The following is a 224,970-nucleotide window of genomic DNA, read 5'->3' on the forward strand; positions in this document are numbered from 1 at the left end:
GTAGCCATAGGGACCATAGCCACCATAGCCATAGTTGGTGTCGTAGTAGTCGGTGTACTGCTCGGTGCGCTGCTGCTGGGTGAAGCGGGCGCGCACCTGCAGGTCGGCGCGGGTACCGCCCAACGCCGGGCGCAGGCCGCGCTGGTCGAGGCCATCGGCCACGGCCTGCTGGACGGTCTGGCCATCCAGGGCGCCGCTGACCACCGCCGCGCCGGGTGCCCAGGCCCAGGTCCGATAGCGACTCCAGTCCAGGGGCGCGGCCGGATAGGCGGCGGGGTCCTGCTGCGGCAGTACCGGCACCGCCGCCTCGGGCAGGCTGCTGGCGACATAGGGGTTGGGGCTCTGGCAACCGGCCAGGGCGAGCAGCGTGAGCGACAGGCACAGCAGGGGGCGACGCATGACCAGCTCCTCGAAGGAATGCCTGGGCCAGAGCATACCGTGCCCGACGCTATCCTGCCTTAGCCCGGCAGAGCCAGTGCAGATAGCGCCCCAGGCCGGCGAAGGCGGGATGGCGCCGATGCGCCAGTTCCATGGCCACCAACTCCTCGCCATCGGCGCGGGCCTGGAAGTCGGGCGGCATGTAGTCGTGGAACACCCGCACGCCGCTGCGCGCCTGGACCTGCCAGTGGGGCGCCAGCCAGCCTTCCACCTCGCGCGGATCGAGGGGCTGCTGTGGCGTGAGGCCACGGCCCTCGCCGGCGTAATGGCCGCGCCTGAGCTTGCGGAAATGCCCCTTGAGCAGGTTGCGGTAGATCAGGGCATCGCGGTTGTAGAAGGCCAGCGACAGCCAGCCATCCGGGGCCAGGCAGCGCCGCAGCGTCGGCAGGATCGCCGTGGGCGTGTCCAGCCATTCCAGCACCGCGTGGCAGAGCACCAGGTCGAAGGGTTCGGCGAAGGCGGGCAACTCCTGCCAGGACAGGGCCAGCCAGTCGGCCTGGACCCCGGCGGCGGCGAAGGCCTCCTGGGCCCCGGCGAGCATGGGCGCCGAGGGCTCGGCCAGGGTCACCGCATGGCCCTGCTGGGCCAGCCAGAGACTCATGTGGCCCAGGCCCGCGCCTATGTCCAATACCCGCAGGGGGCGGGGCGGCAGCACCTCGTTGAGATCGGCCTGCAGCACCGCCAGGCGGATGGCACCCTTGGTGCCGCCATAGATGTTGGCGGCGAAGCGGGTCGCCCGGTCATCGAAGAAGGTATCGCTCATGGCAGGAAGCGCCGCTCGTTGTCGGCCAGCTTGGCCAGTACCGCCTGTTCCACGTCCAGCTCCAGCTCGCTGCCCAGTTGCAGCAGGTAGAGCAGCACATCGGCGAGTTCCTGGCCGGCGTGTTCGCGCTCGGCCGGACTCAGGTCGCGGGCCTCGGCATCGCTCTTCCACTGGAAGATCTCCACCAGCTCGGCCATCTCGACGCTGGCGGCCATCGCCAGGTTCTTGGGGTTGTGATAGCGCCGCCAGGCGTTGGCATCGCGGATGGCATGCAGGCGGGTGAGCAGGGCGGGGAGGTCCATGGGCGTCCAGGCGTTCGACAAAACGCCATTGTCCCATGCCCGGCGGAGGCGGGCGACAGCCTGGCTCCGCTGCTCTACCCTTGGACCTCCACTCGGACGCTGATTGCTGGAGACCTGATGATGTTCCGCCGCTGCGGGTTGCTGCTGGCCCTGGTCGTGCTTACCGGTGTCGCCCACGCCGACAAGCTGCTGCTGGAAGGCACCCTGGGCCAGGCTGCCGTGGTGGTCGAGGTCGATCCCACCGCCAACGATGAAGCCTATGGCCGCTACTTCTACGACCGCTATCGCCGCGACCTGCGTCTGAGCGGTCCGGCGCAAACGGGTGATCGGCTCAGGCTGGAGGAGGGCGCGCCCTGGCAGGACGGGCCCAAGGCGCACTGGACCTTGACGCGTGGCCAGGATGGCCGCTGGAGCGGAAACTGGAGCGGCGACGGCAAGACCTTGCCGCTGAACCTGGCGCCGCTGCAGCTGGCAGACGCTGCGGCCACCAGCCCCTATCAGCGCAGGCTGCGCCAGGACGATCCCTACGAATTCCGTCGTCTCCAGGGTTTGCACCTGGAGCAGGGCGAACGCCAGGCCTTCAGGGGCCGTACCCTGCTTTGGTGGCGCGAACCGGTCTCCGGCATGCGCCTGTTCACCGTGGAGGGCGCCAGCGAGGCGGCCAATGCCAAGCTGCACGAGCGTCTCTGGCAGGAAGTGGATGCGCACCTGAGCTGCATCGGCAGTGACGGCGATCACCGCCTGACGGTGACGCCGCAGCTGCTCACCGAGCGGCTGCTCAGTGTCAACCTGTTCAGCGAATACAGCTGTAGCGGCGCCGCCCACCCGGATTTCGGCAGCGCCCCCCTGACCCTGGACCTCGAGAGTGGACGCGAGCTGGCGTTGGAAGACCTGCTCTGGCTCGGCCGTGGCCAGCCGATTCGCCCGGCAGCGGACGACCGCTATTCCCAGGCGCTGGCGGATTACCGGGAAAAGACCCTGGCGCCCTGGGTGGTCCGGCTGTTCACCCGCCTGTATCCCCGGCTGCTGCGAGCGCCGACCAAGGGCGACGGCTGCAACTACCGCAGCGCCGACGTCTGGCAATTCGCGCCCTGGTACCTGACGCCCAACGGCCTCTACCTGGGCCCGACCTTCTACCGCGCCGCCCGCCACTGCGACGAACCCGGCGGCACGCTGATTCCCTATGCCGAGGTGCGCAAGCACCCGGGGCCGTTGGCCGAGTTGCTGCCGCGTTGACGAGGGTCGGGTCGAGCGCAGCCCTGATCCTTGGGTGCGCTGCCCCGTTGGGCTTCGACGATGGAGCCGTCTCAGCCCAACCTACCGGTCATCCGTAGGTTGGGTTGAGCGCAGCGAAGCCCAACGATGCCCAGGTCCAGCCCGCCTGTTGGGCTTCGACGATGAAGCCGTCTCAGCCCAACCTACCGGTCACCCGTAGGTTGGGCTGAGCGCAGCGACGCCCAACGGTGCCCAGGTCCAGCCCGCCCTGTTGGGCTTCGACGATAAAGCCGTCTCAACCCAACCTTCCGGTTCTCCGTAGGTTGGGTTGAGCGCAGCGAAGCCCAACGGTGCCCAGGTCCAGCCCGCCCTGTTGGGCTTCGACGATGGAGCCGTCTCAGCCCAACCTACCAGTCATCCGTAGGTTGGTGCTGAGCGCAGCGAAGCCCAACGGTGCCCAGGTCCAGCCCGCCCTGCTGGGATGCGACGATGAAGCCGTCTCAACCTAACCTACCGGTCACCCGTAGGTTGGGTTGAGCGCAGCGAAGCCCAACGGTGCCCAGGTCCAGCCCGCCCTGTTGGGCTTCGACGATGGAGCCGTCTCAGCCCAACCTACCGGTCACCCGTAGGTTGGGTTGAGCGCAGCGAAGCCCAACGGTGCCCAGGTCCAGCCCGCCCTGTCGGGCTGCGACGATGAAGCAATCTCAACCCAACCTACCCGGTAGCCGGCGAAGTCCCCGTCGGCGGTCGCTGAGCACCGCGAAGCCCGGCGCCGCAACGCAGGAAGCCGCCTAATCGTCAGCGATCAGCCGCTTGCCCAGGGTGACGACCTCGGCCTCGGTGTAGCCCAGGGCCGCATAGAAACCGATGATCGCCGCGTTGTCCCGGCGCACCATCAGCTGCAGCTTGGGGCAGCCCCGCTCGGTCAGCAGCCGTTCGGCGGTCTGTACCAGCCGGCGCGCATGGCCTCGGCGCTGGTACTCGCGGGCTACCGCCAGATAATAGAGCCAGCCGCGATGACCATCGGTGCCGACCATGGCACTGGCCATCAACGTACCGTCCACCTCGCCCACCAAGAACAGCTCCGGTTGCTCGGCCCGCTTGCGCTCGATGTCGCGGTAGGGATCGTTCCAGGGGCGGGTCAGGCCACAGGTCTGCCAGAGGCTGACCACGGCCGCGGTATCGCTTGGCTGGAAAGGGCGGATATGCATGGGAAGTCCGGCAGCGGGATGAAGCCCAACGATAACAGGTGCGTTCGAGGATGCTGCTGGCTTTGACGGCTCCATCGCGGCCATGGGCCGCTCCTACGGGTTCTGATCACCCTGTAGGAGCGGCCCATGGCCGCGATAAGAGAATTGCTGCTACGTACCAGCGTCAGTGAGTAGGTTGGATTGATCGCCAGAGACGCCCAACGGCCCCGGTGGCCTAGAGAAAATTCTCCGCATAGTGGCAAGCCACCTGGCGGGCTTCCACGTTGCGCAGGGCCGGCACCTCGGTCTTGCACTTCTCCGTCGCATAGGGGCAGCGCCGGTGGAAGACGCAACCGGGTGGCGGGTCCAGCGGATTGGGCAGCTCACCCTGGATGCGGATGCGCGGCTTGCTCGGGTCCGGGTGCAGACTCGGGGTGGCCGACAGCAGCATCTGGGTGTAGGGATGCAGCGGCCGCTCGAACAGCCGGTCGCGACTGGTCTTCTCGACGATGCTGCCGAGGTACATCACCATCACTTCGTCGGCGATGTGGCGCACCACCGAGAGGTTGTGGGAGATGAACACATAGGCGGTGCGGTACTGCTGCTGCAGGTCCATGAACAGGTTGAGCACCTGCGCCTGGATGGACACGTCCAGCGCCGAGGTCGGCTCGTCCGCCACCAGCACCTTGGGCTGCAGCATCATGGCGCGGGCCACGGCGATGCGCTGGCGCTGGCCGCCGGAGAACATGTGCGGATAGCGCTGGTAGTGCTCCGGCCGCAAGCCCACCTGCTGCATCATCGCCTGCACCTTCTCGCGCCGTTCGCTGCGGGAGAGGCTGGTGTTGATCTGCAGCGGCTCGGCCAGCTGGTCGCCGATCTTGCGCCGCGGATTGAGCGAGGCGTAGGGATTCTGGAACACCATCTGCACGTCGCGGCGCAGCGCCTTGCGGCGCGCGGCGTCGGCCTGGGCGACGTCCTGGCCACCGATGACCAGGCTGCCGGCGGTGGGCTGCTCGATCAGCGTCAGGGCGCGGGCCAGGGTGGACTTGCCGCAGCCGGACTCCCCCACCACGGCCAGGGTACGCCCGGCCTGGAGGTCGAAGGAGACGCCGTTGAGCGCCTTGACCGTGGCGCTGTCCTTGAACAGCCCGCGGGAGACTTGGTAGTGCTGGGTCAGGCCCTTGGCTTCGAGCACGAGGTGCTCGGGCGCCGGCTCCGGGGTACTGGAGCGGGCGAGGACGGTGGCTTCAGACGGCGCCATGGCGATCCTCCGGCAACTGGCTGGGACGTTGATGTTCGGGCAATACCTCGGGCGCCTCCCCCGGGGCGACGTTGCGCGGGAAGAAGCAGCGCACCGCACCGCGGTCGTAGGGCTCCAGCGCCGGACGCTCCTGGCAGCGCGGCTGCACATAGGGGCAGCGCGGACTGAGCAGGCAGCCGGCCGGCCGGTCGTAGCGGCCGGGGACGATGCCCGGCAGGGTGTGCAGGCGGTCCGTCTGGCTGTGCTCGGGAATGGCGGCCAGCAGCGCCTCGGTATAGGGATGGGCGGGGGCGTCGAACAGCGTCGGCACCACGCCTTTCTCCACCGCCTGGCCAGCGTACATCACCACCACGCGCTGGGCGGTCTCGGCCACCACGGCGAGGTCATGGGTGATGAGAATCAGCCCCATGCCCTCGTCGCGCTGCAGGTTGACCAGCAACTCCATGATCTGCGCCTGGATGGTCACGTCCAGGGCGGTGGTGGGTTCGTCGGCGATCAGCAGGCGCGGCTCGGCGGCGATGGCCATGGCGATGGCGACGCGCTGGCTCATGCCCCCGGAGAGTTGGTGCGGATAGGCGTTCAGCCGACTGGCGGCGGCCGGGATCTCGACCTTTTCCAGCAATTCCAGGGCGCGCTGGCGGGCCTTGCCGCCCTTGAGGCCAAGGTGCTGGCGGATTACCTCTTCGAGCTGGAAGCCCACGGTATAGCTGGGATTGAGCGCCGTCATCGGGTCCTGGAAGACCATCGACAGCTCCTTGCCGATCAGGTGGCGCCGGCGGCGGCCCTTGAGGCTGAGCAGGTCCTGGCCGTCAAAGGCCAGGCGGTCGGCGGTGATGCGGCCGGGGTGATCGATCAGGCCCATCACGGCCATCATGGTCACCGACTTGCCGGAGCCGGATTCACCGACGATGGCGACGATCTCGCCCTGATCCACCGTGAGATCGAGGCCTTCCACCACCGGCGGGGCGTCGGTACCGCCGAAGCGCACCGAGAGGTTCTGGATTTCGAGGAGGCTCATGACTGCACCTTCAGACGCGGATCGAGGGCATCGCGCAGGCCGTCGCCCATCAGGTTGATGGCCAGCACGGTGAAGAGGATGGCGAGACCCGGCAGGGTCACCACCCACCAGGCGCGCTCGATGTAGTCGCGGGCCGAGGCCAGCATGGTGCCCCACTCGGGGGTGGGCGGCTGCACGCCGAGGCCGAGGAAGCCCAGGGCGGCGGCATCGAGGATCGCCGAGGAGAAGCTCAGGGTGGCCTGCACGATCAGCGGCGCCATGCAGTTGGGCAGCACGCTGACGAACATCAGCCGCAGGGTACCGGCGCCGGCCAGCCGCGAGGCGGTGACGTAGTCGCGGTGCAGTTCGCCCATCACCGCGGCGCGGGTCAGGCGCACGTAGGACGGCAGCGAGACGATGGCGATGGCCACCACGGTGTTGATCAGCCCTGGGCCGAGGATGGCGACGATGGCCACCGCCAGCAGCAGCGAGGGCAGCGCCAGCATGATGTCCATCAGGCGCATGATCACCGGACCGGCGCGATTGGGCGAGAAGCCGGCGACCAGGCCGAGCAGGATGCCGGGGATCAGTGAGAAGACCACCGAGGCCAGGCCGATCAGCAGTGACAGCCGCGCGCCATGGATCAGCCGGCTGAGGATGTCGCGGCCCAGTTCGTCGGTGCCCAGCGGGAACTGGCTCTGGCCGCCGTCCAGCCACAGCGGCGGGGTGAGCATGAAGTCGCGGAACTGCTCGCTGGGCGCATGGGGCGCGACCCAGGGTGCGAAGAGCGCGCAGAACACCACGATGACCATGAAGATCAGCCCGCCCAGGGCGCCCTTGTTGCGGGCGAAGGCGTGCCAGAACTCCTTGAAGGGGGAGGGGTAGAGGGCGCTCGGGTCTTGAGCGGCCGGGGTGTTTACCGTTGTCATAGGCTCTGTCCGGATGGGCGCATCAACGCTGGTGGCGGATGCGCGGATTGACCAGGCCGTAGAGGATGTCCACGACGAAATTGACCAGGATGACCAGGGTGGCGATCAGCAGGATGCCGTTCTGCACCACCGGGTAGTCCCGGGCGCCGATGGCCTCGATCAGCCATTTGCCGATGCCGGGCCAGGAGAAGATGGTCTCGGTGAGCACCGCGCCGGAGAGCAGGCTGCCCACCTGCAGGCCGAGCACGGTCAGCACCGGGATCAGGGCGTTGCGCAGGGCATGGACGAAGACCACCCGCGCCGGCGACAGGCCCTTGGCCCGGGCGGTGCGCACATAGTCCTCGCGCAAGACCTCGAGCATGGCCGAGCGGGTCATGCGGGCGATCACCGCCAGCGGGATGGTGCCCACCACGATGGCCGGCAGGATCAGGTGCTTGAGGGCGTCGACGAAGGCGCCGGGCTCGTCGGAGAGCAGGGTATCGATGAGCATGAAGCCGGTGCGCGGCGGGATGTCGTAGAGCAGGTCCAGGCGGCCCGAGACCGGCGTCCAGCCGAGCTGCACCGAGAACAGCATGATCAGCAAGAGGCCCCACCAGAAGATCGGCATGGAATAGCCGGTCAGGGCCAGGCCCATCACCCCGTGGTCCACCGTGGAGCCGCGCCGGAGGGCGGCGAGGATGCCGGCCAGCACGCCGAACACCGTGGCGAACAGCATGGCCGCCACCGAGAGCTCCAGGGTGGCCGGGAACAGGGTCAGGAATTCGTCCCAGACCCCCACGCGGCTGCGCAGGGATTCGCCGAGGTTGCCCTGGGCGAGGTTGCCGACATAGTCGAAATACTGCTGGTACAGGGGCTTGTCGAGGCCCAGGCGGTGCATGGCTTCGGCGTGCATCTGCGGATCGACGCGGCGTTCGCCCATCATGACCTCCACCGGATCGCCGGGGATGAGGCGGATCAGGGCGAAGGTCAGCAGGGTGACGCCGAAGAACGTCGGTATCAGCAGCCCGAAGCGACGGGCGATGAAGGCGAGCATCGGAGGGGGTATCTCCTCTTGAGGCTGATCAAGACGGCGCGAGTACGTGCCCGGCCGCGTTTTTAAGTGAAAGCCCGCGCAAAAGCCCGCAGGCTTTTGCTCTGACTTTCAGACCTTGTGGGTCTGGATTCATCCCTGCGCCGACCGTCCTGGTCCGCGACGAACGCGGCCTGCGCCAGGCAGGCTCGTTCGGTCCTACGAATAGGTTCGAAGAGCGCTCTGGGCCAGCGCTCCAAACCCGGCAGACTACCACGTTGCCACGGGTGCCGAAATCCTCGACATCGCCAGGGCTTCGCCGGTGTTCGCGACGCGATCCCGGCCAGATGCCAGGCGCTGCACGAAATCTGCCGGGTTTCGCCATCACAGCAGGTTGAACGGCAGGGTGGAGACCAGGCGCAGCTCCTTGACGTTGCCGTCGACCTGGTTCTGGCTGGCGCGGTGATCGGTCAGCAGCAGGCGGAAGCGGCTGTCCTTGAGCGTGCCCTGTTGCACCTTGTAGGTGGTGACCAGGCCGATCTCGTGGTGCTTCTCGCCATCCTGCTGCAGCACCTCGGCATAGTTGGCGTACTTGCCGGCGCCGGCGTCGTAGTGGGTGCCGTCGATGTCCCAGCCCTTGGCGTACCAGACACCGGTGCTCAGGCCGGGCACGCCGAAGTAGCTCCAGTCGGTCTCGTAGCGGATCTGCAGCGACTTCTCGTTGGGGCCGTTGTAGTCCGACACCAGGGAGTTGGCCAGGTAGATGGCCGCAGTCTCGTGGGCGTAGTCGAAGTACTCGTTGCCGTCGATCTGCTGGTAGGCCAGGGTCAGGCTATGGGCCTGGTGGCTGCCGGTGAGCGCCAGGCTCCAGGCGGTGTTGTCGATGTCGCCGGCCTTGGCGCTGCCGGCGTCGACGGTGCGGTAGGCGTTGGCCACCGCCTTCCAGGCGAAGGTGTCGAGAGAACCGCCGGCCTGGGTGACGCTCAGGAAGTACTGGTTCCAGACGTCTTCGAAGTTGGCGCCATAGACGCTGACTTCCCAGCCCTGGGGCAGCTTGTAGTTGCCGCCGAGGAAGCTCAGGCGGTCGGCGGTGACCTCGCGGGTACCGTATTCGGTGGTCCACTTCTCGTCGCCGGCGCCGGTCCGCGGGCTGACGCGGGTGAAGCTGCCGCCCTGCAGCGAAAGGTCGTCCCATTCGTCGCTGGTCACGGCGAAGCCGTCGAAGCCGGAGGGGAAGGGGCGGTTGTCGTTGTAGCTGATCACCGGGGTATCGAGCATGAAGCGCCCGACCTTGAGTTCGGTGTTGGACACGCGGAAGCGCGCATCGGCGATGCCCAGCTTGGACCACTCGGCATGGCCCTCGCCCTCGGCGTTGGCCAGGGTGCGGTTGCCGCCGCCGCCGATCCGGCCCTTGCCGCGCTCCAGGTTGGTGGCCTGGTAGCCGGCCACGTCGATACCGAAGCCCACCGGGCCCTGGGTGTAGCCGGAGCTGTACTTGAGCTCCGTGGCCTGGACCCAGGTATTGCGCGAGTGGGTACGCACCCGGGTGCCGTTCTTGGTGTAGCTGAAGATCGGATCGGAGCTGGTCTCGCGGGCGAAGAAGTTGCGCGTGGTCAGGGTCAGGCTGTCATCGGCGAGAAAGCCCTTGGCGCCTTCCTGACCCTTCACCGGCTTCTGCACGTTGGGCAGGGTCTGGACCTCGTTGGCATAGCTCGGATCCTCCGGCGCCGGGGACTGGGCATGGGCGGTCAGGGCCAGGGTGAGCAGGGAAAGGGCGAGGCCCCCACGGTGGACGTTGGTCATTTGGCTGTGCTCCAAAGCGGTCGTTTTTCTGTTTTTTTGGGCGTTTTCGGCACGACCGAACCCGTCGCGCCGAAACACGGCGCGAGGCGGGAAAGGTCGAGAGGACGGGCCGCCCGGGCCCGGTCGCTTACGGCATCAGCTGCCGATCAGTCGAGGGTTACCGTGGAGAAGTCGTAGACCCCCAGCGGACTCTGCACATAGCCCTGTACCTTGGGCTGCAGGACGTCGGTGAACAGCGGGTGCGCCAGCGGTATCCACGGCAGCTGCTGGTGGAAGATTTGCTGGGCCTGCTCGTAGAGCGCGGTACGCTGGGCCGGGTCGTTGATGCGCTTGGCCTTTTCGATGGCGTCGTTGAACGCCTTGTCGCACCAGAAGGCGCGGTTCTCGCCGCTTTCCGTCGCCGCGCAGCTGAGGTTGTTGGTGAGGAAGTTGTCCGGATCGCCATTGTCGCCGGTCCAGCTCATCATCAGCAGGTCGTGTTCGCCGGCCTTGGTGCGCTTCTGGAACTCACCCCATTCGAACTGGGTGATCTCGGCCTTGATGCCGATCTTGGCCAGGTCGCCCTGGATCAGCTGGGCCACCAGCGCCGGGCTGCCGCCCGGGCCGCTGCCGGTGCTGATGTAGTACTTGAGCGTGAAGCCGTCGGGATAGCCGGCTTCCTTGAGCAGCGCCTTGGCCTTTTCCACGTCGTGGGGCCAGGGCTTGATGTCCTTGGCATAGCCCAGCAGCGAGGAGGGATAGGGGTTGATGGCCGCCTTGGCGGCGCCTTCGCCGAACACCGTCTTCAGGTAGTTCTGCTGGTCGAAGGCCATGGCGATGGCCTGGCGTACCCGCACGTCGTTCAACGGCTTGTGCCGGGTGTTCATCGCCAGGAAGGACGTGGTCTGGCTTTCCACCTGGGCCAGCTTGAGGTTCTTGTCCTGCTTGAGCATCGGCAGGTCCTGGGGCTTGGCGGTGAGGGCGATCTGGCACTCGTTGTTGCGCACCCGCTGGATGCGCACGTTGGGATCCAGGGTCACCGCCAGCACCAGGCCGTCCAGCTTGGGCTTGGCGCCGAAGTAGTCCGGGTTGACCTTGTAGCGGGTATTGGAATCCTTGGCGTAGCGCTGGAAGACGAAGGGACCGGTGCCGATGGGCTTCTGGTTGATGTCGTCGGTCTTCTTGCTGGCCAGCAGGCCGTCGGCGTATTCCTTGGACAGGATGGACCCGAAGGCCATGGCCAGGTCGGCGAGGAAGGGCGCCTCCGGCTGGTTGAGGGTGAAGCGCACGTGCTGGTCATCCACCTTGTCGATGGACTTGATCAGGGTGCCCATCTCCATGGCGGCGGCATAGGGATAGCCGCTGGGGGAGAGGTTGTACCAGGGGTTGTTCTTGTCGAGCATGCGCTCGAAGCTGAACACCACGTCGTCGGCATTGAAGTCGCGGGTGGGCTTGAAGTACTCGGTGGTGTGGAATTTCACCCCTTTGCGCAGGGTGAAGGTGTACTGCAGGCCGTCGGGGGAGACCTCCCAGCTTTCGGCCAGGCCCGGCTCCAGCTCGGCGGTGCCCTGCTTGAATTCCACCAGGCGGTTGTAGAGCGGCGTCGCCGAGGCGTTGAAGGTGTAGCCCGAGGTATAGCGACCCGGATCGAAGCCTTCCGGATTGGCCTCGGTGCAGACCACCAGCGGCCGGGCCAGGGCGGCCGTGGCGCTGAGGCAGAGCAGGGCGGCGAGGGACAGCGAGAAGAGCGGCTTGGACACGAAAGGTTCCTCGTGAAAGGCCCGCCGGGCGGGCCGGACAGGGTTTAGCGGTCGAGGCTTACGCCATAGAAACCGGTGACGCCGAAGGGATTGATCTTGAAGCCCTGCACTTCCTTGCGCATGGGCTGGGACACCACCGAGTGGGCCATGGGGCTCACCGGCATCTGCTGGCGAATGAGCTGCTGGGCGCGCTCATAGAGCCGGGTGCGCTCGGCGCGGTCGTTGCTGGTCTTGGCCTGCTGGATGAGGGCGTCGTAGTCCTTGTCGCACCAGCGCGCATAGTTGCTGCCGCCGATGGCGCTGCAGCCGTAGAGCACGCCCAGCCAGTTGTCCGGATCGCCGTTGTCGCCGGTCCAGCCATAGGTCAGCACATCGTGTTCGCCGGCCTTGGCGCGCTTGATGTACTCGCCCCATTCGTAGCTGACGATCTTGGCCTTGATGCCGACCTTGGCCCAATCCTGCTGGATCATCTGCGCCGATTGGCGGGCATTGGGGTTGGAGGCGCGCTGTACCGTCATGGCCCAGAGGGCGATCTCGGTGCCGTCCTTGATCCCGGCCTGCTTGAGCAGCGCCTTGGCCTTTTCCGGATCGTAGGGCGCACCCTTGATGCTGTTGTCGTAGGACCACTGGTTCGGCGGGATGACGTTCTGCGCCACTTGGCCGGCGCCCTGGAACACGGTGTCGACGATGGCCTGCTTGTTGATGGCCATGTCCAGGGCGCGTCTTACCTCGGGCTTATCCAGCGGCGGATGCTGCACGTTGTAGGCGAGGAAGCCGACGTTGAAGCCTGGCTGCTGCAGTACCTTCAGGTGCGGATCCTGCTTCATCTCCACCAGGTCGGCCGGCCGCGCATAGCCACTGACCTGGCACTCGTTGGCCTTGAGCTTCTGCAGGCGGGTGGCGGCATCGGGGGTGATGGCGAAGATCAGGTTGTCGAGCTTGACGTCCTCGGGCTTCCAGTAGTCGCGATTGCCCTTGTAGCGGATCACCGCATCCTTCTGGTAGCGGCTGAAGACGAAGGGCCCGGTGCCGATGGGCTGCTGGTTGAGCAGCTCGGGCTTGCCCTGCTTGAGCAACTGGTCGGCGTACTCCGCCGACTGGATGGAGGCGAAGCTCATGGCCAGGTCGGCGGCGAAGGCGGCGTCCACCTTGTTGAGGGTGAAGACCACGGTCTGGTCGTCGGTCTTGGCCACCTGGGCGATGTTCTGGTCCAGCTCCATGTCGGTGAAATAGGGGAATTCCGTGGGGTAGGCCTTCCGGAACGGCTGCTCCTTGTCGAGCATGCGCTGGAAGGTGAAGACCACGTCGTCGGCGTTGAAGTCGCGCGTGGGTTTGAAGTAGTCGGTGGTGTGGAATTTCACGCCCTGGCGCAAGTGGAAGGTATAGGTCTTGCCATCGGCGCTCACATCCCAGCGGGTCGCCAGACCCGGCTCCAGGGTGGTGCCGCCGCGCTGGAACTGCACCAGGCGGTTGAAGACCGTTTCCGCGGAAGCATCGAATTCGGTGCCCGAGGTGTACTGCGCCGGATCGAAACCGGCCGGGCTGGCTTCCGAGCAATAGACGAGGTTGCTCGCCGCCTGGGCGAGCGGAGCACAGGCGAGCAGGCTCGCCGCCAGCAATGAGTAGGCGTAGGGAAGGCGCATGGGATTCACTCCATCAGTCAAATGAACGGCCAGGACCGGGCGTCTGGCGCCCGATCCCGGCCAACAGGCTTCACTTGCTGACGCTGACGCCGTAGAACTCGTTCAACCCGAAGGGGCTGATCTTGTAGTCCTGGACTTCCTTGCGCATCGGCATGTAGACCGTGGAGTGCGCGATGGGCGTCATGGGTACCTGCTGCTTGAGGACCTGCTGGGCCTGCTCGTAGAGCTTGGTGCGCTCGCCCTGGTCGGTCACGCGCTTGGCGTTGACCACCAGGTCGTCGAACGGCTTGTAGCACCAGCGCGAGTAGTTGTTGCCGCCAATGGCCTTGCAACCGAAGAGGGTCGCCAACCAGTTGTCCGGGTCACCATTGTCGCCGCTCCAGCCGATCAGCATGATGTCGTGCTCGCCGGCCTTGGCGCGCTTGTTGTACTCGCCCCATTCGTAGCTGACGATCTTGGTCTTGACGCCAATCTTGGCCCAATCCTGCTGCAGCATCTCCGCCATCAGGCGCGCATTGGGGTTGTAGGGCCGCTGCACCGGCATGGCCCAGAGGGTGAACTCGGTGCCTTCCTTGAAGCCGGCTTCCTTGAGCAGGGCCTTGGCCTTCTCCGGATCATAGGGCGCGTCCTTGATGGACTTGTCGTAGGACCACTGGGTCGGCGGCATGGCGTTGACGGCCACCTGGCCGGCGCCCTGGTAGACGGCATTGATGATGGCCTGCTTGTTGACCGCCATGTCCAGCGCCTGGCGCACCTTCAGCTTGCCCAGGTCGCCATGCTCGGTGTTGTAGGAGATGTAGCCGAGGTTGAAGCCCGGCTGCGAGGGCAGCTTGAGGTTCGGATCCTTCTTCAGGCCATCCAGATCCGCCGGACGCGGATAGACGGTGATCTGGCATTCGCCGGCCTTGAGCTTCTGCATCCGTACCGAGGGATCGGTGTTGATGGAGAAGATCAGGTTGTCCACCTTGGCGCCCTCGGCCTTGTCCCAGTAGTCCGGGTTGGCCTTGTAACGGATCACCGCATCCTTCTGGTAGCGGCTGAAGACGAAGGGACCGGTGCCGATGGGCTTCTGGTTGATCTCGGCGGGCTTGCCGGCCTTGAGCAGCTTGTCCGCGTACTCGGCCGACTGGATCGATGGGAAGGGCATCGCCAGATTCTGCAGGAAGGCGGCGTCCACTTCGTTGAGGGTCATGCGCACCGTGTAGTCGTCGACCTTTTCCACCTTGGCGATGTTCTGGTCGAGGCCCATGTCGGTGAAATAGGGGAATTCGGTGGGGTAGGCCTTCCGGAACGGCTGGTCCTTGTCCAGCATGCGCTGGAAGGTGAACAGGACGTCATCGGCATTGAATTCGCGGGTCGGCTTGAAATAGTCCGTGGTATGGAATTTCACGCCCTTGCGCAGGTGGAAGGTATAGGTCTTGCCGTCCTCGCTGATGTCCCAGCTCTCGGCCAGGCCCGGCTTGACCTGGGTACCGCCGCGCTCGAATTGGGTCAGCTTGTTGAAGATGGTTTCCGCCGAGGCATCGAAGTCGGTCCCCGTGGTGTATTGCGCCGGATCGAAACCGGCCGGGCTGCCTTCGGAGCAGAACACCAGGTTGGCCGCCTGGGCCAGGGGCGCGCCGGCCAGCAGACCGGAAGCGAAGAGGGCAGCGAGTACGTTCTTGTGCATGGAGACCTCATGTCGGGGACGACGCACCGCGCTGTGGCGATGCGAAACAGAATGCCGATGTCTTGTGGACAGATGAGCCCACATGCACAGCCTGTGCCCATGTCCATAGCCCAGGCGAGCTATTGACGCGAAGAGACCCAAACAAAAAACAGATGTCGCAAAGATATAAGACGAGTTACTTGCGGTTGCGCCCGGCGCGCACCAAAAGTGCGCGCCGGAACAGTGTTGTTACTTTTCTGCACCGGATCAGGGCATTTGTACTTCGATGGTACCGCCTGCGGTGACTTCGACCGTGGTGGTGCCCGGGGCGACGTCCGGGGTCACGGCGTCACTGGCGGCCTTCATGGCGGACATGCGCAGCATGGGCAGGGGCTGGGGTACGCCACTGGTACCGAGGTCCAGGTTGACGATGCGATAGCCCGAGCCACCCAGGGCGTCGGTGGCCAGCTGGGCACGCGCCTTGAAGGCGGCCACGGCGTCCTTGAACAGGGCATCTTCCTGCTGCTTGCGGGTGCCGTCGGCGATGCTGAATTGCAGATTGCCCATCTTCAGGTTACCTAGCAGTTCGCCGGTCAGCTTGGACAGAGCGGGGAAGTCCGCGCTTTCCAGGCGCAATTCGCCGCGCTCGCGCCAGGCGTTGATGGCGCGGCCCTGGTCCTCATAGACCGGATAGGTGTTGCGGTTGCCCAGGGAGACGGTCACCCCGGACACCTTGCGCGCCTGCTCCAGGGCCGCGTTGAGGGTCTTGGTGGTCTCGCTGGCGAGGGCGGCCGGATCCTGGCCCTGGCTCTCGGTGTAGAGCATGACCTGCATCCGATCACGCGGCACTTCCCGGCTGACCTCGGCCCTCAGGCTGATCTGGTTGTAGCGCGGCTCGTCGGCCTGGGCGCCGGTGGCGAGGGCGGCGCTGAAGAGGGCAGCACCCAGCACGAGCGGGCGTAGGGAAAAGGTCATGGTGTTCTCCTGATTGGCAGTACGAAAGCCTTGGGACAGCGGACCCGGCGGATGGTGCGTCGCTTTGCCGCGTCGGCGGTGGAGGGCGAACGGCTCTCGCTATAATGCCGAGTCTGCTCCGACGGCAAGCCCTTCCGGGCCTGCCGTCTCGATCGCTTCTTGCGCCTGGAACCTCGCATGTTCTCCTTGCCCGTTCAATGGTTGTCCGCCAATCGCCAGAATCTCGGCCGCCTGGTTCTCATCCGCGTGCTGGTGCTGGCCGCCCAGGCCGGCTCGGTGGGCATCGCCCGGCTGTCGGGCATCGTCCAGCTGCCCTGGACGGCGCTGGCCATCACCCTCGGGGTGTCGGCGGTCCTCTGCCTGTTCGCCGCCCTGCGGCTGACCCGCTCCTGGCCGGTCACCGAGCAGGAATACGCGGCGCACCTGGGGTGCGACCTGGCCATCCACAGCGCCCTGCTGTATTTCGCCGGCGGCCCGACCAACCCCTTCGCCTCCTACTACCTGGTCCCCCTGACCATCGCCGCGGCCACGCTGCCCTGGCTGTACACCCTGGTGCTGGCGGCCCTGACCCTGGCGGTCTTCTCGCTGATGCTGCTGTCCTATGAGCCGCTGCACCTGCTGGCTGCCAACGATGGCGCGGTGCTGAGCTACGGCATGTGGCTGAGCTTCGCGCTGTCCGCCGCGGTCATCACCCTGTTCGTCGCGCGGATGGCCACCGCCCTGCGCGAGCAGGAAAGCCTGCAGGCCCAGCGCCGCGAACAGGCCATGCGTGACCAGCAATTGCTGGCGGTGGCCACCCAGGCCGCCGGTGCCGCCCACGAACTCAGTACGCCGCTGTCCACCATGAGCGTCTTGCTCAAGGAGCTGCAGCAGGAATATGCCGGCCAGCCGACCCTGAGCGAGGACCTGGCGCTGCTGCAGGCCCAGGTCGGCCAGTGCAAGCAGACCCTGCAGCAACTGGTGCGGGCGGCCGAAGCCGACCGGCGCCAGACGGTGCAGGAGCAGACCGCCGTGGAGTGGCTGGAGGCGACCATGGATCGCTGGCACCTGATGCGGCCGGAGGCCACCTATCGCTTCGAGGTGATCAGCCTCGGCACGCCGCCGCGCCTCACCCCGCCGGTCGAACTTACCCAGGCGCTGTTGAATCTACTCAACAACGCCGCCGACGCCTGCCCGGAGAACCTGGCCATCCGGCTGCACTGGGATGCCCGCGAGCTGTGCCTGTCGATCCGCGACCACGGCGCCGGCGTGCCCCTGGCCATCGCCGAGCAGCTCGGCAAACCCTTTTTCACCACCAAGGGCAAGGGCTTCGGTCTGGGCCTGTTCCTCAGCCAGGCCAGCGTTACCCGCGCCGGTGGCACGGTGAAGCTCTACAATCACGAAGAAGGCGGCACCCTCACCGAATTGCGCCTGCCGCGGCACTACGCCCTGGCGTGAATGCCTGGAGAATCCTATGACTGACGACCTCAACAGCGGTTTCGACGACCAGCCCCACATCCTGCTGGTCGACGACGATCCCACCTTCACCCGGGTCATGGCCCGTGCCATGGATCGCCGCGGCCTGCGCGTCTCCATCGCCGACAGCGCCGAGGAAGGCCTGCAACTGGCCAAGGACGACCTGCCGGACTACGCGGTACTCGACCTGAAGATGGAAGGCGACTCCGGCCTGGTGCTGCTGCCCAAGCTGCTGGAGCTGCACCCGGAGATGCGCGTGGTGCTGCTGACCGGCTACTCCAGCATCGCCACCGCGGTGGAAGCCATCAAGCGCGGCGCCACCAACTACCTGTGCAAGCCGGCCGATGCCGACGACGTCCTGGCCGCCTTGCTGGCCCAGCACGCCGACCTCGATACCCTGGTGCCGGACAACCCCATGTCGGTGGATCGCCTGCAGTGGGAGCACATCCAGCGGGTGCTGGCCGAGCACGAGGGCAACATCTCGGCGACTGCCCGGGCCCTCGGCATGCACCGCCGGACCTTGCAGCGCAAGTTGCAGAAGCGCCCCGTCCGGCGCTGACGGACCGTCATCGCCCGGGCTCGCTGGGCGATGACTGTTACATTGTTTCAGTCAGAATTCGTTCAGGCATTCCGGCATAGGCTGTGCAAGCGTCTCGTTGAGCAGTCTTTGAGAGTCCGAGCATGTCCGAATCCGCCGTACCCGTGCCCTCCGTCTATGGGGCTTCCCGCGGTCATTTCCTCGCCCGTGTCTGGGCGCTGATCACCCCCTACTGGCGCAGTGAAGAGAAGGGCAAGGCCTGGCTGCTGCTCTGCGTGGTCATCGCCCTGTCCCTGGCCGGGGTCGGCCTGTCGGTCGCCCTGAACACCTGGTATCGCTACTTCTACGATGCCCTGCAGAATCGCGATCTGGCCGCCTTCATCCGGCTGATGCTGTACTTCTGCGGGCTGGCGGCCAGCGCCATCCTGCTGGCCGTGTACCGGCTGTACCTGACCCAGGCGCTGACCATCAACTGGCGGCGCTGGCTGACCGAAAAGCACTTCGGCCTCTGGCTGGCGGAGCGCAACTACTACCACCTCGAACGGGAAGGCGGCGCCGACAACCCCGACCAGCGCCTGACCGAAGACATCCGCGACTTCGCCGAGACCACCCTGAGCCTGGGGCTGGGTTTCATCCGCACCGTGGTCAGCCTGGTGTCCTTCAGCGTCATCCTGTTTGGCATTTCCGGCGACATCACCCTGTTCGGCATCACCATCCCGGCCTACATGTTCTGGGCCGCGCTGATCTACGCCGCCATCGGTACCTGGCTGACTCACCTGATCGGGCGCCGGCTGATCGGCCTGTACAACCAGCAGCAGCGCTACGAAGCCGACCTGCGCTTCGGTCTGATCCGCGTCCGCGAGAAGGCCGAGAGCGTGGCGCTGTTCCGCGGCGAGGCCAACGAGCATCGCCGGCTGCTGGACCGCTTCGGCTACGTCTGGGGCAACTACCACCTGCTGATGAACTACACCAAGCGGCTGACCTTCTTCACCGCCGGCTACAGCCAGATCGCCATCATCGCCGGCTTCGTGCTGGCCGCGCCGCGCTATTTCTCGGGCAAGATCCAGCTCGGCGACCTGATGCAGATCAACTCGGCGTTCGGCAACGTCCAGGAAAGCCTCAGCTGGTTCGTCGACGCCTACGTCAGCCTGGCCGGCTGGCGCGCCGTCTCCGACCGTCTGCTCACCTTCCGCGAGGCCATGGCCGAGCTGAGCCAGGAATCCGACATCCTGGAACCGCGCACGGGCGATACCGACCTGCTGCTGGAGGGCCTGACCCTGAGCGCCGCCGGCCGCCTGCTGCTGCAGCCCACCGACCTGCGCATCGCCCGTGGCGAACACCTGCTGGTCGAGGGCGCCTCGGGCAGCGGCAAGAGCACCCTGCTGCGGGCGCTGGCCGGACTCTGGCGCCAAGGGCAGGGCGGTATCGCCGTGCCACCCGGGCGCCAGCTGTTCCTGCCGCAACAGCCCTACCTGCCCATCGGTACCCTGCGCGAGGCGCTGTCCTATCCGCAACCGCAGGAGGCCTATCCCGACGAGCGCCTGGCCGAGGTACTGCACCTGTGCCGGCTCGACCACCTGCGCGAGCACCTGGACGAATGCCGTCATTGGGAACGCACCCTGTCACCGGGTGAACAGCAGCGCGTGGCGCTGGCGCGAGCACTGCTCTACGCCCCCGACTGGCTGTTCCTCGACGAAGCCAGCTCGGCGCTGAGCGAGGCGGACGAGCGCGCCCTCTACGAGCGGCTGCTCGCCGAGAATCCCGGCCTGACCCTGATTAGCGTCGGCCATCGTCCGAGTCTGCGTGCCTACCACCGCCGTCACCTCCTGCTGGAAGGTCAAGAGCTGCGGCCTAGAGGCGTGGGCGACGCATCCTGATATGGACTGGGCGGTCTAGATCGGGCGTTTATCAGGGGGCGGGTGCTATGATTTCGCTAGCCCTTTAATCTGGTACGAAAATCCATGTCAGCACCCACTCTATCCCGCCCCCGCAAAAGACCTCGTAGCCTGGCAGAAGAGGTCGTTGCGGTGCTGATCCAGCAGATCGGCGATGGCCAATTCCAGCCCGGCGACAAGCTCCCCACGGAATCGGCCATCATGCAGGCGCAGGGGGTGAGTCGCACCGTGGTGCGCGAGGCCATTTCCCGCCTGCAGGCCGGTGGCTACGTGGAGACCCGGCATGGCATCGGCACCTTCGTGCTGGAGCGGCGTTCCGAGTCCTTCCTGATCGATCCGGCCACCATCACCACCCTCAAGGACGTGCTGGCGATGCTCGAATTGCGCATCAGCCTGGAGGTGGAGGCCGCCGGTCTCGCCGCCCAGCGCCGCTCCAACGAGCAGCTGCAGGCCATGCGGACCCTGCTGGACAGCATGCGTGGCGGCGCCGAGCAGCCCGATCGCGCGGTGAGCGCCGACCTGGAGCTGCACCTGCTGATCGCCACCTCCACCGGCAACCGTTATTTCAGCGACATCATGGGGTACCTGGGCACGGTCCTGATTCCCCGTACCCGCCTCAATTCCGCCTACCTCGCCCATGACGACCAGCAGCGCTACCAGAGTCGCCTGGATGCCGAGCACGAGGCCATCGTCCAGGCCATCGAGGACGGCCATGTGGAGGGCGCCCGTGCGGCCATGCGCCTGCACCTGAGCAACAGTCGCGAGCGCCTGCGCCGCGCCCACGAAGAGATGGAGCGGCAAGCGGAAGAGGCCTGATTCCAGGCCTCGCCACCCGCGCGGGGGATTTTTCCGGTTGGGGCTTGCCCCTTCCACAAAAGAGGTTGTACGATGACTTACAACAGGTAGCGGGTTGCCGCACCTCAGTCCAACCTACGCCGAGGCACCCCAGATGACTCCACAAGAACTCAAAGACGTCCTCTCTTCCGGTCTGCTGTCCTTCCCGCTGACCGACTTCGATGCCAACGGCGACTTCCGCCCCGACACCTACGCCAAGCGCCTGGAGTGGCTGGCCCCCTACGGCGCGACCGCGCTGTTCGCCGCTGGCGGCACCGGTGAATTCTTCTCGCTGGAAGCCAGCGAATACCGCGCCATCATCAAGACCGCGGTGGACACCTGCCAGGGCAGCGTGCCCATCCTGGCTGGCGTCGGCGGCTCCACCCGCCAGGCCATCGCCTATGCCCAGGAAGCCGAGCGCCTCGGCGCCAAGGGCCTGCTGCTGCTGCCGCACTACCTGACCGAAGCCAGCCAGGACGGCGTGGCTGCCCATGTCGAAGCCGTCTGCAAGTCGGTCAAGATCGGCGTGGTGGTCTACAACCGCAACGTCTGCCGCCTGCAGCCCCAGCACCTGGAGCAACTGGCCGAGCGTTGCCCGAACCTGGTCGGCTACAAGGACGGCCTGGGCGACATCGAGCTCATGGTCGCCATCCGTCGTCGCCTGGGCGATCGCTTCAGCTACCTGGGCGGCCTGCCCACCGCCGAAGTCTATGCCGCCGCCTACAAGGCGCTGGGCGTGCCGGTCTATTCCTCGGCCGTGTTCAACTTCATCCCCAAGACCGCCGTGCAGTTCTACGAGGCCATCGCCCGTGACGATCATGCCACCGTCGGCAAGCTGATCGACGACTTCTTCCTGCCGTACCTTGAGATCCGCAACCGCTGCGCCGGCTATGCCGTGAGCATCGTCAAGGCGGGCGCGCGCATCGCCGGCTACGACGCGGGTCCGGTACGGACCCCGCTGACCGATCTCAAGCAGGACGAGTACGAAAAGCTCGCCGCCCTGATGGACAAGCTCGGTCCGCAGTAACGACCCTGTCCGCGAGGCGCCCCAGGGCGCCCTCCCGCCTGTTGCACTGCCCGCGCCCAGTCACCTGGTCGCGGGCTTTCTTTTGCCGGCACCGCCTGGCTGCGGAGGCTGCGGCAGCACCGGGCGCGGGCGGGTGTGGCTGGCTTAAGCGGGTGCTAAGGACCTGCTGCCAGGCTGGGGTTGCCCGCCGTGTCCCGGTCAGGGAGAAGGGCAGGGCATCCGCCCAGCCTTGCAAGGTGCAGCCAGAGGATTCCCAGCATGAGCGCCGCCCTGTTGTATCTCGCGCTAGCCGCAGCACCCGGGCAGGCAACTTGCCTGGCAGCGACACCCCCCTCGGCCGCTGCGCTGGCGCAGGCGGCCAGCCATCCTCCAGCGCCTGAGCCCCAGGCGCTGCCCGTCATCCATACCGCCGGGACCTTGCCCCACAGCGGAATCTACGATCAGTCCGCCGCGGCGGTGCGCGACTTCGGCTACATGCTCGACCTGGCGCTGGCCTGGCGCGATGACCGCGATGCCGCCGCCCTGGCGCGTCTGGCAGGCTACTTCGACGCCTGGCTTCCCCAGTATCGGCCCAGCTTCCAACCCATAGACGAGACCAACCTGGGTAATCTCATCGCCGCCTACCGGCTGACCGCAGCGGATCTTCCTGCCGCGACGGCGCACCGCGTCCAGGCCTTCATCGAGACGCTGGCGCAGGGCTATCTGCGGCAGATGGAGGCGCATCGTGGCGATCCTCGCGGCGTCTGGAGCAACAACTGGCAGAGCCACCGGATCAAGCTGGTGACCCTGGCGGCCAGCGCCCTGGACGACCCGGCGCTGTTCGCCCGGGCACGGGCGGCCTTCCAGGCGCAGCTGTCGGTCAATCTCAAGCCCGATGGGGAGGTGCTGGACTTCAGCGAGCGCGATGCCCTGCACTATGTGGTCTACGACCTCGAGCCGCTGGTGCTGGCGGCCGCGGTGGCCCAGGGTCGTGGCGAGGACTGGTTGCACGTGCCGGGCCGCGAGGGTCAGACCCTGGCCCGGGCCCTCGACTGGCTGCTGCCCTATGCGCAGGGCCAGCGCCGTCATGAGGAATTCCGCAAGACCACGGTACCTTTCGATGTGCAGCGCGCCGCGGCCGGACTGCCCGGCTATGCGGGTGTCTGGGATCCGCGCAATGCCCGGGTGCTCTACTGGTCGGCCAGTCTGCTCGACCCGCGCTACGCGGCGGTCGCCCGGCACCTCGCCACCGCACCGCCGCGGATGCTGTGGGCCTATGCCCCGGCTTGTCAGCGCTAGTCGGCGCCGTTTGCGCGGCGAGGGTCAGTCGAGGCTGCGAATGCTGACCTTGGAAGTGCCGTCGGCCACCATGTCGAGGCGGTCGGCCGCGCTGCGCGACAGGTCGATCACGCGCCGCCGCACCGTCGGTCCCCGATCGTTGATGCGCACCACCACGCTGCGCCCGTTGCTCAGGTTGGTGACCTGGACCCGGGTACCGAAGGGCAGGGTGCGGTGGGCGGCGGTGAGTGCGTCGGGATCGTACTTCTCGCCACTGGCGGTGCGCCGGCCGGCGTGCCACTTGGAGTAGAAGGAGGCCAGGCCGGTATCCTGGTAGTCGTGGGCGGCGACCGGGGACAGCGTGGCGGGAAAGTCCTCGTGACTGGCGCAACCGGCGAACAGCAGGACCAGCGACAGCAGTCCGGCGCGGTGAATCCGATGCATCTCGATGCCTCCTGGCAAAACGACCGGCAGCAGCTTAAGGGGTCGGAGCAGAGCTGTCAGCCCCGCTCCGTAACCCCTAGGTTCTGTACGAAAAGTGCCTGCGCTCGGTGATGCTTCGTTGAAAAACGCCTGGATCGCCAGCCCGGTCGGAATGCTCATTTACCGCTCGTAAACTCGAGCGCGAGCCCGGTCCGCTTCCTCAGCGCTTTTCGCCTCGCCTGACCTTCGCTCGGCGACTTTTCGTACAGAGCCGTGCGACCGCCGTCAGCCTTCCAGTTTCTGCTTGAGCAACTGGTTGACCTGGCCGGGGTTGGCCTTGCCCTTGGAGGCCTTCATGGCCTGGCCGACGAAGAAGCCGAACATCTTGCCGCGCTTGGCTTCGTCGCTGGCGCGGTACTGCTCGACCTGGGCGGCGTTGGCGGCCAGCACCTCGTCCAGCATGGCTTCGATGGCCCTGCTGTCGGTGACCTGCTTGAGCCCCTTGGCCTCGATGACGGCATCGGCGCTCTCACCTTCGCCGGCAGCCAGGGCTTCGAAGACCATCTTGGCGAGCTTGCCGCTGATGGTCTCGTCCTTGAGGCGCAGGATCAGGCCGCCCAGCTGGGCCGCGCTCACCGGCGACTGGCCGATCTCCAGGTCCTGCTTGTTGAGCAGGCTGGATAGCTCGCCCATCACCCAGTTGGCGGCCAGCTTGGCGTCGCCGCTTAGCCGCTGGACTTCCTCGAAGTAGTCGGCCAGTTCACGACTGGCGGACAGCACGCTGGCGTCGTAGACCGACAGGCCGAATTCGCGCTGGAAGCGGTCGCGCTTCTCGGTCGGCAGTTCGGGCAACTGGCTGCGCACCTCGGCCAGGAAGGCCGGCTCGATCACCACCGGCAAGAGGTCGGGGCAGGGGAAGTAACGGTAGTCGTTGGCTTCCTCCTTGCTGCGCATGGAGCGGGTCTCGTCCTTGTTCGGGTCGTACAGGCGGGTTTCCTGCACCACGGTGCCGCCGTCCTCGATGAGTTCGATCTGGCGCTGGACCTCGTGGTTGATGGCCTTCTCGATGAAGCGGAAGGAGTTGACGTTCTTGATCTCGGCGCGGGTGCCGAAGGCGGCCTGGCCCTTGGGGCGCACCGAGACGTTGCAGTCGCAACGCAGCGAGCCCTCGGCCATGTTGCCGTCGCAGATGCCCAGGTAGCGCACCAGGGCATGAATGGCCTTCACATAGGCCACGGCTTCCTTGGCGCTGCGGATGTCCGGCTCGGAGACGATCTCCAGCAGCGGGGTGCCGGCACGGTTCAGGTCGATGCCGCTCATGCCGTGGAAGTCTTCGTGCAGGCTCTTGCCGGCGTCTTCTTCCAGGTGCGCGCGGGTGATGCCGATGCGCTTGACGGTGCCGTCTTCCAGGGTGATGTCCAGGTGGCCCTTGCCGACGATGGGATGGTCCATCTGGCTGGTCTGGTAGCCCTTGGGCAGGTCCGGGTAGAAGTAGTTCTTGCGCGCGAAGACGTTGCGCTCGGCGATCTCGGCATCGATGGCCAGGCCGAACTTGCAGGCCATGCGCACGGCCTCGGCGTTGAGCACCGGCAGGGTGCCGGGCATGCCGAGGTCGACCAGGCTGGCGTGGGCGTTGGGCTCGGCGCCGAAGCTGGTGGCGCTGGCCGAGAAAATCTTCGATTGGGTGCTGAGCTGAGCGTGGATCTCAAGCCCGATCACGGTTTCCCATTGCATGTCTCTATCCTTCCTCAGAAGCCGCTCGGCGCCTGGCGATGCCAGTCGCTGACTTGCTGGTACTGGTGGGCGACGTTGAGCAGACGGCCTTCCTGGAAATAGTTGCCGAGCAGTTGCACGCCCACCGGCAGGCCGTCGACGAAGCCGGCCGGCATCGACAGGCCGGGGATGCCGGCGAGGTTGGCGGCGATGGTGTAGAGGTCCTCGAGATAGGCGGAGACCGGGTCATCGCCTTTCTCGCCGATTTTCCAGGCCAGGTTCGGCGTGGTCGGGCCGAGGATGACGTCGACCTCGGCGAAGGCCGCGACGAAGTCGTTCTTGATCAGCCGGCGGATGCGCTGCGCCTTGAGGTAGTAGGCGTCGTAGTAGCCGGCCGACAGGGCGTAGGTGCCGACCATGATGCGGCGCTTCACTTCCGCGCCGAAGCCTTCGCCGCGGGACCTCTTGTAGAGATCCTCCAGGTTGACCGGATTCTCGCAGCGATAGCCGAAGCGCACGCCGTCGAAGCGCGACAGGTTGGAGCTGGCCTCGGCCGGGGCGATGACGTAGTAGGCCGGGATGGCGTGTTCCAGGTTCGGCAGGGAGATGTCCTTGACCGTGGCGCCGAGCTTCTTCAGCTCCTCCACCACGGCCAGCACCTTGTCACCGATGCGGGCGTCGAGGCCGGCGCCGAAGTATTCCCGCGGCAGGCCGATGCGCAGGCCGGCCAGCGGTTGCTGCAGGGCGGCGCGGTAGTCGTCCACCGGCTGGTCGACACTGGTGGAATCCTTGGGGTCGAAGCCGGCCATGGCCTGCAGCAGCAGGGCGCAATCCTCGGCGGTGCGCGCCAGGGGGCCGCCCTGGTCGAGGCTGGAGGCGTAGGCGATCATGCCCCAGCGCGAGACGCGGCCGTAGGTGGGCTTGATGCCGGTGAGGTTGGTCAGGGCCGCCGGCTGGCGGATCGAGCCGCCGGTATCAGTGCCGGTGGCGGCGGGCAAGAGGCGCGCCGCTACCGCCGCGGCGGAGCCACCGGAGGAGCCGCCCGGCACCCGGGTGAGGTCCCAGGGATTCTTCACCGGGCCATAGTGGCTGGATTCGTTGGCCGAGCCCATGGCGAATTCGTCCATGTTCAGCTTGCCGAGGGTCACGGCGCCGGCCGCGGCCAGCTTCTCCACAACGGTGGCGTCATAGGGCGCCTTGAAGCCGGTGAGGATCTTCGAGCCACAGCTGGTGAGCACGCCCTGGGTACAGAACAGGTCCTTGTGGGCGAGCGGGGCGCCGAGCAGGGCGCTACTCTCGCCGGCAGCGCGGCGGGCATCGGCGGCCCGTGCCTGGGCCACGGCCTGTTCGGCGGTCACGGTGATGAAGCTGTTGAGCTGCGGGTCGAGCTGCTCGATCCGCTGCAACAGGCCGCGGGTCAGTTCCTCGGCGGAAAATTCCTTCGCGGCCAGGGCGGCGGCGATCTCGGTCAGGGTCAGCTGATGCATGTCGTGTCTCACTCGATCACCTTGGGGACCAGGTACAGTCCGGCTTCCACGGCCGGGGCGATGGCCTGGTAGGCCGCGCGCCGGTCGCCTTCGGTGGCCTGGTCGGGCCGCAGGCGCTGGGTGGCCTCCAGCGGGTGGGCGAGGGGGGCGATGTTCGTGGTATCGACGGCCTGCATGCGATCGACGAGGCCGAGGATGTCGTTGAGGGTGGCGGTGGTAGCGGCGAGATCCGCTTCGTCGAGACCCAGGCGGGCCAGGTGAGCGATCTTTTCGACGTCGGTGCGTTCGAGCGCCATCGGCTTCTCCAGCAGGAAGGCGGCGTGACCCGGTTGGCGGCCGCGTATGCAGGAGACGGGCTGGGCGAGTCGGGCGCCGCGTTGAACGGGGGCTTAACGGCCCGGAAAAGCTCTCAATCTAGCATATCGGCGCCTTGCCCTAAATCCCTGCGATTGTTAGAGTCTGCCGCACTTTTTTACCCGCACGTTTGTCCTGTCGCGTGCCTGCTTGTCACCGCCTAGGGTCACCTCATGTTCAAGAAATTGCGTGGCATGTTCTCCAGCGATCTGTCGATCGACCTGGGAACCGCCAACACCCTCATTTATGTCCGCGAGCGTGGCATCGTGCTCAACGAGCCGTCGGTCGTCGCCATCCGTACCCATGGCAACCAGAAGAGCGTCGTCGCCGTCGGTACCGACGCCAAGCGCATGCTCGGTCGGACGCCGGGCAACATCTCCGCCATTCGCCCGATGAAGGACGGCGTCATCGCCGACTTCAGCGTCTGCGAAAAGATGCTGCAATACTTCATCAACAAGGTGCACGAGAACAGCTTCCTGCAGCCCAGCCCGCGGGTCCTGATCTGCGTGCCTTGCAAGTCGACCCAGGTCGAGCGCCGCGCCATCCGCGAATCCGCGCTGGGCGCCGGGGCCCGCGAGGTGTTCCTGATCGAGGAGCCGATGGCCGCGGCCATCGGCGCCGGCCTGCCGGTCGAGGAAGCCCATGGCTCCATGGTCGTCGATATCGGTGGCGGTACCACCGAGATCGCGCTGATCTCGTTGAACGGTGTGGTCTATGCCGAATCCGTCCGGGTCGGCGGTGATCGCTTCGACGAAGCCATCGTCACCTACGTGCGTCGCAACTATGGCAGCCTGATCGGCGAATCCACCGCCGAGCGCATCAAGCAGGAAATCGGCACCGCCTACCCGGGTGGCGAGGTCCGCGAGATCGACGTGCGCGGCCGCAACCTGGCCGAAGGCGTACCGCGCAGCTTCACCCTCAATTCCAACGAGGTGCTCGAAGCCATGCAGGAATCCCTGGCGACCATCGTCCAGGCGGTCAAGAGCTGCCTGGAGCAGTCGCCGCCGGAGCTGGCCTCCGACATCGCCGAGCGCGGCCTGGTGCTGACCGGTGGTGGCGCCCTGCTGCGTGACCTGGACAAGCTGTTGTCGCTGGAAACCGGTCTGCCGGTGATCGTCGCCGAGGACCCGCTGACCTGCGTGGCCCGTGGTGGCGGCAAGGCGCTGGACATGATGGATCGCCACGCCATGGACCTGCTGTCCACCGAATAAGGCAGTTCCAGGCTACAGGCCCCGATCCGGTCGCCGCTGGCGGTCGGGTCGTCGGGCGCGTTCTGCGAGGAACTCACCATCAAGCCGATTTTCAGCAAAAGCCCGGCGCTGGGCATTCGTCTGCTGATCCTGGCCGCCATTTCGGTGGGTGTCATGGTCACCGACGCCCGTTTCGACTATCTGAAACCGGTGCGCAGCGAACTGGCGCTGGTCCTCTCGCCCCTCTATGAGGTGGCGGGCTTTCCCCTGCGCGCCTGGGAAGGTGTCAGCGACCAGTTTTCCAGCCGCACCGAGCTGATGGCGGAAAACGAGCGCCTCAAGGCCGAGCAGTTGCTGCTGCAGCGGCGCCTGCAGAAGCTCGCCGCCCTCACCGAACAGAACGTCCGCCTGCGCGAACTGCTCAATTCCGCCGCCCTGGTGGATGACAAGGTACTGGTCGGCGAGCTGATCGGCGTCGATCCCAATCCCTATACCCATCGCATCATCATCGACAAGGGCGCGAAGGACGGCGTCTTCGTCGGCCAGCCGGTGCTCGACGCCAGCGGCCTGATGGGGCAGGTGGTCGAGGTGATGCCCTATTCGGCCCGGGTGCTGCTGCTCACCGACGTGACCCACAGCATTCCGGTGCAGGTCAATCGCAACGGCCTGCGCGCCATCGCCGCCGGCACCGGCAACCCCGAGCGCCTGGAATTGCGCTATGTCGCCGACACCGCCGACATCAAGGAAGGCGACCTGCTGGTCAGCTCCGGCCTGGGACAGCGCTTCCCGGCGGGCTACCCGGTGGCCACGGTGTCCAAGGTGATCCACGACTCGGGCCAGCCTTTCGCGGTGGTGCGCGCCATTCCCACGGCCAAGCTCAATCGAAGTCGCTACATGCTGCTGGTGTTCAGCGATACCCGCACCCCGGAGCAACGCGCCAACGATGCCGCCGAGGCCCAGGAAGCAGCGGATCGGCATGCCGCGCAGCGCCCGGCCGCCCCGGCCAATCCGGCTCCGGCCGGTGCTTCCGCGGCCCAGCCGGCCGCCGCCCCGGCGACCCCGGCGCAGGGCGCCGCTATTGGCAATCGCCAGGCCGCGCCGACCAAGCCGCCGGCCAGCCAGGGTAACGCGGGGGGCCATGCCACCACAGCGGCCAAACCGCCGGCCCATGGCGCCGCCCCGGCGACCAGCCAACCGGCCGCGACCGCCACGCCGCCGCAGAAGAAGCTGCCGCCACTACCCGCCGCGGCCCAGCATCCGGCGCCCGAGCTGCCGGACGAGGGCGATCGTTGATGGCGCTGCGCATCGGCCACAACGGGTGGGTGATCTGGCTCACTCTGTTGGTCGGGTTGCTGCTGTCCGTCGTGCCCATGCCGGAGTTCATGGAGATCGGCCGGCCGCTGTGGCTGGCCATGCTGCTGACCTTCTGGACCCTGACCCTGCCGCACCGCGTCGGCTTGTTCACCGCCTGGGTGATGGGCATCGCCGAGGACGTGCTCTACGGCAGCCTGCTGGGCCAGACCGCCCTGGTCCTGAGCCTGGTGGTGTTCCTGGTCCGCTCCCTGGCGCCGCGCCTGCGCGCCTTTCCCATCTGGCAGCAGAGCTTCGTGCTGCTGGTGGTCTACGGCATCGCCCAGCTGCTGGCGCTGTGGCTCAACGCCCTGGCCGGCAGCCGCCCGCCGACCCTGGTCTTTCTCACCCCCTCGCTGGTCAGCGCCCTGCTCTGGCCGTGGATCTACCTGCTGCTCCGCGGGCTGCGCCGCAGATTCGGTGTCAACTGACCGGCTTTCCCCCGCGTCAAGCTGGTTTCACCGGCGTCGGGCTGGCATGCTCCCGTCATATCCCTGACGTCCGGTCGTTGTCGATGCCCCAGCTCTACCTCGCCTCCGCTTCGCCACGCCGTGCCGAACTGCTCGAACAGATCGGCGTCGCCTTCCAGAAAGTCGCCGCGACGGTCGATGAAACCCCCCATCCCGGTGAGGCGGCGGACGCCTACGTGGAGCGGCTGGCCCGCGCCAAGGCGGCCATGGGCTGGCAGGTCCTGGCTGGCGCCGCCGATGGTTGCGTGCTCGGTGCCGATACCTGCGTGGTGCTCGACGACCAGTTGCTTGGCAAACCCCGGGATCGCGCCGACGCCCTGGCCATGCTCGCGGCGCTCGGCGGGCGTCGGCATCGGGTAGTGACCGGCGTTGCCGTCGCCGATGGCGAGCGCTGCCTGAGTCGCGTGGTGTCCGCCGAGGTGGAATTCCGCCCCCTGGCGCCCGGGGAAGGCGAGCGCTACTGGGACACCGGCGAGCCGGCCGACAAGGCGGGCAGCTATGCCATCCAGGGCGCCGGTGCGGTGTTCGTGCGTAGCCTGCACGGCAGCTACAGCACCGTCGTAGGGCTGCCGCTGTGCGAAACCGCGGAACTGCTGAGCGCTTTCGCCATCCCTTGTTGGCGGTCTATCGGACTGCCGGCCGCCCAGCCCTGAGACGCCCGGCGCCTCGGTCCTCCTTCCGCCCTTCCATGACGTGCAAGAGTCCTCCATGAGCGAAGAGATCCTCATCAACATCACTCCCATGGAGTCCCGCGTCGCCGTCGTGGAAAACGGCGTGCTGCAGGAAGTGCACGTCGAACGGACGCTGAGACGCGGCATCGTCGGCAACATCTACCGCGGCCGGGTGGTGCGGGTGCTGCCGGGCATGCAGGCGGCCTTCGTCGACATCGGCCTGGCCCGCGCCGCCTTCATCCACGCCGCCGAGATCTCCCAGCGCGAAGGCGCCGCGGTGGAAAGCATCAACGCCCTGGTGCGCGAGGGGCAGACCCTGGTAGTCCAGGTCACCAAGGATCCCATCGGCACCAAGGGCGCCCGCCTCACCACCCACCTGTCGATCCCCTCGCGCTACCTGGTCTACATGCCGCGCACCTCCCACGTCGGCATCTCGTTGAAGATCGAGGACGAAGCCGAGCGCGAACGCCTCAAGGGCATCATGACGCGCTGCGTGGAGAGCGAGGGCATCGAGCACGAGGGCGGCTTCATCCTGCGTACCGCCGCCGAGGCGGCCCGGGAAGAGGACATCCTCGCCGACATCCGCTACCTGCGCCGCCTCTGGCAACAGATCTCCGGCAACCTGCAGGGGCCGACGCCGGTGCCCATCTATGAGGACCTGACCCTGGCGCTGCGTGCCCTGCGCGATCTGGTCGGGCCGCGCACGGAAAAGATCCGCGTCGACAGCCGCGAGAATTTCCAGCGCATCGGCCAGTTCGTCGAGGAGCTGATGCCCGAGGTGGCGGCGCGCCTGGAGCACTATCCCGGCGAGCGGCCGATCTTCGACCTCTATGGCGTGGAAGACGAGATCCAGAAGGCCCTGGAGCGCAAGGTGCTGCTCAAGTCCGGCGGCTATCTGGTGATCGATCCCACCGAGGCCATGACCACCATCGACGTCAACACCGGGGCCTTCGTCGGCCATCGCAACCTGGAAGAGACCATCTTCAAGACCAACCTGGAGGCGGCCACCGCCATCGCCCGCCAGCTGCGGCTGCGCAACCTGGGCGGCATCATCATCATCGACTTCATCGACATGGAAGACGAGGAGCACCAGCGCCAGGTGATCCGTACCCTGGAAAAGCAGCTCGAACGCGACCACGCCAAGACCAACATCATCGGCATCACCGAGCTGGGCCTGTTGCAGATGACCCGCAAGCGCACCCGCGAGAGCCTGTCCCAGGTGCTCTGCGAGCCCTGCGCCAACTGCCAGGGCCGCGGCATCCTGCGTACCGCCGAGACCATCTGCTACGAGATCTTCCGCGAGATCCTCCGCGAGGCGCGGGCCTACCAGGCCAATTCCTACCTGGTGCTGGCCAACCAGAAGGTGGTGGATCGGCTGCTGGACGAGGAGTCGGGCAACGTCGCCGACCTCGAAGCCTTCATCGGCCGTACCGTCAAGTTCCAGGTGGAAACCATGTATTCCCAGGAGCAGTACGATGTCGTGCTGCTCTAGGTACCGCCGTTGATGGCTGTGTTCAAGCGCGGCGTCCTGATCCTGGGCCTGTCGCTGCTCGCCCTGCTGACCCTCTACCTGGGACTGGGCCGGCTGCTCATGCCCTGGGTCGGCGAATACCGCAACGAGGTCGAGGCGCGCGCTGCTAGTGCGCTGGGCGAGCCGGTGCGGCTGGGGCGCCTCGAAGGGCGCTGGGCGCTGTGGAATCCGGTGCTGATCCTGCGTGACCTCACGCTGGGGCAGGGCGAAAGAACCGTGCAGCTCGATCACCTCAAGGTGGTGCCCGATGTGCTCGGCAGCCTCTGGCATCGCCAGCTGCGGCTCAAGTCGCTACAGCTCGACGGCGTCCACCTGGTATTGCAGGAAGATGCCCAGGGGCAGTGGCAGTTGCGCGGCCTGCCGCCGCGTGCCGCGGCGGCCAAGCCCTTCGATGCGGGGCCGCTGCTTGAGACCCTGGCGCGCCTGGACCATGCCAGCCTGCTGGATACCCAGCTCAGCCTGATTCCCCGGCAGGGGTCGCCAGTTACCCTCAGGTACGTCGAAGCCAGCCTGTCCCGGCAGCTGGACGGCGCCCTGCTACTGGCGAGCCGCTTCCGGCTGCCCGATGGCGGCACGGTGGCCACCCGCTTCAGTGCCAAGCCGCGGCCGGACAATTGGCGGGCCAGTGCGCTGGAGGGCTATGTCAGCCTGCCTGCCAGTGATTGGTCCCGCTGGGTGCCGGCGGACCTGACCCGGCAGTGGCAACTGCGGCGCGCCCAGGCCGAAGGCGAACTCTGGTTCGCCTGGGCGGAAGGCCGCTTGCAGCGGTCCCATCTGCGGCTGAAGGCCAAGGAACTGACGCTCGCCTATGCCGACCACCCGGAGGTACGGCTGGCGGCAGTGACGCTGGACGCTGCCCAACAGGCGGCCGACGCCGGTCGCTACCAGGGCGCGCTGGCGCTGCAGGCGCAACTCGATGGCCAGCCCCTGGCAGGCCGCTATGCCCTGGCCTACGACAGCAACGCCCAGCACCTGCAGCTGCGCGGCGACCAGCTCGATCTCCGGCAGGCCGGACGGCTGGTGCGGGATCTCGCCCCCTTGCCAGCGCCGGTGGCCCAGGCGCTCCAGGCCCTGGCGCCCCATGGCCAGCTGCGTAATCTCAATGCCGATCTCTATCCGCAGAAGCCCCCGCGTGAGCGCCTCACCTACGCGACCAACCTGGAGCGGGTAGGCTTTGCGGCCTATCGCGGCGCGCCGGCTGCCGACGGCGTCACCGGCAGCCTGAGCGGCGGTCTCGGCGGCGGAGAACTGCGCCTCGACACCACCGACTTCCTGCTGCACCTCAGCGACCTCTTTCCCGAGCCCTGGCGCTATCGCACCGCCAAGGCGCTCCTGACCTGGAGCCTCGACGACCAGCGCTTCACCCTCGGCAGTGCTCTGATGCAGGTCACCGGGCCGGAAGGCGCGGCCAGTGGCGACATGCACATCCAGCTGGGCCTGCATCCGGAGGTGGACAGCTACATGGACCTGCGCGTCGGCCTCAAGGACGGCGATGCCAGCTATACCCGCAAGTACCTGCCGACCAAGCTGCCGGCGACGGATTTCAGCCCGGAGCTCGCCCAGTGGCTGAGCACCGCCATCGTCGGCGGGCGGATCGACGAAGGCATCTACCAGTACCAGGGTTCCCTGCGCCACGGCTCGCCGGCGCATTCGCGCACCATGAGCCTGTTCTTCCGGGTGCACGACGCCCAGCTGGCCTATCAACCTGGCTGGCCCGCCCTGCGCGAAGCCCGCGGCGACGTCTTCATCGAAAGCGACGGGGTCAAGGTCCAGGTGCCGGAGGGGCGCATCCTCGATACCCGGGTACGCGACGTCGAGGCGCGCATCTCGTTGTTGCACGATGGCAGCGTGCCCCACCTGCGCCTCGCCGCGCGGCTCGACAGCAGCGTGCGCGATGGCTTGAAGATCCTCCAGGAAACGCCATTGCCGACCGCCAAGGTCTTCGCCGGCTGGAAGGGCGAGGGCGCCCTCCCCAACAGTGGCCTGAACCTGGATATTCCCCTGGCCAAGGGCCAGCCACCGGTGGTGGTGGTCGACCTGACCCCGGACAAGGCCCGCCTGGAATTGGCGGATCCCAAGCTGGTCCTGACCGACCTGCGCGGCACCTTTCGCTACGATACCCGCAGTGGTCTGAGCGCCCCGGATATCCAGGCCCGTGCCTTCGATCAGCCCATCCGCGGCCAGGCCCTGGCCGAGGGCAAGGCCGACCAGCCCCGCACCCGCCTGGTGGTGGACGGCCGCGTCGACGTGGACCAGCTGGCGCGCTGGCTGGGCAGCGAAGGACGCCCCCTGCCAGCGCGTGGCCTGCTGGGCTATCGCCTCGGCCTGACCCTGGCCGACCACAGCGAGCTGGCCGTCACCTCGGATCTGCGCGGGGTGACCATCGACCTGCCGGCGCCCTTCGGCAAGAAGGCCGACGACAGCCGCGAAGGCTTCTTCAGCCTGGGCCTGGATGACGGCGAACGGCGGGTGGAGGCGACCTACAAGGGCGTCGCCGATGCCGTGCTGCTGCTCGATCCCGCCGCCATCGCCAAGGGCCGTGGCGAGATCGTGCTGGGCGGCGGCACCGCCAACCTGCCGGCCAGCCCCGGCTACGACCTGCGGGGCCAGCTGGAGGAATTCGACCTGGCTGCCTGGCAGGACGTCTACCAGCGCTATGTCGCCGGCAGCCCCGGCGGCAGTGGTGGCGCAGGGCAGGGGGGCCGCAACCTGCCGGACGTCTCCAGTCTCGGGCGCGGCGATCTCAGCGTCGGGCGCTTCCTGGCGTTCGGCCAGCAGATCGACAACCTGCGGCTCACCTACGAGCCGCAGGACAGTGCCTGGCAACTGGGGCTGGCCAGCCAGACCATCGCCGGACAGGTGCGCATACCGCGGCAGACCGGGCAGCCGATCGACATCAACCTGCAGCACCTGCGGATCCCCCAGACACCGGCCGATCCCTCGGTGGAAAGCGACGCCCCCCGTCCCGACCCCCTGGCCGACGTGGATCCGCGCAAGCTGCCGGCGCTCAACCTGGCCATCGATCGGCTGGAGCTGGGTGGCCGACTGGTCGGCGCCCAGCGCCTGCAGGTGCGGCCGTCGCCCGCTGGCGCCAATTTCAATGCCCTGGACCTCGACCTGCGTGGGCTCAAGGTCCAGGGTGCCCTGCGCTGGGAAGGCGCGCCGGGCGCGACCCACAGTTACTACCAGGGGCGCCTGTCGGGCGGCAACGTCGCCGACATCCTGCTGGGCTGGAATTTCGCCTCCAGCGTGACCAGCCGCGATTTTCGCCTGGACGCCCGGGTTGACTGGCCTGGCTCGCCCGCCTACGTGGCCCTGGCGCGGCTCAATGGCAGCCTCGATGCGCGCTTCCACGACGGCCAGCTACGCCAGGTGGAGGGCACGGCCTCGGCATTGCGCATCTTCGGCCTGCTCAATTTCGAATCCATCCGCCGCCGCCTGCGGCTGGATTTCTCCGACCTGTTCGGCAAGGGCCTGAGCTACGACAGCATCACCGGCCTGCTCGACGCCGACCAGGGCGCCTTCCGCACGCGCAAGCCCATCAGCCTGAGCGGGCCGGGTGCGGAAATGAGCCTGCAGGGGTTGCTGGACATGGCCAGCAATCGCGTCGACGCCAATCTCAAGGTGGGACTGCCGGTCAGCAACTCCCTGCCGCTGGCGGCCCTGATCGCCGGCGCACCGGCCATCGGCGGCGCACTGTTCATCGTCGACCGGCTGATCGGCGACCGCATCACCCGCATGGCCAGCATCAACTACCACATCGAAGGGCCCTGGCAGAATCCCACCATGACCACCGGCAAGCGCGATTGACCGTTGCCCTGCGGCCGCACCGCTGCTTAGCATGGGCGATCCTGTCTGGAGTGCCCGCATGTCCATAGCCATACTGCAGATGGTCAGCGGCCCCGCGGTGGCGAGCAATCTGCGCGCCGCCGAGCGGCTGCTGGAACGCGCCGCCGGCGCCGGTGCGCGCCTGGCGGTGCTGCCGGAGAACTTCGTCGCCATCGGCCATCCCGCGCCCGCCGAACTGGCGCGGGCGGAGGCGCTCGGCCAGGGCGAGATCCTGCCCTGGCTGTCCAGCCAGGCGCGCGAGCTGGGGCTCTGGCTGCTCGCCGGGACCCTGCCGCTGCTGCCCGACGGCGCCACCGCGGGCAAGCCCTGCGCCTGTTCGCTGCTGTTCGACGACCAGGGCCGCCGCGTGGCGCGCTACGACAAGCTGCATCTGTTCGACGCCGACGTCAGCGACAGCCACGGCAGCTACCGCGAATCCGATCACTATGCCGCCGGCGAGACCCTCACGGTGGTGGATACCCCGGTCGGTCGCCTGGGCCTGACGGTGTGCTACGACCTGCGCTTTCCCGAACTCTACGGCGCCCTGCGCGCGGCCGGTGCGGAACTGATCAGCGCGCCCTCGGCCTTCACCGTGCCGACCGGCCAGGCCCATTGGGAGCTGCTGCTGCGCGCCCGCGCGGTGGAGACCCAGAGCTATCTGCTGGGCGCCGCCCAGGGCGGCATCCATGCCAATGGGCGCACCACCTGGGGTCATGCCATGGCGGTGGATCCCTGGGGCGAGGTGCTCGCCGTGCAGGCCAGCGGTGAGGCCGTCCTGCTCATCGAGCGCGATGCCGAGCGCCAGGCCGAGTTGCGGCGACGAATGCCGGTGCAGCAGCACCGCCGCTTCGCGCCCGCGCGCCTGGCCGGTCACTAGAGGCCGAACGGCAATGACGGCCATTGGTCATTTCCATCAGGGACCCGAGACTTCCGCGAGTAGGCTAGAGGCCAGCTCGCGACCCTTTCATCGTTCCGACGCCCGCGATGGCGTCGTCTGGAGTTTCCATGAGTGATTACCTGAATAGCGTCGGCGCGGCCTTGCTGGCACCCGGCGGGCTGGCGGTGGATGACCTGCAACCGGTGCTGCAGCGCCTGGCCGGTCCCGGCATCGATGCCGCCGACCTGTACTTCCAGAGCGTCGTCTCCGAGTCCTGGCTGCTGGAAGACGGCATCGTCAAGGAAGGCGGCTTCCACCTCGACCAGGGGGTCGGGGTGCGGGCGCTGTCCGGCGAGAAGACCGGCTTCGCCTACAGCAACGCCATCACCGGCGAGGCGCTGGACCTGGCGGCCCAGGCGGCGCGCTCCATTTCCCGCAGCGGCACCGAGGGGCGGGTCCAGGCGTTTCGCGCGGTGGAGCCGGCGCAACGCCTCTATGGCCAGGACAATCCCCTGGATGTGCTGGATCGCGCCACCAAGGTCACCTTCCTGCAGCAGCTGGACGAGGCCACCCGCGCCCTGGATCCACGCATCCAGCAGGTCACCATCAGCCTGGCCGGCGTCTGGGAGCGCACCCTGGTGGCCGCGGTCGACGGCACCCTGGCGGCCGATGTCCGCCCGCTGGTAAGGCTGGGCGTCAGCGTCATCGTCGAGCAGAACGGCCGTCGTGAAAGAGGCAACAGTGGCGGTGGTGGCCGTTGCGACTACCGCTATTTCCAGAGCGACGACCGCGCCCTGGGCTATGCCCGCGAAGCGGTGCGCCAGGCGCTGGTCAATCTCGAGGCCAGCGCGGCGCCGGCCGGTACCCTGCCGGTGGTGCTGGGCGCCGGCTGGTCCGGTGTATTGCTGCACGAGGCGGTCGGCCATGGCCTGGAGGGCGACTTCAACCGCAAGGGCAGCTCCAACTACAGCGGCCAGCTCGGCCGCCAGGTGGCGTCCTCGCTGTGCACCATCGTCGACGACGGCACCCTGCCGGATCGCCGTGGCTCGCTGTCCATCGACGACGAGGGCACCCCCAGCGGCTACAACGTGCTGATCGAGAACGGCATCCTCAAGGGCTACATGCAGGACAAGCTCAATGCCCGGCTGATGGGCGTGGCGCCCACCGGCAATGGCCGCCGGGAATCCTATGCCCACCTGCCCATGCCGCGCATGACCAACACCTACATGCTCGCCGGCCAGAGCGATCCGGCCGAGATCATCGCCTCGGTGGAGAAGGGCATCTATTGCGCCAGCCTGGGCGGCGGCCAGGTGGACATCACCAGCGGCAAGTTCGTTTTCACCACCAACGAGGCCTACCTCATCGAGAACGGCAAGCTCGGCCGTCCGGTGAAGGGCGCCACCCTGATCGGCAACGGTCCCGAGGTGATGAACCGGGTATCCATGGTCGGCAACGACCTGGCCCTGGATGCCGGGGTAGGGACCTGCGGCAAGGACGGCCAGTCACTGCCGGTGGGCGTCGGTCAGCCGACCCTGAAGATCGATGCCATCACCGTGGGCGGTACCGGCGCCTGATGGGTGCGCCGGCCGTGGCCATGACCGACGGAGGCCTAGCGCAGACCGCGCTGGGTCTCGTCGAGGGTGCGGATGTACTTGAAGACCTTGCGCGCCGCCGCCGGCGGCTTGTTGTGCGCCGCCTCGTGCTGGGCATGCCGCACCAGGCCACGCAGATGCTGGCGATCGGTCTCCGGGTAAAGTGCCACGAAGGCTTCCAGCGCCGCATCGCCCTCGGCGATCAGGCGGTCGCGCCAGCGCTCCAGGGCATGGAAACGCTCGTTGTACTGCCGGGTGGAGCTGTCCATCTGGTCGACCAGCGCCAGGATGGCCTCCAGGTCCTGGTCGCGCATCAGCTTGCCCAGGTACTGGATATGCCGTTTGCGCGCGATGTGCGTCTTGTGCTTGGGCGCCTCCGCCAGCGCCTTGCGCAGCGGATCGGTCAGCGGCAGGCGGTCCAGCTGTTCGGCCGGCAGCCCGGCCAGGCGTTCGCCCAGCTCCTGCAGCGCGTGCAGCTCGCGCTTGACCTGCGTCTTGCTCTTTTCGCCCAGCGGCGCGTCGTCGTCGTAAGAATCAACCATGAACTATGGGGTCCAGCTAAGAATGGGCGCCATCATAACGAGTTGCCGCACGGTTGTCCGGCCTGGCCGGCGCCGTCCGTAAGGAGAACGTCATGAATCGCAACGCCGCCGTGGGTCCCGCCGCGCTACCCGAATTGCGCGAACAGGTCGAAGCCATCCTCGCCGAGGCCCGGCGCCAGGGTGCCAGTGCTGGTGAAGTGGCCGTCTCGGTCGACCAGGGCTTGTCGACCTCGGTGCGCAAGGGCGAGGTGGAGACGGTCGAGTTCAATCGCGACCAGGGCTTCGGCATCACCCTCTACGCCGGCCAGCGCAAGGGCTCGGCCAGCACCTCCGCCACCGGCCCGGAGGCGATCCGCGAAACCGTGGCGGCGGCCCTGGCCATCGCCAAGCACACCTCGGAGGATCCCTGCGCGGGCCTGGCCGACGCCGAGTTGATGGCGCGCGGCGAGCTGCCCGATCTCGACCTCTACCACCCCTGGGACATCACCCCCGAGCAGGCCATCGAGCAGGCCCTGGCCTGCGAAGCCGCGGCCTACGCCGCCGACAGCCGCATCGGCAATGCCGACGGCACCACCCTCAATACCCACCAGAGCTGCCGGGTCTATGGCAACAGCCACGGCTTCGTCGGCGGCTACGCCAGCACCCGCCACAGCCTCAGTTGCGTGATGATCGCCGGCACCGGCGAGGCCATGCAGCGCGACTACTACTACGACGTCAGTCGCCTGGGCAGCGGGCTGATGAGCGCCGAGGAGATCGGCCGCCGCGCCGCCGAGCGTGCCGTGAGTCGCCTGGGCGCGCGTCCCGTGCCCACCGCCAAGGTCCCGGTACTCTTTTCGCCGGAAATGGCCGCCGGCCTGTTCGGCACCTTTCTCGCCGCCATTTCCGGCGGCAACCTCTACCGCAAGTCGTCCTTCCTCGAAGGCGCCCTGGGTCAGCAGGTGTTTCCCGACTGGCTGACCCTGGACGAGCGGCCGCACCTGCCGCGCGCCCTGGGCAGCGCCGCCTTCGACGGCGAGGGCCTGGCCACCTACGCCAAGCCCTTCGTCGAGAACGGCCAACTGGTGTCCTATGTGCTCGGCAGCTATTCGGCGCGCAAGCTGGGGCTCAAGAGCACCGCTAATGCCGGCGGCGTGCACAACCTGCACGTCAGCCACGGCACGGCCGACCAGGCCGAGCTGATCCGCCAGATGGGCACGGGCTTCCTGGTCACGGAAATGATGGGGCAGGGCACCAACCTGGTCACCGGTGACTATTCCCGCGGCGCCGGTGGTTTCTGGATCGAGAATGGCGAGATCCAGTTTCCGGTCCAGGAGGTCACCATCGCCGGTCGGCTGGGCGACATGTTCCGCCAGATCGTGGCGGTCGGCAGTGATGTCGAACACCGCGGCAGCCTGCGTACCGGCTCGGTGCTGATCGAGGGCATGACCCTCGCCGGTAGCTGAAAACGACACCGGGGGAGTCGTCGCGAGAAAATCCGGTCGAATTCGAGACAGCTCACCCCGTTACTCGTTAGTATCCTAGCAATGCACTAGGACATCGCCCGCGCGGTCGGATCCCTCGACCGAACGGGCCTGCGGTCAGTCGGGGCGTTACCGCGCCCCAGCCGTACTTCCCGCCGCCTCGCCGTGGCGGGTCCACACCAAAGCCACCATGGAGACAATCCGCATGTCGCACACTCTGCCTCAGCTGCCCTACGCCTACGACGCGCTGGAACCGCACGTCGATGCCCAGACCATGGAAATCCACCACACCAAGCACCACCAGACCTACATCAACAACCTGAACGCGGCGCTGGAAGGCACCGAGTTCGCCGCGCTGCCGGCCGAGGAAGTGGTTCGCCAGCTGGACAAGCTGCCTCAGGACAAGCGCGGCGCCGTGCAGAACAATGGTGGTGGCCATGCCAACCACAGCCTGTTCTGGACCGTGATGGCCCCCAACGCCGGCGGCAAGCCCGAAGGCGCCTTGGCCGAAGCCATCGAATCCCAGCTGGGCGGCTTAGACGCTTTCAAGGAGGCCTTCACCAAGGCTGCCCTGACCCGTTTCGGCAGCGGCTGGGCCTGGCTGAGCGTCACCCCCGCCAAGCAGCTGGTGGTCGAAAGCACCGGTAACCAGGACAGCCCGCTGATGACCGGCAACACCCCGATCCTCGGCCTGGACGTCTGGGAGCACGCCTACTACCTGCGCTACCAGAACCGTCGTCCCGAGTACATCGGTGCCTTCTTCAACGTCATCAACTGGCCGGAAGTGTCCCGTCGCTACGCAGCGGCGCTGAACGCCTGAGTCGACGTGTCATAGAAAAAGCCGCCCTCGGGCGGCTTTTTTCATGGGGGCGGCGGGCTGGTCGGGAAAGACTAGCGGCGCAGGACGCCGGTCACTCGCCCTCGTCGAAGTAGTTGTTGATCAGCTCGACCAGGGCGCGCATGGCCTCGTCGCTCTGTTCACCCTCGGTTTCCAGCTGCAGGACGGTACCCTTGCCGGCGGCCAGCATCATGACCGCCATGATGCTCTTGCCGTCGACCGTGGGCTCGCCACTGCGGCCCACACGGACGCTGGCGGGAAAGCGCCCGGCCACGCCGACGAACTTGGCCGCCGCGCGGGCGTGCAGGCCCAGCTTGTTTATGATGGTGATCTGTTGGGCAGGCATTGAGTCTGTCCTTGTCGAAACAAAACGGGCGTCAGAGATCGCGGTGACGGATCTGGACGTTCTTGAGCAGGTCTTTGAGTTCGCGACCCAGGCGATCGGCCAGGTAGACCGAGCGGTGATGACCACCGGTACAGCCGATGGCCACGGTCACATAGGACCTGTTGTTGGCCGCGAAGCGCGGCAGCCACTTCACCAGGTAATCGCGGATGTCATTGTACAGGGTCTCTACCTCGGGCTGTTGCTCGAGATACTCCCGTACCTGGGCATCGAGGCCGGAAAAGTCGCGCAGTTCCGGTTTCCAGTAGGGATTGGGCAGGAAGCGCACGTCGAACACCATGTCGGCATCCACCGGCAGGCCCCGCTTGAAGCCGAAGGATTCCACCAGGTAGGCGGTACCGGGCTCGGGCGCGTTCAGCAGGCGCAGCTTGAGGATGTCGCGCAGCTGATAGAGATTCAGGTGGGTGGTGTCGATCTTCAGATCGGACAGGTCGGCGATGGGCGACAGCAGCACCTGTTCGTCGTGGATGGCTTCCGCCAGGGACCTTTCCTGGTTGGACAGCGGATGCCGGCGGCGCGTCTCGGAAAAGCGCTTGAGCAGCGTCTGGTCGTCCGCGTCCAGGTAGAGGATGTCGCAGCGGATGTTGCGGCTGCGTACCTGTTCGAGCAATTCGGGAAAGCGCTGCAGTTGGCTGGGCAGGTTGCGCGCGTCGATGGACAGGGCGACCTTGGGCTGCGGCCGCTCCATGTCGGTCAGGGCATGCTGGGCCAGCTCGGGCAGCAGGCTGGCCGGCAGGTTGTCGATGCAATAGAAGCCATTGTCCTCAAGCACGTTGAGCGCCGTACTCTTGCCCGACCCGGAACGTCCGCTCACGATGATGAGGTGCATGTCAGTGTCCGCTCTGGGCCTCGACGACGATCTGATAGAGCGCCTGGCTGTCCCCGGCCTTGCGCAGCCGCTCGCGGATGTCCGCCCGGTCCAGGATACCGGCGATCTGGCGCAGCAGGGTGAGGTGCTGTTCGGTGGCGGCCTCGGGGACCAGCAGGACAAACACCAGGTCCACCGGTGCGCCATCCAGTGAATCGAAGTCCACCGGCTGTTGCAGGTGGAAGAGCACGCACAGCGGCTGTTGCAGGCCCGCCAGGCGGCAGTGGGGGATGGCGATGCCGTTGCCGAAACCGGTGGAGCCCAGGCGCTCGCGCGCCATCAGGCATTCGTAGATATGCGCCGCGTCATGGCCGGGCAATTCCTGCGCGGCCAGTTCGGCGATGCGTTCCAGTACGGCGGCTTTGCTGCCACCCGGCGCACCCGTCTGGGTACGGCCGGGGGTCAGGATGTTTTCGAGTCTGATCATAAAGCGGCGATCGAAACCTCAGCGGACGCCGACGCCCTGCTGGCGTTCGATCGATTTTTCCTTGTGTTTAATCAGTTGGCGGTCGAGCTTGTCGGCCAGGAGGTCGATGGCGGCATACATGTCGTCGTGCTCGGAGTTGGCGACCACCGCGGCGCCGGCGACGTGCAGGGTGGCTTCGGCCTTTTGCTTGAGCTTGTCCACTTCGAGGATGACCTGGACATTGGTGATACGGTCGAAGTGCCGTTCGAGGCGGGCGAGTTTCTCGCCGATGTAGTCACGCAGGGCTTCTGTTACTTCGAGCTGATGGCCACTGATGTTGACTTGCATACCGCTTCTCCTTATTGCCGGGCTGCGATCGGCGAAGCTGCTCGCCGACGTGACAAGCGTCGAACGAGGCACGGTCACATCAGGACGCGTCAGATGAGACGCTTGCGTTCGCTGGACGGAGCGATACCCAGGGATTCCCGATACTTAGCCACCGTGCGTCGAGCGACTTGTATACCTTGCGATTCCAGTAAACCAGCGATCTTGCTGTCACTCAACGGCTTTTTCGCGTTTTCCGCCGCCACCAATTTCTTGATGATCGCGCGGATCGCGGTGGAGGAGCATTCGCCACCCTCGGCGGTGCTGACGTGGCTGGAGAAGAAGTACTTGAGTTCGTAGATGCCACGCGGGGTGTGCATGAATTTCTGGGTGGTCACCCGCGAGATGGTCGACTCGTGCATGCCCACCGCCTCGGCGATGTCGTGCAGGACCAGCGGCTTCATTGCCTCTTCGCCGTATTCGAGAAAACCGCGCTGGTGCTCGACGATCTGGGTCGCCACCTTCATCAGGGTCTCGTTGCGGCTCTGCAGGCTCTTGATGAACCAGCGCGCTTCCTGCAGCTGGTTGCGCATGTAGGTGTTGTCGGCGCTGCTGTCGGCGCGCTTGACGAAGCCGGCGTACTGGGGATTGACCCGCAGGCGCGGCACGGCTTCCTGGTTGAGCTCCACCAGCCAGCGTTCGTTGTGCTTGCGCACGATGACGTCCGGTACCACGTATTCGGCTTCGCTCGATTCGATCTGCGAGCCCGGTCGCGGATGCAGGGTCTGGATCAGCTCGATGATCGGCTTGAGCTCGTCTTCCTTGATCTTCATGCGCCGCATCAGCTGCGCGTAGTCGCGGCTGCCGAGCAGGTCCAGGTAGTCGCCGACCAGGCGCTTGGCTTCGCCGAGCAGCGGCAGGCTCGCGGGCAGTTGCGCCAGCTGGATCAGCAGGCACTCGCGCAGGTTGCGCGCGGCGACGCCGGCGGGCTCGAATTGCTGAACGCGCCTGAGCACCACCTCGACCTCGTCGAGATCGACTTCCAGTTCCGGGTCGAGGGAGGCGTGGATGTCCTCCAGGCTTTCCTGCAGGTAGCCGTCGGTGTCGATGCCGTCGATGATCGCCAGGGCGATCAGGCGGTCCAGGTCCGACATGGGCGCCAGGTTGAGCTGCCAGAGCAGGTGGGTCTGCAGACTCTCGCCGGCCGAGGTGCGGGTGGTGAAGTCCCACTCGTCATCGTCGTTGCTGGGCAGGCTGCTGGCACTGGTCTGGTAGATGTCTTCCCAGGCGGTGTCCACCGGCAGCTCGCTGGGGATGCGCTCGCTCCATTCGGATTCGTCGGCCATTTCGTTGGTGGCGACCGAGGTTTCCTTGAAGGTGGTTTCCAGGTTGCCCGGGTTCGCCGCCTCATCGCTATCGCCTGCAGCGTCGCTCTGGTCGAAGTCTTCCCCTTCTTCCTGGCGTTCCAGCATCGGATTGGATTCCAGGGCTTCCTGGATTTCCTGCTGCAAATCGAGCGTCGACAGCTGGAGCAGACGAATGGCTTGTTGCAGCTGCGGCGTCATCGTCAGCTGCTGGCCCATCTTGAGGACTAGCGATGGTTTCATGGCTGCGGAATTACACCTTGTCTACCGACGCGAACAGCGCCACCGAACCTCGCGAACCCTGCGAGCGTTAGCAAATTATATGCCTTGTTTCCCTGGGTTTGCCTAGAGGCGGAATTCGTGGCCCAGGTAGACTTCCTTCACCAGCTCGTTGGCGAGGACTTCCTCGGCGGTACCTTCGGCGATCAGCTGGCCATCGTTGACGATGTACGCCGTTTCGCAGATGGTCAGGGTTTCCCGGACATTGTGGTCGGTGATGAGCACACCGATGCCCTTGGCCTTGAGGTGGCGGATGATCTGCTTGATATCGCCCACCGAAATGGGATCCACGCCGGCGAAGGGTTCGTCCAGCAGGATGAACTTGGGCGCGGTGGCCAGGGCGCGGGCGATCTCGACGCGACGCCGCTCACCGCCGGACAGGCTCATGCCGCGGTTGTCGCGGATGTGGGTGATGTGGAATTCCTGCAGCAGGCTTTCCAGCTCGCGCAGGCGGCCGGCCTTGTCCAGGTCCTTGCGGGTTTCCAGGATGCCGAGGATGTTGTCGGCCACGGTCAGCTTGCGGAAGATCGAGGCTTCCTGGGGCAGGTAGCCGATCCCGGCACGAGCGCGACCGTGCATGGGCAGGGCGGTGACGTCCTGGTCGTCGATCAGCACCCGGCCCTGATCGGCCTTGACCAGGCCGACGATCATGTAGAAGCAGGTGGTCTTGCCGGCACCGTTCGGACCGAGCAGGCCGACGATCTGGCCGCTGTCGATGCTGACGCTGACGTCGCGGACGACCTGACGACCCTTGTAGCTCTTGGCCAGATGCTGGGCTTTGAGCGTAACCGTCATTGTCCCTGCCCCGACTGCTGCTGATCTTTGGGCTGGATGACCATGTCGATCCGCGGCCGCGGCGTGGTGACCTTGCTGCCGTTGGCGCGTCCGGCGTTGACGATCTGGCGCTGGGTGTCGTAGACGATCTTCTCGCCTTCGAAGGTGTTGCCCTGCTGGATCACCTTGGCCTGGTCGATCAGGATGATGCGGTTTTCCTGAGCGAAGTACTGGATGGTCAGGGCGTAGGCCTTGACCAGGTCCTTGTCCGCCGACGGCTTCTGCTCGTAATAGGCCGGTTTGCCTACCGAAGTCGCGACCTTGATGTTGCCCTGGTTGTCCTGGGTCAGGGTCACGGTGTTGCCGGTGATCTTCATGCTGCCCTGGGTGATGACCACGTCGCCGCGGTAGACGGCCACGCCCTGCTTGTCATCGAGCTCGGCGCTATCGGCCTGCACGCGGATCGGCTGGGTGCGATCGGTCGGCAGGGCCCAAGCCGCGGCACTGCCAAAGGTGGCGCCGAGGGTGAACAGGAAGGGGAGGGTTTTAACGAACCTCATGCTGGCCTCTTACGTTGGACAGCAGGAGCATTCTGCCGTCTTCTAGATACGCTTTCATGCCATTGGCCGTGGTCACCCCATTGGCGGCCTCGATTCTAACGGCTTGCTCGGTTTGCGCATATTGTTTGTCAGGAAAGACGGTCATGCGGGTGGTGGTCAACACCACCGGGCGGCCTCTCGCATCGGTACGCTCCACGCGCACGTCGTCGATCAGCTCCGCCTGACTGCCACCGGGGGCGACCTCGGCCCGGGCACTGCGAACGTGCCAGGGGAAGTCGGTGCCGCGAAAGGCCAGCATGTCGGGCCGCGTCACCAGGGTGATGTCGGTGGCCTTGACGTGTTCACTGCGTTCGGCCTTGAGTTCGTACTGGACCTTGCCGTCCAGCCGATACTGAATTGTCCGGGTATTGAGGGCATAGCCGTCGATGGCGCTGTCTTGCGGGGTCGACGACGCCGGCGCGTCGACGAAGCGCTGCGGCAGGATGTTCCAGTAGCCGATCGCGATGAGCGCGGCGGCGATCAGGACCAACAGCACGGGGCGGCGCAAGCTGCGAAACATGAGGGTACCTGTGGTGGGCCGCACCGAGGGCGGCGGGTTGAACGTGCATTTTCGGCGTATTAGCCAGTCAGTATAACCCGGCCTACAGCACCCCGGCGCGTAGCAGGTCACCCATGTTGAGGGCGCCGATCGGTCGGCGGGCCTCGTCTATCACCACCAGGGCATTGATCTTGTGCTCTTCCATGATCTTCAGCGCCTCGGCGGCGAGCATCTGGGCCTTCGCCGTTCGACCGCCACGGGTCATCACGGTTGCGATCGGCGTGGTCCGCACGTCGATGCCGCGATCCAGCGCCCGGCGCAGGTCGCCGTCGGTGAAGATGCCGGCGAGCTGGCCGTCGGCGGCCAGCACGCTGGTCATGCCGAGGCCCTTGCGCGACATCTCCAGCAGCGCATCGGACACCAGGGTGTCCTCGCTCACCTGCGGCAGGTCGGCGCCGGCGTGCATAACGTTCTCCACCTTAAGCAGCAGCCGCCGCCCCAGGGCGCCGCCCGGATGGGAGAAGGCGAAGTCCTCGGCGGTGAAGCCGCGGGCCTCCAGCAGGGCGATGGCCAGGGCATCGCCCAATACCAGGGCGACGGTGGTGGAGGAGGTGGGGGCCAGGTTGAGCGGGCAGGCCTCGGTTTCGACGCTGGTGTCCAGCTGGACGTCGGCCGCCTTGGCCAGAGGCGAGGCGGCATTGCCGGCGAAGCTGATCAGCGGCACCCCGAGGCGCTTGATCAGCGGCAGCAGGGTGAGGATCTCGCTCGAGGTGCCCGACTGGGAGATGGCAATGATGACATCGTCCCGAGTGATCATGCCCATGTCGCCGTGGCTGGCCTCGGCCGGGTGGACGAAGAAGGCCGGGCTGCCGGTGCTGGCCAGGGTAGCGGCGATCTTGTTGCCGACATGGCCGGACTTGCCCATGCCCAACACGACGATGCGGCCGCGGCAGGCCAGCAGCAGGCGGCAGGCCTGGGCGAAGCTGTCGTCGACGCGTGCGCCCAGGGCGGCCACCGCCGCTCGCTCTACATCGATGGTGCGCTTGGCGGAGGCGATGAAATCTATTGAGTCGGGCATGGGTCAGAAGGCAGGTGACGGGACAATCGGAAATTATATGCGCAAAGCCGCGACCCTCAGCAACGTCGCCCGCAGGTCGACGGTCTCATCGGCAACGAATGCTATAGTGCCGCCCTTTTGCAGGGACCGCCGAGTGCGCGCGTCGCGTGCCCTGACGCGGCGGAGCGACGTCTCCCTGCACAGAGTTGAACCTTAGGAGTCTCGATGACCGTCGATAGCCCGTACGCCGTGGAGCTAAAGGGCGTTTCCTTCAAGCGCGGCACGCGCCTCATCTACGACCGGGTCGATATCCGCATCCCGCGCGGCAAGGTCACCGGCATCATGGGGCCGTCCGGCAGTGGCAAGACCACCCTGTTGCGTCTCATCGCGGCCCAGCTGCGACCGAGCAGCGGAGAGATCTGGGTCAACGGGGCCAACCTGCCCCAGCTGTCCCGCGGCGAACTGTTCGACATGCGGCGGCAGATGGGCGTGCTGTTCCAGAGCGGCGCGCTGTTCACCGATCTCGATGTCTTCGAGAACGTGGCCTTCCCGCTCCGGGTGCACACCAAGCTGCCCGAGGAGATGATCCGCGACATCGTGCTGCTCAAGCTGCAAGCCGTGGGCCTGCGCGGCGCCGTGGAGCTGATGCCGGACGAGCTGTCCGGGGGCATGAAGCGGCGGGTCGCGCTGGCGCGGGCCATCGCCCTGGATCCGCAGATCCTCATGTATGACGAGCCCTTCGTCGGCCAGGACCCCATCGCCATGGGCGTGCTGGTGCGCTTGATCCGCCTGCTCAACCAGGCGCTGGGCTTGACCAGCATCGTGGTCTCCCACGACCTGGCCGAGACCGCCAGCATCGCCGACTACCTCTATGTGGTCGGCGACACCAAGGTGCTGGGGCAGGGCACGCCGAAGGAATTGCGCGAGTCGCCGGATCCGCGGGTTCGCCAGTTCATGCAGGGCATCCCCGATGGCCCGGTACCTTTCCACTTCGCCGCGCCGGATCTGCGCGATGCCTTGCTGGGGAAACACTGATGCGTAAGGTCTCCGCCGTGGAGCGGATTCGTCGGCTGGGCCGTGCTGGGCTGGATGTCGTGGCGGCCATCGGTCGCTCGGTCATCGTCCTGCTGCTCGCGGTTTTCGGCCGGGGTGGCGCGGGCAGTGGCCTGCAGCTGCTGGGCAAGCAACTCTATGCGGTCGGCGTGCTGTCGCTGCCGATCATCGTGGTGTCGGGCTTCTTCATCGGCATGGTGATCGCCCTGCAGGGCTACAACATCCTGGTCAAGTACGGCTCGGAGCAGGCCGTGGGGCAGATGGTCGCCCTGACCCTGCTGCGCGAACTCGGCCCGGTGGTGACCGCCCTGCTGTTCGCCGGTCGGGCAGGCTCCGCCCTGACCGCCGAGATCGGCAACATGAAATCCACCGAGCAGCTGTCCAGCCTGGAAATGATCGGCGTGGATCCGCTCAAGTACATCGTCGCGCCGCGCTTCTGGGCCGGTTTCATTTCCATGCCGCTGCTGGCCGCCCTGTTCAACGTGGTGGGCATCTGGGGCGCGGCCATGGTCGCCATCGACTGGCTCGGCGTCTACGACGGCTCCTTCTGGGCCACCATGCAGAACAGCGTGATGCTCAGCGACGTGCTCAATGGCGTGGTCAAGAGCCTGGTATTCGCCTTCGTGGTGACCTGGGTCGCCGTCTTCCAGGGGTATGACTGCGAACCGACCTCCGAAGGCATCGGCCGCGCCACCACCCGTACCGTCGTCTATGCGTCGCTCGCCGTGCTCGGCCTCGACTTCATTCTTACCGCCCTGATGTTTGGAGATCTCTGATGCAAACCCGCACCCAGGAAATCGGTGTCGGACTCTTCCTGCTGGCCGGCGTGCTCGCGCTGCTGTTGCTGGCGCTGCGGGTAAGCGGTCTGACGATGAGTGACCATCGCGATACCTACAAGGTCTACGCCTACTTCGACAATATCGCGGGTCTCACCGTGAGATCACGCGTGACCCTGTCGGGCGTGACCATCGGCAAGGTGACCGCCATCGACCTCGACCGCAACAGCTACCGCGGCCGGGTCACCATGCAGATCGACCAGCAGGTGGACAACCTGCCGACCGACTCCATCGCCTCGATCCTGACCGCCGGCCTGCTCGGCGAGAAATACATCGGCATCAGCGTGGGCGGTGACGAGCAGGTGCTCAAGGAAGGCTCGACCATTCGCGATACACAATCGTCGCTGGTTCTCGAGGATCTGATCGGCAAATTCCTGCTCAACTCGGTCAATAAAGACTCTTCCGCCAACAAATGATGAGAGGCTTCTTCATGCTCAAGCTAATTCGTCACGGAGTCATCGCGATTCTGGCCCTATTGCCGCTGGTGTCCCAGGCGGCGACTTCGGCCCATGACGTGATCCAGCAGACCACCACGACCCTGCTCTCCGATCTCGAGGCCAACCGCGACAAGTACCGCAGCAGCCCGGAAGCGTTCTATGAGTCGCTGAACAACATTCTCGGGCCGGTGGTGGATGCCGAGGGCATCTCGCGCAGCATCATGACCGTGCGCTACAGCCGTAGCGCCACCCCGGAGCAGATGGCGCGCTTCCAAGAAAACTTCAAGCGCAGCCTCATGCAGTTCTATGGCAACGCCCTGCTGGAATACAACAACCAGGGGATCCGCGTGCTGCCCGAAGGTCCGGCCGACGGCCCCGACCGCACCAGCGTGGGCATGGAGGTCAAGGGCAACAACGGTGCCGTGTATCCGGTGCAGTACAGCATGGTCAAGCAGGGCGATGAGTGGAAGGTCCGTAACGTCATCATCAATGGCCTGAACCTCGGCAAGCTGTTCCGCGACCAGTTCGCCCAGGCCATGCAGGACAACGGCAACGACCTGGACAAGACCATCAACAACTGGGCCGGCACCGTGGCCAAGGCCAAGGATTCTCCCGAGGCCCAGAAGGCCAAGGTCGGTTCGTGAGTCGCGCCGCCATCACCGCCGACGGCGCCCGCCTGCATCTGGCGGGCGTGCTCGACCACGCCAGCGTGCCGACCCTGCGCGAGCAGGGCAGGGCGCTGATCGGCCAGGGCAGCGGTCCGCTGGTGATGGATTGCGCGGGGGTCGAGCACTCCAACAGTGCCGGCCTGGCGCTGCTGCTGGCTTGGCTGCGTGATGCCCAGGCCGCCGGTCGCCCGCTCACCATCGCCCACCTGCCGTCCGAGCTGCGGCAGATCGCCGAGGTCTCGGATGCCCTGGCGCTGCTGCCCCTGGTGGACCAGGCTCAGGCCTAGGCAGTGGTTGAAAAGCCCCGGCGCTCAGCCAGGCGGCGTTGAAGATCGGCTGGGTCGCCAGCCCGGCCCGGGTAATCCCGTCGCACTGCTCAATTAGCACGCGTGAGCGCCGCTGCCGCCCCGACGTCGCCTCGCCTGGGCTTCTCTCGGCGACTTTGCAGATGAGCCCGGATGGTCATCGCAGTCGCCGTACCGCCGGTTTTTTTGTATGATCGCCGGCTGTACTAGATTGCCGAGGTGCCGCCATGCAGGCCCAAGAAGTCAAAAGCCTCCTGGAGGCAAAACTGGCCGATACCCAGGTCGAAGTGGAAGGCGAGGGCTGCAACTTCCAGCTCTACCTGATCAGCGACGAGCTCCAGGCACTCAGCCCGGTCAAGCGTCAGCAGCAGGTCTACTCCCATCTCCAGCCGCAGATCGCCGATGGCAGCATCCATGCTGTCACCATGAAATTCTTCACCCGTGCTGCCTGGGCCGAACGCGCCTGATTCGCAGCGCCGAGAACTCGCTATGGACAAACTGATCATTACCGGCGGCAATAGCCTGAACGGTGAAATTCGCATTTCCGGGGCCAAGAATTCCGCCCTGCCGATCCTGGCCGCGACGCTGCTCGCCGATACCCCGGTGACCATCGCCAACCTGCCGCACCTGCACGACATCACCACCATGATCGAGCTGTTCGGTCGCATGGGCGTGCAGCCCATCATCGGCGAGAAGCTCAACGTCGAGGTGGATGCCTCCAGCATCAAGACCCTGGTCGCGCCCTATGAGCTGGTCAAGACCATGCGCGCCTCCATCCTGGTGCTGGGTCCGATGGTCGCCCGCTTCGGCGAGGCGGAAGTCGCCCTGCCCGGCGGCTGCGCCATCGGTTCGCGTCCGGTCGACCTGCACCTGCGCGGCCTGGAAGCCATGGGCGCCAAGATCACCGTCGAGGGCGGCTACATCAAGGCCAAGGCCCCGGCCGGTGGCCTGCGCGGCGCCCACTACTATTTCGATACCGTCAGCGTGACCGGTACCGAGAACGTGCTGATGGCCGCGACCCTGGCCAAGGGCCGCAGCGTCATCCAGAACGCCGCCCGCGAACCCGAGGTGGTGGATCTGGCCAACTGCCTGATCGCCATGGGTGCCAACATCCAGGGTGCCGGTACCGACACCATCACCGTGGAAGGCGTCGAGCGCCTGGGTGGGGCCACCTATTCAGTGCTGCCCGACCGTATCGAGACCGGCAGCTACCTGGTCGCCGCCGCCGCCACCCGCGGCCGCGTCAAGCTCAAGGACACCGATCCGACCATCCTCGAGGCCGTGCTGGCCAAGCTGGAAGAAGCGGGTGCCCACATCGCCACCGGCAGCAACTGGATCGAACTGGACATGAAGGGCAATCGCCCCCGTGCGGTCAACATCCGCACGGCGCCCTACCCGGCGTTCCCCACCGACATGCAGGCCCAATTCATCTCCATGAACGCCGTCGCCGAAGGCACCGGTACCGTGGTCGAGACCATCTTCGAGAACCGCTTCATGCACGTTCACGAGATGGTACGCATGGGTGCCAACATCGCCATCGAAGGCAATGCCGCCATCGTCACCGGCGTCCAGAGCCTCAAGGCCGCCCCGGTCATGGCGACCGACCTGCGCGCCTCGGCGAGCCTGGTCATCGCCGCCCTGGTGGCCGAGGGCGATACCCTGATCGATCGCATCTACCACATCGACCGCGGCTACGAATGCATCGAGGAGAAATTCCAGCTGCTCGGCGCCAAGATCCGCCGCACGCCCAAGTAAGGACCTCCGATGCTGACCATCGCCCTGTCCAAGGGCCGTATCCTCGACGACACCCTGCCGCTGCTGGCGGCGGCGGGGATCGCGCCGACCGAGAATCCGGACAAGAGCCGCAAGCTCATCATCCCGACCACCCAGGACGATGTGCGCCTGCTCATCGTCCGTGCCACCGACGTGCCCACCTACGTGGAGCATGGCGCCGCGGACCTGGGCGTGGCCGGCAAGGACGTGCTGATGGAATACGGCGGCGATGGCCTCTACGAGCCGCTGGACCTGCGCATCGCGCGCTGCAAGCTGATGACTGCGGGCGCCGTGGGCGCTCCGGCGCCACGCGGGCGGCTGCGGGTGGCGACCAAGTTCGTCAATGTCGCCAAGCGCTACTATGCCGAGCAGGGCCGCCAGGTCGACATCATCAAGCTGTACGGCTCCATGGAGCTGGCGCCGCTGGTGGGGTTGGCCGACAAGATCATCGACGTGGTCGACACCGGCAACACCATCAAGGCCAATGGCCTCGAGCCCCAGGAGCTGATCGCCCATATCAGCTCGCGCTTGATCGTCAACAAGGCCTCGATGAAGATGCAGCATGGCCGTATCCAGGCGCTCATCGAGACCCTGCGACACGCCGTCGAGGCGCGCGGCGCCTGAGAACCTGTTCAAAGCCTGCTGCGCGTCGGGGAAACTGCGTTAAAAATGGCTTCGGAATGCTCATTTACCACTCGTAAACTCCGCTTCCTCAGCCATTTTTGCCTTGTTTGTCTCTAGCTCGCGAGACTTTGAACAGGCTCTACGTCCTGGCCGGTATGCTGAATGCCGGCCCAGGCTGATTCCCTCCCTCCAGCTTCGCCTATCCGTGCCATAGCCAAATTGTCGGGCGCCCACACGGAGCCGGCTGTTACTCTCGGGCGCCCCTTTCGCTCATCCTGAAGAGGACCCGCCATGACCGCTCCGCTCGCCATCCGCCGACTCGTCGCCGCCGCTCCGGATTTCGCCGAGCATCTGGATCATCTGCTGAGCTGGGAAGGGGTCTCCGACGCCGACATCAACCAGCGGGTCCTGGCGATCATCGCCGATGTCCGCCACCAGGGCGACGAGGCATTGCTCGAATACACCCGGCGCTTCGATGGCGTCACGGCGACGGCCATGAGCGACCTCATCCTGCCGCGTGCGCGCCTGGAAGCAGCCCTGGACCGGATCACCCCCGAACAGCGCACGGCCCTGGAAGCCGCCGCGGCCCGGGTGCGCAGCTACCATGAGAAGCAGCGCCAGGATTCCTGGCAATACCGGGAAGCCGACGGCACCGTGCTCGGCCAGCAGGTCACCCCGCTGGATCGCGCCGGCCTCTATGTGCCCGGCGGCAAGGCCTCCTATCCCTCCTCGGTGCTGATGAACGCCATCCCGGCCAAGGTCGCGGGCGTGAAGGAAGTGGTCATGGTGGTGCCCACCCCCCGGGGCGAGGTCAACGAACTGGTACTGGCGGCCGCGGCCCTGGCCGGTGTCGACCGCGTCTTCACCATCGGCGGCGCCCAGGCCGTGGCTGCCCTGGCCTATGGCACCGAAAGCGTGCCGCCGGTGGACAAGATCGTCGGCCCGGGCAACATCTATGTCGCCACCGCCAAGCGTCACGTATTTGGGAAGGTGGGCATCGACATGATCGCCGGTCCGTCCGAGATCCTGGTGGTCTGCGACGGCCAGACCGATCCCGACTGGATCGCCATGGACCTGTTCTCCCAGGCCGAGCACGACGAAGACGCCCAGGCCATCCTGGTCAGCCCGGACGCTGCCTTCCTCGATGCGGTGGCCGCCAGCATCGCCCGCCTGCTGCCGGAAATGGAGCGCGCCGACATCATCCGGGCCTCCCTGGAAGGCCGCGGCGCGCTGATCCAGGTCGCCGACATGGCCCAGGCCATCGAGGTGGCCAACCGCATCGCCCCCGAGCACCTGGAACTCTCTGTCGCCGAGCCCGAGCAGTGGCTGCCGCAGATCCGCCATGCCGGTGCCATCTTCCTGGGGCGCTACACCGCCGAGGCCCTGGGCGACTACTGCGCCGGGCCCAATCACGTGCTGCCGACCTCGGGTACCGCGCGCTTTTCCTCGCCGCTGGGCGTGTACGATTTCCAGAAGCGCTCGTCGATCATCCATTGCTCGGCCACCGGTGCTTCGGCCCTTGGCCGGGTCGCCTCAGTGCTGGCCCGCGGCGAGTCCCTGACCGCCCACGCCCGCAGCGCCGAATACCGCATTCAAGAGGAGCAGTGAGCATGAGCGAACTCTGGAGTCCCTTCGTCAAGAAGCTGGTGCCCTATGTGCCGGGCGAGCAGCCCAAGCTGAGCAACCTGGTCAAGCTCAACACCAACGAGAATCCCTATGGTCCCTCGCCACGGGCGCTGGACGCCATTCGCGCGGCGGCGACGGCTGATCTGCGGCTCTACCCCGATCCCAATGGCCAGGCCCTCAAGGACGCCGTCGCCCGCTACTACGGCATCCAGAGTGACCAGGTCTTCGTCGGCAACGGCTCGGACGAGGTGTTGGCGCACATCTTCCTGGGCCTGTTCGGCCATGGCCGGCCGATCCTCTTCCCCGACATCAGCTACAGCTTCTATCCGGTGTACTGCGGCCTCTACGACATCGCCTTCGAGACGCCGGCGCTGGACGAGGACTTCCAGATCGTGCCGGAGGACTACCTGACGCCCAACGGTGGCATCATCTTCCCCAATCCCAATGCGCCCACCGGCAGCCCCCTGGCGCTGGAGGCCATCGAGCGCATCGTCGCCGGCAATCCGACCTCGGTGGTGGTGGTCGACGAGGCCTACGTCGACTTCGGGGCGGAGTCGGCGGTCGCCCTGATCGAGCGCCATGCCAACCTGGTGGTGACCCAGACGCTGTCCAAGTCGCGCTCCCTGGCCGGGCTGCGGGTAGGCCTGGCCATGGGCCAGGCACCGCTGATGGAAGCCCTGGAGCGGATCAAGAACAGCTTCAACTCCTATCCGCTGGATCGCCTGGCCCTGGCCGGCGCGGTCGCCGCCTTCGAGGACCGTGCCTATTTCGACGAGACCTGCCGGCAGGTGATCGAGAGTCGCGAAGCGCTGGTCGGCCAGTTGCTGGAGCGCGGCTTCGAGGTGCTGCCCTCGGCCGCCAACTTCATCTTCGTCCGCCATGCGCAGAAGGGCGGGGCGGCGCTGGCGGCCGGTCTGCGCGAGCACGGCGTCATCGTGCGCCACTTCAGCCGTCCCGCGCGCATCGCCGACTTCCTGCGCATCACCATCGGCACGCCGGAGCAGAACCGGGCCCTCATCACGGCCCTCGATACGCTCTGAGGGCCGCTCGCGGCTACTGCGCCTTCTCCATCAGCGGGCGCAGGCCGACGCTGGCCTTGAGTTGCACGGTCTTGTCCTGGCGCAGCACCTCGATGGCGACGCTGTCGCCCGGCTGCTTGCGGGCGATCTGGTTCATCGACAGTCGCCCGTCCTTGACCGGCTGGCCCGCCAGTTTCACCAGCACATCACCCGAGCGCAGGCCCGCCTTGTAGGCCGGACCGTCGGGATCTATGTCCGTCACCACGATGCCCTGGTCGACCTTGAGGCCGTAGGTCTTGATCAGCTCCGGGGTGATGACCTCCACCGCCACGCCCAGCCAGCCGCGAATCACCTGGCCGTGCTGGATGATCGACTTCATCACCTCCAGCGCCAGCTTGATCGGAATGGCGAAGCCGATGCCCTGGGAGCCGCCGGAGAGAATGGCGGTGTTGATGCCGATCAGGTTGCCGTTGGCGTCCACCAGGGCGCCGCCCGAGTTGCCCAGGTTGATCGCCGCATCGGTCTGGATGAAGTCCTCGTAGGTATTGAGACCCAGCTGGTTGCGTCCGGTGGCGCTGATGATGCCCATGGTCACGGTCTGGCCGACGCCGAAGGGATTGCCGATGGCGAGCACCACGTCGCCGATGCGGATGGCGGTCGAGTCCCCCACCGAGATGGCCGGCAGGTTCGGCAGGTCGATCTTGAGCACGGCCAGGTCGGTGGCCGGGTCGTTGCCGATCAGCTTGGCCAGGGTCTGGCGGCCGTCGGCCAGGGCCACCACGATGGATTCGGCGTCGAGGGTCACATGGTTGTTGGTCAGCAGATAGCCGTCATGGCTCATCAGTACGGCCGAGCCCAGGCTGAGTTCTTCCGCCGGCTTGGCCTGGCCCTTGCGATCGCCGGGGACGTCCGCGGTCTTGGCGGGCTTGGCCGCCTTGGTCGAGCGCAGGGAAACCACCGCCGGCGCCGCGCGACTGGCCGCATCGGCGTAGGACACCGGGCCCTGCTGACGCGAGCCCGCCCCCAGCTGGGCGGACTCGAAGGTCGGTTGACCGGCGGGCAGCCCGAGCCATTGCGGATAGCGCTGCATGATCAGGGCGGCAACGAGCAGGCCGCACAGCACGGGCCAGCCGAGATAACGCAAAGCCTTGTACATCGATCACATCCTTGAATTTGTCCGCCCGGGACGCGACGGATAAGCTGGCGGCCATTATAAGGAGCGGCGCCATCCGAAGACACGGTGTGGCGCCCCGCTGAGGAGGTAATCCACTCGTGACCCTGTCCCTCGATGAACTGGTGATGACGGCCGACCGCTATCTGGACAGCGCCCGTATCCAGGACTATTGCCCCAACGGCCTGCAGGTCCAGGGGCGCAGCCAGGTCCGCCGGCTGGTCAGCGGCGTGACGGCGTCGCAGCGGCTGTTGGATGCCGCCGTTGCCGCTGGGGCCGATGCCATCCTGGTGCACCACGGCTACTTCTGGAAGAACGAGGATGCCCGCCTCATCGGCATGAAGCACCGCCGCATCAAGACGCTGCTGAGCCATGACATCAGCCTGCTGGCCTACCATCTGCCCCTGGATGTCCACCCCGACGTGGGCAACAACGTCCAGCTGGGTCGCCGCCTGGGCCTGCAGAACATCGCGCCGCTGCCGGGTGACGCCAAGGGCCTGATCTGGCAGGGCGAATTGCCCCAGTCGCAATCCGCCGCGGATTTCGGGCGGCAGGTAGCGAGCGTGCTGCAGCGCGCGCCGCTGGTGGTCGATGGCGGCCAGCCGATTCGCCGGCTGGCCTGGTGCACCGGGGGTGCCCAGGGCTATATCGACCAGGCCATCGCCGCCGGGGTGGATGCCTACCTGACCGGCGAGGTGTCCGAGCAGACGGTGCACAGCGCTCGCGAGAACGCGGTGAGCTTCTTCGCCGCCGGACACCATGCCACCGAGCGCTATGGCGTGCAGGCGCTGGGCGACTACCTGGCCGCGCAGCTGGGCATCGAGCACCTGTTCATCGACTGCGACAATCCCGCCTGACGGTCATAAGCATAGAACTTCTGGTTCTAAATCGCCGGGCGGGCCATAACTGCTGCCTATGTTAAATTGGAGTTTCGTCCACGGCCCGCTCCGTCCGGGGCATCCAGTCCACTGGCTGCCGTCACGGACCTCTCCCAGGCCACCTTTCTGCAATCGTGAGTAGCCATGCTCGACAAACAGACGCACCTCAAACAGCTTGAGGCGGAAAGCATCCACATCATCCGTGAAGTGGCCGCCGAGTTCGACAATCCGGTCATGCTGTATTCCATCGGCAAGGACTCGGCCGTGATGCTGCACCTGGCCCGCAAGGCCTTCTTCCCCGGCAAGCTGCCGTTCCCGGTACTCCACGTGGACACCGGCTGGAAGTTCCAGGCCATGTACGAATTCCGCGACCGCATGGTGCAGGACATGGGCCTGGACCTGCTGGTGCACAAGAATCCGGAAGGGGTCGCCCAGGGCATCAATCCCTTCACCCATGGCAGCGCCAAGCACACCGACATCATGAAGACCCAGGGCCTCAAGCAGGCGCTGGACAAGTACGGTTTCGACGCGGCCTTCGGTGGCGCCCGCCGCGACGAAGAGAAGTCCCGCGCCAAGGAGCGCGTCTACTCCTTCCGCGACAGCAAGCACCGCTGGGACCCGAAGAACCAGCGTCCCGAGCTGTGGAACATCTACAACGGCAAGACCAACAAGGGCGAGTCGATCCGGGTGTTCCCGCTGTCCAACTGGACCGAGCTGGACATCTGGCAGTACATCTACCTCGAGGGCATCCCGATCGTGCCGCTGTACTTCGCCGCCGAGCGCGAGGTGATCGAGAAGAACGGCACCCTGCTGATGATCGACGACGACCGCATCCTCGAGCACCTTTCGCCCGAGGAGAAGGCGCGCATCCACAAGCGCCAGGTGCGCTTCCGTACCCTCGGCTGCTACCCCCTGACCGGCGCGGTGGAGTCCCAGGCGACCACGCTGACGGACATCATCCAGGAGATGCTGCTCACCCGCACCTCCGAACGCCAGGGCCGGGTCATCGACCACGATGGCGCCGGATCCATGGAAGAGAAGAAACGTCAGGGGTACTTCTAAGATGTCGCATCAATCCGATCTGATCGGCCAGGACATCCTGGCCTACCTCGCGCAGCACGAACGCAAGGAACTGCTGCGCTTCCTCACCTGCGGCAACGTCGACGACGGCAAGAGCACCCTGATCGGGCGCCTGCTGCACGACTCCAAGATGATCTACGAGGATCACCTGGAAGCCATCACCCGCGATTCCAAGAAGGTGGGCACCACCGGCGAGGAAGTCGACCTGGCCTTGCTGGTGGACGGCCTGCAGGCCGAGCGCGAGCAGGGCATCACCATCGACGTGGCCTACCGCTACTTCTCCACCGCCAAGCGCAAGTTCATCATCGCCGATACCCCCGGCCATGAGCAGTACACCCGCAACATGGCCACCGGGGCGTCAACCTGCGACCTGGCGATCATCCTGGTCGATGCCCGCTACGGCATCCAGACCCAGACCCGCCGGCACAGCTACATCGCCTCGTTGCTGGGCATCAAGCACATCGTGGTCGCCATCAACAAGATGGACCTGCTCGGCTTCGACGAAGCCGTGTTCGAGCGCATCAAGGACGACTACCTGGCCTTTGCCCAGCGCATCGACCTGAACGCCAAGGACATCCACTTCGTCCCCATGTCGGCGCTCAAGGGCGACAATGTGGTGAATCGCAGCGAGCAGACGCCCTGGTACAGTGGCAAGCCGCTGATGGAAATCCTCGAGACCGTGGAGATCGCCGCGGATCGCAACCTGGACGACCTGCGCTTCCCGGTGCAGTACGTCAACCGACCCAACCTCAACTTCCGCGGCTTCGCCGGGACCCTGGCCTCGGGCGTGGTGACCAAGGGCGATGCCGTGGTGGTCCTGCCGTCGGGCAAGGGCAGCCGGGTCAAGTCCATCGTCACCTACGACGGCGAGCTGGAGCAGGCCGGTCCCGGCCAGGCGGTGACCCTGACCCTGGAAGACGAGATCGACATCTCCCGTGGCGACGTCCTGGTGCATGCCGACAACCGTCCCCAGGTGACCGACAGCTTCGAAGCCATGCTGGTGTGGATGGCCGAGGAGCCCATGCGGCCGGGCAAGAAATACGACATCAAGCGCGCCACCAGCTACGTGCCCGGCTCGCTGCCGAGCATCGTCCATACGGTGGACGTCAACACCCTGGAGCGGGGCGCGGCCAGCGAACTCAAGCTCAACGAGATCGCCCGGGTCAAGGTGGCCCTGGATGCCTCCATCGCCCTGGATGGCTACGGCGTCAACCGCACCACCGGCGCCTTCATCGTCATCGACCGCCTGACCAATGGCACCGTGGGCGCCGGCATGATCATCGCCGAGCCGGTGGGCACTGGCGGCCATGGCCAGAGTGCGCACCAGCTGCACGTGGGTACCGCCGAGCGTGCGGCCCGTTTCGGCCAGCAGCCCAGCACCGTGCTCTTCACCGGCCTGTCCGGTGCCGGCAAGACCACCCTGGCCTACGCCCTGGAACGCCGCCTGTTCGACGCCGGTCGCGCGGTCTTCGTGCTGGATGGCCAGAATCTGCGGCATGACCTGAACAAGGGCCTGCCGCAGGACCGCGCCGGTCGCCGCGAGAACTGGTTGCGCGCCGCCCAGGTGGCCCGCCAGTTCAACGAAGCGGGGCTGATCGCCCTGGCGGCCTTCGTCGCCCCGGATGCCGAGGGCCGCGCCCAGGCCCAGGCGCTGATCGGTGCCGAGCGGTTGCTGACCGTGCACGTCAAGGCGTCGCCGACAGCCTGCGCCGAGCGGGATCCCCAGGGCCTCTACGCCGCCGGTGGCGACAACATCCCGGGCGTTTCCTTCGCCTACGATGCGCCCGAGGATGCCGATCTGGTGCTGGATACCGAGCAGCTGTCGGTGGAGGAGGGGGTCCAGCAGATCCTCGACGTCCTGCGTCGGCGGCAGGTGATCTAGGTCGTCCGCCCATGAAAAAACCCGCCTTTCGGCGGGTTTTTTCATGGGTCCTTACCAGCGCGGCGGACCGTAGTAGTAGGCGCCGGGCGGCGGGCCGTAATACGCAGGGCGCGGCTCGACTACCCGATACTCGTACACCGGCGCGGGCTGGTAGTAGACCACCGGTGGCGGGGGGGGCGGCGGCGGTGCCTGCACATAGACCGGCTCCCGTGCGTAGGAGTTGGAGACGATGGCTCCGCCGACCACGGCGCCAACCACCGCACCGAGAAAGGCCGGACCGGGACCACGACCGTGGGCGGACGCCTGACCGGCGATGGCGAGGCAACCGGCAAGCACCACAACCTGAGTGATGCGACGTAGCATGATGATTCTCCTGCGACCCGGGGTAATGAAACCGGGCATCTCTATCAGACCGCAACGGCGGTCAGCCGCCTAGATGGCGCGGGGTAAAGTTTGGGTAAACCAAATACCCGGCTGTCAGTCCCAACAACTCGAGGTCGACGTGTCCCCAGGCCCGCGGGACGCATCTCCTGTATCTGGTACCGCGACCGGTACCCTGACCGCGAGACCGCCGTGCAGATTCTCTATACCGCTCTGATCCTCTTGCTGATGGTGGGTGCCACCCGTCTCAGCGCCCACCTCATCCCCATTCCGCTGCCCCTGATCCAGGTGGTGGTCGGCGCCTTGCTCGCCTGGCCGACCCTGGGGCTGCACGTCGCCCTGGATCCCGAGCTGTTCCTGCTGCTGTTCATCCCGGCGCTGCTGTTCTCCGACGGCTGGCGCATGCCCAAGCGCGAGTTCTGGCGGCTGCGACGGCCCATCTTCGTGCTGGCCTTCGGCCTGGTGTTCCTCACGGTGCTGGGTGCCGGCTGGTTCCTGCACTGGATGCTGCATCTGCCCTGGGCGGTGGCCTTCGCCCTGGCCGCCGTACTGTCGCCCACCGATGCCGTGGCCGTTTCCAGCATCGTCCGGGGCCGCCTGCCCAGCGCGTTGCTGCACGTGATCCAGGGCGAGGCCCTGCTCAACGACGCCTCCGGTTTGGTGACCTTCAAGTTCGCCGTGGCGGCGGCCCTGACCGGCGTCTTCTCGCTGAGCCAGGCTAGCCTGGAATTCGTCATCGTCGCGGTGGGCGGTGTGCTGGTCGGTGGGGTCCTGAGCTGGCTGGTCGGCCGGGCACGGGCCTGGATGGTGGTCAAGCGGGGTTGGAGCGATGCCGCGCCCCATGTCGTCTTCATGCTGTTGCTGCCCTTTGCCGCCTATGTGCTGGCGGAGCGGCTGGGCGTCTCGGGCATCCTCTCGGCCGTCGCCGCCGGCATGATGCAGAGTCGCGTCGACATGCTGCCCCGGCAGACCGCCACCCGCCTGCTCAATCATAGCGTCTGGGGCCTGGTGGAGTTCGCCTTCAACGGTCTGGTGTTCCTCATCCTGGGGTTGCAACTCCCCGATATCCTGGCGGCGGCCCTGCCGGCCTCCCAACCGCTCTGGCCGGCCGCGGGCTGGCTGGGGCTCTATGTGCTGGGCGCCTACGCGGTGATCATGGCCATCCGCTTCGGGGTGATCCTCGGCTACTGGCACCTGAGCCAGCCTGGCGCGGGGCCCGTCACCGTCGCCGGCGATCCCCGCTACATCGCCGCCATCGCCTCGCTCAGTGGCGTACGCGGTGCGGTGACCCTGGCCGGTGTGCTGTCGCTGCCGCTGGTGCTGGCGGATGGCACGCCCTTTCCCCTGCGCGATGTGCTGGTGTTCATCGCCGCCGGGGTCATCCTGCTGTCACTGGTGGTGGCGAGCATCGGCATCCCCTTGCTCCTGGCGCGGCTGCCGGAGCAATCCAACGACCTGCTGGAGCGCGAGCGCTGCGAGGTGCGGATCAACGCCGCCCGGGCCGCCATCAGCGCCTTGGAAGACGTGGCATCCAGCGACGCCGACGAGCCGGCGAGGGCGGCGCTGCAGGCGGAGATCAAGGCCGGCATCATCGCGGAATTCCGCGACGAACTGAGTTCCGCCGACGACAGCGAGGATGCCCGGACCCTGGCCCGGCAGCGGGATAGCCTGGATGGCGAGCTGCGCCTGCTCGCCATCCGCGCCCAGCGGCGCGAACTCTATCGGCTGCGCATCGCCGGGGTGATCGATGACCTGGTGGTCACAGAATTCCTGCGTGAACTGGATATCCAGGAGACCGCGCTGATGCGCGATCAGGGCAACCGCTAACGGCTGCAGAAGCGGCGGATGCGCTCCGCCGCCTCCACGCATTCCGCCAGTGGCGCGACCAGCGCCATGCGTACCCGTCCGGCGCCGGGATTGATACCGTCGACTTCCCGCGACAGGTAGGACCCGGGCACCACGGTGACGTGTTCCCTGGCAAAGAGTTCGCGGGCGAAGCTTTCGTCATCCCCCGGCGTCTTCGCCCAGAGGTAGAAGCCGCCGTCGGGCAGGGATACGTCGAGGCTGCCCTGCAGGACATCCAGCACGGCGGCGAACTTCTGCCGATAGAGGTCGCGGTTCTCGCGCACATGGACTTCGTCGCGCCAGGCGACGGCGCTGGCCTTCTGTACCTGCACCGGCATGGCGCAGCCATGGTAGGTGCGGTAGAGCAGGAAGCGCTTGAGAATGGCGGCGTCCCCCGCGACGAAGCCCGATCTCATGCCCGGCAGATTGGAGCGCTTGGACAGGCTGTGGAAGACCACGCAGCGGGCGAAGTCGCTACGACCCAACTCGGCGCAGGCGGTGAGCAGGCCGGGCGGTGGGCTGGCCTCGTCGAAGTAGAGTTCGCTGTAGCACTCGTCGGCGGCGATCACGAAGTCATGGCGATCGGCCAGTTCGATGAGCTGCTTCTGCGTCTCCAGCGGCAGCAGGGCCCCTGTGGGGTTGCCGGGCGAGCAGAGGAACAGCAGTTGGCAGCGCTGCCAGACCTCGTCCGGCACGCTGTCGAAGTCCGGGTTGAAGCCATTATCGTCGAGGCACGGCAGGTAGTGGGGCTCGGCCCCGGCCAGCAGCGCGGCACCTTCGTAGATCTGATAGAAGGGGTTGGGACTGAGCACCAGGCCCCCCTGGTCGCGCTCCACCACCGCCTGGGTGAAGGAGAACAGCGCTTCCCGGGTGCCGGTGACCGGCAGCACGTGGCGTGCCGGGTCCAGCCAGCCTGCCGGCACGGCGAAGCGCTGGCCGGCCCAGGCGGCGATGGCTTCGCGCAGGTCGGCGATGCCGAGGGTGGTAGGGTAGACCGCCAGTTGATCCAGGTTGGCCGTCAGGGCTTCGGCGACGAAGGCGGGTGCCGGGTGCTTGGGCTCGCCGATCGACAGCGGAATGGGCTTGAGGGCGGCCGGGGCGGTAACGCCGGCGAGCAGGGCGCGGAGCTTCTCGAACGGATAGGGGGGCAGCAGGTCGAGGGTGGGATTCATCGTCGGGTGGTCCTTCGTTCGAGGCGCTAGGGTCTAGATGCTGATGCGGCTGAGCGGTGTCTGGCGGTCCGGCTCGCCCAGTTGCTTGATCAGGGCTTGCTGGACGGCGGCGCACAGGCTGGGGTCCGACAGCGGGCGGCCGTCGGCGTCGGTGACGTAGAAGACGTCCTCCACGCGCTCGCCGAGGGTGGCGATCTTGGCGTTGAGCACGGACAGGTCGAAATCGAGGAAGATCCGTCCCACCCGGGCCAGCAGGCCGGGACGGTCCGGCGCCGTCAGTTCGATCAGGCTCGCCGAGCGCGCGGTGTCGGTATAGATGTTCACCTGGGGGGAGAAGGCGAAATGCTTGAGCTGCCGGGTGACCCGCCGGTTGATGATGCTCGGGTACTCCTCCGGATGCTTGAGCGCCTCGATCAGGCCGGCGCGGATCTGGGCGATGCGTGCCGGGTTGTTGCCGATCGAGCCGCCATCGGTATCCAGCACGATGTAGGTGTCCAGGGTGAACTGGCTGGTGGAGGTGATGATGCGTGCGTCCTGAATGTTCAGGTTGAGCTGGTCCATCACCGCCACGGTCACCGCGAAGAAGTCGTGCTGGTCGGCCGCATAGATGAAGATCTGGGTACCGCCCTCGGAGTCGCGCTGGGTGGTTTCGCGGATCAATACCAGGGGCTCGGCGGTATCGCCGTGGCCGAGGATGGCCTCGGTATGCCAGGCCACGTCCAGCGCGGTATGGCGCAGGAAATAGGCATCTCCCAGCTGGGACCAGAGCTGCTCGGCGGCATCGGCATCCACCCCGCGGCGCATCAGGGTATCCAGCGCCGATTGCTGGGTGCTGCGGATCTGCTCCTCACGGTTGACCGGGTTTTCCAGGCCCCGGCGCAGGGCGCGCTTGGTCTCGGTGTAGAGCTGGCGAAGCAGGGTCGCGCGCCAGGAGTTCCACAGCGAGGGGTTGGTCGCGGTGATATCGGCCACTGTGAGGACGTAGAGATAGTCCAGGTGCGTGTGATCGCCCACGGTCAGGGCGAAGTCGTGGATCACCTGCGGATCGGACAGGTCCTTGCGCTGGGCGGTGGTGGACATCACCAGGTGGTTGCGCACCAGCCAGCTGACCAAGCGGGTGTCCCAGTCCGGCAGCTGATGGCGCCGGCCGAAGGCTTCCACGTCCGCCGCGCCCAGTTCCGAGTGGTCCCCACCGCGGCCCTTGGCGATGTCGTGGTACAGCCCGGCGATATAGATCAGCTCCGGCTTGGGCAGCTTGTGGATCACCCGGGTCGCCAGCGGATACTTCTCGGCCAGGACGTCGTAGCTCATCTTGCGCAGGTGCTTGATGAGGTTGAGGGTGTGGGCATCCACCGTATAGATGTGGAAGAGGTCGTGCTGCATCTGGCCGACGATCTGGCCGAATTCGGGCAGGTAGAGACCCAGCAGTCCGTAGCGGTTCATCCGGCGCAGGTTGCGATGGATGCCGGATTCGCTCTTGAGCAATTCGATGAACAGGCTGGTATTGCGAATGTCCTGGCGGAAGGCGTCGTCGATCAGCGAGCGGCTGTCGCGCAACAGGCGGATGGTGCCGGCGCTGGGCCCCTTGATCTCAGGATTCTGCGCCAGCAGGACGAACAGCTCCATCAGGGCGAAGGGGGTGCGCAAGAACACCTGGGGGTGCACCACCTCCAGATAGCCATTGCGGATCTGGAATCTGTTGTTGAGCGGGATCGCCGCGGCGGGCACCTGCTCGTCGCGCAGATTCACTTCCTCGAAGTGCTGCATCACCACATCGCTGAGCTGGGAGACGTCCATCACCACCCGGTAGTACTTCTGCATGAAGCGCTCTACCGCCAGCTTGGCGTCGTTGTCCTCGTAGCCGAGCAGGTTGGCGATGCGCCGCTGGTGGTCGAACAGCAGCCGATCTTCGGCACGACCGGCGAGCATGTGCAGGGCGTAGCGGACCTTCCACAGGTATTCCTGCGCCGAGATCAGCAGCCCGCATTCGCTTTCGGTCAGGAAGCCTTGGCCCACCAGGGCCTGCAGATTGAGGGTGCCGAACTGGCGGCGGGCGATCCACAGCAGCGTCTGGATGTCGCGCAGGCCACCCGGCGAGCCCTTCACATTGGGCTCGAGGTTGTATTCGGTGTCGTTGTACTTGGCGTGGCGCGCGCTCTGCTCGGCACGCTTGGCCAGATAGAAGGCGCGTCCGGGCCAGAGGTGCTCGACGCTGGTCGCCGCCAGCATCGCCTGGCGCAGCGGTTCGGGGCCGGCCAGGGTGCGGCTTTCCATCAGGTTGGTGATCACCGTCAGGTCGGCCAGCGCCTCGGTGGCGCATTCGCGCAGGGATCTCACGCTTTGCCCCACGGCCAGGCCGACGTCCCACAGTAGGGTCAGGAAGCCCTCGATGGACTCGCGGAAGCGCTCCTGCTCTTCTTCGGCGAGCAGGATCAGCAGGTCGATGTCCGAGTGCGGGTGCAATTCACCGCGGCCATAGCCCCCCACCGCCAGCAAGGCGATGCCGTCGGCGGGCCACTCGAAGCGATTCCAGGCCGCGACCAGCATCTGGTCGATGAACCAGGCACGGTCCTCGACCAGCCGGCGCACGCTGCGGCCCGCCAGGAAGCGGGCATCGAGGGTGGCGTTCGCGGCCCGGATGAATTTCTTGAAGGCCGCGATAGGGCTGGCTTTCAGCGAAAGCTCAGCCTGGAACTGGCCGGCGTCGAACAACTCCGAATCGACCTGGGGCATGGGCGCTCACTCACGCAGAAACGCGGGGAAAGGTTTCGTCCTTTCTCAGGGTCAGGATCTCGTAACCCTGGTCGGTGACCAGCACCGTGTGCTCCCACTGCGCGGACAGCTTGCGGTCCTTGGTGATGGCGGTCCAGCCGTCGCCCAGCAGGCGGGTCTCGTAGCGACCCTGGTTGATCATCGGCTCGATGGTGAAGATCATCCCGGCTTGCAGCTCGAGGCCCGTGCCGGCGCGCCCGTAGTGCACCACCTGTGGTTCCTCGTGGAAGCCCTTGCCGATGCCATGGCCGCAGTATTCGCGGACCACCGAGAAGCCGTTCTTCTCGGCGTGCTTCTGGATGATCTCGCCGATGTCGCCCAGGCGCGCGCCCGGACGGACCAGGGAGATGCCCTTGTAGAGGCATTCCTGGGTGACCTGGCAGAGCCGGTCGGCCCATTCGGGGACGTCGCCCACCAGGTACATCTTGCTGGTATCGCCGTGATAGCCGTCTTTGATCACGGTGATGTCCACGTTCATGATGTCGCCGGCCTTGAGCGGCTTGTCATTGGGAATGCCATGGCAGACCACGTGGTTCAGCGAGGTGCAGATGGATTTAGGGTAGCCCTTGTAATTCAACGGGGCAGGGATGGCCTGCTGCACGTTGACGATGTAGTCGTGGGCCAGCCGATCCAGTTCTTCGGTGGTGATGCCGGGACGCACGTGCTCGTCCAGCATTTCGAGCACCTCGGCGGCCAACTGGCCGGCGATGCGCATCTTGGCGATGTCTTCGGGGGTCTTCAGGATGACGGTCATCGGAAATCTCTAGGTATCACGCCGGGCGTTAGCTTTCGATCCGCTATTCTATCAGAGCTGGTGCCTGCGCTGTGGCCGCCGGCGGTACCCCGGACCTCCGGTATCTGGCAATCGTCGCTGGTGGTATCCGGGAAGTCGTGATATAAAGTCGCGCGCTTTTTCGGGGCTATGCCCTTCAGCGCTCCTAACCCCACACACGCATCGACACGATGACCTGGGTGCTTCCCGAGGGAAGTTGGTCATTGGGATGCGTGGAGGCCCAACCCGACTACGAGGAACATCTAAATGTCTCAAGTCTCCATGCGTGACATGCTGAAAGCCGGCGTGCATTTCGGCCACCAAACCCGTTACTGGAACCCGAAGATGGGCAAGTACATCTTCGGCGCGCGTAACAAGATCCACATCATCAACCTCGAAAAGACCCTGCCGATGTTCAACGAGGCTCTGACCTTCGTTGAGCGCCTGGCCTCCGGCAAGAACAAGATCCTGTTCGTCGGTACCAAGCGCGCAGCCGGCAAGATCGTTCGTGAAGAAGCCGCTCGTTGCGGTCAGCCCTTCGTCGACCACCGCTGGTTGGGCGGCATGCTGACCAACTACAAGACCATCCGTGCTTCGATCAAGCGTCTGCGCGAGCTGGAAATCCAGTCCCAGGACGGTACTTTCGACAAGCTGACCAAGAAAGAAGCCCTGATGCGCACCCGCGACCTCGAGAAGCTCGAGCGCAGCCTGGGTGGTATCAAGGACATGGGCGGCCTGCCGGACGCGCTGTTCGTGGTCGACGTCGACCACGAGCGCATCGCCATCACCGAAGCCAACAAGCTGGGCATCCCGGTCATCGGCGTGGTCGATACCAACAGCAGCCCTGAAGGTGTGGACTACATCATCCCCGGTAACGACGACGCCTTCCGTGCTGTCACTCTGTACCTGAGCAGCGTTGCCGATGCCGTGATCCGTGGCGGCAACAACGGTGGTGCGGGTGAGCAATTCGTCGAAGAAGCCGCTGCCGAAGCCGTCGAGGGCTGAGCGAGTCGACCCCTAGGGTCGAGCGGTTCGACGAGCGAGAAGGGGGCCTAGCCCCCTTTTTGCCTACTGGCGTTTCATTGGCTCCGCCATCGTGCGGAGTGACCTCGAAACCGATTCAAGAGGATTTCAAACATGGCAGAAATCACTGCAGCCCTGGTCAAAGAACTGCGCGAGCGCACCGGCCAAGGCATGATGGATTGCAAGAAGGCCCTGGCCGCTGCCGGTGGCGACATCGAGAAGGCCATCGACGACATGCGTGCCGCGGGCGCCATCAAGGCCGCCAAGAAAGCCGGTAACGTGGCTGCCGAAGGCTCCATCGCGGTCAAGGTTGCCGATGACCACAAGGCTGCCGTCATCATCGAAGTCAACTCCCAGACCGATTTCCTGGCTCTGCAGGACGACTTCAAGGGCTTCGTCGCCGCCAGTCTGGACAAGGCTTTCACCGAGAAGATGAGCGACGCCGCTCCGCTGATCGCCGCCCAGGAAGGCGCGCGTGAAGCCCTGGTCGCCAAGTGCGGCGAGAACGTCAACATCCGTCGTCTGACCCGCGTCGAAGGCGATGTGGTCGGTGCCTACCTGCACGGTCACCGCATCGGTGTGGTCGTCACCCTGCAGGGTGGCACCGCCGAGCTGGCCAAGGAAATCGCCATGCACGTCGCGGCGAGCAATCCGCAGTTCCTGAATCCCTCCCAGGTTTCCGAAGAAGCCGTCGCCAAGGAAAAGGAAATCTTCCTGGCGCTGAATGCCGACAAGATCGCCGGCAAGCCGGAAAACATCGTGGAGAACATGGTCAAGGGTCGTATCAACAAGTTCCTGGCCGAAGCCAGCCTGGTTGAGCAGCCCTTCATCAAGGATCCGGAAGTCAAGGTCGGCGAACTGGCCAAGAAGGCCGGTGCCGAGATCGTCTCCTTCGTGCGTTACGAAGTGGGCGAGGGCATCGAGAAGGCTGAAGTCGACTTCGCTGCCGAAGTGGCTGCCCAGCTGGCTGCCAGCAAGCAGTAAGCCCGGCATCCGCCGTTGACCAGGAGGCCGCCCGCTTCGAGCGCGCGGCCTCTTTGTCAAATTGGAAGGCAGGTCTAGTTTCTCGTCTTCCAAGGAGTTTTTTGCCGATTGGAGTGAACGCAACTGCGGTTGTGCTTTCCTATCGCTGGATCAAAATCCCCCGCACATGTTCATCGCCACAGGAGAGAGTGAATGGCACAGCAGATAAGTGGTCGCCAACCCCGTTACAAGCGTATTCTGCTGAAGCTCAGTGGCGAAGCCCTGATGGGAAGTGAAGACTTCGGGATCGATCCGAAGGTGCTGGACCGCATGTCGCTGGAAATCGGCCAGCTGGTGGGTATCGGTGTCCAGGTCGGCCTGGTGATCGGTGGTGGCAACCTGTTCCGCGGTGCGGCCCTGTCCGCCGTCGGGATGGACCGGGTGACCGGTGACCACATGGGCATGCTGGCTACCGTGATGAACGCCCTGGCCATGCGTGACGCCCTGGAGCGCTCCAACATTCCCGCGACGGTGATGTCCGCGATCTCCATGGTCGGCGTGACCGACCAGTACGATCGCCGCAAGGCCCTGCGCCAGCTGAAGGATGGCGAGGTGGTCATCTTCTCCGCCGGTACCGGCAATCCGTTCTTCACCACCGATTCCGCCGCCTGCTTGCGCGCGATCGAGGTGGAAGCCGACTTGGTGCTCAAGGCCACCAAGGTGGATGGTGTATACACGGCGGATCCCTTCAAGGATCCCAATGCCGAAAAATTCGAGCGCCTGACCTACGACGAGGTGCTCGACCGCAAGCTGGGTGTCATGGATCTCACGGCCATCTGCCTGTGCCGTGACCACAACATGCCGCTGCGGGTCTTCAACATGAACAAGCCCGGCGCCCTGCTCAACATCGTGGTGGGTGGTGGCGAGGGTACCCTGATCGAGGAGGGAGCAGCATGATCGACGAGATCAAGAAGGATGCGCAGGCGCGCATGACCAAGACCCTGGAAGCCCTGGGCCACGCCTTTGCCAAGATCCGTACCGGGCGCGCTCATCCGAGCATCCTGGATAGCGTGATGGTGTCCTACTACGGTAGCGACACCCCGCTGCGCCAGGTCGCCAACGTCACCGTCGAGGATTCGCGGACCCTGGCGCTGAGCGTGTTCGACAAGAGCATGATCCAGGCCGTGGAAAAGGCCATCATGACCTCCGACCTGGGCCTCAACCCGGCCACCGCGGGCACCACCATTCGTGTGCCGATGCCGGCGCTGACCGAGGAAACCCGCAAGGGCTTCACCAAGCAGGCGCGTGCCGAGGCCGAGCAGGCGCGGGTCTCCGTGCGCAACATCCGCCGCGATGCCCTGGCTCAGCTCAAGGATCTGCTCAAGGAAAAGGAAATCAGCGAAGACGAGGACCGTCGCGCCCAGGACGAGGTCCAGAAGCTGACGGACAAGTACGTCGCCGAGGTGGACAAGGCGCTGGAGGCCAAGGAAACCGACTTGATGGCTGTTTGACAACGGTTGGGACGTAACATGGGCATGAGCAAGCCAGGCAAGGTGGTGCCGCGTCACGTGGCGATCATCATGGATGGGAACAACCGCTGGGCGCGTCGTCGGCTGCTGCCGGGCGTCGCCGGTCACAAGGCCGGCGTGGACGCCGTACGCGCCGTCATCGAGGTCTGCGGCGACGCGGGCGTCGAGGTGCTGACGCTGTTCGCCTTTTCCAGCGAGAACTGGCGGCGTCCGGCCGACGAGGTCGGTGCCCTGATGGAGCTCTTCCTGTCCGCGCTGCGGCGTGAGGCCAAGAAGCTGCACCAGAACGGCATCCGGCTGCGCATCGTCGGCGACCGCTCGCTGTTCCATCCGGAACTGCAGGCGGCGATGGCGGAAGTCGAGGCGCTCACGGCCCATCACACTCGTTTCGTGCTGCAGATCGCCGCCAACTACGGGGGGCAGTGGGATATCACCCAGGCCGCCCAGCAGTTGGCGGTGCAGGTCCAGCAGGGTGCGCTGCAGCCGGGCGATATCACGCCGGAGTTGCTGCAGGGCTGTCTGGCGACCGCCGACCTGCCGCTGCCCGACCTGTGCATCCGCACCGGGGGCGAGCGACGGGTGAGCAATTTCCTGCTCTGGCAGATCGCCTATGCCGAGCTGTACTTCTCCGACCTGTTCTGGCCGGACTTCAAGCACGAGGCCATGCAGGCCGCGCTGGCCGATTTCGCCACCCGCCAACGGCGGTTCGGGCGGACCTGCGAACAGGTGGAAGCGGAGCTACGCGCCTAATGCTGAAGCAGCGAGTTATTACGGCGATGGTGCTCCTGCCCATCGCCCTGGCCGGATTTTTCTGGCTGGAAGGGGCGGCCTTCGCCCTGTTCATCGGCGCGGTGGTGGTGCTGGGTGCCTGGGAATGGGCCCGTCTGGCCGGTCTGGAAGCCCAGCCCCTGCGTTGTGCCTATGCTGCCGTGGTCGCCCTGGCCCTCCTGCTTTGCTGGTGGCTGCCTGCGGGCGCCCACGGCCTGCTGTTCATCAGCCTGGCCTGGTGGCTCTACGCGACCGTGCTGGTCCTGACCTATCCCGACAGTGCCAGGACCTGGCAGGCTTCCTGGCGCCGCCTGCTCATCGGCCTGGTAGTCCTGGTCCCGGCCTGGCAGGGCCTGATGCTGCTAAAGGCGGCACCTGGTGGCAATCTGCTAATTCTTGAGGTCATGATGCTGGTGTGGCTGGCCGACATCTTCGCCTATTTTTCCGGCCGGGCCTTCGGCAAGCGCAAGCTGGCGCCGGCCGTGAGTCCGGGCAAGAGCTGGGAAGGCCTCTACGGCGGTCTGGCCGCGGCCCTGATCGCGACCCTGGTGCTTGGCCTGGTGCGCGGCTGGGGACTGGTTGATCTGCTGCAGGCCCTGATCGGTGCCGCCTGCGTGGTGCTCATCTCCGTGGTCGGCGATCTCACCGAAAGCATGTTCAAGCGCCAGGCCGGCCTCAAGGACAGCAGTCAGCTGCTACCTGGCCATGGTGGTGTGCTGGATCGAATCGACAGTCTGACGGCGGCCGTGCCGCTGTTCGCCCTGCTGCTCTGGTGGGCTGGCTGGGGTGTGCATTGAGTCTCCAGCGACTGTGCGTGCTGGGTGCGACCGGCTCCATCGGTGCCAGTACCCTGGATGTGGTGGCGCAGCATCCCGATCGTTACCAGGTCTTCGCCCTCAGTGGTCATCGACGGCTGGCTGAACTGGCGGACCTCTGCCGGCGCTTCCAGCCGAGCTATGCCGCGGTGCCCGATCAGGCATCGGCCGACCAGCTGGTCGCCTTGCTGCAGGGTGCCGAGACCGCTCCCGAGATTGTGGTGGGGGAGGAGGGGTTGGCGGCTATCGCGGCCCATCCCCAGATCGATACCGTGATGGCGGCGATCGTCGGTGCGGCGGGATTGAGGCCGACGCTGGCCGCGGTCAAGGCCGGCAAGCGCGTGCTGCTCGCCAACAAGGAAGCCCTGGTCATGAGCGGCGCCCTCTTCATCGAGGCGGTGCGGACCAGCGGCGCGACCCTGCTGCCCATCGATAGCGAACACAATGCCATCTTCCAGTGCCTGGCCGATCCCGCGACGCCAGGTCTGGCGCGCAAGGGTGTACGGCGGATCCTGTTGACCGCCTCGGGCGGTCCGTTCCGTGAGACGCCGGCCGAACAGCTGGTCGATGTCACTCCCGCGCAGGCCTGTGCCCATCCCAAGTGGTCCATGGGGCGCAAGATTTCCGTGGATTCCGCGACCCTGATGAACAAGGGGCTGGAGCTGATCGAGGCCTGCTGGCTGTTCGCGGCGGCGCCGGAGCAGGTCGAGGTGGTCGTCCATCCCCAGAGCGTCATTCATTCCCTGGTGGACTACGTGGATGGCTCGGTGCTGGCCCAACTGGGCAATCCCGACATGCGTACCCCCATCGCGCATGCCCTGGCCTGGCCCGAGCGCATCGCATCCGGGGTCTCGGCGCTGGACCTGTTCGCCATCGGTCGGCTCGATTTCGAGCGGCCCGACGAAGAGCGCTTCCCCTGCCTGCGCCTGGCCCGGGAAGCCGCCCAGGCCGGTGGCTGCATGCCGGCGACGCTCAATGCGGCCAACGAGATCGCTGTCGAGGCCTTCCTGGACGGTCAGCTGGGCTTCACCCAGATTCCGCTGCTGATCGAGTCGGTGCTGAACGCTACCGAGCCCGGTCCGGTTGATGACCTCGAGGCCGTCTTCCTGGCCGACACCACCGCTCGGCGGCGGGCGCGGGAGTGGTTGGCGCGCGGCTGACGCCGCGCCTCGACACCCGGCCTGCGAGTCCGCAGAATCTGCACACTGAGGTAGCGGAGGCAGCCAATGACCATCCTGTACACGATACTGGGAACCCTGATCGCCCTCGGCGTGCTGGTGACCATCCATGAGTATGGCCATTTCTGGACGGCGCGCCGTTGCGGCGTCAAGGTCCTGCGTTTTTCCGTGGGCTTCGGCAAGCCGCTGCTGCGCTGGCACGATAGCCAGGGTACCGAGTTCGTGGTAGCCGCCATCCCGCTTGGCGGCTACGTCAAGATGCTCGACGAGCGCGAAGCGCCGGTCGCGCTGGAGGAGCAACATGCCGCCTTCAATCGCAAGACGGTTCGCCAGCGCATCGCCATCGTCGCTGCGGGTCCGATCGCCAATTTCCTGCTGGCCATCCTGTTCTTCTGGCTGCTCGCCATGCTCGGCTCCCAACAGCCGCGTCCGGTGGTGGGGTCGGTAGTCGCCGATACTCCCGCCGCCCTGGCCGGTATCCCGGCAGGGGCGGAACTGATTGCCGTGGACGATGCTCCGGTGGACAGCTGGTCGGCGGTCAACCTGCGACTGGTCGACCGCCTGGGTGAGAGCGGTCCGCTGCGCGTCCGTTACACGGTGCCGGGCACCACCGCCGAGCAGAGCAGCGTCATCCAGCTCCACGCCTGGTTGCGCGGCGCGGAAGACCCGGATCCGATCCAGGCGCTGGGCCTGAAACCCTGGCGGCCGCACATTCCCGCGGTCTTCGCCGAACTGGATCCGGCGGGTCCTGCCCAGGCCGCCGGGCTGCAGGCGGGAGATCGCCTGGTCGCGCTCGACGATACCGCCATCGGCGACTGGCAGCAGGCCGTGGACTGGGTGCGGGCTCACCCCAATCAGCGGGTCAAACTGACCTTCGAACGTCAGGGCCAGCAGCAGGAGGTCTCCCTGCAACTGGGGGCTCGGCGCGTCGAGACGACCGAAGCGGGTTATCTCGGCGCCGGTGTGGCGCCGGTCAAGTGGCCAGCGGAAATGGTTCGCGAAATCAGCTATGGACCGGTGGCCGCCATTGGCGAAGGAATCGGCCGAACCTGGCAGATGAGCGTGCTGACGCTGGTTTCCCTGAAGAAGATGCTGCTGGGAGAGCTGTCGGTAAAAAACTTGAGCGGGCCGATAACCATTGCTAAAGTGGCGGGCGCTTCGGCTCAGTCAGGCCTGGGGGATTTCCTCAATTTTCTGGCGTACCTGAGCATAAGCCTGGGGGTTCTGAATCTGTTGCCTATCCCTGTGCTCGACGGTGGTCATCTGGTCTTCTACTTCGTCGAGTGGATTCGCGGGCGGCCCTTGTCCGAGCGTGTGCAGACATGGGGCATGCAGATCGGTATTAGCCTCGTCGTGGGTGTGATGCTGCTGGCCTTGGTCAACGACCTCGGTCGCCTCTGACACTCTGCTGATTGCCGAATCTGCCGCCCAGTGCGGCAGATTCTTTATTTGCCAGTTGGAATAAAAGGGACTCATGAAACGCCTGCTGCTACCTGCGGTAATAGCCGCGCTGATGATCGGCGAGGTACACGCCGAGTCCTTCACCATCTCCGATATCCGCGTCAACGGACTGCAACGTGTATCGTCCGGCAGCGTCTTCGGCGCCCTGCCGCTGAACGTGGGCGAGGCGGTCGATGACAATCGCCTGGCCGAGGCCTCCCGCTCGCTCTTCCGTACCGGATTCTTCCAGGACATCCAGCTGGGTCGTGACGGTAACGTACTAGTGGTGAACGTCGTCGAGCGGCCGTCCATCTCCAGCATCACCCTGGAAGGCAACAAGGCCATCTCCACCGACGACCTGATGAAGGGGCTCAAGCAGGCCGGTCTCGCCGAGGGCGAGATCTTCCAGCGTGCGACGCTGGAAGGCGTGCGTAACGAGCTGCTGCGCCAGTACGTCGCCCAGGGCCGCTACTCCGCCAGCATCGATACCGAAGTGGTGCCCCAGCCGCGCAACCGCGTGCAGCTGAAGATCACCATCAACGAGGGCGAGGTCGCGACCATCTCCCACGTCAACGTGGTGGGCAACACCGTCTTCCCCGAAGACGACCTGACCTCGCTGTTCGAGCTCAAGCCGAGCAACTGGTTGTCGTTCTTCCGCAACGATGACAAGTACTCCCGGGAAAAGCTGTCGGGTGACCTGGAGCGACTGCGCTCCTATTACCTCGACCGCGGCTACATCAACATGGACATCACCTCGACCCAGGTGTCCATCACGCCCGACAAGAAGCACGTCTACATCACCGTCAACGTCAACGAAGGGCAGAAGTACACCGTTCGTGACGTCAAGCTGTCCGGCGACCTCAAGGTCCCGGAGGAAGAGCTGCGCAAGCTGATGCTGGTCCAGCCGGGCCAGGTGTTCTCGCGCAAGGTGATGACCAGTACCTCGGACCTGATCACCCGGCGCCTGGGCAACGAGGGTTACACCTTCGCCAACGTCAATGGCCTGCCCGAGCCCCATGACGACGACCACAGCGTGTCCCTGACCTACGTGGTCGATCCAGGCAAGCGGGCCTACGTCAATCGCATCAACTTCCGTGGCAACACCAAGACCTCGGACGAGGTGCTGCGCCGCGAGATGCGCCAGATGGAGGGCGGTTGGGCCTCCACCTACCTCATCGACCAGTCCAAGACCCGCCTCGAGCGCCTGGGCTACTTCAAGGAAGTCAAGGTCGAGACGCCCCAGGTACCGGGTACCGATGACCTGGTCGACGTCAACTACAACGTTGAGGAGCAGCCGTCGGGCTCCATCACCGCCAGCATCGGTTTCGCCCAGAGTGCGGGCCTGATCCTCGGTGGCTCCATCAGCCAGAACAACTTCCTGGGTACCGGCAACCAGGTCAGCATCGGCCTGACCCGTTCCCAGTACCAGAGCCGCTACAACTTCAGCTTCACCGATCCCTACTTCACGCCGGATGGCGTGAGCCTGGGCTACAACATCTTCTACCGCAGCACCGACTACAGCAAACTGTACGACAGTGACGTCTCCTACTACTCGATCAACAGCCTGGGTACCGGTGTCACCCTGGGCTACCCGATCAGCGAGACCTCGCGCCTGACCTACGGCCTGAGCGTGCAGCGCGACGAGATCAATCCGGGTACCTACAGCGCGGACGAGATCTACGATTTCGTCGAGCGGGAAGGGGACAACTTCACCAACTTCAAGGCCAGCATCGGCTGGTCGAGCTCGACGCTGAACCGCGGTGTGTTGCCGACCCGGGGTGCGTCCCAGAGCCTGACCGGCCAGATCACCATCCCCGGCAGCGACCTGAGCTTCTACAAGCTTGACTATCGCGGCCAGCTGTTCACGCCGCTGACCGACAATACCGCGTTGCGCTTCCATACCGAGCTGGGCTACGGCGACGGCTATGGCAGCACCGACGGCCTGCCGTTCTACGAGAACTACTACGCCGGTGGCTTCAACTCGGTACGGGGTTTCGAGGACAGCAGCCTTGGACCAAGGACAACCCCGCCGCAATACATAGACCGGGATAGACCCGAGCTAGGTACTAAATACGGCTCTCAAGGTCAGGGCTATCGTGATAGTGAGAATGATGAGGCCTTCGGTGGCAACGTCCTGATCACCGGCGGTATGGAATACCTGTTCCCATTGCCCTTCGTGAAGGACCAGAAGTCCCTGCGTACCGTACTCTTCTGGGACGTGGGTAACGTGTTCAGCACCAAGTGCTACCTGAACTCGACCAAAAACTGCGGCGATATCAGCTTCTCCAACATGGCCAGCTCCGTCGGCGTCGGCCTGACCTGGGTCACCGCCCTGGGTCCGTTGAGCTTCAGCCTCGGGGTGCCGGTCAAGAAACCGAGCAACTCCGATCCGCAGATCTTCCAGTTCTCGCTGGGTCAGACGTTCTGACCCAGGCAACACCTTTGCGCGCTATGCAGGAGTCAACTGTGCACAAGTACACCCGTTACGCTCTGTTCGCTGCCGTTCTCGTGGCCGCTCCGGTTTTCGCCGACACCAAGATCGCCGTGCTGAACTACCAGATGGCCCTGCTGGAGTCCGACGCCGCCAAGAAGTACGCGGTGGATTCCGAGAAGAAGTTCGGTCCCCAGCTGAACAAGCTGAAGGGCCTGGAAAGCTCCGCCAAGGACATCCAGGACAAGCTGAACAAGGGCGGTGACAAGCTTGCGCAAGCCGAGCGTACCCGCCTGGAAAACGATTTCCGCCAGAAGGCCCGGGACTTCCAGTTCCAGTCCAAGGAACTCAACGACGCCAAGGCGGCCTCGGATCGCGACATGCTGAAGCTGCTCAAGCCGCGCCTGGACAAGGCGGTGGAAGAGGTGTTGAAGAAGGGTGACTACGACCTGGTACTGGAGCGTGGCGCCGTGGTCGACGTGAAGCCGCAATACGACATCACCCGCCAGGTGATCGAGCGCATGAACGCGGGTCGTTGATGAGCTCGAAGACCTTCACGCTGGGCGAGCTGGCGCAGTGGCTGGAAAGCCGCCAGCTGACCGTTGAATTGCGCGGTTCGCCCGAGCGCCTGGTAACCGGCCTCGCCACCTTGCCGGAGGCCGGTCCGGACCAGTTGAGTTTCCTCGCCAATCCGCAGTATCGCCGCTACCTGACCGATACCCGGGCGGGCGCGGTGCTGCTGACGGACAAGGATGCCGACGGCTATGCCGGCGACGCCCTGATCCTGGCCAATCCCTACCTCGCCTATGCGCGCCTGTCCCATCTGTTCGATCGCAAGCCGCGCAGCGCGGCCGGTATCCATCCGACGGCGTTGGTCGCGGCGGATGCCCAGGTCGATCCGACGGCGGCCATCGGTCCCTTTGTGGTGATCGAGGCCCAGGCATACATAGGGGCGGGCGTCAGCCTGGGTGCCCATTGCGTGGTGGGTGCGCGCAGCGTCATCGGCGCCGACAGCTGGCTGGCTCCGCGGGTCACCCTCTATCACGACGTGATCATCGGCGAGCGCGCGGTGGTGCAGTCCGGTGCCGTGATCGGTGCCGAGGGCTTCGGCTTCGCCAACGAGCGCGGCCAGTGGCAGAAGATCGCCCAGCTGGGTGGCGTGGTGATCGGCGACGACGTCGAGATCGGCGCCAACACCACCATCGACCGTGGCGCCCTGGCGAACACGGTCATCAGCGATGGGGTGAAGCTCGACAACCAGATCATGATCGCGCACAACGTCCAGGTCGGTGAGCACACCGCCATGGCCGCCTGCGTCGGTATCTCTGGCAGTACCAAGATCGGCAAACACTGCACCATCGCCGGCGGCGTGGGCATGGTCGGTCATATCGAGGTGTGCGACAACGTGTTCGTCACCGGTATGACCATGGTGACCCGCTCGATCACCGAGCCAGGCGCCTATTCCTCCGGTACGGCCATGCAGCCCGCCGGGGAGTGGAAGAAGAGCGCCGCGCGGATTCGTCACCTCGACGACATGGCCCGCCGTCTGCAACATCTGGAAAAAATCGTTGCTACCGTGACCTCGCGGGATGACGCTGCTTCTGATGCTTGATTCTGCATCGGATGTTTCCCCTTTCTGAACAGGCCTTCCCCGACCATGATGGACATCAACGAGATCCGTGAATATCTCCCGCATCGCTATCCCTTTCTGCTAGTGGATCGCGTGACGGAGCTGGATATCGAAGCCAAACGCATTCGTGCCTACAAGAACGTCAGCATCAACGAGCCGTTCTTCACCGGTCATTTCCCCCAGCACCCGATCATGCCGGGCGTGCTCATCGTCGAGGCGATGGCGCAGGCCGCTGGCGTGCTGGGTTTCAAGATGATGAATTCCTCGCCCGCCGATGGCACCCTGTACTACTTCGTCGGATCGGATAAGCTGCGCTTTCGCCAGCCGGTCACTCCGGGTGACCAGCTGATCCTCGAGGCGCGCTTCCTAAGCACCAAGCGCGGTATCTGGAAATTCGAATGCCAGGCCAGCGTGGACGACAAGCCCGTCTGCTCGGCCGAAATCATCTGCGCGGAACGCAAGCTATGACGTTGATCGACCCCAGGGCTATCGTCGACCCCCAGGCACGGCTCGCCGCCGATGTCCAGGTCGGCCCCTGGTCGATCATCGGGCCGGATGTCGAGATTGGCGAGGGTACCGTTATAGGTCCCCACGTCATCCTCAAGGGCCCGACCGTCATCGGTCGTCACAATCGCATCTTCCAATTCTCGTCGATTGGCGAGGATACGCCCGATCTCAAGTACCGGGGCGAGCCGACCCGCTTGCGCATCGGCGATCACAACGTCATCCGCGAGGGGGTCACCATCCACCGCGGGACGGTGCAGGATCGCGCCGAGACCACCCTTGGCGATCACAACCTGCTGATGGCCTATGTGCACATCGGGCACGACAGCGTGATCGGCAATCATTGCATCCTGGTCAACAACACCGCCCTGGCGGGCCATGTGCACGTCGACGACTGGGCGATCCTCTCCGGCTATACCCTGGTGCACCAGTTCTGCCGCATTGGCGCCCACAGCTTTTCCGGCATGGGCACGGCGATCGGCAAGGATGTACCGGCCTACGTCACGGTATTCGGTAACCCGGCCGAAGCCCGCAGCATGAATTTCGAGGGCATGCGGCGTCGTGGCTTCTCCACCGAAGCCGTCCAGGCGCTGCGGCGTTCCTACAAGGTGGTCTACCGCCAGGGACTGACCGTCGATGAGGCCATGAGGGAACTGGAGCCGGTGGCTCAGCAGTTTCCCGAAGTGGCGGTATTCCGTGACTCCATCCTGAGTGCCACGCGTGGCATCACCCGCTGAGTTCGCCCAGCGCCCACTGCGGGTGGCGCTGGTGGCGGGAGAGGCCTCGGGCGATCTGCTCGGCGCCGGGCTGATGCAGGCGCTACGGGCGCAGCATCCGCATATTTCCTTCATGGGCGTTGGCGGTCCGCGGATGGAAGCCGAAGGCCTGATCTCCGAATTCCCCATGGAACGCCTGGCGGTCATGGGCCTGGTCGAGGTGCTCGGTCGGCTGCGTGAACTGCTGGGCCGGCGCAAGGCGCTGATCGCCCAGTTGCTCGAGGCCCGTCCTGACGTCTTCATCGGCATCGATGCCCCCGATTTCGTCCTCGAGATCGAGGCCCAGCTGCATCGCGCGGGCATCCCGGCGGTGCACTACGTCAGTCCCTCGGTCTGGGCCTGGCGACAGAAGCGGGTGCTGAAGATCCGCGACGGCTGCGACCTGATGCTGACCCTGTTTCCCTTCGAGGCGCGCTTCTACGAGGAACAGCAGGTACCGGTACGCTTCGTCGGCCATCCGCTGGCCGACACCATTCCGCTGGACAGCGACCGCCTGGCCGCGCGCCAGGCCCTGGGGCTGCCCCAGGACGGGCAGGTCATCGCTCTGTTGCCGGGCAGCCGCGGCGGTGAAGTAGGGCGCCTGGGGGCGCTGTTCCTCGACGCCGCCGCCCAGTTGCTGGCGGTACGACCCGAGGTGCGCTTCGTGCTGCCCTGCGCCAACGCCGCGCGGCGCGCGCAGGTGGAGCAACTGCTGGCAGGGCGGTCACCGTTGCCGCTGCTGCTGACCGATGGGCGCTCCCACGAGGTGCTGGCCGCCTGCGATGGCGTGTTGATCGCCTCCGGCACCGCGACCCTGGAAACGCTGCTGTTCAAGCGGCCCATGGTGGTGGCCTACCGGGTGGCGCCCCTGACCTACCTGATCCTCAAGCAGCTGGTGAAGAGCCCTTATATCTCGCTGCCCAACCTGCTGGCCGGGCGCAAGCTGGTGCCCGAGCTGATCCAGCACGAGGCGACGCCGGAGCGGCTGGTCGCCGAGTTGCTGCCGCTGCTGGAGCACCCCGAGCAGCAGACCGACAGTTTCGCGGCCATCCATCTCAGCCTGAGGCGCGATGCCTCGGTGCAGGCGGCGCGCGCCGTGCTGGAGCTCTTGCGGGAGCGCGGCTGATGCAGCTGGGCCTGGACTTCAACCTGGTCGAGGCGCTGGTCGCCGGGGTCGACGAAGTGGGCCGCGGTCCGCTCTGTGGCGCCGTGGTGACCGCCGCGGTCATCCTCGATCCGGGCAAGCCCATCCTTGGGTTGAACGACTCCAAGAAGTTGTCGCTGCTGCGCCGCGAAGCCCTGTTCGAGGAGATCCAGGAAAAGGCCCTGGCCTGGTGCGTGGCCCGCGCCGAGGTCGCCGAGATCGACCGGCTCAACATCCTGCATGCCACCATGCTGGCCATGCAGCGTGCCGTCGAAGGGCTCCAGGTGCAGCCGCGGCTCGCGCTGATCGACGGCAATCGCTGTCCCAAGCTCGCCGTGCCCAGTTCGCCGGTGGTGAAGGGCGATAGCCAGGTACCGGCGATCGCCGCCGCCTCGATCCTGGCCAAGGTGACCCGCGACCGCGAGATGCAGGCGCTGGACGTGCTCTATCCCGGCTATGGCCTGGCGGGGCACAAGGGCTATCCCACCGCCGAGCACCTGGAGGCGCTCAGGCGCCTGGGCCCGACGCCCATCCATCGGCGCTCCTTCGCTCCGGTGCGCGACGCCTGGCACGCCCTCGAGACCCAGGCCTCCACCCAGATCATCGCGACCTACTGACGGCCGTCGCGGCGGTCTGACCCCGCTTCGACTATCCGGTACAATCCCGCGCCTCACGCATCAAGGGGTCTCTACCATGTCCGCATCCTTCGTCCATCTGCGTCTGCACACGGAATACTCCCTGGTCGACGGGATCGTCCGGGTGAAGGGGCTGGTCAAGGCGGCCGAAGCGGCCGGGATGCCGGCGGTCGCGGTGACCGACCAGGGCAACCTCTGTTCGCTGGTGAAGTTCTACAAGGCCGCCATGGGCGCCGGGATCAAGCCCATCGCCGGGGCGGACATCTGGCTCGCCGGGCGCGACAGCGACGCCCCCCTGAGTCGGCTGACCCTGCTGGTGATGAACGCCAAGGGCTATCGCAATCTCACCGAGCTGCTGTCCCGCGGTTTCCAGGAAGGGCAGAGAGACGGTCAGATCGTCATTCAGCGCGACTGGGTGAAAGACGCCAGCGAAGGGCTGATCGCCCTGTCCGGCGCCAAGGAAGGCGAGATCGGCCTGGCGCTGCTCGAAGGCGACCTGGCCCTGGCCGACCAGCTGTTCGAGGAGTGGCAGCAGGTCTTCCAGGAGCGCTTCTACCTGGAGGTCCAGCGCACCGAGCGGGCCGGCGACGAGGAGCATCTGCACGCGGCGGTGGCCCTGGCCGATCGTTGTGGCGGCGCCCTGGTGGCCACCAACGACGTGCGCTTCCTCAAGCCCGAGGATTTCGAGGCCCACGAGACCCGCGTCTGCATCGGCGAAGGCCGTCCGCTGGACGACCCCCGCCGCGAGCGCAAGTACAGCGACCAGCAGTACCTGAAGTCGGCCGCCGAGATGGCCGAGCTGTTCAGCGACCTGCCCGAGGCGCTGGAAAACACCGTCGAGATCGCCAAGCGCTGCAACATCGAGATCCAGCTGGGCAAGTACTTCCTGCCCAATTTCCCGATTCCCAACGGGATGACCATCAACGACTACCTGCGCCACGTCTCCTTCGAGGGCCTGGAAGAACGACTGGCGGTGCTCTGGCCGCGCGAGACCACGCCCAACTACGAGGAGAAGCGCCAGGAGTACGTCGACCGGCTCAACTTCGAGCTCGACATCATCATCCAGATGGGCTTCCCCGGTTACTTCCTCATCGTGATGGACTTCATCAAGTGGGCGAAGAACAACGGCGTGCCGGTCGGCCCCGGCCGGGGCTCGGGTGCCGGCTCGCTGGTGGCCTATGTGCTGAAGATCACCGACCTCGATCCGCTGGCCTACGACCTGCTGTTCGAGCGCTTCCTCAATCCCGAGCGGATCTCCATGCCCGACTTCGACGTCGACTTCTGCATGGACGGCCGCGACCGGGTGATCGAGTACGTGGCCGACCTCTATGGTCGCGAGGCGGTGAGCCAGATCATCACCTTCGGCACCATGGCGGCCAAGGCGGTGGTGCGCGACGTGGCGCGGGTACAGGGCAAGTCCTATGGCCTGGCCGATCGCCTGTCGAAGATGATCCCCTTCGAAGTGGGCATGACCCTGCAGAAGGCCTATGAGCAGGAAGAGGTGCTGCGCGACTTCCTGGCGACCGACGAGGACGCCAAGGAAATCTGGGACATGGCCCTGAAGCTCGAGGGCATCACCCGGGGTACTGGCAAGCACGCCGGGGGCGTGGTGATCGCGCCGACCAAGCTGACCGACTTCTCGCCCATCGCCTGCGACGAAGACGGCAACGGCCTGGTGACCCAGTTCGACAAGGACGATGTCGAGCAGGCCGGCCTGGTCAAGTTCGACTTCCTCGGTCTGCGTACCCTGACCATCATCAAGTGGGCACTGGAGACCATCAACCGCACGGAAGAGGCGGAAGGGCGCGAACCGCTCAACATCGACTTCATCCCGCTGGACGACAAGCCGACCTACGCCCTGCTGCAGAAGGCCGAGACCACCGCCGTCTTCCAGCTGGAATCCCGCGGCATGAAGGAGCTGATCAAGAAGCTCAAGCCGGACTGCCTGGAAGACCTCATCGCCCTGGTGGCGCTGTTCCGCCCCGGTCCGCTGCAATCGGGCATGGTGGACGACTTCATCAACCGCAAGCACGGCCGCGCCGAGCTGGCCTATCCGCACCCGGACTACCAGTACGACGGCCTGCAGCCGGTCCTGGCGCCCACCTACGGCATCATCCTCTACCAGGAACAGGTGATGCAGATCGCCCAGGTCATGGGTGGCTACACCCTCGGCCAGGCGGACATGCTGCGCCGCGCCATGGGCAAGAAGAAGCCCGAGGAAATGGCCAAGCAGCGCGGCGGCTTCATCGAGGGTTGCGCCAACAACGGCATCGATGCGGAGCTGGCAGGCAACATCTTCGACCTGGTGGAGAAGTTCGCCGGTTACGGCTTCAACAAGTCGCACTCGGCCGCCTATGGACTGGTGTCCTACCAGACCGCCTGGCTGAAGACCCACTATCCGGCGCCCTTCATGGCGGCGGTGCTGTCGGCGGACATGCACAACACCGACAAGGTGGTGATCCTCATCGAGGAATGCCGCCACATGAAGTTGCGCATCGATACGCCGGACGTGAACATTTCCGAGTTCAAGTTCACCGTCAACGACGGCGGGCGCATCGTCTACGGCCTGGGCGCCATCAAGGGCGTCGGCGAGGGGCCGGTGGAGGCCATCGTCGAGGCGCGGGCGGAGGGGCCGTTCAAGGATCTCTTCGATTTCTGCGCCCGGGTCGACCTCAAGCGCATCAACAAGCGCACCCTGGAAGCCCTGATCCGCTCCGGTGCCCTGGATCGCCTGGGGCCGCATTACCACGACGAGCTCAAGGCCTACCAGGCGACCATCGACCAGAATCGCGCCGTGCTGCTGGCCGCCATGGAAGAGGCCATCGCCTCGGCCGAGCAGACGGCTCGCAGCCACAACAGCGGCCACGTCGACCTTTTCGGCGGGGTCTTCGCCGAGCCCGAGGCGGACGTCTACGCCAACCACCGCCGCGCCCGGGAGCTCAACCTCAAGGAACGCCTGCGTGGCGAGAAGGAAACCCTGGGGCTGTACCTGACCGGTCACCCCATCGAGGAATACGAAGGCGAGGTGCGCCGCCTGGCGCGCCAGCGCATCGTCGACCTCAAGCCGTCGCGCGAGACCCAGACCGTGGCCGGGCTGATCGTCAACCTGCGGGTGATGAAGAACAAGCGCGGCGACAAGATGGGCTTCGTCACCCTGGACGATCGCTCCGGGCGCATCGAGGCCTCGCTGTTCGCCGAGGCCTTCAACGCCGCCCAGGCCCTGTTGCAGACCGATGCCCTGGTGATCGTGGAGGGCGAGGTCAGCCAGGACGACTTCTCCGGTGGTCTACGCCTGCGTGCCAAGCGGGTGCTGGGGCTGGAGGAGGCCCGTACCGCCCTGGCGGAAAGCCTGAGGATCGCCGTGCGCAGCGAGGCCCTGGCCGGCGACCGGCTGCGCTGGCTGGGCGAACTCTGCGGTCGCCACCGCGGCGCCTGCCCGGTCACCATCGACTATCAGGGCCCCAGCGCACGGGCGTTGTTGCAGTTCGGCGAACAGTACCGGATCGACCCGGCCGATGGCTTGATTCAAACCCTGCGTGACCAGTTCGGCAGGGAGAACGTCTTTCTCAACTATCGTTAAGTCCGAGCGCCTCGTGCGCTCCGTCCCAACCCCCGCCAGCGGTGGGTGCCGGTGACGCGGCAGGAGTCTCGACCTGTCCCGTCCGATCCCTTAAGGTAGGCGCCCCGGCCCTTGGCTCTAGATTGCACTAACGGATGCCCATGAACCCGAACTATCTCGATTTCGAACAGCCTATCGCCGATCTCCAGGCCAAGATCGAAGAACTTCGACTGGTCGGTAACGACAATGCGCTGAACATCAGTGACGAGATCGCCCGGTTGCAGGAGAAGAGCCAGGCGCTCACCAAGAGCATCTTCAGCGACCTGTCCAGCTGGCAGGTCGCCCGCCTGGCGCGGCATCCGCTGCGGCCCTATACCCTCGACTACATCGGCTACCTGTTCAGCGATTTCGAAGAGCTGCACGGTGATCGCCACTTCGCCGACGATCCGGCCATCGTGGGCGGCATCGCCCGCCTGGAAGGTCGTCCGGTGATGATCATCGGTCACCAGAAGGGTCGTGAAGTTCGCGAGAAGGTGCGCCGTAACTTCGGCATGCCGCGTCCGGAAGGCTATCGCAAGGCCTGCCGCCTGATGGAAATGGCCGAGCGCTTCAAGATGCCGATCCTGACCTTCATCGATACCCCCGGCGCCTATCCGGGCATCGATGCCGAGGAGCGTGGCCAGAGCGAGGCCATCGCCTGGAACCTGCGCGTCATGGCGCGGCTGAAGACCCCCATCATCGCCACCGTGATCGGCGAGGGTGGTTCCGGTGGCGCCCTGGCCATCGGGGTCTGCGACCAACTGAACATGCTGCAGCACTCCACCTACTCGGTGATCTCGCCGGAGGGCTGCGCCTCCATCCTGTGGAAGACCGCCGAGAAGGCCCCCGATGCCGCCGAGGCCATGGGCATCACCGCCGAGCGCCTGAAGAGCCTGAACATCGTCGACCAGGTGATCGACGAGCCCCTGGGTGGCGCGCACCGCGATCCCCAGACCATGGCCGCCAGCCTGCGCAGCGCGCTGCTGCAACAACTCGACGACCTCAAGGGCTATGACGTGCCGGCGCTGCTGGAGCGTCGCTACGAGCGCCTGATGAGCTACGGCATCTCCTGATCCCGCCCCCATGAGTCTGCTGGACCGGCTGCAGGCCCGCCTGGCGCGGCAGCCGCCGACCCGCCACTGGCGGGTCGGCTTCTCCGGCGGACTCGACTCCACCGTCCTGCTGCATCTCTTCGTGCAGCTGCGTGAGCGCGGCCTGCTCGCCGACCTGCAGGCGGTCCACGTGCACCATGGCCTGCAGTCGGCCGCCGATGCCTGGGTCAGCCACTGCGCCGCGGTCTGTGCGGCGTTGGCAGTGCCCCTGGATGTCCACCACGTCCGCCCCGACCAGGCCGCCAGTCTCGAACGCGCTGCCCGCGAGGCGCGCTATGCCGCCTTCGCCCGGGTCCTGCCGGCGGGGGGCTGCCTGCTACTCGGCCAGCATCGTGACGATCAGCTGGAAACGCTGCTGCAGCGTCTGGTGCGCGGCGCCGGGGTTAAGGGACTGGCCGGCATGCCGGGCGAGCGCCCCCTGGCTGCCGGACGTCTCTGGCGACCCTTGCTGGACGAGCCGCGCAGCACCCTGTTGGCCTATGCCGAGGCCGCGGGGCTGGTGTGGATCGAAGATCCCAGCAATGCCGATAGCCAGCTGGATCGCAACTACCTCAGGCACGAGGTGTTGCCACGGCTGAGAAATCGTTGGCCGGGCGTCGACCAGGTCATGGCGCGCAGTGCCGCTCATCTGGCCGAGGCCGAGGTCTTGCTCGGCGAGTTGGCTACCCTCGATCTGCAGCAGGCCCGCGCCGGCGAGCCGGCTTTCGCCTGGCTACCGCTGCCCAGCCTGGCCCTGGCGCCCTTGCGCGCCTTGAGCGAGGCGCGGCAGCGCAATGCCCTGCGCGCCTGGCTGGCGTCCTTGACCCGCCAGCCGGACAGTGCCCACTGGGCCGGTTGGCAGGCACTGCGCGAGGGCGGTGAGGCGAGCGATCCGCGCTGGCAACTGGAAGGCGGCAGCGTGCGTCGCGGGGCGGGGCGAATCTGGTGGGTGCCCGCGAGGTGGTCGGGGGCGCCACAACCCCTGGTCGTCACCGCGCAAGCACCTACCCTGGCACTCCCCGGCAATGGTCGACTGGTCTTCGCCGGGCAGGGCGCCGAAGCCGACTGGCGGATCGCCTATCGTCAGGGCGGCGAACGCCTGGTGGTGCCCGGTCGCGGCACCCGCGATCTGAAGCGCCTGCTCAACGAGCGCGGGGTGCCGCCGTTCCTGCGCGGCCGTTTGCCGCTGCTCTGGCGCGGCGACGAACTGCTGGCGGTGGCCAATCTGCCCGGCCTGGATGGGCTGCCGGGTGGCGGGCGGCTCGAATGGCTGCCCGCAGACGGCATGGGCGGGTTTGAGCTGGGATGACCTTTAGGCTAGACTACGCTCCCGTCTTGTACCGCATTTTCCGCTCGCTCCGAGTGGACGGTGTGCATTGGTCCGGCAGCAGGCCGACCGCTCTCGCTTTCATCGGCGGCTCTCCGCCTCAACGCAGATTCTAGGAATTTTCATGACGCGCTTTATTTTCGTCACGGGCGGTGTTGTTTCTTCTTTGGGGAAAGGCATCGCCTCGGCCTCCTTGGGCGCCATTCTGGAAGCGAGAGGGCTGAAGGTCACCATGCTCAAGCTGGATCCCTACATCAACGTGGATCCCGGCACCATGAGTCCCTTCCAGCACGGCGAGGTGTTCGTCACCCACGACGGCGCCGAGACCGACCTGGACCTGGGGCACTACGAGCGGTTCATCCGCACCACCGTGACCCAGAACAACAACTTCACCACCGGCCGCATCTACATGGACGTGCTGCGCAAGGAGCGGCGCGGCGACTACCTGGGCGCCACCGTGCAGGTGATCCCGCACATCACCGACGAGATCAAGAGACGCATCATCAAGGGCGCCGGCGATGCCGACGTGGCCCTGGTGGAGATCGGCGGCACCGTCGGTGACATCGAGTCGCAGCCCTTCCTCGAAGCCATCCGCCAGCTGCGGGTGGAGATCGGGGCGCGCCGCGCCATGCTGATGCACCTGACCCTGGTGCCCTACATCGCCACCGCCGGCGAGACCAAGACCAAGCCGACCCAGCATTCGGTCAAGGAACTGCGCTCCATCGGCCTGCAACCCGATGTGCTGATCTGCCGTTCCGACCACACCGTCGACAGCTCCTCGCGCCGCAAGATCGCGCTCTTCACCAACGTCGAAGAGCGCGCGGTCATCTCCCTGGAAGACGTCGACACCATCTACCGCATCCCGTCCGTGCTGCATGCCCAGGGCCTGGACGAGTTCGTCGTCGAGCGCTTCGGCCTGGAGTGCAAGCCGGCCGACCTGTCCGAGTGGGACCGGGTGGTGGACGCCAAGCTCAACCCCGAGCGCGAAGTCACCATCGCCATGGTCGGCAAGTACATGGAGCTGCTCGACGCCTACAAGTCGCTGATCGAGGCCATGACCCACGCCGGCATCCAGAGCCGCACCAAGGTCAACCTGCGCTACATCGACTCCGAGCACATCGAGCAGCAGGGCACCCACCTGCTCAAGGGCGTCGATGCCATCCTGGTTCCCGGCGGCTTCGGCCTGCGCGGCGTGGAAGGCAAGATCGCCACCGTGCAGTACGCCCGCGAGAACAAGATCCCCTACCTGGGCATCTGCCTGGGCATGCAGGTGGCGGTCATCGAATTCGCCCGTAACGTGCTGGGTTGGAAGGACGCCAACTCCACCGAATTCGACAAGGCCAGCGGCCACCCGGTGGTCGGTCTGATCACCGAATGGCAGGATTCCACCGGCGCCACCGAGATCCGTACCGAAGGCTCCGACCTGGGCGGCACCATGCGCCTGGGCGCCCAGGAGTGCCAGCTGAGCGACGGCACCCTGGTGCACGATTGCTACGGCCAGGACGTCATCGTCGAGCGCCATCGTCACCGCTACGAGGTCAACAACAACCTGCTGCCGCAGATCCAGGCCGCCGGCCTGAAGATCTCCGGCCGCTCGGGCGACGGCGCCCTGGTGGAAGTGGTGGAGGCCCCGGATCATCCCTGGTTCGTCGCCTGCCAGTTCCACCCGGAGTTCACCTCCACCCCGCGTGACGGCCATCCGCTATTCAGCGGCTTCGTCAACGCTGCCCTGCGTTACGCCAAGAAGGATTGAGCATGACCGTGCAGAAGATCGTCCGCGTCGGCAACATCGAGATCGCCAACGACAAGCCCTTCGTGCTGTTCGGCGGCATGAACGTACTGGAATCCCGCGACCTGGCCATGCAGGTTTGCGAGCAATACGTCAAGGTGACCGAGAAGCTGGGCATCCCCTATGTCTTCAAGGCCAGCTTCGACAAGGCCAACCGCTCCTCCGTGACCAGCTACCGCGGTCCGGGCATGGAAGCCGGCCTGCGCATCTTCGAAGAGCTCAAGGCCACCTTCGGCATGCCGGTGATCACCGACGTCCACGAGCCCTACCAGGCCGCCCCGGTGGCGGCGGTGTGCGACATCATCCAGCTGCCGGCCTTTCTCTCGCGGCAGACCGACCTGGTGGTGGCCATGGCCAAGACCGACGCCGTGATCAACATCAAGAAGGCCCAGTTCCTCGCGCCCCAGGAGATGAAGCACATCCTCGCCAAGTGCGAAGAAGCCGGCAACGACCAGCTGATCCTCTGCGAGCGGGGCTCCTCCTTCGGCTACAACAACCTGGTGGTCGACATGCTCGGCTTCGGCATCATGAAGAGCTTCGGCTACCCGGTGTTCTTCGACGTGACCCATGCCCTGCAGATGCCGGGCGGGCGCGCCGATTCGGCTGGCGGCCGCCGCGCCCAGGTCACCGACCTGGCCAAGGCCGGCATGAGCCAGGGCCTGGCCGGCCTGTTCCTCGAAGCCCATCCGGATCCCGAACACGCCAAGTGCGACGGCCCCTGTGCCCTGCGCCTGGACAAGCTGGAGCCCTTCCTGGCCCAGCTCAAGGAGCTGGACGAGCTGGTGAAGTCGTTCACGCCGATTGAAACTGCCTGAGCAGTCGCTGAACCAAAAGGCCCGCGGGAAGCCGAAGGCTGATCCGTCAATGACCGGTAATATGGAGATCGATACAAAAATGGCTAACATCGTCGACATCAAGGGACGTGAGGTCCTGGATTCCCGCGGCAACCCCACCGTTGAAGCGGACGTGATCCTGGACAATGGTATCGTCGGTCGCGCCACCGCGCCGTCCGGCGCGTCCACCGGTTCGCGCGAGGCCCTGGAGCTGCGCGACGGCGACAAGAGCCGCTACCTGGGCAAGGGCGTGCTGAAGGCCGTGGGCAACATCAACGGTCCGATCCGCGACCTGCTGCTGGGCAAGGATCCTGCCGACCAGAAGGCCCTGGACCGCGCCATGATCGAGCTGGACGGTACCGACAACAAGGCCAAGCTGGGCGCCAACGCCATCCTGGCCGTCTCCCTGGCCGCCGCCAAGGCCGCCGCCGAAGACCAGGACCTGCCGCTCTACGCCCACATCGCCAACCTGAACGGCACCCCCGGTCAGTACTCCATGCCGGTGCCGATGATGAACATCATCAACGGCGGCGAGCATGCCGACAACAACGTCGACATCCAGGAATTCATGGTCCAGCCGGTCGGCGCCAAGAGCTTCGCCGACGCCCTGCGCGTGGGCGCCGAGATCTTCCATCACCTGAAAGCCGTACTCAAGGCCCGTGGCCTGAGCACCTCCGTGGGTGACGAAGGCGGCTTCGCGCCTAACCTGGCCTCCAACGCCGACGCCCTGGCCGCCATCGCCGAAGCCGTACAGAAGGCCGGCTACGAGCTGGGCACCGACGTGACCCTGGCCCTGGACTGCGCTTCCAGCGAGTTCTATAAGGACGGCAAGTACGATCTGTCCGGCGAGGGCAAGGCCTTCGACGCCAACGGTTTCGCCGACTACCTGGCCGGCCTGACCGAGCAGTTCCCGATCATCTCCATCGAAGACGGCATGGACGAGTCCGACTGGGCCGGCTGGAAGGCCCTGACCGACAAGATCGGCAGCAAGGTGCAGCTGGTGGGCGACGACCTGTTCGTCACCAACACCAAGATCCTCAAGGAAGGCATCGAGAAGGGCATCGGTAACTCGATCCTGATCAAGTTCAACCAGATCGGCTCCCTGACCGAGACCCTGGAAGCCATCCAGATGGCCAAGGCCGCCGGCTACACCGCGGTGATCTCCCACCGCAGCGGCGAGACCGAGGACTCCACCATCGCCGACCTTGCCGTGGGTACCGCCGCCGGTCAGATCAAGACCGGTTCGCTGTGCCGTTCCGACCGCGTCTCCAAGTACAACCAGCTGCTGCGCATCGAAGAGCAACTGGGTGCCAAGGCGCCTTACCGCGGTCGCGCCGAGTTCCGTAGCTAAGGGCTATGCGAACGCGGAGGTGGCGATCCAGGTCGCCGCCTCCTCAGTCGTCTGACCAAACACAGGATAGATGCCCAGTTTACAAGCGTAGAGCCGGGCTTCTATCCTGTTTTCGTTTTTGCCGCCGTCCCTTGTGGCATCCGCCGTCCGCGAATCCGTACCGTCCATGCGAAGTCCCTACTGGCTGTTTCCCTTCCTGCTCCTGCTGCTCGGCGGTCTCCAGTATCGCCTGTGGGTGGGTGATGGCAGCTTCGCCCAGGTGCGCGACCTCAAGCAGCAGATCGCCGACCAGAATGGCGAGAACACGCGGCTGCTGGAGCGCAACGAGATCCTCGAAGCCGAGGTCGCCGAGCTCAAGAAGGGCATGGAGACCGTCGAGGAGCGTGCCCGCCACGAACTCGGCATGGTCAAACAGGGCGAAACCCTCTTTCTGCAATCGAAATAGATGACTCCTGCACCTTCGTTCTGGGCCGTCCTGCCGGCCGCGGGCGTTGGTTCGCGCATGCGCGCGGATCGCCCCAAGCAGTACCTCGAATTGGCCGGTTGTAGCGTCATCGAGCACACCCTGGCGGCTTTCCTTGAGCATCCCGGTACCCTGGGTATCGTGGTGGCGCTGGCCAACGACGATCCCTGGTGGCCCCAGTTGCCCCTCGCCCAGGACGCGCGCATTCGCTGCGCCGAAGGCGGCGCCGAACGCGCCAGCTCGGTACTGTCGGCGCTGTTGCTGCTGAGCGCCCAAGGCGTGGCGGACGACGCCTGGGTGCTGGTGCACGATGCCGCGCGGCCCAACCTGCAGCGCAGCGATATCGATCACCTCCTGGCCTGCCTGGCGGACGATGACATAGGCGGCCTGCTCGGCGTGCCGGTGCGCGATACCCTCAAGCGCGCCGGTGCCGATGGCCGGATCGCCGCGACCCTGGATCGCAGCCTGGTCTGGCAGGCCTATACGCCGCAGATGTTCCGTCTGGGGCCGCTGAGTCGGGCCCTAGCCGATGCCTTGGCCGCCGGTGTCGCCGTGACCGACGAGGCCTCGGCCATGGAATGGGCGGGCCTGGCACCGCGCCTGGTGGAGGGCCGGCCGGACAATCTCAAGATCACCCGGCCGGAAGACCTGGAATGGCTGCGCCGCAGCTGGCAGCTCGATGCCTTGGCGGACACTCCAGCCTCCTAGGCTTGTTTGAAAAGTCGCGGAGCGAAGGCCAGGCAAGGCGAAAATTAGCGAGGAAGCGGAGTTTACAAATGGTAAATGAGCATTCCGAGCTGATTTTCAACGCAGCATGGGCGAGCGCAGGCACTTTTCAGGCAGAGCCTAGAATCTATAGATGGCTGCGGCGCCAGTCTTCCCCGGCATCCGCTCGCGCGGCAGCACCAGTACCTGGCCACCCTGTTGCAGGGTCTGCAGGCTGAGTTCGTCCAAGAGGTCCTCGGTGTTCGCGCCGGCCGGGTCGGAAGGCACCAGCAAGCGGCGATCGACGTCCAGGTGGCCGGGAATGCACCGCTCTGCCTCCACCAGCAGGGTGTCGACCCGGGCATCCAGCACGGCGCCACCGATGTCTTCCAGCCGATCCGAGGCCAGGCCCTGGCCCTGGCGTTGGGCATAGGTGTCCAGCAACTCGGTCAGATGACCATCCAGGTGCGGCGCCATGACCGCCCAGGCCTTCTGCCTCAGGGTTTCATTGTCGAGGGGACCCGGATCGCCCGCGAGTCCTTCGGCCAGTAGCAGGGGGTTGTTGCTGATCCGGCGAAAGACCGCCTGGTGCTCCGGCAGGGCGGCGAGTAGCAGGGGCAGCTTGCTCGGCTGCGAGTGCTCGCGGGTGAGGGCACGATCCAGGGCGAGGAAATAGCGTTCGCGATCGACGTTCTGTTCGTCATGTTTGCTGATGCCGCCGGCATTGTGCTGCATGGCGTCGCCGCGCTCGCTGGCCCGGCCGAAGCCCTGGGGCAGGCCGCGCTGGTTGCCTTCGGTCAGGTCGGTACCCAGGGCCTCTTCCAGGGTCCGGGGCACGCCTTCGGCCAATTCGATCTCCACCAGGTTGTCGCGGCTGCCTTCGAACAGGCGGGCATGGTCGCGGGACAGGCACAGCACCTGGTAGCGGCCGGTGCCCTGGGCGAGTTGCAGGAGTGGCTGGAGGTGGAAATGGTGGTTGACCATCGCCGTCTCCGGCACGCCGCCAGCCACCTTGAGCAGGTGGAAATGGTCGCGGTCGCGCAGAATGATCAGCCCACCGCGTGGGTGATGCCAGAAGTCGGCGTCATCGATCAGGGCGGTCAAGGGCGCGAGCAGGGCGGTGGTATCGGCGTCGGGGAAGCGCTGGCGTACCTCGGCTTCGACGCTGCGCAGCAGATTCTTGAAACGGATGACGTTCTGCTCGCGCTGCGGGAAGGCGCGCTCGGTGGGCAGATAGAGCGACAGGCAGGGCGGGACCGCCGCCTTCATCCAGGTGGCGAGTGCGTGATGATCGAGGGTGTCGTTCATGGGACCTCCGGCTGCGAGAGACGCCGCGGCGCCAGGAGGGCGGTATGCGGCGATCGTTATCCCTTTCGAAGAGCGGCCGAAAGACCCGGTTCCTCCGCTGCGCTCAGCTTCCGGATGGGTGGCGGCCGCCCGGGCGTGGCGTGCTCAACCCCTGTTTGAGGTGCTCCACCAGCAGACGGATCTTCGGCGAGAGGAAGCGCCGCTGTGGATAGAGGGCCCAGACCGCGCTGTTGGGTGGCTGGCGATTGTCCAGCAGGGCGCGCAGTTCGCCACGGGCCAGGTGCGGTAGCACGTAGTAGTCCGGCAACTGGCACAGGCCGAAGCCGCGCAGGGCGGCGTCGAGGACGGCCTGGCCGCTGTTGCAGCGCCAGACGCCCTGGACGCGATGGAGGACCTCGCGTTCGTTTTCGCGAAAGCTCCAGATATCGCTGGTGCCGACCAGGCAGCGATGGCGACTCAGTTCGGACAGGGTATGGGGCGCGCCGAAGCGCTCCAGATAGCTCGGCGCGGCGCACAGGTAGAGCTCCCGTGGTGCCAGCCGGGTCGCCACCAGGCGCGAGTCGGCCAGGCGCCCCAGGCGGATGGCCAGGTCGTAGCCTTCGTGCAACAGGTCGACGGTGCGGTTGGTCAGGTCCAGTTCCAGGCTCACCTCGGGATGACGGGCGAGGAAGTCGTTGACCAGGGGCACGACGAAACGCTCGCCATAGGTGACGGCGCAGGTCATGCGGATCAGCCCCTTGGGCTGGCTGGAGAGATCGCTCACCTCGCGTAGGGCCTCGTCGCGGGCCTCCTGCAGCCGGCGGCAGTGCTGCAGGAAGGTATGGCCGGCTTCGGTGAGGGCCACGCTGCGGGTGCTGCGATAGAGCAGCCGCGCCTGCAGGCGCTCTTCCAGCTTCGCCACCTGACGACTGACGTGGGAGGTAGACGTCCCCAGGCGATCGGCGGCCTGGCCGAAGTGCAGGGTACTCGCCACGGCGACGAATTCGTCGATACCCTCCCAGCCCATGATTGTTTCCCTATGGCAAAAATGAATTCCAGTATGCCCGATTGTTCCAGGAGATCAGGCGTCTAAACTGATCCCCTTCGTTTTTCGCCCTCCTGGAGTCGACCATGATCAAGTCCCGCGCTGCCGTAGCCTTCGCGCCCAATGAGCCCCTGAAGATCGTCGAGGTGGACGTCGAGCCGCCCAAGGCTGGCGAGGTGCTCATCCGCATCGTCGCCACCGGCGTCTGCCACACCGATGCCTACACCCTGTCCGGCCAGGACTCGGAAGGGGTCTTTCCCTGCATCCTCGGTCACGAGGGCGGTGGCATCGTCGAGGCGGTGGGCGAGGGCGTGACCTCGGTCGCCGTGGGTGATCACGTGATCCCGCTGTACACCGCCGAATGCGGCCAGTGCAAATTCTGCAAATCCGGCAAGACCAACCTGTGCAGCTCGGTGCGCGCCACCCAGGGCAAGGGCCTGATGCCGGACGGCACCACCCGTTTCTCCTACAACGGCGAGCCGATCTACCACTACATGGGCTGCTCCACCTTCTCCGAATACACGGTGCTGCCGGAGGTCTCGGTGGCCAAGATTCCCCAGGAGGCACCGCTGGAGAAGGTCTGCCTGCTGGGTTGCGGCGTCACCACCGGCATCGGCGCCGTGCTCAACACCGCCAAGGTGGAAGAGGGCGCCACCGTCGCCGTCTTCGGCCTGGGCGGCATTGGCCTGGCGGCCATCATCGGCGCCAAGATGGCCAAGGCCAGCCGCATCATCGCCATCGACATCAACCCGTCCAAGTTCGACATCGCCCGTGAGCTGGGCGCCACCGACTTCATCAATCCCAAGGATCACCAGAAGCCGATCCAGGAAGTGGTCGTCGAGCTGACCGACGGCGGCGTCGACTACAGCTTCGAGTGCGTCGGTAACGTCAACCTGATGCGCGCGGCCCTCGAGTGCTGCCACAAGGGTTGGGGCGAGTCGGTGATCATCGGCGTGGCCGGTGCCGGCCAGGAGATCAGCACCCGCCCGTTCCAGCTGGTGACCGGGCGCGTCTGGCGCGGCAGCGCCTTCGGCGGCGTCAAGGGCCGCAGCGAACTGCCCGGCTACGTGCGCAAGGCGCAGAGCGGCGAGATTCCGCTGGACACCTTCATCACCCACACCATGGGCCTGGAGCAGATCAACGAAGCCTTCGAGCTGATGCACGAAGGCAAGAGCATCCGCACCGTCGTCCATTACTGATTGCCAGACGGGCGCCCAGGGGCGCCCCCTGTCCGGGAGATGACCATGAGTCTCGAACTGCTCTCCAGCAACAAGAGTTTCGGCGGTTGGCACAAGCGCTATCGCCATCGCGCCCGCAGTCTCGACTGCGACATGACCTTCGCCGTCTACCTGCCGCCCCAGGCGGAGGCGCGCAGCGATCTGCCGGTGCTCTACTGGCTGTCGGGCCTGACCTGCACCGATGAGAACTTCATGCAGAAGGCCGGCGCCCAGCGCCTGGCCGCCGAGCTGGGCCTGGTGCTGGTGGCGCCGGACACCAGTCCGCGCGGCGAAGGCGTACCGGACGATTCCGAGAAGGCCTGGGATTTCGGCCTGGGGGCGGGTTTCTACGTCAATGCCACCCAGCAGCCCTGGGCCAAGCACTACCGCATGCACGACTATGTGGTGGAAGAACTGCCGGCGCTGATCGAGGCCAACTTCCCTGTCTCGGATCGCCGTGGCGTCAGCGGTCACTCCATGGGCGGCCATGGCGCCCTGATCTGTGCCCTGCGCCATCCGGGGCGCTATCGCTCGGTGTCGGCCTTCTCGCCCATCGTCAATCCGCTGGATTGCCCCTGGGGGCACAAGGCGTTTTCGAATTACCTGGGCGAAGACCGTAGCAGCTGGGCCGAGTGGGATGCCTGTGCACTGCTGGAGCAGGCCGAGGAGCGGCTGCCGCTGCTGGTCGACCAGGGCGAACAGGACAGCTTCCTCTCCGAGCAGCTCAAGCCCCAGGCGCTGCAGCGGGCGGCGGAAGCCGCGGGGCATCCGCTGGAACTGCGCCTGCAGCCGGGTTACGACCACAGCTATTTCTTCGTCGCCAGCTTCATCGACGATCATCTGCGGCATCATGCGGCGGCCCTGTCGACCCCGTGAGGGCGACGGGAGCCGTTGCCAGCCGGTAGAATCGACGCCCTGTCATTTTCCAGGGCGTCTTTCTTCATGCGCATAGGTCACGGTTTCGACGTTCACGCCTTTGGCGAGGGCGACTTCATCACCCTCGGCGGCATTCGCATCCCCCATCATCGCGGCCTGCTCGCCCACTCCGATGGCGACGTGCTGCTGCACGCCCTGGCCGATGCCCTGCTGGGCGCCGCGGCGCTGGGCGACATCGGCAAGCACTTCCCTGACACCGATCCGCGCTTCAAGGGCGCCGACAGCCGGGTGCTGCTGCGCCATGTGGTCGGCCTGGTCCGGGAGCAGGGCTGGCAGGTGGGTAACGTCGACGGCACCATCGCCGCCCAGGCGCCGAAGATGGCGCCGCACATCGAGGCCATGCGCCAGGCCATCGCCGAAGACCTGCAGGTCGAGCTGGGCCAGGTGAACGTCAAGGCCACCACCACCGAGCGGCTGGGCTTCGTCGGGCGCGAGGAAGGCATCGCCGTGCACGCCGTGGCCCTGCTGCTGCCGCTATGAACGAAGACCAGCTGCTCGGGCCGCGTGCCCATGGCGAACCCTGCGGCCAGGCGATCCTCAAGGCCAGTGCCGAAGACTTCCAGGTGGACGAGGTACTGGACATCCCGCTCAGTGGCGATGGCGAGCATCTCTGGCTGTGGGTCGAGAAGCGCGGCCTCAATACCGAGGAGGCCGTGCGCCGGCTGGCCCGGGCCGCTGGCGTACCGCAACGGGCCATCAGCTATGCCGGTCTCAAGGATCGCCAGGCATTGACCCGCCAGTGGTTCAGCCTGCACCTGCCCGGCAAGGCCGATCCGGATCTCGCGGCTGCCTGTGACGAGACGCTGGTGATCCTCCAGCAGGGCCGGCACCGCCGCAAGCTGCAGCGCGGCGCCCATGCCGCCAACGGCTTTCGCCTGCGCCTGACCGGGCTGCAGGCCGATCCCGCGGCGCTGGAGGCCCGGCTGCAGGCCATTGTCGCCCAGGGCGTGCCCAATTATTTCGGGCCGCAGCGCTTCGGCTTCCAGGGTGGCAACCTCGCCGATGCCCGGGCCTGCGCCCAGGAGCAGCGCCTGCCCGAGCAGCGCAACCGCCGTTCGCGGACCCTGTCCGCCGCGCGCAGCTGGTTGTTCAACCAGGTGCTGGCCCGCCGCGTCGCCGACGGTTCCTGGAGTCGCGCGCACGCGGGCGACCTGCTGGCCTTCACCGACAGCCGCAGCCACTTCCCGGCGACCGCCGCCGATCTGGCCGATCCGCGCCTGGCGGCGCTGGATCTGCACCCCACCGGCCCCCTGTGGGGCCAGGGCGAGTCTCCTGTGCAAGGCCCTGCCGCGGCCCTCGAAGCGGGCGTCGCCAGTGCCGCCGGAGAGCTGCCCGCCTGGCTGGCCGGTGCCGGCCTCTCGCATGAACGGCGCATCCTGCGCCTCCCCATCGGCGGCCTGACGTGGCATTATCCCGCTCCTGACATTCTGCAACTCGAATTCGTCCTGCCGGCCGGCTGTTTCGCCACCGCAGTGGTTCGCGAGCTGGTAACGCTTGGCGAGGCAGGGCAGACGGAACATCCATGCGACTTCTGATCGCCAACGACGATGGGGTGCTGGCCCCCGGTATCGCCGCGCTGCATGCCGCGCTCGCCGCCCGTGCGGACTACGAGTGCCAGGTGGTCGCGCCGCTCTATGACATGAGCGGCGTGAGCAGTGCCCTGACGCTGGACCGGCCCTTGCACCCCCAGCGCCTGCCCAACGGCTTCCTGGGCGTCAACGGCACGCCCACCGATTGCGTCCACCTCGGTCTCAATGGGCTGCTGGAGCAGACTCCGGACATGGTGGTGGCCGGTATCAACCTGGGTGCCAATCTGGGCGACGACGTCCTCTACTCCGGCACCGTGGCCGCGGCCATGGAAGGGCGCTTCCTCGCGCGCCCGGCGCTGGCCTTTTCGCTGGTCTCGCGCAGCGCCGACAACATGGCGGTGGCGGCCGAGATCGCCGCCCGCATCGTCGCCTTGCACGAGAGCCTCGACCTGCCGCCGCGCACCGTGCTCAACGTCAATATCCCGGATCTGCCGCTGGCGCAGATCAAGGGTCTGCAGCTGACCCGCCTGGGTCACCGCGCCCAGGCCAAGCCGCCGGTGCGCGAGGTCAATCCGCGTGGCAAGGCCGGCTACTGGATCTCGGTTTCCGGCGATGCGGTGGATGGCGGACCGGGCACCGACTTCCATGCCGTGCTGGAAGGCTATGTCTCGGTGACGCCGCTGCAGTTCGATCGCACCTTCCGCGAGGGCTTCGCCGGCCTGTCGGCGCTGACGGAGCTGCTGGCATGACTCAGGGGCAAGAGCATATGCAAAGACACGGCATCGGCATGACCTCCCAGCGCACCCGGGAGCGGCTCATCCAGCGCCTCTACGAAGAGGGGCTGTCCAATGCCCAGGTGCTGGAGGTGATCCGCCGTACGCCGCGTCACCTGTTCGTCGACGAGGCCCTGGCCCACCGGGCCTACGAGGACACGGCGCTGCCCATCGGGCATAACCAGACCATCTCCCAGCCCTTCATGGTGGCGCGCATGACCGAGCTGCTGCTCGCCGGCGGGCCGCTGGACAAGGTCATGGAGATCGGCACCGGCTCCGGCTACCAGACCGCCATCCTGGCGCAGACCGTGGAGCGGGTGTTTTCCGTCGAGCGGATCCAGTCGCTGCAGGACAGGGCCAAGGAGCGCCTGCTCGAACTCAATCTGCGCAACGTGGTGTTCCGCTGGGGCGATGGCTGGGAAGGCTGGCCGGCCCTGGCGCCCTACAACGGCATCATCGTCACCGCCGCCGCGCGGGAAGTGCCCCAGGCACTGCTCGACCAACTGGCGCCCGGTGGCCGCCTGGTGATCCCGGTGGGCGTCGACGAAGAGCAGAAGCTGCTGCTGATCGTGCGCGAGGCCGACGGCTTCGTGCGCCATGAACTCAATGCCGTGCGCTTCGTACCGCTGCTCAACGGGCCCCTGGCCCAGTGAGCGACAGGGAACGTTACCCCGGTACCGCGCTCCAAGGCAGCCAGGCGGCTGCGGCCGCTTGAGGCCGGCGGGATGGCCGGACGGTAGATGATCAGACACTGCGGGAGGAACGGGTGAAGGCCCGAGCGCAAGGATTTCCAGGACGAGGGCGTTCAGGCTGGCTGGCGGGCGTGCTCGTGGCCCTGCTGCTGGCGGGTTGCTCGACCAATGGTTCGCGAGCCCCGGTGGTGGACCGCGGCGATGGTCGCAGCAGCGTGCCCCAGGTCACCTCCGGTCAATATCGCGTCAAACGCGGCGATACCCTGTTTTCCATCGCCTCCCGCAATGGCTGGGAGTGGCGCGCCCTGGCGGCGCAGAACGGCCTCAGCGCACCCTATGTGATCCATGTCGGCCAGGTGATCCGCTTCGGCAGCGGCTCCTCCGCGACCGCCAGCAGTTCCAGTCGCATCACCCGGCGTCCGGCCGCGGTCGTGGCCTCCGGTCCGGCGCCGGGCAACCCGGTCGCGACACCGGTGCCGATTCCGCCGCCGGTCACCTCCAACCCGACCGCCGCCACTCCGGTGGTGACGCCGAATCTGCCCGCCGCGCCCCCGCCGACCCCGGTCACTCCCGCCCAGACGCCGACCCGCGACGTGCCCCAATCGGCTGCCGGTTGGGCTTGGCCGACGAAAGGTACCCTCATCAGTCGATTCTCCGCCAGCAGCAGCCTGAACAAGGGAATAGACATCGCCGGCCAGGAAGGACAGCCCGTGATGGCCGCTGCCGATGGCACCGTGGTCTATGCGGGAAATGGTCTACGGGGTTATGGTGAACTGGTTATCGTCAAACACAGCGAAACCTACGTCAGTGCCTACGGTCACAACCGTAGGTTGCTGGTTCGGGAAGGTGAGCGTGTCAAGATAGGGCAGACGATTGCCGAGATGGGTTCGACCGGCACCGACCGGGTCAAGCTCCATTTCGAGATTCGCCGTCAGGGCAAACCGGTGGATCCCTTGCAGTTCCTGCCCAATCGTTGATTCGCTAGGCGCCGACTCGATCCCGCAGTCCTTTGGGGGCGAGTCAAGGCGCATCGGCAACGTATCGATACGCCCTGGCTCGGAGTTCAGACGAGCAAGGGTTACTCAAGATGATCCAGACTAAACAAGAAGCCGAGTTCGATCTCGGCGATGATGTTCTGCTTCTCGATTCCAATCCCTTCGGTGAGGAATCCGCCGACGCGGCGATGACCAAGGCGCTGTCCGGGCGCGGCAACCAAGTCGTCCGTGGGGCCAAGCTGGCCGACTACAGCCGGGCACTCGACGCCACTCAGCTCTATCTCAACGAAATCGGCTTCTCGCCACTGCTCTCACCGGCGGAAGAGGTGCACTTCGCGCGCCTGGCGCAACGTGGCGACCCCGCCGGTCGCAAGCGCATGATCGAGAGCAACCTGCGGCTTGTGGTGAAGATCGCCCGGCGCTACATCAACCGCGGCCTGTCGCTGCTCGATCTGATCGAGGAGGGCAATCTGGGCTTGATCCGCGCCGTCGAGAAATTCGATCCCGAGCGGGGCTTTCGCTTCTCCACCTATGCCACCTGGTGGATCCGGCAGACCATCGAACGGGCGATCATGAATCAGACCCGGACCATTCGCCTGCCGATCCACGTGGTCAAGGAGCTCAATCTGCACCTGCGCGCCGCGCGGGAGCTGACCCAGAAGCTCGACCACGAGCCATCCCCCGAGGAGATCGCCGCCCTGCTGGAAAAACCGGTGGCGGACGTCAAGCGGGTGATGGGGCTGAACGAAAGGATCAGCTCGGTGGACATGGTCCTGGGGCCGGATTCGGACAAGACCCTGCTCGACACCCTGACCGACGACCGTCCCACCGATCCCTGCGAGCTGCTGCAGGATTCGGATCTCAACCAGAGCATCGACCAGTGGTTGCTGGAATTGCCGGAAAAACAGCGTGAGGTGGTGGTGCGCCGCTTCGGCCTGCGCGGGCACGAGGCCAGCACCCTGGAAGAGGTCGGGCAGGAGATCGGCCTGACCCGGGAGCGGGTACGGCAGATCCAGGTCGAAGCGCTCAAGCGGCTCAGAGAGATCTTCGAGCGCAACGGCCTGTCCAGCGACTCCCTTTTCTGAAGAGGCCTGACTGAACGACCGCCAAACGAGCCCGGAATTTTCCGGGCTTTTTTCTGCGTGTGACTGTAAGCCTTAGCTTACAGCGCACGTAAGCAGGAGGCGCGCGAGCCTGCCGGCAAGCATCGCTGGCGCACCTCAAGTCCTTGCCGGGAAAGACTTTTATCTTTCAGCTGCGACCGCGAGACAGGAGAAATGGGCGTAAGGTGGCAGATTGCCATCCAGCGAGAGGAGAGTAGTATCGGCGCTGTGTCTGGGACGACACGGATCGGCAGGATGCGGGTCAGGACACCTCGGGACGAGGTCCACCAGGACGGTGGCAGGACATCAGGGACAAGGACGAAGGGGGCGGAACTATCCGCCCCCTTTTTTATTGCCCGGCTGGTTGCAGCAGGACCTAGCGCTCGAGCTGAGCGAGCTTGCCGGTCTTGCCGTCCCATTCGGCGGCGTCGGGCAGGGCGTCCTTCTTCTCGGTGATGTTCGGCCAGATGTTGGCCAACTCACTGTTGAGTTCGATGAAGGCTTCCTGGCCGGCCGGCACCTCGTCTTCCGAGAAGATCGCCTGGGCCGGGCATTCGGGCTCGCACAGGGCGCAGTCGATGCACTCGTCCGGGTGGATCACCAGGAAGTTGGGGCCTTCGTAGAAGCAGTCCACCGGGCAGACTTCCACGCAGTCGGTATATTTGCATTTGATGCAGTTGTCAGTGACGACGAAGGTCATCTGCTCGTTCTCCTCAGGCTAAGGCGGCGGATTCTAGCAGCATTGCCAGGCCCCTCGTATCCGTTAACTCAGATACGCTTTTTCCATTCGTAGATAAGCTCCAAGGCTTTCCTGGGTGTGATGTCGTCTGGCTGCAGGCGTTCCAGTTCCTCGATGAGAGGATGGGCGGCGCTGGCGAACAGATCGGCCTGCAGCGGGCGGTCCTTGGCTGGCGCGCTCACCGGCAGCGGCGTACCCACCTCACCGTTGAAACTGGCCGCTTCCAGGCGGGCGAGGTGCTCGCGGGCGCGCAGGATGACGTCCTCGGGCACGCCGGCCAGTTGCGCCACCGCCAGGCCGTAGCTCTGGCTGGCCGGGCCGGGCAGCACATGGTGCAGGAAGACGATGCGGTCGTTGTGCTCGGTGGCGTTGAGGTGGACGTTGGCCACGCTCGGCTGGCCGTCGGGGAGGACGGTCAGCTCGAAGTAGTGGGTGGCAAACAGCGTCCAGGCGCGCAGTCGCGCCAGCTGCTCGGCGGCGGCCCAGGCCAGCGACAGGCCGTCGAAGGTGCTGGTGCCGCGGCCGACCTCGTCCATCAGCACCAGGCTGTGTTCGCTGGCGTTGTGCAGGATGTTGGCGGTCTCGCTCATCTCCACCATGAAGGTGGAGCGGCCACCGGCCAGGTCGTCGCTGGAGCCGATGCGGGTGAAGATGCGATCCACCAGGGACAGTTCGCAACTGGCTGCCGGGACGAAGCTGCCGACGTGGGCGAGGAGCACGATCAGCGCGGTTTGGCGCATGTAGGTGGACTTACCGCCCATGTTCGGGCCGGTGATCACCAGCATGCGGGTGTCATTGTCGAGGGTGACGTCGTTGGCAACGAAGGGTGTCTCCAGCACCTGCTCCACCACCGGATGGCGGCCCTGGCCGATCTTCAGGTAGGGTTCCGCGACGAAGCGCGGCTTGTTCAGGTCGAGGTTGAGCGCCCGTTCGGCGAAGTTGGCCAGCACGTCCAGCTCGGCCAGGGCGGCGGCGCTGTCCTGCAATGGCGCCAGGTGGCCGATGAGTTCGTCGAGCAGGGTTTCGTAGAGCGCCTTCTCCCGTGCCAGGGCGCGGCTCTGGGCCGACAGCGCCTTGTCTTCGAAGGCCTTGAGCTCCGGGGTGATGAAGCGCTCGGCGCCCTTGAGGGTCTGGCGGCGGATATAGTCGGCCGGAGCGGACTCGGCCTGCCGGCTGGGGATCTCGATGAAGTAGCCGTGCACGCGGTTGTAGCCGACCTTGAGGCCCTGCAGGCCGGTGCGGGCCTTTTCGCGGGCTTCCAGGTCCATGAGGAACTGGCCGGCGTTCTCGCTGAGGGTCTGCAACTCGTCGAGCTCGGCATCGTAGCCGCGCTTGATGACGCCCCCGTCGCGGATCACCGCCGGCGGGTTGTCGATGATGGCGCGGGCGAGGGTGGCGGCCAGCTCCGGATAGGTCTGGATGCTCCGGGCGAGATCGAGCAGGTGCGGGGCGATCATCTGCGTCAGCCCTTCCTGCAGCGCCGGCAGGGCCGCGAGGGCATCACGCAGGCGGGCGAGGTCGCGTGGGCGGGCGTTGCGCAGGCCGATGCGGGCGAGGATGCGCTCCAGGTCGCCGATGTCCTTGAGTTGCGGCTGCAGCGTCTCGAAGCGATAGCTTTCCAGCAGGCAGGTGATGGCGTCCTGACGCGCTTCGATGATGGCACGATTGCGCAGGGGACGATTCAGCCAGCGGGTCAGCAGGCGGCTGCCCATGGCGGTCTGGCAGCGGTCGACCACCGATTGCAGGGTGTTGTCGCGCCCGCCGGCCAGGTTGACGTCCAATTCCAGGTTGCGGCGGCTGGCGCCGTCGAGGATGACGGTGTCGTCCAGGCGCTCGTGCCTGAGGCTGCGCAGGTGCGGCAGGGCGGTGCGCTGGGTTTCCTTGGCGTAGGCCAGCAGGCAGCCGGCGGCGCCGATGGCCAGGCCCAGCTTGTCGCAGCCGAAGCCCTTGAGGTCGCCAGTGCCGAATTGCTGGCAGAGGCTCTTCAGCGCCGAATCGCAATCGAAGTCCCAGGGCGCCCGGCGGCGCACGCCGCGGCGTTTCTCGGCCGGCAACCCGGCGGGCCAGTCGTCGGGGATCAGCAACTCGGCGGGGTTGAGGCGTTCCAGTTCCGCCAGCAGGGTCTCCCAGCCGGCCAGTTCCTGCACGGTGAAGCGGCCGCTGGCGATGTCCAGCACGGCCAGGCCGAACAGGCGCTCGTCGCCCAGCACGGCGGTCAGCAGGTTGTCGCGGCGCTCGTCGAGCAGGGCCTCGTCGCTGACGGTGCCGGGGGTGATGATGCGTACCACCTGGCGCTCCACCGGGCCCTTGCTGGTGGCCGGATCGCCGATCTGCTCGCAGATCACCACCGACTCGCCGAGCTTGACCAGCTTGGCCAGGTAGCCTTCGGCGGAGTGGAAGGGGATGCCGGCCATGGGGATGGACTTGCCGGCCGAGGCGCCGCGGGCGGTCAGGGTGATGTCGAGCAACTTGGCCGCGCGCCGGGCGTCGTCGTAGAACAACTCGTAGAAATCGCCCATGCGATAGAACAGCAGTTGCTCGGGATGCTGATGCTTAATTTTCAAATACTGCTGCATCATGGGCGTGTGCGCGGAGAGGTCGCTCATGCGGGTGTTTCGATCCGGTTGCGGTGGGCTAGCCGCGTATTCTCCAACAACTCGCGGCGTTTGTCGGCCCCGCTCGGTTCACCGGGACGGCTTCAGGCCTCCGGCCGTGGTTCGCGACCGTCCAGCAGCAGATCGATCTGGCTCATGAGCCGTTCCAGGGTGAACGGCTTGGGCAGCACGCTCACGCCCGGCGGCGGCAGGGACTCGCCGGGCAGGCTGGCGTCGGCGTAGCCGGTGATCAACAGGGTCATCAGGCCGGGGCGGCGTTCGCGGGCGAGGGCGGCGAGCTGGCAGCCGCTCAGGCCGCCCGGCAGGCCGACGTCGGCGATCAGCAGGTCCAGCGGCGTGTCGGACTCCAGCACCCGCAGCGCCGTGGCGGCATCCGCCGCCTCCAGGGTACGGATGTGATGTTCGCGCAGGGCCTCGTCCACCAGGGCCCGCACCATGGGTTCGTCGTCCACCACCAGCACCGTCATGCCCCTTGGATAGCGTGACGTCCCGACGCGCGGCGTTTCCACCGGCGGCGAGGCTTCCTCCACCAGGCGTGGCAGATAGAGGGTGACGGTGGTCCCCACCCCCTCCGCCGAGGCGATATGGGCGACGCCGCCGGATTGCTTGGCGAAACCATAGATCATCGACAGGCCGAGACCGGTGCCCATGCCCACCGGCTTGGTGGTGAAGAAGGGATCGAAGGCCCGCGCCAGTACCTCGGGCGGCATCCCGGAGCCGGTATCGAGCACCGCCAGGGTGACATAGTCGCCGGGGGGCAGTTCCAAGGCGGTCGCCTGGTCCCGGGTCAGGCGGCGATTGGCGGTGACGATGCGCAGCACGCCGCCCTCGGGCATGGCATCGCGCGCATTGATGCACAGGTTGAGCAGGGCGTTCTCCAGCTGGTGGGGATCGCACAGGGTCAGGTGCAGCGCCTCGGCGAGTTCGATATGGATCTGCACCTGGGGACCCACCGAACGCCGAATCAGCTCTTCCATCCCCAGCACCAGGTCGTTGGTGCGGGTAGCGCTGGGATCCAGCGCCTGGCGGCGGGAAAAGGCCAGCAGCCGATGGGTCAGGGCGGCGGCGCGCTCGGCGGCACCCTTGGCGGCGCTGGCGTAGCGTTCGAGATCGGCGACGCGGCCCTGGCCGAGGCGCAGGGTGAGCATGTCCAGGCTGCCGATCACCCCGGTGAGCAGGTTGTTGAAGTCATGGGCGATGCCCCCGGTGAGCTGGCCCACGGCTTCCATCTTCTGGCTCTGGCGCAACTGCTCCTCGGCCTGTTGCAGGGCTTCCTGCTGCTCGCGAATGGCGGTGACTTCGCGAACCGCCGAATAGATGAGGCCCTCCTGCAGGACCGAATTCCACGACAGCCAGCGATAGCCGCCGTCGCGATGGCGGTAGCGGTTCTCGAAGCCGAACACCGGCTCGCCGTCCTTCAACCGCGCCACGGCCGCCTCGGTGGCCGCGCGATCCTCGACGTGGACGAAGGCCATGAAGGGCTCGTGGCGCAGCTGTTCCTCGGTCCAGCCCAGGGTGCCGGTCCAGGCCGGGTTGAGATCCAGCAACTGGCCTTCCGGGGTCGCCGTGCAGAGCAGGTCGGGACTGGCCCGCCAGATCAGATCACGCTGGCGGGTGCGCAGGGTCACCTGTTCGCCGAGGTTGCCCGCGAAGCGATAGAGGGATTCCAGGCTGCGCCGCTGGGCTACGCAGACCAGCGCCATGATGACGTTGACCAGCACGAACAGCGCATGGGATACCCAGCGTTCGGAAAACAGCGCGAAGTAGGCCGGGGCCTTGACGAACAGCGTCTCGGCCAGCAGCACCGAGAGGAGGGTGGCCAGCAACCCGGGCCCCAGGCCGAACCAGAAGGCGGCGGCCATGATGAAGGGGATGAACAGCAGGTAGGGCAGGCTGTCGATCCCGAGGCTCAGCCGGATTCCGGCGGCGATGCCGATCAGCAGGGTGGCACCCAGGTAGCGCAGGGGTGCGGGAGCGTCCCGCGGGGCCAGCTTCAGCAGCCGGGCGAGCAGGGTATGGGTAGCGATGGGCACTGAAGCTGGACCTCGGGACGCTGGTCAGTGGCGGGACCTGCCGGCGGCAGGGCCAGGCAGGCGGGCACCCGGGCGCGCTCAGGTCCCTTCGTGCCGCTCGAACTCCTCCACCGCGCGCACCACCCCAGCGTTGTCCTGGGCGGTGCTGCGCGCTTGGCGCTCGAAGGCGCTGGCGAGTTCGTCGACCAGTTGCAACAGGCGCGGGATGTCGCCGCTGCGCTCGGCATCGGCGGCCTGCTCGCGCACGCGGTTGACGAAGGCGTGGGGATCGTCGAAGGCGGTCATGGTCGTTCTCCGTGGGGGCTGATACCTGTCTGACCACAAATGACCGCCAAGACTCACTGGCGACGCGTCCAGACCTGCGGATTGACCAGATTGGCCGGGCGCTGGCCGGCGAGGGCGGCCAGCAGGTTGTCCACCGCGCAGCGCGCCATGGCCTCGCGGGTCTCCCGGGTCGCCGAGCCCAGGTGCGGCGTGGGTACCACGTTGGGCAGCTGCAGCAGCGGCGAGTCCGGCGCCACGGGTTCGCGGTCGAAGACATCCAGGCCGGCCCCGCGCAGGCGGCCCTCCTGCAAGGCGGCGATGAGGGCGGCTTCGTCGATCACCGGGCCGCGCGAGACATTGACCAGGATGGCATGGGCGGGCAATCGGGCGAGCTCGGCGGCGCCCAGCAGGTGGTGGGTCTCGTCGCTGAGCGGCACCGTGACGCAGAGGAAATCGCAGCGTTCCAGTAGCTCGGGCAGGGGCAGGAAGCGCGCCCCGTAGCGCTCGTCCACCTCCGGCTTGGCGGCATGGGCGGTGTAATTGACCTGCATACCGAAGCCGAGGTGGGCGCGCCGGGCGATGGCCTGGCCGATACGCCCCATGCCGACCAGGCCCAGGGTCTTGCCATGGACGTCGCAGCCGAAGTGCGCCTCGCCCAGGCTGGCCTGCCACTGCCCCGCCCGTACCCAGTCGGCCAGTTCGACGATACGCCGGGCGGTGGCCAGCAGCAGCGCGAAGGCGGCGTCGGCTACGCTTTCGGTCAGGACATCCGGGGTGTTGCAGAGCAGGATGCCCCGCTGCTGCAGATAGGGCAGGTCGTAGCTGTCGAAGCCGACCGAGACGCTGGCGATGGCCTCCAGCTTGGGCGCCAGGTCCAGCAGGTCGGGCGTCAGCTTGAAGCTGGAGCCGAGCAGGCCCTGGGCCTCGGGCAGGTGCTCGCGCAGCCGGGCTTCACCGCCCGGCGCCTTGACGTCGACGTATTCCAGGTCGAAGGCCTCGTCCAGCCGGGCGGTCAGCGCTGGCGACAGGGCCTTGTAGTGGATCACCTTCTTTTTCATGGCAGGAGCTTTCCTTAGTGGCTGGTGGCGGGCTTGAGCGCCGCGGTACGGGCGATGGGTTCCTGGCGCAGCAGCAGGGTGAGCACCACGGCGACCAGCAGGGCGCCGCCCATGAAGCCGAAGGAGGCGCCGGGACCGCCGGTCACACCATTCAGATAACCCACCAGGTAGGAGCCGGCGAAGGAGCCCAGGGCGCCCATGCTGTTGATCAGCGCCATGGCCCCGCCGGCGACGTTGCCCGGCAGGATCTCCGGGACGATGGCGAAGAAGGGGCCATAGGGCGCGTACATGCAGGCGCCGGCGACCACCAGCAGCGCATAGGACCACCAGAAATGCTGGCTGCCGAGGGCGAAGGAGCCGAGGAAGGCCAGGGCGGCGATCAGCAGCGGCGGCCAGACGAACAGCTTGCGATTCTGCAGGCGGTCCGAGGCCCAGGACACGCCGACCATGGCCAGCACGGCGGCCAGATAGGGCAGCGACGACAGCCAGCCGGCCTGGACGATGTCCAGCTGGGCGCCCTGGCGCAGGATCGACGGCAGCCAGAGGACGAAGCCATAGACGCCGATGCTCCAGCAGAAGTACTGCAGCGAGAGCAGGATGACCGTGGGCGAGCGGAAGGCTTCGGCGTAGTTCTTCACCGGCTTCATGCCCTGCTGCTCGGCCTTCAGGGCGGCTTCCAGGCGCTGCTTCTCCTCCGCGGCGAGCCACTTGGCATCCTTGGGTCGTTCCGCGGCCAGGCGCCACCAGATGAAGGCCCAGATCACCGCCGGCAGGCCTTCGATGATGAACATCCAGCGCCAGTCCAGGGCATGGATCAGATAGCCGGACACCACCGACATCCAGAGGATGGTCACCGGATTGCCGAGGATCAGGAAGGTGTTGGCCCGGGAGCGCTCGCGTTTGGTGAACCAGTGGCAGAGATAGACCAGCATCGCCGGCATCACCGCCGCCTCGACCACGCCCAGCAGGAAACGGATGGCGATCAGCAGGGTGACGTTGGGCACCATGCCGGTCAGGGTGGCGAGACCGCCCCAGGCGATCAGGCTCCAGAAGATCAGCCGCTTGACGCTGCGCTTCTCGGCATAGATGGCGCCGGGTACCTGGAAGAAGAAGTAACCTAGGAAGAACAGCGCGCCGAGCAGCGACGACATCGCCGGGGTGATGCCCAGGTCCGTGGCCATGCCCGAGGCGGCGGCGAAGCCGTAGTTGGCCCGGTCGAGATAGGCCAGGCTGTAGGTGATGAAGACCACCGGCATCAGATACCACCAGCGGCGCGGAGCGAGAGAGGATGCGTTCATGAGATCACCTGCTTGATTGTTCTTGTCGGGTGTCGGAGTTCAGCCAAGGATCAAGGGAGTTCGTGGCGGTAGGGCAAGCCTTCCATGTCGCCGACCACCTGCACGGCGCGGGCGCCGATCCAGTTGCCGCGGGCGACGGCGGCGGCGACGTCGAGGCCGTCGAGCAGGGCGCTGACGAAGCCGGTGGCGAAGCCATCGCCGGCGCCGACGGTGTCGACCACCTCGGCCACGGCCACGCCGGGAACCTCGCCCTCACCCTCGGCGGTGCGCCAGTAGCCGCCATCCGGGCCGAGCTTGATGGCCACCGCCTGGGCGCCGCGGTCGAGGTAGAAGGCGGCGATGTCGGCCGGGGTGTCGTAGCCGGTGAGCAGGCGGCCCTCGGCCAGCCCGGGCAGTACCCAGTCGGCCAGGCCGGCGAGTTCGTTGAGTTCACGGCGCATCTGCGCCTCGCTGTCCCACAGCGACGGCCGCAAGTTGGGATCGAAGGAGATGCTGCGCCCGGCGCCACGCATGGCTTCCAGCAGGTGCCGGCTGAAGGCTCTGACGCTGGGCGACAGGGCCGGCGGGATGCCGGTGGCGTGCAGGTGGCGCGCCTGCAGCAGGCTGGCATCGAAGTCTTCCTCGATGTTGAGGTGGCTGGCGGCCGAGCCGCGGCGGAAGTACTCGACCACCGGATCGCTGCCGTCGGCGACCCGCGACTTGAGCTGGAAACCGGTGGGATGCCGGGCATCGACCTTCAGCCGGGTGCAGTCCAGCCCCTCGGCTTCCAGGCTGGCGCGCACGAAGCGGCCGAAGGAATCGTTGCCGACCCGGGACAGCCAGGCGACCTTGAAACCCAGCCGGCTCAGGCCGATCGCCACGTTGTTGTCGGCACCGGCGATGCGCTTGCCGAATTGCCCGACCGTGGCCAGGTCACCAGCTGTCTCGGCGACGAACATGGTCATGGTTTCGCCGAAGGCGAGGATGTCGTACTCAGCCATGGCGGAGCTCCTCTTGGGAAGACTCATCTAGGGTGCGCAGGGCGGCTACCTGGCGGCAGGTCTCGCCGAGCAGGTCCGCACCCAGCAGGGGAAATTCGATGGCCCGGCGTACACCGGCCGGGAAGTAGCCCATCAGGCCCTGCCAGGCCAGCAGGTCGGCGGCCTCCGGGGGCACGGCATGCAGGCCACCGGCGCGCCGGCGGACCGCCTTGCAGTGCAGATAACGCACGTCGCGGCCCAGCAGGCGCGCGGCCTGCAATGGATCCTCGTCCTGCCAGCGCCAGTTGCCGACATCGAAGGTCAGCGCCACAGGCAGCCCTGCCGCCCGGGCGGCCTGGATGAAGGCGCGCAGCGGCTCGACCCGGCCGCCCTGGAGCGTCTGGTCGTTTTCCACGAGCAATTGCGGGGCGCCCTCGTCCAGCAATTGGGCGAGGGGCTGCAGGTCGGTGGCGGGGCGATAGTGACCCAGGGAGACCTTGAGCGTATCGGCGCCCAGCGTCCGGGCGGCAGCGAGGGCCGCTGGCAGCTCTGCCGACAGGGCTCCGTCCGCCTCGGGCCAGAGCTCCAGCGGCACCGAATAGACACAGCCGAGGCCGGCGCCGGCGGCGGCCGCGCGCAGGGCGCCCAGGTCGGGAGGTGCGGCGAACAGCTCCGCGCGGATCTCGACCTGGGTGGCGCCTGCGGCGGCGATCAGGTCCAGCCAGGCGGCCTGGCCGCGGGCACGGACGGCGTCGGCGCCAAAGGCCGAGGTGGTGATGGCGATCTCCGGTGGCATTGTTATTCTCCTGAAACCGGTTTCAACGAAAGACGGATAAAACGGGCAAAGGTGCCCTCAGGGGCGGCGGCGAGTCGACTGACGGACACGCAATTCCGCCCCGAAGGTCTGCCGGACCGGCGCGCTGCGATCCCCGTCGATACGCCGTTGCAGGCGCTCGAAGGCCGCCACGCCCAGGGCATGGGTGGGTTGGGCCAGGGCACTGATGCCACCGCCCACCAGGGGGAACCAGTCCAGGTCGTCCAGCGCCAGCAGGCCGATACGCTCGAACAGGGGTTCGCCTAGGGCCTGCAAGGCCAGGGTCGTCGCCAGGGTCGCCACGCCATTGGCGGTGAGTAGCGCCTTGGGGCCGGGGCCGGCGCTGGCCAGGAAGGTGGCCAGGGTCCGCTGCAAGCCAAGGGTATCGTCGGCCTGGGCGCAATGCGTACCCCGGCAGTCGGGGTGCCCGGCCAGGACCGCTTCGAAGGCGCTCAGGCGCTGGAGGCGGGAGCTGGTGCCATCGAGCGGCTCGCTCACCAGCAAGAGGTCGCGATAGCCCTGTTGCTGCAGGTGGGTCACGCCAGTCTCGATGGCCTGGTGGTTGTCGAGGCCGACCAGGTCGGCTTCCACACCCGGCAGTTCGCGATCCAGCAGTACCAGGGGCAGGCGACTGCCCAGCTGGCGCAGGTCGGCGGCATGCTGGCCGAAGGTGTTCACGATCAGGCCTTCGATGCTGTAGGACTGCAACGCGGCGAGTTGCTGGCGTTCCTGGTCGGCGTCCTGGTCGGTGTTGCAGATCAGCAGCGAATAGCCCTGCTGGCGACAGGCCGTTTCCACGCCGTGCATCACCGCGGTGGAGTAGGGGTTGAGCAGGTCGGCCACCAGCATGCCGATCAGGCGGCTGCGACCGCGCTTGAGGCCGCGGGCCATCTGGTTGGGCTGGAAGTCGAGGGCCACCACGGCTTGCTCGATCCGCGCGGCGAGGGCGTCGGAGAGCAGGCGGCGGTCGCCGCTGATGTAGCGCGAGACGCTGGCCTTGGACACGCCGGCGGCCATGGCCACTTCGGCGATGGTCGCGCGGGAGGCGCGCGGACCGGGAAGAGAGACGTCGTTCATGGCGTACCGCTGTTAGGATTTTGTAGGTGCCTGAAACCGGTTTCAGTAAATCTTTTCTGCCACGGCGGGGCAAGCCGGTCTAAGGTGCGTGCCGACCAGCGGTCGCCGCCGGCGGAGAATCCCCGCGGTCACCTTTATGTCTCCCTTGGATAGGAAGGTTTCGATGGATTCCCTCGACAGTCTCGCCCGGCGCCTCGGCGAAGCCCTGCAGGCGGCAGGCGCCCAGGTCACCACCGCCGAATCCTGCACCGGTGGCGGCATCGCCGAGGTGATCACCCGCGTCGCCGGTAGCTCGGCCTGGTTCGAGGCCGGCTTCGTCACCTATTCCAATCGCCAGAAGACCCTGCAACTCGAGGTGCCCGAGGTGCTGTTCGAGCAGGTCGGGGCGGTCAGCGAAGAGGTGGTGACGGCCATGGCACGGGGCGCCCAGCAGCGCTCCGGCGCCCGCTTCGCGGTGGCGGTGAGCGGGATCGCCGGGCCGGGTGGCGCCGTGCCGGGAAAACCGGTGGGCACGGTCTGGCTGGCCTGGCTGGCCGGGCAAAGACTGCGCACCGAACGGCAGGTGTTCCCCGGGGATCGCGCCGCGGTACGCCAGCAGACCCAGGTGCGGGCACTGGAGGTTTTGCTGGCCTTGCTGGACGAGGAAAAAGCCCCTCGGGTGTAGCAACCGGGGGGCGACTATGGTTTAATACTGTTCACTTATACAGGTATCCACGGCCGTCTGGCCCTTCTTTCTCTGAGAGGAATCTAATGGACGACAACAAAAAGCGTGCCCTGGCCGCGGCCTTGGGACAGATCGAAAAGCAATTCGGCAAGGGCACCGTGATGCGCATGGGCGATCACGACCGCCAGGCCATCCCGGCGATCTCCACCGGCTCCCTGGGCCTGGACATCGCCCTGGGCATCGGTGGCCTGCCCAAGGGACGGATCGTCGAGATCTACGGTCCCGAGTCCTCGGGTAAGACCACCCTGACCCTGTCGGTCATCGCCCAGGCCCAGAAGCAGGGCGCCACCTGCGCCTTCGTCGACGCCGAACACGCGCTGGACCCGGACTACGCCGGCAAGCTGGGCGTCAACGTCGACGACCTGCTGGTCTCCCAGCCGGACACCGGCGAACAGGCCCTGGAAATCACCGACATGCTGGTGCGCTCCAACGCCGTCGACGTCATCATCGTCGACTCGGTGGCGGCCCTGGTACCCAAGGCCGAGATCGAAGGCGAGATGGGTGACATGCACGTAGGTCTGCAGGCACGCCTGATGTCCCAGGCGCTGCGCAAGATCACCGGTAACATCAAGAACGCCAACTGCCTGGTCATCTTCATCAACCAGATCCGCATGAAGATCGGCGTGATGTTCGGCAACCCCGAGACCACCACCGGTGGTAACGCCCTGAAGTTCTACTCCTCGGTCCGTCTGGACATCCGCCGGATCGGCGCGGTGAAGGAAGGCGACGAGGTGATCGGTAGCGAAACCCGCGTCAAGGTGGTCAAGAACAAGGTGGCGCCGCCGTTCCGCCAGGCCGAGTTCCAGATCCTCTATGGCAAGGGTATCTACCTCAATGGCGAGATCATCGACCTGGGCGTGCAACTGGGCCTGATCGAGAAGTCCGGCGCCTGGTACAGCCACCAGGGCAGCAAGATCGGCCAGGGCAAGGGCAATGCCGCCAAGTTCCTGGAGGACAATCCCGAGGTCAAGGCCGCGGTGGACAAGGCGATCCGTGAGAAGCTGCTGAGCCAGCCGAGCAACCAGAAAGCCGAAGTGCCCGCTGAAGAAGGTGCTGACGTCGATTTCTGATCGCCAGCCAGTGCTTGAGATGACCCCCGCCCCGTGCGGGGGTTTTCGCATAAGGAGGATCACGTTTGGGCAACCCATTGGATACCACCGCTGCCATCCGGTTCGCCGCCATGGATCTGCTGGCTCGGCGAGAGCACGGGCGTGAAGAGCTGTCGCGCAAACTGCGTCGGCGCGGGGCCGACGAGGGCCTGCTGGGTCCGGTGCTGGATCGGCTAGCCGAAGACGGTCTGCTCGATGAAAGCCGCTATCTGGAGAGCTATATCGCCAGTCGTGCCCGCGCTGGTTACGGGCCCATGCGCATCCGCGAGGAGCTGGGCCAGCGTGGCCTGAAAAGAGAGCAGGTGGAGATGGCCCTGCGCGAAGCGGACGTGGACTGGCAGGCGCAGCTGGAAGAGGTCTGGCGCCGTAAATTCGGTACCCCCCCGGCCGACGCCAAGGAGCGTGCCAAGCAGGGCCGCTTTTTGGCCTACCGGGGCTATGCCATGGATGGGATCAATCGGGTGCTGAGCCGGCGGTAGACGGGAGTGGCCTGGGGTTTCGGGTGTCGCTGCGTTCGACCCAGCCTGTAGGCCCATCCGCCCGCGATGAGCGACTGATTGCGGAAAATGAGCGCTCGCACGGCTAACCCCCTCTCCCTGAGGGAGAGGGCTGGGGTGAGGGCGCGCTTCGCGGTAATACCGAGTGGAAAAGAAAGCGCCATTTCTCTTGCGTTTGCCAGGAAACGAATCGAGTTCAGAGCCATCGCGGCCATGGGCCGCTCCTACAGACCCTGATGTGACCGTAGGAGCGGCCCATGGCCGCGATGGCAGCGATCAACCTCGGTCGCGCAGGGTGGCGTCGAGCATAGCGAAGCCCGCCATGGCTCCGGAGTCTGGATACGTTGGGCTTCGCTGCGCTCAACCAACCCAAGTGGATGCCCAAGACTCCGGCCGATTGAGTTCGTCCACCAGTTCGCGCAACCGACCGTAATGGCGACCGTGGAAGTCGAAGGTGAGCCTGGTGAGGTGCGCGAATTCCGCTTCGTCGGCCTGGCCTTCGCCCGGGTGCAGCTGGGTGAAGCCCGGGGTGCGACACAGGTCGCCGAAATCCGCTGCCAGGCGTTCCAGGCAGGCGGCCGTCAGCGGCTGCTTGAGGCGGATATGGAACTGGCCGTCGCGCCGCCGCGTGGAGTGGTAGTTGCCGTAGAAGCGCTCGATCTCGGCGGCGGCCGCTTCGGCCGAGCGCACCAGGCGCACCAGCTTGAGATCGGCGGGCAGGATGTAGCCTTCGGCCAGCAGGTTGCGCTCCAGATAGGCCAGGGCGTCGTCCCAGAAATGCCCGTCGGGGGTATCCAGCAAGACCAGGGGTACCAGTGGACTCTTGCCGGTCTGGATCAGGGTGAGCACCTCGAAGGTCTCATCCAGGGTGCCGAAGCCGCCGGGGCAGAGCACCAGGGCGTCCGCTTCCTTGAGGAAGAACAGCTTGCGCACATAGAAGAAGTGGAAGGACAGCAGGTGATCGGTGCCCTCTATGGTCGGGTTCGCCCGCTGCTCGAACGGCAGGGTGATGTTGAAACCCAGGCTGGCCTCGGGGCCGGCGCCCTCGTGGGCCGCGCCCATGATGCCGGCGCCGCCACCGGTGATGACCATCATGTCGCGCTTGGCCAGGGCCGCGCCCAGGTCGCGGGCGAGGTGGTAGAGGGCATGGTCGATGCGGGTACGCGCCGAGCCGAATACCGTGACCTTGCGCCGCCGCCGGAAGCGCTCCAGGGTGCGGAAGGCCTGCTCCAGCTCCTTGAGGGTCTGCAGCATGATCTTGGCGTCCCAGCGCGCCGGATTGGTCTGCGCCATGCGCACCACCGTCACCAGCATCTCGCGGTACAGGGCGAGGTTGGGGCTGCCGCCGGGCAGGGCGTGCTCCAGCAGTTCGTCGATGCGCTGACCGAGATCGGCGGCGCTGGGCTCCACATGGCGGGCCAGGTAGCTGTCGTCACTGTCCTCGGTCATGGCGCGAACTCCTGATTACTTGCCCAGACCGCAGTCGGCGGCCTGAAAGCGCTCGACCATGATCGGCTTGTTGGTCTGGTATTCGGTGAAGTCGTAGACCAGGGTGGCACCGCGCGCCAGCAACTGGCGATAGCCGTTGTTCTGGCAGACGCTTTCGGCGAGCTGTACCCGCACCGTCGCCGGATTCTCGCGCATGCGGGCGGCATGGGCCGGGCGGACGCTGAGGTGGTCGATCAGTTGCTTGCCCTCTACCGTGTAGCCGCGATCGAGGATGTCTTCGTTGATGGCGCGGGGCGTACCCTGGCTGCTCTCGGCCGCGACCTTGCGCAGCATCTGATTGAGCTCGTGGTCCTTGAGCGAGTCGGCTGCCTGGGCGGTGAAGGGCAGGGCAAGCGTCAGGGCGAGCAAAGCAAAACGAGGCATCGTGTTCTCCAGCGTAGAGGAGCCCGTTTCGACCGTGGTCGCGGGCGGGGGTTCGCAAGGCGTCTGCGCAGGGTACCTCGCCTGGCCGCCGCGGGCATCCCGATCGCTCTGGTAAACTGGGGTTTTGCCCAAGAGCCCGGCATGATCCCGACCCTCGATATTCCCCCGCATGCCGTGGCCCGCCTGCGCCAGGAGCGTCTGGCGCGCAGCATCAAGCCCTTCATTGCCCGGGGTTCGCGCATGGCGCGCTGCCCCCACTGCCGGCTGGCGCCCAGTCATTGCCTGTGCGCGCTGCGCCCGCTGCGCCAGACCCACGCCGGCATGTGCCTGTTGATGCACGACGTGGAGCCGCTCAAGCCGAGCAACACCGGCTGGCTGATCGCCGACGTGGTGGCCGACACCCATGCCTTCGGCTGGAGCCGCACCGCCGTGGATCCTGCCCTGCCGGCATTGCTCGCCCAGCCCGAGTGGCAACCGCTGCTGGTGTTCCCCGGCGAATACGCGGCACCCGGGCGGGTGGTCGAGACCTTGCCCCTGGCGCCCGGCAAGCGTCCGCTGTTCGTGCTGCTGGATGCCACCTGGACCGAAGCGCGCAAGATGTTTCGCAAGAGTCCCTACCTGGACAGCCTGCCGGTATTGAGTTTCCAGCCCACCGCCCTGTCGCGCTACCGGCTGCGGCGCTCCACCCGCGGCGAGCACCTCTGCACCGCCGAGGTGGCGGCCCTCTGTCTGGAACTCGCCGGGGAGGCGCCGGCGGGACGCCTGCTGGAAGCCTATCTGGATGTCTTCAGCGAACGCTATCTGGATGCCAAGCACCATCTGCCGCTGGCGGCGGACAGTCCCGCCAGCCAGCAACTGCAGGCGCTGCGGGCGCGCTAGTTGACCGGTTTCGCCTCCACCGGTGCCTGCCGTGGCCAGAGCTGCGCCGCCAGCATGCCGGCGAACATCAGGGCACAGCCCAGGTAGCCACGGCCGCTGAGGGCTTCGCCGAGCAGCCAGGCGCCGAAGAAGGCGGCGAAGACCGCTTCCAGGGAAAAGATCACCGCCGCATGGGAGGCGATGGCGCCGCGCTGGGCGAACACCTGCAGGGTGTAGCCGATGCCGGCGGCGATCACCCCGCCATAGAGCAGGTCGGGCAGGGCCTTGGTGACCTGGGTCGCCTGGAACGGCTCGAAGACCAGTGCCAGCAGCAGGCTCAGGACCGCGCAGACGAGGAATTGCAGGATCGACAGCACGGTGGCGTCGTGGCGACTGGAATAGTGCCCCACCAGCAGGACATGGACGCCCCAGGCCATGGCGCCGGCCAGTTGCAGCAGATCGCCCGAGGCGACCTGGAAGTTGTCGCCGATACTGAGCAGGCCCATGCCGACCACCGCCAGGCAGGCGCCGACCCAGGTCCCGACATGGCTGCGCTGACCCAAGAACAGCCCCAGCAGCGGTACCACGATGACGTACAGGCCGGTGATGAAGCCGGAGTTGGTCACGCTGGTGAACAACAGGCCGACCTGCTGCAGGTTGATGCCCAGGGTCAGCACCAGGCCCATCAGCAGGCCGCCCTTGAGCGTATCCCGGGTGAAGGCTTGCTGCCGTCCGCCACGGCGCCGCAACAGCAGCAGCGGCAGCAGGGTGAGGGCACCCAGGGCGAATCTCAGGCCGGTGTAGAGGAAGGGCCCTATGTGCTCCATGCCGCCGGTCTGGGCGATGAAGGCGCTGCCCCAGATGAGGGCAGTAAGCAGCATGAGCAGGTCGGCACGGAGCGCAGCGCTGAGCATCGGATATCTCTTGGCAAAAAGCGCAACTGTGCCGCAACCCTTGGCCCCTTGCCTACCGTTCGTGGTCCGTCCGGCCTTGCCGCCGTCTGCGCCGTTCGGCATGCTGGCGCCATCTCGACCGCAGCCGGCGCCAGGCGCCTGGTCTTCGCGACCCCAGTACAACAAGGAAAGCTACACCATGGCGGCTGCCTATCAGATCCTCATCGCCGACGATCACCCGCTGTTTCGCAGCGCGCTGCAGCAGGCGCTCACCCTGGGCCTGGGGGCCCAGGCGCGGCTCACCGAGGTGGCCGACATCGCCCAGCTCCAGGCCTGCCTGGCCGACCGTACCGATTGGGATCTGGTCCTGCTCGACCTGAACATGCCCGGCGCCTATGGCTTTTCCGGTCTGGTGCTGTTGCGCGGCCAGTATCCGCAGGTGCCGGTGGTGATGATCTCGGCCCAGGAAGAACCGGCCGTGGTGCAGCGTGCCCGGGAGTTCGGGGCCAGCGGCTTCATTCCCAAGTCCAGCGATCTGGGCACCCTGCAGCGGGCGGTCAGCCAGGTGCTGGATGGCGATACCTGGTGGCCGCCGCAGGTCGAGGGCGCCGTGGCCCTGAGCGAGGAAGCCAAGGCCGCCAGCGCCGGGCTCGCCAGTCTCACGCCGCAGCAATTCCGGGTGCTCACCATGCTGTGCGAGGGCTTGCTCAACAAGCAGATCGCCTTCGAGCTGAATGTGTCCGAGGCCACGGTGAAGGCCCACGCCACGGCCATCTTCCGTAAACTCGGCGTCCGTACCCGCACCCAGGCCGCGCTGCTGCTGCAGCAACTGGAGAGCACCTCCAGCTAGCCGGGTCATGCCGGCGCCTGATCGCCGGATGCCGTGCCTTCCTTTCCTGCCGCTCGCTGGAGTCGGCGATTCGACCACGCTGAATGGAGCTGTCGGTGATCTCTCCCTACAAAGGCAAGACCGGTCTGCGCCGGGTCATCAACGCGACGGGCTACTCCCTGGCCGGGCTGCGGACGGCCTTCCGCCAGGAGGCGGCCTTTCGCTCCCTGGTCGCGCTCAACGTGGTGCTGCTGCCGATCGCCTGCTGGCTCGATGTGAGCCGTGGCGAGCGGGCCCTGCTGGTGGCGGTGTGCCTGCTGGCGCTGGTCGTCGAGTTGTTCAACGCTGCCATCGAGGCGGTGGTGGATCGCATTTCCCTGGACTGGCACGAACTGTCGAAGAACGCCAAGGATCTTGGCAGTGCCGCGCAGTTCGTGGCCCTGTTCATCATCGCCGCGGTCTGGGGGATCGTCCTGCTCGGCTGAGCAGGACGACGATCAGACGGTTGCCCCCAGCGTGGCGCCGGCCGCGGTCTGGTCGGTCGCCAGGCCCTGGTCGAGCACGCTAGGTTGGGCCGAATGGATGACCTTGTGGATGAAGCTCCGGGCCACATGCACAGTACCGGGACGCCACGAAACGTAGCTAGAATGCGGCCTTGAGAGAACTCCAGAGCGGGACACACGCGATGTTTCGTTGCCTTGTGCAGCGGACACGCGGCCGGGTCACGTGGACACGTAGAGGCCGAGGCATGAGCACGTACTTAACGCGCAAGGATGGGCGGTATCTGTACCGCAGGCGATTCCCTAAAGCCGTGGCTGATGCTATTGGCCGGGTAGAGATGAAGCGTGCCCTTGGCACAGCGGATCGAGCGGAGGCACTGAAGCTGGCTCGGTCACTGTCCGTCGAGTTCGACCGCGTGTGTGAGGATGCCCTGGCACCAGCCCCCGTTACGCCGGCTGAATCGCCTGTTGCTCCAGCCTTGCTCACCGCTGACGAGATCATGCAGCAGATGCAGGACGCTATGCGTCGAGTCCAGAAGGATGCCCTGGAGCGAATGCAGTCGCCTGGCTGGCAACGGGAGTTCGAATGGCAGCGCCAGGCACTGAAGGTGCATATCGCTGGGAAGATGCCGCCGGGTGCGCAGATGCACCCTGTGATTGCAGGGGGCGTTCTGAGGGCCCTAGAAGACGTTCAGAAGGGCATCCTGTACGGTGGTGGCGGGTCAGGGGAGATCGTGCAGCCTAGGCCCCTTGTAGGCGCTCCTGTGGCGTCTGAGGTGTCAGGGGAGGGTCGTGCTACGCAAGCGCAGTTCGAAATGGCCTTGGAACAGTACTCCGTCGGCAAGTCCAAGTCAAGGAAGTCGCAGGCTCGGAACGTCAGTGCCGCTGTGCTGCGATTCCCGTGCACCCCTGCTGAGGCTGAGGGACAGATTCTCCAGCATCTGAGCACGAAGCTTGCCGAGGGCGGGAAGCCGAGCACCCTGCGCACATCGTGCACGCTGCTGTTCGCCATCCTGAGGTGGCTACCGGGATTCGAGAACCTGGCCCTGCCGAAGCGGCACCCGACTACCGAGGCGCTCAGGGGAGAGACCCTGGACGCGGAGGCGAGGGCGTCTGTCCCCCGTGACCTGCTGCTACAGGCCATTGGGACGTTCCAAGAGACGGGGGATGAGGTATCAGCCGCAGCGTTCCGGCTTCTGGCGCTGTACGGGATGAGGCCCTCCGAGCTGCTACGGGAAGGACCATCGAGCATCCAGCTTCGCAAGGACGTGCTGGGGAACGTCGAGAGGGTATTCGTGGCCGGGCTGACCATGCGGAAGACGCGGGGCAGTAAACGTGCCCTGCCGATCCACCGGGACGACCTGCCGCTGTTCGAGACGGTGCACGCGGCATTGGGCTTGGCTGAAGGGTGCTCCCTGGATGATCGAGAGCACCGGGGCCGGATCAGGAGTAATGAGCTGGGGAAGCGCTTCCGTAGGCTGCTGCCGGCTGAGGTGCGAAGCCAGTACAGCCTTTATGGTGTCCGGCATCTGTTTGCCGACCTGGCCCGCGCTGCTGGTGCCACCGAGGAAGAGACCGGCCTGTTGCTCGGGCACACCGCTAAGGGCGGATCGAAGGTGACGGGTATCTACGGCGGGTCAGGCTCGCTGGATCGAGTGAAGGTGATTCTGGCTGGTGTGCGCGCTCTCCTGTCCGAGCAGGGCGCGTAAACACCCACGACGTAAAAGCAGTGTCTCCACCCGAGGGGGCCCCTGCACATAACTGAACGCGAGTTCCCCCATAGGGCCTCACCTGTGCCTTGCAGAAACTGGGGCGCCAGCTACGTTTAAGGTGTCGCCGGCGTGGCGATATGCCAGTAGGAGTTGCGAGCATGGCTAACAAGCGTGGCAGAGATGCCGGGAATGGGCAGTTCATACCTGTAGAAGAGGCAAAGCGCCGCCCTAAGACCAGTACGGTTGAGGTTATCCCGCCGCCTGCTAAAAAGGGTGGCAAGAAGAAGTAGCTAAGTTGGGCGGGGAGGGCGCATGCCTTCCCGCTTCGTTGGTGTCATTAATCGACCGTTAAACGCTACCGCTCATCTGGTGTGCTAGTTGGTGTCATAAAACGTGCTTGACGGGATTGTGCTACCTGTCTACCGTGACACCACGTTTAACGACACCAGCAGGTACAGCATGACCCGGACATTCCTTTACGCCCGCGTTAGCACCGCAGGCCAGACCACCGATAACCAAGAGCTTGAAGTCCAGCAGGCAGGCTTCAATGTCGAGCCGCGCAGAGTCGTCACTGAGACGGTATCCGGGAGCACGCAGGCCAGCGAACGCCCAGGGTTCCTAAAGCTACTAGAGCGCATGGAGCGCGGTGACACCCTCATCGTCACAAAGCTTGATCGTCTTGGGCGGAATGCCATGGACGTGCGTAGCACAGTCGAGCGCCTTGCCGCAGATGGCATCCGTGTGCACTGCCTGGCCTTGGGTGGCGTGGATCTCACCAGCGCAGCCGGCAAGATGACCATGCAGGTTCTATGCGCTGTAGCGGAGTTCGAGCGTGACCTGTTGATCGAGCGTACGAATGCCGGCCTGGAGCGCGCCAAGGCTCAGGGGAAGAAGCTAGGTCGTCCAGAAGCCACGGATACGCGGAAGCGAGTGCAAGCGGTGCGGGCCGAAGGGCTATCCCAATCCAAGGCAGCGGAGCACCTCGGCATAAGCCTGGCGACTGTGAAGCGGCATTGGAACGCTTGATGCCATGGCCGAGGGCGGGGACGAGTGAGTCGACCTGGATCGCGTACCACTGTGCACCACCACGAGCCAAATCCAGGGCAGGGGCGGGGAGGGCGATTCGAGCGATTCAAGGGGTTTCAGTCCGACACCTGTGCACCCGTTTCAAGCAAATCTGCTAGAGGCTCTAGGACGCTGGTTTCCGCAGACTCCGCACTCTAAGCAAGAGGAAGCAACGGATAGACCCGCACTCTGAGGAAGAGACGACCAACGAATAGACGGCCACTCTAAGGAAGGGGGAAGCAACGTAGCTTAGCCACTGATATGAGGGACGGAAGCCCCACCGAGCTGGAACCCGCGTCAGTACTGGATCGTGCAGGGTCCCTACTCTAAGGGAAGGCAAGCAACGAATAGATTCGCCCTCTAAGGGAAGGGCCTAGCAAAGCCAGGCTAGGGACTTATATGAGGAACCCAAGCAACCACCAGCCCAGGAGGCTCACGACAAGGAGGAATGATGGACCGTAACGATCTACACGAGCAGTTCCCTAACCCGACTGCCGGACTCAACCCCATGCAGCAGCAGTGGTACGCCAGCCTCATGGCCGGTGCAGAGATCCACCCTGTCCTGCTCAGGGAATCCAAGAGCTATGCCGAGGTGGTACAGGTATTCCAATCGACTCAGGGCACGGCATCGAGCAGCAGCCGGGACAAGTTCCTGGAGATGAAGCAGGCAGAGCAGGCTTTCTACCGCACCGTAGCCGCTGAGCATGCAGGCCGGTACAAGGCCCAGCAGAACGTAGTTGATGCAGCCGTGCTGTTCGCCTTGAACGGGCAGGGGAGTACGCCACGTGAGGCCCTGGAGGCCGGTGGAGTGCCTACCGCTGAGGTGCGCCGGATCGGTGGCAAGCCAGGCAGTAAGCGCAAGGTGAAACGATCCCTGCAGAAGCACCAGCAGCACCCGAACGCACAGCGCATGATTCTGAATGAGGGGAAGCGCGAGTACATGAGAATGGCCGATGACACACTGGCAGGCAGCCTGGAAGGGGTTTACGTGAACATGCGTACGCAAGCGCGCTTGTCCAAGCTGGAGCGGGAGCAAGCTGCACAGGCAGCAGAGATCGCTGAGCTGAAAGCCCGTCTGGCACTCATCGACACCCGCCACGAAGTAGAAGACGCTGGGATTGATCCGAAGGCCGAAGCCCAGCGTATGCGCGCTGGGGGCATGAGCATCGGGGCTATCGCTACCGCCCTCGGTCGCAGAAAGAGTTCTGTCCAGCGATGGCTGTGATAGGGATGGAATTACTACTACGTAGTATTAGAGTTTCAGCCCTTTTTAGCCGTACGCATGCGTACGATTTGCGTACGCTGCACCACCTGGAGACCATCATGACGAACGTTATCGAAATGCCTGACGGCAGCATCATCCTTGACGATGGCGGCATCAGTCCCCGCGCTACCGCACGCCGCATGGCTGCTGACGGTAAGACCCTGGAGCAGATAGCCCAAGAGCTGGGATCGACCGTCGAGATCGTCCAGAAGTACATCAACGAAGGCGAGCCTACAGAGCCGCACGACTGGAGCCAGTACGACGACGAGGACGATTGATCCCTCCCGCCTGGCTGCACCTCCCCGCCTTTCTTAACTAACCCCACAAGCCGAACCGATCCAGCCTCGCTGGAGGCATTCGGCTGCCTGTCATTCAAGGAGGACGCATGTCCGCAAGCATTGATCCCCGCTTAGGCGGTAACGGCCTACCGCAAGGAATCATCCAGTTCACCTCGGGCATGTACAGCGCCCGAGTGCGCCTGAGCAACGGCGATACCCTCACCTGCCTGAGCGCAGACCTTGAGCGCGCTAGTGACTGGCGAGCCAAGACCGTCCGGTACGCGCTCCAGCTTGGCCTGATCCAGCAGAAACCCCGCCCGTAAGCACGGGCGTCACCAATGACCTAGGAGGTCCCATGAGCAAATCCGCACTTAGTTATTCCGAACGCCAGACCGTAGAACGCCTGGCGAACTCCCTTCGCTCTGAACGCCGCCCGCATGTCCGGGAGCGTATCACCGGGCAGATTGATTCTGTGATCGGTGGGAAGTCCCTCACCCGGCACGACCTGGCCCTGGCCGCATATTGGACCGGGCATTGCGCTGCTGACGATGCAGACCGCGCCCTGGCATCTGACCTGGCCGCCGCGTACCGGAGCACCCCCGCCGACACTACCGTTTCCCTGAGCGAAGGAGAGTAATTATGAGCATCATCACCCTGAACGACACGAATCTCACCCCGGCTATGGACTTCGACCTGCTGGCCCCCGTCACCTCCGGCACCGAGGCTGTGCACGATGAGCTGCCCAGCATGGAAGTAACCCCGATTGCTCTCGCCAGCAGTGCCCCGGCGAAGTCCCTACCGTCCCTGGACGATCTCCTGGCAAGCATGGATGAAGTCCTAGCCGCTGAGACGACGCTATCCCTCCCGCCCCTTGCTGCTATCCCGAATGGCATCGCTGCTGCTGAGCCAGTATCCGTGGCCTTGAGAGCGAACGGCGGGAACCTTGACGCTGCCTTGCGAGCTGCTGCGCATGCCCAAGGCACTTCGGGCGCAGGCTTCATTCAGACACCAGAAGATGTGGATTACGCCTGCCGGCTCTTCGCTGCGCACGCCGTCCAGGCCCTTAGCCTGTCCCGTCAGCGTGAGTTGCTGCGCCGGGAAGGGGAAGCTGCTGCTGCCGTGAACAACGCGCACACCGCGCTGCTGGAGCCTGTGCTTAAGAGCGCCGTGGTCGAGCACCGCGCAGCCGATGGCCTGGAGCCTGGCGAGGTGGAGTACTTGATGGAGCACATCCGCGCTGGTCACTTGAACATCGCGCAACGTCTGGTGGACCCATCGGTAGACGTCCGCGCTCTGGCTGCTGGATACGACACCGACTGGCGCCCCCTGGCCGATGCCTGGGCAGCCGAGGCTAAGACGCCTGGCAGCGTGACTGTGGCCGATGGCTCGCCAGTCGTGGGCACTGAGCCTGGGAAGTCCTACAGCCTCTCCGTGAAGCCTGGCGAAGGTTGGGTGCTGTCTGTCTGGACCTCGGGCACCTGGGTTCCCTTGCAGGCCAGCGACGATGCCCGTGACCGTGCTGTAGAAGATCGAGCAGCCGCCTTGGATGGTCGCCGTCTGGACCTGGGCGACGTGTTCGCCGATGAGCTGGGCTGATGGCCCGGCAGACCCTGCGGCGTGGGAAGCACCCCACGGCTGACGACCTAACGAAGATGCGCCTTGGGTATCCAGGGTACGAGGCGCGGCTTGAGGCCATGCGGAAGCTAAGCCCTGCCAGGTACGCCGCTGTTATGGCTGGCGCCCGGCACTTCGACGACCCTTGTTGGAGCTGTAGCACATGCCACGGCGTCGAGCGCTTCACCCGGAACCTGGCTTGCAGGGCTTGCGCCAGTGGCCGGGTGCAGAGGGTATTCCACCGAGTCCCTGGCACCGATGAGCTGATTTACCTGGCCGACTCCGATAGCACCGACTGGCACCAGCGCAGGCAGGAACGGTTACGCCTTGAAGACGCCGAGTTCCGACTACGCAGCCTCGGCACGCTCCGATGTGGGCGGTTCCGCCTGGAGGCCGGGAAGGTCTGGACTGAGGGCCGAGTAGTGCTCGACACCATGGGCTGCACCGCTGCCGCTGATGCCCTGCTGAGCGGGGATCGAGTGCAGGCCGCTGAAGCTATGCGCCCCGTGATTGAGGTCAGTCGTGACCTCGCTGTGCTGGTGCGAGAGATCGCCGCCCGCCTGTTGAACCCACCTAAACGATAACGCTGGTCCCTCCTGGGGCCGGTGCCCCTGCATCTGGAGGAAACCATGAAAGCACGCATTACCAGCGCCGTCCTGGCGCACGCACAAGAGCTGTTCACCCTTGACCTCACCAGCCCCACCGGCATTCGGTACAAGGCCTGGAATGGCACCCGTGGACCCCGTAGCCGTGACGCTGGCGACGTAGCCGGGTACATCAATAACACTGGCGCTGCCGTCATCACCCTGGCAGGAGAACGCTACCTGGCGTATGAGCTGCTGGCGAAACTGCACCGTCTCCAGCATCGCGCACCGGAGGTGTCGGCATGAGCTTCGATATGGTGTGGTCGAGAGAGGAACCCGATGTCCCTGGCCTGTCGCGGGAGTTCGTCCTAGCCGATGATTCCCCCTCGGGGTTGCGGTTCATGGTCGCTGGCTGGCGTGGCCCCGTAGCCGGCTGCCCACGGGAGAGCACCTGGCCGAAGAACATGGAGCGGGAGGGTGCGCACCTGCACCCCAAGAGCTACGTGATCTCAGTCCTAGTCGGCTGGGAGAGGTTCCTGCCTGAGCGTGACGGCTGGTTCTGGATTCGCAAGGTCGAGCAGCGGCACTGCAACGACGTACGCGATGCCCTGGAGCATGAGCTGCTGCTGCAAGAGATTGAACTGTTAGAGCGACACCTGGAGGCGGCTTAGGCCGCTTCCCTTTTTGCCCTACATCGAACTATGCCCTACGCCTCGCAGCGTGCACGGATTGAGGTGCAGGCACTCGGCAGTGAAACAGCAAACTATTTGCTATCCCACCCAACAACTACACCGTTCTCTAGCGTGATCCGCAGCGCATAGCGTCCTTTGCCGGTGCGGTTGTACTTCCAGACCTCTTTGACCTTGGTCTTCATTACGCGCTGGTCAGTATCGAGAGGTCTGCCGATAGAGTCGATTAGCTGTTCTGGTGTCTGTCCCTGCCAGAACATCTTATTCATGATCTTGTTTACGATGACTTCATCACCGTACTTTGCCATCAGCTCCTTTCGTCGAACCCTGTTCAAAAAGGAGACGATCAGCGCCCAAACGACACAAACCGCGATAAAGCCGAACACGTATTCCATTGAGGCACATCCCTATACGATATATGGAATGTGACAGGGTAGACGTTCTTGTGCGGCTAGACCAAACGCAAGCAGTGTCGCCGGGACACACGCCCCGGCCACTTGTCGGGATTATGCGGCGGTGTCACGCTGTAAGTGCTTGTTATTTATGACATTTGCGCTATCCACGACCTTGTGGATGAAGTGCAGCTTGGCGATCACCGGCGCGGGCAGGGCGAAGGGATAGAAGTCCGGCTGGCCCATGCTGCGTGACAACTCGTTGAGCATGGCCGCCAATTCGATCCAGGCGTTGGCGAAGCCGAGGAATTCGTCGTCGCTGCGGTCTTCGGCCTCGTACAGTGCCTCGCGGGTGAACGGCTGAAAATCCAGCTGGGTGGTGGTGGCGTTCATGCCCAGGTTGGCGGCCGTGGCCAGGGTATCCATCATGTGCAGGTAATGGGCCCAGGTTTCCGCCCAGTCTTCCCAGGGGTGCATGGTGGCGTAGGCGCTGATGTACTGGGTTTCCCATTCCGCGGGAGCACCCTGCTCGTAGTGGCGTTGCAGGGCCTCGCTGTAGTCGGCGCGTTCGTCGCCGAACAGGCTGCGGAAGGGCGCTTCCCAGTCGGTCCCCGCGACCAGACGGTCGAAGTAGTAGTGGCCGACCTCATGGCGGAAGTGGCCGAGCAGGGTGCGATAGGGCTCGTGCATGTCGGCCCGGACCTTCTCCCGATGGGCGTCGTCCGCTTCGAGGATGTTCAGGGTGATGAGGCCATTGGCATGCCCGGTGGTCGGCGTGCCGTTGGCGTCGGGCGCGAGGAAGTCGAAGGCGAGTCCGCGTTCGGCATCCACGCTTTGCGGTATCACCTGCAGGCCCAGGCCCAGCAACTGGGCGACCAGTTGGCGCTTGGCCAGCTCCAGCTTGCGCCAGCGTTCACCGTTGCCCTCGAAGGACAGGTCCGGGATGGTGTGGTTGAGCTGGCAGGCCAGGCAGAACTCGCTGCTGGCCTCGGCCGGGACCAGCCAGTTGCAGGCCGCCGGGGTATCCAGGTTGGCGCAGCGCCGGTAGAGGCTGCTGGACGCCTCCGGCAGTTGCCAGAGACCCCCTTCGGTGGGCTGCAGTGCGGTCGGCGTGCCCTGATCCGGGGCGTAGCCCAGGGCACTGCCACAGGCCAGGCATTCGCTGTTGGGAAAGAAGATGGCCTGCCCGCAGGTGCAGTTGGCGACCTTGCGTTGAGTGGGCAGCGACCGCAGAGCATTGCGCTGCAGACGGTTCGAACTGTAGCTTCCAAGAAAATTGCGCATGAGGGATACCTGGCGAGGACGACGGCGTCCGACTACCAGCCAAATGCTGGCGTCGTGCTAGGTTCTGTACGAAACGTGCCTGCGCTCGATGATGCTTCGTTGAAAACGGCTTCGGAATGCTCATTTGCCGCTCGCAAACTCCGCTTCCTCACCCGTTTTCGCCTCGCCTGATCTTCGCTCGGCGACTTTTCGTACAGAACCTGGCGATTTAGTAGAGTGGCTGGCGCTTGGAGTTCCGGGTTGTTCGTCGCCTGACCCGCGTGGTAGGCCCTTTGCGGCCCTGCCCGGAATCCGGGGCACGAGATTTGCTCGCTACTTCCGTCTAACCGGTGAACGGAGTCTCCCTGTGTCCATCCATGTCGCCCTGCAGCACGTCAGTCATTACGCCTATGACCGCCCGGTGGAGCTGGGCCCGCAGATCGTCCGCCTGCGCCCGGCACCCCACAGCCGCACCCGGATCCTCTCCTATGCCCTGCGGGTCCAGCCGGAAGGGCATTTCATCAACTGGCAGCAGGATCCCCAGGGCAACTACCTGGCCCGATTGGTGTTCCCCGAGCCTACCCGCGAATTTCGGGTGGAAGTGGACCTGGTCGCCGAGATGGCGGTCTTCAATCCCTTCGACTTCTTCCTGGAGCCCTACGCCGAGCGTTTTCCCTTCGTCTACGCGGAGGAAGAGCGCCGCGAGCTGGGCGCCTTCTGCGAACGCCTGCCGGCCACGCCCCGGTTTGCCAGCTATCTCGCCGAGATATCCCGGGAGCCAGTGCCGACCCTGGATTTCCTGGTCGCCCTCAACCAGCGGCTGAGCCGCGACGTGGCCTACCTGATCCGCATGGAGCCCGGGGTGCAGACCCCCGAGGAGACCCTGGAGAAGGACTCGGGCTCCTGCCGCGACAGCGCCTGGCTGCTGGTGCAACTGCTGCGCCACCTGGGCCTGGCGGCGCGCTTCGTCTCCGGCTACCTGATCCAGCTGACCGCCGACCAGAAGGCGCTGGACGGCCCCTCCGGCACCGCCGTGGATTTCACCGACCTGCACGCCTGGTGCGAGGTCTATCTGCCCGGCGCGGGCTGGATCGGCCTCGACCCCACCAGCGGGCTGCTGGCGGGTGAGGGGCACATCCCCCTGGCCTGCAGTCCCGAGCCGGCGTCGGCGGCGCCGATCTCCGGGCTGGTCAGCGAGAGCGAATGCACCTTCGAGCACCACATGGCGGTGGAGCGGCTGTGGGAGGCACCGCGGGTCACGCGGCCCTACGACGAGCACCAGTGGCGGGACATCCTCGCCCTCGGCCAGCGGGTGGACAGTGACCTGCTGGTGCAGGACGTGCGCCTGACCCTGGGTGGCGAGCCGACCTTCGTCGCCCTCGACCATCCCGACGACGAGGAGTGGAGCACCGCCGCCCTGGGGCCGAACAAGCGGCGCCTGGCCACCAAGCTGTTCCAGCGCCTGCGCGAGCACTATGCGCCCAAGGGTCTGGTGCATTTCGGCCAGGGCAAGTGGTACCCGGGCGAGCAGCTGCCGCGCTGGTCGCTCAACTGTTTCTGGCGCGCCGACGGCCAGCCGTTGTGGCGCGATGCCGCGCTGCTGGCCGACGAACGCCTCGACTACGGTGCCGACGCGGCCCTCGCCGAGCGCTTCGTGCAAGGCGTGGCGCAGCGCCTGGGGGTGGCCGACGAGCACCGCTTCCCGGCGTTCGAAGACTGGCTCTACTTCCTCTGGCGCGAGCAGCGCCTGCCGATCAACGTCGACGCCAGCGATTCGCGGCTGAACGATCCGCTGGAGCGCGAGCGTCTGCGCCGGGTGTTCGCCCAGGGCCTGGACCGGGTGGTGGGCTACGTCCTGCCGCTGGCCCGGACCGCCGCCGAGGATGCCTGGCGCTCGGGACCCTGGTTCCTGCGCGAGCAGCAGTGCCGGCTGGTGCCGGGCGATTCGCCGCTGGGCTATCGACTGCCGCTGGAGTCCCAGCCCTGGGTGCGCGAGGAAGACTATCCCTATCTGCATCCGACCGATCCCAACCAGCCGCTGGCGCCCTTGCCCGATCCGGTCCGGTTGCAGGAGCGCTGGCGTCAGCCGCGGCCGCTTCCGCAACCTGCCCAGCCCGCGCCGGAGGCCTTCGCCTCGGCCGCCGACATCGTCCGTACCGCCTTCTGCGCCGAGCCGCGCGAGGGGCGGCTGTATCTGTTCATGCCACCCCTGGCGCGGCTCGAGGATTACCTGGAGCTGGTCGCCGCCATCGAGGACACCGCCACCGCGCTGGGCTGCCCGGTGGTGCTGGAAGGCTACGAGCCACCGCGCGATGCTCGCCTGAGCAACTTCCGGGTGACCCCCGATCCGGGTGTCATCGAGGTCAACATCCACCCGGTGGCGAGCTGGGATGCCCTGGTGGAGCAGACCGAATTCCTCTACGAGGCCGCGCGGCTGTCACGTCTGGCCACCGAGAAGTTCATGATCGATGGCCGCCACACCGGCACCGGCGGTGGCAGCCACTGCGTGCTCGGCGGGGCCACCCCAGCCGACTCGCCCTTCCTGCGTCGCCCCGATCTGCTGCGCAGCCTGATCAGCTACTGGCACAACCACCCGTCGCTGTCCTACCTGTTCGCCGGCCTGTTCATCGGCCCGACCTCCCAGGCGCCGCGGGTCGACGAGGCGCGCAACGACGCCCTCTACGAACTGGAGCTGGCCTTCGCCCAGCTGCCGCCGCCGGGTTCGGACTGTCCGCCCTGGCTGGTGGACCGGCTGCTGCGCAACCTGCTGGTGGACGTGACCGGCAACACCCACCGCGCCGAATTCTGCATCGACAAGCTCTATTCCCCCGACAGCGCCACGGGCCGCCTCGGCCTGCTGGAGCTGCGCGCCTTCGAGATGCCGCCCCACGGCCGACTGCAACTGGTGCAGCAATTGCTGCTGCGGGCCCTGGTCGCGCGCTTCTGGCGCGAGCCCTATGCCCCCGAGCGGCTGGCGCGCTGGGGGACCGAATTGCATGACCGCTACCTGTTGCCGCACTTCATCCAGGAGGATTTCCAGGACGTCCTCGCCGAGCTGGCCGCGGCCGGCTATGCCTTCGATCCCGCCTGGTTCGCCGCGCACTTCGAATTCCGCTTTCCCAAGTATGGCGATTTCGCGGTCAAGGGCATCGAGCTGGAGCTGCGCCAGGCGCTGGAGCCCTGGCACGTGCTGGGCGAGGAGGGCGTCATCGGCGGGACGATGCGCTACGTCGATTCGTCCCTGGAGCGGGTCCAGGTGAAGGTCACCGGGCTGGCGCCCGATCGCTACGCCTTGCTCTGCAACGGCGCCCGGGTACCGCTGCGGGCGACCGGCCGGGTCGGAGAGTACGTCGGCGCGGTGCGCTTCCGCGCCTGGCAGCCGGCGTCGGCCCTGCACCCCAACCTGGGGGTGGATGCGCCCCTGGTGTTCGATCTGCTCGACACCTGGATGCAGCGCTCCCTGGGTGGTTGCCAGTATCATGTGGCCCATCCCGGCGGTCGTAACTACGCTACGCTACCGGTCAACGCCTACGAGGCGGAAAGCCGGCGCCTGGCGCGCTTCTTCCGTTTCGGGCATACCCCCGGACGCCAGTTGCCGCTGCCTCTCGACAGCAGTCTGGAAACGCCCTTCACCCTGGATCTGCGCCAGACCCACGTCAGCCGACCGCACTAGACATGCACCCAACCTCCCCACGTGCCGCCCTCGAGGCGGCCGGCAGCTTCAACGAACTCTGGGACCCTCGCGGTGGCGTGCGGCCGACCTGGCGGCGCTTCTACGGCCATCTGGCCGGTCTGCGGCCGGCGCAGCTCGACCAGCGCCAGGCGCTGATCGCCCGGCAGATCCAGGAAAACGGCGTGACCTACAACGTCTACGCCGATCCCAAGGGCAGCGACCGGCCCTGGGCGCTGGACCTGCTGCCGCAGCTGATCTCGGCGGAGGAGTGGGCGCCGTTGGCCGCCGGGGTTGCGCAACGGGCAAGGGTGCTGAACCGGGTGCTGGGAGACCTGTACGGCGAGCAGCGCCTGCTGCGCGAGGGCCTGCTGCCGCCGGAGCTGGTGTTCGGCCACAACAACTTCCTCTGGGCCTGCCAGGGCCTGAGGCCGCCGGGCGACACCTGGCTGCACGTCTATGCGGTGGACCTGGCGCGGGCGCCGGATGGTCGCTGGTGGGTGCTGGCGGACCGGACCCAGGCGCCCTCGGGCGCCGGCTACGCCCTGGAGAACCGCCATATCGTGGCGCGGGCCTTTCCCGAGTTGCACCGCGACCTGCAGGTGCAGTCGCTGAACGGCTATTTCCAGGCCTTGCAGCGCACCCTGAGCGCCGGGCTGGATACCGGCGACGAGGCGCCCCTGGCGGTCCTGCTCACCCCCGGCCGCTACAACGAGACCTATTTCGAGCACCTCTACCAGGCGCGGCAACTGGGCTTTCCGCTGGTGGAAGGCCAGGACCTCACGGTGCGCAACGCCTGCCTCTACCTGAAGACCCTGAGTGGTCTCAGGCGCGTCCATGCGGTGTTCCGCCGCCTGGACGACGATTTCTGCGACCCGTTGGAGCTGCGCACCGACTCGGCGCTGGGCGTGCCCGGCCTGCTGGAGGCGGTGCGCCAGGGCAACGTCATCATGGCCAATGCCCTGGGCAGCGGCCTGCTGGAGTCGCCCGGGCTGCTGGGCTTCCTGCCGGGGGTGTGCCAGGCGCTGCTGGGCGAGTCCCTGACGCTGCCCGCCGTCGCCACCTGGTGGTGCGGCGAGACGCCGGTACGGGAGGAGGCGCTGGCGCGGCTGGGCGAGCTGGTGATCAAGCCGGCCTATCCTTCCCAGCGCTTCGAACCGGTGTTCGGCAAGGCGCTGGATGCCGGGGAGCAGGCCGCCCTGCGCGAGCGCATCGCGGCCCGGCCCCACGCCTATGTCGCCCAGGAACGCATCCAGCTGTCGCGGGCGCCGGTCTGGCAGGGCGGCAGCCTGCAGTCGCGGGCCATCGGCATGCGCGTCTACGCGGTGGCCAGCGAAGGCGGCTACTGGGTGATGCCCGGCGGCCTGACCCGCGTCGCCCATGAGGGCGCCGAGGTGGTTTCCATGCAGCGCGGCGGGTCGAGCAAGGACACCTGGGTGCTGGGGGGCGGCCGCAGCGCGACCGAGGTGCCGAGCGCCCGGGTCCTGGGGGTGCGCGATCTGGTGCGCAAGGATCCCTTCCTGCCGTCGCGTACTGCCGAGAATCTGTTCTGGTACGGCCGCTACAGCGAGCGTTGCGAGGATGCCGCGCGGCTGCTGCGCATCGTGCTCAGCCGCTACCTGGACGCCGACGACCAGGGCCCGGCGGTGCAGGCCGCCGTCGAGCTGGCCATGGCCCTGGAGTTGCTGCCGGAGGAGGGGACCCTCGCCGAGCAGCTCCACGCGGCTCTCGGCCCGGGTGAATTCCCCAGTGGCCTGGGGGCCAACCTACAACGCCTGCACTGGGCCGCGGCCCAGGTGCGCGGGCGGCTGTCGCCGGAGAACTGGCGCGCCGTGCGCGAGGTGGAGCGCGAGGCGCGTGGCCTGGGTCAGGTGGGCAGCGAGCCGGGTGAGGCGCTGCAAAGCCTCAACCGCCTGGTGATGGCGCTGGCGGCGGTGGCCGGCTTCACCTTCGACGACATGACCCACGACGAGAGCTGGCGCTTCCTGATGATCGGCCGGCGCATCGAGCGGGTGCAATTCCTCGCCGGCAGCGTGGCGCACTTCCTCGAAGGCGGCGCCACCTGGGATGCGGCCGGATTGGAATGGCTGCTGGAGCTGGGCAACAGCATCATCACCTACCGCTCGCGCTACCAGGCGGCGCCCCAGCTGATCCCGGTGCTGGACCTGCTGATGCTGCACGAGCACAACCCCTATTCGATCCGCTTCCAGCTGCACGCGCTGATCAACGCGGTGGAGCATCTGGAGCGCTACCACGGGCTGCCGCGCGATCCGGCGCTGAACGACGCCTATGACCGGCTGCGCCGCTTCGACCTTGGCACCCTGGAAAGCACCCTGTTCGGCGACGTCGGCCGGATCGAGGTGCAACAGGGCCTGGCGCGCCTGCTGCGGCAGATCGCCGACGCCAGCGGCCAGCTGTCCGAGCGGGTCATCTATCGCTGCTTCGCCCATGTCGACGCCGTGAGCCAGCGAACGGTATCCATGTGATGAACCAGGTCCGCTATCGCATCCAGCACGACACCCACTATCGCTACGAGGCCCCGGTGTCGCTGTCGCAGCAACTGCTGCACCTGTTGCCGCGCGACTGCGCCTGGCAACGCTGCCTGTCCCGGCAACTGGCCATCCTGCCCGCGCCGACCCAGCGCCAGGACGCCACCGATGCCTTCGGCAATCCGCTGACGCGACTGGCCTTCGAGCGGCCGCACGACGAACTCTACGTGGGCACCGACCTGGAGGTGGAGGTGGATTCCCGCGCCGGGTTGCGCCTGGAGGACTCGCCGGCCTGGGAAGCGGTGCGTGATGGCCTGCGCTATCCCGCCGCCACCGTGGCGCTGGATGTCCATCACTTCCGCTTCGAGTCGCCCGCGGTACCCATCGACCGGATCTTCGGACGCTTCGCCGCGGATTGCTTTCCGGCAGGCCGACCGCTGCTGCTGGGTTGCCGGGCGCTGATGGAGAAGATCCATCGCGAATTCCGCTTCGATGCCACCGCCACCCAGGTGGCGACGCCGCTGCGCGAGGTACTCGAGCACCGCCACGGTGTCTGCCAGGACTTCGCCCACCTGATGCTGGCCTGTCTGCGCGGCCTGGGCCTGGTGGCACGCTACGTCAGTGGCTACCTGCTGACCCGGCCGCCGCCCGGCAAGCCGCGACTCATCGGCGCCGACGCCTCCCACGCCTGGGTCAGCGTGCACTGCCCGGTACTCGGCTGGGTCGACTTCGACCCCACCAACGACGTCCTTCCCGACCTCGAACACATCACCCTGGCCTGGGGCCGCGACTTCACCGACGTTTCGCCACTGCGCGGGGTGATCCTCGGTGGCGGTCACCACGACCCCGAGGTGGAGGTGACGGTGACGCCGCTGTAACTCGTTCTTCTGGAAAGGATTCCACTCATGAGCCGCGACAAATGGCTGAATATTCCGCTCCGTAGTTCTCGCTCCTCCATCCTCAGCTCAACCGTTCTGCAGTTCATGGCGCTGTCCCTGGTGATAGGCCGGCCCGAGACGCCGGAGGCTTGGCTTTACCTGCTGATAGTCGGGCTTCCTCTGACTTGGCTTGCCCTTGGCTTTTCGAGCGGCCTGGATGCCTGGCAACGTCGCTGCCGCTACAGCTTCGCGCCCTGGGTGGTCTGGTTCGTGCGGCTGGCACTGATCACGGCGATCTTCCAGGCCGAGGTGCTGGTGCGGCCGGGTACCTCGTGGTTGTGGCAACAGCTCGGTCGCGGCTGGTCCGGCGTAGTCTGAACGCGCTTTCGCGCGGCAAATCGCGTGGGTGGTCTGGTCTCAGCGGCTCTGCCTTCGGCTTTCCGGCCAGACAGGCCAAGGCAGCGGCTTGACGAGCAACTGGCTCTTGATTAAATGTATATACATGACTATAAAAGCTCACCCTGACCCTCGGCCTGGCAGTAAGCCTACCTAGTGAGTTCGTCAGCCTTGCTATGTCGAGGCGAGGCTAGCCGGGGCGGCCTGCCAGGCTCTGGCTGCCGGCACCGCCAGGGGGTACGACTGAACACCAAAGACAGCGTCTCCACGGGACGTGAGCCTGCCCCTGATCGGCAAAGGAGTCTGATCGATGAATGCCCTGACCCTGAATCCCGGCACTCTGGACCTGGCCCAGCTGCGCCAGGCCTACCAGCAGCCGCTGCAGGTCACCCTGGACCCGGCCGCCTATGCCGCCATCGATGCCAGCGTGGCCTGTGTGGAAAGCATCCTGGCCGAAGGCCGGACCGCCTATGGCATCAACACCGGTTTCGGCCTGCTGGCCTCGACGCGGATCGCGCCGGCGGACCTCGAGAAGCTGCAACGCTCCCTGGTGCTGTCCCATGCCGCGGGCGTGGGCGAGGCGCTGGACGATGACCTGGTACGGCTGATCATGCTGCTCAAGGTCAACAGCCTGGCCCGGGGCTTTTCCGCCATCCGCCGCCAGGTGGTGGAGGCCCTGATCGCCCTGATCAATGCCGAGGTCTATCCGCACATTCCGCTCAAGGGCTCGGTGGGCGCCTCGGGTGACCTTGCGCCCCTCGCCCATATGTCGCTGGTTCTGATCGGCGAGAGCAAGGCGCGTCATCGCGGGGAGTGGCTGCCCGCCAGCGAGGCGCTGGCGGTGGCCGGGCTGGCACCCCTGACCCTGGCGGCCAAGGAAGGCCTGGCCCTGCTCAACGGTACTCAGGTCTCCACTGCCTACGCCCTGCGCGGGCTGTTCGAGACCGAGGACCTGTTCGCCGCGGCCACGGTCTGCGGTGGCCTGAGCGTCGAGGCCATGCTCGGCTCGCGGGCGCCCTTCGACGCGCGCATCCATGCGGCGCGTGGCCAGCGTGGCCAGATCGACGTGGCCGCCGCCTATCGCGCCCTGCTCACCACTAGCAGCGAGATCTCCCAGTCCCATGCCCAGTGCGACAAGGTCCAGGATCCCTATTCGTTGCGCTGCCAGCCGCAGGTCATGGGGGCCTGCCTGACCCAGCTGCGCCAGGCCGCGGAGGTGCTGGAGATCGAGGCCAACGCCGTTTCCGACAACCCCCTGGTGTTCGCGGCGGAGGGTGACGTCATCTCCGGCGGTAACTTCCACGCCGAACCGGTGGCCATGGCCGCCGACAACCTGGCGCTGGCCCTGGCCGAGATCGGCGCGCTATCCGAGCGCCGCATCTCGCTGATGATGGACCGGCACATGTCCCAGCTGCCGCCCTTCCTGGTGGAGAACGGCGGGGTCAATTCCGGCTTCATGATCGCCCAGGTCACCGCCGCGGCCCTGGCCAGCGACAACAAAGCGCTGGCGCATCCGGCCAGCGTCGACAGCCTGCCCACCTCGGCCAATCAGGAAGACCACGTGTCCATGGCGCCCAATGCCGGCAAGCGGCTCTGGGCCATGGCCGACAATGTGCGCGGTATTCTCGCCATCGAGTGGCTGGGTGCCTGCCAGGGGCTGGACTTCCGCCATGGCCTCAAGAGCTCGGCCGGCCTCGAGAGGGCGCGCAGCCTGCTCCGCGCCCAGGTGCCCTATTACCAGGAAGACCGCTTTTTCGCCCCCGATATCGAGGCGGCCAGCGAGCTGCTGGCCAGTGGCTGCCTGAACGAGCTGGTGGGCGCGGATCTGCTGCCCAGCCTCTGAGGGGCATAGGGTCCGCCGTCGCTGGCGGCGGACCCCCGGCTCAGAGCTTGGCCGCCAGGGCCACGGCTTCCCCGCTGGCCTGATCGCGCGCGGCCTGATCGACGTCGGGACCGAACAGCGTCTTTTCCAGCACCACGGTGTGCATCCGATCGATACCGACCATCTCGCACCAGGTGCGCAGGTAGGACTCCTGGTGTTCCAGTCGATCCAGGGCCGCGCCGCGGGCCGCGATCACCAGCGCCTGGCGTCCGCCGAGCAGGCCGTTGAGGCCGCGCTCGTCGAAGGTGAACAGCAGGTCCTTCTGGCTGACCACATCGAACAGCTGCTTGAGCTTGTAGGGGATGCCGAAATTCCAGCAAGGCACGCCGAACAGCAGCACATCGGCCGCGGTGAAGCGCTGCGCCAGCTCTTTGATCTGGCGCCAGGCCTGCGCCTGGTCGGGGCTCAGCGACTGGCCCTGGATGCCGGCGTACTTGGCCTCCAGCACGGCGCCGTCGAATTCCGGCAGGTCGCAATGCCAGACATCGAGGGTATCCACTTCGCCATCCGGATGCTTGCCTTGCCAGGCCTGGATGAAGGCGTTGGCGACTTCCAGGGAGGCGGAGCGATCCTGACGGGGCGAACCTATTACGTGCAGCAGACGGGGCATGGGCGGATCCTTGGATGATGAGGATTGCGATAACTATAAGCGCAAGGATCCTGCTCGTCAGCTGGGCGGAGGACGTGCCGATGGATGGTCTGGGATGGGGTTCTCGCCCGGGTTGTCTGGAGGAGAGCGACCCTCACCCCGGCCCTCTCCCTGGGGGAGAGGGGGAACAGGAGCAAGCGTGAAGTTCCGTAGGTTGGGCTGAGCCCCGCGAAGCCCAACACTCAGCGGCTAGCTTCCGTGCCGGCGCGACCCTCACCCCGGCCCTCTCCCAGAGAGAGAGGAGGCCAGTCGGAGCGAGCGGGTCGCTTCCGGAGATTGGGCTGAGCCCGCGAAGCCCAACAGCCACGCCACGACCGCTTCAGGCCGAGCCGGCTTCCGCGCGCAAGGCCGGGCGTCGCAGGCCGAGCAGGGCGTCCACCAGCAGGAACAGCAGCAGGCTGCCGCCCAATACCGGCAGGCAAAGGCCGAGCGCCAGGGCCACCACAGGTACCAGCAGCCGCGGCAACGGAGCCAGCCGGCGCCAGAGGGCGACCAGGCCGGGTTGCGCTGGGTCCCGGGCGGGGCGGCGGCGCCACCAGAGCAGATAGCCCCAGCTTGTCATCAGCAGCAGGCCCAGAGCGATGGCCACCAGCACCAGCTGGTTGGCCAGGCCGAATAGCACGCCCATATGGGCATCGATCCCCCAGCGGGTCAGCTTGGCCGGCAGCGAGTACTGGGCGAAATGCACCTGGTCGACCACTCTTAGGCTGGCCGGATCGATGGATACGGCGTCCACCTGGGTCGGCCAGCGACGGTCGATTTCGTTTACCGTCCAGGCCTTGTCGGCGCTGCGCGCCGGGCGGATTTCCAGCTTGCCTGCGGTGATGCCCGCCGCGCGGGCGCTGGCCAGTACCCGGTCGAAGGTGGCGGGATCTAGCGGCGCGGCCTGGGTCACGGCGCCATGGCCGTGATGATCCGCGTGTTCGTCGTGAGTCATGGCCGGCAGGGCGGCGGCGCCCAGCGTGGTCTTCACGCTCGGGGTGGACCAACCGTAGTGGGCGCGCAGGATACCGATGTTGTCGCCGGCATAGCGCGACCAGGTCAGGCCGGTGGCCGAGAGGAACAGCAGCCCCGCCAGCAGCCAGACCCCGGTACTGGCATGCAGGCCGCGCAACCCTCGTGCCGGACGGTGCTGGCGGCGGCGTACCAGCCAGAGCGTGAGCCCGCCGAGGGCAGCGATCCACAGCCAGGAGGCGGCCAGCTCGCTGTAGAGGCGACCAGGCTCGCCCAGCAGCAGGCTGCGGTGGAACTGATCGATGAAGGTGCGCAGCGGCAGGATGCCGCTGGTGCCATAGACGGTCAGGTCGCCACGCAGCTCGCCAGTCACGGGGTCGACGAAGAGCGCGCGGTGGGCCGATTCACCCAGGGATGGATCGTTGAACATCACCCGGGTGGTGTCCCCCGCGGCTGGCGCTGGACGGACCGCACCCAAGGTCAGGGCCGGGCCGACCGCCGTTTGGGCGCTGCGGATCTGCTCGGCCAGCGGCAGGGGGTCGCCGCGACTGGGGGTGTACAACGCCTCGGCATAGAGGCGCGCCTCGAGTTGCGGCGTGAGGGCGTAGAGCAGGCCGCTGGCGGCGGCCACCAGCAGGAAGGGACCGACGAACAGGCCGATCAAGAAGTGCAGCCGTGCCAGCAAGTGCAGCAGCGGTCCCGGCGCTGGGGCGGCCGGAGTAGAGGGGTGCGAAGTCATAGCGTTCACCACGGAGCGACACGCGGCCGAAGGCTGGCCGCGCGCAGGATTACGGAAAAAGAGGACAGCAGCTTTCCGTGACCGGGGTGTCAGGGGGCCTGGGGGTGAAGGGCGCAGCGCCAGGCGCGGCGTGGCGGTGGCAGGGCGCCCTGGTGACGGCGGCGATGGGGATCGCCGGGGCGCAGCAGCCAGCGCAGCACGATGGCCAGCAAGGTGGCCAGGAACAGGGTGGCGGCGAACACGCAATCGCCGGTAGGCGACAGGGTGGTCACGCTGCCGCCCGGCAGGCCGGCGTGCATGCCCGCCATGTCGCCCAGGGAGCCCTGGGGCTGGGCGTCGTGATGATGCGCGTGCGCCTGGAGGGCAGGGGAAGGGACCGGCTGGGTGAAGCGGGCCAGCATCTGGCCGTGCCCCAGGGCGCAGACGAGTCCGTTCAGCAGGATGCAGGCGAGCAGCATCCAGGCGAGCGAAGCGCGCGGGGAACGGACGGTTTTCATGACCGGGAACTGTATCATCGTCGCGGGCGGCGCACAGCCCGAGCGGACGGGATCGGCGGCGGCCTGCGCCGAAATGTCGCGCTGCCCTGACGAGCAGACGCACGAGAAAGGCTCATGAACGACACCTCAGCCATCACCCTGGATCGACTGACCTCAGCCGCTGACGACGTCACCGCCTTCCTGCTGGCCAGCGCACGCGAGCTGTTCGCCGGGCGGCTCGATCCCACACGGGTCCCTGCGGATCTGGCCGGTTTCGCCGAGCACTATGGCCAGGGGCGCGGCTGCCTGCTGATCGCCCGGAACAGCGCTGGCGATCCCGTCGGCAGTATCGCCTACCGCCCCTATGACCGGCGTTTTCCGCTGTTGCCCTATCCGGGCGAACGGGTGGTCGAGGTGGTCCGCCTGTTCGTGCGTCCGCCGTACCGTCGCCACGGCCTGGCGCGGCGGCTGTTTCGCGAATTGCTGGCGCAGACCGGGCGCGAGGGCGTAGAGCGCCTCTATCTGCACACCCATCCCTTCCTGCCCGGCGCCGAGGCCTTCTGGATCGCCGAGGGCTTCCGGGTGGTCGAGCGGGAGACCGCCTTGCCTTGGCAGACCATCCATCTGGATCGGCAGCTGGCGAACGCGCCGTGAGGCGTCAAACCCTGTTCGAAGGCGAAGAGGCCTGAAGAAGCGGACCGGGCTCGCGAACGAGTTGGCTAGGGGTAAGGGAGCACTGCGATCGGGCCGCCCACCGCCGTTTGCCCGCCGGGCAGCAGCCCTTGGCGGGGCTCTCAGGCGTCCGCCGGGCCCCGGCAGAGCAGGTAGGTATCCATGATCCAGCCATGCTCTTCGCGCGCGGCACTGCGCACCCGGTGGATTTCCTCGGCCACGTCCAGCAGGCGCCCGGCGATGAGAATTTCATCCGCCGTGCCCACGTAGGCGCCCCAGTAGATGTACAGCTGCGGATCGTCCAGCTGGCGATAGGCTTCATGGGAGTCGAGCATCACCACCAGGCTGTCTAGGTGCTCGGGGAAGTGCTGCAGACGCCGCCCGGGAGTGATCTCCAGGGCCTGGCCGATGCGATTGAGCGGTACCCGATGGCGCGCGGCCAGGGCCTGGACGCTGGAGATGCCCGGGATCACCTCATAGTCGAAGTCCAGCCGGCCCTCGCGCCGGATCGCCGCCAGGATGCGCAGGGTGCTGTCGTACAGCGCCGGATCGCCCCAGACCAGGAAGGCGCCGCACTCGTCGTCCGCCAGCTCCTGCTCGATCATCTCCACCATCAGCGCCTGCTTGGCGGCGTTGAGGTCGTCCACCGCCTGGCGGTAGTCGCCCTCGCGACGGCGTTCGGGGATGGGCGCGGTGACGAAGCGGTAGTCCGCCTGGCGGACGTGGCGGGCGCAGATGGTTTCGCGCAGATGGATCAGGCTGTCCTTTTCCGCGCCCTTGTCGAACAGGAAGAAGGTACTGGCGCGATTCAGCGCCGCGATGGCCTGGAGGGTGAGGTAGTCGGGATCGCCGGCGCCGATGCCGATGACCAGCAGGGTTTTCATGACGTCGTCTCTGCGGTAGTCGTAGGCCCTAGTGTAACCAGGGATGTCCCTCCGGTAGAGAGATCTTGAATCCCTGTGTTAGCTTCAACCGGTTTGCCTGCAGCCAGGCAAGGACAGGATCGGCCGAGGAGGGCAGCGGGTGACGATGAAGGCGAGTTGGCGACGCATACCGCGGGGCGTCTGGGTTCTGGGTGGGGTGAGCATGTTCATGGATATCTCCTCGGAGATGATCCACAGCCTGCTGCCGCTGTTCCTGGCCACCGGCCTCGGCCTAAGCGTGCTCTATATCGGCATCCTCGAAGGGGTGGCCGAAGCCACGGCGCTGATCACCAAGATCTTTTCCGGGGTGCTCAGCGACTACCTGGGCAAGCGCAAGGGCCTGGCGGTGCTGGGCTACGGCCTCGGCGCCCTGAGCAAGCCGCTGTTCGCCCTGGCCAGCGGCGCCGGCCTGGTGTTCGGCGCGCGCTTCATGGATCGCATCGGCAAGGGCATCCGTGGGGCGCCGCGCGATGCCCTGGTGGCCGACGTCACGCCGCCGGAGATCCGCGGCGCCGCCTATGGCCTGCGCCAGTCGCTGGACACCTTCGGCGCCTTCCTCGGGCCGCTGTTGGCGGTAGGGCTGATGCTGCTCTGGGCCAACGATTTCCGCGCGGTGTTCTGGGTGGCGGTGATCCCGGCGTTCATTGCCGTGGCCCTGCTGTATTTCGGGCTGGACGAGCCCAAGGCGGCCATCGTCCAGGCGCGCACCAATCCACTCACTCGCAGCCAGCTGCGCAAGTTGCCGGTGGCCTTCTGGCAGGTGGCGCTGCTTGGCGGCGTCTTCACCATGGCGCGCTTCAGCGAGGCCTTCCTGGTGCTCAAGGCCGAACAGGTGGGCGTGCCCCTGGCGCTGGTGCCATTGGTGATGGTGGGCATGCAGCTGGTGTTCTCGCTGTCGGCCTATCCGCTGGGGGCGCTGTCCGACCGGGTCAGTCACCGCGCGCTGCTGGCCTGGGGATTGGTGCTGCTGATCGTCGCCGATCTGGCCTTGGCGTTCAGCGGCGGCTGGACCGGCCTGGCCGTGGGCATCCTGCTCTGGGGGCTGCACATGGGCATGACCCAGGGCCTGCTCGCCGCCATGGTCGCCAGGACCGCACCAGCCGAGTTGCGCGGCACCGCCTTCGGCCTGTTCAACCTGGTCAGCGGCATCGCCCTGTTGCTGGCCAGCAGCATCGCCGGGGCGCTCTGGCACTTCCTCGGCTCCGCCGCCACCTTCCAGTTCGGGGCCCTGGCGGCGGCGTTGACCCTGCTGGTGCTGGCGGCTTGCCGCCGCAGCGTGGCACCGCTGGCCAGCTAGTCGAACAGGGGGCGCAGATAGGGCGCCGTAGGGCTGGCGGGATCGTCCGCCACCGCGCGGGGTGTGCCGCAGGCGACGATGCGGCCGCCCGCGTTGCCGGCGCCAGGACCGATGTCGATCAGCCAGTCGCTGCCGGCCACCACCTGCAGATTGTGCTCCACCAGCACCACGGTATTGCCTTCCTCGACCAGGCCGTGCAGCTGGCGCATCAGCCGTTCCACGTCGGCCGGGTGCAGGCCGGTGGTGGGTTCGTCCAGCACATAGAGGGTGGTACCGCGGCTGGTGCGTTGCAGTTCGGTGGCCAGCTTGATGCGCTGGGCCTCGCCGCCGGAGAGTTCGGTGGCCGGCTGACCGAGGCGCAGATAGCCCAGGCCGATATCGGCCAGTACCCGCAGCGCGCGCGCCACCGGGGCTTCCTCGGCGAAGAAGGCCAGGGCCTCGTCCACCGTCAGACCGAGCACCTCGGCGATGGTCTTGCCCTGCCAGCGCACCTCCAGGGTCTCGGGGTTGTAGCGGGCGCCCTGGCAGGTGGGGCAGGCGGCGTAGACACTGGGCATGAACAGCAGCTCGACGCTGACGAAGCCTTCGCCCTCGCAGGTCGGACAGCGGCCCTTGGCGACGTTGAAGGAGAAGCGCCCGGCATCGAATTCTCTTGCCTGGGCCTCGGGGGTGGCGGCGAACAACTTGCGCACCCCGTCGAACAGCCCGGTGTAGGTGGCCAGGTTGGAGCGCGGGGTGCGGCCGATGGGCTTCTGGTCCACCGGCACCAGCCGGCGGATGCCGCCAAGGCCGTCGACCACCTGGCCAGTGGTGGCGGGCAGGGCGTCGCCGTCCAGTTCCGGGGCTTCGTCACCGTCCTCGGCAGTGCCCTGGCCCAGCTCGGCGCCCACCAGTTCCAGCAGCGCCTGGCTGACCAGGCTGGACTTGCCCGAGCCGGAGACGCCGGTCACCGCGGTCAGGCAGCCCAGCGGAAAGGCGGCGTCCAGCCCCTGGAGGTTATTGCGGGTGACCCCGGCCAGGCGTAGCCAACCCTGGGGTTCGCGCGGTGGCCGGGTCTCGCGCTGAGGCGCGGCGAACAGATAGCGCGCCGTCACCGATTCCACGACGTCGGCCAGTCCATCTGGCGGACCGCTGTAGAGCACCCGGCCGCCGCCTTCACCGGCCGCGGGGCCGACGTCCACCAGCCAGTCGGCGCGCTTCATGGTGGCGAGGTCGTGCTCCACCACGAACAGCGAGTTGCCCTGTGCCTTGAGGCCATCGAGGGCTTCCAGCAGCGACTCGCCATCGGCGGGGTGCAGACCGGCGGAGGGTTCGTCCAGCACATAGACCACGCCGAACAGCTGGGACACCAACTGGGTGGCCAGGCGCAGTCGTTGCAATTCGCCGGAGGAGAGGGTGGTGGTGCTGCGTTCCAGCGCCAGGTAGCCGAGGCCGAGGCGGGTGAGGGTCTGCAGTCGTTCCAGCAGTTCGCTGGCCATGCGCTGGGCGGCCAGGCGTTTCTCCGGCGAGAGATCGGGCGTGCGGCGTACGTCCGGCGCGCTGGCATGGTCGCTACCGCCGGCGGCCTTGCGCCGTGCGCGATCCTGCTTGCCGGCTTTGGCGTCCAGCACCTCGGCGTCCTTGGCTGCGTCGAAATCACCGGCAGCGACCCGGCGCAGCAGGACGGTCAGGTCGTCCAGCGGCAGCCGCGACAACTCGCCGATGTCCAGCCCGGCGAAGGTCACCGAGAGCGCCGCCCGGGTCAGCCGCTTGCCGTGGCACAGCGGGCAGGTCTGGCCGATCATGAAGCGCGCCGCGCGCTGCTTCATCTTGGCGCTCTGGGAGTTGGCGAAGGTGTGCAGCACATGGCGCCGCGCCCCGGTGTAGGTGCCCTGGTAGCTGGGCTCGGCCTTGCGCTTGAGCGCCGCGCGGGTCTGCTCGGGGGTGAGGCCGGCATAGACCGGGACGGTGGGCTGCTCCTCGGTGAAGAGGATCCAGTCGCGTTGCTTTTGTGGCAGGTCGCGCCAGGGGATGTCGACGTCGTAGCCGAGGGTGACCAGGATGTCCCTCAGGTTCTGCCCGCCCCAGGCGGTGGGCCAGGCGGCGATGGCGCGCTGGCGGATGGTCAGCGACGGATCCGGCACCATGGAGGCCTCGGTCACCTCGTAGACCCGGCCCAGGCCATGGCACTCGGGGCAGGCGCCCTGGGGCGTGTTGGGCGAGAAGTCCTCGGCATAGAGCATCGGCTGGTCGGCCGGATAGCGGCCGGCGCGGGAATAGAGCATGCGCACCAGGCTGGACAGCCCGGTCACGCTGCCCATGGACGAGCGACTGCTCGGCTGGCCGCGTTGCTGTTGCAGAGCCACGGCGGGCGGCAGGCCCTCGATGGCTTCCACCTGGGGCACCCCGACCTGGTCGATCAAGCGCCGGGCATAGGGCGCCACCGATTCGAAATAGCGGCGCTGGGCCTCGGCGTAGAGGGTGCCGAACGCCAGCGACGACTTGCCCGAGCCGGACACCCCGGTGAACACCACCAGGGCATCGCGGGGGATGTCAACGTCGACGTTCTTCAGATTGTGCTCGCGGGCACCGCGGACGGAGACGAAACCGGGACGGGGAGAGGAGGGCATGGGCAGCGGGAACCTTGTCTGGACGCGTCCAGACTCCGACCGCGGCAGGCGGCAAAGGGTCGCTCGGCAGCCCGGGTGGCAGGACGTGACGCCGCCACCCGGGCCCGCGCTCAGAAGTTGTAGCTGATCGACAGCGTCGCATTGCGCGGCGCGCCGTAGTTGCCGCTGGTGGCGTTGTTGTACAGCGACAGCAGGTATTTGCGGTCGGTGAGGTTGTTGAGGTTGAGCTGGGTAGTCCAGTGCTCGTCGAAGTCGTAGCTGCCCAGCAGGTCCACCAGCGCATAGGCGTTCTGGCGAATGCGGCTGTTGTCGTCGTTCTCGATGCCGCTCTGCCACCTCAGGCGTGCGCCGACCTTGGCCTGGGGCAGGCCCGGCAGGCGATAGGTCGCCAGGCCACGAAGACTGTGGCTGGGCACGAACTTGCGCGCTCGTTCGCCGTCCGCGTCATCGATGCGGACATAGGTGTAGCCGGCCAGCAGTTCCAGGCCGGGCAGCGCCTCGCCGGAGGCCTGCAGCTCCAGGCCGTGGCTCTGGTAGTCGGTGGTGTCGTAGAGGTAGCGCGAACCGGCGAGCACCGCGGTGGCGGCGACGTTGTGCTGCTCGGTCTTGAACACCGCGGCGGTCAGGCTCAGGCGGTCGTCGAACAGGCCGCCCTTGATCCCCGCTTCCAGGCTCTTGCCTTCCAGCGGATCGAGCAGCCGACCGTCCAGGCCGAAGTTGTATTGCGGGCTGAAGATCCGGGTCCAGCTGGCATAGAGGCTCCATTGCTCGCTCAGGTCATAGACCAGCCCGGTATAGGGCGTGACCTCGCCATGGACGCGGGTGTAGTAGTCGGCGCCGTAGCTCGCACCGCTGGCATCGGCGCTGAGCAGCCGCGCGCCGACGATCCAGTGCAGGTCATCGACCAGGCTGAAGCGCGCCCCGGCGAACAGACTCTTCTGGCGATCGATGAAGTTCTGGGTATGGCCGACGTCGTCGGTATATTCCAGTTCTGGCTCGGGAACGCCAGCGAGGGCGCCCGAGAGCGTCGTGGGGTAGTAGCCCGATTCGTCGAGGATCTTTTCCCGCAGCTTCTGGTGGGTCCGGCCATAGCTGGCGCCCAGGGTGAGCTCGTGCTCGCGGCCGAATAGCGCGAAGGGGCCGGACAGTTTGGCTTCGCCGAGCAGCTGGTGGGCCTTGCTGGCGGAATGGTCGCCGAAGGCGGTGGCCTCGTCGCCACTGACGCCGAAGATATAGAACATGTTGGCGTTCTGCCGCTCGGTGACGCCCGTGGCGGTGAGGGTGCCGCGCCAGCCGTTGCCGAAGTCATGGGTGAATTCACCGAAGAGACGCTGGGTGTCCAGGTTCCAGTAGGTCCAGTCCTGACCGACGCTGGCGCTGCGACTGTGGTAGTGGAGGGGATTGCCGTCGACATCCGCCAGCGGCAGGTTGCCCCAGGAGCTGCCGTTGGCATCGCTGTTGTGCTGGGAGAAGCCCAGGGTGAGGGTGTCGGCCTCGCTGAGGTCGAAGGCCACCAGGCCGGCGGCGACGTTCTTCTCATGGCTGTAGCGATCCAGCCAGGAGTTGCCCTTGTCGTGGGCGTAGATGAAGCGACCGCGGACGTTGCCGGTCTCGGTCAGGGGCCCGGAGACATCGGCATCCACCCGGCGGCTGTCCCAGGAGCCGACGCTGACGCCGAGCCTGGCCTGGGCATCGGCGGTCGGCCGCTTGCGGACGAAGTTGACCGTCGCCGAGGGATTGCCGGTGCCGCTCATCAGGCCGTTGGCCCCGTGCAGGACATCGACCTGCTCGTATTCCGCCAGGTCCTGGTCGCCCACCAGGGTGGTGCTGACGAAGGGCATGCCCATGCCGTCGTATTGGAAGGTGTTGATGTCGAAGCCGCGCGAGGTGAACTGGGTGCGATCCGTCTCGGTCTGCTCGACGGTCACCGAAGGGGCGGCGCGCAGGGCTTCCTTGATGCTCTGCAGGCGGAAATCCTCGACCTGGTCGCGGGTCAGGGTAGTGATCGCCTGGGGCGTCTGGCGATCGGTCAGGCCCAGGCGGGTGGTGCTGGCGCTGACCGGACGCTGATAGCCGGCATCGGCACCGCCACCCTCGGCGCTGGCCTGGATGGTGGTTTCGGGCATCGCCAGCGCGGCATCGGTGCTGCCGCCCTCCAGGGCGTAGATGCCGGCGCCTCTTTCGCTCCAGCGATAGCCTGTGCCGCGCAGCAGACGCTCGAAGCCCTGGTCGAGGGTGAAACGGCCCTGCAGGCCCGGGCTGGGGCGTCCGGTCAGGGGCGACGGATCGAACACCAGCTGGACCCCGGCCGTGGCGGCGAACCGCGCCAGGACCTCGTTCAACGGGCCGGCGGGGATCCGGTAGTCCCGGGCCTCGCTGGCGGCCATGGCCGCCGCCGGCAGCAGGGTCAGTCCGGCGCCGGTCAAGAGCCCGCCTTGCAGGGCGACGGCCAGGATCAGCGGGGTGAAGCGTCGGGAGCCGGGCTGCGGCCGGGTGGTCTTTGCCATGTCGTGTTGCCGTCCTCTAGCGCGCCTCGGGCGCGAGTTGCCACCGCTCCCCATGAGGGTGTCTCCCGCTATCCCGGACGAGCGCGGCAAAGTGCTCAGGGCGTACGAACTTTTTTTCCCGCCACCCAGGGCTCAGGGCGCGGCGACCGAAATCCACCAGCGCGTGCGGCGGGTGACGCGGATCGGCAGGGTGCGCTCCAGGGCCAGCAACGCCTGGTCCGTGTCGTCCAGTGCCAGCGCGCCTGACACCCGTACTCCGGCCACGGCCGGGTCGCAGCGCAGCAGGCCGGGGCGATAGCGGCCGAGCTCGGCCAGCACCTCGGCCAACGGCCGGTCGTGGACCACCAGCATGCCGCGCGTCCAGAGGCTGGCGTCTTCGTCCACCGAGGCGATGCGCTGTACGCCGTGCCGGTCGAACCAGGCCTGCTGCCCGGCCGCCAGGCGCACCGCTGCGCCCTGCTGTGGACGCAACTCCACGGTGTGGGCGAATACCGCTACCCGACAGAGAGCGTCCTCCTGGCGCACGCTGAAGCGGGTGCCCAGGGCCTCCACCTCGCCCTGCGCCGTGTCGATTACGAAGGGCCGGCGGGGGGCGACAGGATCGGCATGGGTGGTCACCAGCACCTCTCCGCAGCGCAGCCGCAGACGGCGTAGGCGCTCGCCGAACTGCACCTCCAGGGCGGTCGCCGTGTTCAATACCACCTGGCTACCGTCGGCGAGTACCAGGGTGCGGCGCTCCCCCGTGGCGGTGGCCACCTCGGCACCCCCCGCGTCCAGTGGCAGGTTGTGCCTGGCCAGCCAGCCGGCCGGGACGCCGACCAGCAGGGCGGTCAGCAGCCTCAAGGTTCGCCGGCGGCTGAGGGTCCGCTCTCCCGCCAGACGCACCGTCTGCTGGCCAAGGGCGGCGGGTACGCTGGCGAAGGTACCCATGACCCGCTCGGCGCGTGCCCAGGCGGCGCGATGCGCCTCGCTTTGCGCCCGCCAGCGCTCGAAGGCCTGGCGTTGCCCCTCGTCCGCCTCGTCGAATCTCAGCACGAGCAACCACTCGGCCGCTTCTTCGAGCAGGCGCGGCGTGGGGGCGGACGGCTCGCTCATGCTTCGCTCGCCGCCAGGCAGGCGACCAGCGCGCGCTGGATGTGGCGGCGGACGGTGATCACCGCCAGGTCCAGCCGGGTGGCGATCTCGGCCAGCGTCAGCTGCTGGAATTGCGCCAGCAGGAAGGCTTCCCGCACCGGGGTGGGCAGGCCATCGAGCATCCGCTCGATCCGCAGCAGGGCATCAATGATCAGCCATTGGGTTTCCGGCGAGGGCACCTGGGCTTCGGGCAGATGGGCGATGGTTTCGCGGTAGGCGCGCTCCACCTCCTGGCGCCGCCAGAGGTCGATGACCAACCCCTTGGCCACCTGCACCAGATAACGCCGTGCGTCCTCGCGCACCGGCAGGCGACCGGAGGCGAGGATGCGCAGATAGGTGTCCTGGGCGATGTCCGCGGCATCCGGCGCGTTGCCCAGGCGACCGCGCAGCCACCCGGCGAGCCAGCCATGGTGATCGCGATAGAGTCGCTCCAGAGGGACGGTCGGCGAGCCGGAGGTCAGGGCAGGGGGCATGGGGAATCCTTGGCGCACACGCCGGGCTTCAAATGATAAAGCGTCTCATTTTAGTTAATCGTCAGAGGTCGCACAATGCGCGACGGCGAGGAATCGCCATTCCAGACGAGCAGGACGGCACCCGGACACACAGGCTGCCTGGCCGGGTGCATCGGTATCGATCCGTGGTGGTCGTCTGGAGCGAAGGGAGGGGGGCTATTGCCAGGTGACGCGCGGGGTCAGGCGCATCTGCCAGGAGCAGGGCATGACCTCGGAGCGCTGGCAGGTCCGGGAGATGGGTTTGGAGTAGAGGCTAGTCCTGCGCATGCTCCAGCGCATAGCGCCGGCAATGCTCCAGGTAACCCATCTCGTGGGCGCCCACCAGTTGCACCACGCTGCTCCAGAGCCAGGAGGGGGCGTCCAGGGTGCGGGTGCGGTTGCGCTGCAGGTCGCTCATCCATTCCACCCGGGTGGCGAGGTCCATCTGCCGGGCGTGGGCGCGGCCCACCACCCGTGCCAGGTAGGCGGCCGCGCCCATGGCTTCGCGGGCGCTGAGTTCGTCCAGCTCCAGCTTGAGGTCCTGGGGCAGGAGTTCGCGGATGAAGAAGGAATGGTCCAGCAGCCGCACCGCCAGCATGCGATTGCCTAGGGCCGGCGAGAGATGGCGCGCCCCGTCGACCACCCGCTTGCCGTTGTCCTTGGGCATGGCGGCGTGGGCGGCGCGGGGCGCGGCGGCGGCGACGGCCTGCTTGACGTCGATCAGGCAGTAATCCTCGTCGTCACCGTCGTCCACCCCCAGCAGCACCGCATAGCGACGTAGGCCCAGGGAGCTGCAGCCCTTGACCCAGTAGGCGCTGTCGAGCAGCTCCACGCGGCTGTCGTGGCTGCGGCCCTTGAGCGAGGTCACCAGGGCGTGGATCCCGGGCGTCTTGCACAGTTCGGCGATGGCCTTGCGCTCGTCCCGGCTCAGCTGCCAGAAGTGCTTGCCCAGCGGTAACTTGGGCCGGGTGTGTTCCATGCGCTCGCGCGCCAGGTGCTTCCAGGTGCGCTGCACCGCGCTGCGCATACCGGCCTTGACCTGGGCCGGACGCGGTACCTCGCGCTCTAGATCGTCCTCGAAGGCCACTTCGTAGCCGCGCATCATCTCTTCCAGCATCCGCGCGGTGGTCACGCCCGGCAGGTCCGAGCCGCGCGCCGCCGTGGCCAGCGACAGCGCCAGGCGCACCAGGTCATGGGCCGGATTGCCGACCACGGTCTGGTCCAGGTCGCGGATGTTGACGTCGGTGGAACCCTGCAGATCGCCGGTGGGGCCGAGGTTGCCGGCATGGCAGTCGCCGCAGATCCACACCGCCGGGCCATTGGGCAGATTGCGGCCCGGCTGGCTGTGCAGCCACTCGTAGAACTGCACCGTACTGCCGCGCACGTAGGCGTGGGCGGAACGGGCCATCTTCAGGTTACGCAACTGGGTGAGACGGGGCAGGCGATCGACGGGACGCGGAGTTTTCATGCAGGGCGCAGGCCTTGAGGGAGACGCCTTTGTGACCGTTGCGCTAGGTGAATGTTGCAGATTGTTTCGCGATGGGGAGCCTGCCGAGGTCTGGTCCCCGTCTCGGGACCAGACCTCGGCGATCCACGGTCACGCCGGTGTCGACAGGACTAGCAGCGGAACTGGCCGATCTGCCGGTTCAGGTCGTTGGCGAGGGCATCGAGCGAGACCGCGGTCTGCACCGTCTCGCCGATGGCTTCGCTGTTCTGCTGGGCCATCTGGGCGATGCGTTCCACGGTGCGGGCCACGTCCTGGCTGGCAGAGGTCTGCTCGCGCAGCGCCAGGGAAATCTGGTTGACCACCCGTACCACGCTGTCCGACGAGGTATTGATGCTGACCACCGCCTCGCCGGCCTGGTTGGCCAGCTCGACGCCGCCATTGACCTGGCGCACGCCCACGTCCATGTCGGCCATGGCCGCCTGGGTGGCCGCCTGGATCTTCTCGATCATGGCGGCGATCTCCTGGGTGGAATTGGCGGTCCGTTGCGCCAGCTGGCGCACCTCGTCCGCCACCACGGCGAAGCCGCGTCCCTGCTCGCCGGCGCGCGCCGCTTCGATGGCCGCGTTGAGCGCCAGCAGATTGGTCTGGTCGGCGATGCCCTTGATCACGCTGACGATGGAGGAGACCCGCTCGGAGTGCTCGCCCAGTTCCCCGATGCGCTCGGCGGAGGACTGCACGGTGGTGGCGATGGATCTCATGCTGTCCACCGAGGCCTGGATCGTCTGGCCGCCGTCCTGGGCCAGGCGGCCGGACTGGCTGGACAGGTCGTGGGCCTCGTTGGCGTTGTCGGACACATGGTTGATGCTGACGGTCAGTTCCTCGACCGTGGCGGCCATGCTGGAGGCGGCGCTGGACTGCTCCTGAGCGGCGCTGGACAGCTGGTGCGAATTGGCCGAGATGCTGTGGGAGGCGGCGACCAGCCGATCGGTGCCCTGCTTGATCCCCTGGATCATCAGGCGCAGCTTTTCCTGCATCTGGCCGAAGGCGCCGAGCAACAGTCCGACTTCGTCTCGACCAGCGGCCGGAATCGGAGAATCCAGGCGGCCATCGGCGATGGTGCGGGCGATGGCGACCGCCTGGGCGAGACGCCCGACGATGGTGCGCGACAGCGACCAGGCGATGCCGATGGCCAGCAGCACGGCGAGCACACCGCCGGTGATCAGGATCGTCATGGCGTGCTGCCTGGCCTCCACCATCGACTGGGTACGGTTTTCCAGCAGCTGGTTCTCCCGGGTCTTGATCTCGCCCAGCAGGCCGCGCATGGCGTCCATCTTGCCCTTGTCCTGGGCGGTGGCGATACGGGCGGTGAGGGCCTCCAGCGCCAGGGTGCCGGCATTGACCTGGCGGCGCAGGGCCAGGATCTGCTGCACCGACTCGCTGTTCCACTGCGCCTTGGCGGTCGCCAACTGGCTCAGGCCGTTCTGCTGCTGGGGGTTGTCCCGGGTGAGCTCGGTCAGCTCCTGCAGCTGGGCGGCGAATTGCTGCTCGCCCTGGTTCAGGGGCTCGAGGAAGGTGTCCTTGCCGGTCAGGGCGAAGCCGCGCATGCCGGTCTCCATGTTGACCAGCGCCAGCAGGGCGGCATCGGCGTCCTGCAACACCTCGTAGGAGTGGATGTTCTGCCTGACCGCCGAATTGACCTCGCTGAAGCCCTGGCTCGCGCTGAGGATCAGCGCCAGGATGATGGCCAGGATGGCGCCGAAACCGAGATTGAGTTTTTTCGAGATGGTCAGGTGACGCAGCATGGGCAGACCTCAGGCGCTGGGTTGTCGGGTGACGCCCGTCGGGCAGGCGGTCGGGTAGGGCAAGTGGGCGGCGCGGACGGCCAGGCAGCCCACGGGAATACGCGGCTCCGGGCACGCCGGCTGGCACCGGGGGTTGGCCTCGATCAGGCGCCTTGGCGGTCCTTGCCCAAGCGAAGCGGCCAGGGCAGCGTTTTCCGGCGAAAAGGACCGCGCTAGAGCCTGTTGGGCCGCTGTTGGAGTGGCAAGGCTGGAAAAAGTTTTCTGTGATGCAGTAGTCGTTTTCGCGGTTGGCGGTTTTCCTGCCGCGGCTGGCCGCGCAGCCTGTTCAGCGGCTGTGCTGACGCTCAGCTGGCTGCTGCCGCGCCTGGCGAGGCAAGGACCTTGGGTCCCTTAGCGGAGGCTCAGGGGCTGCCATCAACGCCACAGGCCGACCAGGCGCCGGGCCAGGTCGGTCGCCTCGGCCGCGCTAGCGATATTGGTGAAGCCCAGTAGCAGGCCCTGCGCCTGGGGCGTCTCCAGATACCAGCGCGATAGGGCTTGCACCGCCAGGCCATCAGCCTGGGCAGCATCCGCCCATTGCTGATCGCTGCCCCGCCGGCACCGCACCAGCAGCTGCAGGCCACCCGCGTCGGCTGCCATCTCCAGGTCCGGCGTGGCGGTTGCCAGCAAGGCGTCGATCAGCCACTGGCGCCGCTGCCGGTAGAGGTTGCGCATGCGCTTGAGATGGCGGGGGAAATGCCCTTCTTCGAGGAAGGCCGCCACCGTGGCCTGCAGCAGGTACGGCGAGTGGTTGTGTCGGCACTCGGCACCGTGGGTGAAGGCTGGGACCTGCTCTGGCGGCACCACCAGGTAGGCCAGGCGCAGACCAGGAAACAGCACCTTGCTGAAGGTACCGGTGTAGAGCACCCGACCCTGGTCGTCCAGACTCTTCAGCGCCGGCAGCGGCTTGCCGCGATAGCGGTATTCGCTGTCGTAGTCGTCTTCGACGATCCAGGCCTGCTCCCGCTGTGCCCACTCCAGTAGCGTCAGGCGCCGGGGCAGCGAGAGAGGAACCCCCAGCGGACTCTGGTGGCTCGGGGTGACCAGGGCACAGCGGGCCGTGGGCGCGCGGGCCAACCCGCTGGCGACGTCCAGGCCTTCGCCATCCACCGGCACCGGAATCAGCGTCAGGCCCGCCCGCTGCAGGGCGTGGCGAGCGATGAAGTAGCCCGGCTCTTCGAACCAGCAGGCGTCGCCCGGCGCCAACAGCGTCTGGACGATGAGGTCGAGGCAGGCGCGATAGCCGGCGCAGACGAAGACCTGCTCGGGCCGGCAGGCGATGCCACGTGACAGCCCCAGGTAGGTGGCGATGGCCGCGCGCAGGCCGGCATGGCCACGGGCGTCGGGATAGGCCAAACCCTCCAGCCCGGCAGTGCGCAGTTGGCGGGCGGCCAGTCGGGTCCAGAGTTTGCGCGGAAAGGCATCCAGTGCCGGCAAGCCCAGTTGCAAGGGCAGGGGCAGGCCGCCGGCGTGGGTCGCCAGCAGCGCCGGGGCGGACGCGGCGGTTGCCGCCTGGGCAGGTCCCGCGCGCTGCCACTGCGGCGAGACGCAGGTCCCCGCCGGTCCGCGGGGGACCAGAAAGCCTTCGGCGATCAGTTGCTGATAGGCCATCTCCACGGTGCCCCGGGCCACGTTCAGCTCCGCCGCCAGGGCGCGCACCGAAGGCACCCGGTCACCAGGGCGCAATCGACCTTGGTCCAGCGCCTGGCGAAAGCGCAGGTACAGCTGCCGATAGAGGGGCAGGGCGAGGCGGGCGTCGAGGGCGGCGGTCAGGATCATGGCCTAGTCGTTTGCAACGTTCTTGGCCCTATAGCCTAGGTCATCGGTCGCCTAGAGTGAGCTTCTCTTTCACGCGGACCGCGATCTTCAGCAGGTCCGTGCGCGCTTATCACCCCCATGCTGGAGTAGGCCATGAGCCAACTGCGTCTGCCGTTTTCCACCCTCTCACCCATCGCCTACCGGGGCCTGGTCGCCACCAGCCAGGCGTTGGCTGAAAGCTCGCTAGGCCTGCCGCTCGTCGAACTGGTCTACCTGCGCATCTCCCAGATCAACGGCTGCGCCTTCTGCCTGGGCAAGCATGGGCAAACCCTGCGCGAGCAGGGCGTTGCCCAGACCAAGCTCGACCACCTGGCCGGCTGGCGGGTCAGCGAGTCGTTCGATGCGCGCGAACGCGCCGCCCTGGACTGGGCCGAAACCCTGACCTTCGTTGCCGAAAAGGGCGCGCCGGATGGGCTCTATGAGCCACTCCAGGCCCATTTCAGCGACGCCGAAATCTCCGACCTGACCCTGGCGGTGGCGCTGATGAATGCCTTCAACCGGCTGGCGGTAGGGATGAGGCTCTAGATCTCGGCGCTTGGGCGCGTTATCAAGAGCAAGGCATCCTGGATTGCCGCGGGTGGTCGTTCTGGTTGAGCACCCGACGAGCGGCTTGCCTCGATCTCGGTCTTTTCACCCGGAAAACAAGCGCAGCGGCACGGCTTCGCTTGGCTCTTGCGCAACGCGAGTGGGGCGGGCCCTGGCGCTCCAGCGACCTCCTCGCGCGGTGCCATCGATCGCCAAATTTTTCGGCGGAAACCCCGCCTTTTACCGCACTGATTCGGTGCAGAGCCGCCTTTGACGGCTCTAGCCTGCTGTGCTTAGGTTCTTTGGGCCCTGTCGAGTTATGTCTTCTTATGACATGACTATTTTTGGTGAGGCGCCCTCGCGGTCAGGAACATCCTGTAGGGCATCCGGTGCAACGAAGGTTCTTCTGGCGGCACGCGCGACCAGGTCGAACCGTCGTTTTCACCTTCCTCTGCACATGGATCCCTGGTCGAAGGTGACCCCATGGAATACCTGCACCAGATCTTGAACCAGGCACCGGAACTGGCCCTGTTCCTCTCCCTGGCCATTGGCTACTGGATCGGCAGTATCCAGTTCGGCAAGTTTCAGTTGGGCGGGGTCGCCGGCTCCCTGCTGGTGGCGGTGGTCATCAGTCAGGTCGGCATCAGCATCGACAACGGTATCAAGTCGGTACTCTTCGCGCTGTTCATCTACGCCGTCGGCTTCGAGAGCGGACCGCAGTTCTTTCGCTCCCTGGGGCGGCAATCGCTGCGCGAGATCGTCCTGGCGGCGGTGATGGCGCTCAGCGGCCTGCTGACCATCATCCTCTGCGCCCGCCTGTTCGGCCTCGACAAGGGCATCGCCGCGGGAATCGCCGCCGGCTCCATGACCCAGTCCGCGATCATAGGTACCGCCAGCGCGGCCATCGCCAAGCTCGACCTGCCGCTGGAACAGATCCAGGTGCTGCAGGGCAACGTGGCCGTGGGCTACGCCGTGACCTATATCTTCGGTTCCTTCGGCGCCATCCTCCTCTGCGTCAACCTGCTGCCCTGGTTCATGCGGCGCAGCATCCGCGACGATGCCACCCAGGCCGAGGCCGAGTTGCTGGCCGGCGCCAAGGTCTACGGACCTGGGGAATTGCCGGCCATCCCGCCGCTGGTAGGACGCCTCTATCGCATCGACCAGGCGGCCGGCCAGACGGTGGAGCAACTGGAGGTGAGCGGCTCGGACGATCCCCAGGCCGCACTCACCATCGAGCGCATCAAGCGCGGTGGCGCCTTGATCGGGGTGACGCCCACGACGGTGCTGGAAGCCGGTGATGTGGTGCTGGTGGTGGGCCGGCGGGCCGGGGTGGTGGCCATCGCCGCACGCCTGGGTACCGAGTTGCAGTCGTCGCCCGACATGGACGTGGTGGTGGTGCAGCGTGATGTCACCCTCGACAACCCCGCCTTCATTGGCCGCCGCGTGGCCGAGATCCGGCACGCCGCCAGCCGGGCCCTGCGCCACGGCGTCTATGTGGTCGGGGTGAAACGCGCCGGGCGTCCGCTGTCCCTGGAGCCGGACACCGTCATCGAGGCGGGCGACCTGGTCACCCTCTACGGTACCCCGGACGACATCCAGAGAGTCGCCCAGCAGGTCGGCGCCCTCGTCGTGCCCAGCGACAAGACCGACTTCGTCTTCCATGGCTTCGGCCTGGCGGTCGGGCTGCTCATCGGCCTGGTCGTGATCCGCCTGGGCGCCATCCCCCTGACCCTGGGCAGTGGCGGCGGGGTGCTGATCGCCGGTCTGGTGTTCGGCTGGTATCGCAGTCGCCACCTGACCCGCGGCAACCTGCCGCTGCCGGCCTCGACCCTGCTGCGCGACCTCGGCCTGGCCGGCTTCGTGGCGGTGGTGGGGCTGCAGTCCGGGCGCCAGGCGGTGGAGACCATCGCCATCCAGGGCCTCTCCATCTTCCTGATCGGGGTGGTGGTCTGCGTGGTGCCCATCGTCATCACCATCCTCGTCGGCCGCTATGTCCTGCGCTACCGCAACCTGGCGCTGTTCGCCGGGGCCGTCGCCGGTGCGCGCAGCGCCAACCCGGCCTTTGGCGAGGTGCTGGACAAGGCCGGCAATTCCATTCCCACGGTGCCCTTCGCGGTCACCTACGCCCTGGCCAACGTGTTCCTCACCCTGCTCGGGCCACTGGTGGTGGCCTTCGCCTAACCGAAAGAGGCAAGTCATGAGCGAAGTCCAAGACGATTACGCCCAATACGCCAAGCTCAGCCCGTTCGAACTCAAGGACGAACTGATCAGACTCGCCTCGGGCAGTGAGAACCGCCTGATGCTCAACGCCGGGCGCGGCAATCCCAATTTCCTGGCGACCCTGCCGCGGCGGGCCTTCTTCCGCCTCGGCCTGTTCGCCACCAACGAGGCCGAGCTGTCCTATTCCTACATGCCCCATGGCGTCGGTGGGCTGCCGCAGCTCGATGGCATAGAAGCGCGCTTCGAGCGCTATACCGCCGAGCACCGTGACCAGCCTGGGGTGTTGTTCCTGGCCAAGAGCCTGAGCTACGTGCGCGACCAGCTGGGCCTCTCGGCCTCGGCCTTCCTGCACGAAATGGTGGAAGGCATCCTCGGCGTCAACTACCCGGTTCCGCCGCGCATGCTCAAGGTCTCCGAGCAGGTGGTCAGTCACTACATCGTCAAGGAGATGATCGGCGGCTACGTGCCGGCGGGCACCGTCGACCTCTTCGCCGTGGAAGGCGGCACGGCGGCCATGACCTACATCTTCCACTCGCTGCAGCAGAACGGGCTGGTCAGCCGTGGCGACAAGGTGGCCATCGGCATGCCGGCCTTCACCCCCTACATCGAGATCCCCGAACTGGAGGAATTCGGCCTGGAACAGGTGCACATCCAGGCCGACCCCCAGGCCAACTGGCAGTACCCGGACAGCGAACTCGACAAGCTGCGCGATCCGGCGATCAAGATCTTCTTCTGCATCAACCCCAGCAATCCGGCCTCGGTGAAGATGGACGACCGCAGCCTGGCGACCGTCGCCCGCATTGTCGCCGAGGCGCGTCCGGATCTCTTCATCCTTACCGACGACGTCTACGGCACCTTCGCCGACGACTTCCGCTCGCTGTTCGCCACCTGCCCGCGCAACACCCTGCTGGTGTACTCCTTCTCCAAATACTTCGGCGCCACCGGCTGGCGCCTGGGGGTGATAGGCGCGCACAAGCACAGCGTCTTCGACCAGGCCCTGGCCGAGTTGCCCGAGCAGGTGAAGGCCGCGCTGGACCGTCGCTACGGCACTCTGCTGCCGGACGTGCGCGGTCTCAAGTTCATCGATCGCCTGGTGGCCGACAGCCGCACCGTGGCCCTCAACCACACGGCGGGGCTCTCCACGCCCCAGCAGGTGCAGATGGTGTTGTTCGCGCTGTTCGCGCTGATGGACGAGAGCGACGGCTACAAGACCGAGTTGAAGAAGCTGGTGCGTCGCCGCGAAGCCGCGCTCTATCGCGAGCTGGGCGTCGCCCCCGAGAGCGATCCCAACGCCGTCGACTACTACACCCTGCTCGACCTGGAAGACCTGGCGCGCAAACTCCATGGCGACGCCTTCGCCACCTGGGTGAAGGCCAAGTTCAGCAGTGGCGACCTGCTGTTTCGCATCGCCAAGGAGACCGGCATCGTGCTGCTGCCCGGCAAGGGCTTCGGCACCCAGCAACCGGCGGCGCGGGTGTCCCTCGCCAACCTCAACGAATACGAATACGCGAGCATCGGTCGCTCGTTGCGGGCCATGGCGGAGCACTACTTCGCCGAGTTCGAAGGGGCGGGCGACCAGACCTCGCCATCGAGCTGAGCCGCTCAGGCGCTCCGATACTCGACCGTCAGGTGCGTGATCTCGTGCACCGGCTGCAAGCGCCGGCGGACGGCGCTGGCGCCGTCTCCCGGCGGACCGCTCACGCTGACGATGGCGGCGCGAGCCGCGGGTCCGACACGCCAGACATGCAGGTCGGTGATCACCAGCGGGTCTTCAGCGGCGAGCAACTCGCGGATCTCGTCCGCCACCTGGGCATCGGTCCGGTCCAGCAGCACGGCGGCGGTGTCCCTGAGCAGCAGCCAGGCCCAGCGCGCGATCACCAGGGCGCCGACGATGCCCATCAGCGGGTCCAGCCAGACCCAGCCGAGCAGCTTGCCGGCCAGCAGGGCGACGATGGCCAGGACCGAGGTCACGGCATCCGCCAGCACATGGACATAAGCCGATCTCAGGTTGTTGTCTTCGCCATGGCCATGGTCGTGGCTGTGACCACGACCATGAACATTGCTGTGGTCATGAGGGTGATGATGGCCGTGGCCATGAGCCGCTCCCGCGCCACCGGTCAGCAGCAGGGCGCTGATCACGTTGACGATGAGGCCGACGAGGGCGATCAGGGTAGCGGTGCCGAATTGCACCGGGGTGGGTTCGAACAGCCGGATCAGCGATTCGACCCCTATGCCCAGCGCGACCAGGCCGAGGATCAGCGCCGAGGCGAAGCCACCGAGATCCCCGACCTTGCCGGTACCGAAGCTGAAGGCCGCATCCTCGGCATGTCGCCGGGCGAAGGCGTAGGCCGCCGCGGCGATGCCCAGGGCGCCCGCATGGGTCGCCATGTGGAAACCATCGGCCAGCAGCGCCATGGACCCCGTGACATAGCCGGCGACGATCTCGCCCACCATCATCACCAGGGTCAAGGCCACCACCCAGAGGGTGCGCTGGGCGTTGCGATCGTGTTGGGCGCCCAGGAAGTCGTGACTGTGTCCGTGGCTGAGTTCCAGGTCGTTCATCTCCACCTCACTTGCCATAGCGGCGAATGGCTGCAAGCAACTGCTCCAGCCCTTCGGCTCGCGCCTGATCGGTCAGCGCGGGGTGGGCGACATGTTCCCTCGCATGCTCTTCGATGATCTCCTCGAGCAGCCCGTTAAGGGCTCCGCGGGTCGCCGCCACCAGATGCAGGGTCTTGGCGCAGTCGGCATCTTCTTCCAGCGCCCGTTCGATGGCCTGCACCTGACCCGCGATCCTTTTCACGCGCTTGAGCAGGTCGTCCTTGTGGGCTTTCATGTGCGACATAGCATACCCCCCTATCCTATATAGGCGACATCTTAGGGGTTCTCGACGGTGGGTGGAAGACGGTCGGGCCCAAGGCGCGAGCCGCCGTCGTCGATCACCCTGGGGATCGGGCTATACTGAGTCTCTTCCCTACGAATCCAGGTGCAGCATGGCTACCGATACCTCGAAGCTGGATCGAATCCTCGCCGAGACCCAGCGTGAGCGCGAACGAGGCTATCGCGACAAGGCGTTGAAGATGTATCCCCACGTCTGCGGCCGCTGTGCCCGGGAATTTTCCGGCAAGCGCCTGAGCGAGCTGACCGTGCATCACCGTGACCACAACCACGACAACAATCCCCAGGACGGCTCCAACTGGGAATTACTCTGCCTGTATTGCCACGACAACGAGCACAGCCGCTACACCGACCAGCAATATTTCAGCGACAGCTCCCTGAGCACGCCCAAGGTGGCCCAGGCTACGCACAATCCCTTCGCCGGGCTGGCGGGGCTGCTGAAGAAGGACTGAGGTCTCAACACCCCTGGCGCGCCCAGCCGCCTTAAGGCGGCCTTAAGCCTTGCCCTCTAGCTTTTCAGACCATCGGGCTGGGAGCGAGCAGGGATGAGGCATTCGATACGCGCGAAGTGGCTGTCCTGCGGGATACTCAGCTGGCTGGCCGTGAGCTGCGGGACCCAGGCCGTCGCCGAGATGAACGTCATCCGCGGCGACGGCGGTACCGCTGCCGACACCGTCTCGGTGTACTTCAACAGCGGCATCGACGACAGATCGGTCAGCTCGCTGCTGGCGGCGCTGAGCGACATTGCCCTCAAGTATCCCGCCACCAAGAACGTCAATCTCTATCTCAACAGCCACGGTGGCGACATGGAGGCGGGTTATGTTGTCTACGAGTTCCTCCGCCATTATCCGCTGCACCTCAACACCATCGACGCCGCCGCGACGGATTCTTCCGCAACGATGATCTATTGTGCGGCGGCGGATCGGTACGCCGCGCCATTGGCTACCTTTCTCCTGCATCCGGCCGCAACCTCGATCGCGCTTGGCGGGTACATCAAGCCCGACCAGGCCAAGCAGGCCTTCGAGGACGTCGAGCGCGCGAATCTCAAGTTTCGCGACATCTACAAGGACTGCCTCACGCTGACCCCGGAGGAGCTAACGACCTTGCTGTCCTCCGAAAGCAACCGAAGGCGCCTGGACTACGACGCCGCCAAGGACATCGGTCTGATCACCCGGTCGCAGGACCAGTTGCCGCGCGGAACCGACCGGGCGCTTTATTTCATCACCGACGGCGGGGGCAAGTGACACCGCCTCTCTCCCAGCGAGAGGGCCGAGGTGAGGGCGCCCCTTGGCGTAGGTTGGGTTGAGACGGCTCCACCGTCGAAGCCCAACGAGGCAGGTCCAGCCGAGGGATGTTGGGCTTCGCTGCGCTCAGCCCAACCTACAAGGTGCCTTCGTGGAAAAGGCTGCGCCGTTTTCCACCCTACGCCATTGCCTGACCTCGATACCCCCTCTCCCTTGGGGAGAGGGCCGGGGTGAGGGCGGCCGTTGGCGCAGGCTGGGTTGAAACGGCTCCATCGTCGAAGCCCAACGATGCAGGTCCAGCCGAGGGGTGTTGGGCTTCGCTGTGCTCAGCCCAACCTACAAAGTGCCTTCGTGGAAAAGGCTGCGCCGTTTTCCACCCTACGCCGTTGCCTGACCTCGACGCCCCCTCTCCCTTGGGGAGAGGGCCGGGGTGAGGGCGGCCGTTGGCGCAGGCTGGGTTGAAACGGCTCCACCGTCGAAGCTCAACGATCCCTAGCCAGAGCGCCGCTCCCGTCGGCTCACACCTTGAAGCGTGCCGTCATCTCTTGCAGACGGACGCCGATGCGGGCGAGTTCCAGGCTCGATGAGGCGGTTTCTTCGCTGGCGGCCGCGGTCTGGTCGGAAATGTCGCGGACATTGGTGACGTTGCGGCTGATCTCTTCGCCGGCCGAGCTCTGCTGTTCGGCGGCGCAGGCGATCTGCTCGTTCATCGATTCGATGTCCTTGACCGAGCGGGTGATGCGCTTGAGCATCTCGCCCGCCTCGCGGGACAGGCCGACGCTGCTGTCGGTCAGCTGCACATTGAAGTCGAGCACCGTGGCCATCCGGTCGGTGCTCTGGTGCAGTCCGGTGATGAGCTGGGCGATCTCGTCGGTGGAGGAGCGGGTACGCTGGGCCAGGCCGCGGACCTCGTCGGCGACCACGGCGAAGCCGCGTCCCGCCTCGCCGGCCCGGGCCGCCTCGATGGCGGCGTTGAGCGCCAGCAGGTTGGTCTGCTCGGCCACCGCCTTGATCACGTCCAGTACCCCACCGATGCTGTCGGCATGGCCGCGCAGGGTGGCCATGGCGGCCTTGGTCGACGCCATTTCCCGGGCCAGCACTTCGATCTGATCGACCGCCTTGCTCACCGACTGATCGCCCTGCTGGGCCTGGCGACTGGCCTCCAACGCCGACTTGGCGGCCGCGCCGGCGTTGCGCGCCACCTCGTGGGTGGTGGCGGTCATTTCCTGGATGGCGGTGGCGATCTGGTCGGTTTCGACCTTCTGCGACTGCACCCCGGCGCTGGTCTGCTCGGTCACCGCCGACAGCTCTTCGGCGGCACTGGCGACTTGCACCACCCCGTCGCGCACATCGCTGATGAGGCGCTGCAGGTTGCTGGTCATACGCTGCATGCTGGTCTGTAGCGCGCCCAACTCGTCCTTCCGGGTTACCTCCTGCCGATGGGTGATGTCACCGTTGGCCACGGTCTCGGCCAGGGCGACGGTCTCCTGCAGCGGCTTGACGATGGAGCGGGTGATCAGCCAGGCGCAGACCAGGCCCAGGACGACGGCGACCGCCAGCCAGATCGCCAGCAGCTGACGGGCACCGGCCACGTCGGCCGCGCGGAATTCCTGCTGGATCGCCGTCAGCTTGTCGGCGATGGAGAGCAGCGTGGTGATGGTGCTGGTGATGCCACCCTGGGCTTCGTCCACTCGCGCCTGGGTGACCACCAGTTGCTCGAGTCGCTGCTGATAGCCGGTGATCTCGCCGAGCAGCTGCTGCACGGTGTTGGCCGGCAGGGCGGCGGTGTCGAGGGCCTTGACCTGGTCGATTACGGTGGCGATGGCGGCGCGGGCCGCCTGTTCGCCGTCCTTGCTCGGGGAACTCGCGTAGCCGCGGAAATCGACCCTCATGCGTTGCAGGCCGACGAACAGGGCGGCCAGTTGCTGGCGATCGGCGGAGCGCCCGGTCTCGGCGTTGGCCGCGTCGGCCAGGGCGAGCATCTGGGCATTGGCCGACTCCATGGAGGTGGCGGCGACCTTGCGGGTGTCTTCCCGCTCGCGGGTAGCGCTGACCACCTGGGTGTAGAAGACGCGATAACGCTTGAGCGCGGCGTCGGCTTCGGCCAGCAGGGCCTTGTTCGCCGCGGCCCTGAATTTCGGCATGATGCCGTGCAACTGGGCCTCGGTCTTGTCCAGGGCGGCGAGCCACTTGGCCGCCTGGGCGTCATCGGCCTTGGTGAAATACACCAGCCGCTCGATGCGCATGTCGCGGGCCACGGTGCTGTAGCCGGCGATGTCGTTCATGCGCTCGCTGCGGTCACGCAGGGTGTCGGTGGCCGACCAGCCGGTGTAGGCCACCAGCAGGATCATGCCGATGAGCAGGGAAAAGCCCAGGGCGAGCTTGGCCCTGACGCTGAGGTTGCTTAATACGTTCCAGCCACGTTGCTGCATGAGGACTACCTGGATAGCGGTGCGTGATGAGGCGGTGGCGTCGGGCCTGCGCCTCGAACTTCACGGTTACGGCAGCCTCTCGGATTTCGTCGGCCGCCGGCAGTGCCGGTCGGTGCGAAAGGGGTGCTTGGCATCAAGTGCGGGTAACCACGGATTTACCTGGAGGCGTCGTCATCGGCAGAGCTCGGGTCGGCCTGGGCTTCCGGACCTGGTTCGCCCGCTCGCGGCGGGCGTTGAGGAGGCAGTCGGAAGCAGGTGGCCACGCGCTATCGATTACGACGATTCTTGAGGGCGCGCTAATAGAACGCGAATTCTCCAGATATTCGAATCGAGACGATGGGCAGGCCGATTCCGGGGACATGCGGCAGGGCGTGGCAGTGGTCCTATGTCGTATGTTTCTGTTTTACGACGATTTATCGCTTAGTAGTTTGACTATAGGCGCCGGCGTGGTGGGTTTTCCGGGTGGTCCGGACGAGGGTTTTTCCTGGTCGCCAGGCGGCCCCATCGCCATGCGCCTGTCTCGCTCGTACACTCCGTGGCGAGCCCGGTCCGCTCCTCAGGCGCCGTTAGCCTCGCCCGCCCCTCGTTTGGCGGATGCCAGTAGGGTAGCGGCGCCGCGACCGCTTCGCATGAGGCGCCAGGCACGGCACTTCAACCCTGTTGCGGACACCGTCCTCGGTGCCTTATCACCCCGCCACGGGCAGACCACCCCACTACTGTCGGATCGTCTCGGGATTCCAGAATGCGCACGCTGAAAAATACCTTGCCGCCCCCCAACATGCTGATCGTCTTCGAGGCCGCCGGGCGGCACCTGAGCTTTACCCGGGCGGCGCTGGACGGGCTCGCTACCCTGGGGTACTGCGAAAACCACAGCCGTCAGCTTGACTGGGCCGTCGTCCAGGACATCGGCCTGAGCGTCCGGACCCAGGACCCCATGCTCCGCGGGACCGACCGGGCGGTGTATGGCGGCAGCGACGGCGGCTGCAGGGCGAGCCCCGGATAGGGCTGGGCTCGCGGCGCACAGGCGGCGCTCGACCGCTCTGGGATCCAGGTGGCATACCCGGCGCCCTGCGCCGGCCCGCGCTACAAAAGCCCGGTCTTTCGTGTTAGGTTCGAGTCATGCCCTGCCCATCCCTCGACTGGCAACCCAGTCCCCCATAGCTCGCGCCTCCTTCGTCCTTGCCCTGCCGCAAGGACCGCTATCGTCCTGTCGCGCCCGCGGCAGGACGTGTGCCCACCCTGAAATCCACGCCTGATCCGGCGTCTGCCGCTCGCCCGACGGGTCAGGCACAGGTGCGAGTTTGCTATGTTGAATACCCTCAAGACGCATTGGCTGGCCAATGTGAAGAACGACGTGCTGTCCGGGTTGGTCGTTGCCCTGGCGCTGATCCCCGAAGCCATCGCCTTTTCCATCATCGCCGGAGTCGATCCCAAGGTCGGGCTCTACGCATCCTTCTGCATCGCCGTGGTGATCGCCTTCGTCGGTGGCCGCCCGGGGATGATCTCGGCCGCCACGGGCGCCATGGCGCTGCTGATGGTGACCCTGGTCAAGGAGCACGGCCTGCAGTACCTGCTGGCGGCGACCCTGTTGACCGGGGTGCTGCAGATCGGCGCGGGCTACCTGCGCCTGGGCAGCCTGATGCGCTTCGTGTCCCGCTCGGTGGTGACCGGCTTCGTCAATGCCCTGGCGATCCTCATCTTTCTCGCCCAGCTGCCCGAGCTGACCCACGTCGGCTGGGAGGTCTACGCCATGACCGCCGCCGGGCTGGGCATCATCTACCTGTTCCCGCTATTGCCCGTGGTCGGCCGGCTGCTGCCGTCGCCGCTGGTGTGCATCCTGGTCTTGACCGCCTTGTCCCTCGCCCTGGGGCTGGACATCCGTACCGTGGGCGACATGGGCCAGCTGCCCGACACCCTGCCGGTGCTGCTCTGGCCGCAGGTACCCCTGACCCTCGACACCCTGCTGATCATCCTGCCCTATTCCCTGGCGCTGGCCGTGGTCGGTCTGCTGGAGTCGCTGATGACGGCCACCCTCGTCGATGACTTCACCGACACGCCCAGCGACAAGAATCGCGAGTGCAAGGGGCAGGGCATCGCCAACATCGCCGCCGGCCTGCTGGGCGGCATGGCCGGCTGCGCCATGATCGGCCAGTCGGTGATCAACCTGAAATCCGGCGGCCGCACCCGGCTGTCCACCCTCTGTGCCGGGGTCTTCCTGCTGCTGATGGTGGTATTCCTCGGCGACTGGCTCGCCCGGATCCCCATGGCCGCCCTGGTCGCGGTGATGATCATGGTCGCCCTCGGCACCTTCAACTGGGCCTCGCTGCGCGACCTGCGCCGGCATCCGCTCTCCACCAACCTGGTGATGGTCGCCACCGTGGTGGTCGTGGTCGCCACGCACAACCTGGCGCTCGGGGTGCTGGTCGGGGTGCTGCTGGCCGCGCTGTTCTTCGCCAACAAGGTAGGGCGCCAGCTGCGCCTGACGTCCCGGCTGGAGGCGCCCGGCGTGCGCCGCTACGAGGTACGGGGCCAGGTGTTCTTCTCGTCCACCAGCGCCTTCCTCGCGGCGTTCGATTTCCAGGAACCCCTGGACGAGGTACGCCTCGATCTCAAGGCAGCGCAGTTCTGGGACGTCACCGCCGTCGCCGCCCTGGACAAGGTCGTGCTCCGCTATCGCCGCGACGGCGTGACCGTGCAGGTGCTCGACCTCGACCCGGCCAGCGCGACCCTGGTTGACCGCTTCGGCATCCATGACAAGCCCGGGGGCAGCGAGCAGGTGCTGGGTCACTGAGGGGGACGGGCTAGGACTTCCAGCGGCGTGGAAGACTTGGACGTGCGCGTTGAGGGGGGGCTGACGCCACCCGCTACCGAGGGCAGAAGAACCCGATCAGCGCCAGCGCGAGTTACACAGGTTGGCGCTAAGCGCAGCGAAGCCCAACACCCTACGCCACGCCCCCCTTTGGGCTTCGGTGGTTCGTCGTATGAGTCCAATCTATGAAGCACAGCGACCTCAACGAAAAAGGCCCGCCTCCAAGAGGCGGGCCTTTTTCAGGCAGTCGGTAAACAGGTCGTTCGACTCACTCGGCGTGCGACGCGCCGTCGTGTTCGATCTGCTCCTTGTATTCGAGAGCAGCGGCTTCGCTCTGATAGACGCCGACCAGTTCACCTTCTTGCTTCACATCCCACAGGTGCAGGCCCAGGCCACGGGCTTCACGGGACATATGGTCTTCGTCGCGTTCAGTAACAGTAACGGTCATGCTGTATCTCCTTGGTCGAGCCCGCGCTACGGCTGGGCTTGAAGCCCCATACTAGAGCGTTTGGCCCGCCGACCAAGGTTGATCTCGGCAATAAGTCGTTACAACTTCTGCGACAATCTGTCGCGCCATGAGTTGTCTCGCCTGTCTCCGGGCAGTGTCACGGGTGCCCAGATCCCAGGGAATTGACTCTGCCATAGGCACCGCGAGCCTCGGGTTGTGGCTTCCCGTTCGTCGATGTTGGCTGACGTTATCGCGGCCATGGGCCGCTCCTACAGGGGGGATGCTTTTGTAGGAGCGGCCCATGGCCGCGATAAAGATAAAGACAGTAGCTCCTACACGGGTTCGCGAGTTGGTAGGAACGGCCGCATCGGCGGACCGCCCTGGCCGCTACTGGGGAGCTGGCCTTCACATGGGAAAAGACTGGAGCCTACTCGTTGGCAAGCACGAGAGACGACCGCCCCTTTAATAACGGCCACCCACAAAACAAAACGCCCTCCGAAGAGGGCGTCGTCGCGGGTGCCAGGCTCAGTTGGCGCCTTTCACCGTGCGGCCATTGACCGTGCCTTCCTTGAGGCTGGTCTGGTATTCCTTGCCGTCGCTCTCCTGCTGGTAGAGACGCACTAGCAGGTAGTCCCAATCCTTGGCGAACCACAGCTCGGTCTTGCGGCTGCTCTTGGTGGGGTCGCGCACGCGCTCCACCTTGATGGCATCGAACAGGCCCAGCGGCGTGCGGATACGCTCCGGACCGATGACGCGGAAGTCGTAGGTGTCGATGCTGTCGCCGTCGACGATCTGGTAGCTCATGCTCTTCTTGCCGTCGGCCACGTCCTGCTGCAGCTTGAGCTGGTAGGTCGACTTGTCCAGCAAGCCGCGATCCAGGGTCAAGCTGACCGGGTCGTCCTTGTCCTTGCCAGTGACCTTCTTGCCCGCCCAGTCGAAGGTCAGCTCGCTCTCGCGGCTCTTGCCCAGCCCGCTGCGCTTGTACTGGTAGGTGTCCGGCAGGAAGGCCTCGCCTTCGCGGCGGAAGGTGCTGGATTCATTGAGGCCCGCCACCAGCATGGAAGCCTCGAATTTCAACTCCCAGTGACCATCGGCCGCTTTCTCCAGCGAGCGTTCGGCGGAACCGCTGACCGGCATCTGCTTCCAGTCGGCGGTGTAGCTGGCCGTGAAGGGCTGCAGGTCGAAGGCGAAGGCCGAGGCGCTGCAGAGGGTGGCCAATAGGAACAACAGACGTCGCATCAGGTTCTCCTTGGATCAGCAAAGGGAGGCCGCGACCGAGGTCGACGGCAGGGTAGCCCCGGTGGGCGGCAGTGCCTCGCCGTCGAGCTCGGCACCCGAGGTGCCCAGCCGCAGACGACCTTCGGCGAACAGCCGCACCGCCACAGGATAAAGGAGGTGCTCGGCGGCGTGTACCCGGGCCGCGAGGCTCTCCGCCGTGTCTTCGGCCTGCACCGGCACGCGCGACTGCAGGACGACCGGGCCCCCGTCCAGTTCTTCGGTGACGAAGTGGACGCTGCAGCCGTGCCAGGCATCGCCCGCGTCGAGGGCGCGCTGGTGAGTGTGCAACCCCTTGTACAGCGGCAGCAAAGAGGGATGGATATTGAGCAGGCGACCCTGGTAGCGCCGCACGAAGGCTGGCGTGAGGATGCGCATGAAGCCGGCCAGCACCACCAGGTCGGCGCCCTGGGCGTCGATGGCGGCGGCCAGCGCCGCATCGAAGCTGTCGCGGTCGGCATGCTCGCGGTGATCGATCACCGCGGTGGCGATCCCGGCGTGCCGTGCCCGCTCCAGGCCATAGGCCTCGGCGCGGTTGGCGATCACCGCCGCGATCCGCACGGGCGGTGTCGCGGCGTCGATCAGGGCTTGCAGGTTGCTGCCGTGGCCGGAGACGAGCACCACCACGGCGCAGTCGGCAGGGCTCATCCGTGCTGTTTCAGGTTGTTCAGGACCACCTGGTCGGCGCCGGCCGCGGCCTGCTCGATGCGGCCGATGACCCAGGGCTGCTCACCCTCGGCGCGCAGCACCTGCAGGGTGGCTTCGACCTGGTCGTGGGCCACGCAGATGACCATGCCGACGCCACAGTTCAGCACGCGGTGCATCTCGGTCTCGTCGACGTTGCCCTGCTGCTGCAGCCAGTCGAATACCGCCGGACGCTGCCAGCTGGCCACGTCCAGTACTGCCTGGGCGCCTTCGGGCAGCACGCGCGGGATGTTGTCCAGCAGGCCGCCGCCGGTGATGTGGGCCATGGCCTTGACCGCTCCGGTGTCCTTGATCAGCTTGAGCAGCGGCTTGACGTAGATGCGGGTGGGCGCCATCAGCAGTTCGGTCAGCGGCTGGCCGTCGAGCTGGATGTTCTCGATGTCGGCACCGGCCACCTCGATGATCTTGCGGATCAGCGAATAGCCGTTGGAGTGCGGGCCGGAGGAGGGCAGGGCGATCAAGGCGTCGCCGGTGGTGACCTTGGAACCGTCGATGATCTCCGACTTTTCCACCACGCCCACGCAGAAACCGGCCAGGTCGTAGTCTTCGCCTTCGTACATGCCGGGCATCTCGGCGGTCTCGCCACCCACCAGGGAGCAGCCCGCCTGTTCGCAGCCGGTGCCGATGCCGGTCACCACCTGGGCGGCGACGTCGACATTGAGCTTGCCGGTGGCGTAGTAGTCGAGGAAGAACAGCGGCTCGGCGCCGCAGACCACCAGGTCGTTGACGCACATGGCGACCAGGTCGATGCCGATGCTGTCGTGCTTGGCCAGGTTCATGGCGAGGCGCAGCTTGGTGCCGACGCCGTCGGTGCCGGAGACCAGCACCGGCTGGCGATAGCCGGCCGGGATCTCGCACAGGGCACCGAAGCCCCCCAGGCCGCCCATGACTTCCGGGCGGGCGGTGCGCTTGGCGACGCCCTTGATGCGTTCTACCAGAGCCTCACCGGCGTCGATGTCCACACCGGCGTCCTTGTAGCTCAGCTGGGGTTGTTTGCTCATGAATCCTGGCCTTTAGCGAATGGCGAAACGAGCCGGCTGGCGCCAGCCGGCGATGAGGCGGGCGATTTTACCAGAAGCCGTGCCAAAGCACGCGGCCCGCCGCGCCCTCCGGTCCGGGACGGGATGGCACCCCGCCCGCGCCAGAGGGTCTGAGCCAGACCGCCGGCGTTTGCGCCTGGCGACGCCGTCCTCCTGCGGGCTGTTTCGCGGCCCGTGCCGCCGCGCCCTTGCCCGCGAGGCAGGCGGCTTTTAAGGTATGCCCCTTGCCCCTTCTATGGAATCGCCATGCGCCGTCTCGTCCTTCCGTTGCTCGCTTCGCTGCTGGTCCTGAGTCCGCTCGCCCGCGCCGAGGTGGTGGACAACCTCTACCAGGTCCGCGAGCCGGTGGACTCGCAACAGCCGGACGAGCGCAATGCGGCGCTCAAGCGCGCCCTGCAGGAGCTCGCGGGGCGCCTGACCGGCAATCCCCAGGCCGGCCAGACCCCGGCGCTGGCCAGTGCCCTGGCGGCGCCCGAGTCCCTGATCAGCCAGTACGGCTACGACGCCGGTCCGCCGCAGGTGCTGGTGGTCAACTTCGACCCGGCCGCCACCGAGCGTGCGCTCGGCCAGGCCGGCCTGTCGGTATGGGGCGCCAATCGCCCGGTGGTGATGGTCTGGTGGCTGAACGATGCCGACAGTGGCGCGACCCTGCTGGGTGATGGTCAGCAGGCCAGCGTCGGCGTGCAGCGCGGTGCCCAGCGCGCCGGCCTGCCGATCCGCCTGCCCCTGGCCGACCTCAGCGAACAGCTGGCCGGCACCGCCGCCAACATCGATGCCAGCGATCCGACCGCCCTGCGCCAGGCCTCCGAGCGCTATGGCGCCAATGCCCTGCTGGCCGTGCATGCCAAGCCCCAGGGCAATGGCTGGCAGGCCCAGTGGCGGCTGTGGAACGGCACCGCCGCTGAGCAGGGCAGCAGCCAGGCGGCCGACCAGGACGCCCTGGCCACCGCCGTGCTGCAGGAGGTCGGCGCGCGCCTGTCGAAAAAATTCGTCTCTCGTCCGGGGACGACCCAGCCGCTCACCCTGGTGGCCGACAACTCCAACTTCGAGCGCTACGCCCAGCTGCAGAAGGTACTGGAGCCCCTGTCGAGCCGGCTGGTGAAGGTCGAGGGGACCCAGCTCACCTACGACCTCACCGCCAATCCGGATCAGTTGCAGGCGCAGCTGAATCTGGCGGGTCTGCAGCCCGCCACGGCGCCGGCAGCCCCTGCCGCTCCTGCGACCACGAGCCCCGCGCCGGTGGACGCCAATGCCGCGCCGACGGCCCCCGCGGCCCAGCCCGCGCCGGCCGCCCAGCCGGGTCGCACCACCCTGTATTTCCGCTGGCCGTGAGCGCGCGCGAGCCGCGCTGAAGTGGCTGCTGCGAGGGAGCCGGGTTTTGGTTAGACTTGGCGCCCTCGCGAAACCGCCAAGAGCCGTCCGAGCCGGCATGATGCCTCTACAGCTGCCCCTGGGTATTCGTCTGCGTGACGACGCCACCTTCGTCAACTACTACCCCGGCGCCAATGCCGCGGCGCTCGGCTATGTCGAGCGTCTGTGCGACGCCGATGCCGGCTGGACGGAGAGCCTGATCTATCTCTGGGGCGGCCCCGGTGCCGGGCGCAGTCACCTGATGCAGGCCGCCTGTCACCGCCTGGAAGAGTTGGGCGAACGCGCCATCTACCTGCCCATGGGCGAGCTGGCCGACTACGGCGTGGAGCTGTTCGACAATCTCGAACAGTGCGAGCTGGTCTGCCTGGACGACCTTGACGCCCTGGCCGGCCAGCGGCGCTGGGAGGAGGCGCTCTTCCACCTGTTCAACCGCCTGCGTGACGCCGGCAAGCGGCTGCTCATCTCCAGCACCGCCGCGCCACGACAATTGCCGGTGCAGCTCCCCGATCTCAAGTCGCGGCTGACCCTGGCGCTGGTCTTCCAGCTGCGCCCCCTGTCCGACGAAGACAAGCTGCGCGCCTTGCAACTGCGCGCGTCGCGCCGGGGCCTGCACCTGACCGACGAGGTCGGGCGCTTCATCCTCTCGCGTAACACCCGCAGCATGGACGCCCTGTTCGACATGCTCGAGCGCCTCGACCAGGCCTCGCTGCAGGCGCGGCGCAAGCTCACCATCCCCTTCGTCAAGGAAATCATGGGCTGGTAGCCGCGCCGGCTACGGCTATTTCCGCAAGCGACCGGCCAGGGTCGCCAGGCGCTTGCCCAGGGCCCGGCACAGGGCGATCTCCTGTTCGTCCAGCGCGCGCTTGCCATCGGCACCGGCGAAATGACTCGGCCCGTAGGGCGTACCGCCGCCCTTGGTCTCCAGCAGGGCGCTTTCGCTGTAGGGCAGGCCGGTGATCAGCATGCCGTGATGCAGCAGCGGCAGGGCCATGGACAGCAGGGTGCTCTCCTGGCCGCCATGCAGGCTGGCGGTGGAGGTGAAGACGCCCGCGGGCTTGTCCACCAAGGCGCCGGTCAGCCAGAGGCTGTTGGTGCCGTCGAGGAAGTACTTCATGGCGGCGGCCATGTTGCCGTAGCGGGTCGGACTGCCCAGGGCCAGGGCCGCGCAATCGCGCAGGTCGTCGAGGGTCGCATAGACCGCGCCCTGCTCGGGTACCGCCGGGGCGACGGCGGCGGATTCGGCCGAGACCGCCGGCACGGTACGCAGCCGTGCGGCCATGCCGCCCATCTCCACCCCGCGGGCGACCTGCCGGGCCATCTCGGCGGTGGCGCCGTGGCGGCTGTAGTAGAGCACCAGGACATAGGCTTCGGGGGTCATTGCAGGAGCTCCAGGACACGTTCGGGCGGGCGACCGACGACGGCGCGTGCGCCGCGCACGGCGATGGGTCTTTCGATCAGCTTGGGGTGGGCGGCCATGGCCGCGACCAGGGCGTCGTCATCCAGCGCCGGATCGGCGAGGTTCAAGTCGCGATAGGCGTCCTCGCCGGTACGCAGCAGCTGCCGTGCACCTATCCCGAGCTTGGCGAGCAGCGCGCGCAGCGTGGCGGCGTCCGGCGGCGTTTCCAGGTAGGGCACCACGGACACGGCTAGCTCGCGGCTTTGCAGCAGGGCGAGGGCCTCGCGCGATTTCGAACAGCGCGGGTTGTGATAGAGGACGATTTCACTCATGGGCTGATCCATAGAAGGTAAGATGCCCATTGTAGCGGGTTGGCGAGGACTGCCGCGCCAGCCCTTGACCGTGCCTTTCGAGGAACCGCCAATGCCGGCCCGCTTGCGTGAACTGCTGTCCTTCGTTCGCTACCTCGCCGAGCGCTTCATCGAAGACCGCGCCCCCAACAATGCCGCGGCCCTGACCTACACCACCCTGTTCGCCGTGGTCCCGGTGATGACCGTGACCTTCGCCATGCTCTCGGCGATTCCCGCCTTCCAGGGCACCGAAGTCCAGATCCAGGCCTTCATCTTCCGTAACTTCGTGCCGTCCACCGGGGCGACGCTGGAGGAATACCTGCGCAACTTCATCGAACAGGCGCGGCACCTGACCTGGCTCGGTGTGGCGCTGCTGGCGGTGACCTCCTTCTTCATGCTGGTGACGGTGGAAAAGACCTTCAACGACATCTGGCGGGTGCGTATTCCCCGGCGTGGGGTGTCCAGCTTCCTGCTCTATTGGGCGGTGCTCAGCCTGGGGCCGCTGCTGCTGGGCGCCGGCTTCGCCATGAGCACCTACCTGGCCTCGGTGGCCCTGGTGTTCGGCTCCTATGGCATGTCCGGCGCCCAGGCCCTGCTCAAGGTCACGCCGCTGCTATTCAGCATCGCCGCCTTCACCCTGATGTACGCCGCCGTACCCAACACCCGGGTGCCCCTGCGTCATGCGCTGATCGGCGGCGCCCTGACCGGGGTGCTGTTCGAGGCGGCCAAGAGTCTCTTTGGTCTCTATGTCTTCTACTTCCCCGGCTACCAGCTGATCTATGGCGCCTTCGCCACGGTGCCGCTGTTCCTGGTATGGATCTATGTCTGCTGGCTGATCGTACTGCTGGGGGCGGAGGTGGTCTGCAGCCTGTCCACCACCCACCACTGGCGGCGGGCACCGCTGCCGGCCTTCTTCATCCTGCTCGCCGTGCTGCGCGCCTTCCTGGAGCGCCAGCAGAGCGGCTCCAGCCTGCATCTGGGGCGCCTGCACCAGGCCGGCTGGAAGTTGCCGGAGCACGAATGGCATGCGGTGCTGGCCTTCCTGCAACAGGAGCGCCTGGTGTGCCAGAACGACAGCGGGCACTGGGTGCTCTGCCGCGACCTGCATGGCTATGCCCTGCTGGACCTGCTGGATCGTTCGCCCTGGATGCCCCCCGCGCCGGAGAACTGGCCACCGGCGGAACGCTTTCCCGGCGACTGGTACCCGCAGTTGCACGACGCCTTCGCACGCCTGCAGGCGCAACGGCATGACCTCCTCGCCGGTAGCGTGGCCCAGTGGCTGAGAGTCGCGCCGCTGCTGGAAGAGCGCGGAGCCCCGCGATGACGGCCAGATTGGCCTGGCATGGCCTGATCGGTGGTCGCGTGCAGGGCGTCTACTATCGCGAGAGTACGAGGCAGGCGGCGCAGCGATTGGGGATCACCGGTTGGGTACGGAATCTGGCCGATGGCCGGGTCGAGTGCCATCTGGAAGGTTCGGTCGAGGCCCTTGCCGAACTGGAGACCTGGCTCTGGCAGGGACCGGCAGCGGCGCAGGTGACGGCCGTGGCGCTGGAGGAGGTGGCCTTGCAGGGTTTCACCGATTTCCAGGTCAGGCGCGCGAATGCCTGACCTGGAGCGGGAGCCCTCAGCGAGCCTTGAGGAAGGTGACGATCTCGGCCAGGGCGACGTTCTGGCTGTCGCTGTCGGTCCGGCCCTTGTACTCGACCACGCCCTCGTTGAGGCCGCGCTCGCCCACCACCAGGCGATGGGGGATGCCGATCAGCTCCATGTCGGCGAACTTCACACCGGGGCTGGTCTTCTTGTCGCGGTCGTCCAGCAGCACGTCGAAGCCGGCGGCCTTCAGCTCGGCATAGAGACTATCGGTGGCTTCCTTCACCGCCGCGTTCTCGTACTTCATCGGCACCAGGGCGACCTGGAAGGGCGCCAGGGCGGCCGGCCAGCGGATACCGCGCTCGTCATGGTTCTGCTCGATGGCCGCGGCGACCACGCGGGATACCCCGATGCCATAGCAGCCCATGGTCAGCAGGGTCGGCTTGCCTTCCTCGCCCAGGACCGACAGCTTCATGGCCTCGCTGTACTTGGTGCCCAGCTGGAAGATGTGGCCCACTTCGATGCCGCGCTTGATCACCAGGGTGCCCTGGCCATCGGGGCTCGGATCGCCGGCCACCACGTTGCGCAGATCGGCGACCGGGGGCAGCGGCAGGTCGCGCTCCCAGTTGACGCCGAAGTAGTGCTGGTCTTCCTGGTTGGCGCCGATGCCGAAGTCACTCATCAGGGCGACCGAACGGTCGATGACGCAGGGGATCGGCAGGTTCATCGGGCCCAGGGAGCCAGGGCTCGCACCGATGGCGGCGCGGATCTCGGGCTCGCTGGCGAACACCAGGGGGCTCGCCACCTCGGGCAGGTTGCTCGCCTTGATCTCGTTGAGTTCGTGGTCGCCACGGATCACCAGGGCGACCAGGGTGCCTTCCTCGGCACCGCGGACCACCAGGGTCTTCACGGTCTTCTCGATGGCCAGGCCGAATTTCTCCACCAGGTCGGCGATGGTCTTGGTCTCGGGGGTATCGACCAGGCGCAGCTCCTCGGTGGCGGCGCCACGTGCGGTTTCCCGCGGCAGGGCCTCGGCCTTCTCGATGTTGGCGGCGTAGTCGGAGCTGTCGCTGAAGACGATATCGTCTTCCCCCGAGCCGGCCAGCACATGGAATTCATGAGAACCGCTGCCGCCGATGGAGCCGTTGTCGGCCTGCACCGGCCGGAAGTTCAGGCCCAGGCGGCTGAAGACGTTGCAGTACGCCTGGTACATGGCGTCGTAGGTTTCCTGCAGCGATGCCTGGTTCAGGTGGAAGGAATAGGCATCCTTCATCACGAATTCGCGGCCACGCATCAGGCCGAAGCGCGGGCGGATCTCGTCACGGAACTTGGTCTGGATCTGGTACAGGTTGATCGGCAACTGCTTGTAGCTGTTCAGCTCGTTGCGCATCAGGTCGGTGATGACTTCCTCGTGGGTCGGGCCCACGCAGAAATCGCGCTGGTGCCTATCCTTCAGGCGCAGCAGCTCGGGGCCGTACTGTTCCCAGCGACCGGATTCCTGCCACAGCTCGGCGGGCTGGATCGCCGGCATCAGCACCTCCAGGGCGCCGGTGGCGTTCATTTCCTCGCGCACCACGGCTTCCACCTTGCGCAGCACGCGCAGGCCCAGCGGCAGCCAGGTATAGAGACCGGAAGCCAGCTTGCGGATCATGCCGGCGCGCAGCAGCAGCTGGTGGCTGATCACTACGGCATCGGAAGGGGTTTCTTTGAGGGTGGACAGCAGGAACTGGCTGGTACGCATGGCTAGGCGGTCTGTCGGCATCGAGACGGGACCGGCATTGTACGGCGGGGTGGGGCAGGGCGTACAGGGAGGCGGGCGAGGGCGGCCGGAAGCCGGAAAAACAACAGCCCGGCGGAGGCCGGGCTGCTAGATCGTGCGAGAAGCGCTGGTTCCTGTTACAGGATGCTCAGCGGGTACTCGGTGATCAGGCGGAACTCGTTGATGTTGCCGCTGCCGCCGCTGCCGGTGCTGGCATCGCCACGGTGCCAGGACTGACGGATACGGAAGGACAGGTCCTTGGCCGGACCGCTCTGCAGCACGTACTTGGCTTCGACGTTGGTTTCGAATTCCTTGTCGCCATCCTGGTAGAAACCGGAGTAGACGGTGTTGGTGCTTGGAGCATCGATGCCGGTACCACGGATGTAGCGCGCCATGAAGCTCAGGCCGGGTACGCCAAGGGTAGCCATGTTCAGGTCGTAGCGAGCCTGCCAGGACTTCTCGCCAGGGGCGTTGAAGTCGGAGAACTGTACGGAGTTGGCCAGGAAGATGCTGTCGCCGCCGCTACCCACGTTGCCATTCTTGCCACCGGCGCCGACGTAGTCGAACGGGGTATCACCGTTGACCTTCTGGAAGGCCAAGGTAAAGGTGTGAGCATCGATGCTGTAGGCTGCGGCCAGCGAGAAGGCGTTGTTGCTGAAGTCACCCAGCTCGGCGCTGCCAGCGTCCTTGCTGTAGTAGTAGTTGGCGTCGAAGGTCAGCGACTGGTTGGCGCTGATCGGCTGGACGTAGTTCAGGTTGGCGTAGTACTGGTTCCACAGGTCTTCCAGGCGACCGTAGTACAGCGAGGCGCTCAGTTGATCGTTGATCTTGTACTTGCCACCCAGGTAATCGCCCGAGTTGGCGGTGATGCCGCCATAGGCTGCGCCGAGGTTGCCGTCGTGATAGGTATTGATGTTGTCACGACCAGCGGTGAAGTGACCTGCTTCCAGGAACAGGTTCTTGACCTCTTCGCTGGTCAGCATGAAGCCGGTAGCGGTCTGCGGGAACAGGCGGCTGCCACCCACGGCGAACACCGGCGAGGTGGGCTGCAGGTTGCCGTACTTCAGCACGGTGTTGGAAATGCGCAGCTTCACAGCGGCGCCAGCGGTGGAGTACTCGTCGTTCGGACGGCCATCGTCGCCGATCGGCAGGTTGCCGGTGCCGGCGTAGCCCTTGCCGCCATCCAGTTTGATGCCGAGGTAACCGAAGGCATCCACGCCGACACCAACGGTGCCCTGGGTGAAGCCCGATGCGTAGTTCAGCAGGAAGCCTTGGCTCCAGTCGCGGCGGTCATTGGCGCCGGCGTTACGGTCCCGGTTGAAGTAGTAGTTACGGTTCAACAGGGTCAGCTTGCTGTCTTCGACGAAGCCCTTGGACTCGGACTGCTGGTCGGCGAAAGCCAGTTGAGTGGTCCCTGCCGCTACGGCCAGGGCGATAACGCTCCACTTCATCGCTTGCATCAGAAATGCTCCTTTGGTTTTGAGGATCAGCCATCGTGTCAGCCGTGGCTGTTTGTTCTAATGGCGGCACATATAGCACCTCTCTTGGAGGGGCGATAGGCTTTATCAAAAAATTGCGTGAGATGAGCGGATTAGCGGCGCCTCTTAAGAATCTTCCTTAGGAGTTCCCGTCCGATCGTCGTACCCGGATCGTATTAGCAAAAAGCGTGCACAAAGCTTCAATCGCAGTGCCCGCCTGTCTCCGCCTCGCTAATCGCCGGGGGCAGGGGAAAGTGTCGGAAGGGGTGGTTGCACCTTTGTGACACCAAAGGTTTCACTTACCAATAGTCGTGCACACTTTTAGTGCCGACTGGCTTTGGCAGGAGTTGAGATGTTCCAAATCGATTCGAGACTGGCCAGCGATACCCTGGAGGTCACGTCCCTGACGTTGTGCCAGGTGAGGCTGCTGAACGAACGCCGTTATGACTGGCTGGTCCTGGTACCCCAGCGCGCAAGTGTTACCGAGGTCCTCGACCTGGCCCCCGCAGATCAGCAGCAACTGTGGCGAGAGGTGACAACTGTTGCCCAGGTGTTGCGTGACGCGCACCCAGACCGCAAGTTGAACATCGGTGCCCTGGGGAACGTCGTCCGGCAGTTGCACCTGCACGTCCTGCTGCGGCAGGAGGGTGACCCGGCCTGGCCGGGACCGGTCTGGGGGCATTCGCCACGCGAGCCCTACAGCGCGGCAGCCGGCCGCGAGGCGGTGGATCGCTGGCGCACCCTGCTCGCACAGGAGGCAAGGCCATGACCCTGGAGGAACGCATCGCCGACCTGGAGATCCGTCAGGCCTTCCAGGACGACACCATCCAGACGCTGAACGACATCATCGTCGAGCAGCAGCGGGCCCTAGATCGCTGCGCGGCGCAGATTCGCGTCCTGGCCGAGCGTCAGGCCGAACTGCAGAGCGCAGGGGGTGGCGGCATGCCGGACGAGGCGCCGCCGCCACACTATTGAGATCCGTTCCGCAGCTGAATCTTGTTGTCGCCCTGACGTACGTGCGCGGCTGTCTTTGCCGGCTACTCTAGCGGTACTGCATCCTTGCACTCTTATGGTGCAGTCCGGCCTCATCCCCTGTGGAACTCGCTCCGGGAGAGGCCTGTCCTCTGCGGAGCGAAGCCCACAGCACCTTCAGGACGGAGTACGGTCATGGCGTTTTTCACCGCTGCCAGCCAAGCGGATTTCCAGCTACAACTCAAGAATGCCCTCGCGGCCCATGTCGAGGGGCACACCCTCGAGCAGTTGGAGCGCTTCACCGCCCAGTTCTTCGGCATCGTCCCGCTGGAGGAGCTGACCCAGCGTCGTCTCTCCGATCTGGTCGGTTGCGTGCTGTCGGCCTGGCGACTGCTGGATGTCTTCGATCCGGCCCAGCCGCGGGTCCAGGTCTTCAATCCGGATTACGAGCGGCACGGCTGGCAATCGAGCCATACCGTGGTCGAGGTACTGCATGCGGATTCGCCCTTCCTGGTGGATTCGGTGCGCATGGAGCTCAATCGCCAGGGCTACAGCGTCCATACCCTGCAGAACAGCGTGCTCAGCGTACGCCGGGACGCGCAGGGCCGCCTGCTCGAGCTGTTGCCCAAGGGCCAGCAGGGCGAAGGCGTGACGCGCGAGGCCTTGATGTTCCTCGAGATCGACCGCTGTGCGGCGACCAGCGAGCTGCGTGGCCTAGAAACCGCGCTGCAGGAAATCCTCGGCGAGGTGCGGCTGACGGTGGGTGACTTCGCCGCCATGAAGACCAAGGTCGCCGAGCTGCTGGCCTGGCTGGATCAGCGTCCGGGCAGGGTCGACGAAGGCGAGCTGGCCGAGGTCAAGGCGTTCCTCGACTGGCTGCGCGCCGACCGCTTCACCTTCCTCGGCTACGAGGAATTCACCGTCGAAGGCGAGGGCGAGACGGCGGTGCAGCGCTATGCGCCCGATTCCCTGCTGGGGCTGTCGCGGCGCCTGCGGGGGCGTCCCGAGACCGCCGCGATCACCCTGTCCGGCGAGCCGCTGCGCTACCTGCGCGAGCCGGTGCTGCTATCCTTCGCCAAGGCCGCCGATCCCAGCCGCGTGCATCGCCCGGCCTATCCCGATTTCGTTTCCCTGCGCGAGGTGGATGCCACTGGCCGGGTGGTGCGCGAGCACCGCTTCATGGGCCTCTACACCTCCAGCGTCTACAACGACAGCGTGCGCGAGATCCCCTACATCCGCCGCAAGGTCGACGAGGTACGGCGGCGCGCCGACTTCGACAGCAGCGCCCACCTGGGCAAGGAGCTGGCCCAGGTCCTCGAAGGCCTGCCGCGCGACGACCTGTTCCAGACGCCGGTGGACGATCTGTTCAGCACCGCCATGGCCATCGTGCAGATCCAGGAGCGCAGCAAGGTGCGCGTCTTCCTGCGCCGCGATCCCTATGGCCAGTTCTTCTATTGCCTGGCCTATGTGCCGCGCGACATCTATTCCACCGAAGTCCGGCAGCGCATGCAGCAGATCCTCATGGATCGCCTGCACGGCACCGACTGCGAGTTCTGGACCTTCTTCTCCGAATCGGTGCTGGCGCGGGTGCAGTTCATCCTGCGCGTCGATCCGCTGCAGCCGCAGGATGTCGATCCGGGGCGCCTGGAGCAGGAGATGGTGCAGGCCTGCCGCAGCTGGAAGGACGACTTCGCCAGCCTGATGGTGGACAGCTTCGGCGAGGCCCAGGGTACCTCCATCCTCGCCGACTATCCGCTGGGCTTCCCGGCCGGTTATCGCGAGCGCTTCGCCCCGCACCTGGCGGTGGTGGACATGCGCCACCTGCTGGCGCTGAACGACGAGCGCAGCCTGGCCATGGGCTTCTACCAGCCGCTGACCCAGACCGGCGACAACATCCTGCATTGCAAGCTCTACCACGCCGATACGCCCCTGGCGCTGTCGGACGTGCTGCCGATCCTGGAAAACCTCGGCCTGCGCGTGCTCGGCGAATTCCCCTATGAGCTGCGTCATCGCAACGGTCGTCGTTACTGGATCCATGACTTCGCCTTCACCACGGTGGCCGGGCTGGAGCTGGACCTGCAGCAACTCAACGACACCTTCCAGGACGCCTTCGTCCAGGTGGTGGCAGGCCAGGCGGAGAACGACAGTTTCAACCGCCTGGTGCTGACCGCCGGATTGCCCTGGCGCGACGTCGCGGTGCTGCGTGCCTACGCCCGCTATCTCAAGCAGATCCGCATCGGCTTCGACATCGGCTACATCGCCGCGACCCTCAATGCTCACGTCGACATCGCCCGGGAACTGGTGCGGCTGTTCCGCATGAAGTTCTACCTGGCGCGGCGCATGACCAGCGAAGACCTGGACGACAAGCAGCAGCGCCTGGAGCAGGCCATCCTCAGCGCCCTCGACGATGTCGCGGTACTGAACGAGGACCGCATCCTGCGGCGTTACCTGGACCTGATCAAGGCGACCCTGAGGACGAACGTCTTCCAGACCGACGCCGCGGGCAAACCCAAGGCCTACTTCAGCTTCAAGCTCGATCCCAAGGCCATCCCCGAGTTGCCGCGGCCGGTGCCGCGCTACGAGATCTTCGTCTACAGCCCGCGCGTGGAAGGGGTGCACCTGAGATTCGGCAACGTCGCCCGCGGCGGCCTGCGCTGGTCGGATCGCGAGGAAGACTACCGCACCGAGGTGCTGGGCCTGGTCAAGGCGCAGCAGGTGAAGAACTCGGTGATCGTCCCGGTGGGCGCCAAGGGCGGTTTCGTCCCGCGCCGCCTGCCGACCGGCGGGTCCCGCGACGACATCCAGGCCGAGGCCATCGCCTGCTACCGCATCTTCATCAGCGGCCTGCTGGACATCACCGACAACCTCAAGGACGGTGCGGTGGTCCCGCCGACTGCCGTGGTGCGCTACGACGGCGACGATCCCTATCTGGTGGTGGCAGCCGACAAGGGCACCGCGACCTTTTCCGACATCGCCAACGGCATCGCCCAGGACTACGGTTTCTGGCTCGACGACGCCTTCGCCTCCGGCGGTTCGGCGGGTTACGACCACAAGAAGATGGGCATCACCTCGCGCGGTGCCTGGGTCAGCGTGCAGCGCCACTTCCGTGAGCGCGGCATCGACGTCCAGACCGATCCGGTCACCGTGGTCGGCATCGGCGACATGGCCGGCGATGTCTTCGGCAATGGCCTGCTGCGCTCGCGCAGCCTGGAGCTGGTGGCGGCCTTCAACCACCTGCACATCTTCATCGATCCCAACCCGGACGCCGAGCGCAGCTATGTCGAGCGCGAGCGGCTGTTCAACCTGCCGCGCTCCAGCTGGACCGACTACGACGCCAGCCTGATCTCCCAGGGCGGCGGCATCTTCCCGCGCAGTGCCAAGCGCATCGCCATCAGCCCTGAGATGAAGGCGCGCTTCGACCTGCAGGCCGATCACCTGACCCCCAACGAGCTGATCAACGCCCTGCTCAAGGCGCCGGTGGACCTGATCTGGAACGGCGGCATCGGCACCTACGTCAAGGCCAGCTTCGAAAGCCACGCCGACATCGGCGACAAGGCCAACGACGCCCTGCGCGTGGATGGCTGCGAGCTGCGCGCCAAGGTGATCGGCGAAGGGGGCAACCTCGGCATGAGCCAGCTGGCGCGGGTGGAATTCGGCCTGCACGGCGGCGCCTGCAACACCGACTTCATCGACAACGCCGGCGGCGTGGATTGCTCCGACCACGAGGTCAACATCAAGATCCTGCTGGGCGACGTGGTCTCCGCCGGCGACATGACCGTCAAGCAGCGCAACACCCTGATGGGCGAGATGACCGACGAGGTCGGCGAACTGGTGGTCGCCAACAACTACATGCAGACCGGCGCCCTGTCGCTGGCGGAATACCGGGCGCGCACCCACCTGGCCGAATACCAGCGGCTGATCGTCGACCTCGAGGGTCGCGGCAAGCTGGATCGCACCCTGGAGTTCCTGCCCAGCGACGAGGTGCTCGCCGAGCGCGCGGCCAAGGAACAGGGGCTGACCCGGGCCGAGCTGTCGGTGTTGATCTCCTACAGCAAGATCGACCTCAAGGAGCAGCTGCTCGCCTCCTCGGTACCGGACGACGACTACCTCGCGCGGGACATGCAGGGCGCCTTCCCGCAACGGCTGACCGAGCAGTTCCCCGAGGCCATGGCCCGCCATCGCCTCAAGCGCGAGATCGTCGCCAACCAGATCGCCAACGACCTGATCAACCACATGGGCATCACCTTCGTGCAGCGCCTGTGCGAATCCACCGGCATGAGCGCGGCCGATGTCGCCCGCGCCTACGTGGTGATGCGCGACGTGCTGCACCTGCCGCACTGGTGGCGGCAGGTGGAAGCCCTGGATCACCAGGTGCCGGCGGAGCTGCAGTTGCGCCTGATGAGCGAGCTGATGCGCCTGGGTCGGCGGGCCACCCGCTGGTTCCTGCGCAGTCATCGCAGCGGCCTGGATGCCGGCGCAGTGGCGGCCTTCTTCGGACCGCGCATCGCCGCCCTCGGGGTGCGCCTCGACGAGCTGCTGCAGGGCGAGCCGCGCCAGGATTGGGAAGAGCGCTTCCGCGCCTATACCGAGGCGGGGGTGCCGGAACTGCTGGCGCGGGTCGTCGCCGGGACCAACCACATCTATACGCTGTTGCCGGTGATCCAGGCGGCGGAGGTCACCGCCCAGGATCCGCTGGCGGTGGCGGCCACCTGGTTCGCCGCGGGCGACGTGCTGGACCTGGCCTGGTACCAGCAGCAGCTCAACCAGCTGCCGGTGGCCAATGCCTGGCAGGCGCTGGCACGCGAGGCCTTCCGCGACGAGGTGGACGTGCAGCAACGCACCATCACCATCGCCATGCTCAATCTCAGCGAGGCGCCCAGCGATCCCGAAGCCCGGCTGTCGCTATGGCTGGAACGGCATCGGGCGGCGGTGGAACGCTGGCGTGGCCTGCTGGTGGACCTGCGCAATGCCAGCGGCCAGGACTACGCGATGTACAGCGTTGCCAGTCGCGAGCTGGCAGACCTGGCCAGCAGCAGCGTCTGACGGCCCGTTCGGGCGCTGGCCTAGCCGGCGCCCAATTGCAAGGCCATCGAAAAGGCGGCGTACCCTCGGGTGCGCCGCCTTTTTTCATGAGCGGGCGTCGGTCAGGGTTTGACCGGAGTGGCCGGCGACCGCAGGGCGGCCAGGCCCTGCAGCAGGGCCTGGTGAAAGCGCTCCGGTGCCTGCATCTGGGGCGCATGGCCCAGGTCGGGGAATTCCACCAGGGTCGCCTGGGGAATGAGCTTCGCCGCGGCCTTGCCCAGTTCGGGATAGTGCCCCAGGCGGGCCTTGACCTCCGCGGGCGCCGCGTCCTTGCCGATGGCGGTGGTGTCCCGCTGGCCGATCAACAGGAGGGTCGGCATGCGCAGCTGCGGGAATTCGTAGACCACCGGCTGGGTGTAGATCATGTCGTAGATCAACGCCGAGTTCCACGCCACCCGGTCCTTGCCCGGGCCATCGTTGAGGCCGGCGAGCATGGTCACCCAACGCTCGTAGCGCGGTGACCACTGGCCGGCGTAGTAGGTGGCGCGTTCATAGTCCCGGATGCCGTCCGCCGAGGTCCTAAGCTCGCGCTCATACCACTGGTCCACGCTGCGATAGGGCACGCCCAGGGCCTTCCAGTCCTCCAGGCCGATGGGGTTGACCAGTACCAGTTGCTCGGTGGCCTGGGGGTAGAGCAGGGCGTAGCGGGTCGCCAGCATACCGCCCGTCGAGTGGCCGATCAGGGTGGCGCGGTCGATGCCCAGGTGGTCGAGCAGGGCGCGGGTATTGGCGGCCAGTTGCTGGAAGCTGTACTGGTAATGCGCCGGTTTGCTGGATTTGCAGAAGCCGATCTGGTCGGGGGCGACGATCCGATAGCCGGCAGCGGCCAGGACGCGGATGCTGTCCGCCCAGGTGCCGGCGCAGAAGTTCTTGCCATGCAGGAGGACCAGGGTGCGGCCATTCGCTTGGCCGGTCGGCGCCACGTCGAGATAGGCCATCTCCAGGTGCTGGCGCTGGGAGTCGAAGGCAAAGGTCGCGACCGGAAAATCATAGTCGAAGCCTTCGAGACGCTCACCATAGAGGGTTTCCGCCTGAGCGAACGGACTCAGCAACAGGGCGGCGAGGGGCAGGGCGAGGCGCAGGGACATGGGCAGGATCCTGGGGGATAAAGTCACTCCGACCGAGCGCCCTCGGCGAAGATTCCAGCCGGTCGTGGGCGAGCGATCGCATTCACCGCCGAAAAGCAGCCATTCCGGCCGTTTCGCTTCGCCTCCCGCGCGGGGTCTGATAGTCTGACGAACCCTTCGTAACCTTTGCGCGCACTCCTTTTTTGCGCTTCTTTCCGATCATACGAGGTTTCCGGTTTGGCGCTCGAGTCACCTTCCACCACGCAGCCCGACGCTCTGGCCGATTGCGCCAACGAGCCGATCCATGTTCCCGGCAGCATTCAGGAGCACGGCTTCCTGTTCGCCGTGGAAGAGCCGGGTCTGCGCATCCTCCAGGCCAGCGCCAATGTGCGCGAGTACCTGGGGGTGGCCGTGGAGGAGGTGCTCGGCCGCTCGCTCGAGGACTTGCTGCCGGAGCAAGACCTGGCCGCCATGCTCGGGGCGCTGACCCAGGAAGAGCAGAATCCCATTTACCAGGGCGACGTGACCCTGGGGCCGCGACAGCAGACCTTCGCGCTGTTCATGCACCGCTTCGGCGGCGTGCTGATCGTCGAGTTCGAGGCGCCGATAGACAGCCGGCTCGGCCTCAATACCCTCTATCCCATGGTGCGGGTGTTCATCGAGCAGCTGCACCAGGCCGAAACCGTCGACGCCATCGCCACCCTCGCGGTGCGCGAGGCCAAGCGCATTTCCGGCTTCGACCACACCATGATCTACCGCTTCGACGCGGACGGTCACGGCCAGGTGCTGGCCGAGGAACTCGATCCGGGCGTGCCCAGCTACCTGGGGCTGAGGTTCCCCGCCTCGGATATCCCCGCCCAGGCGCGCCGGCTCTACCTGGCCAACCGCATCCGGGTGATCGGCAACGCCTACTATCAGCCGTCCCCGCTGCAACCGCAGACCAACCCGCGCACCGGCCAGCCGCTCGATCTCAGTTTCGCGCAGCTGCGCAGCGTATCGCCGGTGCACCTGCAGTACATGAGAAACATGGGCACCCTGGCCTCCATGTCCATCTCCATCGTGGTCGGCGATCGGCTCTGGGGTCTGGTGCTCTGCCACGACCGCCAGCCGCAACGGGTGTCCTTCCAGACGCGCACCGCCTGCGAACTGTTTGGCCGGGTGCTGTCGCTGCAGATCGATGCGGCCGAGACCCATGCGGAAGCCGATCGGCGCCTGGCCCTGCGCCAGGCCATGGTGCAGATGCTCTCGACCATGGCCGACCGCGACAGCGTCTGCCAGGGGCTCCTGGAGCTGCCGCAGGTCTACCTGGATTTCGCCCGCGCCCAGGGCGCGGCCATCATTTCCTCCGATGGCACCGAGCTGATCGGCCAGGTGCCGCCGCGCGAGGTGGTGGATCGCCTGGTCGAGTGGCTGTCGGTCAACGTCAAGGATCATTTCATCACCGACAACCTGGCCAAGGACATCGCCGAGCTGCCCGAGCTGGCCGAGCATGCCGCCGGGATCCTCGCCGTACCCATCTCCGAGTTGCATTCGCACTACCTGATCTGGTTCCGCAGCGAACTGGTCCAGGTGGTCAACTGGGCCGGGCGTCCGAGCAAGCAGGAAGGCAGCGACGGCCGCCTGTCGCCGCGCCAGAGCTTCGTCCTCTGGCAGGAGACGGTGCGCGGCCTGTCGCTGCCCTGGTCGCCGCTGGAGCTGGAAAGCGCCATCGAGCTGCGCAACGCGGTGCGCGGCATCGTCCTGCGCAAGGCCGAGGAGATGGCCGAGCTGGCCGAGGAGCTGCAGCGCAGCAACAAGGAGCTGGCCGCCTTCTCCTACAGCGTGTCCCATGACCTGCGCGCCCCGCTGCGCCACATCGCCGGCTATGCCGAGCTGCTGGGCGACATCGAGGGCGGCAAGCTGTCGGACCGTGGCCGGCGCTTCCTGGACAACATCGGCTCGTCGGCGCGCTTCGCCGGCAGCCTGGTGGACAACCTGCTGAGTTTCTCGCAGATGGGGCGGGCGGCGATCCGCTACTCCGACGTCAACCTCACGGCGCTGGTGGAAGCCATTCGCGAGGAGATGGCGCCGGACTATGCCGACCGGCAGGTGGAATGGCACATCGGGCCGCTGCCTGTCGTCATCGCCGATGCCGCCTTCGTCCATCTCGCCTTGCGCAATCTGCTGGCCAATGCCATCAAATACAGCCGGTACGAGGATCCTGCGGTGATCGAGATCGGCGCGCTGCCGGGCGATTCCGAAGACATCGTCTTCGTCCGCGACAACGGCGTCGGTTTCAACATGGATTACGTGGGCAAACTGTTCGGCGTCTTCCAGCGCCTGCACCACGCCGATGAATTCGAGGGTGTGGGCATAGGTCTCGCCAGCGTCAGACGCATCATCGAGCGCCATGACGGTCGCGTCTGGGCAGAAGGTGCCATAGGCGAAGGCGCTACCTTCTATTTCGCCTTACCCAAACAACGTCCGTCGCCGGTACACAAAAGGTAGTCCTGTTCATGCTCAAACCCATTGTGCTGGTCGAAGACAATCCGCACGATCTGGAACTCACGCTGGTCGCCCTGGAGCGTAGCCAGCTGGCCAACGATGTCGTGGTCCTGCGCGACGGTGCCGAGGCCGTGGACTACCTGCTGCGGCGCGAACCGCACGCCGATCGGGAGCCGGGCAACCCCGCCGTGATGTTGCTGGATCTCAAGCTGCCCAAGGTCGACGGCCTGGAGGTGCTGGAGCTGGTGCGCAGCACCCCCGAGCTGTGCAGCATCCCCGTGGTCATGCTGACGTCGTCACGGGAAGAACCCGATCTCGAGAAAGCCTACGAGCTGGGGGTGAACGCCTACGTGGTCAAGCCGGTCGAGTTTCGTGATTTCGTCGCCGCGATCAGTGATCTCGGCGTATTCTGGGCCGTGCTCAATGAGCCGCCACCGGGATCGCGACGCGTCGCCCGGCGGACTGGCCGCTAAGGAGTGAGCGAGATCAGTTCATCCGTAGCCAGTCAGCCGCCACCGGCAGACCGACGCGACCCGGCTTCCCTGAGCGAACAGATCCAAGGCCGACGTCCGTTTATGCCTCTCTCGAAAAAGATCAAGATCCTGTTGGTGGAGGACAGCAAGCTCGATGCGGAGCTGATTCTGATCGAGCTGGAAAGACACGGCTTCGAACTGCACTCCAAGATCGTCTACGAGCGCACCGGCCTCACGCTGGCCCTCAGCCAGCAGACCTACGACATTATCCTCTCCGACATCATCCTGCCGGGTTTCTCCGGGGCCGAGGCCCTGCGCGTGGCGCGGGCGCTGGCACCGGAGACGCCCTTCATCTTCGTCTCCGGCATCTTCGGTGAGGTGCACGCGGTGGAGATGATGCGCCTGGGGGCCAACGACTACGTGCTCAAGCAGAGCATGGAGTTGCTGGCCAAGGCGGTCGAGCGGGCGCTGCTGGTGGTGCACGAGCGCCGCGAACGCCATCGTGCCGAAGAGGCGCTGCACAGCCTGGAGGTCCGCTCGCGGCTGGCCATGGATGCCTCGCGGCTGGGCATGTGGGAATACCTGCCGGCCAGCCGCACGCTGGTCTGGGACGAACGCTGCAAGGCCATGTTCGGGCTGCCGGCCGACGCCGTGGTCGATCTGGCGGTGTTCGAGCGCCTCTGTGGCACCGAGGGCCTCCAGCGTTTCCTCGACACGGTTCGTCAGGCCGGTGCCGACGAGCGCGACGACGACTACCGCAGCGAATACCGGATCCGTCTGGACAACGGCGCCCAGCGCTGGGTCGAGACCCGTGGCCAGCCCTTCTTCGAGGCGGGCGTCTGCACCCGATTGCTCGGCGTGATGCTGGACATCACCCAGCAGCGCGATGCGGCGGAAAAGCTCGAACGCCTCAACGTCAGCCTCGGCGAACGTGTCGAGGAACGCACCCGGGAGCGTGACCGGACCTGGGACCTGACCCGGGACCTGCTGCTGGTCTGCCGCCCGGATGGCACCCTGGTGGCGCTCAACCCGGCCTGGGAGGAAAACCTCGGCTGGTCCCGGGCGGAGCTGATCAATTCCTCCCTGCTGGCGCTGGTGCATCCCGACGAGCGCTTCCTCACCGACAACGAACTCAAGCAACTGGCCGCCCGCGCGGCCAGCCAGAGATTCGTCAATCGCATCCGTCACCGTGACGGCAGCTATCGCTGGATTTCCTGGACGGCGGTCCCGGATGCCGGCATGACCTACTGTTCCGGCCGCGACATCTCGTCGGAAGTCCTGGCGATGGAAGAGCTGGCGGCGGCCAACCGGCAGCTGCGCGAGCAGATCGACGAGCGCGAGCGGGTGGAAGAGACCCTGCAGCAGATGCAGCGCCTGGAGGCGGTGGGCCAACTCACCGCGGGCGTGGCCCATGACTTCAACAACCTGCTCACCGTGGTGCTCAGCAGCGCCAGCTTCCTGGAGCGCGACCTGGCCCGCCTGGACGCCAGCGACAAGACCCAGGGGCGGGTGCAGAACATCCGCGAAGCGGGCGAGCGGGGGGCCAAGCTCACCGCCCAGCTGCTGGCCTTCTCCCGGCGCCAGCGCCTGGCGCCCAAGCCGGTCAAGCTCAACGAGACCGTCGAGGGCATGCTCGAACTGCTGCGCAGCACCATGGGTGGCAGTGTCTGGATCGAGACCCATCTGCGCGCCGATTGCTGGCATGCGCTAGTGGACCCGACGCAGATCGAACTCATCATCCTCAACCTGGCGATCAATGCGCGGGATGCCATGGCCGTCGGCGGCACCCTGCGGCTGAGTACCTCGAACCAGACCATCAGCGAGCCGCCCCAGCGCCCCGAGGAGCCGGAACCCGGCGAGTACGTGCTGCTGGCGGTGCAGGACTCCGGCACGGGCATGAGCGAGGAGGTGCTGGCCAAGGCCTTCGAACCCTTCTTCACCACCAAGGAGGTGGGCAAGGGCTCCGGGCTGGGGCTCGCCCAGGTATTCGGCTTCGCCAAGCAATCCGGGGGTGGGGTGCGCATCGAGACCTGCATGGGGACGGGCACCACGGTGATGGTCTACCTGCCGCGCACCCAGGCCGGCGAGGCGCCGGATCCGGTCGGTCTGCCCGTGCTGGATCGCGATGCCCAGGCGGCCGAACGGCGCATCCTGCTGGTGGACGATGACCATGCGGTGCGCGGCGTCACCGCCGCGCTGCTGGCGGACCTCGGCTACCAGGTGGTGGAGGCCAGCAATGGCTTCGCCGCCCTCAGTGCCCTCGAGCGGGATCCGCAGATCGACCTGCTGCTGGCGGACTTCGCCATGCCCGGCATGAACGGCGCCGAACTCGCCCGCCAGGCGCGCAAGCACCTGCCACGCCTGCCGGTGGTGTTCATCACCGGCTACGCCGAGTTGGGCGAGCTCGACCCCGAACAATCATTCATCGTGCCCAAGCCCTTTCGCGAGGCGGACCTGGCCGCGCGGCTGCAGGCGGCCCTGCGCGGCGAGAAGCCCCAACCTTCGCCGAGCTGACGGCAGCCGTCGAGACGAGGTATCTGCGTGTCCACCATCCGTGAAATGTTGCGTGCCGAAGGCGGTGCTCTGCACCAGCAGGTCGACGCGGCCTTCGGTCGCTATGAGCTCCAGGCGCGGCCCCACTACACCGCCTTCCTGCAGGCCCACGCCCAGGCGCTGATCGGCCTCGAGGACCTGCTGGAGCGCTCCGGCATCCAGCGCTTGCTGCCCGATTGGCCGGAGCGGCGGCGGACCTCGGTGCTGGGCGCGGATCTGCAGCGACTGCACGCCGACCAGCCCGAGGCGGTGGTCATCGAGCGGCTGCTCGACGAGGGCGAGTGCTGGGGGGTGGCCTATGTGCTGGAAGGCTCTCGCCTCGGGTCGCGTCTGCTGGATCGCCATGCGGGGGAGAGTCCGGACGAGGCGGTACGCGACGCCCGCGCCTACCTGGGCCATGTGCCACCCCAGGGCGCCTGGCCGGCGTTCCTCGCGCGGCTGGACACGGCGGGCGGCGAGGCGAGCCTGCACCCCGGCATGCTGGCCGGGCAGCGCCTGGCGTTCGAGGTCTTCCTGGCCGCCGGACGCCAGCATGCGCCCGTCAAGGCACCCTCCGAGTCCGCCTAGAGCGCCCTGAGGTAACCCGTCACCTCGGCGGCGCCGAGCCGCTCGAGGATTTCGGCCAGTACCCGGGTGCTGGCGACCTCGTTGGGCAGCAGCAGCCATTCCAGGTCCTGCCCCGGCGCCGGCGCCGGCAGCGGCAGGCGGGCATAGTCGAGCTTCAGGCTGAGCAGTACCTGGATGAAATCCGGGTGATTCCAGACCGCGTTGGGCAAGGCATAGAGCGCGAAGGCCTGCTGCAGGCGCTCCACCGCCGCCAACTCCAGGCGCAGGCAGTGGACCTGTGCCGGTACTTCCACGGCGATCCCGCGGATGCGGGCGTAGGCGACGATGCTGGCAAAGGCCAGGGTGGTGCTCGCGTCGTTTTCCAGGAAGAAGCGCGGGCCGCGCCAGCTGGCCTGGCGCAGGCGCAGCGGCTGTTCGCTGGAGAGCGTCGGCAGCGCCCGATAGAGGGCCGCCTGAAAATCCCGGTAGCCGATGATGCGCGCCTGGTCGCGCGCCGCCGGCAGGGCCGCCAGTTCCTCGAGTTGCTGCACCGTCGCCAGGGCGGGCTCGCCGAGACGATGGCAGAGGCCGTCCAGCTGGCGCAGGTCGAACGCCGGCAGCTGCCGGGTATCGGCGACCACCAGCTGGCTCAGCAGCGCGTGGGCCTTGCTCTTGATTTCCTGGGTCGGGCCGGACAGGGCCGCCCGGGGCAGGTTGTGGAGCAGATGCAGCGGATGACCGTCATCCCACCAGAGGCTGTTCTGCGGCAGCGGCAGCGGGACGAAGGCATCGGCCAGGCGTTCCAGGCAGCGCTGGATGCGCCGACTCGCCAGGGACGGATGCAGGTGCCAGGCCAGCGAGGACCAGGGGCTGCCCAGGAGGTTGGCACTGTTGCTCATGAGGTCTCCGGGGCGAATAGGAACGGCGCGACCGATTCTAGCGTGGCAATGACCGCGCTATCGTCAAATGATTCCCCAAAGGCAGGATCTTTCGCACGAGCGACCGGTCGACCTGGGCGGGAGCGACGTATGGCAGCGGGCAAGGCTGTATAATGCGCGCTTTCCGAATCGCCTGTGAGTCCGCCATGTACGACGCGCTCCGTCCTCTGCTGTTCAAGTTGTCTCCAGAGGGGTCCCACGACCTCGCGCTGGATCTGATAGGCGCCGCCGGGCGCCTGGGCCTGACCGGTCTCGGCCGGCAGCCGGGCCGGTTGCCGGTCCAGGTCATGGGGCTGGAGTTTCCCAACCCGGTCGGCCTGGCCGCGGGTCTCGACAAGAATGGCGCCGCCATCGATGGCTTCGGCGGCCTGGGTTTCGGCTTCGTCGAGATCGGCACCGTGACGCCTCGGCCGCAGCCCGGTAATCCCAAACCGCGACTGTTCCGCCTGGAACGGGCCGAGGCCATCATCAACCGCATGGGCTTCAACAACGCCGGCGTGGATGCACTGATCGAGCGGGTCCGGGCGGCGCGCTTCAAGGGTGTACTGGGCATCAACATTGGCAAGAACGCCGATACCCCGGTCGAGCGGGCGGTGGACGACTACCTGATCGGCCTGGACAAGGTCTATGGCCACGCCAGCTACATCACGGTGAACGTCAGCTCGCCCAACACCCCCGGCCTGCGTAGCCTGCAATTCGGCGATGCCCTCAAGAGCCTGCTGGAAGCCCTGCGGCAGCGGCAGGAAGACCTCGCGGTGCAGCATGGGCGCCGGGTCCCCATCGCCATCAAGATCGCGCCGGACATGACCGACGAGGAGATCGTGCTCACCGCCCAGGCGATTCGCGATGCCGGGATGGATGCCATCATCGCCACCAACACCACGCTGGGCCGCGAGGGCGTGGAAAACCTGCCCTATGCCGCGGAAGCGGGCGGCCTGTCCGGTGCGCCGGTCAGGGAAAAAAGCACCCACGTGGTCCGGGTACTGGCGGGTGAACTGGGTGGCCGCCTGCCGATCATCGCCGCGGGCGGGATCCTGTCCGGCGAAGATGCGGCGGAAAAGATCGCCGCGGGCGCCAGCCTGGTGCAGCTCTACAGTGGCTTCATCTATCGCGGGCCGGCATTGATCCGCGAGGCGGTGGATGCCATCGCCGCGGCGCGGCCCTGAGGGGGGGGGCTCGCCAGGAGCCCCCAGGGGAACGGGTCCCCGATCCTGGAAGAGGATCTGACTGGAAAGAAACCAGAACGCTGTGGAAGCCCTGGGCTTCCGCGGGTGAAATCGAATTAGCCTACGGCTTGAAGTTCATTCATGCGTTGAAGACCGGCGGTGCCTACGTAGCCGTCCCATTGATCGCTGCGGCCCTCGCGCCAGCCATTGAGCCAGGCCTGCCGGACGGCGTCCTGGGTGAAGGGACAAAGATCCCGCGACTTGCCCACAATGCCGTGCTGATAACCACGCTGGAAAGCTCGTTCCATTGGATCACGCTTGAGTCTTCTCATAGGGTAGTGCCCTCGTAGGTTGACTTGCAGATTGTCCATGGCCCGTTGCAGGCCTGGATGCCAGAGCCGGCGTCCTGGCATCCGCCCCGCACCTTCGCGCTGCGGGTGGTCAATTACTAACCAATGGGGCTCCGGCTGGGAACGACCTTTTAGCTATAAGCCGTAACCTAATCGAAATGAAACGGCGATAAACCGCCGCTGGAATGCCGTCACTGCGGCTTGTTGAGTCGCAGTCAAACTTTCACGGAAGGGGCTGTCCTTACCGGTCAATCCGACCAAAGGCAGAAAGTTCCTTGCGCTAACCTATGGATTCAACGATGTCCGCGATGCAACAACTCATCCTCACCTGTCCCAAGGGCCTCGAGACCCTGCTGCTGGAAGAGGCCCAGGGCCTCGGCCTGCAGGAAGCCCGCAGCCAGACCGCGGCGGTGCGCGGCGAGGCGAGTCTCGCGGATGCCTACCGCCTGTGCCTTTGGTCACGCCTGGCCAACCGGGTGCTGCTGGTACTGGCCCGCTTCCCGGTGGAAGATCCCCAGGGGCTGTACCTAAGCGTGCATGGCGTGGAGTGGGAAGAGCACCTGGCGCCCACCGGTACCCTCGCCGTGGGTTTCAGCGGCCAGGGCGCCGGCATCGACAACACCCACTTCGGCGCGCTCAAGGTCAAGGACGCCATCGTCGATCGCCTGCGCGAACGGACCGGCCAGCGGCCGACCGTGGACAAGATCGCCCCTGACCTGCGGGTGCATCTGCACCTGGAGCGCGGCCAGGCGATCCTCTCGCTGGACCTTTCCGGGCAGAGCCTGCACCAGCGCGGCTATCGCCTGCAGCAGGGGGCGGCGCCGCTGAAGGAAAACCTCGCGGCCGCGGTGCTGATCCGCGCTGGCTGGCCGGCCCTGGCGGCCGCCGGTGGAGCCCTTGCCGACCCCATGTGCGGGGTGGGGACCTTCCTGGTCGAGGCCGGCCTGATGGCGGCGGACATCGCTCCCAACCTGCGCCGCGAGCGCTGGGGCTTTTCCGGCTGGCTGGGCCATGTGCCCGCGCTCTGGCAGCAGTTGCACCAGGAAGCCGAAGCCCGGGCCGCGGCCGGCCTGGCCGGGACGCCGGCCTGGATCCGCGGCTACGAAGCCGATCCGCGGCTGATCCAGCCGGCGCGCAACAACATCGAGCGGGCCGGGCTGTCCGAATGGATCAAGGTCTACCAGGGTGAGGTCGCCAGCTTCGAGCCGCGCCCGGACAAGGGCCAGACCGGCCTGGTGATCTGCAACCCACCCTATGGCGAGCGCCTGGGCGACGAAGCCAGCCTGCTGTACCTCTACCAGAACCTCGGCGAGCGCCTGCGCCAGGCCTGCCTCGGCTGGCGCGCAGGGGTGTTCACCGGCGCCCCCGAGCTGGGCAAGCGCATGGGCATCCGCAGCCACAAGCAATACGCCTTCTGGAACGGCGCCTTGCCCTGCAAGTTGCTGATGTTCGAGGTGGAGCCGCGGCAGTTCGTCACCGGCAGCCGCAGCGGCGAGCGGCCGGCCACGGCCCAGGCGGCGGAGCCGGCCAAGCTCAGCGAGGGCGGGCAGATGTTCGCCAATCGCCTGCAGAAGAATCTCAAGCAACTCGGCAAGTGGGCGCGCAACCAGGGCGTGCAGTGCTATCGGCTGTATGACGCCGACATGCCCGAATACGCCGTGGCCGTGGACCTCTATGGCGAGCGCGTCCATGTGCAGGAATACGCGCCGCCACGTTCCATCGATCCGGACAAGGCCCAGGCGCGCCTGCTCGACGCCCTGGCGGCCATTCCCCAGGCGCTGGGCATAGATCCATCGCTGGTGGTGGTCAAGCGGCGCGAGCGGCAGAGTGGCACCAAGCAGTACGAACGCCAGGCGGCCCAGGGTGAGTTCCTGCAGGTGGACGAGGCGGGCGCCAAGCTGCTGGTCAACCTGACCGACTACCTGGACACCGGCCTGTTCCTGGATCACCGACCGCTGCGCCTGCGCCTGCGCCAGGAAGCCCAGGGCAAGCGCTTCCTCAACCTGTTCTGCTACACCGGCGCCGCCACGGTGCAGGCGGCGGTGGGTGGGGCGCGCAGCACCACCAGCGTCGATCTCTCGCGGACCTATCTCGACTGGGCGCGGCGCAACCTCGCCCTCAACGGGTTCTCCGAGCGGCATCGCCTGGAGCAGGGCGACGTGCTGCACTGGCTGGAAAACGATCGTGGCGAATACGATCTGATCTTCGTCGATCCGCCGACCTTCTCCAACTCCAAGCGCCTGGAAGGGGTCTTCGACGTCCAGCGTGACCACGTCGGGCTCATCGATTCGGCCATGGCGCACCTGAGTCGCACCGGCGTGCTGTATTTCTCCAACAACTTCCGCAAGTTCGAGCTCGACGAGGGCCTTGGCGAGCGCTACCGCGTCGAGGAGATCACCGCCAGCACCCTGGACCCGGATTTCGCCCGGAATCCCAAGATCCACCGCGCCTGGCGATTCAGCCTGCAGTGACGGTGGCCGGCTGAACTGGCGCTGAACGAGTCCGGCATCGGAGAGCGCAGGGTGTGACCTTGCGCAATCCAGCCTTTTCCCGGCGAGGTCCGACCTGCCCGTGCCGTCCACAATGACGGCGCGGCGCTGGGTCGTACCCGGCGGGAGGAGGAAAAGGTTCGACAATGCTGGTTTCACTGCAGGCTCTCAGGGCCCTGGCCGCCTGGCTGGTGGTCTTCCATCACTTCATGCAGGTGTTCTTCGATTTCCACGCCGACAGCCTCGGCGGGCATCTGCTGGCCACGCGCGGGCAGGTCGGGGTCGATATCTTCTTCGTGCTCAGCGGCTTCGTGATCTACCTGTCCACCGCGGGACGATCGCTCAAGCGCAGCACCTTCCTCTGGCATCGCATCGCCCGCATCGTCCCGGCCTACTGGCTGTATACGGCGGTGACGGCGTTGATCCTCTATCTGGCCAGCGACGTGATGCCGATCTACGGCGTTGCGGCGCGCGAGCTGCTGCTCTCGCTGTTCTTTATCCCCAGCGAGAATCCAGCCGGCTTCGGGCACTATCCGATCCTGCCGGTGGGCTGGACCCTCAACTTCGAGATGCTGTTCTACCTGCTCTTCGCGCTGTCCTTCGGCGTGGCCGAGCGCTGGCGCATCGGGATGGTCAGCCTGCTGGTGATCCTGGTCAGCCTGGTGCTGACCCGCGAGGCCTTCGTCAGCAACTTCTATCGCAATCCGATCATCTTCGAGTTCCTGCTCGGCGTGACCCTGGCGGCGCTCCATCGGCGTGGCGCCTTGCGTGCCCCCCAACCGCTGGCGCTAGCGGCTGCCCTGGCGGCCCTGGCCTGCCTGGTGGCCTTTCCGGCGGATCATCCCTATCGCCTGCTGACCTGGGGGGTGCCCAGCGCGGTACTGGTCGGTGCCTGCGTGATTCTCGAGCCCTGGTTCGCCGGCTCGCGGCTATGCCAGGCGCTGGGCGACTGGTCCTACTCGGTCTATCTGGTGCACGTCATCGTGCTCTGGCTGGGCGACTACTGGCTGCACCAGCAGTGGGGCCTGACGCCCTACCAGACCCTGGCGATCTGCCTGCCGGTGATCCTGCTGGTGGCCTGGGCCAGCTACGAATGGATCGAGCGGCGCCTGTCGCGCACCCTGCGCCAGTTCGGCGAACGCCTGCTACGCCGGCGTTCGTCCTGGGCGACCGGTCAGTAGGCGTCGCGCTCGGCGGCGGTGAGCTCAGGCACCAGGGCGCGGCCTTCCACGGCCGAGCGCTGCGCCGTTTCCAGCAACGCCATGAGCGCGCAGGCCTGGGCCGGCGGGACCGGATTGGCGGCATGGCCGGCGAGGGCTTCGACCAGTGCGAGGTAGTAGCGGCGCTGATCGCCCGCGGGGGTAGGCAGCGCCTGGCGCTCGCCGCTGCCGTCGATGAACCAGCCAGGGTCCGGATCGGCGCCCCACTCGGGACCGCCCGGACGCTGTCCCGCCTTGAGCGCATCCTCCTGGCGATCCGCGCCCAGCTTGATCCAGCTGCCAGCCGTCCCCTGGGCGAGGAAGCGTGGTACGCCACCGGCGGCCAGCATGCCGGCTCTCAGGGTGACCTGGCGGGCGCCGTAATCGAGCTGCACCTGGAACCAGTCGTCGGTAAGGGCGCCAGGTCGTTGCCGCACCAGGCTCGCCTGCAGCCGCTGCGGCAGGCCGAACAGGCAGAGGGCCTGGTCCAGCAGATGGGGGCCGAGGTCGAACCAGAGGCCGCTGCCCGGCAGGTCCGCCTCGCGCCAGCGCTCCCGCACCTGGGGGCGGAAGCGTTCGATGCGCGATTCCAGGCTGGTGAGTTCACCCAGGACGCCACGGGCGAGGACGTCCTGCAACCCGAGGAAGTCGCTGTCCCAGCGGCGATTCTGGAACACCGACAGCAGGCGACCGGCCTGAGCGGCTTCCTGGGCCAGTCGCCGGGCTTCGGCGAGGGTCACGGTGAAGGGCTTGTCGACCACCACGTGCTTGCCGGCGGCCAGGGCGGCGCTGGCGAGCGGGGCATGGGTCTGGTTGGGCGAGGCGATGACCACCAGGTCGATGGCCGGATCGCGAACGGCGGCCGAATAGTCCGCGGTGACCCTTGCCCCGGGCAGGTCGGCATGGACGCGGGCGGCATCCCGCGAGGCGACCAGCTCCAGGGACAGACCGGGGATCGAGCGCAGCAGGGGGGCATGGAAGGTCTGGCCGACGAAGCCATAGCCGACCAGGGCGACACGTACAGGGGAGGGCATGCAGTCATCCTTTTGCCAGCACTGAAAACACCGGGGCCGCTCCCTGAGCGGCCCCGGTGCAAAACCCAAGCTTAGCGCAGCCTTACTTCAGCTGATGCTCCTGAGCTAGTTGCTCGCGCTCGAGGAATTCGTCCTGGCGCAGCGAATCCTTGAATTCTTCCGAGTCTTCCAGGGCGATGGGATCGTTGAGTTCGCCGCCGGACAGCCGCTTTTTCTCCAGTTTGCCGGACAGGTTGCCGATGGCCCGCGCCAGCTTGTCGGCGGCGCCGTCCACCGCCAGGTCGAGCGAATCGGCCTTGTGCGTCACCGACAGGGGTTGGTGGCCCTTGATGCGTGCCTCCATCTGGCAGCGCTTGTCCTGCGCGCCCGACTTGCCGGCGTTTTCGTCGTTCAGGTGTACCTCGACCCGGGTCAGGAGTTCGTCGAAGCGCTCCAGGCGGTCTTCCACCACGGATGCCACCCAATTTTGCAGACCGGCACTGCCTTCTATGTTGTGATCACTATTGACTTGGACTTGCATGCGGCTTCCTCTTTTTGACGGGCCTACCCATTGGATGAGGCCGGTCACGCCGAGGTTCAAGGCTGTTCGTCTGCCCGGCGTGTCACCCGATGTTTCGATCTGGCAGTGTCTAGGCACGTCGTCTCGAGCGGAAAAACGACGCTCAGGTCGCAGGTCGCTGGCGTTTTGCCCTTATCCACTGATAATGCGCGACCTTCCATCGTCCGTCGCAGTGGGGATCGTCAATGCCAGATGTGCTCACGCGTGGTCGCAGCTTCGCCCGGCGCCTCTGGCTGCCTCGGGCGGTCGGTCTGTTGCTCAGTCTGAGCTGCATCGTCTCGGTCCAGATCACCCAGCCGGTGTCCATCGGCCTCTGGGTCCTGCTGCTGGCCAATGCGCTGCTCTGGTCGCCGCTGGCCTATGTGCGGGCGGTCCGCGCCCAGAACCCCTATCGCACCGAATTGAGCAATCTGTTGCTGGACTGCGCGTCGGCGGGCTTCTGGACGGCGAGCATGGGCTTCAATCTGCTGCCCAGCGCGACCCTGCTCGCCATGACCGGCCTGAACATGCTGGGCGCGGGCGGTCTGCCGTTCTGGCGGCGCGGGCTCCTGGCCCAGCTGGGCGGCATGCTCGTCGGACTGGTGGTGCTGCGTCACCCGGTTGCCCTGGAGACCTCCACCGCGCAGATCTATGCCTGCCTGCCGATGATCGTCGGCTATCCCTGGGCCCTGGGCCTGGTGAGCTTTCGCCTGGCGCAGCAGCTGTCGCGGCGCAAGCAGGAGCTGGAGCTGATCAGCAAGCAGGACGGCATGACCGGCCTGCACAACCGCACGCACTGGGACCAGCTGCTGCAGCGTGAATTCGCCCGCTGCAAGCGCAGTGGTGCCGCCGCCACCCTGGTGATGATCGACCTGGACAACTTCAAGCTGGTCAACGACCGCTTCGGCCATCAGGCTGGCGACGAGATGCTCCGCCAATTCTCCGCGCTGTTGGCCCGGACCATCCGCACCAGTGATCTTGCCGGTCGTTTCGGCGGTGACGAATTCGGTATCCTCTTGCCCGATACCTCGCCCGATCAGGCCATCGAGCTGATACGTCGTCTGCAGGAGCGCCTGCACGGGATGCAGTCGGGTGGCCCCGGTGAGCGCCAGAACGTCCGCGTCGGCATGAGTTGCGGCATCGCCGGTTTCGACCGGGCCTACGATGACGTCGCCCACTGGCTGCAGGCAGCCGACTTCGCCCTGTACCGGGCCAAGGCCCAGGGTCGCGGTCGGGCGGAGGTGGCCGATCCCCAAGGAGTGCTGGCATGACCCCGGCGATAGAATTGCTCAAGAAGAGCCAGGTGCCCCACGAGGTGCTGAGCTACCACCATGATCCCAAGGCCGCGTCCTACGGCCTGGAAGCCGCCGAAAAGCTCGGCCTGGCGCCGGCAACGGTGTTCAAGACCCTGCTGGCGGCGAGCGAGAAGCAGGAGTTGCTGGTGGCCATCGTGCCGGTCGCCGGTACCCTGGATCTCAAGGCCCTGGCCCAGGCCGCCGGGGTCAAGAAGCTGGAAATGGCCAAGCCCGACCAGGCCCAGCGCAGCACCGGCTACCTGGTGGGTGGCATCAGTCCGCTGGGGCAGAAGAAGCGGCTGCGGACCTTCATCGACGAATCCGCGGCGGCGCTGGCCTGTATCCACGTCAGCGCGGGTCGCCGGGGTTTGGAAGTCGCCCTGGCACCTGCCGATCTCGCCCGTTTGCTGGAAGCGCCTTTCGTACCGATCGGCAAGGCTTGAGCGCCTGTCTATCAGGTAGCGTGGAAAACCGCGTAGCGTTTTCCACGCGCGATCAGGCTGGTGGTGGACAAGGCTACGCCGTTGTCCACTCTACGACTGAGCCCAATGGGCAGGTCGTGCCTGAAGATGTTGGGCTTCGCTACGCTCAACCCAACCTACACTTGCCTGCAGGCACCTGCAGTGGCGTAGGTTGGCGCTGAGCGCAGCGAAGCCCAACGAGTTGGCGGCCTGGCTGTGTTTGTTGGGCTTCGCTGCGCTCAGCCCAACCTAAGTAGGGTCTTGCGGTAGGGGCACTGCCTATCCGCTAGGCGATCCCGTAGCTCTCGCGCAGCTGCTGCCGATAGCGCTGGTAGGCCGCTTCGTACTCGGCGACCCGCGCGGGATCCGGTTCGGCACGGCTGGCCGGGTCCAGGTGCACGCAGCGTTCGGTGAGGCTGTCCAGCGACTCGGGGCGGCCCTGTTCGCGACTCCAGCACCAGGCGGCCTGCAGGGCGCCGCCCAGGGCCGCGGCTTCGCCATGCACCGGGCAGACCACCGGGGTGTTCATCAGATCGGCGATCAGCTGGCGCCACACCGGGCTCTTGGCGCCGCCGCCGATCAGTCTCAGGGTGTCGCCGGGCATGCCCAGCTCGCGCAGCAGGTCGAAGCCGTATCTCAGGGCGAAGCTCACCCCCTCGACCACCGCCCGGCAGAGGTTGGCACGGGTCAGGTTGGTGGCGGTCAGGCCGTGCAGGCTGGCGGTGGCGCTCGGCAATGCCGGTACCCGTTCGCCATTGAGAAAGGGCAGCATCAGCACGCCCTCGGCGCCGACCGGCGACTGCGCCACCAGGCGGGTGAATTCGGCGAGGTCCAGGCCGAGCAGCTCGCGGATCTGGCCACTGGCATTGGTCAGGTTCATGGTACAGATCAGCGGCAGCCAGCCGCCGTTGGACGAGCAGAAGCCGGCCACGGCGGGATGTTTGCTGATGCGGGGTTCGTCGGAATAGCCGTAGAGGGTGCCCGAGGTACCCAGGCTCAGGGTGATCTGGCCGGCGCGGCTGTTGCCGGTGCCCAGGGCGCCCATCATGTTGTCGCCGCCACCACTGGAGACCAGCGCCTGGGGATTGATGCCCAGTTGGTCAGCGATCTCCGGGCGCAGCCGACCGACCGGCTGGTCGGCCTCGATCAGCTCGGGCAGGGCCCGCTCCAGGCGCCCGCTGGGGTCGATGTGGCGCAGCAGTTCCAGGTCGTATTGGCGCGTCCGCACATTGAAGTAGCCGGTGCCCGAGGCATCGCCATACTCGGCCACGGCGCGCCCGGTCAGCCAGAAGTTGAGATAGTCATGAGGCAGCAGGACTTGGGCGATGCGGGCGAACACCTCGGGGTGCTGCTCCTTGGTCCACAGCAGCTTGGAGACGGTGTAGCCCGGGGCGATGGCCAGGCCCAGGCGGGCGAGGGAACCCTCGACGCCGCCCAGGTGGTCCAGCAACCGCTGATTCTCGGGGGTGGATTCGGTGTCGCACCAGAGCTTGGCCGGACGCAGTACCTGGCCCTCTGCATCGAGCAGCACCAAGCCGTGCTGCTGGCCGGAAACGCCGACGCCGAGGATGTCCTGACCGTCGCTGCCGGCCTGCGCCAGGGCGGCACGGGTGGCGCTGACCAGGGCGGTGATCCAGTCGGCCGGCGCCTGCTCGCGGCGGCCGTTGGCGCCTTCGGTCAGCCGGTGGGGCGCGCTGCCCTCACCGAGTACGGTACCGCGTTCGGCATCCAGGACCACCACCTTGGTGCCCTGGGTACCGCAATCTATCCCGAGAAATCTCATGCCTGGCCGCTCCTTATTGTTGTTGGGCTCGTCGGAAAAGTCGCCGCTGCGGGCAGTTTCGGACGCAGCCTAGTCGCCGAGCAGGGTCTGCAGCGTCGCGCTGACCCCATGGGTACGCAAGTTGTACAGCTGCCGCTCGAAGGCGGCAACGAAGGCGGCGGATTTCGGGATGTGTTTACCGAAGATTTCCTCGGCACCCAGCAGGCGCTCGGTGAGGTTCTTCTGATCCTGCACCAGCTCCTCGCAATAGTTGGCGCGCGGATCGGGGATGCGGTAGGTCGCCCCGGTCTCGTCCACGCCACGCAGGTAGACCGCCCAGGCTGCCACCACCAGGGCCGCGCGGTCCAGTTCCTTGCCGTCCTCGATCAGGCGATTGATGGTCGGCACGGTGAACTTGGGAAACTTCGAGGAGCCGTCGGAACAGACCCGCTCCAGCTGGTCGGCGATGGCGCGGTTGGAGAAGCGCTCGATCAGGGTGTCCTTGTACTGCGCGAGGTCGATGCCGGGCACCGGAGCCAGTTGCGGGGTCACGTCTTCGTCCATGTAGGTGCGGATGTAGCGCACGAACAGCGGGTCGGCCATGGTCTCGTGAACGAAGCGGTAGCCCTTGAGGAAACCCAGGTAGGTGAGGGCCAGGTGGCTGCCGTTGAGCAGCTTGATCTTCATCTCTTCATAGGGGGTGACGTCATCGGTGAACTGCACGCCGACGTCTTCCCAGGCCGGACGGCCGGCGACGAACTTGTCTTCCAGGACCCACTGCAGGAAGGGCTCGCAGACCACCGGCCAGGCGTCCTCGACCCCATGCTCGGCCAGCAGCGCCTGGCGGTGGGCCGTGCTGGTCATGGGGGTGATGCGGTCGACCATGGCATTGGGGAAGCTGACCTGCTCGGCGATCCAGCCGTGCAGCTCTTCGTCCACCAGGGCGGCATAGGCCAGCAGCGCTTTGCGGGTGACCTGGCCATTGTGCGGAAGGTTGTCGCAGGACATCACGGTGAAGGGCCCGGTGCCCGCGGCGCGGCGCTTGGCCAGGGCCGCCAGCAGGAAGCCGAAGACGCTGCGCGGATCACCGGGATGCTGCAGGTCATGCTGGATCAGCGGCAGCTTGAAGTTGAACTCGCCGGTGCTGTCGTCCATGCAGTAGCCGCCCTCGGTGATGGTGAGGGAGACGATGCGGGTGCTGGGATGGGCCAGCTTGTCGATCAGCGCCTGGGTACCGTCCTCGGCCAGCAGCATGCCGCTGATGGCGCCGACCACGCGGACCTCGGTATCCGGCTCGTCGGCCAGCACCACCTGGGTGTAGAGATAGTCCTGGCCGGCCAGGGCATCACGCATGGCGCGGTCTTCGGTGCGCAGGCCGACGCCGCAGATGCTCCAGTCCAGGTCGCGACCCTGGTTGAGCAGGGCCTCGGTGTAGATGGCCTGGTGCGCGCGATGGAAGCCACCGACGCCGATGTGGACGATCCCCTGGCGCAGCTCGCAGGCGGCGTAGGTGGGCTTGGCGATGTAGTCGGGGAGTTGGGCGAGATGCTGACGATTCAGTTTCATGACGAGGTCCTGGCAGGCGGCGCCCCTGCGCGGGCGAGGGCGCAGGGACGCGGATAAGGGGTTGATCAGGCGGCTTGGCGCAGCAGTGGGGCGACGGCACGGCCCTGTTCATCGAACAGGTGGCAGAACTCCACATCCAGCGCCAGGCGCTGGCGTTCGCCGTAGGCCACGGCGCAGTCGCCGGGTACCCGGACGGTCAGGGCTTCCTCGGCCTCGGTCACCATGTGGCAATAGGTATCGCTGCCCAGGCGCTCGGCTACGTCGGTGATCACCGGCAGTTGGCCATCGGCGGCCAGGCGCAGGTGCTCCGGACGGATACCCAGGGTCACCGGACTGCCGACCGCCAGGCCATCGCCCCGGCGCGGCAGGCGCAGGCGCGGACCGGCGTCCAGCGCCACCTCGACGCCCTGGGCGTCGGTGGCCACCACTTTGCCCTTGAGGAAGGCCATCTTCGGCGTACCGAGGAAGCCGGCGACGAAGAGGTTGGCCGGGTGGTGATAGAGCTCCAGCGGCGAGCCGACCTGCTCGATGCGGCCGCCGTTGAGCACCACCACCTTGGTCGCCAAAGTCATGGCTTCCACCTGGTCGTGGGTGACGTAGATCATGGTCGCCTGCAGTTCCTGGTGCAGCCGCGCCAGTTCCAGGCGCATCTGCACGCGCAGGGCGGCGTCCAGATTGGACAGGGGTTCGTCGAACAGGAAGATCTTCGGCTGGCGGACGATGGCGCGGCCGATGGCCACCCGCTGGCGCTGGCCACCGGAGAGCTGGCGCGGCTTGCGCTCCAGCAGCGGCGTCAGTTCCAGGATGCGCGCGGCATCGCTGACCTTGCGCTCCACCTCCTGCTTGTCGACCTTGGCCAGGTCGAGGGCGAAGGACAGGTTCTTGCGCACGCTCATGTGCGGATAGAGGGCGTAGGTCTGGAACACCATGGCCAGGTCGCGCTTGGCCGGCGACACCTCGGTGATGTCGCGACCGTCCAGCTCCAGGGTGCCACTGCTGACCTCCTCGAGGCCGGCGATGAGGCGCAGCAAGGTCGACTTGCCGCAGCCGGAGGGGCCGACGAAGACCACGAATTCGCGGTCGTTGATGTCGAGGTCGACGCCCTTGATGATTTCCAGCGAGTCGAAGCCCTTGCGCAGGCTGCGGATTTTCAGATTGGCCATGACAGGAATCCTCTTGTTCTTATTTCACCGCGCCGAACGACAGGCCGCGGACGAGTTGTTTCTGGCTGATCCAGCCAAAGATCAGGATGGGGGCGCAGGCCAGGGTCGACACCGCCGACAGCTTGGCCCAGAACAGGCCCTGGGGGCTGGAGTAGGAGGCGATCAGCGCGGTCAGGGGGGCAGCGTTGGAGGAGGTCAGGTTGAGTGACCAGAAGGCCTCGTTCCAGCACAGGATCAGCGACAGCAGCATGGTCGAGGCGATGCCGCCCTTGCTGATCGGCAGCAGCACCCGGACGATTTCCTGGTAGGTGGTGGCGCCATCCAGGCGCGCCGCCTCGAGGATGTCCTTGGGGATGTCCTTGAAGTAGGTGTAGACCATCCAGACCACGATCGGCAGGTTGATCAGGGTGTAGACGGCGATCAGCAGCAGCCGGCTGTCGAGCAGCTCGAACTGCTTGGCCAGCAGGTAGATGGGCACCAGCACCCCGACCGCCGGGAGCATCTTGGTGGAGAGCATCCATAGCAGCAGACGCTGGGTGTTGCGGGTCTCGTGGAAGGCCATGGAGTAGGCCGCCGGCAGGGCCAGCAACAGGCTGAGCAAGGTGGCGCCGAAGGAGATCACCACCGAGTTCAGGGCGAAGTGGAAGTAGTCGCTGCGCGCCTGGATGGTCAGGTAGTTCTCCAGCGTGGGCAGGAAGAAGAACTGCGGCGGGGTAGCGAAGGCGTCGATCTCAGTCTTGAAGCTGGTCAGCACCATCCAGAAGATCGGGAAGAACAGCAGCAGCGCCACCAGCCAGGCGAGCAGGCCCAGCAGCAGGCTCTGCAGGCGCCGGGATTGCTTGAGCGTCAGCATGTCGGGGTCCTCACTGTTGGGTCAGGTTCTTGCCGAGCATCCGCACCAGGATGATGGCGGCGATGTTGGCGATGAGCACGGCGATCAGGCCGCCAGCGGAGGCCAGGCCCACGTCGAATTGCAGCAGCGCCTGGTTGTAGATCAGGTAGGCCAGGTTGGTGGAGGCGAAGCCCGGGCCGCCGCTGGTGGTGGTATAGATCTCGGCGAACACCGAGAGCAGGAAGATGGTCTCGATCATCACCACCACGGCGATCGGCCGGGCAAGGTGCGGCAGGGTCAGGTGCCAGAAGATGGCCACCGGGCCGGCGCCATCGAGGCGGGCGGCTTCCTTCTGCTCCTGGTCGAGCGACTGCATGGCGGTCATCAGGATGAGGATGGCGAAGGGCAGCCACTGCCAGGAGACGATCAGGATGATCGACAGCAGTGGATGGGTGGCCAGCCAGTCCACCGGGGTGGCGCCGAACAGCTTCCAGACCGCGGCGAGGATGCCGGAGACCGGATGGAAGATCAGGTTTTTCCAGATCAGGGCGCTGACCGTGGGCATGATGAAGAACGGCGAGATCAGCAGCACCCGCACGATACCGCGACCGAAGAATTCGCTGGCCTCCAGCAGCGCCGAGATCAGCACGCCGAAGACCACGCTGATCAGCAGCACGCTGCCCACCAGCAGCAGGGTGTTGGTCATGCCGGGCCAGAAGCCGGCATCGGTGATGAAGTACTCGAAGTTCTCCAGGCCGACGAAGGCGTGCTCGCCTGGGTACAGCAGGTTGTAGCGGATCAGCGAGAACCAGATGGTCATGCCCAGGGGCACCAGCATCCATACCAGCAGCAGGGCCACCGACGGACTGATCAGGAACCAGCCGGGACCGGCGCGCCGACGGGGGCGACGGGCAGGAGCGGCGGCGGGGGTATCGACGGCGGGCGTCTTGAGCGTGGAAGTCTGCATGGCGATGCTCCGCAAGGCAGGAGGCCGTGACGAGGCACTGGCGTCTCGCGACGCCAGCGACGGGTCAGGCAGGAAACCGCGAGGGCGGGATCCGCGTGGCGCGGACCCCGCTACCTGGCGCTACTTGGGATAACCGGCGCGCTTCATTTCCCGGGCGGTGGACTGCTGCGCCGCCTGCAGGGCCTGCTGGACCGGCATCTGCCCGGTGAGGGCGGCGGCGAACAGCTTGCCGACCGAGGTGCCGATGGCCTGGAACTCGGGAATGGTCACGTACTGGATGCCGACGTAGGGCACCGGCTTGGCCGAGGGATGGGCCGGGTCGGCGTGCTGCAGCATCTCCAGGGAGACCTTGGCGAAGGGCGCCGCGTCCATGTAGGCCTGGCTGTAGGTGGACTTGCGGGTACCCGGCGGCACGTTGGCGATGCCGTCCTTGTCCGCGACCAGCTTGGCGTAGTCCTTGGAGGTGGCCCAGGTCACGAAGGTCTTGGCCGCGTCCTTGTGCTTGGAGGTGGCCGGGATGCCCAGCGACCAGGCGTACAGCCAGGACGAGCCCTTGTCGGTGACCTCATGGGGCGAGCCGGCGAAGCCGACGCTGTCGGCCACCTTGCTCTGGCTCTTGTCCATGGTGAAAGAGCCGGCGACGCTGGCATCGACCCAGATGGCGCACTTGCCGCTGTTGAATAGCGCCAGGTTCTCGTTGAAGCCGTTGCTGGAGGCGCCGGGCGGGCCGTACTTCTTCAGGTTGTCGACATAGTAGTTGGCCGCCGCGGTCCATTCCGGACCGGTGAATTCCGGCTGCCACTTCTCGTCGAACCAGCGCGCGCCGAAGGCGTTGGCCATGGTGGTGACCAGGGCCATGTTCTCGCCCCAGCCAGCCTTGCCCCTCAGGCAGAGACCGTACTGGTCCTTGTCGGGCTGGTTCAGCTTGCCGGCGAATTCGGCGATCTGCGTCCAGGTCGGCTGGGCGGGCATGGTCAGGCCGGCCTGCTGGAACAGATCCTTGCGGTAATAGGTGATGGAGCTTTCGGCATAGAACGGCAGGGCGTAGAGGGTGCCCTTGACCGACAGGCCCTCGCGTACCGACGGGAAGAGGTCTTCCAGATCGTAGTTGGCGGGCAGGTCCTTCATCGGCTCCAGCCAGTTCTGGGCGCCCCAGAGGCCGGTCTCGTACATGCCGATGGTCAGGACGTCGAACTGGCCACCCTGGGTGGCGATGTCAGTGGTCAGGCGCTGACGCAGCACGTTCTCCTCGAGCACCACCCAGTTGAGCTTGATGTCGGGATGCTGGTCTTCGAAGGCCTTGGACAGCCGCTGCATGCGGATCATGTCGCTGTTGTTGACGGTGGCGATGGTGACGGTTTCGGCCGCCTGGACGGCCAGCGCGAACGCCATGCCGGCGGAGAGGGTGACAGCGGACAATAAAAGCGCTTTTGGTGTTGTTTTCATCTTGCACTCCGCGTCCTGTGCCACGGCAACAGACGCTTTTTCTTGTTGTTGTAACCCACCACACAGCCGGCTATGACGGCCCTTTGTAGCGGAAGCCACGGATGGATTACAGCCCGTTGCCGGTTCGGAAACAAATGCTGGAAGACACCAAAATCAATACTTTTTTGCACCTCGGTCCAGGTCGGATTTCGGCCTGGACCTACCGCGAGGGGCTGCTCAGAGGCTTTCCGCCTTGACCTTGGTGATGCCGTCTTCGCGGTACAGGCGCAAGGTTCCCGGAGTGGATTCGATCACCCGTTCGTTCTCGATCAGAAAGGAGTAGACCGGCGTGGCGCTGCCCGGTGCACGGAGATTGCGGTACTCGTAGACCACCAGTTGGCCGAGCTGGTCGACCCGTTGCGGGGAGCCGAAGCTCTGCTTGAGCTGCTCCTGGGTATGGCCACCGAATTGGGTTGGATCGGCCGGCGGCGAGGGCGGTGCCGAGCTGCACGCTGATAGCGCGGCAAACAGGAGAAAGGTCAGGCGTTTCATGGCAGCTCCGCGTGCTCTTGGAAAGGGCAGACGAATGACCTGCCCGTAGAACCAGACGGACCCGTAAAAAGGCGATTCATTCCATCTATGATGTCAAAAAGGCAGACGGATACCCGCCATCCGTCGGCATCCCGGTGAGGCCTCAAAACACCCAACGTTGCTCGGGGGCCAGGGCCTGATGCGCGTTCAGCCAGCGGCTGCGGTTGACCCGTTGGCGGTCGTCCTGATTGCGGAGGTCTGTCGTGGCGGCGGCAGCCTTGGCGGCTGGCGCCGGTACTCGCAACCTGAGGTCCGCGAGCTCGAGCGGGGGTACGGCGGGGAGGGCGGCGGCTTCGGCCTGGAAGGCGGCGAAAAGCGCGATGACACTGGCCAGAATACGAATTCCCATTCCTTGGGTCTCCTGGTAGATCCGAAGGGCGAATCTACCACTGCCGGGCCTGTCCGGTTCCCCAGTCGCCAGTCATTAATGTGCAACTGTGATCTCGTTCGCCTTGCTTATCGCCAGCGAGTCACAACGCTGGCGATCCTGTTCCATCAGGCAGGAGATCAGGCCACCGGCGCGGCGACGCCGTGCTTGGCGGCCAGGTAGCCGAACAGGGCAGGACAGTCCGACACCAGGCTCACCAGGGTCTGACCGGCCGCCGTCTCCTGGCGCAGCAGTACCTTCTCCTGGCGGGCATTCAGGTAGAGGGTGTACTCGGGCGTACTGGACTGGGCGACGAATCCCTCGCCCATCAAGGCGCTGCCCAGCGCCATGCGCTGCGGCATGGCGCAGAGGCTCTGCCACTGGAAGGCACGGATGCCGAGGTTCTCCAGGCTTTCGGCCACCGGGCAGTCGATGACCAGGGGAGGATGGTCGAACAGCGGGAATTCCGTCGACAGGAGTTCCAGGTGGCGCTCCAGGCCTTCGAAATGCCGTTTGGGGATCAGGCGACGCAGCTGTTGCAGCTGGTCATTGCCGGAGAATGGCGAAGTGTGTGCGGTCATGGCGTCCTCCCGGTACAACGAGCACTCGATTGTTCTGACCGGCTGCCAGCGGATTTGGTGCGGTCCGCCGGGGCAATTAACCGTATCGACTACCCTTGGCCGACAGGCTGCAGCAAGGAGATGACAGCCCAGTGAAGGCTGCCTGCCCCGCCGACCTGCGGTCGGGCCCCTGGAGTCCTCCTCGGTGCCTGCTGCGCCGCTGGGGTGCCCTGCCCCGAGGCAGGCCGGGAGGGCTACCAGGTATTCTTTTTCCGCGGCCGAGCTGGCACCCTGGCGCCCTTACGTCAGCAACCTCAGGAACACCCATGAGCGCCCTCGATCCCGCCATCGCCGAACGCTACCTCGCCGTCCAGGAGATCGCCCGCGAAGCGGCGCAGCAGGGGCTCGCCTTCTACCGCCAGCGCGGCGCACTGCAGGTCGACCACAAGGGCGATGACTTGCAGGACGTGGTCAGCATCGCCGACAAGACGCTGGAAGACCTCATTCGCCAGCGCCTCGGCGAACGCTTTCCCAGCGACGGCTTGCTGGGCGAGGAGGGCGGCGCCACCGACCTGTCCGCCGCCTACCTCTGGGTCATAGACCCCATCGACGGCACCGCGCCCTTTCTCAACGGCCTGCACAACTGGTGCGTGTCCATCGGCCTGCTGCACGACGGCGAGCCGCTGCTCGGCGCCATCATGGACCCGAACCACGACGAACTCTTCCACGGCCTGCGTGGCCATGGCGCCTTCGTCAATGACCAGCCATTGCGCGTCCATCCGGCCACCGAGGTGCGTCAGGGGCTGACCGGCCTGGGCACCACCCACCGCCGTGGCAAGGAACACTTCCTGCCGTTCGTGACCGGCTTGCTGGCCGAGGGCGGGCAGTTCTTCCGCAACGGCTCGGGGGCGCTGATGACCGCCTACGTGGCCGCCGGCCGCCTGATCGGCTACTACGAAACCCTGATCCACGGCTGGGACTGCCTGGCCGGCCTGGTACTGATCCGGGAAGCCGGTGGCCGCCACAATGCCTTCCTGCGCAACGATGGCCTGGTCAATGGCAACCCGCTGCTGGTGGCGGCGCCGGGCGTCTACGACCAGCTCGCCGCGCTGGTCGGTCCTTCGCTGGATGCCTGAGGAGGGTATCCGGCGCGACGGGACGATCCCGGCACCGACAGGTCCCAATCGGGAATATGAGAACACTGGGAGCGCGACGATGAAGGTCTGGCTGGTCGGTACCTTGCTGGGATCCCTGCTGTCCGTGCCCGGGCTGGCAGGCGCCGCCGCGGCCCAGGGCTGCGCGGCGAAGCGCCTGGCGCTCGAAGAACAGATCACCCAGGCCCAGGCGCAGGTTAATGCGGGACGCCTGGCGGGGCTACGCCGCGCGCTGGCCGAGGTGCAGGCCCACTGTACCGATGACGGGCTGCGTCGGCAGCGGCTGGACGCCATCCAGGCCAGGACCCGCGAGGTGGCCGAGCGGGAGCGGGATCTGCAGGAGGCCCAGGCCAAGGGCGATGCCGCCAAGATCCGTACGCGCAGCGAAAAGCTGGCCGAGGCACGCCGCGAACTGGACGAGGCCCGCGCCGAGCTGGACCGCTGAGCGGTTCAGCCGTCCTTGCGATAGCAGCTGGGCTTCCAGTAGTCCTTGAGCAACAGGTGCAAAGGTCCGCGCCAGCCGCGTTTGCGCAGCTGCCAGGCGATCAGTACGTTCATGATGCCGTGACCCATCAGGAGCACCGAGCCATGCCGCTCGGCCAGCGCGATGAGCTGCTCGGCCGCCTGGCTGGCGCGCACCGAGGAGGAACCGATGGACTCGGTGTGGGCCGCGAAACCGAGGAACCAGGCCGAGCGGAACAGCAGGCGCCAGGCCTTGACCGGTAGCCGTGGGGCGTCCAGCTCCAGGTAGGGCAGGTGCGCCTCGGCATAGACCTGGTCGGTCGGGCTGTCCGCATGACCGACGAGATATTCCAGCGACCGCACGCAGCGGCTGATCGGACTGCTCACCACGGTCCCTGCCTCCTGCGCCAGTCGGCGCGTCGCTGCGGGCACCCGATCGCCTGGCACCGGGGCTTTCTGATAGCGGGCCACCCAGTCCTGCATTTCCCGCGGAGTGCAACGGGCCTTGCTGGAAAGGTCGGGTTTGCCGTGACGAACCAGGGTGATCTGCATGGAGGAGGGCCTTGGAAAGATCTTCTCTAGACCGCGGCCACGACCGTTCGTCTCGCTTGGGTGTTCGCTGTGGGCTGATGGCAAAACGCCACTCATACATCTAGGCGTGCCGCTCGGCTCGTTTATCTGGTAGAAGGTGCCTGGGTTCACGAATCTGATATGACAACTGCGATGTAGAAGGCTGCAGCTAGCACGTGCGCCAGCCGAAGACCGCTCTCCCACCCTGCCCAGCGACCGCTCCAGGCATGTCCATTCAGGACCAGGAAGTTATGAAGAAAGCGCTGTTCGCCTTGGCGTTGGTTGGACTGCAGTGGCTGGGCTCGCCCCTGGTCGCCGCCGAAGAGAGTCATGTGGCCCTGGTCAAGAGTGTCGCGGGTCAGGTACGGGTGGTGCGCCAGGCGGACACCTTCGTCGCCCAGGCCGGCACCACCCTGCAGGTGGCCGATCGCCTGCAGGCAGGGCCGGATTCCACCGCGGCCATCGTCTTTCTCGACGGCACCCTGCTCACCCTGGGCAGTGGCGCCGATGTGCAGGTGCGCGACTATCTGTTCGAGCCCAAGCGCAGTCAGTACGGTTTTTCGTTATTCCTGAGCAAGGGCTCGGCGATCTATGCTTCTGGCAAGATCGGCAAGGTCTCGCCGGACTCGGTGAAGATCGAAACCCCCTCCGCCACCATCGGGGTGCGCGGCACCCGCTTCCTGGTACAGGCCCAATGAGGCCTCTGGCTGCGTTCCGCTCCGCTCCCCGGGCACTGGCCGTGCTGCTGGCCAGCCTGGTGCTGCTCGGTGGCTGTGCCAGCCCGCCCCAGACCCGGGTGGTGTTGCTGCCCGACGAAGATGGCCATGTCGGTGCCGTCTCGGTCGCCAGCTCCGCCGGGCGGCAGGCCATCGACCAGGGGTTCGCCGAGGTCACCGTGGCGCAACCCGGCCAGGCGCCGACGCCGGCGCAGCCGGTGGATCAGCCGGCCTTCGCGCAGCAGCATCGCCAGGTGCTCGCGGCCCAGCCGTCGCCACCCAGGACCTTCATCCTCAATTTCCTCTCCGACAGCATGGAGTTGACCCCGCAGTCGAAGGCGCTCCTGCCGCAGGTGCTGGAGACGGCGCGCCAGCGCATGCCGACCGAGATTTCGGTATTCGGCCACGCCGATGCCTCCGGTACCCCCTCCTACAACCTCGACCTCTCGGCCCAGCGGGCCCGCAAGGTCGCCGGTCTGCTGCAGCGACTCGACCCCAAGCTGGTCATCAACGTCGAGTTCTTCGGCGACACGGTGCCGCTGCTGCCGTCCCGTCCCGGAAAGTCCGAGCCGCGCAATCGCCGCGCTGAAATCCTGATCCTCTAGAGCTCGGTGCATGAAGCCCATTGCCTGCGTGCTGCGCCGCCGAGCGTCCTGGATGTTCCTGGTGAGCCTGGGGCTTGCCCTGATCTTCGGCCTCGGCGCCTGGCAGCAGTGGGCGCCCCTGCAGGCGCTCGACCGCCTGGCCTACGATCAGCTCAGCCGCCTGGCGGCGACGGACGAGGAGGCCAGCGGCGTCGAGGTGGTCAGCATCGACGAAGCCAGCCTGGCCGCCCTCGGCCAGTGGCCCTGGCCACGGTATCGGGTGGCCCAGTTGCTCGCGCGCATCGCCGAGGCCGAGCCGGCCGCCATCGCCGTCGATGTGCTGTTCAGCGAAGCCGACCGCACCTCGCTGAAGGCCTTGCAGCAGAGTTTCAAGCACGACTTCGGCGTGGAGCTGCAGGTGTCCGGCGTTCCCGAGGACTTGCAGGACAACGACGGCTACCTCGGCTACGTCATGGGCCAGGTGGGCGCCGTCGGGGCCCGCTTCTTCTTCCTCGACCAGCAACCCGTGGTCGGCGGCGGCCTGCGGCCCGGGATAGGTTTCACCGGCGCGCTGGACGCGCTCAGCCCGCCCGAGGCCAGCGGGGCCCTGGACAGCGTCGCGCCGATCGCCAGCCAGACGCGTTTCAGTGGCTTCATCAACAGCCAGCGCGACAGCGATGGCGTGGTACGGCGGGTCCCGCTGCTGCTGCAGCACCGCGGTATCCTGCACCCGAGTCTGGCGCTGGCGGCCACCCTGCGCGCCCTCGGACTCACCCAGGCCGAGGTGGAAACGGGCTTCGTCGGTCCGACCCTGCGGCTCGGCGATCGCCGCCTGCCGCTCGACCACCAGGGCCAGGCGCTGTTACGCCTCCATGCCAGGGCCGAACGCTATCCCGAGGTCTCGGCGCTGGCGGTGCTGAGCGGCACGGTGGCTCCCGCGGCGCTGAGGGGCAAGGTGGTCTTCGTCGGGGTGTCCGCCGCGGGTTTCAACGACCTGCACGCCACCGCCCTGGGCCAGACCTTTGCCGGAGTGCGGCTGCAGGCGGCGCTGGCGCAAGACCTGCTCGACGGTACCCTGGTGCGGATCCCTGCATTCGCCGGCCCGCTGCAGGCACTGCTGTGCCTGGTCGGGGGGCTGCTGTTGTCCGCGGGCTTCTTCTTCAACCGCAGTCAGCGGCGTTTCGCGCTGTTGGCGGGCAGCCTGATCGTGCTGCCGCAATTGCTCGCCGCCTGGCTGTTCGTGCGCGCCAACCTCTTCCTGCCGCTGGCCGCGCCGCTGACGCTGGTGGTACTGCTTTCGGGCCTCGCGCTGGTAACCCGGAGCGTCGTCGCGCGGCGCCACGAGCAGCGCTGGCGCCGCCAACTGGAGCGCTCGCGACAGGTCACCATCGAGTCCATGGCTGCGGTCGCCGAAACGCGCGACCCGGAGACCGGTGCCCATATCAAGCGCACCCAATACTATGTCCGCGCCATCGCCGAACAGCTGCGCCGCAGCGGTCAGGCGCCGGAGCTGCTCACCCCGGATTTCATCCAGTTGCTGTTCCTGTCCGCGCCGCTGCACGACATCGGCAAGGTCGGGGTACCGGACGCCATCCTGCTCAAGCCGGGACGCCTCACGCCGGATGAGATGGCGGTAATGCAGCGCCATGCCGAATTCGGCCGCCAGATCATCCTCAGCACCGCCAGCCATCTGGAAGAGGACAACTTCCTGGCCCTGGCCGCCGACATCGCCAGCACCCACCACGAGAAGTGGGACGGCACGGGCTATCCGAATGGCCTGGCCGGTACCGACATCCCCCTGGCGGGGCGGATCATGGCGGTGGCCGACATCTACGATGCCCTGATCAGCCGCCGCTGCTACAAGGAGCCCTTCAGCCACGAGCATTCGCTGGGACTGATGCGCGACATGCGCGGCAGCACCTTCGATCCCCTGGTGCTGGATGCCTTCCTGACCATCGAGCCGCAGATCCTGGCCATCGCCCAGCGCTTCCACGACGAAGGCGCCGGCGGCTCGCGGCGCCTGGCCTGATCGCCGGCTAGAAACGGTAGCGTCGGCAGGATGTCGAGTAAGACCCTCGCGCAGCGCCTTTCCTGGACGCCAGGCTCATTCGTCTGTCCATTCCGCTCGCCGGCAGACGTCGAGCGATACCTTGGCGGTCTCTTCGCACCTTGACCATCCGCTGGTCTTCGAAACATTTGCTTGAAAATATCGCCTGAGCGGCGATGGAAGGCCTATGGCTGGAAATCCTCGTCCTTGAGCGGTTGAGCAGGGCAGAAGCATTACCTGATGTCACTTATGATATTAATTTGCATTTACAGGCGCATCTGAGTTGCATAGCCTGCGTCCCGCCGCGCAAGACGGCATCGGGCATCGGTCCCTGGAGACACTCCAGAGAGTCCTTACGTGGGGTACGGACGGGTCGGTGTCTCCCTAGAGGACGACCAACGACATGCAGAGCTTCTCCCTTCGCCTTCTCGCGCTTTCCGTTTCCCTGGGCGTGGCGGCCCTGGCCCAGGCCGCGCCCGTGTCGCTGGCGCAGCCGGCCCAGCCGCTGGCCACCGCCCTGCAGAGCTTCGCCCAGGCCAGCGGCCTGCAGGTCAACTACGATCCGGCGACCCTGGTGGGCAAGCGCGCCCCGGCGCTGGCGGGTCGCCTGGAGCCGGAGGTCGCCCTGCAGCGCCTGCTGGCCGGCAGTGGACTGGCGGCGTCGATCACCGGCGCGGTCGCCACCATCGCCCCGGTGGCGACCCAGGCGAGTAGCGGCAGCGTGGCCCTGGACGCCACCACCATCACCGCCGACGATGGCTCCCTGGCCGGTCGCGCCACCACCGAAGGCACGCGCTCCTACACCACCGGGGCGATGAGCACCTCCACCGGCCTGCCCCTGTCGATCCGCGAGACGCCCCAGTCGGTGAGCGTCATCACCCGGCAGCGCATGGAAGACCAGGGCATGACCGACCTCAACGACGTGGTGCGCTATGCCCCAGGGGTGACGCTGAACAAGTTTGGCGGCGATCGTCAGGAATTTCTCTCGCGTGGCTTCCGTATCGACAACGTCATGTACGACGGCCTGCCCACCACCGCCGGGACCTTCACCCTCGACACCCTGTCCTCGGCCGACCTGTCCATCTACGACCGCGTCGAGGTGGTGCGTGGCGCCACCGGCCTGATGACCGGCGCCGGCGATCCTTCGGCCACCCTGAACCTGGTGCGCAAGCGGCCGACCGCCTTCCCCCAGGTCAGCGTCACCACCAGCGCCGGCAGCTGGGACCGCTACCGCACCGAGGTCGACGCCTCCAATAAGCTGAATGAGGCTGGTACCCTGCGTGGCCGCGCGGTCGCCGCCTACGAAGATGGCAACAGCTTCCAGGACGTACGCGAGCGCAAGCGGCAGACCTTCTACGGGGTATTCGAAGCCGATCTCAGCGATTCCACCACCTGGACCATCGGTGCGTCCAAGCAGCGCGAGGACAAGACCTCCGACTGGGGCAGCCTGCCCAGTGGCCCCAACGGCGAAGACCTGCACCTGTCGCGCTCCACCTTCCTGAGCGGCGACTGGTCATACTGGGATCAGGACAACTACACCCTGTTCTCCGACATCACCCATACCTTCGACAATGGTTGGAAGGCCAAGCTGGCGGCCCAAAAGTCGTGGGCTGAATCTGATACCTTTTCTAACTATGTGACGGCCTATCCCTATACGGCTGTCATTGATCTAGGAACCGCTTCAGGCGCTTATGTGACCGATGTTGATCAAACCAACGTAGACTTCTCGTTAACTGGCCCCATTACCTTGCTGGGGCGTGAGCATGAGGCAATGGCTGGTCTCAGTCGGCGCGAAGACAAGTTTTATCAACGTGGCGGGTACTCCGATGTTACCCCGGTCGACATCTACAGCTTTCGGCCTGGCAGCGTAGTGAAACCGGACAAAAGCAGCCTTTCACCTTATGCCAGCAAGAACACCACTACAGAGGAGGCTGTATACGCCGCGGCGCGTTTTAATCCAATCGATCCACTGCACGTCATCATTGGCGGCCGGATAAGCTGGTTTGATTACTCGGGGTATATCGCAGGTAGCAATTACAAGACTGATACCGACTACAAAGCGACACGCGAAGCCACCCCCTATGCCGGCATTATCTACGACCTGAACGACACCTATTCGGTCTATGCTAGCTATACCGGGATCTTCAAGCCGCAGAGCGAACAGGGTAGTGGAGGCTCTGTGCTGGCGCCTACGAAGGGCAAAAGCTACGAAGTAGGCGTAAAGGGTGCTTATCTCGATGGTGCATTGAACGCCTCCGTCGCACTGTTCGAAACTATCCAGGAAGGCCGAGCCTATGAGCTGACGCCTCAACCGCAAGAGTGTCAAATGCAGAGTCGTACCTGTTATGACTCCGCTGGCGAAGTCCGCAGTCGTGGCATTGACGCGGAAATATCTGGCCAGCTTGCACCTAATTGGCAAGCGTCCGCAGCCTATACTTTGGTACTGAGCGAATTTACGAAGGACGTCACCTACGAAGACCGCCGCTTCGCACCTGAACAACCCAAGCACCTGTTCAAGGCCGCCACCAGCTACCAACTGACTGGAAACTTGAGCAAATGGCGCGTCGGCGCTGATTTGCTGGCACAGAGTGATACCTTCAAGCGCGTAGGTAATGGGGAGGCTACACAGGATAGCTACTCGGTAGTTGGTCTGATGGCGGGATATCGCTTCAATGACCATTGGGATGGCCGCGTCAATTTCAATAACGTCTTTGATGAAAGATACTGGCAAGGTCTTTCTAACGGGACTGGCATGGGCACCTACGGCGACCCCCGCAACGTCATGCTCAGTCTGAAGTGGACCCTCTGATCGTGCTGCCGACCTAGGCGAGACTCGCTGCGCCCTTGTCCGCGCCCGCGGACCTGGGCGAAGCTGGGGACTTCCGCGAAGGAGTGCCGCCCATGTCCAGCCCGCTCGTCCACCTGGAACGCTACGCCGACCGCCATGCCGAGGGCCTCGCTGCCCTCTATGGCGATCCGGTCGTGGCCCGTCAGGTGCTGCAGTTGCCCTACCAGACCGCCGAGCAATGGCGGCAACGTCTTAACGGCGAACGCGAAGGTCGGATAGGGCTGGTCGCCCTGCAGCAGGGGCGGGTGGTGGGCAGCGCCAGTCTCGAACAGCACCAGCGCATTCGCCGCCAGCACTGCGGTGCCCTCGGCATGGGCGTCGCCCGGGATTGCCAGGGGCAGGGCATAGGTACCCAGCTGCTGACGGCGCTGCTCGACCTCGCCGACAACTGGATGAACCTGCAGCGGGTCGAGCTGACCGTCTTCAGCGACAACGAGCCAGCCCTAGCGCTTTATCGCAAGCTGGGTTTCGAAGAAGAAGGGCTGCTGCGGCGCTATGCCCTGCGCGATGGAGTCTTCGTCGACGCCTACAGCATGGCGCGCTTCAAACCCTGATCGAGGTGTATGAAAGTAACTTGAGTTCATCACAAGAAACCTGAGTTTGTTTCATGCGCTGTGCGCGACGACAATCTCCACCCTGTCAGGTGGAGGTGTGCAATGGTCAAGATTCATTCCCAGGGTTCCGCATGGCGCGAGCAACAGGGTGACGCGTCCCTGGCGACAATAGCGTCTCTCGACGCTTGCGACCGGGCCGCCCTGATCGCCCAGGGACGCCAGCAGCGTCAGCAGGCGTGGCGCGCCCAGCAGGCCGCGGGTTGTGAGTGGCTCGCGGTAGGCGACTTCGGCTGGGGCGATCGGGTTCTGGCGCATTCGTATCTGGTCGGCGCCGCCGCTCGGACCGAGGCGGCAGACGCTCAGGTATTCGCCGGCCCCTGTCAGGTCCCGGTATTCACCGCGGACCAGTCCTTTGCCATCGGCTGGGAGCAGCTGTTCGAGGAGGTCGCCGAGGCCCAGGCGCTCGGTCTGGTGGTCAAGCCGGTGATCCTCGGACCCCTGAGCTATCTATGGCTCGGTCGCTCACTCGATCCGGCCTTCGACCGCCTCGAACTGCTGGAAGCGTTGCTGCCGGTCTATGGCGAGATCTTCGCGCGCCTGGCCGCCCAGGGCGTGGAGTGGATCCAGCTCGACGAGCCACTGCTGACGCTGGAACTGCCGCTGGCCTGGCGTACCGCCTTCGAAAGGGCCTACAACCTGCTGCAACGCGAGCCGCTGAAGAAGCTGCTGGGCGTGCGTCAGGGTGAATTGCTCGACAACCTGGGGCTGGCTGCCGGTTTGCCGGTGGAGGGGCTACATGTCGACTGGCCGCGGTCGGTCCAGGCCCAGCAGGGTCTGCTCGATCGGCTGCCGGCCTACAAGACGCTGTCGCTGGGTCTGGTGGAAGACACCGAAGCTGGGCAAATCGGTCAGCAGCGGCGGCTGCAATTCGCTCGTCAAGTCGGCGAGCGCCTGCCGGAACGCCTCTGGCTGTCGCCCGTGGCCTTTTCCGGAGCTGCCGACACGGCCCAGGCCGCGGCACTGACGGCCGAATTCAGCACGCTGGTGCGAACCGCTCGCCAGGCCGGGGTGGATACGCCGCCAGCGCCCAGGGAACAGCCCTGGTCGGCGATCGAAGCGGCCCTGGCCAAGCTGGGCGCCGCCCAGTCCGGTCTGGTGTCGTCCTGAATCAGCGGTGGGCGGTCAGCAACAGGCCGCCGGCGCCGGCGAAGAAGGCGCCGGTGGCCTGGTTGAGCCGGCGCACGCCGCGCGGCCCGCGGATGAAGCGGCGGATCTGTCGGCCGAACAGCCCATAGACGAAGGCCGCGACCAATTCCGCGAACAGATGGGTGCCGCCCAGGTAGACGAATTGCTGGGTCGTCGGCTGGGTGGGATCGATGAACTGGGGAAAGATCGCGGCGAACAGCAGGATCGCCTTGGGATTGCTGATGCCGATGAGGAATTCCTGCAGCATCAGCCGGTGCAGCTGGCGTGGCTGCGCGATGCCCGTCTCGTTCAGGTCCAGCCCTTCGAACGCCCGACTGCGCCAGCTCTTCACGCCCAGGTACAGCAGGTAGAGCGCGCCTATCCACTTGATCACGGTGAAGGCGCGTTCCGACGCCAGCAGCATGGCGCCGAGGCCCACCGCCGAAATCACCAGGAAGATCACGAAGGCCAGGTCCCGCCCCAGGGCCGCCAGTCCGGCCGTGACGGCGCCGTGGCGGATGCCGTTGCTCAATGAACAGAAGTTGTTGGGGCCGGGGGTCAGGGCGATGAGCAGGGCGACCGGAAAGAACAGCAGGGCATCGACAAGGTTCATGGCGGTCGCCTGATACGCCGCGCAGGCGCGAGGGAGGAGGGGGTGAGCTATTTAAACCGTCTTTCCACGCCTTTCTCCACCAGAATCTTCGCCGAGATTTCCTCCACGGAAAAATGCGTGGTGTTGATGAAGGAGATGTTGTCGCGGCGGAACAGACCCTCCACCTCGCGCAATTCGAATTCGCACTGGGCGAAACTCGCATAACGGCTGTTCGGCCGACGCTCGTGACGGATCGCCGCCAGGCGCTCCGCGTCGATGGTCAGCCCGAACAGCTTGTCTCTATGGGGCTTGAGTGAGGCGGGCAGCTGCAGGCGCTCCATGTCCTCTTCGGTCAGCGGATAGTTGGCGGCGCGGATGCCGTACTGCAACGCCATATAGAGGCAGGTGGGCGTCTTGCCGCAGCGCGAGACGCCGACCAGGATCAGGTCGGCCTGGGCATAGTGGGTGGTACGGGCACCGTCGTCGTTTTCGAGCGCAAAGTTGACGGCTTCGATCCGCTCCATGTAGTGACTGTTGTGCATGATCGAATGTGACTTCCCTACCGAATACGAAGATTCGGCGGAAAGTTCCCGTTCCAGCGGGGATAAAAAGGTGGAGAAGATGTCGATCATGAACCCGTTCGACTGGTCCAGGATGGCCCGGATGTCACGGTTGACGATGGTATCGAAGATGATGGGTCGCGCGCCGTCCTGGACGGCGGCGGTGTTGATCTGCTGTACCATCGCCCTGGCCTTGTCCAGCGTATCTACGTAGGGGCGGGTGATCTTCCTGAAGGTGATGTCCCCGAACTGGGCCAGGAGGCTCTGCCCGAGGGTCTCGGCCGTGATGCCGGTACCGTCGGAGATGAAAAAGGCGGTTCGTTGCATGGCATGGACGTCCAGGTGGCGTACGGGGCAGGGATGGCTGCACTGTAACCTACCGCCGTCCACTGTCCATGGGACGAGCGCCGAGGCGTACTGCTTTCCCACAAAGACACAAGATGGAGAGAAGACCTTGGACGAGTATGTAATTTCACTGGAACAGCTCGGCGTGCACGACGTCGAGCGTGTGGGCGGCAAGAACGCATCCCTCGGCGAGATGATCGCCAACCTGGCCGGCGCGGGCGTCTCCGTGCCGGGCGGCTTCGCCACCACGGCCCAGGCCTATCGCGACTTCCTCGAGCAGAGTGGGCTGAACGGGCGTATCCACGCCGCCCTCGATGCGCTGGACGTCGATGACGTCGTCGCCCTGGCCAAGACCGGTGCCCAGATTCGCCAGTGGGTCATGGACGCGCCCTTCCCGGAGC

At 66.4% G+C, this 224,970-nt stretch carries 203 protein-coding genes and 1 pseudogene (2 of these 204 only partly in view); 116 read left to right on the forward strand and 88 right to left on the reverse strand.

What is annotated here, in order from left to right:
• The 3 genes in view from FSV73_RS04425 to FSV73_RS04435 are tightly spaced (at most 49 nt apart) and all read right to left on the reverse strand, a layout consistent with a single transcriptional unit that may run on beyond the window.
• Nucleotides 1–399: the 5' portion of a DUF4136 domain-containing protein gene (locus FSV73_RS04425; RefSeq protein WP_145004502.1), read on the reverse strand. The gene continues 213 nt to the left of window position 1, outside the view; only the first 399 of its 612 coding nucleotides appear in the window; the start codon lies at nt 397–399; its stop codon lies off the left edge, out of view.
• Between the two features lie 49 nt (nt 400–448).
• Entirely contained in the window at nt 449–1,201 is a 753-nt protein-coding gene (locus tag FSV73_RS04430) for a methyltransferase domain-containing protein (protein WP_145004505.1), read from the reverse strand.
• On the reverse strand, nt 1,198–1,503 hold the full coding sequence (locus tag FSV73_RS04435; RefSeq protein WP_145004507.1) for a nucleotide pyrophosphohydrolase: 306 nt from the start codon (nt 1,501–1,503) through the stop codon (nt 1,198–1,200). Before FSV73_RS04435 ends, FSV73_RS04430 begins: the two co-directional genes overlap by 4 nt.
• A 117-nt stretch (nt 1,504–1,620) precedes the next feature.
• Here FSV73_RS04435 and FSV73_RS04440 point away from each other — a divergent pair, with 117 nt between their 5' ends.
• Entirely contained in the window at nt 1,621–2,739 is a 1,119-nt protein-coding gene (locus FSV73_RS04440; protein WP_145004510.1) for a hypothetical protein, read from the forward strand.
• A 770-nt stretch (nt 2,740–3,509) separates the two neighbouring features.
• Here the strand turns inward: FSV73_RS04440 and FSV73_RS04445 are convergent.
• The 10 genes from FSV73_RS04445 to FSV73_RS04490 form a co-directional block, all read right to left on the reverse strand.
• Entirely contained in the window at nt 3,510–3,929 is a 420-nt protein-coding gene (locus FSV73_RS04445; RefSeq protein WP_145004512.1) for a GNAT family acetyltransferase, read from the reverse strand.
• Nucleotides 3,930–4,143: 214 nt separating this feature from the next.
• Entirely contained in the window at nt 4,144–5,169 is a 1,026-nt protein-coding gene (locus tag FSV73_RS04450; protein ID WP_260856021.1) for a peptide ABC transporter ATP-binding protein, read from the reverse strand.
• The gene (locus FSV73_RS04455; RefSeq protein WP_145004515.1) at nt 5,156–6,187 is read right to left on the reverse strand and encodes an ABC transporter ATP-binding protein; all 1,032 of its coding nucleotides are present in this window, start codon (nt 6,185–6,187) and stop codon (nt 5,156–5,158) included. The genes FSV73_RS04450 and FSV73_RS04455 overlap by 14 nt, the downstream gene beginning before the upstream one ends.
• On the reverse strand, nt 6,184–7,095 hold the full coding sequence (locus FSV73_RS04460) for an ABC transporter permease subunit (RefSeq protein ID WP_145004518.1): 912 nt from the start codon (nt 7,093–7,095) through the stop codon (nt 6,184–6,186). The genes FSV73_RS04455 and FSV73_RS04460 overlap by 4 nt, the downstream gene beginning before the upstream one ends.
• 22 nt (nt 7,096–7,117) lie before the next feature.
• A complete protein-coding gene (locus tag FSV73_RS04465; RefSeq protein ID WP_145004521.1) occupies nt 7,118–8,128 on the reverse strand; it encodes an ABC transporter permease subunit in 1,011 nt (336 codons plus the stop codon).
• A 360-nt stretch (nt 8,129–8,488) separates the two neighbouring features.
• A complete protein-coding gene (locus tag FSV73_RS04470) occupies nt 8,489–9,907 on the reverse strand; it encodes an OprD family outer membrane porin (protein WP_145004525.1) in 1,419 nt (472 codons plus the stop codon).
• A gap of 146 nt (nt 9,908–10,053) precedes the next feature.
• Nucleotides 10,054–11,646, reverse strand: coding sequence for an ABC transporter substrate-binding protein (locus tag FSV73_RS04475; RefSeq protein WP_145004529.1), 1,593 nt, complete (start codon nt 11,644–11,646; stop codon nt 10,054–10,056).
• A 44-nt stretch (nt 11,647–11,690) separates the two neighbouring features.
• Nucleotides 11,691–13,289, reverse strand: a complete 1,599-nt coding sequence (locus FSV73_RS04480; RefSeq protein WP_145004532.1) for an ABC transporter substrate-binding protein — start codon at nt 13,287–13,289, stop codon at nt 11,691–11,693.
• 70 nt (nt 13,290–13,359) lie between these two features.
• Nucleotides 13,360–14,958 carry an ABC transporter substrate-binding protein gene (locus FSV73_RS04485; protein WP_145004535.1) on the reverse strand — a complete coding sequence of 533 codons (1,599 nt, stop codon included), beginning with the start codon at nt 14,956–14,958 and terminating at the stop codon, nt 13,360–13,362.
• A 246-nt stretch (nt 14,959–15,204) separates the two neighbouring features.
• Nucleotides 15,205–15,912: an SIMPL domain-containing protein gene (locus tag FSV73_RS04490; RefSeq protein ID WP_145004537.1), complete on the reverse strand. Its 708-nt coding sequence runs from the start codon at nt 15,910–15,912 to the stop codon at nt 15,205–15,207.
• 177 nt (nt 15,913–16,089) lie between these two features.
• Between FSV73_RS04490 and FSV73_RS04495 the strand changes: the two genes are divergently transcribed.
• The 6 genes from FSV73_RS04495 (at nt 16,090) to FSV73_RS04520 (ending at nt 22,939) form a co-directional block, all read left to right on the forward strand.
• On the forward strand, nt 16,090–17,349 hold the full coding sequence (locus FSV73_RS04495; protein ID WP_145004539.1) for an ATP-binding protein: 1,260 nt from the start codon (nt 16,090–16,092) through the stop codon (nt 17,347–17,349).
• Between the two features lie 16 nt (nt 17,350–17,365).
• Entirely contained in the window at nt 17,366–17,926 is a 561-nt protein-coding gene (locus FSV73_RS04500) for a response regulator transcription factor (protein WP_059314005.1), read from the forward strand.
• Nucleotides 17,927–18,048: 122 nt separating this feature from the next.
• Nucleotides 18,049–19,782: an ABC transporter ATP-binding protein/permease gene (locus tag FSV73_RS04505; RefSeq protein ID WP_145004543.1), complete on the forward strand. Its 1,734-nt coding sequence runs from the start codon at nt 18,049–18,051 to the stop codon at nt 19,780–19,782.
• Nucleotides 19,783–19,866: 84 nt separating this feature from the next.
• The gene (locus FSV73_RS04510) at nt 19,867–20,616 is read left to right on the forward strand and encodes a FadR/GntR family transcriptional regulator (protein ID WP_186309156.1); all 750 of its coding nucleotides are present in this window, start codon (nt 19,867–19,869) and stop codon (nt 20,614–20,616) included.
• Nucleotides 20,617–20,749: 133 nt separating this feature from the next.
• On the forward strand, nt 20,750–21,661 hold the full coding sequence (kdgD, locus tag FSV73_RS04515; protein WP_145004546.1) for a 5-dehydro-4-deoxyglucarate dehydratase: 912 nt from the start codon (nt 20,750–20,752) through the stop codon (nt 21,659–21,661).
• Nucleotides 21,662–21,919: 258 nt separating this feature from the next.
• Complete coding sequence (locus FSV73_RS04520; protein WP_145004549.1) at nt 21,920–22,939, forward strand: alginate lyase family protein; 1,020 nt, start codon at nt 21,920–21,922, stop codon at nt 22,937–22,939.
• A gap of 24 nt (nt 22,940–22,963) precedes the next feature.
• Here FSV73_RS04520 and FSV73_RS04525 read toward each other — a convergent pair whose 3' ends face one another.
• From FSV73_RS04525 to gatC, 4 genes are all read right to left on the reverse strand, one after another.
• The gene (locus FSV73_RS04525) at nt 22,964–23,362 is read right to left on the reverse strand and encodes a septal ring lytic transglycosylase RlpA family protein (protein WP_145004552.1); all 399 of its coding nucleotides are present in this window, start codon (nt 23,360–23,362) and stop codon (nt 22,964–22,966) included.
• A gap of 264 nt (nt 23,363–23,626) precedes the next feature.
• Nucleotides 23,627–25,075: an Asp-tRNA(Asn)/Glu-tRNA(Gln) amidotransferase subunit GatB gene (gene gatB / locus FSV73_RS04530; protein ID WP_145004555.1), complete on the reverse strand. Its 1,449-nt coding sequence runs from the start codon at nt 25,073–25,075 to the stop codon at nt 23,627–23,629.
• A gap of 14 nt (nt 25,076–25,089) precedes the next feature.
• The gene (gene gatA / locus FSV73_RS04535; protein WP_145004558.1) at nt 25,090–26,541 is read right to left on the reverse strand and encodes an Asp-tRNA(Asn)/Glu-tRNA(Gln) amidotransferase subunit GatA; all 1,452 of its coding nucleotides are present in this window, start codon (nt 26,539–26,541) and stop codon (nt 25,090–25,092) included.
• An 8-nt stretch (nt 26,542–26,549) separates the two neighbouring features.
• Nucleotides 26,550–26,837 (reverse strand): Asp-tRNA(Asn)/Glu-tRNA(Gln) amidotransferase subunit GatC, encoded by a 288-nt coding sequence (gene gatC / locus FSV73_RS04540; protein ID WP_145004561.1) that lies wholly within the window; start codon nt 26,835–26,837, stop codon nt 26,550–26,552.
• A gap of 231 nt (nt 26,838–27,068) precedes the next feature.
• Here gatC and mreB point away from each other — a divergent pair, with 231 nt between their 5' ends.
• The 8 genes from mreB (at nt 27,069) to tldD (ending at nt 38,386) form a co-directional block, all read left to right on the forward strand.
• Entirely contained in the window at nt 27,069–28,106 is a 1,038-nt protein-coding gene (gene mreB, locus FSV73_RS04545) for a rod shape-determining protein MreB (RefSeq protein WP_007159533.1), read from the forward strand.
• Between the two features lie 126 nt (nt 28,107–28,232).
• On the forward strand, nt 28,233–29,378 hold the full coding sequence (mreC, locus tag FSV73_RS04550) for a rod shape-determining protein MreC (RefSeq protein WP_437179266.1): 1,146 nt from the start codon (nt 28,233–28,235) through the stop codon (nt 29,376–29,378).
• Nucleotides 29,378–29,866 carry a rod shape-determining protein MreD gene (mreD, locus tag FSV73_RS04555; protein ID WP_145004567.1) on the forward strand — a complete coding sequence of 163 codons (489 nt, stop codon included), beginning with the start codon at nt 29,378–29,380 and terminating at the stop codon, nt 29,864–29,866. The genes mreC and mreD overlap by 1 nt, the downstream gene beginning before the upstream one ends.
• A gap of 83 nt (nt 29,867–29,949) precedes the next feature.
• Nucleotides 29,950–30,558, forward strand: coding sequence for a Maf family protein (locus FSV73_RS04560; RefSeq protein ID WP_145004570.1), 609 nt, complete (start codon nt 29,950–29,952; stop codon nt 30,556–30,558).
• Between the two features lie 55 nt (nt 30,559–30,613).
• The gene (rng, locus tag FSV73_RS04565; protein ID WP_145004572.1) at nt 30,614–32,068 is read left to right on the forward strand and encodes a ribonuclease G; all 1,455 of its coding nucleotides are present in this window, start codon (nt 30,614–30,616) and stop codon (nt 32,066–32,068) included.
• Nucleotides 32,069–32,080: 12 nt separating this feature from the next.
• Entirely contained in the window at nt 32,081–35,917 is a 3,837-nt protein-coding gene (locus FSV73_RS04570; RefSeq protein ID WP_145004574.1) for a YhdP family protein, read from the forward strand.
• 58 nt (nt 35,918–35,975) lie between these two features.
• Entirely contained in the window at nt 35,976–36,812 is an 837-nt protein-coding gene (locus FSV73_RS04575; protein WP_145004577.1) for a carbon-nitrogen hydrolase family protein, read from the forward strand.
• Between the two features lie 128 nt (nt 36,813–36,940).
• Nucleotides 36,941–38,386 carry a metalloprotease TldD gene (gene tldD, locus FSV73_RS04580; protein ID WP_145004581.1) on the forward strand — a complete coding sequence of 482 codons (1,446 nt, stop codon included), beginning with the start codon at nt 36,941–36,943 and terminating at the stop codon, nt 38,384–38,386.
• A 35-nt stretch (nt 38,387–38,421) separates the two neighbouring features.
• On the opposite strand, the gene yjgA is transcribed toward tldD, so the two are convergent.
• Nucleotides 38,422–38,946: a ribosome biogenesis factor YjgA gene (gene yjgA, locus FSV73_RS04585; RefSeq protein ID WP_145004584.1), complete on the reverse strand. Its 525-nt coding sequence runs from the start codon at nt 38,944–38,946 to the stop codon at nt 38,422–38,424.
• Between the two features lie 92 nt (nt 38,947–39,038).
• Here yjgA and pmbA point away from each other — a divergent pair, with 92 nt between their 5' ends.
• A complete protein-coding gene (pmbA, locus tag FSV73_RS04590; RefSeq protein WP_145004588.1) occupies nt 39,039–40,388 on the forward strand; it encodes a metalloprotease PmbA in 1,350 nt (449 codons plus the stop codon).
• 223 nt (nt 40,389–40,611) lie between these two features.
• Nucleotides 40,612–41,226: a superoxide dismutase gene (locus tag FSV73_RS04595; protein ID WP_145004591.1), complete on the forward strand. Its 615-nt coding sequence runs from the start codon at nt 40,612–40,614 to the stop codon at nt 41,224–41,226.
• 91 nt (nt 41,227–41,317) lie between these two features.
• Here FSV73_RS04595 and FSV73_RS04600 read toward each other — a convergent pair whose 3' ends face one another.
• The 9 genes from FSV73_RS04600 to FSV73_RS04640 form a co-directional block, all read right to left on the reverse strand.
• On the reverse strand, nt 41,318–41,590 hold the full coding sequence (locus tag FSV73_RS04600) for an HPr family phosphocarrier protein (RefSeq protein ID WP_145004593.1): 273 nt from the start codon (nt 41,588–41,590) through the stop codon (nt 41,318–41,320).
• A gap of 31 nt (nt 41,591–41,621) precedes the next feature.
• Nucleotides 41,622–42,476 (reverse strand): RNase adapter RapZ, encoded by an 855-nt coding sequence (gene rapZ, locus FSV73_RS04605; RefSeq protein WP_145004596.1) that lies wholly within the window; start codon nt 42,474–42,476, stop codon nt 41,622–41,624.
• 1 nt (nt 42,477) lies between these two features.
• Nucleotides 42,478–42,942, reverse strand: a complete 465-nt coding sequence (gene ptsN / locus FSV73_RS04610) for a PTS IIA-like nitrogen regulatory protein PtsN (protein ID WP_145004599.1) — start codon at nt 42,940–42,942, stop codon at nt 42,478–42,480.
• 18 nt (nt 42,943–42,960) lie between these two features.
• Nucleotides 42,961–43,269 (reverse strand): ribosome hibernation-promoting factor, HPF/YfiA family, encoded by a 309-nt coding sequence (gene hpf / locus FSV73_RS04615; protein ID WP_145004602.1) that lies wholly within the window; start codon nt 43,267–43,269, stop codon nt 42,961–42,963.
• 89 nt (nt 43,270–43,358) lie between these two features.
• Nucleotides 43,359–44,852 (reverse strand): RNA polymerase factor sigma-54, encoded by a 1,494-nt coding sequence (locus tag FSV73_RS04620; RefSeq protein WP_145004605.1) that lies wholly within the window; start codon nt 44,850–44,852, stop codon nt 43,359–43,361.
• A gap of 102 nt (nt 44,853–44,954) precedes the next feature.
• The gene (lptB, locus tag FSV73_RS04625; protein ID WP_027597094.1) at nt 44,955–45,683 is read right to left on the reverse strand and encodes an LPS export ABC transporter ATP-binding protein; all 729 of its coding nucleotides are present in this window, start codon (nt 45,681–45,683) and stop codon (nt 44,955–44,957) included.
• Nucleotides 45,680–46,222, reverse strand: a complete 543-nt coding sequence (lptA, locus tag FSV73_RS04630) for a lipopolysaccharide transport periplasmic protein LptA (protein ID WP_145004608.1) — start codon at nt 46,220–46,222, stop codon at nt 45,680–45,682. The genes lptB and lptA overlap by 4 nt, the downstream gene beginning before the upstream one ends.
• On the reverse strand, nt 46,209–46,781 hold the full coding sequence (gene lptC, locus FSV73_RS04635; protein WP_145004610.1) for an LPS export ABC transporter periplasmic protein LptC: 573 nt from the start codon (nt 46,779–46,781) through the stop codon (nt 46,209–46,211). Before lptC ends, lptA begins: the two co-directional genes overlap by 14 nt.
• Nucleotides 46,782–46,863: 82 nt before the next feature.
• Nucleotides 46,864–47,838: a KpsF/GutQ family sugar-phosphate isomerase gene (locus FSV73_RS04640; RefSeq protein ID WP_145004613.1), complete on the reverse strand. Its 975-nt coding sequence runs from the start codon at nt 47,836–47,838 to the stop codon at nt 46,864–46,866.
• Nucleotides 47,839–48,042: 204 nt separating this feature from the next.
• On the opposite strand from FSV73_RS04640, the gene FSV73_RS04645 reads away from it, so the two are divergent.
• The 10 genes from FSV73_RS04645 to hisC all read left to right on the forward strand — a co-directional run bounded on the left by FSV73_RS04645 (nt 48,043) and on the right by hisC (nt 56,179).
• Nucleotides 48,043–48,852 (forward strand): ATP-binding cassette domain-containing protein, encoded by an 810-nt coding sequence (locus FSV73_RS04645; RefSeq protein ID WP_145004616.1) that lies wholly within the window; start codon nt 48,043–48,045, stop codon nt 48,850–48,852.
• The gene (gene mlaE, locus FSV73_RS04650) at nt 48,852–49,646 is read left to right on the forward strand and encodes a lipid asymmetry maintenance ABC transporter permease subunit MlaE (RefSeq protein ID WP_145004619.1); all 795 of its coding nucleotides are present in this window, start codon (nt 48,852–48,854) and stop codon (nt 49,644–49,646) included. Before FSV73_RS04645 ends, mlaE begins: the two co-directional genes overlap by 1 nt.
• The gene (gene mlaD, locus FSV73_RS04655) at nt 49,646–50,122 is read left to right on the forward strand and encodes an outer membrane lipid asymmetry maintenance protein MlaD (protein WP_145004622.1); all 477 of its coding nucleotides are present in this window, start codon (nt 49,646–49,648) and stop codon (nt 50,120–50,122) included. Before mlaE ends, mlaD begins: the two co-directional genes overlap by 1 nt.
• Nucleotides 50,123–50,136: 14 nt before the next feature.
• Nucleotides 50,137–50,787, forward strand: coding sequence for an MlaC/ttg2D family ABC transporter substrate-binding protein (locus FSV73_RS04660; RefSeq protein WP_145004625.1), 651 nt, complete (start codon nt 50,137–50,139; stop codon nt 50,785–50,787).
• Nucleotides 50,784–51,098 carry an STAS domain-containing protein gene (locus FSV73_RS04665; protein ID WP_145004628.1) on the forward strand — a complete coding sequence of 105 codons (315 nt, stop codon included), beginning with the start codon at nt 50,784–50,786 and terminating at the stop codon, nt 51,096–51,098. Before FSV73_RS04660 ends, FSV73_RS04665 begins: the two co-directional genes overlap by 4 nt.
• A gap of 245 nt (nt 51,099–51,343) precedes the next feature.
• The gene (locus tag FSV73_RS04670; RefSeq protein WP_007159508.1) at nt 51,344–51,583 is read left to right on the forward strand and encodes a BolA family protein; all 240 of its coding nucleotides are present in this window, start codon (nt 51,344–51,346) and stop codon (nt 51,581–51,583) included.
• Between the two features lie 22 nt (nt 51,584–51,605).
• Nucleotides 51,606–52,871: a UDP-N-acetylglucosamine 1-carboxyvinyltransferase gene (murA, locus tag FSV73_RS04675; RefSeq protein ID WP_145004631.1), complete on the forward strand. Its 1,266-nt coding sequence runs from the start codon at nt 51,606–51,608 to the stop codon at nt 52,869–52,871.
• A 9-nt stretch (nt 52,872–52,880) separates the two neighbouring features.
• Nucleotides 52,881–53,513: an ATP phosphoribosyltransferase gene (gene hisG, locus FSV73_RS04680; protein WP_145004634.1), complete on the forward strand. Its 633-nt coding sequence runs from the start codon at nt 52,881–52,883 to the stop codon at nt 53,511–53,513.
• Nucleotides 53,514–53,804: 291 nt separating this feature from the next.
• Nucleotides 53,805–55,121, forward strand: coding sequence for a histidinol dehydrogenase (hisD, locus tag FSV73_RS04685; RefSeq protein ID WP_145004637.1), 1,317 nt, complete (start codon nt 53,805–53,807; stop codon nt 55,119–55,121).
• A 2-nt stretch (nt 55,122–55,123) separates the two neighbouring features.
• The gene (gene hisC / locus FSV73_RS04690) at nt 55,124–56,179 is read left to right on the forward strand and encodes a histidinol-phosphate transaminase (protein WP_145004638.1); all 1,056 of its coding nucleotides are present in this window, start codon (nt 55,124–55,126) and stop codon (nt 56,177–56,179) included.
• A 13-nt stretch (nt 56,180–56,192) separates the two neighbouring features.
• On the opposite strand, the gene FSV73_RS04695 is transcribed toward hisC, so the two are convergent.
• A complete protein-coding gene (locus FSV73_RS04695; RefSeq protein ID WP_145004641.1) occupies nt 56,193–57,314 on the reverse strand; it encodes a S1C family serine protease in 1,122 nt (373 codons plus the stop codon).
• 143 nt (nt 57,315–57,457) lie between these two features.
• Between FSV73_RS04695 and FSV73_RS04700 the strand changes: the two genes are divergently transcribed.
• The 3 genes from FSV73_RS04700 (at nt 57,458) to cysN (ending at nt 61,169) form a co-directional block, all read left to right on the forward strand.
• A complete protein-coding gene (locus FSV73_RS04700; protein WP_186309178.1) occupies nt 57,458–58,186 on the forward strand; it encodes a Nif3-like dinuclear metal center hexameric protein in 729 nt (242 codons plus the stop codon).
• 165 nt (nt 58,187–58,351) lie between these two features.
• A complete protein-coding gene (gene cysD / locus FSV73_RS04705; protein ID WP_058761973.1) occupies nt 58,352–59,269 on the forward strand; it encodes a sulfate adenylyltransferase subunit CysD in 918 nt (305 codons plus the stop codon).
• Between the two features lies 1 nt (nt 59,270).
• Nucleotides 59,271–61,169 carry a sulfate adenylyltransferase subunit CysN gene (gene cysN, locus FSV73_RS04710; RefSeq protein ID WP_145004646.1) on the forward strand — a complete coding sequence of 633 codons (1,899 nt, stop codon included), beginning with the start codon at nt 59,271–59,273 and terminating at the stop codon, nt 61,167–61,169.
• Between the two features lie 51 nt (nt 61,170–61,220).
• On the opposite strand, the gene FSV73_RS04715 is transcribed toward cysN, so the two are convergent.
• Entirely contained in the window at nt 61,221–61,532 is a 312-nt protein-coding gene (locus FSV73_RS04715) for a hypothetical protein (protein ID WP_145004649.1), read from the reverse strand.
• A 210-nt stretch (nt 61,533–61,742) separates the two neighbouring features.
• Here FSV73_RS04715 and FSV73_RS04720 point away from each other — a divergent pair, with 210 nt between their 5' ends.
• Complete coding sequence (locus tag FSV73_RS04720; RefSeq protein ID WP_145004652.1) at nt 61,743–63,377, forward strand: Na+/H+ antiporter; 1,635 nt, start codon at nt 61,743–61,745, stop codon at nt 63,375–63,377.
• Here FSV73_RS04720 and dapC read toward each other — a convergent pair.
• Genes dapC through map form a run of 3 tightly spaced genes read right to left on the reverse strand, consistent with a single transcriptional unit; the run spans nt 63,374 to nt 68,093 of the window.
• Entirely contained in the window at nt 63,374–64,567 is a 1,194-nt protein-coding gene (dapC, locus tag FSV73_RS04725) for a succinyldiaminopimelate transaminase (RefSeq protein WP_145004654.1), read from the reverse strand. The genes FSV73_RS04720 and dapC overlap by 4 nt on opposite strands.
• A gap of 33 nt (nt 64,568–64,600) precedes the next feature.
• Nucleotides 64,601–67,300, reverse strand: a complete 2,700-nt coding sequence (locus tag FSV73_RS04730; RefSeq protein ID WP_145004657.1) for a [protein-PII] uridylyltransferase — start codon at nt 67,298–67,300, stop codon at nt 64,601–64,603.
• Between the two features lie 10 nt (nt 67,301–67,310).
• Nucleotides 67,311–68,093, reverse strand: a complete 783-nt coding sequence (map, locus tag FSV73_RS04735) for a type I methionyl aminopeptidase (protein ID WP_145004659.1) — start codon at nt 68,091–68,093, stop codon at nt 67,311–67,313.
• A 285-nt stretch (nt 68,094–68,378) separates the two neighbouring features.
• Here map and rpsB point away from each other — a divergent pair, with 285 nt between their 5' ends.
• From rpsB to ispD, 23 genes are all read left to right on the forward strand, one after another.
• A complete protein-coding gene (gene rpsB / locus FSV73_RS04740; RefSeq protein WP_145004662.1) occupies nt 68,379–69,116 on the forward strand; it encodes a 30S ribosomal protein S2 in 738 nt (245 codons plus the stop codon).
• 132 nt (nt 69,117–69,248) lie between these two features.
• Nucleotides 69,249–70,118 carry a translation elongation factor Ts gene (gene tsf / locus FSV73_RS04745; protein WP_145004664.1) on the forward strand — a complete coding sequence of 290 codons (870 nt, stop codon included), beginning with the start codon at nt 69,249–69,251 and terminating at the stop codon, nt 70,116–70,118.
• Between the two features lie 192 nt (nt 70,119–70,310).
• A complete protein-coding gene (gene pyrH, locus FSV73_RS04750) occupies nt 70,311–71,054 on the forward strand; it encodes a UMP kinase (protein WP_145004667.1) in 744 nt (247 codons plus the stop codon).
• Complete coding sequence (gene frr, locus FSV73_RS04755; RefSeq protein WP_145004670.1) at nt 71,051–71,608, forward strand: ribosome recycling factor; 558 nt, start codon at nt 71,051–71,053, stop codon at nt 71,606–71,608. Before pyrH ends, frr begins: the two co-directional genes overlap by 4 nt.
• A gap of 18 nt (nt 71,609–71,626) precedes the next feature.
• Complete coding sequence (uppS, locus tag FSV73_RS04760; RefSeq protein ID WP_186309157.1) at nt 71,627–72,376, forward strand: polyprenyl diphosphate synthase; 750 nt, start codon at nt 71,627–71,629, stop codon at nt 72,374–72,376.
• On the forward strand, nt 72,376–73,191 hold the full coding sequence (locus FSV73_RS04765; RefSeq protein ID WP_145004677.1) for a phosphatidate cytidylyltransferase: 816 nt from the start codon (nt 72,376–72,378) through the stop codon (nt 73,189–73,191). Before uppS ends, FSV73_RS04765 begins: the two co-directional genes overlap by 1 nt.
• Nucleotides 73,188–74,369 carry a 1-deoxy-D-xylulose-5-phosphate reductoisomerase gene (ispC, locus tag FSV73_RS04770; protein ID WP_145004680.1) on the forward strand — a complete coding sequence of 394 codons (1,182 nt, stop codon included), beginning with the start codon at nt 73,188–73,190 and terminating at the stop codon, nt 74,367–74,369. The genes FSV73_RS04765 and ispC overlap by 4 nt, the downstream gene beginning before the upstream one ends.
• 66 nt (nt 74,370–74,435) lie before the next feature.
• Nucleotides 74,436–75,788, forward strand: coding sequence for an RIP metalloprotease RseP (gene rseP, locus FSV73_RS04775; RefSeq protein ID WP_145004683.1), 1,353 nt, complete (start codon nt 74,436–74,438; stop codon nt 75,786–75,788).
• Between the two features lie 73 nt (nt 75,789–75,861).
• Nucleotides 75,862–78,255 (forward strand): outer membrane protein assembly factor BamA, encoded by a 2,394-nt coding sequence (bamA, locus tag FSV73_RS04780; protein ID WP_145004685.1) that lies wholly within the window; start codon nt 75,862–75,864, stop codon nt 78,253–78,255.
• Between the two features lie 23 nt (nt 78,256–78,278).
• Nucleotides 78,279–78,797 (forward strand): OmpH family outer membrane protein, encoded by a 519-nt coding sequence (locus tag FSV73_RS04785; protein WP_437179260.1) that lies wholly within the window; start codon nt 78,279–78,281, stop codon nt 78,795–78,797.
• Nucleotides 78,797–79,870: a UDP-3-O-(3-hydroxymyristoyl)glucosamine N-acyltransferase gene (gene lpxD / locus FSV73_RS04790; RefSeq protein WP_145004688.1), complete on the forward strand. Its 1,074-nt coding sequence runs from the start codon at nt 78,797–78,799 to the stop codon at nt 79,868–79,870. Before FSV73_RS04785 ends, lpxD begins: the two co-directional genes overlap by 1 nt.
• A gap of 45 nt (nt 79,871–79,915) precedes the next feature.
• Nucleotides 79,916–80,356 carry a 3-hydroxyacyl-ACP dehydratase FabZ gene (fabZ, locus tag FSV73_RS04795; protein ID WP_140217599.1) on the forward strand — a complete coding sequence of 147 codons (441 nt, stop codon included), beginning with the start codon at nt 79,916–79,918 and terminating at the stop codon, nt 80,354–80,356.
• A complete protein-coding gene (lpxA, locus tag FSV73_RS04800; RefSeq protein ID WP_145004691.1) occupies nt 80,353–81,129 on the forward strand; it encodes an acyl-ACP--UDP-N-acetylglucosamine O-acyltransferase in 777 nt (258 codons plus the stop codon). Before fabZ ends, lpxA begins: the two co-directional genes overlap by 4 nt.
• A gap of 16 nt (nt 81,130–81,145) precedes the next feature.
• Entirely contained in the window at nt 81,146–82,273 is a 1,128-nt protein-coding gene (gene lpxB / locus FSV73_RS04805) for a lipid-A-disaccharide synthase (protein WP_186309179.1), read from the forward strand.
• Nucleotides 82,273–82,908 (forward strand): ribonuclease HII, encoded by a 636-nt coding sequence (gene rnhB / locus FSV73_RS04810; protein WP_145004696.1) that lies wholly within the window; start codon nt 82,273–82,275, stop codon nt 82,906–82,908. The genes lpxB and rnhB overlap by 1 nt, the downstream gene beginning before the upstream one ends.
• A gap of 76 nt (nt 82,909–82,984) precedes the next feature.
• Nucleotides 82,985–86,506: a DNA polymerase III subunit alpha gene (dnaE, locus tag FSV73_RS04815; RefSeq protein WP_145004699.1), complete on the forward strand. Its 3,522-nt coding sequence runs from the start codon at nt 82,985–82,987 to the stop codon at nt 86,504–86,506.
• A 140-nt stretch (nt 86,507–86,646) separates the two neighbouring features.
• Nucleotides 86,647–87,597, forward strand: a complete 951-nt coding sequence (locus FSV73_RS04820) for an acetyl-CoA carboxylase carboxyltransferase subunit alpha (RefSeq protein ID WP_145004701.1) — start codon at nt 86,647–86,649, stop codon at nt 87,595–87,597.
• Between the two features lie 10 nt (nt 87,598–87,607).
• On the forward strand, nt 87,608–88,924 hold the full coding sequence (gene tilS, locus FSV73_RS04825) for a tRNA lysidine(34) synthetase TilS (protein ID WP_145004704.1): 1,317 nt from the start codon (nt 87,608–87,610) through the stop codon (nt 88,922–88,924).
• Nucleotides 88,925–89,066: 142 nt separating this feature from the next.
• Nucleotides 89,067–90,695 carry a CTP synthase gene (locus FSV73_RS04830; RefSeq protein ID WP_145004706.1) on the forward strand — a complete coding sequence of 543 codons (1,629 nt, stop codon included), beginning with the start codon at nt 89,067–89,069 and terminating at the stop codon, nt 90,693–90,695.
• Nucleotides 90,696–90,697: 2 nt separating this feature from the next.
• Nucleotides 90,698–91,546 (forward strand): 3-deoxy-8-phosphooctulonate synthase, encoded by an 849-nt coding sequence (gene kdsA, locus FSV73_RS04835; protein ID WP_145004709.1) that lies wholly within the window; start codon nt 90,698–90,700, stop codon nt 91,544–91,546.
• A 79-nt stretch (nt 91,547–91,625) separates the two neighbouring features.
• Entirely contained in the window at nt 91,626–92,915 is a 1,290-nt protein-coding gene (gene eno, locus FSV73_RS04840) for a phosphopyruvate hydratase (protein ID WP_145004712.1), read from the forward strand.
• Between the two features lie 166 nt (nt 92,916–93,081).
• Complete coding sequence (locus tag FSV73_RS04845; RefSeq protein WP_145004715.1) at nt 93,082–93,360, forward strand: septum formation initiator family protein; 279 nt, start codon at nt 93,082–93,084, stop codon at nt 93,358–93,360.
• A complete protein-coding gene (ispD, locus tag FSV73_RS04850) occupies nt 93,361–94,086 on the forward strand; it encodes a 2-C-methyl-D-erythritol 4-phosphate cytidylyltransferase (RefSeq protein ID WP_145004718.1) in 726 nt (241 codons plus the stop codon).
• Nucleotides 94,087–94,224: 138 nt separating this feature from the next.
• Here ispD and FSV73_RS04855 read toward each other — a convergent pair whose 3' ends face one another.
• A complete protein-coding gene (locus FSV73_RS04855) occupies nt 94,225–95,391 on the reverse strand; it encodes a baeRF3 domain-containing protein (protein ID WP_145004721.1) in 1,167 nt (388 codons plus the stop codon).
• Between the two features lie 103 nt (nt 95,392–95,494).
• Nucleotides 95,495–96,400, reverse strand: coding sequence for a LysR substrate-binding domain-containing protein (locus FSV73_RS04860; protein ID WP_145004724.1), 906 nt, complete (start codon nt 96,398–96,400; stop codon nt 95,495–95,497).
• 101 nt (nt 96,401–96,501) lie between these two features.
• Between FSV73_RS04860 and FSV73_RS04865 the strand changes: the two genes are divergently transcribed.
• The 8 genes from FSV73_RS04865 (at nt 96,502) to rpoS (ending at nt 103,642) form a co-directional block, all read left to right on the forward strand.
• Nucleotides 96,502–97,614 carry an S-(hydroxymethyl)glutathione dehydrogenase/class III alcohol dehydrogenase gene (locus FSV73_RS04865; RefSeq protein WP_108581293.1) on the forward strand — a complete coding sequence of 371 codons (1,113 nt, stop codon included), beginning with the start codon at nt 96,502–96,504 and terminating at the stop codon, nt 97,612–97,614.
• A gap of 39 nt (nt 97,615–97,653) precedes the next feature.
• A complete protein-coding gene (gene fghA / locus FSV73_RS04870) occupies nt 97,654–98,508 on the forward strand; it encodes an S-formylglutathione hydrolase (RefSeq protein WP_186309159.1) in 855 nt (284 codons plus the stop codon).
• 66 nt (nt 98,509–98,574) lie between these two features.
• Complete coding sequence (gene ispF / locus FSV73_RS04875) at nt 98,575–99,048, forward strand: 2-C-methyl-D-erythritol 2,4-cyclodiphosphate synthase (protein WP_145004730.1); 474 nt, start codon at nt 98,575–98,577, stop codon at nt 99,046–99,048.
• Nucleotides 99,045–100,103 (forward strand): tRNA pseudouridine(13) synthase TruD, encoded by a 1,059-nt coding sequence (gene truD, locus FSV73_RS04880; RefSeq protein WP_145004733.1) that lies wholly within the window; start codon nt 99,045–99,047, stop codon nt 100,101–100,103. Before ispF ends, truD begins: the two co-directional genes overlap by 4 nt.
• Nucleotides 100,091–100,846, forward strand: a complete 756-nt coding sequence (gene surE, locus FSV73_RS04885; RefSeq protein ID WP_145004735.1) for a 5'/3'-nucleotidase SurE — start codon at nt 100,091–100,093, stop codon at nt 100,844–100,846. Before truD ends, surE begins: the two co-directional genes overlap by 13 nt.
• Before the next feature lie 38 nt (nt 100,847–100,884).
• A complete protein-coding gene (locus FSV73_RS04890) occupies nt 100,885–101,523 on the forward strand; it encodes a protein-L-isoaspartate(D-aspartate) O-methyltransferase (RefSeq protein WP_186309180.1) in 639 nt (212 codons plus the stop codon).
• A 170-nt stretch (nt 101,524–101,693) separates the two neighbouring features.
• Nucleotides 101,694–102,539 carry a peptidoglycan DD-metalloendopeptidase family protein gene (locus FSV73_RS04895; protein WP_437179261.1) on the forward strand — a complete coding sequence of 282 codons (846 nt, stop codon included), beginning with the start codon at nt 101,694–101,696 and terminating at the stop codon, nt 102,537–102,539.
• Between the two features lie 110 nt (nt 102,540–102,649).
• Nucleotides 102,650–103,642: an RNA polymerase sigma factor RpoS gene (gene rpoS / locus FSV73_RS04900; protein WP_145004741.1), complete on the forward strand. Its 993-nt coding sequence runs from the start codon at nt 102,650–102,652 to the stop codon at nt 103,640–103,642.
• 394 nt (nt 103,643–104,036) lie between these two features.
• Here the strand turns inward: rpoS and fdxA are convergent, their stop codons facing one another.
• The 9 genes from fdxA to FSV73_RS04945 all read right to left on the reverse strand — a co-directional run bounded on the left by fdxA (nt 104,037) and on the right by FSV73_RS04945 (nt 114,517).
• Complete coding sequence (fdxA, locus tag FSV73_RS04905) at nt 104,037–104,360, reverse strand: ferredoxin FdxA (RefSeq protein WP_058762009.1); 324 nt, start codon at nt 104,358–104,360, stop codon at nt 104,037–104,039.
• A gap of 68 nt (nt 104,361–104,428) precedes the next feature.
• Nucleotides 104,429–107,005, reverse strand: a complete 2,577-nt coding sequence (mutS, locus tag FSV73_RS04910; protein WP_145004744.1) for a DNA mismatch repair protein MutS — start codon at nt 107,003–107,005, stop codon at nt 104,429–104,431.
• Between the two features lie 92 nt (nt 107,006–107,097).
• The gene (locus FSV73_RS04915) at nt 107,098–109,047 is read right to left on the reverse strand and encodes a hybrid sensor histidine kinase/response regulator (protein WP_145004746.1); all 1,950 of its coding nucleotides are present in this window, start codon (nt 109,045–109,047) and stop codon (nt 107,098–107,100) included.
• 78 nt (nt 109,048–109,125) lie between these two features.
• On the reverse strand, nt 109,126–109,332 hold the full coding sequence (locus tag FSV73_RS04920; protein ID WP_145004749.1) for a hypothetical protein: 207 nt from the start codon (nt 109,330–109,332) through the stop codon (nt 109,126–109,128).
• A gap of 53 nt (nt 109,333–109,385) precedes the next feature.
• Nucleotides 109,386–110,369, reverse strand: a complete 984-nt coding sequence (locus tag FSV73_RS04925; protein ID WP_145004752.1) for a 2-hydroxyacid dehydrogenase — start codon at nt 110,367–110,369, stop codon at nt 109,386–109,388.
• Nucleotides 110,370–110,383: 14 nt separating this feature from the next.
• A complete protein-coding gene (locus FSV73_RS04930) occupies nt 110,384–111,667 on the reverse strand; it encodes an MFS transporter (protein ID WP_145004755.1) in 1,284 nt (427 codons plus the stop codon).
• A 50-nt stretch (nt 111,668–111,717) separates the two neighbouring features.
• Nucleotides 111,718–112,647: a sugar kinase gene (locus FSV73_RS04935; protein WP_145004758.1), complete on the reverse strand. Its 930-nt coding sequence runs from the start codon at nt 112,645–112,647 to the stop codon at nt 111,718–111,720.
• On the reverse strand, nt 112,640–113,422 hold the full coding sequence (locus tag FSV73_RS04940; protein WP_145004761.1) for a TIM barrel protein: 783 nt from the start codon (nt 113,420–113,422) through the stop codon (nt 112,640–112,642). Before FSV73_RS04940 ends, FSV73_RS04935 begins: the two co-directional genes overlap by 8 nt.
• A gap of 57 nt (nt 113,423–113,479) precedes the next feature.
• The gene (locus tag FSV73_RS04945) at nt 113,480–114,517 is read right to left on the reverse strand and encodes a LacI family DNA-binding transcriptional regulator (RefSeq protein ID WP_145004763.1); all 1,038 of its coding nucleotides are present in this window, start codon (nt 114,515–114,517) and stop codon (nt 113,480–113,482) included.
• 163 nt (nt 114,518–114,680) lie between these two features.
• Here FSV73_RS04945 and FSV73_RS04950 point away from each other — a divergent pair, with 163 nt between their 5' ends.
• The 3 genes from FSV73_RS04950 to recX all read left to right on the forward strand — a co-directional run bounded on the left by FSV73_RS04950 (nt 114,681) and on the right by recX (nt 116,829).
• On the forward strand, nt 114,681–115,181 hold the full coding sequence (locus FSV73_RS04950; RefSeq protein WP_145004766.1) for a CinA family protein: 501 nt from the start codon (nt 114,681–114,683) through the stop codon (nt 115,179–115,181).
• An 86-nt stretch (nt 115,182–115,267) separates the two neighbouring features.
• Nucleotides 115,268–116,311, forward strand: a complete 1,044-nt coding sequence (gene recA / locus FSV73_RS04955) for a recombinase RecA (protein WP_145004769.1) — start codon at nt 115,268–115,270, stop codon at nt 116,309–116,311.
• Nucleotides 116,312–116,376: 65 nt separating this feature from the next.
• On the forward strand, nt 116,377–116,829 hold the full coding sequence (gene recX / locus FSV73_RS04960; protein ID WP_145004772.1) for a recombination regulator RecX: 453 nt from the start codon (nt 116,377–116,379) through the stop codon (nt 116,827–116,829).
• A gap of 378 nt (nt 116,830–117,207) precedes the next feature.
• Here recX and FSV73_RS04965 read toward each other — a convergent pair whose 3' ends face one another.
• Nucleotides 117,208–118,296: a TIGR00730 family Rossman fold protein gene (locus tag FSV73_RS04965; RefSeq protein ID WP_145004775.1), complete on the reverse strand. Its 1,089-nt coding sequence runs from the start codon at nt 118,294–118,296 to the stop codon at nt 117,208–117,210.
• Nucleotides 118,297–118,311: 15 nt separating this feature from the next.
• Nucleotides 118,312–118,719: a quorum-sensing-regulated virulence factor family protein gene (locus tag FSV73_RS04970; protein ID WP_145004778.1), complete on the reverse strand. Its 408-nt coding sequence runs from the start codon at nt 118,717–118,719 to the stop codon at nt 118,312–118,314.
• 141 nt (nt 118,720–118,860) lie between these two features.
• On the opposite strand from FSV73_RS04970, the gene FSV73_RS04975 reads away from it, so the two are divergent.
• Nucleotides 118,861–119,598, forward strand: coding sequence for a tRNA-uridine aminocarboxypropyltransferase (locus FSV73_RS04975; RefSeq protein WP_145004781.1), 738 nt, complete (start codon nt 118,861–118,863; stop codon nt 119,596–119,598).
• Here FSV73_RS04975 and FSV73_RS04980 read toward each other — a convergent pair.
• Nucleotides 119,595–120,491: a DMT family transporter gene (locus FSV73_RS04980; protein WP_145004784.1), complete on the reverse strand. Its 897-nt coding sequence runs from the start codon at nt 120,489–120,491 to the stop codon at nt 119,595–119,597. The genes FSV73_RS04975 and FSV73_RS04980 overlap by 4 nt on opposite strands.
• Nucleotides 120,492–120,669: 178 nt before the next feature.
• On the opposite strand from FSV73_RS04980, the gene erdR reads away from it, so the two are divergent.
• The 11 genes from erdR to FSV73_RS05040 all read left to right on the forward strand — a co-directional run bounded on the left by erdR (nt 120,670) and on the right by FSV73_RS05040 (nt 128,987).
• On the forward strand, nt 120,670–121,320 hold the full coding sequence (erdR, locus tag FSV73_RS04985) for a response regulator transcription factor ErdR (RefSeq protein ID WP_145004787.1): 651 nt from the start codon (nt 120,670–120,672) through the stop codon (nt 121,318–121,320).
• 83 nt (nt 121,321–121,403) lie between these two features.
• Nucleotides 121,404–121,784, forward strand: coding sequence for a diacylglycerol kinase (locus FSV73_RS04990; protein ID WP_186309160.1), 381 nt, complete (start codon nt 121,404–121,406; stop codon nt 121,782–121,784).
• Nucleotides 121,785–122,047: 263 nt separating this feature from the next.
• Nucleotides 122,048–123,508: a DUF6538 domain-containing protein gene (locus tag FSV73_RS04995; protein ID WP_145004793.1), complete on the forward strand. Its 1,461-nt coding sequence runs from the start codon at nt 122,048–122,050 to the stop codon at nt 123,506–123,508.
• A 462-nt stretch (nt 123,509–123,970) separates the two neighbouring features.
• On the forward strand, nt 123,971–124,537 hold the full coding sequence (locus tag FSV73_RS05000; RefSeq protein WP_145004796.1) for a recombinase family protein: 567 nt from the start codon (nt 123,971–123,973) through the stop codon (nt 124,535–124,537).
• Between the two features lie 490 nt (nt 124,538–125,027).
• Nucleotides 125,028–125,801, forward strand: a complete 774-nt coding sequence (locus FSV73_RS05005; RefSeq protein ID WP_260856023.1) for a helix-turn-helix domain-containing protein — start codon at nt 125,028–125,030, stop codon at nt 125,799–125,801.
• Between the two features lie 98 nt (nt 125,802–125,899).
• The gene (locus tag FSV73_RS05010) at nt 125,900–126,118 is read left to right on the forward strand and encodes a helix-turn-helix domain-containing protein (protein WP_145004802.1); all 219 of its coding nucleotides are present in this window, start codon (nt 125,900–125,902) and stop codon (nt 126,116–126,118) included.
• A gap of 107 nt (nt 126,119–126,225) precedes the next feature.
• A complete protein-coding gene (locus FSV73_RS05015) occupies nt 126,226–126,441 on the forward strand; it encodes a hypothetical protein (RefSeq protein WP_145004806.1) in 216 nt (71 codons plus the stop codon).
• Between the two features lie 32 nt (nt 126,442–126,473).
• On the forward strand, nt 126,474–126,755 hold the full coding sequence (locus tag FSV73_RS05020; protein WP_145004809.1) for a hypothetical protein: 282 nt from the start codon (nt 126,474–126,476) through the stop codon (nt 126,753–126,755).
• Between the two features lie 2 nt (nt 126,756–126,757).
• A complete protein-coding gene (locus tag FSV73_RS05025) occupies nt 126,758–127,714 on the forward strand; it encodes a hypothetical protein (RefSeq protein ID WP_145004812.1) in 957 nt (318 codons plus the stop codon).
• Nucleotides 127,715–128,361: 647 nt separating this feature from the next.
• Nucleotides 128,362–128,622, forward strand: coding sequence for a hypothetical protein (locus FSV73_RS05035; protein WP_145004815.1), 261 nt, complete (start codon nt 128,362–128,364; stop codon nt 128,620–128,622).
• A complete protein-coding gene (locus tag FSV73_RS05040) occupies nt 128,619–128,987 on the forward strand; it encodes a hypothetical protein (protein WP_145004818.1) in 369 nt (122 codons plus the stop codon). Before FSV73_RS05035 ends, FSV73_RS05040 begins: the two co-directional genes overlap by 4 nt.
• Before the next feature lie 92 nt (nt 128,988–129,079).
• Here the strand turns inward: FSV73_RS05040 and FSV73_RS05045 are convergent, their stop codons facing one another.
• Together FSV73_RS05045 and FSV73_RS05050 are read right to left on the reverse strand one after the other, a co-directional pair.
• A complete protein-coding gene (locus tag FSV73_RS05045) occupies nt 129,080–129,400 on the reverse strand; it encodes a DUF2845 domain-containing protein (protein ID WP_145004821.1) in 321 nt (106 codons plus the stop codon).
• Nucleotides 129,401–129,511: 111 nt separating this feature from the next.
• Nucleotides 129,512–130,681, reverse strand: a complete 1,170-nt coding sequence (locus FSV73_RS05050; protein WP_145004824.1) for a zinc-binding metallopeptidase family protein — start codon at nt 130,679–130,681, stop codon at nt 129,512–129,514.
• A 346-nt stretch (nt 130,682–131,027) separates the two neighbouring features.
• Between FSV73_RS05050 and FSV73_RS05055 the strand changes: the two genes are divergently transcribed.
• From FSV73_RS05055 to hutH, 5 genes are all read left to right on the forward strand, one after another.
• On the forward strand, nt 131,028–134,333 hold the full coding sequence (locus tag FSV73_RS05055; RefSeq protein ID WP_145004827.1) for a DUF2126 domain-containing protein: 3,306 nt from the start codon (nt 131,028–131,030) through the stop codon (nt 134,331–134,333).
• A 2-nt stretch (nt 134,334–134,335) separates the two neighbouring features.
• On the forward strand, nt 134,336–136,816 hold the full coding sequence (locus FSV73_RS05060; protein ID WP_145004830.1) for a circularly permuted type 2 ATP-grasp protein: 2,481 nt from the start codon (nt 134,336–134,338) through the stop codon (nt 136,814–136,816).
• Nucleotides 136,816–137,697 (forward strand): transglutaminase family protein, encoded by an 882-nt coding sequence (locus FSV73_RS05065; RefSeq protein WP_145004833.1) that lies wholly within the window; start codon nt 136,816–136,818, stop codon nt 137,695–137,697. The genes FSV73_RS05060 and FSV73_RS05065 overlap by 1 nt, the downstream gene beginning before the upstream one ends.
• Nucleotides 137,698–137,724: 27 nt before the next feature.
• Nucleotides 137,725–138,075: a hypothetical protein gene (locus tag FSV73_RS05070; RefSeq protein WP_145004836.1), complete on the forward strand. Its 351-nt coding sequence runs from the start codon at nt 137,725–137,727 to the stop codon at nt 138,073–138,075.
• A gap of 328 nt (nt 138,076–138,403) precedes the next feature.
• Nucleotides 138,404–139,936, forward strand: coding sequence for a histidine ammonia-lyase (gene hutH, locus FSV73_RS05075; RefSeq protein WP_145004839.1), 1,533 nt, complete (start codon nt 138,404–138,406; stop codon nt 139,934–139,936).
• 40 nt (nt 139,937–139,976) lie between these two features.
• Here hutH and FSV73_RS05080 read toward each other — a convergent pair whose 3' ends face one another.
• The 3 genes from FSV73_RS05080 to FSV73_RS05090 form a co-directional block, all read right to left on the reverse strand.
• Complete coding sequence (locus FSV73_RS05080) at nt 139,977–140,585, reverse strand: FMN-dependent NADH-azoreductase (protein ID WP_145004841.1); 609 nt, start codon at nt 140,583–140,585, stop codon at nt 139,977–139,979.
• A 358-nt stretch (nt 140,586–140,943) separates the two neighbouring features.
• Nucleotides 140,944–142,317: a PepSY-associated TM helix domain-containing protein gene (locus FSV73_RS05085; protein WP_145004844.1), complete on the reverse strand. Its 1,374-nt coding sequence runs from the start codon at nt 142,315–142,317 to the stop codon at nt 140,944–140,946.
• Between the two features lie 89 nt (nt 142,318–142,406).
• The gene (locus FSV73_RS05090; protein ID WP_145004845.1) at nt 142,407–142,814 is read right to left on the reverse strand and encodes a hypothetical protein; all 408 of its coding nucleotides are present in this window, start codon (nt 142,812–142,814) and stop codon (nt 142,407–142,409) included.
• A 114-nt stretch (nt 142,815–142,928) separates the two neighbouring features.
• On the opposite strand from FSV73_RS05090, the gene FSV73_RS05095 reads away from it, so the two are divergent.
• Nucleotides 142,929–143,447 carry a GNAT family N-acetyltransferase gene (locus FSV73_RS05095; protein ID WP_145004848.1) on the forward strand — a complete coding sequence of 173 codons (519 nt, stop codon included), beginning with the start codon at nt 142,929–142,931 and terminating at the stop codon, nt 143,445–143,447.
• Between the two features lie 140 nt (nt 143,448–143,587).
• Here the strand turns inward: FSV73_RS05095 and cobF are convergent, their stop codons facing one another.
• Nucleotides 143,588–144,349 carry a precorrin-6A synthase (deacetylating) gene (gene cobF, locus FSV73_RS05100; protein WP_145004850.1) on the reverse strand — a complete coding sequence of 254 codons (762 nt, stop codon included), beginning with the start codon at nt 144,347–144,349 and terminating at the stop codon, nt 143,588–143,590.
• Between the two features lie 202 nt (nt 144,350–144,551).
• Between cobF and FSV73_RS05105 the strand changes: the two genes are divergently transcribed.
• Nucleotides 144,552–145,685, forward strand: coding sequence for an MFS transporter (locus FSV73_RS05105; RefSeq protein ID WP_260856024.1), 1,134 nt, complete (start codon nt 144,552–144,554; stop codon nt 145,683–145,685).
• Here FSV73_RS05105 and FSV73_RS05110 read toward each other — a convergent pair.
• From FSV73_RS05110 to FSV73_RS05140, 7 genes are all read right to left on the reverse strand, one after another.
• Complete coding sequence (locus FSV73_RS05110; protein WP_145004852.1) at nt 145,682–148,294, reverse strand: excinuclease ABC subunit UvrA; 2,613 nt, start codon at nt 148,292–148,294, stop codon at nt 145,682–145,684. The genes FSV73_RS05105 and FSV73_RS05110 overlap by 4 nt on opposite strands.
• 110 nt (nt 148,295–148,404) lie before the next feature.
• Complete coding sequence (locus FSV73_RS05115) at nt 148,405–150,801, reverse strand: TonB-dependent siderophore receptor (protein WP_145004855.1); 2,397 nt, start codon at nt 150,799–150,801, stop codon at nt 148,405–148,407.
• 132 nt (nt 150,802–150,933) lie between these two features.
• Nucleotides 150,934–151,896: a FecR domain-containing protein gene (locus FSV73_RS05120; RefSeq protein WP_145004858.1), complete on the reverse strand. Its 963-nt coding sequence runs from the start codon at nt 151,894–151,896 to the stop codon at nt 150,934–150,936.
• Nucleotides 151,893–152,408 carry a sigma-70 family RNA polymerase sigma factor gene (locus FSV73_RS05125; RefSeq protein WP_145004859.1) on the reverse strand — a complete coding sequence of 172 codons (516 nt, stop codon included), beginning with the start codon at nt 152,406–152,408 and terminating at the stop codon, nt 151,893–151,895. Before FSV73_RS05125 ends, FSV73_RS05120 begins: the two co-directional genes overlap by 4 nt.
• A 292-nt stretch (nt 152,409–152,700) precedes the next feature.
• On the reverse strand, nt 152,701–153,894 hold the full coding sequence (locus FSV73_RS05130) for a DUF2252 domain-containing protein (protein ID WP_145004862.1): 1,194 nt from the start codon (nt 153,892–153,894) through the stop codon (nt 152,701–152,703).
• 149 nt (nt 153,895–154,043) lie between these two features.
• Nucleotides 154,044–155,675 (reverse strand): methyl-accepting chemotaxis protein, encoded by a 1,632-nt coding sequence (locus tag FSV73_RS05135; RefSeq protein WP_145004865.1) that lies wholly within the window; start codon nt 155,673–155,675, stop codon nt 154,044–154,046.
• A 414-nt stretch (nt 155,676–156,089) separates the two neighbouring features.
• The gene (locus FSV73_RS05140; RefSeq protein WP_145004868.1) at nt 156,090–157,493 is read right to left on the reverse strand and encodes a PLP-dependent aminotransferase family protein; all 1,404 of its coding nucleotides are present in this window, start codon (nt 157,491–157,493) and stop codon (nt 156,090–156,092) included.
• A gap of 132 nt (nt 157,494–157,625) precedes the next feature.
• On the opposite strand from FSV73_RS05140, the gene FSV73_RS05145 reads away from it, so the two are divergent.
• The 3 genes from FSV73_RS05145 to FSV73_RS05155 all read left to right on the forward strand — a co-directional run bounded on the left by FSV73_RS05145 (nt 157,626) and on the right by FSV73_RS05155 (nt 161,874).
• Complete coding sequence (locus FSV73_RS05145) at nt 157,626–158,057, forward strand: carboxymuconolactone decarboxylase family protein (protein WP_145004871.1); 432 nt, start codon at nt 157,626–157,628, stop codon at nt 158,055–158,057.
• Nucleotides 158,058–158,540: 483 nt separating this feature from the next.
• Nucleotides 158,541–160,238, forward strand: coding sequence for an aspartate-alanine antiporter (gene aspT / locus FSV73_RS05150; protein ID WP_145004874.1), 1,698 nt, complete (start codon nt 158,541–158,543; stop codon nt 160,236–160,238).
• A gap of 16 nt (nt 160,239–160,254) precedes the next feature.
• Entirely contained in the window at nt 160,255–161,874 is a 1,620-nt protein-coding gene (locus FSV73_RS05155) for a bifunctional aspartate transaminase/aspartate 4-decarboxylase (RefSeq protein WP_145004877.1), read from the forward strand.
• Between the two features lie 5 nt (nt 161,875–161,879).
• Here the strand turns inward: FSV73_RS05155 and dmeF are convergent, their stop codons facing one another.
• A complete protein-coding gene (dmeF, locus tag FSV73_RS05160; protein ID WP_145004880.1) occupies nt 161,880–162,839 on the reverse strand; it encodes a CDF family Co(II)/Ni(II) efflux transporter DmeF in 960 nt (319 codons plus the stop codon).
• 7 nt (nt 162,840–162,846) lie between these two features.
• Entirely contained in the window at nt 162,847–163,122 is a 276-nt protein-coding gene (locus FSV73_RS05165; protein ID WP_145004884.1) for a metal/formaldehyde-sensitive transcriptional repressor, read from the reverse strand.
• 148 nt (nt 163,123–163,270) lie between these two features.
• Here FSV73_RS05165 and FSV73_RS05170 point away from each other — a divergent pair, with 148 nt between their 5' ends.
• Nucleotides 163,271–163,627, forward strand: a complete 357-nt coding sequence (locus FSV73_RS05170; protein WP_145004886.1) for a YajD family HNH nuclease — start codon at nt 163,271–163,273, stop codon at nt 163,625–163,627.
• Between the two features lie 180 nt (nt 163,628–163,807).
• Nucleotides 163,808–164,419 (forward strand): ATP-dependent Clp protease proteolytic subunit, encoded by a 612-nt coding sequence (locus FSV73_RS05175; protein WP_186309161.1) that lies wholly within the window; start codon nt 163,808–163,810, stop codon nt 164,417–164,419.
• Nucleotides 164,420–164,937: 518 nt separating this feature from the next.
• Here FSV73_RS05175 and FSV73_RS26045 read toward each other — a convergent pair.
• Both FSV73_RS26045 and FSV73_RS26050 read right to left on the reverse strand, forming a co-directional pair.
• Nucleotides 164,938–165,810: a methyl-accepting chemotaxis protein gene (locus tag FSV73_RS26045; RefSeq protein ID WP_437179267.1), complete on the reverse strand. Its 873-nt coding sequence runs from the start codon at nt 165,808–165,810 to the stop codon at nt 164,938–164,940.
• A pseudogene (locus tag FSV73_RS26050) lies at nt 165,796–166,851 on the reverse strand (methyl-accepting chemotaxis protein); the annotation flags it as partial. The pseudogene FSV73_RS26050 and the gene FSV73_RS26045, both read right to left, overlap by 15 nt.
• Before the next feature lie 742 nt (nt 166,852–167,593).
• Between FSV73_RS26050 and FSV73_RS25520 the strand changes: the two are divergent.
• On the forward strand, nt 167,594–167,854 hold the full coding sequence (locus tag FSV73_RS25520) for a hypothetical protein (RefSeq protein WP_186309162.1): 261 nt from the start codon (nt 167,594–167,596) through the stop codon (nt 167,852–167,854).
• Nucleotides 167,855–168,157: 303 nt separating this feature from the next.
• Nucleotides 168,158–169,642: a SulP family inorganic anion transporter gene (locus tag FSV73_RS05190; protein WP_145004895.1), complete on the forward strand. Its 1,485-nt coding sequence runs from the start codon at nt 168,158–168,160 to the stop codon at nt 169,640–169,642.
• A gap of 286 nt (nt 169,643–169,928) precedes the next feature.
• Here the strand turns inward: FSV73_RS05190 and FSV73_RS05195 are convergent, their stop codons facing one another.
• The 4 genes from FSV73_RS05195 to purM all read right to left on the reverse strand — a co-directional run bounded on the left by FSV73_RS05195 (nt 169,929) and on the right by purM (nt 173,089).
• Nucleotides 169,929–170,108, reverse strand: a complete 180-nt coding sequence (locus tag FSV73_RS05195; protein ID WP_145004898.1) for a hypothetical protein — start codon at nt 170,106–170,108, stop codon at nt 169,929–169,931.
• Between the two features lie 525 nt (nt 170,109–170,633).
• Complete coding sequence (locus FSV73_RS05200; protein WP_145004901.1) at nt 170,634–171,347, reverse strand: DUF3108 domain-containing protein; 714 nt, start codon at nt 171,345–171,347, stop codon at nt 170,634–170,636.
• A 15-nt stretch (nt 171,348–171,362) separates the two neighbouring features.
• Nucleotides 171,363–172,031 carry a phosphoribosylglycinamide formyltransferase gene (purN, locus tag FSV73_RS05205; RefSeq protein ID WP_145004904.1) on the reverse strand — a complete coding sequence of 223 codons (669 nt, stop codon included), beginning with the start codon at nt 172,029–172,031 and terminating at the stop codon, nt 171,363–171,365.
• Complete coding sequence (gene purM, locus FSV73_RS05210; protein ID WP_145004907.1) at nt 172,028–173,089, reverse strand: phosphoribosylformylglycinamidine cyclo-ligase; 1,062 nt, start codon at nt 173,087–173,089, stop codon at nt 172,028–172,030. The genes purN and purM overlap by 4 nt, the downstream gene beginning before the upstream one ends.
• Nucleotides 173,090–173,374: 285 nt before the next feature.
• On the opposite strand from purM, the gene FSV73_RS05215 reads away from it, so the two are divergent.
• Together FSV73_RS05215 and hda are read left to right on the forward strand one after the other, a co-directional pair.
• The gene (locus FSV73_RS05215) at nt 173,375–174,460 is read left to right on the forward strand and encodes a DUF2066 domain-containing protein (protein WP_145004910.1); all 1,086 of its coding nucleotides are present in this window, start codon (nt 173,375–173,377) and stop codon (nt 174,458–174,460) included.
• Nucleotides 174,461–174,557: 97 nt separating this feature from the next.
• Nucleotides 174,558–175,262, forward strand: a complete 705-nt coding sequence (gene hda, locus FSV73_RS05220) for a DnaA regulatory inactivator Hda (RefSeq protein WP_145004913.1) — start codon at nt 174,558–174,560, stop codon at nt 175,260–175,262.
• A gap of 15 nt (nt 175,263–175,277) precedes the next feature.
• Here hda and wrbA read toward each other — a convergent pair whose 3' ends face one another.
• Nucleotides 175,278–175,877: an NAD(P)H:quinone oxidoreductase gene (gene wrbA, locus FSV73_RS05225; protein ID WP_145004916.1), complete on the reverse strand. Its 600-nt coding sequence runs from the start codon at nt 175,875–175,877 to the stop codon at nt 175,278–175,280.
• Nucleotides 175,874–176,227, reverse strand: coding sequence for an arsenate reductase (glutaredoxin) (arsC, locus tag FSV73_RS05230; protein WP_145004919.1), 354 nt, complete (start codon nt 176,225–176,227; stop codon nt 175,874–175,876). The genes wrbA and arsC overlap by 4 nt, the downstream gene beginning before the upstream one ends.
• A gap of 91 nt (nt 176,228–176,318) precedes the next feature.
• On the opposite strand from arsC, the gene FSV73_RS05235 reads away from it, so the two are divergent.
• Together FSV73_RS05235 and FSV73_RS05240 are read left to right on the forward strand one after the other, a co-directional pair.
• The gene (locus FSV73_RS05235) at nt 176,319–177,569 is read left to right on the forward strand and encodes a YihY family inner membrane protein (RefSeq protein WP_145004922.1); all 1,251 of its coding nucleotides are present in this window, start codon (nt 176,319–176,321) and stop codon (nt 177,567–177,569) included.
• Nucleotides 177,566–177,853, forward strand: coding sequence for an acylphosphatase (locus tag FSV73_RS05240; protein ID WP_145004925.1), 288 nt, complete (start codon nt 177,566–177,568; stop codon nt 177,851–177,853). Before FSV73_RS05235 ends, FSV73_RS05240 begins: the two co-directional genes overlap by 4 nt.
• A 16-nt stretch (nt 177,854–177,869) precedes the next feature.
• Here FSV73_RS05240 and FSV73_RS05245 read toward each other — a convergent pair whose 3' ends face one another.
• Nucleotides 177,870–179,576: a proline--tRNA ligase gene (locus FSV73_RS05245; protein ID WP_145004928.1), complete on the reverse strand. Its 1,707-nt coding sequence runs from the start codon at nt 179,574–179,576 to the stop codon at nt 177,870–177,872.
• 155 nt (nt 179,577–179,731) lie between these two features.
• On the reverse strand, nt 179,732–181,054 hold the full coding sequence (locus tag FSV73_RS05250; protein ID WP_145004931.1) for an OprD family porin: 1,323 nt from the start codon (nt 181,052–181,054) through the stop codon (nt 179,732–179,734).
• A 370-nt stretch (nt 181,055–181,424) separates the two neighbouring features.
• Here FSV73_RS05250 and FSV73_RS05255 point away from each other — a divergent pair, with 370 nt between their 5' ends.
• The 3 genes from FSV73_RS05255 to FSV73_RS05265 all read left to right on the forward strand — a co-directional run bounded on the left by FSV73_RS05255 (nt 181,425) and on the right by FSV73_RS05265 (nt 187,087).
• The gene (locus tag FSV73_RS05255) at nt 181,425–181,841 is read left to right on the forward strand and encodes an HIT domain-containing protein (protein WP_145004934.1); all 417 of its coding nucleotides are present in this window, start codon (nt 181,425–181,427) and stop codon (nt 181,839–181,841) included.
• On the forward strand, nt 181,838–182,047 hold the full coding sequence (locus tag FSV73_RS05260) for a SlyX family protein (RefSeq protein ID WP_145004937.1): 210 nt from the start codon (nt 181,838–181,840) through the stop codon (nt 182,045–182,047). The genes FSV73_RS05255 and FSV73_RS05260 overlap by 4 nt, the downstream gene beginning before the upstream one ends.
• Before the next feature lie 192 nt (nt 182,048–182,239).
• Entirely contained in the window at nt 182,240–187,087 is a 4,848-nt protein-coding gene (locus FSV73_RS05265) for an NAD-glutamate dehydrogenase (RefSeq protein WP_145004940.1), read from the forward strand.
• Between the two features lie 101 nt (nt 187,088–187,188).
• Here FSV73_RS05265 and FSV73_RS05270 read toward each other — a convergent pair whose 3' ends face one another.
• Nucleotides 187,189–188,214, reverse strand: a complete 1,026-nt coding sequence (locus FSV73_RS05270) for an alpha/beta fold hydrolase (RefSeq protein ID WP_145004943.1) — start codon at nt 188,212–188,214, stop codon at nt 187,189–187,191.
• Between the two features lie 216 nt (nt 188,215–188,430).
• Here FSV73_RS05270 and FSV73_RS05275 point away from each other — a divergent pair, with 216 nt between their 5' ends.
• From FSV73_RS05275 to FSV73_RS05290, 4 genes are all read left to right on the forward strand, one after another.
• Entirely contained in the window at nt 188,431–190,680 is a 2,250-nt protein-coding gene (locus FSV73_RS05275) for an ATP-binding protein (RefSeq protein ID WP_145004946.1), read from the forward strand.
• 8 nt (nt 190,681–190,688) lie between these two features.
• The gene (locus FSV73_RS05280) at nt 190,689–191,150 is read left to right on the forward strand and encodes a response regulator (protein WP_145004949.1); all 462 of its coding nucleotides are present in this window, start codon (nt 190,689–190,691) and stop codon (nt 191,148–191,150) included.
• 102 nt (nt 191,151–191,252) lie between these two features.
• Nucleotides 191,253–193,664: a response regulator gene (locus tag FSV73_RS05285; RefSeq protein WP_145004952.1), complete on the forward strand. Its 2,412-nt coding sequence runs from the start codon at nt 191,253–191,255 to the stop codon at nt 193,662–193,664.
• Nucleotides 193,665–193,691: 27 nt separating this feature from the next.
• A complete protein-coding gene (locus FSV73_RS05290) occupies nt 193,692–194,270 on the forward strand; it encodes a biliverdin-producing heme oxygenase (RefSeq protein ID WP_186309163.1) in 579 nt (192 codons plus the stop codon).
• Here the strand turns inward: FSV73_RS05290 and FSV73_RS05295 are convergent.
• Nucleotides 194,267–195,148 carry a hypothetical protein gene (locus FSV73_RS05295; protein ID WP_145004955.1) on the reverse strand — a complete coding sequence of 294 codons (882 nt, stop codon included), beginning with the start codon at nt 195,146–195,148 and terminating at the stop codon, nt 194,267–194,269. The genes FSV73_RS05290 and FSV73_RS05295 overlap by 4 nt on opposite strands.
• 185 nt (nt 195,149–195,333) lie before the next feature.
• Here FSV73_RS05295 and FSV73_RS05300 point away from each other — a divergent pair, with 185 nt between their 5' ends.
• Entirely contained in the window at nt 195,334–196,353 is a 1,020-nt protein-coding gene (locus FSV73_RS05300; RefSeq protein WP_145004958.1) for a quinone-dependent dihydroorotate dehydrogenase, read from the forward strand.
• A 116-nt stretch (nt 196,354–196,469) separates the two neighbouring features.
• Here the strand turns inward: FSV73_RS05300 and rmf are convergent, their stop codons facing one another.
• Nucleotides 196,470–196,685, reverse strand: coding sequence for a ribosome modulation factor (gene rmf, locus FSV73_RS05305; protein WP_145006186.1), 216 nt, complete (start codon nt 196,683–196,685; stop codon nt 196,470–196,472).
• A 317-nt stretch (nt 196,686–197,002) separates the two neighbouring features.
• On the opposite strand from rmf, the gene rlmKL reads away from it, so the two are divergent.
• Nucleotides 197,003–199,174 (forward strand): bifunctional 23S rRNA (guanine(2069)-N(7))-methyltransferase RlmK/23S rRNA (guanine(2445)-N(2))-methyltransferase RlmL, encoded by a 2,172-nt coding sequence (gene rlmKL / locus FSV73_RS05310; RefSeq protein ID WP_145004962.1) that lies wholly within the window; start codon nt 197,003–197,005, stop codon nt 199,172–199,174.
• 164 nt (nt 199,175–199,338) lie between these two features.
• The gene (locus FSV73_RS05315; RefSeq protein WP_145004965.1) at nt 199,339–200,373 is read left to right on the forward strand and encodes an acyltransferase family protein; all 1,035 of its coding nucleotides are present in this window, start codon (nt 199,339–199,341) and stop codon (nt 200,371–200,373) included.
• Here the strand turns inward: FSV73_RS05315 and FSV73_RS05320 are convergent.
• Together FSV73_RS05320 and FSV73_RS05325 are read right to left on the reverse strand one after the other, a co-directional pair.
• The gene (locus FSV73_RS05320) at nt 200,367–201,425 is read right to left on the reverse strand and encodes an oxidoreductase (protein ID WP_145004968.1); all 1,059 of its coding nucleotides are present in this window, start codon (nt 201,423–201,425) and stop codon (nt 200,367–200,369) included. The two genes, FSV73_RS05315 and FSV73_RS05320, sit on opposite strands and share 7 nt — an antisense overlap.
• An 82-nt stretch (nt 201,426–201,507) precedes the next feature.
• Nucleotides 201,508–201,945 (reverse strand): HPF/RaiA family ribosome-associated protein, encoded by a 438-nt coding sequence (locus tag FSV73_RS05325; protein ID WP_145004972.1) that lies wholly within the window; start codon nt 201,943–201,945, stop codon nt 201,508–201,510.
• Between the two features lie 224 nt (nt 201,946–202,169).
• On the opposite strand from FSV73_RS05325, the gene FSV73_RS05330 reads away from it, so the two are divergent.
• A complete protein-coding gene (locus FSV73_RS05330; protein WP_145004975.1) occupies nt 202,170–203,234 on the forward strand; it encodes a diguanylate cyclase in 1,065 nt (354 codons plus the stop codon).
• The gene (gene ybaK / locus FSV73_RS05335) at nt 203,231–203,701 is read left to right on the forward strand and encodes a Cys-tRNA(Pro) deacylase (RefSeq protein ID WP_145004978.1); all 471 of its coding nucleotides are present in this window, start codon (nt 203,231–203,233) and stop codon (nt 203,699–203,701) included. Before FSV73_RS05330 ends, ybaK begins: the two co-directional genes overlap by 4 nt.
• A gap of 304 nt (nt 203,702–204,005) precedes the next feature.
• On the opposite strand, the gene xylB is transcribed toward ybaK, so the two are convergent.
• From xylB to FSV73_RS05380, 9 genes are all read right to left on the reverse strand, one after another.
• Entirely contained in the window at nt 204,006–205,502 is a 1,497-nt protein-coding gene (gene xylB / locus FSV73_RS05340) for a xylulokinase (RefSeq protein WP_145004982.1), read from the reverse strand.
• Nucleotides 205,503–205,571: 69 nt separating this feature from the next.
• Nucleotides 205,572–207,047, reverse strand: coding sequence for a mannitol dehydrogenase family protein (locus FSV73_RS05345; protein WP_145004985.1), 1,476 nt, complete (start codon nt 207,045–207,047; stop codon nt 205,572–205,574).
• A 65-nt stretch (nt 207,048–207,112) separates the two neighbouring features.
• Nucleotides 207,113–208,210, reverse strand: coding sequence for an ABC transporter ATP-binding protein (locus tag FSV73_RS05350; RefSeq protein WP_145004988.1), 1,098 nt, complete (start codon nt 208,208–208,210; stop codon nt 207,113–207,115).
• A 19-nt stretch (nt 208,211–208,229) separates the two neighbouring features.
• On the reverse strand, nt 208,230–209,063 hold the full coding sequence (locus FSV73_RS05355) for a carbohydrate ABC transporter permease (RefSeq protein WP_145004991.1): 834 nt from the start codon (nt 209,061–209,063) through the stop codon (nt 208,230–208,232).
• A 10-nt stretch (nt 209,064–209,073) separates the two neighbouring features.
• Nucleotides 209,074–210,009, reverse strand: a complete 936-nt coding sequence (locus tag FSV73_RS05360) for a carbohydrate ABC transporter permease (RefSeq protein ID WP_145004994.1) — start codon at nt 210,007–210,009, stop codon at nt 209,074–209,076.
• A gap of 120 nt (nt 210,010–210,129) precedes the next feature.
• Nucleotides 210,130–211,401, reverse strand: a complete 1,272-nt coding sequence (locus tag FSV73_RS05365; RefSeq protein ID WP_437179268.1) for an ABC transporter substrate-binding protein — start codon at nt 211,399–211,401, stop codon at nt 210,130–210,132.
• Nucleotides 211,402–211,671: 270 nt separating this feature from the next.
• A complete protein-coding gene (locus FSV73_RS05370) occupies nt 211,672–211,986 on the reverse strand; it encodes a hypothetical protein (RefSeq protein ID WP_145005000.1) in 315 nt (104 codons plus the stop codon).
• 142 nt (nt 211,987–212,128) lie between these two features.
• Nucleotides 212,129–212,374 (reverse strand): hypothetical protein, encoded by a 246-nt coding sequence (locus FSV73_RS05375; RefSeq protein ID WP_145005003.1) that lies wholly within the window; start codon nt 212,372–212,374, stop codon nt 212,129–212,131.
• Between the two features lie 158 nt (nt 212,375–212,532).
• Entirely contained in the window at nt 212,533–212,973 is a 441-nt protein-coding gene (locus tag FSV73_RS05380; RefSeq protein ID WP_145005006.1) for a hypothetical protein, read from the reverse strand.
• 305 nt (nt 212,974–213,278) lie between these two features.
• On the opposite strand from FSV73_RS05380, the gene FSV73_RS05385 reads away from it, so the two are divergent.
• Complete coding sequence (locus tag FSV73_RS05385; RefSeq protein ID WP_145005009.1) at nt 213,279–214,088, forward strand: inositol monophosphatase family protein; 810 nt, start codon at nt 213,279–213,281, stop codon at nt 214,086–214,088.
• Between the two features lie 79 nt (nt 214,089–214,167).
• Complete coding sequence (locus FSV73_RS05390) at nt 214,168–214,551, forward strand: DUF1090 domain-containing protein (RefSeq protein WP_145005012.1); 384 nt, start codon at nt 214,168–214,170, stop codon at nt 214,549–214,551.
• Nucleotides 214,552–214,556: 5 nt separating this feature from the next.
• Here FSV73_RS05390 and FSV73_RS05395 read toward each other — a convergent pair whose 3' ends face one another.
• Entirely contained in the window at nt 214,557–215,120 is a 564-nt protein-coding gene (locus FSV73_RS05395) for a fructose-2,6-bisphosphatase (RefSeq protein ID WP_145005015.1), read from the reverse strand.
• A gap of 269 nt (nt 215,121–215,389) precedes the next feature.
• On the opposite strand from FSV73_RS05395, the gene FSV73_RS05400 reads away from it, so the two are divergent.
• The 6 genes from FSV73_RS05400 (at nt 215,390) to FSV73_RS05425 (ending at nt 223,054) form a co-directional block, all read left to right on the forward strand.
• Entirely contained in the window at nt 215,390–215,836 is a 447-nt protein-coding gene (locus tag FSV73_RS05400; protein ID WP_145005018.1) for a FecR family protein, read from the forward strand.
• On the forward strand, nt 215,833–216,459 hold the full coding sequence (locus tag FSV73_RS05405; protein WP_145005021.1) for an OmpA family protein: 627 nt from the start codon (nt 215,833–215,835) through the stop codon (nt 216,457–216,459). Before FSV73_RS05400 ends, FSV73_RS05405 begins: the two co-directional genes overlap by 4 nt.
• 10 nt (nt 216,460–216,469) lie before the next feature.
• Complete coding sequence (locus FSV73_RS05410; RefSeq protein ID WP_145005024.1) at nt 216,470–218,467, forward strand: CHASE2 domain-containing protein; 1,998 nt, start codon at nt 216,470–216,472, stop codon at nt 218,465–218,467.
• A 421-nt stretch (nt 218,468–218,888) separates the two neighbouring features.
• Nucleotides 218,889–221,294 carry a TonB-dependent siderophore receptor gene (locus FSV73_RS05415; RefSeq protein WP_145005027.1) on the forward strand — a complete coding sequence of 802 codons (2,406 nt, stop codon included), beginning with the start codon at nt 218,889–218,891 and terminating at the stop codon, nt 221,292–221,294.
• A gap of 92 nt (nt 221,295–221,386) precedes the next feature.
• The gene (locus tag FSV73_RS05420) at nt 221,387–221,887 is read left to right on the forward strand and encodes a GNAT family N-acetyltransferase (RefSeq protein WP_145005030.1); all 501 of its coding nucleotides are present in this window, start codon (nt 221,387–221,389) and stop codon (nt 221,885–221,887) included.
• Nucleotides 221,888–221,989: 102 nt separating this feature from the next.
• Nucleotides 221,990–223,054: a 5-methyltetrahydropteroyltriglutamate--homocysteine methyltransferase gene (locus tag FSV73_RS05425; protein WP_145005033.1), complete on the forward strand. Its 1,065-nt coding sequence runs from the start codon at nt 221,990–221,992 to the stop codon at nt 223,052–223,054.
• Between the two features lies 1 nt (nt 223,055).
• Here FSV73_RS05425 and FSV73_RS05430 read toward each other — a convergent pair whose 3' ends face one another.
• Together FSV73_RS05430 and ppsR are read right to left on the reverse strand one after the other, a co-directional pair.
• Complete coding sequence (locus FSV73_RS05430; RefSeq protein ID WP_145005036.1) at nt 223,056–223,685, reverse strand: LysE family translocator; 630 nt, start codon at nt 223,683–223,685, stop codon at nt 223,056–223,058.
• Nucleotides 223,686–223,732: 47 nt separating this feature from the next.
• On the reverse strand, nt 223,733–224,551 hold the full coding sequence (ppsR, locus tag FSV73_RS05435) for a posphoenolpyruvate synthetase regulatory kinase/phosphorylase PpsR (protein WP_145005039.1): 819 nt from the start codon (nt 224,549–224,551) through the stop codon (nt 223,733–223,735).
• Nucleotides 224,552–224,678: 127 nt separating this feature from the next.
• Here ppsR and ppsA point away from each other — a divergent pair, with 127 nt between their 5' ends.
• Nucleotides 224,679–224,970, forward strand: partial view of a phosphoenolpyruvate synthase gene (gene ppsA / locus FSV73_RS05440; RefSeq protein ID WP_145005042.1) — the 5' end (the start) only. Its footprint extends 2,078 nt past the window's final position; the window shows 292 of its 2,370 coding nt (coding positions 1–292); the start codon lies at nt 224,679–224,681; its stop codon lies off the right edge, out of view.

This window comes from Pseudomonas oryzihabitans, assembly GCF_007665395.1.
GTDB classification, from domain to species: domain Bacteria; phylum Pseudomonadota; class Gammaproteobacteria; order Pseudomonadales; family Pseudomonadaceae; genus Chryseomonas; species Chryseomonas psychrotolerans_C.

What these genes read in the sequence shown, in the direction of transcription:
- FSV73_RS04520 (WP_145004549.1), top strand. Translation starts at nt 21,920, where the DNA reads ATGAGCGCCGCCCTGTTGTATCTCGCGCTAGCCGCAGCACCCGGGCAG.
- FSV73_RS05295 (WP_145004955.1), bottom strand. Translation starts at nt 195,148, where the DNA reads ATGAGCAACAGTGCCAACCTCCTGGGCAGCCCCTGGTCCTCGCTGGCC.
- erdR (WP_145004787.1), top strand. Translation starts at nt 120,670, where the DNA reads ATGGCGGCTGCCTATCAGATCCTCATCGCCGACGATCACCCGCTGTTT.
- FSV73_RS05125 (WP_145004859.1), bottom strand. Translation starts at nt 152,408, where the DNA reads ATGCCCCCTGCCCTGACCTCCGGCTCGCCGACCGTCCCTCTGGAGCGA.
- FSV73_RS04510 (WP_186309156.1), top strand. Translation starts at nt 19,867, where the DNA reads ATGTCAGCACCCACTCTATCCCGCCCCCGCAAAAGACCTCGTAGCCTG.
- FSV73_RS05315 (WP_145004965.1), top strand. Translation starts at nt 199,339, where the DNA reads ATGCTGGTTTCACTGCAGGCTCTCAGGGCCCTGGCCGCCTGGCTGGTG.
- wrbA (WP_145004916.1), bottom strand. Translation starts at nt 175,877, where the DNA reads ATGACCCCCGAAGCCTATGTCCTGGTGCTCTACTACAGCCGCCACGGC.
- FSV73_RS05135 (WP_145004865.1), bottom strand. Translation starts at nt 155,675, where the DNA reads ATGCTGCGTCACCTGACCATCTCGAAAAAACTCAATCTCGGTTTCGGC.
- lpxD (WP_145004688.1), top strand. Translation starts at nt 78,797, where the DNA reads ATGAGCTCGAAGACCTTCACGCTGGGCGAGCTGGCGCAGTGGCTGGAA.
- FSV73_RS05145 (WP_145004871.1), top strand. Translation starts at nt 157,626, where the DNA reads ATGAGCCAACTGCGTCTGCCGTTTTCCACCCTCTCACCCATCGCCTAC.
- FSV73_RS05130 (WP_145004862.1), bottom strand. Translation starts at nt 153,894, where the DNA reads ATGAAAACTCCGCGTCCCGTCGATCGCCTGCCCCGTCTCACCCAGTTG.
- FSV73_RS05270 (WP_145004943.1), bottom strand. Translation starts at nt 188,214, where the DNA reads ATGTCCCTGCGCCTCGCCCTGCCCCTCGCCGCCCTGTTGCTGAGTCCG.
- lptB (WP_027597094.1), bottom strand. Translation starts at nt 45,683, where the DNA reads ATGACGGTTACGCTCAAAGCCCAGCATCTGGCCAAGAGCTACAAGGGT.
- fghA (WP_186309159.1), top strand. Translation starts at nt 97,654, where the DNA reads ATGACCATGAGTCTCGAACTGCTCTCCAGCAACAAGAGTTTCGGCGGT.
- FSV73_RS05345 (WP_145004985.1), bottom strand. Translation starts at nt 207,047, where the DNA reads ATGAAACTGAATCGTCAGCATCTCGCCCAACTCCCCGACTACATCGCC.
- ptsN (WP_145004599.1), bottom strand. Translation starts at nt 42,942, where the DNA reads ATGATCAGACTCGAAAACATCCTGACCCCCGGCCGTACCCAGACGGGT.
- FSV73_RS05300 (WP_145004958.1), top strand. Translation starts at nt 195,334, where the DNA reads ATGTACGACGCGCTCCGTCCTCTGCTGTTCAAGTTGTCTCCAGAGGGG.
- FSV73_RS05005 (WP_260856023.1), top strand. Translation starts at nt 125,028, where the DNA reads ATGGACCGTAACGATCTACACGAGCAGTTCCCTAACCCGACTGCCGGA.
- FSV73_RS04935 (WP_145004758.1), bottom strand. Translation starts at nt 112,647, where the DNA reads ATGGCTGAGTACGACATCCTCGCCTTCGGCGAAACCATGACCATGTTC.
- hutH (WP_145004839.1), top strand. Translation starts at nt 138,404, where the DNA reads ATGAATGCCCTGACCCTGAATCCCGGCACTCTGGACCTGGCCCAGCTG.
- FSV73_RS04890 (WP_186309180.1), top strand. Translation starts at nt 100,885, where the DNA reads ATGACCTCCCAGCGCACCCGGGAGCGGCTCATCCAGCGCCTCTACGAA.
- FSV73_RS05410 (WP_145005024.1), top strand. Translation starts at nt 216,470, where the DNA reads ATGAAGCCCATTGCCTGCGTGCTGCGCCGCCGAGCGTCCTGGATGTTC.
- FSV73_RS04700 (WP_186309178.1), top strand. Translation starts at nt 57,458, where the DNA reads ATGACGGCCGACCGCTATCTGGACAGCGCCCGTATCCAGGACTATTGC.
- gatC (WP_145004561.1), bottom strand. Translation starts at nt 26,837, where the DNA reads ATGGCGCTCGAACGCACCGACGTCGAAAAGATCGCTCACCTGGCCCGC.
- mlaD (WP_145004622.1), top strand. Translation starts at nt 49,646, where the DNA reads ATGCAAACCCGCACCCAGGAAATCGGTGTCGGACTCTTCCTGCTGGCC.
- FSV73_RS05165 (WP_145004884.1), bottom strand. Translation starts at nt 163,122, where the DNA reads ATGTCGCACATGAAAGCCCACAAGGACGACCTGCTCAAGCGCGTGAAA.
- rng (WP_145004572.1), top strand. Translation starts at nt 30,614, where the DNA reads ATGAGCGAAGAGATCCTCATCAACATCACTCCCATGGAGTCCCGCGTC.
- FSV73_RS05085 (WP_145004844.1), bottom strand. Translation starts at nt 142,317, where the DNA reads ATGACTTCGCACCCCTCTACTCCGGCCGCCCCAGCGCCGGGACCGCTG.
- FSV73_RS05380 (WP_145005006.1), bottom strand. Translation starts at nt 212,973, where the DNA reads ATGACCGCACACACTTCGCCATTCTCCGGCAATGACCAGCTGCAACAG.
- FSV73_RS04970 (WP_145004778.1), bottom strand. Translation starts at nt 118,719, where the DNA reads ATGCCTCGTTTTGCTTTGCTCGCCCTGACGCTTGCCCTGCCCTTCACC.
- FSV73_RS04640 (WP_145004613.1), bottom strand. Translation starts at nt 47,838, where the DNA reads ATGCCCGACTCAATAGATTTCATCGCCTCCGCCAAGCGCACCATCGAT.
- FSV73_RS05105 (WP_260856024.1), top strand. Translation starts at nt 144,552, where the DNA reads ATGTTCATGGATATCTCCTCGGAGATGATCCACAGCCTGCTGCCGCTG.
- FSV73_RS05070 (WP_145004836.1), top strand. Translation starts at nt 137,725, where the DNA reads ATGAGCCGCGACAAATGGCTGAATATTCCGCTCCGTAGTTCTCGCTCC.
- FSV73_RS05215 (WP_145004910.1), top strand. Translation starts at nt 173,375, where the DNA reads ATGCGCCGTCTCGTCCTTCCGTTGCTCGCTTCGCTGCTGGTCCTGAGT.
- FSV73_RS05170 (WP_145004886.1), top strand. Translation starts at nt 163,271, where the DNA reads ATGGCTACCGATACCTCGAAGCTGGATCGAATCCTCGCCGAGACCCAG.
- FSV73_RS04595 (WP_145004591.1), top strand. Translation starts at nt 40,612, where the DNA reads ATGTCGCACACTCTGCCTCAGCTGCCCTACGCCTACGACGCGCTGGAA.
- FSV73_RS05245 (WP_145004928.1), bottom strand. Translation starts at nt 179,576, where the DNA reads ATGCGTACCAGCCAGTTCCTGCTGTCCACCCTCAAAGAAACCCCTTCC.
- recA (WP_145004769.1), top strand. Translation starts at nt 115,268, where the DNA reads ATGGACGACAACAAAAAGCGTGCCCTGGCCGCGGCCTTGGGACAGATC.
- FSV73_RS05235 (WP_145004922.1), top strand. Translation starts at nt 176,319, where the DNA reads ATGCCGGCCCGCTTGCGTGAACTGCTGTCCTTCGTTCGCTACCTCGCC.
- FSV73_RS05365 (WP_437179268.1), bottom strand. Translation starts at nt 211,401, where the DNA reads ATGGCGTTCGCGCTGGCCGTCCAGGCGGCCGAAACCGTCACCATCGCC.
- ispF (WP_145004730.1), top strand. Translation starts at nt 98,575, where the DNA reads ATGCGCATAGGTCACGGTTTCGACGTTCACGCCTTTGGCGAGGGCGAC.
- FSV73_RS04490 (WP_145004537.1), bottom strand. Translation starts at nt 15,912, where the DNA reads ATGACCTTTTCCCTACGCCCGCTCGTGCTGGGTGCTGCCCTCTTCAGC.
- FSV73_RS05200 (WP_145004901.1), bottom strand. Translation starts at nt 171,347, where the DNA reads ATGCGACGTCTGTTGTTCCTATTGGCCACCCTCTGCAGCGCCTCGGCC.
- FSV73_RS05065 (WP_145004833.1), top strand. Translation starts at nt 136,816, where the DNA reads ATGAACCAGGTCCGCTATCGCATCCAGCACGACACCCACTATCGCTAC.
- frr (WP_145004670.1), top strand. Translation starts at nt 71,051, where the DNA reads ATGATCGACGAGATCAAGAAGGATGCGCAGGCGCGCATGACCAAGACC.
- FSV73_RS05020 (WP_145004809.1), top strand. Translation starts at nt 126,474, where the DNA reads ATGAGCAAATCCGCACTTAGTTATTCCGAACGCCAGACCGTAGAACGC.
- FSV73_RS05120 (WP_145004858.1), bottom strand. Translation starts at nt 151,896, where the DNA reads ATGAGCGAGCCGTCCGCCCCCACGCCGCGCCTGCTCGAAGAAGCGGCC.
- murA (WP_145004631.1), top strand. Translation starts at nt 51,606, where the DNA reads ATGGACAAACTGATCATTACCGGCGGCAATAGCCTGAACGGTGAAATT.
- cysN (WP_145004646.1), top strand. Translation starts at nt 59,271, where the DNA reads ATGTCGCATCAATCCGATCTGATCGGCCAGGACATCCTGGCCTACCTC.
- FSV73_RS04695 (WP_145004641.1), bottom strand. Translation starts at nt 57,314, where the DNA reads ATGTACAAGGCTTTGCGTTATCTCGGCTGGCCCGTGCTGTGCGGCCTG.
- rapZ (WP_145004596.1), bottom strand. Translation starts at nt 42,476, where the DNA reads ATGCACCTCATCATCGTGAGCGGACGTTCCGGGTCGGGCAAGAGTACG.
- aspT (WP_145004874.1), top strand. Translation starts at nt 158,541, where the DNA reads ATGGAATACCTGCACCAGATCTTGAACCAGGCACCGGAACTGGCCCTG.
- FSV73_RS04575 (WP_145004577.1), top strand. Translation starts at nt 35,976, where the DNA reads ATGTCCATAGCCATACTGCAGATGGTCAGCGGCCCCGCGGTGGCGAGC.
- yjgA (WP_145004584.1), bottom strand. Translation starts at nt 38,946, where the DNA reads ATGGTTGATTCTTACGACGACGACGCGCCGCTGGGCGAAAAGAGCAAG.
- mreB (WP_007159533.1), top strand. Translation starts at nt 27,069, where the DNA reads ATGTTCAAGAAATTGCGTGGCATGTTCTCCAGCGATCTGTCGATCGAC.
- mlaE (WP_145004619.1), top strand. Translation starts at nt 48,852, where the DNA reads ATGCGTAAGGTCTCCGCCGTGGAGCGGATTCGTCGGCTGGGCCGTGCT.
- cysD (WP_058761973.1), top strand. Translation starts at nt 58,352, where the DNA reads ATGCTCGACAAACAGACGCACCTCAAACAGCTTGAGGCGGAAAGCATC.
- FSV73_RS04715 (WP_145004649.1), bottom strand. Translation starts at nt 61,532, where the DNA reads ATGCTACGTCGCATCACTCAGGTTGTGGTGCTTGCCGGTTGCCTCGCC.
- purN (WP_145004904.1), bottom strand. Translation starts at nt 172,031, where the DNA reads ATGAGCCCTGCCGACTGCGCCGTGGTGGTGCTCGTCTCCGGCCACGGC.
- FSV73_RS05115 (WP_145004855.1), bottom strand. Translation starts at nt 150,801, where the DNA reads ATGGCAAAGACCACCCGGCCGCAGCCCGGCTCCCGACGCTTCACCCCG.
- uppS (WP_186309157.1), top strand. Translation starts at nt 71,627, where the DNA reads ATGGGCATGAGCAAGCCAGGCAAGGTGGTGCCGCGTCACGTGGCGATC.
- FSV73_RS04450 (WP_260856021.1), bottom strand. Translation starts at nt 5,169, where the DNA reads ATGGCGCCGTCTGAAGCCACCGTCCTCGCCCGCTCCAGTACCCCGGAG.
- FSV73_RS04455 (WP_145004515.1), bottom strand. Translation starts at nt 6,187, where the DNA reads ATGAGCCTCCTCGAAATCCAGAACCTCTCGGTGCGCTTCGGCGGTACC.
- FSV73_RS05240 (WP_145004925.1), top strand. Translation starts at nt 177,566, where the DNA reads ATGACGGCCAGATTGGCCTGGCATGGCCTGATCGGTGGTCGCGTGCAG.
- FSV73_RS05400 (WP_145005018.1), top strand. Translation starts at nt 215,390, where the DNA reads ATGAAGAAAGCGCTGTTCGCCTTGGCGTTGGTTGGACTGCAGTGGCTG.
- fdxA (WP_058762009.1), bottom strand. Translation starts at nt 104,360, where the DNA reads ATGACCTTCGTCGTCACTGACAACTGCATCAAATGCAAATATACCGAC.
- FSV73_RS04830 (WP_145004706.1), top strand. Translation starts at nt 89,067, where the DNA reads ATGACGCGCTTTATTTTCGTCACGGGCGGTGTTGTTTCTTCTTTGGGG.
- FSV73_RS04990 (WP_186309160.1), top strand. Translation starts at nt 121,404, where the DNA reads ATGGAGCTGTCGGTGATCTCTCCCTACAAAGGCAAGACCGGTCTGCGC.
- FSV73_RS04845 (WP_145004715.1), top strand. Translation starts at nt 93,082, where the DNA reads ATGCGAAGTCCCTACTGGCTGTTTCCCTTCCTGCTCCTGCTGCTCGGC.
- rseP (WP_145004683.1), top strand. Translation starts at nt 74,436, where the DNA reads ATGACCATCCTGTACACGATACTGGGAACCCTGATCGCCCTCGGCGTG.
- ybaK (WP_145004978.1), top strand. Translation starts at nt 203,231, where the DNA reads ATGACCCCGGCGATAGAATTGCTCAAGAAGAGCCAGGTGCCCCACGAG.
- tldD (WP_145004581.1), top strand. Translation starts at nt 36,941, where the DNA reads ATGAGTGATTACCTGAATAGCGTCGGCGCGGCCTTGCTGGCACCCGGC.
- tsf (WP_145004664.1), top strand. Translation starts at nt 69,249, where the DNA reads ATGGCAGAAATCACTGCAGCCCTGGTCAAAGAACTGCGCGAGCGCACC.
- kdsA (WP_145004709.1), top strand. Translation starts at nt 90,698, where the DNA reads ATGACCGTGCAGAAGATCGTCCGCGTCGGCAACATCGAGATCGCCAAC.
- tilS (WP_145004704.1), top strand. Translation starts at nt 87,608, where the DNA reads ATGAGTCTGCTGGACCGGCTGCAGGCCCGCCTGGCGCGGCAGCCGCCG.
- dmeF (WP_145004880.1), bottom strand. Translation starts at nt 162,839, where the DNA reads ATGAACGACCTGGAACTCAGCCACGGACACAGTCACGACTTCCTGGGC.
- FSV73_RS05375 (WP_145005003.1), bottom strand. Translation starts at nt 212,374, where the DNA reads ATGGGAATTCGTATTCTGGCCAGTGTCATCGCGCTTTTCGCCGCCTTC.
- FSV73_RS04945 (WP_145004763.1), bottom strand. Translation starts at nt 114,517, where the DNA reads ATGAACGACGTCTCTCTTCCCGGTCCGCGCGCCTCCCGCGCGACCATC.
- FSV73_RS05285 (WP_145004952.1), top strand. Translation starts at nt 191,253, where the DNA reads ATGCCTCTCTCGAAAAAGATCAAGATCCTGTTGGTGGAGGACAGCAAG.
- pyrH (WP_145004667.1), top strand. Translation starts at nt 70,311, where the DNA reads ATGGCACAGCAGATAAGTGGTCGCCAACCCCGTTACAAGCGTATTCTG.
- FSV73_RS05025 (WP_145004812.1), top strand. Translation starts at nt 126,758, where the DNA reads ATGAGCATCATCACCCTGAACGACACGAATCTCACCCCGGCTATGGAC.
- FSV73_RS04930 (WP_145004755.1), bottom strand. Translation starts at nt 111,667, where the DNA reads ATGAACGCATCCTCTCTCGCTCCGCGCCGCTGGTGGTATCTGATGCCG.
- FSV73_RS26045 (WP_437179267.1), bottom strand. Translation starts at nt 165,810, where the DNA reads ATGCAGCGTATGACCAGCAACCTGCAGCGCCTCATCAGCGATGTGCGC.
- FSV73_RS05265 (WP_145004940.1), top strand. Translation starts at nt 182,240, where the DNA reads ATGGCGTTTTTCACCGCTGCCAGCCAAGCGGATTTCCAGCTACAACTC.
- lptC (WP_145004610.1), bottom strand. Translation starts at nt 46,781, where the DNA reads ATGTTTCGCAGCTTGCGCCGCCCCGTGCTGTTGGTCCTGATCGCCGCC.
- fabZ (WP_140217599.1), top strand. Translation starts at nt 79,916, where the DNA reads ATGATGGACATCAACGAGATCCGTGAATATCTCCCGCATCGCTATCCC.
- FSV73_RS04505 (WP_145004543.1), top strand. Translation starts at nt 18,049, where the DNA reads ATGTCCGAATCCGCCGTACCCGTGCCCTCCGTCTATGGGGCTTCCCGC.
- rpsB (WP_145004662.1), top strand. Translation starts at nt 68,379, where the DNA reads ATGTCTCAAGTCTCCATGCGTGACATGCTGAAAGCCGGCGTGCATTTC.
- FSV73_RS05015 (WP_145004806.1), top strand. Translation starts at nt 126,226, where the DNA reads ATGTCCGCAAGCATTGATCCCCGCTTAGGCGGTAACGGCCTACCGCAA.
- rlmKL (WP_145004962.1), top strand. Translation starts at nt 197,003, where the DNA reads ATGTCCGCGATGCAACAACTCATCCTCACCTGTCCCAAGGGCCTCGAG.
- FSV73_RS05175 (WP_186309161.1), top strand. Translation starts at nt 163,808, where the DNA reads ATGAACGTCATCCGCGGCGACGGCGGTACCGCTGCCGACACCGTCTCG.
- FSV73_RS04965 (WP_145004775.1), bottom strand. Translation starts at nt 118,296, where the DNA reads ATGACCGAGGACAGTGACGACAGCTACCTGGCCCGCCATGTGGAGCCC.
- FSV73_RS05250 (WP_145004931.1), bottom strand. Translation starts at nt 181,054, where the DNA reads ATGCAAGCGATGAAGTGGAGCGTTATCGCCCTGGCCGTAGCGGCAGGG.
- rpoS (WP_145004741.1), top strand. Translation starts at nt 102,650, where the DNA reads ATGATCCAGACTAAACAAGAAGCCGAGTTCGATCTCGGCGATGATGTT.
- FSV73_RS05110 (WP_145004852.1), bottom strand. Translation starts at nt 148,294, where the DNA reads ATGCCCTCCTCTCCCCGTCCCGGTTTCGTCTCCGTCCGCGGTGCCCGC.
- FSV73_RS04470 (WP_145004525.1), bottom strand. Translation starts at nt 9,907, where the DNA reads ATGACCAACGTCCACCGTGGGGGCCTCGCCCTTTCCCTGCTCACCCTG.
- FSV73_RS05195 (WP_145004898.1), bottom strand. Translation starts at nt 170,108, where the DNA reads ATGACCGTTACTGTTACTGAACGCGACGAAGACCATATGTCCCGTGAA.
- FSV73_RS05140 (WP_145004868.1), bottom strand. Translation starts at nt 157,493, where the DNA reads ATGATCCTGACCGCCGCCCTCGACGCCCGCCTCGCCCTGCCCCTCTAT.
- dnaE (WP_145004699.1), top strand. Translation starts at nt 82,985, where the DNA reads ATGTCCGCATCCTTCGTCCATCTGCGTCTGCACACGGAATACTCCCTG.
- kdgD (WP_145004546.1), top strand. Translation starts at nt 20,750, where the DNA reads ATGACTCCACAAGAACTCAAAGACGTCCTCTCTTCCGGTCTGCTGTCC.
- mreD (WP_145004567.1), top strand. Translation starts at nt 29,378, where the DNA reads ATGGCGCTGCGCATCGGCCACAACGGGTGGGTGATCTGGCTCACTCTG.
- FSV73_RS04855 (WP_145004721.1), bottom strand. Translation starts at nt 95,391, where the DNA reads ATGAACGACACCCTCGATCATCACGCACTCGCCACCTGGATGAAGGCG.
- FSV73_RS04600 (WP_145004593.1), bottom strand. Translation starts at nt 41,590, where the DNA reads ATGCCTGCCCAACAGATCACCATCATAAACAAGCTGGGCCTGCACGCC.
- gatA (WP_145004558.1), bottom strand. Translation starts at nt 26,541, where the DNA reads ATGCATCAGCTGACCCTGACCGAGATCGCCGCCGCCCTGGCCGCGAAG.
- FSV73_RS05425 (WP_145005033.1), top strand. Translation starts at nt 221,990, where the DNA reads ATGGTCAAGATTCATTCCCAGGGTTCCGCATGGCGCGAGCAACAGGGT.
- FSV73_RS05385 (WP_145005009.1), top strand. Translation starts at nt 213,279, where the DNA reads ATGAGCGCCCTCGATCCCGCCATCGCCGAACGCTACCTCGCCGTCCAG.
- FSV73_RS05010 (WP_145004802.1), top strand. Translation starts at nt 125,900, where the DNA reads ATGACGAACGTTATCGAAATGCCTGACGGCAGCATCATCCTTGACGAT.
- rnhB (WP_145004696.1), top strand. Translation starts at nt 82,273, where the DNA reads ATGCAGCTGGGCCTGGACTTCAACCTGGTCGAGGCGCTGGTCGCCGGG.
- FSV73_RS05395 (WP_145005015.1), bottom strand. Translation starts at nt 215,120, where the DNA reads ATGCAGATCACCCTGGTTCGTCACGGCAAACCCGACCTTTCCAGCAAG.
- FSV73_RS25520 (WP_186309162.1), top strand. Translation starts at nt 167,594, where the DNA reads ATGCGCACGCTGAAAAATACCTTGCCGCCCCCCAACATGCTGATCGTC.
- FSV73_RS05000 (WP_145004796.1), top strand. Translation starts at nt 123,971, where the DNA reads ATGACCCGGACATTCCTTTACGCCCGCGTTAGCACCGCAGGCCAGACC.
- FSV73_RS05050 (WP_145004824.1), bottom strand. Translation starts at nt 130,681, where the DNA reads ATGCGCAATTTTCTTGGAAGCTACAGTTCGAACCGTCTGCAGCGCAAT.
- FSV73_RS04465 (WP_145004521.1), bottom strand. Translation starts at nt 8,128, where the DNA reads ATGCTCGCCTTCATCGCCCGTCGCTTCGGGCTGCTGATACCGACGTTC.
- FSV73_RS05090 (WP_145004845.1), bottom strand. Translation starts at nt 142,814, where the DNA reads ATGAAAACCGTCCGTTCCCCGCGCGCTTCGCTCGCCTGGATGCTGCTC.
- lptA (WP_145004608.1), bottom strand. Translation starts at nt 46,222, where the DNA reads ATGAGGTTCGTTAAAACCCTCCCCTTCCTGTTCACCCTCGGCGCCACC.
- dapC (WP_145004654.1), bottom strand. Translation starts at nt 64,567, where the DNA reads ATGAATCCCACCCTCGACCTGCTGCCCCCCTATCCGTTCGAGAAGCTC.
- FSV73_RS04440 (WP_145004510.1), top strand. Translation starts at nt 1,621, where the DNA reads ATGATGTTCCGCCGCTGCGGGTTGCTGCTGGCCCTGGTCGTGCTTACC.
- hisG (WP_145004634.1), top strand. Translation starts at nt 52,881, where the DNA reads ATGCTGACCATCGCCCTGTCCAAGGGCCGTATCCTCGACGACACCCTG.
- FSV73_RS04980 (WP_145004784.1), bottom strand. Translation starts at nt 120,491, where the DNA reads ATGCTCAGCGCTGCGCTCCGTGCCGACCTGCTCATGCTGCTTACTGCC.
- map (WP_145004659.1), bottom strand. Translation starts at nt 68,093, where the DNA reads ATGACCGTCATCCTGAAGACCCCCGAAGACATCGCCAAGATGCGCATC.
- lpxA (WP_145004691.1), top strand. Translation starts at nt 80,353, where the DNA reads ATGACGTTGATCGACCCCAGGGCTATCGTCGACCCCCAGGCACGGCTC.
- mutS (WP_145004744.1), bottom strand. Translation starts at nt 107,005, where the DNA reads ATGAGCGACCTCTCCGCGCACACGCCCATGATGCAGCAGTATTTGAAA.
- FSV73_RS04660 (WP_145004625.1), top strand. Translation starts at nt 50,137, where the DNA reads ATGCTCAAGCTAATTCGTCACGGAGTCATCGCGATTCTGGCCCTATTG.
- hpf (WP_145004602.1), bottom strand. Translation starts at nt 43,269, where the DNA reads ATGCAAGTCAACATCAGTGGCCATCAGCTCGAAGTAACAGAAGCCCTG.
- FSV73_RS05280 (WP_145004949.1), top strand. Translation starts at nt 190,689, where the DNA reads ATGCTCAAACCCATTGTGCTGGTCGAAGACAATCCGCACGATCTGGAA.
- ppsR (WP_145005039.1), bottom strand. Translation starts at nt 224,551, where the DNA reads ATGCAACGAACCGCCTTTTTCATCTCCGACGGTACCGGCATCACGGCC.
- FSV73_RS04925 (WP_145004752.1), bottom strand. Translation starts at nt 110,369, where the DNA reads ATGAAAAAGAAGGTGATCCACTACAAGGCCCTGTCGCCAGCGCTGACC.
- FSV73_RS04940 (WP_145004761.1), bottom strand. Translation starts at nt 113,422, where the DNA reads ATGCCACCGGAGATCGCCATCACCACCTCGGCCTTTGGCGCCGACGCC.
- FSV73_RS05360 (WP_145004994.1), bottom strand. Translation starts at nt 210,009, where the DNA reads ATGCAGACTTCCACGCTCAAGACGCCCGCCGTCGATACCCCCGCCGCC.
- FSV73_RS04570 (WP_145004574.1), top strand. Translation starts at nt 32,081, where the DNA reads ATGGCTGTGTTCAAGCGCGGCGTCCTGATCCTGGGCCTGTCGCTGCTC.
- FSV73_RS04765 (WP_145004677.1), top strand. Translation starts at nt 72,376, where the DNA reads ATGCTGAAGCAGCGAGTTATTACGGCGATGGTGCTCCTGCCCATCGCC.
- gatB (WP_145004555.1), bottom strand. Translation starts at nt 25,075, where the DNA reads ATGCAATGGGAAACCGTGATCGGGCTTGAGATCCACGCTCAGCTCAGC.
- FSV73_RS05430 (WP_145005036.1), bottom strand. Translation starts at nt 223,685, where the DNA reads ATGAACCTTGTCGATGCCCTGCTGTTCTTTCCGGTCGCCCTGCTCATC.
- FSV73_RS04620 (WP_145004605.1), bottom strand. Translation starts at nt 44,852, where the DNA reads ATGAAACCATCGCTAGTCCTCAAGATGGGCCAGCAGCTGACGATGACG.
- FSV73_RS04525 (WP_145004552.1), bottom strand. Translation starts at nt 23,362, where the DNA reads ATGCATCGGATTCACCGCGCCGGACTGCTGTCGCTGGTCCTGCTGTTC.
- FSV73_RS04430 (WP_145004505.1), bottom strand. Translation starts at nt 1,201, where the DNA reads ATGAGCGATACCTTCTTCGATGACCGGGCGACCCGCTTCGCCGCCAAC.
- hisD (WP_145004637.1), top strand. Translation starts at nt 53,805, where the DNA reads ATGACCGCTCCGCTCGCCATCCGCCGACTCGTCGCCGCCGCTCCGGAT.
- FSV73_RS04445 (WP_145004512.1), bottom strand. Translation starts at nt 3,929, where the DNA reads ATGCATATCCGCCCTTTCCAGCCAAGCGATACCGCGGCCGTGGTCAGC.
- FSV73_RS05255 (WP_145004934.1), top strand. Translation starts at nt 181,425, where the DNA reads ATGTTCCAAATCGATTCGAGACTGGCCAGCGATACCCTGGAGGTCACG.
- FSV73_RS05420 (WP_145005030.1), top strand. Translation starts at nt 221,387, where the DNA reads ATGTCCAGCCCGCTCGTCCACCTGGAACGCTACGCCGACCGCCATGCC.
- FSV73_RS05350 (WP_145004988.1), bottom strand. Translation starts at nt 208,210, where the DNA reads ATGGCCAATCTGAAAATCCGCAGCCTGCGCAAGGGCTTCGACTCGCTG.
- FSV73_RS05390 (WP_145005012.1), top strand. Translation starts at nt 214,168, where the DNA reads ATGAAGGTCTGGCTGGTCGGTACCTTGCTGGGATCCCTGCTGTCCGTG.
- FSV73_RS04730 (WP_145004657.1), bottom strand. Translation starts at nt 67,300, where the DNA reads ATGCCCCAGGTCGATTCGGAGTTGTTCGACGCCGGCCAGTTCCAGGCT.
- FSV73_RS05415 (WP_145005027.1), top strand. Translation starts at nt 218,889, where the DNA reads ATGCAGAGCTTCTCCCTTCGCCTTCTCGCGCTTTCCGTTTCCCTGGGC.
- FSV73_RS04645 (WP_145004616.1), top strand. Translation starts at nt 48,043, where the DNA reads ATGACCGTCGATAGCCCGTACGCCGTGGAGCTAAAGGGCGTTTCCTTC.
- FSV73_RS04460 (WP_145004518.1), bottom strand. Translation starts at nt 7,095, where the DNA reads ATGACAACGGTAAACACCCCGGCCGCTCAAGACCCGAGCGCCCTCTAC.
- bamA (WP_145004685.1), top strand. Translation starts at nt 75,862, where the DNA reads ATGAAACGCCTGCTGCTACCTGCGGTAATAGCCGCGCTGATGATCGGC.
- FSV73_RS05060 (WP_145004830.1), top strand. Translation starts at nt 134,336, where the DNA reads ATGCACCCAACCTCCCCACGTGCCGCCCTCGAGGCGGCCGGCAGCTTC.
- FSV73_RS05045 (WP_145004821.1), bottom strand. Translation starts at nt 129,400, where the DNA reads ATGGAATACGTGTTCGGCTTTATCGCGGTTTGTGTCGTTTGGGCGCTG.
- ispD (WP_145004718.1), top strand. Translation starts at nt 93,361, where the DNA reads ATGACTCCTGCACCTTCGTTCTGGGCCGTCCTGCCGGCCGCGGGCGTT.
- FSV73_RS04500 (WP_059314005.1), top strand. Translation starts at nt 17,366, where the DNA reads ATGACTGACGACCTCAACAGCGGTTTCGACGACCAGCCCCACATCCTG.
- FSV73_RS04485 (WP_145004535.1), bottom strand. Translation starts at nt 14,958, where the DNA reads ATGCACAAGAACGTACTCGCTGCCCTCTTCGCTTCCGGTCTGCTGGCC.
- surE (WP_145004735.1), top strand. Translation starts at nt 100,091, where the DNA reads ATGCGACTTCTGATCGCCAACGACGATGGGGTGCTGGCCCCCGGTATC.
- FSV73_RS05405 (WP_145005021.1), top strand. Translation starts at nt 215,833, where the DNA reads ATGAGGCCTCTGGCTGCGTTCCGCTCCGCTCCCCGGGCACTGGCCGTG.
- FSV73_RS04785 (WP_437179260.1), top strand. Translation starts at nt 78,279, where the DNA reads ATGCAGGAGTCAACTGTGCACAAGTACACCCGTTACGCTCTGTTCGCT.
- rmf (WP_145006186.1), bottom strand. Translation starts at nt 196,685, where the DNA reads ATGAGAAGACTCAAGCGTGATCCAATGGAACGAGCTTTCCAGCGTGGT.
- FSV73_RS05035 (WP_145004815.1), top strand. Translation starts at nt 128,362, where the DNA reads ATGAAAGCACGCATTACCAGCGCCGTCCTGGCGCACGCACAAGAGCTG.
- FSV73_RS05080 (WP_145004841.1), bottom strand. Translation starts at nt 140,585, where the DNA reads ATGCCCCGTCTGCTGCACGTAATAGGTTCGCCCCGTCAGGATCGCTCC.
- FSV73_RS05330 (WP_145004975.1), top strand. Translation starts at nt 202,170, where the DNA reads ATGCCAGATGTGCTCACGCGTGGTCGCAGCTTCGCCCGGCGCCTCTGG.
- FSV73_RS04495 (WP_145004539.1), top strand. Translation starts at nt 16,090, where the DNA reads ATGTTCTCCTTGCCCGTTCAATGGTTGTCCGCCAATCGCCAGAATCTC.
- FSV73_RS04670 (WP_007159508.1), top strand. Translation starts at nt 51,344, where the DNA reads ATGCAGGCCCAAGAAGTCAAAAGCCTCCTGGAGGCAAAACTGGCCGAT.
- FSV73_RS04480 (WP_145004532.1), bottom strand. Translation starts at nt 13,289, where the DNA reads ATGCGCCTTCCCTACGCCTACTCATTGCTGGCGGCGAGCCTGCTCGCC.
- truD (WP_145004733.1), top strand. Translation starts at nt 99,045, where the DNA reads ATGAACGAAGACCAGCTGCTCGGGCCGCGTGCCCATGGCGAACCCTGC.
- FSV73_RS05320 (WP_145004968.1), bottom strand. Translation starts at nt 201,425, where the DNA reads ATGCCCTCCCCTGTACGTGTCGCCCTGGTCGGCTATGGCTTCGTCGGC.
- FSV73_RS05325 (WP_145004972.1), bottom strand. Translation starts at nt 201,945, where the DNA reads ATGCAAGTCCAAGTCAATAGTGATCACAACATAGAAGGCAGTGCCGGT.
- FSV73_RS05155 (WP_145004877.1), top strand. Translation starts at nt 160,255, where the DNA reads ATGAGCGAAGTCCAAGACGATTACGCCCAATACGCCAAGCTCAGCCCG.
- FSV73_RS05040 (WP_145004818.1), top strand. Translation starts at nt 128,619, where the DNA reads ATGAGCTTCGATATGGTGTGGTCGAGAGAGGAACCCGATGTCCCTGGC.
- purM (WP_145004907.1), bottom strand. Translation starts at nt 173,089, where the DNA reads ATGAGCAAACAACCCCAGCTGAGCTACAAGGACGCCGGTGTGGACATC.
- arsC (WP_145004919.1), bottom strand. Translation starts at nt 176,227, where the DNA reads ATGAGTGAAATCGTCCTCTATCACAACCCGCGCTGTTCGAAATCGCGC.
- pmbA (WP_145004588.1), top strand. Translation starts at nt 39,039, where the DNA reads ATGAATCGCAACGCCGCCGTGGGTCCCGCCGCGCTACCCGAATTGCGC.
- FSV73_RS04920 (WP_145004749.1), bottom strand. Translation starts at nt 109,332, where the DNA reads ATGACCGCCTTCGACGATCCCCACGCCTTCGTCAACCGCGTGCGCGAG.
- eno (WP_145004712.1), top strand. Translation starts at nt 91,626, where the DNA reads ATGGCTAACATCGTCGACATCAAGGGACGTGAGGTCCTGGATTCCCGC.
- FSV73_RS04560 (WP_145004570.1), top strand. Translation starts at nt 29,950, where the DNA reads ATGCCCCAGCTCTACCTCGCCTCCGCTTCGCCACGCCGTGCCGAACTG.
- FSV73_RS04950 (WP_145004766.1), top strand. Translation starts at nt 114,681, where the DNA reads ATGGATTCCCTCGACAGTCTCGCCCGGCGCCTCGGCGAAGCCCTGCAG.
- FSV73_RS05095 (WP_145004848.1), top strand. Translation starts at nt 142,929, where the DNA reads ATGAACGACACCTCAGCCATCACCCTGGATCGACTGACCTCAGCCGCT.
- hisC (WP_145004638.1), top strand. Translation starts at nt 55,124, where the DNA reads ATGAGCGAACTCTGGAGTCCCTTCGTCAAGAAGCTGGTGCCCTATGTG.
- FSV73_RS04820 (WP_145004701.1), top strand. Translation starts at nt 86,647, where the DNA reads ATGAACCCGAACTATCTCGATTTCGAACAGCCTATCGCCGATCTCCAG.
- FSV73_RS04995 (WP_145004793.1), top strand. Translation starts at nt 122,048, where the DNA reads ATGAGCACGTACTTAACGCGCAAGGATGGGCGGTATCTGTACCGCAGG.
- FSV73_RS05190 (WP_145004895.1), top strand. Translation starts at nt 168,158, where the DNA reads ATGTTGAATACCCTCAAGACGCATTGGCTGGCCAATGTGAAGAACGAC.
- cobF (WP_145004850.1), bottom strand. Translation starts at nt 144,349, where the DNA reads ATGAAAACCCTGCTGGTCATCGGCATCGGCGCCGGCGATCCCGACTAC.
- FSV73_RS05260 (WP_145004937.1), top strand. Translation starts at nt 181,838, where the DNA reads ATGACCCTGGAGGAACGCATCGCCGACCTGGAGATCCGTCAGGCCTTC.
- xylB (WP_145004982.1), bottom strand. Translation starts at nt 205,502, where the DNA reads ATGAGATTTCTCGGGATAGATTGCGGTACCCAGGGCACCAAGGTGGTG.
- FSV73_RS04865 (WP_108581293.1), top strand. Translation starts at nt 96,502, where the DNA reads ATGATCAAGTCCCGCGCTGCCGTAGCCTTCGCGCCCAATGAGCCCCTG.
- hda (WP_145004913.1), top strand. Translation starts at nt 174,558, where the DNA reads ATGATGCCTCTACAGCTGCCCCTGGGTATTCGTCTGCGTGACGACGCC.
- FSV73_RS05370 (WP_145005000.1), bottom strand. Translation starts at nt 211,986, where the DNA reads ATGAAACGCCTGACCTTTCTCCTGTTTGCCGCGCTATCAGCGTGCAGC.
- FSV73_RS05355 (WP_145004991.1), bottom strand. Translation starts at nt 209,063, where the DNA reads ATGCTGACGCTCAAGCAATCCCGGCGCCTGCAGAGCCTGCTGCTGGGC.
- FSV73_RS04435 (WP_145004507.1), bottom strand. Translation starts at nt 1,503, where the DNA reads ATGGACCTCCCCGCCCTGCTCACCCGCCTGCATGCCATCCGCGATGCC.
- FSV73_RS04975 (WP_145004781.1), top strand. Translation starts at nt 118,861, where the DNA reads ATGATCCCGACCCTCGATATTCCCCCGCATGCCGTGGCCCGCCTGCGC.